Consider the following 223,036-nt stretch of genomic DNA (forward strand, 5'->3'; position numbering starts at 1 on the left):
GGAAAACGCCATCGAAGGTGGCCTGACCATCCTGGCCAAGCCGGGTGAGGTGATCTTCCCGCAGGTGAATCAGTTGATCCACCAGCGTGGCTGGAAAGTGAAGGAGCTGGATGTGGAGCGCGGCCGTCTCGACGAAGTATTCCGCCGACTGACCCGGGGAGAAGCGGCATGAGGCAGTTGCCGGTGATTTTCAAACGCGAGCTGGCGAGCTACTTCGCCACCCCGCTGGCTTATGTATTCATCGTGATCTTCCTGGTGCTCTCCGGGGTCTTCACGTTCTATCTGGGCGGCTTCTACGAAAGCGGCCAGGCGAGCCTCGCACCGTTCTTCAATTTTCACCCCTGGCTCTACCTGTTCCTGGTGCCGGCCATCGCGATGCGCCTTTGGGCCGAGGAGCGCAAGTCCGGCTCCATCGAGTTGCTGATGACCCTCCCCATCACCCGTTTCGAAGCGGTCACCGGCAAGTTCTTCGCTGCCTGGGCGTTCTCCGGGCTGGCGCTGCTGCTGACGTTCCCGATGGTGCTCACGGTCAACTACCTGGGCGAGCCGGACAATGGCGCCATCATTACCGGCTATATCGGCAGCTGGCTGCTGGCGGGTGCCTTCCTCGCCATTGGATCGTGCATGTCGGCGCTGGCCAAGAACCAGGTGATCGCCTTCATCCTCGCCGTCAGCGTGTGCTTCCTGTTCATCGTCAGCGGCTTCCCGCTGGTGCTCGATGCGTTCAGCGCCTGGGCACCCCAGTGGCTGCTGGATGCCGTGGCTTCGCTGAGTTTCCTGACCCGTTTCGATGCCATCAGCAAGGGCGTGATCGACCTGCGTGACCTGCTCTACTTCGTCACCCTGATCGCCGCCTGGCTAGCCGCCACCGCCGTGGTGGTCGATCTGAAGAAGGCCGACTGAACATGAAGAAACTGATGTATTCCAGTGCCGGGCTGCTGTTGATCGCCCTGGCTTTCCTGGCGTTCAACATGCTCGCCGGGCTGACCCTGACCAACGCGCGGGTCGACCTGACCGAACAGAAGCTCTACACCATCTCCGACGGGACGAAGAAGATCCTTGGCGAGATCGACGAGCCCATCAACCTCTACTTCTTCTACTCCGACAAGACTGCCAAGGATCTGGTGGTACTGCGCAACTACGCGCGGCGCGTGGAAGAGATGCTGAAGGCCTATGAGCGGGCCGCCGACGGCAAGATCAAGCTGCATATCGTCGACCCGGAACCCTTCTCCGAGGACGAGGACAAGGCCGCCGAATTCGGCCTGCAGGCTGTGCCGCTGCAGCAGGGGGGCGACCAGGTCTACTTTGGGCTGGCCGGTACCAACGGCGTCGACGACACCCAGATCATCCCGTTCTTCCCGCTGGACCAGGAGGAGTTCCTCGAGTACGAGATCAGTCGCCTGGTGCAGAGCCTGGCCAAGCCGGAGCGACCGGTGGTGGGTGTGCTCTCCGGGCTGCAGCTCAATGGCGGTTTCGACATGATGAGCCGCCAGCCGACCCCGGCCTGGATGGTGATGGAGGAGATCCGTCAGCTGTTCCAGATCGAGAGCCTGAAGAGCGACATCGACCAGATTCCCGAGAAGGTTTCGGTGCTGCTGTTGGTGCACCCGAAGAACCTGCCAGAGCAAACCCAGTACGCCATTGACCAGTTCGTCCTGCGCGGTGGCAAGCTGCTGGCCTTCGTCGACCCCTGGAGCGAGGCCGACACCGGTATGGAGATGCCGGGCGAGCCAGGCGGCGACAAGTCCTCCGATCTGGATTCCCTGTTCAAGGCCTGGGGCCTGCAGATGGTGCCTGGCAAGGTGCTGGGCGACGGCGCCAATGCCATGTCGGTCAGCATGGGCCAGGACAAGCCGCCCGCGCGTCATGCCGCGTGGCTCAACCTGCCCAGGCACAGCCTCGACCAGAGCGATGTCAGCACGGCCGGTCTGGAGAACATCACCGTAGCCACTGCCGGTATTCTGAAACCGCTGGATGGCGCCAAGACCCACTTCGTGCCGCTGATTCAGAGCTCCGAGTACTCGATGCCGTTCGACGTGCAGCGCTTCGGCATGCTTGCTGACCCCGAGGAGCTGATCCGCGAACTCAAACCCACGGGTGAGCGCTACGCGGTGGCCGCACGCATCAGTGGTCCGGCGGAGTCGGCTTTCCCCAACGGTGTCGAAGGACGCAAGGATGGGCTGAAGTCGGCAGCGAACATCAATGTGATCGCCGTCGCTGACACCGATATCCTCAGTGACCGCATGTGGGTGCAGGTGCAGGACTTCTTCGGCCAGCGTGTACCGCAACCCTGGGCCGATAACTCCGGCTTCGCCATCAACGCGCTGGATAACCTGGCCGGTTCCGATGCGTTGATCAGCGTGCGCTCCCGCGGCCGCTTCAGCCGTCCGTTCGACGTCGTGGAGAATCTCCAGCGCGACGCCGAGGTGAAGTTCCGCGAACAGGAGCAGGAGCTCCAGCAGCGGCTGGCTGACACCGAGCAGAAGCTGGCATCGCTGCAGCAGAGCCAGGACCCCGCCAAGGCCCTGGAATTGACCCCGGAACAACAGGCTGCGTTGCAGCAGTTCATCCAGGAGAAGCTGCGCATTCGCAAGGAACTGCGCGATGTGCGCTTCCAGCTCAATGCCAGCATCGAAGACCTGGGACGCACCCTGAAATTCATCAATATCGCCCTGGTGCCGCTGGTGTTGACCCTGGGTGTGCTGGTGCTGTGGTTCTGGCGCCGTCGGCGCAAGGCATAAGGGGGACAGCATGGGACGCAAAGGTCTGATCTTTCTTGCCCTGCTGGCCGCCGGCCTGACTGCGGCCTACGTCATCCAGCAGGACGGCTCGCGGCCTCAACCGCAGCCGCCCAGCGCCAGCCGCGAGTTATGGCTGCCCGAGCTGCAAGGCGAATCGGCAGCGGTGACTGCGCTGGACGTGCGATTGCCCGGGCAGCCCGATCTGCAGTTGGTGCGTAAGGACGGCGTCTGGGTACTGCCGGCCAAGGCCGACTACCCGGCAGCGGGACAACCTGTGGCGGCCTTGCTACGGGCGCTGACGGAAGCGCGCAAGGTGGAAGCCAAGACGGCCAATCGCGAATTGCATGGCCGTGTCGGCCTGGCCGACAAGGGCAGCGTCGAGGAGCAGGGTACGCGGATCACGCTGGAACGCGGCAGCGAAGCGCCTCTGGACTTGCTGGTCGGAAAGCCGGCACAGCAGGGCAAAGGACAACTGGTTCGTCGCTACGGTGACAACCAGGTGTGGCTGGTCGACCAGGCCATGCCGATGCCGCAGACCGAACTCAACTGGCTGGACCGCCGAGTGATCGAGATTCCGTTTGCCAGTGTCCGGCAGGTGGAGGTCGTCTATCCGAACGGCAGCCGCCTGACCGTCTACCGCGACTCGGCTGAGGAACCCAATCTCAAGCTCAAGCAATTGCCGAAGGGGCGCCGTCTGGCCTACGAGGCTGCAGCCAATGGTATGGCCACCCTCTTCGCTGGCCTGGAATTCGCCGACAACGCTCCCTTGGCGCAGGTGCAGTTCAAGGGCAAACCGATGCTGGCGTTCAGCCTTTCCACCTTCGACGGTGGCGAGTTGCGTGGTGAGGTCTACGGCCAGGGCGAGCAACCCTGGCTGGTACTCAAGGACAGGCAGAAGCTGAGCAACGACCAGGTGCCGGGTAAACTGGATTGGGCCTATCGACTGGAGCCATTCCACTATCAGGCACTGGCCAAGAGGCTCGAGGATGTACTTGCCGCCAAGTAGTGCAAGTTAGTGAAGGAAGGCGGTAAATCGGACAATGGACCGTTTATTTCCGCCTTTCCTTATGCCCCATTTTGTACTTCGAAAGAACCAAAAAAGGGCGTCCAGCCCGCGTGGCACGGCCATTCTGCACTGTCATAAAAAAGTGCTTTTCAGCGCGAACTCTTGTCGTATACTCCGATCGCGGTCATAAAAAGAACGCCATTCGAATACCCGCTCCAAGCTTGATTCCGCCGGGGTTGGATATAACAAGAAGAACGTCTTTACCGCACCGTCGAAACCCCCAATAAAGGGGGCAAACAACAAAATTGCGAGTTGGAGAGAGCAGTAATGGCTGATCGTGAGGTCGGAACCGTCAAGTGGTTCAATGACGCCAAGGGCTATGGTTTCATTCAGCGCGAAAGCGGTCCTGATGTGTTCGTTCACTACCGCGCTATCCGCGGCGAGGGGCACCGCTCTCTGCTGGAAGGCCAGAAAGTGGAGTTTTCCGTGATCCAGGGTCAGAAAGGCCTGCAGGCGGAAGACGTCGCCAGGGTCTGAGACTCGAAAACAAAAGGCCCGTCAGTGACGGGCCTTTTGCTTTTTGTGATGCCTGTATCCGGGCAGCCGGTTTTTCAATCGGTGCGCCAGATGAATTCCTGCTCGCCTTCTGCATTCACCTTGATCCAGCGGTCGGCATCCTCTTCGCCCTGCGTTTCCTGCCAGCCACCTGGCGCGCAGCGGATTTCGACCCCGAGGGCCGCAAAGGCTGCACGGGCGCAACCCAGATCATCGTCCCAAGGCGTGGCGTCGCTCTCCAGGTAGAGGCTGTTCCATTTTCCGACGGCCTTCGGCAGCCAGGTGACCGGGATGCTTCCCGCCAGGCATTTGAAGGTTTGCCCCTTTTGCTGCCAGGGCGTGCAGGCACCCAGCGCCTCGTTGAGCCAGGCAGTCACGGCGTCCTGGTCGGTGTCCTTGAGGTAAATCTCGATATCGGGTTGGCGCATGGGAAACTCCCTAAACTTTCTCGATCCAATCGTAGCGAATGGACACCGTCACATCGAAGGCTTCTGCCACCACGGCTGCACGGCGCTCGGCATTGGCGCGCCAGCCGTGCGGGGTCATGGCCAACAGGTCGGCGCGAGCCTCCGAGTCGGCCAGGTGGAGGCGATAGGTCAAGGTCTCGCTGTGGGCCAGACGCATGCCTGTCGGGATCTGCTCCAGGTGCTTCTGATCGTCGTAGTCGCGGACCTCGTCGTAGAGCTTCTCGCGCAACTCCAGCAGGTGGCCGCGGGTTGGCCCCATGCGCAGCAAGCCACCGCCGGGCGCTAGCAGGCGCAACGCCTCCTGCCAATCCAGCGGACTGAAGACGCTGGCCAGCAACTGGCAGCTGCCATCAGCCAGGGGCACTCGCGCCATGCTCGCCACCAGCCAATGCAGCTGCGGGGTGCGGCGGCAGGCGCGTTTCACCGCTTCACGAGAGATATCCAGGGCGTAGCCGTCGGTCGCAGGCAGGGCCATGGCCAACTGGCTGGTGTAATAGCCTTCGCCGCAGCCGATATCCAGCCAGCGCTCGGGATCGTACTTGGCCGCGAGCGCAGCCAGGCGGTTGGCCAGCGGCGCGTAGTGGCCGCCATCGAGGAACCGCCGACGCGCTTCGACCATGGTGGCGTTGTCGCCCGGGTCACGGCTTTTCTTGTGCTGTACCGGCAGCAGGTTGTAGTAGCCCTGGCGCGCGCGGTCGAAGCTGTGGTTGGCCGGGCATACCAGTCCCCGGTCGTGGGCGCTCAGCGCGCCCTGGCAGAGGGGGCAGATGAGCATCATTGGGCGAGCAGGCGGACCAGGGTCTGCTGGTAGATGTCAGCCAGCAGGTCCAGGTCGCTGGCCAGCACGCGTTCGTTGACCTGGTGGATTGTCGCGTTCACCGGGCCGAGTTCGACCACCTGGGTACCCATGGTGGCGATGAAACGGCCATCGGAGGTGCCGCCGCTGGTGGACGGGGTGGTATTGCGGCCGGTGATGGCTTTGATGCTGGCGGACACCGCGTCCAGCAACTCACCCGGCTGGGTGAGGAAGGGCAGGCCGGACAGGGCCCATTCCAGGTGGTAGTCCAGGCCGTGCTTGTCGAGGATGGCCTCGACGCGGCGCTGCAGGCCTTCCACGGTGGATTCGGTGGAGAAGCGGAAGTTGAATACCGCCACCAGCTCGCCAGGGATGACGTTGGTGGCGCCGGTGCCGGAATTGAGGTTGGAGACCTGGAAACTGGTGGGCGGGAAGAAGGCGTTACCGTCGTCCCAGTGCTCGGCAGCGAGTTCGGCCAGGGCCGGGGCGATCAGGTGAATGGGATTCTTCGCCAGGTGCGGGTAGGCCACGTGGCCTTGCACGCCGCGTACGGTCAGCTTGCCGCCCAGGGAGCCGCGTCGGCCGTTCTTCACCACATCGCCTACCAGCGAGGTGCTCGACGGTTCACCGACGATGCACCAGTCCAGGCGCTCGCCGCGGGCGGCCAGGCGCTCGACCACGGCCTTGGTGCCGTGGTGGGCGGGGCCTTCCTCGTCACTGGTGATGAGGAAGGCGATGGCGCCCTTGTGTTGCGGGTGCTCGGCGACGAAACGCTCAACTGCCACCACCATGGCTGCCAGGCTGCCCTTCATGTCCGCCGCACCACGGCCGCAGAGCATGCCCTGCTCGTCAATCAGGGCATCGAATGGCTGATGCTGCCAGGCTTGCACCGGGCCAGTGGGCACCACGTCGGTATGACCCGCGAAGCAGAGCACCGGGCCCTCGCCGCCACGGATGGCCCAGAAGTTCTCCACGTCCTCGATGCGCATGCGCTCGATGCGGAAGCCCGCGGCTTCCAGTCGGCGCATCATCAGGTCCTGGCAGCCTTCGTCGACCGGGGTGACCGAGGGGCGACGGATAAGCTCGCAGGCGAGTTCGAGGGTGGGGGACAGGGCAGGCATGGAAGGCTCCGGAAAGCAGCGCGGAAACTGACAGGGTGAAAAGGCGGTTATCTTAAAGCAAGAACGGCGGCCAATGGCCGCCGTTTAAGGGTTTCGCTCGCTATCAGGCAGTAGCGACTTCTTCTTCCTGCTCCTCCTGGCTCTTTGGCAGGGAGGAGAGCAGGGCCATGATCAGCGCCGCCAGGTAGGGCAGCGACTGCACCAGCAGCATGGCCACCCAGAATTTCACGTCCGGACTGGGCATGCCCTGGACGATGGCGATGCCAATGGCCGCGCCCCAGAGCAGCAGCATCACGAAGACCTCTTCGCGGGCTTCGGCCAGGGCCATCAGCAGCCCGTGATTGGTTCGCATTTTCGGCGTGCGGAAGAACGGAATGCTCTTGGTGAAGAAGCCGTAGAGCACGGCCTTGGCGATGGTGTGCGAAAGCGCGAGCCCTGCCACCGCGGCGCAGAAGGCATCCTTCAGGTTGACCCCCACCGCGCGCTGGTAGAGGAACACGATCTTGCCCACCTTGAAGAAGAACAGCGCCAGCGGCGGGATGGCGAAGATCAGCAGTGGCGGGTCGACCCGTTGCGGCACGATGATCATCGCCGCGGACCAGAGCAAGGCACCGATGGTGAAGAAGATGTTCAGGCCATCGGCGACCCAGGGCAGCCAGCCTGCAATGAAGTGGTAGCGCTGGCCTTGCTTGAGCTTGGAGTCCTGCCCCAGGAACAAGCTGCGGGCGTGCCCCTTCATGATCTGGACGGCGCCGTAGGCCCAGCGGAAACGCTGCTTCTTGTAGTCGATGAAGGTGTCCGGCATCAGTCCACGGCCAAAGCTCTCGTGCGCATAGGCCGCCGCATACCCGCTCTTGAACACGCGCAGACCCAGTTCGGCGTCTTCGCAAATGGTCCAGTCGGCCCATTTCAGCTCGTCCATCACGCTGCGACGGATCATGGTCATGGTGCCGTGCTGGATGATGGCGTTGCGGTCGTTGCGGGTGACCATGCCGATATGGAAGAAGCCCTTGTACTCCGCATAGCAGAGCTTCTTGAAGGTGTTTTCGTTACCGTCGCGATAGTCCTGCGGCGACTGCACCACGGCGATTTCCGGGTCGGCGAAGTGCGGAACCATGTACTTCAGCCAGTTGCGGTCGACACAGTAATCGGAGTCGATCACCGCCACGACTTCGGCGTCCGGTGCGGTGTACGGCAGGATGTAGTTCAGCGCGCCACCCTTGAAGCCTTCCAGCGGGGCAACGTGGAAGAACTTGAAGCGCGGGCCCAGTTGCTCGCAGTAGTCGCGCACCGGTTCCCAGACGGCCGGGTCCTTGGTGTTGTTGTCGATGATCAGGACTTCGTAGTCCGGATAGTCGAGGTTGGCCAGGGCGTCGAGGGTCTGTTTGACCATCTCCGGAGGCTCGTTGTAGCAGGGCACGTGCACCGAGACTTTCGGGCGGTAGGCGCTGTCGGCCAGTACCGGCAGGAAGGGACGTCGGCGCTTGCGTACCCAGACGGCTTCGGCCAGTTCGTGGGCCTCGGTCAGCAGCACGATGAACACGCCGAGGGCGCCGACACCGAGTAACAGGCCGACCGTCAGGCTGAACCAGGTGCTGTACTGCTGGCTGTAGTCGTAGGCGATCCACACCAGTACCGAGCCGCCGGCGAAGGCGACGAAGGTCAGGAAGGTGCGGCCGCGCTGGCGCAGGGCGCTTCCGTCGATCAACATCAGGGCCAGGGCCAGTAGCGCCATGACTACCGAGGCCACCGCGAGCATGCGCCATTGTGGGATGGCAATCACCGGGCCTTCGAAGGCGAATTTCGGCTGGCGTTCCAGGTTGTAGACGCCCCAGTAGGCACCCACCGCGCCCTCGTCACTGGCCTTCCACGGCTGGTCGAAGGCTTCGATCACGAAGTAGTTGTAGCCCTTGGCGTTCAGGGCGTTGACCAGTGTGCGCAGGTAGATGGCCTGGTCGGCCTGGGAGGCGTCGGCGCCGCCGCGCATGCGGCCGTTGCTCGGCCAACCCACTTCAGAGAGGAGCAGGGGCTTTTTCGGGAAAGCCTTCTTCAGGTCCTTGGCGCGCTCCAGGACGAACTCGGTGGAGTCCTCCATCGGCACGAATTCCCAGTATGGCAGCACGTGGGCCGCAACCAGGTCCACGTGTTTGGCCAGTTCCGGGTACTTCAGCCAGATGTGCCACTGTTCGGACGTGGTCACCGGCACTTTCACGGCGGCGCGAACGCGGTCCAGGTAGACCACCAGGTCCTTGCGGCTGATCTCGCGGCGGAACAGGGCTTCGTTGCCTACGACCACGCGAACGACGCTGCGGGAGGTGTTGGCGATTTCGATGGCCTTGGCGATCTCGCGCTCGTTGCGCTCTTCATCCGGGCTGATCCAGACGCCCAAGGTCACCCGCAGGCCGAATTCTTCGGCCAGACGAGGGATGTCCGCCAGGGTGCCGTCGACCGAGTAGGTCCGGATGTTGTCGGTCTGCTTGCTCAGCAGCTCGAGGTCCTGACGGATCTGTTCGTCGTTGGGGTAACGGTTTTGCTGGGGGTTCTGATCCGCGCGGAAGGGCGAGAAAGAGTAGCCGGAGATCTGTTCCGGCCAGTCCGGCGCGGTGACCGGGCGGTTGTAAAGTGCCCAGATACCGGTGAACAACGCGGCAACTGCCACGAAGACCACCAGGTTGAGTCCAAATTTACGCGATGGCATAGAGGTCAAGGGTTCCGAAGCTTGGAACTAGGGTAGGGCCAGCGGGTTGCTGGACGGCGCGAATCCTACCCCGGCGCCCAACAGCTGTATAGATTGCAACCAGCCGGGGGAGCCAGATGGCTGTCTCCGACTGTTCGTTTGTTTGCCTGAGGCTTCAGAAGTTCGGCCAATGTGGCAAAAAGCCGCTTCGGATTGTTCCAGGTCAGCCTCACAGCGCCCTGAGAAGAATGCGTTCGCTGGCTTCCAGATCGAGGTCGCGGCGCTCGCTCAGGGCGGTCATGCCGTGGCGCTCCAGTTGTGCCAGCACCTGGGGGATCACATCGGCGTCCAGGCCGTGTTCAGACAGACGGGTGGGCACGCCCATGCGTTTGAAGAAGTCGCGGGTGGCCTGGATCGCGGCATCGATGCGTTGCTCTTCGTCCCCTTCCTTGAGGCCCCAGACGCGGGTCGCGTATTGCAGCAGCTTTTCGCGTTTGACCTGGCGGCGCTCTGCCAGCAGTGCGGGCAACACCACGGCCAGGGTCTGGGCGTGGTCGATGTGGTAGAGCGCGGTCAGTTCGTGGCCGATCATGTGGGTCGACCAATCCTGCGGCACGCCGCAGCCGAGCAGGCCATTCAGGGCCTGGGTGGCGCACCACATCAGGTTGGCCCGCACGGCATAGTCCTCGGGGTTGGTCAGTGCCTTCGGGCCTTCCTCTATCAGGGTCAGCAGCAGGCCTTCGGCGTAACGGTCCTGCAGGGGTGCATCGGCCGGGTAGGTCAGGTACTGCTCGATGGTGTGGACGAAGGCATCCACCACGCCGTTGCCGATCTGCCGTGCAGGCAGGCTGAAGGTGGTGCGCGGGTCGAGGATGGCGAAGCGCGGGTAGAGCAGGGCGCTGGAGAAGGGCAGCTTCTCTTGGCGGGCGACATGGGTGACCACGCCGTGTGGGTTGCTTTCGGAGCCGGTGGCGGCCAGCGTCAGGACGCAACCCATGGGCAGGGCGGCGGTGATGCGCTTGCCGCTGAGCAGCTCCAGCGGGTCGCCGTCGTGGCACGCGGCAGCGGCGATGAACTTGCTGCCATCGATCACCGAACCGCCCCCCACGGCGACGATGAAGTCGCACTGCTCGGTCCTGGCCAATTGGGCGGCCTTGACCAGGGTGTCGAACTGCGGATTGGCTTCGATGCCGCCGAATCGGGTCAGTTGATGGCCTGCCAGCGCTTGTTCCACCTGCTGCCAGACGCCGTTCTGGAAGATGCTGCCGCCGCCGTGGGTGACCAGCACCCGGCTGCCGGCCGGAACATCGCGCGTCAGTTTGGATATCTGGCCTTCGCCGAAGTGGATGCGGGTGGGGTTGTAGAAGGTGAAATTGCGCATGACCGGCTCCCTTGTCGTTATCGGGCGACTATAGCCCTGGCGGACCGTGACCGAATCTATGGGCCACCATTCAGCGGCGATGGACTTGGGCCGAGGGATCGCGCTTCCTATAATGCGCGCCCGCCCGAAGGTTGGCGATGGGAGTGATTGGCATGAGTACAGACGAGCGTTTCGGTGGTATTGCCCGGCTTTATGGCCTGGAAGGACTTGCCCGGTTGCAGGCGGCCCATGTGGCTGTGGTCGGCATCGGCGGCGTGGGTTCCTGGGCGGCCGAGGCCCTGGCGCGCTCCGGGGTGGGGGAAATATCCCTGTTCGACCTGGACGACGTCTGCATCACCAACACCAATCGCCAGGTGCATGCCATCGAAGGTGCCGTGGGCAAGGCCAAGGTGGATGTGATGGCAGAGCGCATTCGCGGCATCAACCCGGCCTGCGTGGTCCATGCCGTGGCCGACTTCGTCACCCGCGAGACCATGGCCGAGTACATCACCCCGGAGATGGATGCGGTGATCGACTGCATCGACAGCGTGGCGGCCAAGGCGGCGCTGATTGCCTGGTGCAAGCGGCGCAAGATCCAGATCGTCACCACCGGCGGTGCCGGCGGCCAGGTCGATCCGACCCAGATCCAGGTCGCCGATCTGAACAAGACCTTCAACGACCCCCTCGCGGCCAAGGTGCGCTCCACGCTGCGCCGCGACTACAACTTCTCCCGCACGCCGGGACGCACCTACAGCGTGCCCTGCGTGTTCTCCACTGAGCAGCTGCGTTATCCGAAGCCGGACGGTTCGGTGTGCCAGCAGAAGAGCTTCGTTGGTGAAGGCGTGAAGCTGGACTGCGCCGGTGGGTTTGGCGCGGTGATGATGGTGACCGCCACTTTCGGCATGGTGGCGGCGGCAAGGGCTGTGGATAAGTTGGTGGCCGGAGCGCGCAGGCCGTCGGAACGAACCGCATCCTGACGCGTAGGATGGGTTGAGGAACGAAACCCATGTGGACCCCGGTAGATGGGTTTCGCGGGCTCTACCCATCCTACGGAATATCTGCCTTGTGCCTTGGCGAATGAATTCGCCCCTTCTACAGGGGCATCTCGCGCATTTTCTTGAGCACGGCATTCAGGCCGTTGCTGCGTGATGGCGACAACTGCCGGCCTAGTCCCAGTCGGTTGAACCAGTCCGCCAGGTCGACAGTCGCCAGTTCTTCGGCCGCAAGGCCCTCGACCCGTGCCAGCAGCACCGCCAGCAGGCCTCGGATCAGCCGAGCATCGCTGGCAGCGCGGAAGTGCCATTGGCCATCGCGCATCTCTCCCACCAGCCAGACCTGGCTTTCACAGCCATGTACCCGGTTGGCGTCGCTGCGCTCGGCGTCGGTCAGGGCTTCCAGTCGCTCGCCCCATTGCATCAGCAGGCGCGCGCGCTGTTCCCAGCTACCCGCGGCGGTGAAGGCATCGAGGGCTTTGCGGGCTTGTTCCGGCAGGCTCATCGCAGCAGTTCCATAGCCTTGTCCAGGGCGCTGAAGAAGCGCTCCAGATCTTCGCCGTCGTTATAGAGGCCCAGAGAGGCACGTATGGCACCCTGCAGACCGAGGTTTTGCATTAGCGGCATCGCGCAGTGATGGCCAGCACGCACGGCAATGCCCTGCTCGGTGAGCAGGTGGGCCAGGTCGGCGTTATGCACACCCTCGATGGTGAAACTGGCCAGGGCCAGCTGAGGTTCGCCCAGCAGGTGTACGCCGTCTCGGGCGGCCAGTCCGGCCAGCAGCTTGGCGTGCAGGGCAGCCTCGTGGCCGGCGACGGCGGCAGCGTCCAGGCTGTTCAGGTACTCCAGCGCGGCGCCCAGGCCGATTACCGAGGCGATGGCCGGGGTGCCGGCCTCGAAGCCCAGGGGCGCGCCGTGGAAGTCGGCCGTCTGGTAGGTGGCGGTGTGCACCATTTCGCCACCGAACTGCCAGTGTTTCAGGCGTGCCAGCGCATCACTGCGGCCGTAGAGCACACCAACGCCGTCCGGGCCATAGAGTTTGTGGCTGGAGAACGCGTAGAAATCGCACCCCAGCGCCTGTACGTCGTGGCGGCCATGGACTGCGCCCTGGGCACCGTCCACTACGGTCAGGGCACCCTGGCTGCGCGCCAAGGGCAGCAGCTCGGTCAGCGGCTGCCAGCGGCCGAGGACGTTGGAGAGCTGGCTTACCGCCACAAGGCGGGTGCGCGGACCGATCAGCGTGCGCGCCCGCTCCAGGTCGATCCGGCCTCGGTCGTCCAGCGGCAGTACAACCAGCTTGAGCTGCTTGCGCAGTGCCAGTTGCTGCCAGGGCAGCAGATTGGCGTGGTGTTCCAAGGCGCTGACAACGATCTCGTCGCCGGGGTGGAACAGGTGCTCCAGGCCATAGGCCAACAGGTTGATGGCTTCCGTGGTGCCACGGGTGAAGAGGACTTCCGCCGGGCTTGCCGCATTCAACCAGTGCGCCACATGGGTGCGGGTGCCTTCGAAGGCCCGGGTGGCGCGCTCGCCAGGCAGATGCTGGGCGCGATGCACATTGGCGGCGCCACTGGCGTAGTAGCCAAGCAGGGCGTCCAGTACAGCCTGGGGCTTTTGTGCGGTCGCGGCGCTGTCGAGGTAGGTCTGTCCCTCGGCCGCGAGAGCCGAAAGGGCAGGGAAGTCGGAACGCCAGGGAGAAGTCAGGGACATGGCACGCTTGAACGCTGGAGGCGGGAAGGGAAGCTGGAAGCCAATCTGCTTCGGGCCTCCAGCTTCAAGCTTAGTTTCAGTTATGGGCGTGGAGGGCTTCGTTCAGCTCGATCGCGGTCTTGTTGGTCTTGCACTCGACCGCGCCGTTCTGCGAGTTGCGGCGGAACAGCAGGTCCGGTTGGCCGGCCAGGTCGCGCGCCTTGACGACTTTCACCAACTGATTCTGGTCGTCCAACAGGGCCACTTTGGTGCCGGCTGTGATGTACAGGCCAGCTTCGACGATGTTGCGGTCGCCCAGCGGGATGCCGATGCCGGCGTTAGCGCCGATCAGGCAGCCTTCGCCTACGGAGATGACGATGTTGCCGCCGCCGGACAGGGTGCCCATGGTGGAGCAACCGCCGCCCAGGTCCGAGCCCTTGCCGACGAAGACGCCCGCGGAAACGCGGCCTTCGATCATGCCAGGGCCTTCGGTGCCGGCGTTGAAGTTGATGAAGCCTTCGTGCATCACGGTGGTGCCTTCACCCACGTAGGCGCCCAGGCGCACACGGGCGGTGTCGGCGATGCGGACGCCGGCCGGAACCACGTAGTCGGTCATTTTCGGGAACTTGTCCACGGAGAAGACTTCCAGCAGCTCGCCCTTCAGGCGGGCTTCCAGCTGGCGCCCGGCCAGCTCGGACAGGTCGACGGCGCCCTGGCTGGTCCAGGCCACGTTTGGCAGCAGCGGGAAGATGCCGGTCAGGTTCAGGCCATGGGGCTTGGCCAGGCGGTGGGACAGCAGGTGCAGCTTGAGGTAGGCCTCAGGCGTGGAAGTCAGTGCGGCGTCTTCGGCCAGCAGGGTGGCGACCAGCGGTTTCTGGCTCTCGGCCAGGCGGGTCAGCAGCGCGGCCTGGGTGGCGTCGATGTCCTTCAGGGCAGTGGCCAGCTGGGTGGCCTGGGCATTGCTGATGGCGATGGCCTGGTTACCGGCGCTGTAGCCGATCACCGGGGCGACGGCAGCTACCAATTGTTCCGAGGGCTTGAGCAGGGGCTGGGCGTAAAAGACTTCGAGCCAGTTGCCCTGGCGGTTCTGGGTGCCGACGCCGAAGGCGATGCTGAAGAGTGCGTTGGACATGAGGATTCCTCTTGCTGAAGGGTGTTGATCAGGCGTTGCGCATAGCCGTGCACGCAGGTTCCGGCGCACGGCTGGCAAGTGGGATGAACGCCTGGGCGGTAGTCATGGTTACTTGAAGGCGGCAGCGTAGAGGTCCGGCTTGAAGCCGACCAGGGTGCGATCACCCAGGTCGAGCACCGGGCGCTTGATCATCGACGGCTGGGCCAGCATCAGGGTAATGGCCTTGTCTTGGTCCAGGTCGGCCTTCTGCGCGTCATCCAGTTTGCGGAAGGTGGTGCCGGCGCGGTTCAGGACGGTTTCCCAGCCGTGCTCGGCGCACCATTTCTCCAGGTTGGCGCGGTCGATGGCCGAGGCCTTGTAGTCATGGAAGCTGTAGCTCACGCCCTGCTCTTCGAGCCAGGTTCGGGCTTTCTTCATGGTGTCGCAGGCTTTGATGCCGTAGAGGGTGATGCTCATCGTGTCGTTCCTTTGAGGCTCACAGTCCCTTGATGAAGGCGCGGATACGTTCGCCGGCTTCGACGCACTCGGCCAGCGGGGCCACCAGGGCCATGCGCACTCGGCCGGCACCCGGGTTGAAGCCATTCACGGCGCGCGACAGGTAGGAGCCGGGGACCACTGTGACGTGCTCACGGGCGAACAGTTCACGGGTGAAGGTTTCGTCGTCCACCGGAGTCTTCGGCCAGAGGTAGAAGCCGCCGTCCGGGCGCTGCACGTCCAGAACCGGGCCGAGGATATCCAGCATGGCATCGAACTTCTCGCGGTACAGCGCGCGGTTGGCACGTACGTGGACTTCGTCGTTCCAGGCGGCGACGCTGGCCAGTTGGGTCTGCACCGGCATGGCACAGCCGTGGTAGGTGCGGTACAGCAGGAAAGACTTGAGGATATCGGCGTCGCCGGCGACGAAGCCGGAGCGCAGGCCGGGCAGGTTGGAACGCTTGGACAGGCTGTGGAAAACCACGCAGCGCTTGAAGTCCGAGCGGCCCAGTTCGGCGCAGGCTGTGAGCAGGCCGGCCGGCGGGTTCTGTTCGTCGAAGTAAAGCTCGCTGTAGCACTCGTCGGCAGCGATCACGAAGTCATGTTCGTCGGCCAGGGCGATCAGTTTCTTCAGGGTGTCCAACGGGATCAGCGCGCCGGTGGGGTTGCCCGGCGAGCAGAGGAAGAGGATCTGGCAGCGTTGCCAGACGTCCGCTGGAACGGCGTCGAAGTCCGGGTTGAAGCCGTTCTCCGCCAGGCACGGCAGGTAGTGGGGCTCGGCGCCGGCCAGCAGGGCTGCACCTTCGTAGATTTGATAGAAGGGGTTCGGGCTGACCACCAGGCCCTTGTCGGTGCGGTTGACCACTGCCTGAGTGAAGGCGAACAGCGCCTCGCGGGTACCGTTCACCGGCAGCACGTGGCGAGCGGCCTCGAGCCAGCCAGCCGGTACCTTGAAGCGGCGCTCGCACCACTGGGCGATGGCTTCGCGCAGGGCCGGGATACCCAGGGTGGTGGGGTAGACCGACAACTGGTCGAGATTGGCCGCCAGGGCCTCGGCGACGAAGGCCGGGGAGCGATGCTTGGGCTCGCCGATCGACAGGGCGATGGCCTTCTTCTCCGCCGGTGGCTGGGCGCCGGCCAGCAGGGCGCGGAGTTTCTCGAAGGGGTAGGGCTGCAGTTGGTTCAAGGCTTCGTTCATGGTTGTAGGGCGTCAACAGGGAGGTCGTGGGTGAATCGGTGCAATCCGGCCAGCGGCCTTATTGCACCCTACGGGTTCAGATTTTTATCCGCGCCGGGTCCAGGCTCTGTCCGTTGGCTTGGGACAACTGGGAGACGATGGCCTCCTGGAGCCGCAGGCAGAACTCGGGGTCGGAAAGCGGCTGGTTGTTGGCGTCGGTGACGAAGAAGACGTCTTCCACCCGCTCGCCCAGCGTGGCGATCTTGGCGTTCTGCAGCGAAAGGTCGAACTCCAGGAAGATGCGCCCGATACGCGCCAGCAGGCCGGGGCGGTCGGGGGCAATCAATTCGAGGATGGTTACCGGGCGCTGGGCGTCATTGGAGATGGTCACCTGCGGCGGGAAGGCGAAATGCTTGAGCTGGCGCGGGACGCGGCGCTGGATGATGGCCGGGTACTCGTCCGGGTTCTTCAGGGCGTCGATCAGGCCTTCGCGGATTTCGCGGATGCGCGCCGGGTTCTCGCCGATCCGCCCGCCATCGGCATCGAGCACGATGTAGGTGTCGAGGGTGAACTGGCTGGTGGAGGTGATGATCCGCGCGTCGTGAATGTTCAGGTTCAACTGCGACATGGCGGCCACGGTCACGGCGAAGAAGTCGTGCTGGTCCGGTGCGTAGATGAATATCTGGGTGGCGCCCTCGAACTCGCGCTGGGCGGTTTCCTTGATCAATACCAGGGGATCGTTGCCGGCCGGATGCTGGAGGATGGCCTCGGTGTGCCAGGCCACGTCATTGGCGGTATGGCGCAGGAAATAGTCATCGCCCAGTTGCGACCAGAGCTGCTCGGCCTCGTCCTGGTCGATACCGTTGCGTACCAGGATGTCGATGGCGGCGGACTGGGTCTGGCGGATCTGCTCTTCGCGGTCCAGCGGGTTCTCCAGGCCGCGGCGCAAGGCGCGCTTGGTCTCGGTATAGAGCTGACGCAGCAGGCTGGCGCGCCAGGAGTTCCACAGGCTCGGGTTGGTGGCGTTGATGTCGGCCACGGTGAGCACGTAGAGGTAGTCCAGACGGGTCTGGTCGCCCACCAGGCGGGCGAAGTCGTAGATCACCTGCGGGTCGGAGAGGTCCTTGCGCTGGGCGGTGGTGGACATCACCAGGTGGTGCTGCACCAGCCAGGCCACCAGGCGCGAATCCCATACCGGGAGATGGTGGCGGGCACAGAATATCTCGGCGTCCACGGCGCCCAGCTCGGAATGGTCACCGCCGCGGCCCTTGCCGATGTCGTGGTAGAGCCCGGCGAGGTAGATCAGCTCCGGCTTGGGTAGCTTGTCGATGAGCTTGCTGGCCAGGGGGAATTTCTCTGCCAGCTCCGGCCATTTCAGCTTGCGCAGGTGTTTGATCAGGTTGAGGGTGTGGGCGTCCACCGTATAGATGTGGAACAGATCGTGCTGCATCTGCCCGATGATCTGGCCGAACTCCGGCAGGTACAGGCCAAGAATGCCGTAGCGGTTCATCCGCCGCAGGTTGCGGTGGATGCCTTGGGCAGACTTGAACAGCTCGATGAACAGGCTGGTGTTGCGGATATCCTTGCGGAAATCGTCGTCGATCAGGTGGCGGCTGTCCCGCAGCAGGCGGATGGTATCCGCGCGCACGCCCTTTATCTCCGGGTGCTGGGCCATCAGCACGAAGATTTCCAGCATGGCGAAGGGGGTGCGCTTGAAGACGTTGGGGTGGGTCACCTCGATGTAGCCGTCACGCAGTTGGAAGCGACTGTTCAGCGGCTGCGCCTGGCCGGTTTCGCCGGCGCGGAGGATGACTTCCTCGAAATGCTGGTTGATCAGGTCGCTGAGTTCGGAAACTCCCATCACCACCCGGTAGTACTTCTGCATGAAGCGCTCGATGCCGAGCTTGTCGTCACCGTCCTCGAAGCCGAGCAGGGCGGCGATCTTGCGCTGGTGGTCGAACAGCAGACGGTCTTCGGCGCGGCCGGCCAGCATGTGCAGGGCGTAACGTACCTTCCAGAGGAACTCCTGGCTGGAGGCGAGCATGCTGCATTCGCTTTCCACCAGAAAACCCTGTTGCACCAGGCCATGCAGGTTGAGGCTACCGAACTGGCGGCGGGCGACCCAGAGAATGGTCTGGATATCGCGCAGCCCGCCAGGGGAGCCCTTCACATTGGGTTCCAGGTTGTACTCGGTGTCGTTGTACTTGGCGTGACGTGCCTTTTGCTCGTTGCGCTTGGCGAGGAAGAAGTGCTTGCTCGGCCACATCTGCTCGGGGCTGGTGACTTCCAGCATGCGCTGGCGAAGGTGCTCCGGGCCGGCGATGGTGCGGCTTTCCATCAGGTTGGTGACCACCGTCAGGTCGGCGCGGGCCTCTTCGGCGCACTCGGCTACCGAGCGGACGCTCTGGCCGACTTCCAGGCCGATGTCCCAGAGCAGGGTGAGGAAGCCTTCGATGGGCTCGCGAAAAACTTCGTGGTCAGCGCTGTCCAGCAGGATCAGCAGGTCGATGTCGGAGAAGGGGTGCAGCTCGCCGCGCCCGTAGCCGCCGACCGCCAGCAAGGCGATGTCGGCGTCCTCGCTCCAGTCGAAGCGCTCCCATGCCGCCCGCAGGATCTGGTCGACGAACCAGGCGCGGTCCTCCACCAGGCGACGGATGTCGCGACCGTGGGTGAAACGGTTGTCGAGCACTTCACGGGCCTGGCGTATGGCTTTCTTGAAGGCAGCGATGGGGCTGGACTTCAAGGCCAGTTCCGCCTGGAACTGCCCGCGGTCGAACAACTCGGGATCCACCTGCGGCATGGGGCGGCTTTCCTTATATAGGTCGGTGATCAGGGCGAGGTGCGCGCCAGCGTATCGTCGCTGCGCAGCGTGAGGATCTCGTAGCCATCGGCAGTCACCAGGACGGTGTGCTCCCACTGGGCGGAAAGCTTGCGGTCCTTGGTGATGGCGGTCCAGCCGTCACCGAGCAGGCGGGTTTCCGGGCGGCCCTGGTTGATCATCGGCTCGATGGTGAAGGTCATGCCTTCCTTGAGCTCCATGCCGGTGCCGGCGCGGCCGTAGTGCAGGACCTGGGGCTCTTCGTGGAATACCGCGCCGATGCCATGGCCGCAGTATTCACGGACCACCGAGTAACCGAGCTTCTCGGCATGCTTCTGGATCACTTCGCCGATATCGCCCAGGCGCGCACCGGGCTTCACCAGCTGGATGCCCTTGTACATGCATTCCTGGGTTACGCGGCAGAGCTTGTCGGCCCACTCCGGCGCCTTGCCCACCAGGAACATCTTGCTGGTGTCGCCGTGGTAGCCGTCCTTGATGACGGTGATGTCGATATTGAGGATGTCGCCATCCTTCAGCGGCTTCTCGTTGGGGATGCCGTGGCACACCACATGGTTGACCGAGGTGCAGATCGACTTGGGGAAGCCCTTGTAGTTGAGGGGGGCGGGGATGGCCTGCTGCACATTGACGATGTAGTCGTGGCAGATACGATCCAGTTCCTCGGTGGTCACGCCGGGTTTGACATGTTCGCCGATCATCTCCAGCACTTCGGCGGCCAGGCGGCCGGCAACGCGCATTTTCTCGATTTCTGCGGGCGTCTTGATGGTGACGGTCATATTGGGTCTCGGGCGCAAACGGAAAAGGCTTGATATTAACAGCTTCAAGCCGCAAGCCATAAGCGGCTAGCAGGAAGCAGCCTGTTTTGCGGCGTATCGTTCCAGTAGCTTGGGTCTGCTTTTTGTGCTATAAAACGCGCCGCTTTACGGGCGTACTGTCCGAAAGCACAAACCCACACACGTATCGACACGATCTCCTGGGTGCCCGAAAGGGTTGGATATTGGGATACGTGGAGGCCTAACCCGACTTATCGAGGAATAGAAATGTCCCAAGTCAACATGCGCGATATGCTGAAGGCCGGTGTGCACTTCGGCCACCAGACCCGTTACTGGAACCCGAAAATGGGCAAGTACATTTTCGGCGCGCGTAACAAGATCCACATCATCAACCTTGAAAAAACCCTGCCGATGTTCAACGAGGCCCTGTCCTTCGTTGAAAAACTGTCTGCAGGCAAGAACAAGGTACTGTTCGTCGGCACCAAGCGTTCCGCTGGCAAGATCGTTCGCGAAGAAGCTGCTCGTTGCGGCTCCCCGTACGTCGATCACCGCTGGCTGGGCGGCATGCTGACCAACTACAAGACCATCCGTCAGTCCATCAAGCGCCTGCGCGAGCTGGAAACCCAGTCCCAGGACGGCACCTTCGCCAAGCTGACCAAGAAAGAAGCCCTGATGCGCACCCGCGACCTCGAGAAGCTCGAGCGCAGCCTGGGTGGTATCAAGGAGATGGGTGGCCTGCCGGACGCTCTGTTCGTGATCGACGTTGACCACGAGCGCATCGCCATTAGCGAAGCCAACAAGCTGGGCATCCCGGTTATCGGTATTGTCGATACCAACAGCAGCCCGGAAGGCGTTGACTACGTCATCCCGGGTAACGACGACGCCATTCGCGCCGTTCAGCTGTACCTGGCCAGCGTTGCTGATGCTGTAATCCGCGGCCGTCAGAATGCCGTTGGTGGCCCTGACGAGTTCGTCGAAGAAGCTGCTTCCGAGGCCGCAGAAGGCTGAGTTGACAGCCGTCTAGCGTTACCCGGTGCGCAAGAAGGGGGCTAGGCCCCCTTTTTGCCACCTCCGAATTGTGAATGCCCGGATTTCTGGGCTGAATGGTTGAAAACCTATTCAAGAGGATTGCGACATGGCAGAGATTACTGCAGCCCTGGTTAAAGAACTGCGCGAGCGTACCGGCCTGGGCATGATGGATTGCAAGAAGGCCCTGACCGCCGCTGAAGGCGACATCGAGAAGGCCATCGACGACATGCGCGCCGCTGGCGCCATCAAGGCTGCCAAGAAGGCTGGCAACATCGCCGCCGAAGGCGCCATCGCTGTCAAAGTGGCTGACGACAACAAGGTTGCCGTCATCATCGAAGTCAACTCCCAGACCGACTTCCTGGCCCTGCAGGACGACTTCAAGTCCTTCGTTGCCGCTTCCCTGGATCAGGCTTTCAACGAGAAGCTGACCGACGCTGCTCCGCTGGTCGAGTCCCGCGAAGAAGCTCGTCTGGCCCTGGTTGCCAAGACCGGTGAGAACGTCAACATCCGTCGCCTGACCCGCGTTGAAGGCGATGTGGTAGGTGCCTACCTGCACGGCCACCGCATCGGCGTAGTCGTGAACCTGAAAGGCGGCAACCCGGAACTGGCCAAGGACATCGCCATGCACGTGGCTGCCAGCAACCCGCAGTTCCTGAACTCGACCCAGGTTTCCGAAGAAGCTGTTGCCAAGGAAAAGGAAATCTTCCTGGCCCTGAACGCCGACAAGATCGCCGGCAAGCCGGAAAACATCGTCGAGAACATGGTCAAGGGTCGCATCGCCAAGTTCCTGGCTGAAGCCAGCCTGGTCGAGCAGCCTTTCGTCAAGGATCCGGAAATCAAGGTCGGTGACCTGGCCAAGAAAGCCGGCGCTGAGATCGTTTCCTTCGTTCGCTACGAAGTAGGCGAAGGCATCGAGAAAGTCGAAGTAGACTTCGCTGCCGAAGTAGCTGCCCAAGTCGCTGCTACCAAGCAATAAGACGGCCTCGGCTGTCGCCCCGCAAGAGGCTGCCCGCTAACGCGTGCGGCCTCTTCGTCAAACTGGGGAGCCATTTCGGGGTGGTTTCCACGGCGGGCTCCGGTCATCGGGCACCAACCGTCGTTTGCGCAGTCTCAGGACTCGCCAGTACACAGGGCCTTTCGAGGTCCGCGAATTCAAATAGCGCCGCAGGAGAGATACGCAATGGCTCAGCAGGTGAGTGGTCGCCAACCTCGCTATAAACGCATTCTGCTCAAACTCAGCGGTGAGGCCCTTATGGGCTCCGAGGAGTTCGGTATCGATCCGAAAGTCCTCGATCGCATGGCGCTGGAAATCGGCCAGTTGGTCGGTATCGGCGTCCAGGTCGGCCTGGTGATCGGCGGCGGCAACCTGTTCCGTGGTGCGGCCCTGAGCGCCGCCGGCATGGATCGGGTAACTGGCGACCACATGGGTATGCTGGCCACCGTGATGAACGCCCTGGCCATGCGCGACGCGCTTGAGCGTTCCAACATCCCCGCCATCGTGATGTCGGCCATTTCCATGGTTGGCGTGACCGATCACTACGATCGTCGCAAGGCCATGCGCCACCTGGCTTCTGGCGAAGTGGTGATTTTCTCCGCCGGTACCGGCAACCCCTTCTTCACCACCGACTCGGCCGCCTGCCTGCGCGCCATCGAAGTGGATGCGGACGTGGTGCTGAAAGCCACCAAGGTCGATGGCGTGTACACTGCCGACCCGTTCAAGGACCCCAATGCCGAGAAGTTCGAGCACCTGACCTATGACGAGGTGCTGGATCGCAAGCTGGGTGTCATGGACCTCACGGCCATCTGTCTGTGCCGTGATCAGAAGATGCCGCTGCGGGTCTTCAATATGAATAAACCGGGTGCCCTGCTGAACATCGTGGTCGGCGGCGCCGAAGGAACCCTGATCGAGGAGGGCGAAAAGTGATCAACGAGATCAAGCAAGAAGCGCAGGAGCGCATGAAGAAAACCCTGGAATCGCTGGATCATGCTTTCGCCAAGATCCGCACCGGGCGTGCGCACCCGAGCATTCTGGATAGCGTGATGGTGTCTTACTACGGTACCGACACTCCCCTGCGCCAGGTTGCCAACGTGATCGCAGAGGACTCCCGCACCCTGGCCCTGACCGTGTTCGACAAGAGCATGATCCAGGCTGTGGAGAAGGCCATCATGACCTCTGACCTGGGCCTGAACCCGGCCACCGCCGGTACCACTATTCGCGTGCCGATGCCCGCCCTGACCGAGGAAACCCGCAAGGGCTACACCAAGCAGGCACGTGCGGAGGCTGAAAACGCCCGTGTTGCCGTGCGCAACATCCGCCGTGATGCGCTTGCGCAGCTGAAGGACCTGGTCAAGGAAAAGGAAATCAGCGAAGACGACGAGCGTCGTGCCGCTGACGACGTCCAGAAGCTGACCGACAAGTTCGTCGGTGATGTCGACAAGGCTCTGGAAAACAAAGAAAAAGACCTGATGGCCGTCTGACGTCCGGAATCGTCATGGACAAATTCCAGCAAGGCGCGTACCCCGCGGTGCCACGGCATGTGGCGATCATCATGGACGGTAACAACCGTTGGGCGAAGAAGCGCCTGCTGCCCGGCGTCGCCGGCCATAAGGCTGGCGTGGATGCGGTCCGGGCGGTGATCGAGGTGTGCGCCGAGGCCGGCGTCGAAGTGCTCACCCTGTTCGCCTTCTCCAGCGAGAACTGGCAGCGCCCGGCTGACGAGGTCGGCGCCTTGATGGAATTGTTCCTGGGGGCGTTGCGCCGTGAGGCGCGGCGCCTGGACCAGAACGATATTCGTTTGCGCATCATCGGCGATCGTTCGCGCTTCCACCCGGAGCTGCAGGCCGCCATGCGCGAGGTTGAGCAGTTGACCTCCAGCCATCAGAAGTTCGTCCTTCAGGTCGCCGCCAACTACGGCGGACAGTGGGACATCACCCAGGCCGCACAGCGCCTGGCTCGTGAGGTCCAGGCTGGTCATCTGCAGGTCGACGATATTTCCCCGCAGTTGCTGCAAAGTTGCCTGGTCACCGGCGACCTTCCGCTGCCCGACCTGTGCATTCGCACCGGTGGCGAGCATCGCATCAGCAACTTCCTGCTGTGGCAGCTCGCCTATGCCGAGCTGTATTTCTCCGATCTCTTCTGGCCTGACTTCAAGCACGAAGCCATGCGCAAGGCGCTGGCAGACTTTGCCAAGCGACAGCGTCGCTTCGGCAAGACCAGCGAGCAGCTAGAAGCCGAGGCCCGAGCCAAATGCTGAAACAACGCGTCATCACCGCCCTGGTGTTGTTGCCGATCGCCCTTGCAGGCTTCTTCTGGCTGGATGGCGGCGCCTTTGCCCTGTTCATCGGCGCCGTGGTAAGTCTCGGCGGTTGGGAGTGGGCACGCCTGGCGGGCTTTTCGCCTCAACCCCTGCGCGTCGCCTACGGCCTGCTCGTGGCGGCGCTGCTGTATGGGCTCTATCTCGTGCCGGCCCTGGCCCCCCTGGTCCTGGTGCTGGGTGTGCTCTGGTGGGGCGCGGCGACTGTCCTCGTGCTGGGCTATCCCGAAACCAGTCGCTACTGGGGCGGTACGCCTGGCAAGCTGGTGATTGGCCTGCTGATCCTGTTGCCAGCCTGGCAAGGCTTGGTGCTGTTCAAGCAGTGGCCGTTGGCCAATTGGCTGATCCTGGCCGTGATGGTGCTGGTCTGGGCGGCCGATATCGGTGCTTATTTTTCCGGCAAGGCCTTCGGTAAGCGCAAACTGGCCCCTCAGGTAAGTCCTGGCAAAAGCTGGGAAGGCCTGATAGGCGGGCTGCTGGCCAGCCTGCTAATTACTGCTGGTGTCGGTTTCTACCGCGGCTGGGTCGGTTCAGAGCTGCTGCTCGCCCTGGCAGGTGCGGCCCTGGTGGTACTGATTTCAGTAGTAGGAGACTTGACCGAGAGCATGTTCAAGCGCCAGTCCGGCATCAAGGACAGCAGCAATCTTTTGCCGGGCCATGGCGGTGTGCTGGACCGAATCGATAGTCTGACGGCGGCCATTCCGCTTTTCGCCGCGCTGCTCTGGGCCGCCGGCTGGGGTGCGCTGTGAGTCAGCCGCAACGCATTACCGTGCTGGGGGCCACCGGCTCCATCGGTCTCAGCACCCTCGATGTCATCGGTCGTCACCCCGACCGATACCGGGCTTTCGCCCTCAGTGGCTTCAGCCGTCTGGGTGAGTTGGAAGCCTTGTGTCTGCGTCATCGTCCCGAGTTCGCCGTAGTGCCGGATGCCGATTCGGCCCGGCACCTTCAGGGCGGTCTGTTGGCGGCCGGTTTGCAAACTCGCGTTCTGGCGGGCGAGCAAGGGCTTTGCGAAGTCGCCGCGCACCCGCAGGCGGATGCTGTGATGGCCGCCATTGTGGGTGCTGCGGGTCTCAAACCGACTCTCGCGGCGGTCGAGGCAGGCAAGCGGGTGTTGTTGGCCAACAAGGAGGCGCTGGTGATGTCCGGCGCCTTGTTCATGCAAGCGGTGCGCAAGAGTGGTGCCGTGCTCCTTCCGATAGACAGTGAGCACAATGCGATCTTCCAATGTTTGCCGCAGGATTACGCGCGTGGGCTCGCACCTGTCGGCGTGCGTCGCATTCTGCTGACTGCATCTGGTGGTCCCTTCCGTGAGATGCCGCTGGAGCGGCTGTCGGACGTTTCTCCGGAGCAGGCTTGTGCTCATCCCAATTGGTCCATGGGGCGCAAGATTTCCGTGGACTCGGCCAGCATGATGAACAAGGGGCTGGAACTGATCGAGGCCTGCTGGCTGTTCGATGCCAGCCCGGCCCAGGTGGAGGTCGTGATTCATCCGCAGAGCGTGATCCACTCCCTGGTGGATTATGTGGATGGCTCGGTGTTGGCGCAGCTCGGTAATCCGGATATGCGCACCCCCATCGCCCACGCCTTGGCGTGGCCGGAGCGCATTGATTCCGGTGTATCGCCGCTTGATCTGTTCTCCGTGGCTCGCCTGGACTTCCAGGCCCCGGACGAAGAGCGCTTTCCTTGCTTGCGGCTGGCTCGCCAGGCGGCGGAGGAGGGCGGAAGCGCCCCGGCCATGCTCAACGCTGCGAATGAGGTGGCTGTGGCGGCGTTCCTGGATAGACGCATCCGCTTCACCGAGATCGCGAGTATCATCGACGAAGTGCTGAACCGCGAAGCGGCGACGGCTGTCGAAACGCTGGATTCCGTGCTGCAGGCAGATGCCCGTGCTCGGGCAGCCGCGCAGCAGTGGTTGGTCCGTCAAGATCGCTAGCAGGTAGCTCTCAAGCGACCACCTGCTCCAGAGGAAACCGATGAGCGCTCTATATATGATTCTTGGCACCCTGGTCGCTCTCGGGGTGCTGGTCACGTTCCACGAATTCGGTCACTTCTGGGTGGCGCGGCGCTGCGGGGTCAAAGTCCTGCGCTTCTCCGTAGGGTTCGGCACGGCGCTGTTCCGCTGGCATGATCGCCACGGCACCGAGTTCGTTATCGCCGCCATCCCTCTTGGCGGTTACGTGAAGATGCTGGACGAGCGCGAGGCGGACGTGCCGGCCGAGTTGCTCGACCAATCCTTCAACCGCAAGCCGGTGGGACAACGCATCGCCATCGTGGCTGCCGGGCCCGTCGCCAACTTCCTCCTGGCACTGTTGTTCTTCTGGGTGCTGGCCATGCTCGGCAGTCAGCAGGTGCGGCCTGTCATCGGTGGTGTTGCGTCGGACAGCATTGCCGCCCGGGCTGGCCTGGAAGCCGGCGAGGAAATCGTTTCGGTGGACGGCAAGTCCGTCAGCGGCTGGTCCCAGGTGAATCTGCAACTGGTTCGCCGCCTGGGTGAAAGCGGCACGCTCCAGGTCGGCGTGCGTGAGGCTGGCGCCACAACCGAACAGTTCCGAGAGCTGCAGTTGAATGCCTGGCTCAAGGGCGCCGATGAGCCTGACCCTATTGGTGCTCTGGGTATCACGCCCTGGCGTCCGGCCATCCCGCCGGTGCTTGCCGAGCTTGACCCGAAAGGGCCGGCTCAGGCGGCGGGGCTCAAGGTCGGTGACCGCCTGCTGGCCCTTGACGGCCAGCCGCTTGATGACTGGCAGCAATTGGTGGAACGGGTGCGCAAGCGTCCCGCCGAGCGAGTCACGCTTAGCGTCGAGAGCGACAGCCAGGTTCGCGAAGTTCAGCTGACCCTGGCTAGCCGTGGCGAGGGCGAAGCCCGCAGCGGTTACCTTGGTGCGGGGGTGAAAGGCATTGAATGGCCAGCGGAAATGCTTCGGGAGGTCAGTTTCGGTCCGCTCGATGCGGTGACCGAGGCAGTGGCCAGGACCTGGTCCATGAGCCTGCTAACTCTGGATTCCCTAAAGAAAATGTTGCTCGGCGAGCTCTCGGTAAAAAACTTGAGCGGGCCGATAACCATTGCTAAAGTGGCGGGCGCTTCGGCCCAGTCCGGGGTGGGGGATTTCCTTAACTTCCTCGCCTATCTGAGCATAAGCCTGGGGGTTCTCAATCTGTTGCCAATCCCTGTCCTGGATGGGGGGCACCTGCTGTTTTATCTGATCGAATTGGCGCGAGGTCGTCCATTGTCAGAACGGGTGCAGGCTTGGGGGGTGCAGATCGGTATCAGTCTAGTCGTGGGGGTGATGTTGCTCGCCCTGGTAAATGATCTGAGCCGTCTGTAACAAGTCACTGAATGCCGAGTCTGCCGCCTTGTGCGGCAGATTCTTTATTACCGGTTGGAATAAAAAAGGACTTCATGAAACGCCTGCTGCTACCTGCGGTGCTTGCCGCACTCATGATCGCCGAGGTTCACGCCGAGTCCTTCAACATCTCCGACATTCGCGTCAATGGCCTGCAGCGGGTATCCGCTGGCAGCGTATTCGGCGCACTGCCACTCAACGTCGGCGACACAGCTGATGACCGCCGCCTCGTCGAGGCCACCCGCGCCCTGTTCAAGACCGGTTTCTTCCAGGATATCCAACTGGGCCGCGAAGGCGACGTGCTGGTTATCACCGTAGTCGAGCGCCCGTCGATCTCCAGCATTGAGATCGAGGGCAACAAGGCCATCAGCACCGAAGACCTGCTCAAGGGCCTGAAACAGTCCGGCCTGGCTGACGGGGAAATCTTCCAGCGCGCGACCCTCGAAGGCGTGCGTAACGAACTGCAGCGCCAGTATGTGGCCCAGGGCCGTTACTCCGCCGAGATCGAGGCTGACGTGATCCCGCAGCCGCGCAACCGCGTAGCGCTCAAGATCAAGATCAACGAAGGCTCGGTCGCAGCCATCCAGCACATCAACATCGTCGGTAACACGGTCTTCTCCGATGAGGATCTGATCGACCTGTTCGAGCTGAAGACCACCAACTGGCTGTCCTTCTTCAAGAACGACGACAAGTACGCCCGCGAAAAGCTTTCCGGCGACCTGGAGCGTCTGCGTTCCTACTATCTGGACCGCGGCTACATCAACATGGATATCTCTTCCACGCAGGTATCCATCACCCCGGACAAGAAGCACGTCTACGTCACCGTCAACGTGGACGAGGGCGAGAAGTACACCGTTCGCGACGTGAAGCTCTCCGGCGACCTGAAGGTGCCCGAGGACGAAGTGAAGAAGCTGCTGCTGGTACAGCAGGGGCAAGTTTTCTCACGCAAGGTGATGACGACCACGTCTGAGTTGATTACCCGCCGCCTGGGTAACGAGGGCTATACCTTCGCCAACGTGAACGGCGTGCCGGAAGCCCATGACGAGGACAACACCGTTTCCATCACGTTCGTGGTGGACCCGGGCAAGCGCGCCTACGTCAATCGCATCAATTTCCGTGGCAACACCAAAACTGAAGACGAAGTGCTGCGTCGCGAAATGCGCCAGATGGAAGGCGGCTGGGCGTCGACCTACCTGATCGACCAGTCCAAGACTCGTCTGGAGCGCCTCGGCTTCTTCAAAGAGGTCAACGTCGAGACCCCGCAGGTGCCGGGTACTGATGACCAGGTCGATGTGAACTACACCGTGGAAGAGCAACCGTCCGGCTCCATCACCGCGAGCGTGGGCTTCGCCCAGAGCGCCGGTCTGATCCTCGGCGGTTCCATCAGCCAAAACAACTTCCTGGGTACCGGTAACAAGGTCAGCATCGGTCTGACCCGTTCCGAGTACCAGACCCGCTACAACTTCGGCTTTGTCGACCCCTACTGGACTCCGGATGGCGTGAGTCTGGGCTACAACGCCTTCTACCGCAGTACCGACTACGATGACCTCGACACTGACGTATCCAGCTATGCGGTGGACAGCTACGGTGCCGGTGTCAGCATCGGTTATCCGATCAGCGAAACTGCGCGTCTGACCTATGGCCTGACCGTGCAGCAGGACAAGATCAACACCGGTATCTACACCGTCGACGAGATCTTCGATTTCCTTGAGGAAGAAGGCGATAGCTACACCAACTTCAAGGGCTCGATCGGCTGGTCCGAATCGACCCTGAACAAGGGCGTAATGGCTACGCGCGGCCATTCCCAGAGCCTGGTGCTTGAAAGCACCATTCCGGGAAGCGACCTGTCGTTCTACAAGCTCGACTACCGTGGCCAGCTGTTCACTCCGCTGACCCAGAACACGGCACTGCGTTGGCACACCGAACTGGGCTATGGCGACAGCTATGGTTCCACCTCCGAGCTGCCGTTCTACGAGCATTACTTCGCGGGTGGCTTCAACTCCGTACGCGGCTTCGAAGACAGCAGCCTGGGGCCGCGCAGCACACCCAGTCGTGGCCAGGCTGTAACGGGCAACGAAGGGACCGCGGCCGACCCGGATCAGGATCCGCTGCCTTTCGGTGGCAACGTGTTGATCCAGGGTGGTGTGGAGCTGCTCTTCCCGCTGCCATTCGTCAAGGATCAGCGCCAGCTTCGTACCGTGCTGTTCTGGGACGTGGGTAACGTGTTCGACACCAGCTGCTCGTCCACCGCGACCAACTGCAGCAGCATCAACGCAGGTGACTTGGCGAGTTCGGTGGGTGTAGGCCTGACCTGGATTACTGCGCTGGGCCCGTTGAGCTTCAGTCTGGGCATGCCGGTCAAGAAGCCGGACAATGCTGATACCCAGGTGTTCCAGTTCTCCCTGGGCCAGACTTTCTAAGTGTTTCATCAAGACAACAGTATGTGTTGCAGGAGTTGCATCGTGCGTAAGTTGACTCAATTCGTTCTGGTTGCCGCTGCCTTGATGGCGACTCCGGCTTTCGCGGAAATGAAGATTGCGGTACTGAACTATCAAATGGCCCTGCTGGAATCCGACGCGGCCAAGAAATACGCCGTCGATGCAGAGAAAAAGTTCGGCCCCCAACTGAACAAGCTGAAGACCCTGGAAAGCGACGCCAAGCGCATTCAGGACCGTCTGGTGAAAGACGGCGAGAAGATGCAGCAGGCCGAGCGTGAGCGCCTGGAACTCGAATTCAAGCAAAAGGCCCGTGACTTCCAGTTCCAGTCCAAGGAGCTGAACGAAGCGAAAGCTGTTGCCGATCGCGACATGCTCAAGCAACTGAAGCCGAAGCTGGACAAGGCCGTTGAAGAAGTCCTGAAGAAGGGCAGCTTTGACCTGGTGCTGGAGCGTGGTGCCGTGGTTGACGTCAAGCCGCAATACGACATCACCCGCCAAGTCATCGAGCGCATGAACCAGCAGCGTTGATGATGACTGCCCCGGTCTTCACTCTCGGCCAACTGGCCGAACGCCTCGGTGCCACCCTGTGTGGTGCCGAAGGCACAGCGATCAGTGGCCTGGCTACCCTGCAGGAGGCCGGTCCGGGCCAACTCACTTTCCTGGCCAATCCGCAGTATCGCAAGTTCCTCGCCGATACCCGCGCCGCCGCCGTATTGCTGACCCCGGCCGATGCCGAGGGTTACAGCGGCAGCGCTCTGGTCGTGGCCAACCCCTACCTGGCTTACGCTGAGCTTTCCCATCTGTTCGACCCCAAGCCCAAGGCTCAACCTGGCATTCATCCGACCGCCGTGGTCGCCGAGGATGCCAAGGTCGATCCGAGCGCTAGCGTCGGTGCCTATGTGGTAATCGAGTCCGGCGTACAGATCGGCGCCGGGGTGACGTTGGGCGCTCATTGCGTGGTCGGTGCGCGCACCGTGATCGGTGAAGGTGGCTGGCTGGCTCCGCGTGTGACCCTCTATCACGATGTGATCATCGGCAAGCGCGTGGTGATTCAGTCTGGCGCCGTTATCGGTGGCGAAGGTTTTGGCTTTGCCAACGAGAAGGGCGTTTGGCAGAAGATCGCGCAGATCGGCGGTGTCGTCCTGGGTGACGACGTCGAGGTGGGTGCCAACACCACCATCGACCGCGGTGCCCTGTCCAATACCTTGATCGGCAATGGCGTGAAGCTGGATAACCAGATCATGATCGCGCACAACGTGCAGATTGGTGACAACACCGCCATGGCCGGCTGTGTCGGTATTTCCGGCAGCACCAAGATTGGCCGCAATTGCATGATCGCCGGTGGTGTGGGGATGGTTGGCCACATTGAGGTGTGCGACAACGTGTTCGTCACCGGTATGACCATGGTGACTCGCAATATCACCGAGCCGGGTGCCTACTCTTCCGGTACCGCGATGCAGACCGCCGCGGAGTGGAAGAAGAGCGCTGCCCGTATTCGCCAGTTGGACGACATGGCGCGTCGTCTGCAGCAACTGGAAAAACGCCTGGCGGCAGTGACCCCGGGCGGGGATGCTTCATCAGAAGCCTGATTTACGTAGCGCCGCGCATCCCCAATACTTTGAAAAGGCTCCAGGAACATGATGGACATCAACGAGATTCGCGAATATCTGCCGCACCGCTACCCCTTCCTCCTGGTGGATCGAGTGGTGGAGCTGGATGTTGAAGGCAAGCGCATTCGCGCCTACAAGAATGTCAGCATCAACGAGCCCTTCTTCAACGGCCATTTCCCGCAGCACCCGATCATGCCGGGTGTGCTGATCATCGAAGCGATGGCCCAGGCGGCCGGCATCCTCGGTTTCAAGATGCTCGACGTCAAACCAGCTGACGGCACCCTCTACTACTTCGTGGGTTCCGACAAACTGCGCTTCCGCCAGCCGGTATTGCCGGGCGATCAACTGATCCTCAGTGCGCAGTTCCTCAGCGTCAAACGCGGCATCTGGAAGTTCGACTGCAATGCCAGCGTCGATGGCAAGGAAGTATGCTCGGCCGAGATCATCTGTGCGGAACGCAAACTATGAGTTTGATTGACCCTCGCGCCATTATCGATCCGGCAGCGAAGCTGGCGGATGGCGTTCAGGTCGGCCCTTGGTCGATCATTGGACCCGATGTGGAAATCGGCGAGGGGACCGTGGTCGGACCGCATGTGGTCATCAAGGGACCGACCCGTATCGGAAAGCACAACCGCATCTACCAGTTCTCTTCGGTGGGCGAGGACACTCCCGACTTGAAGTACAAGGGTGAGCCTACTCGCCTGGTGATTGGTGACCACAATGTGATCCGCGAAGGCGTGACTATCCATCGTGGCACTGTGCAGGACCGCTCCGAGACCACCATTGGCGACCACAATCTGCTGATGGCTTATGTTCATATCGGTCACGACAGCGTGATCGCGAATCATTGCATTCTGGTGAACAACACCGCGCTGGCCGGCCATGTACATGTGGACGACTGGGCGATTCTCTCCGGTTACACCCTGGTGCATCAGTTCTGCCGCATCGGCGCCCACAGCTTCTCGGGCATGGGCACGGCCATCGGCAAAGACGTGCCGGCGTACGTCACTGTCTTTGGTAACCCGGCCGAGGCCCGCAGCATGAACTTCGAGGGTATGCGCCGTCGTGGTTTCAGTGCCGAAGCGATTGCTGCCCTGCGTCGTGCCTACAAGGTGGTCTACCGCCAGGGGCTGACCGTCGAGCAGGCACTGGCCGAACTCGCCGAGACCTCTGACCAGTTCCCGGAAGTTGCCGTTTTCCGCGACTCCATCCAGTCCTCGACCCGCGGCATTACCCGCTGAGCCCATGAATCGTCCTTTGCGCATCGCGCTGGTTGCCGGCGAGGCGTCCGGCGACATCCTTGGTTCCACCCTCATGCAGGCGCTCAAGGTGCGCCATCCTGACGCGCAGTTCATTGGCGTTGGCGGCCCGCGCATGCAGGCGGAGGGACTGGAATCCTATTTCCCCATGGAACGCCTAGCAGTCATGGGCCTTGTGGAGGTGCTAGGGCGTCTCCCCGAGTTGCTGGCGCGCCGTAAGCGTCTGATCCACACCCTGATCGACGAGCGTCCCGACGTCTTCATCGGCATCGACGCGCCGGACTTCAACCTGGGTGTCGAGCTCAAGCTTCGACGCGCCGGTATCAAGACCGTGCACTACGTCAGCCCCTCGGTCTGGGCCTGGCGGCAGAAGCGTGTGTTGAAAATTCGCGAAGGCTGCGACCTGATGCTCACGCTGTTCCCCTTCGAAGCGCGGTTCTATGACGAGCATGGGGTGCCGGTGCGCTTTGTCGGCCACCCACTGGCCGATGCCATTCCCTTGCAGGCCGATCGCGCGGCTGCGCGGCTCGCGCTGGATCTGCCCGAGGACTCGCCCGTGGTGGCGTTGTTGCCGGGTAGCCGGGGCGGTGAAGTTGGCAAGTTGGGGGGCTTGTTCCTCGACGCCGCCGAACGCCTGCGTTCGATTCGCCCCGGCATTCGCTTTGTATTGCCCTGCGCGAGTCCAGAGCGGCGCGCACAGGTCGAGGCGATGGTCGCCGGTCGCGACCTGCCGTTGAAACTGCTCGATGGTCGTTCCCACGAGGCCCTGGCCGCATGTGATGCGGTACTGATCGCCTCCGGCACCGCCACGCTGGAAGCCCTGCTGTACAAGCGCCCAATGGTAGTGGCCTACAAGGTTGCACCGCTGACCTACCGGATTCTCAAGCGCCTGGTGAAGAGCCCCTACGTGTCCCTGCCTAACCTGCTGGCCCAGCGCCTGCTGGTGCCTGAGCTGCTGCAGGATGCCGCGACGCCCGAGGCCCTGGCCCAGGCTGTTTCGCCCTTGCTGGATGACGGCGAGGTGCAGACCCATGGCTTCGATGTCATTCACCGTTCCCTGCGTCAGGACGCATCGCGCCAGGCGGCCGATGCCGTCCTGCAACTGATTGGAGTGTCCTGATGCAGCTCGGTCTGGATTTCAGCCTGGTAGAAGAACTGGTGGCCGGCGTCGACGAAGTCGGCCGTGGTCCTCTCTGCGGTCCGGTGGTTACCGCCGCGGTCATTCTCGATCCGGCACGGCCGATCATTGGTCTCAATGATTCGAAGAAGCTCTCCGAAGCCCGCCGGGATGCGCTGTTCGACGAGATCCGAGAGAAGGCCCTCGCCTGGTGCATTGCCCGTGCCGAGGTGGAGGAGATCGATAAGCTGAACATCCTCCATGCCACCATGCTGGCGATGCAGCGCGCCGTGGAGGGCCTCAGCGTTACGCCGAAATTGGCCCTGATCGATGGCAATCGTTGCCCCAAGCTCAAGGTTCCCAGCGCGCCTGTGGTCAAGGGCGATAGCCAGGTGCCGGCCATTGCTGCTGCTTCTATCCTGGCCAAGGTCAGTCGCGACCGTGAGATGGCCGAGCTGGAGGCGCTCTATCCCGGCTACGGCATCGCCGGGCACAAGGGCTATCCCACGCCGGTCCACCTTGAGGCCTTGCGTCGCCTGGGACCGACGCCCATCCATCGACGCTCCTTCGGCCCGGTTCGGGAGCTGATCGAGGGCGGCCGCTGAGGCCTGTTGTCGCTCCCGTCCGCGACCTTGCCCCAAGCCTGTAGCTTTATCCGATGGCCCGGTACAATCCGGGCCTTGTCGTTTTCGCGTTATGCATAGGACTTCCATGACCGCTTCCTTCGTCCATCTGCGTCTGCATTCCGAGTACTCCCTGGTAGACGGCCTGGTGCGGGTCAAGCCGCTGGTCAAGGCCGTGGCGGGAGCGGGTATGCCGGCGGTGGCGATTACCGACCAGAGCAACATGTGCTCGCTGGTGAAGTTCTACAAAACCGCCATGGGTGGTGGCATCAAACCCATCTGCGGGGCCGATATCTGGCTGGCCAGTCCCTTCGAGGACGGGCCCTTGAGCCGCATGACCCTGCTGGCGATGAACGCCAAGGGTTACCGCAACCTGACCGAACTCATCTCCCGTGGCTGGACCGAAGGCCAGAGCAATGGTCTGGTGATCATCCAGCGGGAATGGGTGAAGGAAGCTGCCGAAGGCCTGATTGCCCTGTCCGGTGCCAAGGAAGGTGAGATCGGCATGGCCCTGCTCAATGGCGACCAAGCCGGCGCCGAGGCCTTTCTGGCCGAGTGGCAGGTCGCCTTCCCGGATCGCTTCTACCTGGAACTGCAGCGTACCTCCCGCGTCCTGGACGAAGAACATGTGCATGCCGCGGTTGCCCTGGCCGAGCGCTGCGGCGCTCCATTGGTGGCGACCAACGATGTGCGCTTCCTCAAGCCCGGCGATTTCGAGGCCCACGAGACCCGTGTCTGCATCGGCGAAGGCCGGGTCCTGGACGACCCGCGTCGGCCGCGTAACTACTCCGATCAGCAGTACCTCAAGTCCCCTGAGGAGATGGCCGAGCTGTTCGCCGACATCCCCGAAGCGCTGGAAAATACAGTCGAGATCGCCAAGCGCTGCAATATAGAGGTCCAGTTGGGCAAGCACTTCCTGCCCGACTTCCCCACGCCCAACGGCATGAGCATTGACGACTACCTCCGTCATGCTTCCTTCGAGGGCCTGGAAGAGCGGCTGGCCGTGCTCTTGCCGAAGGACACCACGCCTGACTACGAAGAGAAGCGGCAGCTCTACATCGACCGACTGGAGTTCGAACTCGGCACCATCATCCAGATGGGCTTCCCCGGTTACTTCCTGATCGTTGCGGACTTCATCCAGTGGGCCAAGAACAACGGCGTGCCGGTGGGGCCGGGCCGGGGCTCGGGTGCGGGCTCGCTGGTGGCCTACGTACTGAAGATCACCGACCTTGATCCGCTGGCCTACGACCTGCTGTTCGAGCGATTCCTCAACCCTGAGCGGGTCTCCATGCCCGACTTCGACGTCGATTTCTGCATGGACGGCCGCGACCGGGTGATCGACTACGTTGCCGACAAGTATGGGCGTAACGCGGTAAGCCAGATCATCACCTTCGGCTCCATGGCGGCCAAGGCGGTGGTGCGCGACGTGGCGCGGGTACAGGGCAAGTCCTACGGCCTGGCCGATCGCCTGTCGAAGATGATCCCCTTCGAAGTGGGCATGACCCTGGAGGCCGCGTTCAAGCAGGAAGAAGCGCTGCGCGACTTCCTCAAGGTGGACGAAGAAGCCCAGGAAATCTGGGACATGGCCCTGAAGCTGGAAGGCATTACCCGGGGTACAGGCAAGCACGCCGGTGGTGTGGTGATCGCGCCGACCAAGCTCACGGACTTCTCGCCGATCGCCTGCGACGAAGAGGGCGCTGGCCTGGTGACCCAGTTCGACAAGGACGATGTGGAGGCCGCCGGCCTGGTGAAGTTCGACTTCCTCGGCCTGCGCACCCTGACGATCATCAAGTGGGCCATGGAGATGATCAACCGCGAGCAGGAGAAGCATGGCCTGCCGCTGGTGGACATCGACCGTATCCCGCTCGACGACAAGAAAACCTACGACATGCTGCAGAAGGCGGAGACCACGGCGGTCTTCCAGCTTGAATCGCGCGGCATGAAGGAACTGATCAAGAAGCTCAAGCCCGACTGCCTGGAAGACATGATTGCACTGGTGGCCCTGTTCCGTCCGGGCCCCCTGCAGTCAGGCATGGTGGACGACTTCATCAACCGTAAGCACGGCCGCGCCGAGCTCTCCTACCCGCACCCTGACTACCAATATGCGGGGCTGGAGCCCGTACTCAAACCGACCTACGGCATCATCCTGTACCAGGAGCAGGTGATGCAGATCGCCCAGGTGATGGCCGGTTATACCCTTGGTGGCGCCGACATGCTGCGACGTGCCATGGGTAAGAAGAAACCCGAGGAAATGGCCAAGCAGCGCGGCGGCTTCATTGAAGGCTGCTCGAACAACGGCATCGACCCGAACCTCTCGGGCAACATCTTCGACCTGGTGGAAAAGTTTGCCGGCTACGGCTTCAACAAGTCCCACTCCGCCGCCTACGGCTGGGTTTCCTACCAGACCGCTTGGCTCAAGGCGCACTTCCCGGCACCCTTCATGGCCGCGGTGCTCACTGCGGATATGCACAACACCGACAAGGTGGTGACGCTGATCGAAGAATGCCGGCACATGAAGCTGCGCATCGTCGCCCCTGACGTGAACAACTCCGAGTACCGTTTCACCGTCGATGAAGATGGCCAGATCGTCTACGGCCTTGGCGCCATCAAGGGCGTGGGTGAAGGCCCGGTGGAGGCCATCACGGAGTGCCGAGCCGAGGGTGGACCTTTCAAGGACCTGTTCGACTTCTGCAACCGCGTCGACCTCAAGCGCATCAACAAGCGGACCCTCGAGGCGCTGATTCGTGGCGGTGCCCTTGATCGCCTGGGGCCGTTCTTCAGCAACGAGGCCAAGGCCTACCAGGCTGGCATCGACCGCAACCGTGCGGTGTTGCTGGCCGCCATGGAAGAAGCCATCCAGGCTGCCGAGCAAACTGCGCGCAGCCATGACAGCGGCCACATGGACCTCTTCGGGGGGCTGTTCGCTGAGCCCGAGGCGGACGTCTACGCCAACCATCGCAAGGCTAAGGAGCTTTCCCTCAAGGAACGCCTGAAGGGCGAGAAGGACACCCTGGGCCTCTACCTGACCGGTCACCCGATCGACGAGTACGAAGGTGAGGTCCGCCGCTTCGCCCGCCAGCGCATCGTCGAGCTGAAGCCGGCGCGGGACACCCAGATCATCGCCGGTCTGATCGTCAACCTGCGGGTGATGAAGAACAAGAAAGGCGACAAGATGGGCTTCATCACCCTCGACGATCGTTCCGGCCGTATCGAGGCGTCTCTCTTTGCCGAAGCCTTCAACGCCGCCCACGGCCTGCTGCAGACGGACGCCCTGGTCGTAGTGGAAGGGGAGGTCAGTCACGATGACTTCTCCGGTGGTCTGCGCCTGCGTGCCAAGCGTGTGCTCAGCCTGGAGGAGGCGCGCACCGGCCTGGCCGAGAGCTTGCGCATGAAGGTGGACTTCAGTGCCCTTCAGGGCGATCGCCTGCGCTGGCTGGCGGAACTCTGCGGTCGTCATCGTGGCTCTTGCCCGCTGACCCTGGACTACAGCGGTAACGACGCGAAGGCCCTGCTGCAGTTCGGCGACGACTGGCGAATAGCGCCGGCCGACGCTTTGATTCAGGCATTGCGTGACCAGTTCGGGCGCGACAACGTCTTCCTGCACTACCGCTGATGCGAACGTGACAGCACGCCCGCAGAGGCCCGATTTCGATTTGATCTCGACCCGAACGCGCCCGATCCCTTAAGGTAGGGCGCCAAATGGAACCAGCCGCCTGGCCCCAAGCGCACGACGGAAGCCTATGAACCCGAACTTTCTGGATTTCGAACAGCCCATCGCCGATCTGCAAGCCAAGATCGAGGAGCTGCGTCTGGTCGGTAACGACAACGCCCTGAACATCACCGACGAGATCTCCCGCCTGCAGGAGAAGAGCAGCGCACTCACCGAGAGCATCTTCGGTAACCTTTCCAGCTGGCAGATCGCCCAGCTGGCGCGCCACCCTCGTCGGCCTTACACCCTTGACTATATCGAGCACATCTTCACTGAGTTCGACGAACTGCACGGCGACCGTCACTTCTCCGACGACGCGGCCATCGTTGGCGGCGTTGCCCGTCTGAACGACGAGCCGGTCATGATCATCGGCCACCAGAAGGGCCGTGAGGTGCGCGAGAAGGTCCGTCGCAACTTCGGCATGCCGCGCCCCGAGGGCTACCGCAAGGCCTGCCGTCTCATGGAAATGGCCGAACGCTTCAAGATGCCGATCCTCACTTTCATCGACACCCCCGGCGCTTATCCGGGCATCGATGCCGAGGAGCGTGGCCAGAGCGAAGCCATTGCCTGGAACCTGCGCGTCATGGCTCGTCTGAAGACCCCGATCATCGCCACCGTGATCGGTGAAGGTGGTTCCGGCGGCGCGCTGGCCATCGGCGTCTGTGATCGTCTGAACATGCTGCAGTACTCCACCTATTCGGTGATTTCGCCGGAAGGTTGCGCCTCCATCCTGTGGAAAACCGCCGAGAAGGCGCCGGATGCGGCCGAGGCCATGGGCATCACTGCCGAGCGCCTGAAAGGCCTGGGCATTGTCGACAAGGTGATCGCCGAGCCCCTGGGCGGTGCCCACCGTGATCCAGCAGCCACTGCCGAGTCCATCCGCGCGGAGCTCTCCGAGCAGTTGAAGATGCTGCAGAAGCTCAGCAACGAGGATCTGCTGAAGCGTCGTTATGACCGCCTGATGAGCTACGGCGTAGCCTGACCCCTCGCTTCAGGCTGCGCGTCTCGGGCCCCGGCTTTATGCTTGGGGCCCGAGTCGGTTACCCGAGCCTCCCATGTCCCTCGAATCCTGCCTGTTGTCCGCCCTGGCCCCGTGGCGCCATGCGCCGGCCTGGCGCGTCGCCTTCTCCGGCGGACTCGACTCCACTGTCCTCCTTCATCTGCTGGTGCGCCTCGCCCGTCGCGAAGCCCTGCCGCCGCTTTCTGCCATCCATGTCCATCACGGCCTTCAGGTCGCGGCCGATGCCTGGCCGAACCATTGCCAGCGGTTTTGCGATGAACTGGGCGTTCCGCTGCAGGTGTTGCGGGTAACGGTAGATTCCGGGCCCAGCCTGGAAAGGGCCGCGCGAGATGCGCGATATGCCGCTTTCATCGATGAGTTGGGCGCCGGGGAGGTACTGTTCAGTGCCCAGCACCGTGACGACCAGGCCGAGACGCTGCTCTTCCGCCTGCTGCGAGGGGCTGGCGTGCGTGGGTTGGCAGGTATGCCGGAAAGCCGCTCGTTGGGGCAGGGCACCCTGGTCAGGCCATTGCTGCGCGCAGCCCGTGCCGAGCTGGAAACCTACGCTCGCGCCGAAGGGCTCCAGTGGGTGGAAGACCCGAGCAACGCCGACACGTCGCTATCCCGCAATTTCCTTCGCCTCCGTATCTTCCCGGTACTGCAAGCTCGATGGCCAAGGGTGGCGGAAACCCTTGCGCGTAGTGCCGAACATTTGGCCGAGGCAGAAACCCTGCTCGGCGAGTTGGCGCACGCGGATCTCGAAAACGCACGAGACTGCGTTGATTTCCCCTGGCTGCCCCTGCCGTCCCTGGATTTGCAGGTGCTGGTCGGCCTGTCGCCAGCTCGGCAACGCAATGCACTGCGTTACTGGCTGGCGAAGCTGACGCCCCTTCCCGACAGCGGCCATTGGGCGGGATGGGAAAACCTGCGTGATGCCGCCGTCGATTCGGCGCCGGTCTGGCGTCTGGCGCGGGGCGAACTTCAACGTGCCGACGGACGGTTGTGGTGGTTATCCGGGGACTGGCTCGCCGCACCGGTTTCGAATCTTGCCTGGCACGCTCCCACTCAACCGCTCGAGCTGCCCGGTAATGGCCGGCTGGCGTTGCAGGGCGAGGCGCCGATTGGTCGGCTCGAGGTTCGCTATCGGCAAGGAGGTGAGGTGCTGGAGATAGCAGGGCGAGGGCGTCGCGACCTCAAGCGGCTGCTCAATGAGTCGCGGCTGCCCGCTTTTGCCCGTGGCCGATTGCCGCTGCTCTTCGTCGAAGGAGAACTGCTGGCCGTGGCCAATCTGCCGGGGTTGGACGGTCCGCAGGCGGGCCACTGGCGTCTGCGCTGGACCCCACCGACGAATGACCAAGGTTTGAGCTGATAGGGTCTTTCCGGTAGACTACGCTCCCGTCTTACATAGCATCCGCTGATTCCTTCGGAATCGGCGGTTGTTGCTTTTGAAGCAGCGCCCCAGTGGCGCTCCATGGTTGAAGGCCATAGCCCTTCATCGCTTTCCCCGGCGGCTTTCCGCCTAAACGCAGACTTCTAGGGTTTTTCATGACGCGCTATATCTTCGTCACGGGCGGTGTTGTTTCTTCTTTGGGGAAAGGCATCGCCTCGGCATCCTTGGCCGCCATTCTGGAAGCGCGGGGGCTGAAGGTCACCATGCTCAAGCTGGACCCGTACATCAACGTGGACCCGGGTACCATGAGCCCCTTCCAGCACGGTGAAGTCTTCGTGACCGAAGACGGTGCCGAGACCGACCTCGACCTGGGCCATTACGAGCGCTTCGTAAGCACCACCATGACCCAGAACAACAACTTCACCACCGGCCGCGTCTATGCCGATGTGCTGCGCAAGGAGCGCCGTGGTGACTATCTGGGTGCCACCATCCAGGTGATTCCGCACATCACCGACGAGATCAAGCACCGCATCATCAAGGGCGCCGCTGGTGCGGACGTGGCCCTGGTGGAAATCGGCGGCACCGTCGGCGACATCGAGTCCCAGCCTTTCCTCGAAGCCATCCGCCAGTTGCGCGTGGAAGTGGGTGCCAAGCGCGCCATGCTGATGCACCTGACCCTGGTGCCCTACATCGCCACCGCTGGCGAGACCAAGACCAAGCCGACCCAGCACTCGGTGAAGGAGCTGCGCTCCATCGGTCTGCAGCCGGACGTGCTGATCTGCCGTTCCGACCATGACGTTGACCTGTCCTCCCGCCGCAAGATCGCCCTGTTCACCAACGTGGAAGAGCGCGCGGTGATCTCCCTGCAGGACGTCGACACCATCTACAAGATTCCGTCCGTGCTGCACGCCCAGGGCCTGGACGACATCGTCGTCGAGCGCTTTGGCCTGCAATGCGGCAGTGCCGACCTCTCCGAGTGGGACCGCGTGGTGGATGCCAAGCTGAACCCCGAGAACGAAGTCACCATCGCCATGGTCGGCAAGTACATGGAGCTGCTGGACGCCTACAAGTCGCTGATCGAAGCGATGAGCCACGCCGGTATCCAGAATCGCACCAAGGTGAACTTGCGCTACATCGATTCCGAAGACATCGAAACCCAGGGCACTGCCTTGCTGGAAGGCGTTGACGCCATCCTGGTTCCGGGCGGATTCGGCCTGCGTGGTGTGGAAGGCAAGATCTCCACCGTGCGCTATGCCCGCGAGAACAAGATCCCCTATCTTGGCATCTGCCTTGGCATGCAGGTGGCGGTGATCGAGTACGCCCGTAACGTACTGGGCTGGACCGACGCCAACTCCACCGAATTCGATAAATCCAGCGGCCATCCGGTCGTGGGCCTGATCACCGAGTGGGAAGACGCTACCGGCGCTACCGAAATCCGTACTGAAGCCTCTGACCTCGGCGGCACCATGCGCCTCGGCGCTCAGGCCTGCCAGCTGGAAAACGGCTCCCTGGTCCATGACTGCTATGGCAAGGACGAGATCGTCGAGCGCCATCGCCACCGCTACGAAGTTAACAACAACCTGCTGCCGCAATTGCAGGAAGCCGGCTTGAAGGTCACCGGTCGTTCTGGCGACGGTGCCCTGGTGGAAGTCGTGGAAGCTCCGGATCATCCGTGGTTCGTGGCTTGCCAGTTCCACCCGGAGTTCACCTCCACCCCGCGTTACGGCCACCCGCTGTTCAGCGGCTTCGTCAACGCCGCTCTGGCGCAGAAAGCGAAGAAGGCCTGACCCATGGCGCAGAAGATCGTCCGCGTCGGCAATATCGATATCGCCAACGACAAGCCGTTCGTGCTCTTCGGAGGCATGAACGTGCTGGAGTCCCGCGACCTGGCCCTGAAGGTTTGCGAAGAATACGTGCGGGTGACCGAGAAGCTCGGTATCCCCTACGTGTTCAAAGCCAGCTTTGACAAGGCCAACCGCTCCTCGATCAACTCCTTCCGTGGCCCGGGCCTGGAAGAGGGCATGAAGATTTTCGAGGAAGTGAAGAAAACCTTCGGCGTACCGGTGATCACCGACGTCCATGAGCCCTACCAGGCAGCCCCAGTGGCCGAGGTATGCGACATCATCCAGCTGCCGGCCTTCCTGTCCCGGCAGACCGATCTGGTGGTGGCCATGGCCAAGACCGGTGCGGTGATCAACATCAAGAAAGCCCAATTCCTTGCGCCCCAGGAGATGAAACACATCCTGACCAAGTGCGAGGAAGCCGGTAATGATCGCCTGATCCTCTGCGAGCGCGGCTCCTCCTTCGGTTACAACAACCTGGTCGTGGACATGCTCGGCTTCGGCATCATGAAGCAGTTCGAGTACCCGGTATTCTTCGACGTCACCCACGCCTTGCAGATGCCGGGCGGACGCGCCGACTCCGCTGGCGGCCGCCGTGCCCAGGTCACCGACCTGGCGAAGGCCGGCATGAGCCAGGGCCTGGCCGGTCTGTTCCTCGAGGCCCACCCGGACCCGGACAACGCCAAGTGCGATGGCCCTTGCGCGCTGCGCCTGAATAAACTCGAGCCCTTCCTGTCCCAGCTCAAGCAGCTGGACGACCTGGTCAAGAGTTTTCCGCCGATCGAGACTGCCTGAACCGGCCTTTCTCCGGTAAAGTGCCGCGTGGGCACAATCTGACCGATCGGTCAGGACATTCGCCGGGTCAGCCGACCCCGAGGCCCGGCGAATCGCCTCACTTTCTGCTGAGCGTTTTCGTCAACTTTTGGAGTGCTAACAACAATGGCAAAGATCGTCGACATCAAGGGCCGCGAGGTTCTGGACTCCCGTGGCAACCCCACTGTGGAAGCCGATGTGATCCTCGAGAACGGCATCATCGGTAGCGCTTGCGCGCCGTCCGGTGCTTCCACCGGTTCCCGCGAGGCACTGGAACTGCGTGATGGCGACAAGAGCCGTTACCTGGGCAAGGGCGTACTGAAGGCCGTAGCCAACATCAACGGCCCGATTCGCGATCTGTTGCTGGGCAAGGACGCTGTCGATCAGAAAGCCCTGGACCGCGCCATGATCGAACTGGACGGCACCGAGAACAAGGCCAAGCTGGGCGCCAACGCCATCCTCGCCGTGTCCCTGGCCGCCGCCAAGGCCGCTGCCCAGGCCAAGGGCGTGCCGCTCTACGCTCACATTGCCGACCTGAACGGCACGCCGGGTCAGTACTCCATGCCCGTCCCGATGATGAACATCATCAACGGCGGCGAGCACGCCGATAACAACGTCGACATCCAGGAGTTCATGGTTCAGCCGGTTGGCGCCAAGAGCTTCGCCGACGCCCTGCGCATGGGCACCGAAATCTTCCACCACCTGAAAGCCGTGCTGAAGGCCCGTGGCCTGAACACTGCCGTAGGTGACGAAGGTGGCTTCGCGCCGAACCTGGCTTCCAACGAAGACGCTCTGGCCGCTATCGCCGAAGCCGTCGCCAATGCCGGCTACAAGCTGGGCACTGACGTGACCCTGGCACTGGATTGCGCCTCCAGCGAATTCTTCAAGGACGGCAAGTACGACCTGGCCGGCGAAGGCAAGGTGTTCGACGCTGCCGGTTTCGCTGATTACCTGGCTGGTCTGACCCAGCGCTACCCGATCATCTCCATCGAAGACGGTATGGACGAGTCCGACTGGGCCGGCTGGAAAGACCTGACCGACAAGATCGGTGCCAAGGTGCAGCTGGTGGGTGACGACCTGTTCGTGACCAACACCAAGATCCTCAAGGAAGGCATCGAGAAGAGCATTGCCAACTCGATCCTGATCAAGTTCAACCAGATCGGCTCCCTGACCGAGACTCTGGAAGCCATCCAGATGGCCAAGGCTGCCGGCTACACCGCGGTGATCTCCCACCGTTCGGGCGAGACCGAAGACAGCACCATCGCCGACCTTGCCGTAGGCACCGCCGCCGGTCAGATCAAGACCGGCTCCCTGTGCCGTTCCGACCGCGTCTCCAAGTACAACCAGCTGCTGCGTATCGAAGAGCAACTGGGCGGCAAGGCGCCTTACCGCGGCCGTGCCGAGTTCCGCGGCTAAGTCCGCAGCTGCAATCGGTCAGGCCGGGTTGAAATCAGCCGCTGAATGCCTCTTTACTTCATGTAAACTGCGCGTCATCACCTGATTTCAACCTGCCCGGCCGGCAGGGACTGGTAGAAGGGCAGCGCAAGCTGCCCTTTTCGCATGGATACTCCCTGGCAAAATGACTCGCCCAAACACTTACTGGTTGTTCGTTGTCCTGATCCTGATGCTGGCGGGCCTGCAGTATCGCCTCTGGGTGGGCGACGGCAGCCTGGCGCAGGTCCAGGATCTACAGCAACAGATTGCCGAGCAGCAAGGTGAGAACGAACGCCTGCTGGAGCGCAACCGTATCCTGGAGGCCGAAGTGATGGAGCTTAAAAAGGGTATGGAAACTGTCGAAGAGCGTGCCCGTCATGAACTGGGCATGGTCAAGGAAGGCGAAACCCTCTACCAGATTTCCGAATGAACCAGGCCGATATCCCTTTCTTCTGGGCAGTGATCCCTGCCGCTGGCGCCGGTGCCCGCATGCGTGCCGACCGTCCCAAGCAATACCTTGAGCTTGCCGGGCGAACCATTCTCGAGCACAGCCTCGACTGTTTCCTCGATCACCCTCAGCTCAAGGGGCTGGTGATCAGCCTTTCGGCGGATGATCCGTATTGGCCTGCGCTGTCCTGCGCCAGCGACGAGCGCATCATCCGTGCCGACGGTGGCAAGGAGCGCGCGGATTCGGTGCTAAGCGCACTGTTGCGTCTGGCCGAGCGCGGCGCCCGCGCGAATGATTGGGTGCTGGTGCATGATGCGGCGCGGCCGAACCTGTCACGTTTCGACCTTGATCTGCTTCTGGCCGAGTTGGCCGATGATCCAGTGGGTGGCTTGCTCGCCGTCCCGGCACGGGACACCTTGAAGCGCGCCAGTGCCGACGGCCGGGTAGCGGAAACCGTCGATCGCAGCCTGATCTGGCAGGCTTATACGCCGCAGATGTTCCGCTTTGGCGCTCTGCATCGGGCCCTGGCCGATGCCCTGGTCGCCGGTGTCGCCATCACTGACGAAGCGTCCGCCATGGAATGGGCGGGGAACGCACCCAGGCTGGTGGAGGGGCGCGCCGACAACCTCAAGATCACGCGCCCCGAAGACCTCGACTGGTTACGTCAGCGCTGGTCGACGCGCGGCTGATCCAGCGCGTACTCAGGCCGTTCGGCCAACCCTTCTTTCAGCAGATCCACCAGTTGCCGCACCTTGGGCGAGAGGTGGCGTTGCTGTGGATAAAGTGCCCACACCGCCGTGTTTGGCGGTCGATGTTGTTCCAGCAGAGACACCAATGCGCCGCTGCGCAGGTGCTCCAGCACGTAGTAATCAGGTAGTTGGCACAGGCCGAAACCGCGCAAGGCTGCATCCAGCACTGCTTGGCCGCTGTTGCAGCGCCAATTGCCATGGATGCGGATGGCGTGTTCGCGCCCCTGCTGCAGAAAGTCCCAATGGTCGGCACTGCCAACCAGACAATTGTGCCGGGCCAGTTCCGAGAGGCTGTGGGGGCGACCGTAACGTTCAAGGTAGGAAGGCGCCGCGCACAGGTACATGACCCGCGGTGCCAGGCGTGTGGCCACCAGCCGCGAATCCTGCAAGCGGCCCAGGCGTATCGCCAGGTCGAGCCCTTCGTGCACCAGGTCCAGGGCACGGTTGCTGAGCTCGATATCCACACGCAACTGCGGATGGCGCGCCATGAACTCGTTGACCAGCGGCACGATGAAGCGCTCGCCATAGGCCACCGCGCAGGTCAGGCGCAGCAAGCCCTTGGGTTCGCTGGTCAGGTCGCTCACCGCGCGCAGGGCTTCCTCGCGCGCATCCATCAGACGTTGGCAATGTTGCAGGAAGGTTTGTCCAGCCTCGGTGAGGGCGACCTTGCGGGTGCTTCGATAGAACAACCGCGTCTGCAGGCGTTCTTCCAGGCGGGCGATCTGTCGGCTGACATGGGACGACGAGATGCCCAGACGCTCGGCAGCTGCAGTGAACTGGCCTGACTCTGCGACCGCAACGAACTCGTCCAGGCCTTCCCACCGACTCATTGATTATCCCTCCACTGCAATAATGTTTTGCTTTGTGGCTGATTATTTACCATAGGCAGCTCAACTACACTCCCTGGCCATTTCAATCAGCTGGAGAATGACCATGATCAAGTCCCGTGCCGCTGTGGCGTTTGCGCCCAACCAGCCGTTGCAAATCGTCGAAGTCGACGTGGCACCGCCCAAGGCCGGCGAAGTCCTGGTGCGGATCGTGGCCACCGGCGTCTGCCACACCGATGCCTACACGCTGTCCGGCGCTGACTCCGAAGGCGTGTTTCCCTGCATCCTTGGCCATGAGGGGGGCGGCATCGTCGAAGCCGTGGGCGAGGGCGTCACTTCGCTGGCCGTGGGTGACCATGTGATTCCGCTGTACACGGCCGAATGCCGTGAGTGCAAATTCTGCAAATCCGGCAAGACCAACCTGTGCCAGAAAGTACGCGCCACCCAGGGCAAGGGCCTGATGCCGGATGGCACCAGCCGCTTCAGCTACAACGGCCAACCGATTTACCACTACATGGGCTGCTCCACTTTCTCCGAGTACACCGTGCTACCGGAAATCTCCCTGGCGAAGATTCCGAAAGAAGCGCCGCTGGAGAAGGTCTGCCTGCTGGGCTGCGGTGTGACCACGGGTATCGGCGCCGTGCTCAACACCGCCAAGGTTGAAGAGGGCGCCACCGTGGCTATCTTCGGTCTGGGCGGCATCGGTCTGGCCGCGATCATCGGCGCCAAGATGGCCAAGGCCTCGCGCATCATCGCCGTCGACATCAATCCGGAGAAGTTCGACGTGGCCCGTGAACTGGGTGCCACCGACTTCGTCAATCCGAAGGACCACGCCAAGCCGATCCAAGACGTCATCGTCGAAATGACCGATGGCGGTGTGGATTACAGCTTCGAGTGCGTCGGCAACGTCAACCTGATGCGCGCGGCGCTCGAGTGCTGCCACAAGGGGTGGGGCGAGTCCGTCATCATCGGCGTGGCGCCGGCCGGTGCGGAAATCAGTACTCGTCCGTTCCAGCTGGTGACCGGTCGCGTGTGGCGCGGTTCGGCCTTTGGCGGCGTGAAGGGACGTACCGAGCTGCCGAGCTATGTGGACAAGGCGCAGAAGGGCGAAATCCCGCTGGATACCTTCATCACCCACACCATGGGGCTGGACGACATCAACAAGGCCTTCGACCTGATGCACGAAGGCAAGAGCATCCGTTCGGTCGTCCACTACTAATCAGACGGGCAGCCCGAGGCAGGCAAGGCATCCAGCTTCGGGCGCGGCTTTGACGGAGATCGCTCCATGACCCTTGAAATCGTTTCCAGCAACAAGAGCTTCGGCGGGTGGCACAAGCGCTACCGTCACCGCTCTACCAGCCTGAACTGCGACATGGTGTTCGCCGTCTACCTCCCGCCCCAGGCGGAGCAAGGCGAGAAGTTACCAGTGCTCTACTGGCTGTCGGGGCTGACCTGCACCGATGAGAACTTCATGCAGAAGGCTGGCGCGCAGCGCCTGGCGGCGGAACTGGGGTTGATTATCGTTGCCCCGGATACCAGCCCGCGTGGTGCAGATGTACCCGGTGATCCGGACAACGCCTGGGATTTCGGCCTGGGCGCCGGCTTCTATCTGAATGCCACCCAGGAGCCCTATGCGCGCCATTACCGCATGCATGACTACGTGGTGCATGAGTTGCCGGCGCTGATCGAGGCCAACTTCCCGGTCTCCGAGAGGCGCGGGATCAGCGGCCATTCCATGGGCGGTCACGGCGCGCTGGTTTGTGCCCTGCGTAACCCGGGACGCTATCAGTCGTTGTCGGCATTCGCGCCGATCAGTAATCCCATGGCCTGCCCCTGGGGTGAGAAAGCCTTCGGCCGTTATCTGGGCGAGGACCGTACCCGTTGGCGTGAATGGGATGCCAGTGTGCTGTTGGCCGAGGCTTCTGAACGTTTGCCGATTCTGGTGGACCAGGGCGATCGCGATGACTTCCTCGCCAATCAGCTCAAGCCTGAGGCCCTCCAAGCGGCGGCCAAGGCGGCGGGACACCCACTGACCCTGCGCCTTCAGCCGGGTTACGACCACAGCTACTACTTCATCGCCAGCTTCGTCGGCGATCACCTGCGGCACCATGCGGAGGCGTTGAAAGCCTAAGCACAACCAAAGCAGGTAGAATCACGCCCTGACTTTTCAGGGCGTTCTTCCTTATGCGAATTGGCCACGGCTACGACGTACACCGCTTCGGTGAAGGTGACTTCATCACCCTGGGCGGCGTGCGCATCCCCCACAAGTTCGGGCTCGTCGCCCATTCCGACGGCGATGTGCTGCTTCACGCGCTTTGCGATGCCTTGCTAGGCGCTGCGGCGCTGGGGGATATCGGCAAGCATTTCCCGGACACCGATCCACAGTTCAAGGGTGCCGACAGCCGCGCGCTGCTGCGTCACGTGCTGTCGCTGGTGAAGGCCAAGGGCTGGAAGGTGGGGAACGTGGACGGAACCATTGTTGCTCAGGCACCGAAGATGGCCCCTCATATCGAGGCCATGCGCGCCAACATCGCCGCTGACCTGGGGGTAGAGCTGGACCAGGTCAACGTCAAGGCCACTACTACCGAGAAGCTGGGCTTCACCGGTCGCGAGGAGGGCATTGCCGTGCATGCGGTGGCCCTGTTGCTGCCGGCATGACCGAACTCGAACTGCTGGGCCCGCGCGCCCATGGCGAACCTCTGGGACGGGCTCAACTGAAGGCCGTGGCTGAGGATTTTCAGGTCGATGAAGTGCTGGACATTCCGCTGGAGGGTGCAGGCGAGCATCTCTGGCTCTGGGTGGAAAAGCGCGAGCTGAACACCGAGGAAGCAGCCCGGCGCATTGCCCGTGCTGCTGGCGTACCGCTGAAAGTGGTCAGCTACGCTGGACTAAAGGATCGGCAGGCATTGACCCGACAGTGGTTCAGCCTGCACCTGCCAGGCAAGGCCGATCCAGACCTGTCCGCTGCCGAGAATGCCAACCTGCGCATCCTCAAGATTGTGCGCCACAAGCGAAAGCTGCAGCGTGGCGCCCATTCGGCTAACGGTTTCATCCTTCGTTTGACTCGTCTGGAGGCGGATCGTGAGGCGATCGACGCGCGCCTGAAGTGCCTGGCGGAAGCAGGTGTGCCCAACTATTTCGGCCTGCAGCGCTTCGGGCATGGTGGCGGCAACGTGGTCGACGCTCGCGCCTTCGCCGAGCGCAAGGAGCTGCCGGTACAGCGCAACTTGCGTTCGCGGCTGCTCTCGGCCGGACGTAGCTACCTGTTCAACCGGGTGCTGGCCGAGCGCGTCGCCGCGGGCACCTGGAACCAGGCCCAGGTAGGTGACCTGTTGGCCTTCACCGACAGTCGCAGTTTCTTCCCGGCAGGCGAGGCTGAATGCAGCGACCCGCGCTTGGCGCAACTCGATCTGCACCCGACCGGTCCGCAATGGGGAGAAGGACCATCGCCCGTCCAGGGACAGGCGCAAACGCTCGAGGCGGCGGTGGCCGCGGCCGAGCCGGCACTTTGCCACTGGTTGGCGGAAGCGCGAATGGCGCACGAACGGCGCATCCTCCGCCTCCCCATTGGCGGCCTGACGTGGCATTATCCCGAGCCTGACGTTCTGCAACTGGAATTCGTCCTGCCGGCTGGATGCTTCGCCACCGCAGTGGTGCGTGAGCTCGTCGATCTGCTGCCGGCGGGGCAGACGGAAAACCCATGCGCATTCTGATTTCCAACGACGACGGGGTGAATGCCCCGGGTCTCGCCGCTCTACATGGCACGCTCAAGGATTACGCCGACTGCGTGGTCATTGCGCCAGACCAGGACAAGAGTGGTGCCAGCAGCTCTCTGACGCTGGACCGCCCGCTTCACCCCAGCACGCTGGATAACGGTTTCATCAGCCTCAATGGCACGCCGACCGACTGCGTCCACCTGGGGCTCAACGGTATGCTTGAGCATTTGCCAGACATGGTGGTGTCGGGCATCAATCTCGGAGCCAATCTCGGGGATGACGTGCTCTATTCCGGTACCGTGGCCGCCGCTCTGGAAGGGCGCTTCCTCGGGCTGCCGGCGTTCGCCTTCTCACTGTTGTCGCGTCAGGCGGACAACCTGCCCGCTGCCGCGCACATCGCCCGCCGACTGGTGGCCGCCCATGACCGGCTCGACCTGCCACCGCGCACCGTGCTCAATGTAAATATCCCCAATCTGCCGCTGGAGCGTATCCGTGGTATCCAACTGACCCGGCTGGGCCATCGAGCGCGGGCTGCAGCGCCCGTGAAGGTGGTCAATCCCCGGGGTAAGGAGGGATACTGGATTTCCGCAGCCGGTGACGCCGAAGACGGTGGGCCGGGGACGGATTTCCATGCGGTGATGCAAGGTTATGTGTCCATCACGCCCCTGCAACTCGATCGGACTTTCAACGAGGCTTTCCAGAGCCTCGATAGCTGGTTGGAGGGCCTGCTCTAATGCCCCGGGAACAGGACGACCTGATCCGGCGCGGGATCGGTATGACTTCCCAGCGCACCCGTGAGCGCCTTATCCAGCGTCTGTACGAGGAAGGGCTGTCCAACGCCCGCGTACTCGAAACCATTCGCCGGACACCGCGTCACCTGTTCGTCGATGAGGCCTTGGCCCATCGCGCCTACGAAGACACCGCGCTGCCGATTGGGCACAACCAGACCATCTCGCAGCCCTACATGGTTGCGCGGATGACCGAACTTCTGCTGGCCGCTGGCCCGCTGGACAAGGTGCTGGAGATCGGTACCGGTTCGGGTTATCAGACTGCGATTCTTGCGCAGCTGGTTGAGCGGGTGTTTTCTGTCGAGCGCATCCAGGTACTGCAGGACAAAGCCAAGGAACGCCTCGCGGTGCTCAACCTGCGCAACGTGGTGTTCCGTTGGGGCGACGGTTGGGAAGGCTGGCCAGCGCTGGCACCCTACAATGGCATCATAGTGACTGCTGCCGCGGCGGACGTCCCGCAGGCATTGCTCGATCAACTGGCACCGGGCGGACGCCTGGTGATCCCGGTGGGCGCTGGCGACGTCCAGCAACTGATGCTGATCATTCGTGAAGAGCAGGGCTTCACCCGTCATGTGCTCGATGCGGTGCGCTTCGTACCGCTGCTCAGCGGACCCCTGGCCTGAGCCCGCCGTCGGGGGAACCTGCGTCGCAGGTAACTTTCTGATGCATCGCCAAGCTGTCCACCTGCTGTACTTTGTGCGGCAGGCGGCTGGCTCGACCGGATATTTCCGGCACAATAATCAAGTATTAGGAACGTTGGGAAAGGGGACAAGAGTGAGCCTAATGGCCATTCGGCAGTGGATTCGCATGGGGAATGGGCTCATCTGGTTGCCCGCTGTTGCCGTTGGCGTCTTGCTCGCCGGCTGTACCAGCACCCAGAAAAGCAGCGTCGGCGTGGTCGACCGCAACCACTCGGGGGCGAACTCTGCCGTGCAGCGGCAACCCGTTACCAGCGGCCAGTACCGCGTCCAGCGCGGTGACACCCTCTATTCCATAGCTTTTCGCTTCGGCTGGGATTGGAAAGCTCTGGCCGCGCGCAATGGGATCCCCTCTCCGTACGTGATTCGCCCTGGGCAGATCATCCGTTTCGATGGCCAGCCTGGTCAGACCCGTCCTACGGCAGTTGCCACGGCACCTGTGGTGACCAATCCAAGGGCGGGTAGCAGCGTTTCCAGCCGCCCGCCCGTGCCGCCCCAGCAGCCGACTGTCCGCCCGCAGTCGCAGCCTCAGAAAACCGTGGCGGCAGTGCAGGCATCTACGCCGAACGCCTCTATTCCGCGCTCTGCAGCCGGGTGGGTGTGGCCGGCGAGTGGTCCTCTGATCGGGCGTTTTTCGTCAAACGGCAGTTTGAATAAAGGGATTGATATCGCTGGGGAATTAGGCCAGCCTGTCTTGGCTGCGTCAGATGGATCAGTTGTTTATGCCGGAAGTGGATTACGGGGCTACGGCGAATTGGTCATCATCAAACACAGCGATACCTACGTAAGCGCCTATGGTCATAACCGTAGGCTGCTGGTGCGGGAGGGACAGCAGGTCAAGGTCGGGCAGACAATTGCCGAGATGGGCTCAACGGGGACTGACCGGGTGAAGCTTCATTTTGAGATTCGCCGTCAAGGTAAGCCTGTAGACCCGCTGCAATACCTACCTCGTCGTTGATCCGTTTTTCAGCCCGTTCCACCACGTGGTAAGGACGGGCTCGGGCGGCGCCAGGGATATAAGGCATCGCCAGGGCTTGTTGTCGAACTCAGCAAGGGACAACAACAATGGCACTCAATAAAGAAGCGCCGGAGTTTGACGTCGATGACGAGCTGCTCCTTCTGGAGCCGGGCGTTATTTTGGATGATGCGTTGAGCGAGGAGAGCGACGCGCCTCCGCCCACCGCGAAATCCCGACATTCAAGCTCACCCAAGCAACACAAGTACATCGACTACACCCGCGCGCTAGACGCGACTCAGCTGTACCTCAACGAAATCGGCTTTTCCCCCCTGCTAACCCCGGAAGAAGAAGTGCACTTTGCGCGCCTAGCGCAGCGCGGAGACCCTGCCGGGCGCAAACGCATGATCGAAAGCAACCTCCGCCTTGTGGTGAAGATCGCGCGACGCTATGTCAATCGTGGTCTTTCGCTGCTCGACCTCATCGAAGAGGGCAACCTCGGTCTGATCCGGGCGGTGGAAAAGTTCGATCCCGAACGGGGCTTCCGCTTCTCTACCTATGCGACCTGGTGGATCCGTCAGACCATTGAACGGGCCATCATGAACCAGACCCGAACGATCCGCCTGCCGATCCATGTGGTCAAGGAACTCAACGTCTACCTGCGTGCTGCTCGAGAGCTGACCCACAAGCTGGATCACGAGCCTTCGCCGGAAGAAATCGCCAACCTGCTGGAAAAACCGGTCGATGAGGTCAAGCGCATGCTCGGTCTCAACGAGCGGGTGACTTCGGTGGATGTGTCCCTCGGGCCTGACTCGGACAAGACCCTGCTGGATACCCTTACCGATGACCGCCCCACCGACCCCTGCGAACTGCTACAGGACGATGACCTCTCGCAGAGCATCGACCAGTGGTTGTCCGAGCTGACTGACAAGCAGCGCGAAGTGGTAGTGCGTCGCTTTGGTCTGCGGGGCCATGAAAGCTGTACGCTTGAGGAAGTGGGCCAGGAAATAGGCCTGACCCGTGAGCGGGTGCGACAGATTCAGGTCGAAGCGCTGAAGCGTCTTCGGGAAATCCTGGAAAAGAATGGCTTGTCCAGTGATGCGCTGTTCCAGTAGTGAGTTAGCGATTCGAAAGAGCCCGGTTTAAGCCGGGCTTTTTTATGTGTTGCTGGTGGGAGCCCCGGCCGCTCGTTTCCCTTTTGGGAGGAGGGGAGACGGCCGCTTCGGCTGGAGTCACAAAGGTTCTCTTTTATGCATTGCTGTGTAAGTCATTGCTTACAAACTGTGTACGTGATCAGAGGAAGTTCCTGCTCGTGAATGGTGGGATATGTGCTGGGTTCAGGTTCAAGATATTGAAATATAAGGTTTTTATTGTTTTGTCTGATAACCCTTCCACTCTTCTAAGCACCGGCTCAGCAACTTGCTCGGTACTCCCGGATCGCTAATATCACTCCTGCGTACAGGATGTATGCAGGTTGATAAGGACATCGACCAAGGACATCGCCGGATGCGATTCATCAGGATGATGAGCAAGGAATACAGGGAATAGGGACAAAAGAGTGGGCGGGTATCCCCCGCCCCTTTTTTCGTCCCTAGGAAAGCAAAAGGCCCGCAGATGCGGGCCTTTTTGCGTTGGGGCTACCGAAGTGGATCAGCGCTCCAGGTGTTCCAGCTTGCCTTTGACTCCATCCCACTCTTCGGCGTCGGAGAGGGCGTCCTTCTTCTCGGTGATGTTTGGCCAGACTTCGGCCAGATCACGGTTCAGCTCGATGAACTCCTGCATATCCTCAGGCACTTCATCCTCGGAGAAGATGGCTTGCGCCGGGCACTCAGGCTCGCAAAGTGCGCAATCGATGCACTCGTCCGGGTGAATGACCAGGAAGTTCGGGCCTTCGTAGAAGCAGTCCACCGGACAGACTTCCACACAGTCGGTGTATTTGCATTTGATGCAGTTGTCGGTGACGACGAAGGTCATTTCTATTCTTCTCCTCAAGCGGCGGCTCGGAAGCCTTCTGTATCAGGCTTCTCGGCTCGGGAACTCACGGCACCGGGCAGGCTGATTCCCGGGTGCATTCCAGAGCGCGCGGGATTCTAGCAGCTTGTGCGGTTCAGGGGTTAGATGCGTGACTTCAATGTATATAACAGCTCCAGCGCCTGGCGGGGTGTCAGATCATCCGGCTTGATCTTCGCCAATTCGTCCAGCACCGGGTGAGGCAGGCTGGCGAAGAGGTCACTCTGCATGGGGGCACCCGGTTGGCCGGGGCTCTGGCGTGGGGTTTCATGGGGCAGGCTGGTAGTTTCCAGTCGCGCCAGATGTTCGCGAGCACGCTGGATCACATCGCCAGGCACTCCCGCCAGTTGCGCCACCGCCAAGCCGTAGCTTTGGCTCGCCGGACCGGGCAGCACGTGGTGCAAGAAGACGATGCGCTCGTTGTGCTCGGTGGCGTTCAGGTGGACGTTGGCCACTACCGACTCGCTTTCCGGCAGTACGGTCAGTTCGAAGTAGTGGGTGGCAAACAGCGTGAAGGCGCGCAGGCGGGCCAGGTGTTCAGCCGCCGCCCAGGCCAATGACAGGCCGTCGAAGGTGCTGGTGCCGCGGCCCACTTCGTCCATCAGCACCAGGCTGCTGGCGCTGGCGTTGTGCAGGATGTTAGCGGTCTCGCTCATCTCGACCATGAAGGTGGATCGGCCGCCAGCCAAGTCGTCGCTGGAACCGATACGGGTGAAGATACGGTCCACCAGCGATAGCTCGCAGCTGGCCGCCGGCACGAAGCAGCCGATATGGGCTAGCAGGACGATCAGGGCCGTCTGGCGCATGTAGGTTGACTTACCGCCCATGTTCGGGCCGGTGATGATCAGCATGCGGGTGGCATCGTCCAAGTCCAGGTCGTTGGCTACGAAGGGCGTGTCCAGCACCTGTTCCACTACCGGGTGGCGGCCCTCGCTGATGCGCATGCAGGGTTCGTCGACGAAGCGTGGCCGGTTCAGGTTGAGGTTCAGTGCGCGCTCGGAGAAGTTGCTCAGCACGTCCAGCTCGGCGAGGGCACCGGCCGTATCCTGCAGCGGGGCCAACTGCTCGATCAGCAGTTCGAGCAGTTCATCGTAGAGCATCTTTTCCCGTGCCAGGGCCCGGCTCTTGGCTGACAGTGCCTTGTCTTCGAAGGCCTTCAGCTCCGGGGTGATGAAGCGCTCGGCTCCCTTCAGCGTCTGGCGGCGGATATAGTCCGCCGGGGCCTGCTCGGCCTGCACGCGTGGCAACTCGATGTAGTAGCCGTGGATGCGGTTGTAGCCGACCTTCAGGTTGGGCAGGCCGGTGCGGGCCTTTTCCCGAGCTTCCAGGTCCATCAGGTATTGGCCGGCGTTTTCGCTCAGTGCCTGCAGTTCGTCCAGCTCGGCGTCGTAGCCGGTCTTGATCACGCCACCGTCGCGAATGACCGCCGGCGGATTGTCGATGATGGCGCGGGCCAGCAGGTCGGCCAGTTCGGGATAGGTACGGATGCTCCCGGCCAGGTCCTGCAGGTGTGGCGCTTCCAGTTCGGTCATGGCGCCTTGCAGTTGCGGCAGGGCGGCCAGGGCATCGCGCAGGCGCGCGAGGTCACGGGGACGCGCATTGCGCAGGCCGATGCGAGCGAGGATGCGCTCGACGTCGCCAATTTCCTTCAGCTGCGGTTGCAGGTTTTCGAAGCGATAGCGATCCAGCAGGCAGTCGATGGCATCCTGACGGGCCTCCAGCACGCCGCGGTCGCGCAACGGGCGGTTCAGCCAGCGGCTCAGGAGGCGGCTGCCCATTGCGGTCTGGCAACGGTCGATCACCGACTGCAGGGTATTGTCGCGGCCACCGGAAAGGTTGACGTCCAACTCCAGGTTGCGGCGGCTGGCAGCATCGAGGATCACGGTATCGTCGATGCGCTCATGGCGAAGGCTGCGCAAGTGGGGCAGGGCGGTGCGCTGGGTTTCTTTGGCATAGGCCAGCAGGCAGCCGGCGGAGCCGATGGCCAGGGTCAGGGTTTCGCAGCCGAAGCCTTTGAGGTCCTGAACGCCGAACTGCTGGCAGAGGCTCTTTTTCGCTGAGTCGCGGTCGAAATCCCAAGGCGCGCGACGGCGGACCCCCCGACGTTTTTCGGCCGGGAGCCCTTGGGGCCAATCGTCCGGGATCAGCAGTTCGGCGGGATTGAGGCGTTCCAGTTCTGCCAGGAGGTTCTCCCAGCCCTTGATTTCCTGAACGCTGAAACGGCCGCTGGTGATATCCAGCACCGCCACGCCGAACAGGCGTTCATCGCCCACTACGGCAGTCAGCAGGTTGTCGCGGCGTTCGTCCAGCAGCGCTTCGTCGCTGATGGTGCCAGGGGTGATGATGCGGACAACCTGGCGCTCCACCGGTCCTTTGCTGGTGGCCGGATCGCCGATCTGCTCGCAGATCACCACGGATTCGCCAAGCTTGACCAGCTTGGCCAGATAGCCCTCCACCGAGTGGAAAGGGATGCCCGCCATGGGGATGGACTTGCCGGCCGATTGGCCGCGCGCAGTCAGGGTGATGTCGAGAAGCTTGGCAGCCTTCTTGGCGTCCTCGTAGAAGATCTCGTAGAAGTCGCCCATGCGATAGAACATCAGCTGGTTCGGGTGCTGGTTTTTCAGCTTCCAGTACTGCTGCATCATCGGGGTGTGTTCGGAGAAATCCTGAATATCCTTTGCCATCAGCTAGTTAGCACTATGTCAGAATTTTTGTGGGGCAGAATTGGGGCTTTTCGCTTCTGGTTCTGGATGCTGCGCCAGATGTGTTGGGGCTCGTTTGGCCATTCGTCGCCCAACTACTTAGCGCGGCCCCGCGCCAGCATGGTGAAGTCCTAGAAGGCCTATCTGCGTCTAATTGCGCGCAAGGTTATCACGGTCATAGGGCGCTCGCAGGTAAGGTTGCGGCGGTAGGGGAAGGTGCTGCTTGGTCTAAGGTGGGTACGCTTTCGATCACTCGCCGATTGGCGATGAAGCTTTCAGTCTTACTGGTTGCGAAACGGTGGATAACGATAGCAGTGCCTTGGTGAGCGGCGGTCGATCTCGTCCTAAGGCTGTTCATTCCTAGCGCGAACAACCGTATCATCTGCGAATTTTTAGACTGCGGCAGGGCTATGAAAAGGGTATCCAGGGACGCGATTGACCTCCACAAGCGCAGGAGCTATGCGCTTTTCGCGAAGCAGTGCCGTGCTCAAGCAAGGCGCGTAAAGGCGTCTTCACTTCAGTTCTCGACCGTCAAGGTTCGCCTTCCGAGGATTGTGAGCTTGGGGAAGACAGAATGGAGGGACGCTTTGGTGCCCGTGCTGCGGCGTATGCGGGCCGCGGCTCAAGCGCCAGAAATCTCTAACGTCATCATTGACTTTTCCAATGTGACCCAGCTCCATCCGTGTGGGACATTACTGTTCTTGGCAGAGATTGAGCGGCTACTTGAAACACCTGGATGCGGTCCCAAGTTTACTGGGACGTATCCGCAAGATGAGGTGGTCGAGCAGCTGTTTCAGCATGTCGGGCTCCTGAGTAAGCTGGGACTGCCCAGCAGGATCCCTCAGATTGATGCGCAGAATGTGGTGCCTTGGCTTTATGTCTCGGGGCACGAAGGGGATCTGCGGGCGATCCCGGACAGCTTGCCTAGAATTCTTACTGATAGCAGTAACCAAGAGCTTAGGCTCGCGCTATTGAGTGGTATGGCTGAAGCCGTAGCGAACTCTTCCGAGCATGCCTACATCAAGGATCGTGAAGGGGCTAGCAAGGGGTATCCAGCGACAAAGAAAAAGTGGTGGCTATTCGCTAGGCAAGTGGATGAGGACATCGCTGTCGTTATTTGTGATCTGGGTGCTGGAATTCCTGGCACTCTTGAGTCGAATTGGAAAGAAGAAGTAAGAAGCTATCTGAAAACTCGGTCTGGCTTGAAGCGGGAGCACCACAAAATGATCGAGTTGGCTTTTACGGTAGGCAAGACTAGAACTAACGAAAAACACCGCGGGAAGGGTCTTAAAGATATTCTTAAGGTGGTGCGGGATCACAAGGTTGGTAGTCTTGGGATCTACAGCAATAAGGGTGTGTTTAGTTTGGATAATGCTGCTGGGAGAGAAGTTTCATTCGACGAAAAGCTGAGTATTGTGGGTACGGTAATTCAGTGGAGTATTCCGATCGAGGCTTTTGGTCTTGTCAGTGAGCAAGCATGATGAGTTCAATTATGATTAATGTCAGCAAAGAGTTTGCAAGGATGCCCTGTGTGAGGTCTAGGAAGGATGGGCCTCAGTCAGGAGAGGAGTTTAGGGATGATATTTTGATTCCAGCCCTGCGTGATAACGAACGTGTGACTGTAGATCTTAATGGGGTTATTGCGTTGGGATCTTCATTTCTTGATGAGGCGTTCGGCGGGTTAGTTCGTGAAGGGGTTTACACTGCTCAGGATCTTCATCGAAAGCTAACCATAAATTTTTCCCTGCAAAGCTATGTAAATGAAGCTTGGGGCTATATTGATAGTGCGAGGAGACGCGCTTGATTCCAGGTGATGAAGGGGGCTCTGGATGGGCCGTGTTGCTGGAGTTGGTAAAATTTGTCGTTCCATCCGCCTTGGTGATCCTTGGCTGGTTTGTTGTTTCTAAAGGCAACGACAGAAGAGAGACGCGGAAAGAGACTCGGCAGTTTCTTGATCGGACGATATCTTCTGTGGAAAAGGTTCGAGAGAGTGCGCTTGAATGCTTGTTGTCAAGCGATGCTGCTGTGATTCGTAAACTTGAAGCATCGATAGATCCCTGTCTGAAGACGCTTGAGGATTCTTTGGCGAGATTGAAGTTGCGAGACGATAGTGGGGTGCTCATAACAGCCCAGCAAGTCAGGACTGCTATCACGAACAATGGCTTCTATCGGGTTCCCAATAGGCCAGCCGTTGATTGCGATCATCGTGCGTTGCACGATATTAACTTGCAGGTCGCAGTTCTAATCGACGTTTTGGAGAAGGCTTACCAAGGCACTTATCATAAGTGACTTATCGTCCAGAACCAGGTTCAGGACCTAGTCCTGTATTTCTGGTTCTGGATTCCATTCCAAATGTGCTGGAGTTCATTCGGAGATTCGTCGTCCATCCATTTGGCGTAGACCTCCACCAGCATGGTGAAATCCTTATGGCCCATCTGTTTTGAGATGAAGGCTAGGTTGCCACGGGCCGTCAGACACCAGCAGGCGTAGGTGTGGCGGGTCTGATACGGCCGGCGCGGGCGGATCTCGGCGCGCTTCTGGATGGCCGCCCACTTGGTGTTCCAGGCAGTCGGCACGAACCATGGGTTCACCTTCTTCTTGCGGGCCAGCGTGCCCGGGGTGAGTAACGGGGTGATCGTGTCCATGCGAGTCTCATGGCGGGTCAGATGCACCGTCACGTCCAGCCGTTTTCGTTCGGTAGCCAGTTGCACCAGGGTTCGGCAGGCCTCGAGTGCCGGGGGCAGCATCATCACCGTCCTCGGCTTGCCGGTCTTCGGCAGCTTGAACGTTCCGCGGCTGGTGATGGCGCGTTGCACTTGGAGCGTGCCTGCCTCCAGGTCGATGTCCTCGCAGGCCAGCGCGCAGAGTTCGCCTGGGCGTAGGCCGGTGTAAACCGCGAGGGTGATCGCGGCGCTGTCCACCTGGTGCAGGCAGCCTTTGGCGATGAGTGCGTCAAACTCTTCCTGGGTCAGAGGGTCCGGCTCACGGTCGCTCATCTCGAATCGGGTGCACGCAGCAGCCAGGCCCGTTCGGCTGTAGCCGTTGCTCTCGCACCAGGCCAGGAAGCCGGCCAAGGCGGCGAGATAGTGGTTCACGGTCGACGTAGCCCGCTCCTCGATCAGGTCGACGCGGAGCTTCTGGATATCCTCGGGCAACAGAACGCTGGCCAGTCGCTCCGGCCCCAGTAGCTCCAGGCAGACATTCAGTGCTGTGGCGTAGCGGCTTTCGGTGTCCGGGGTAATATCCACCGCTTTCAGTGCCTGGTAGCGCTCGGCCAGGGACTTCAGCCGTTCGTTCCGGGCGCTGCTGAAGTTCGCGGCGTGCTTCGACTCGGGGAAGTGGCGGGCATAGTCGAAGGTGCCCATCTTGATGTCGTGCAGCACGGCCGCGCGCAACTGGGCGGCGTGCCGAATGTTCGCCTTGGTTACTGGCAAGCCGAGCGTTTCGCGGCAGCGCATGCGGCGCCACATGAAGGTGATGCGCAGGTTGTTGCCGTGGACCTCGACGCCCTTGTGCTTGGCGAGTTCCGTCTGTAGTGGATTACTCAATTGGATTTATCCCTCATCGCTGAGTCCAGTAGGTCCAGCAGGTGGTCTTCCATGTTCTCGATTTCAGTCTTCAAGACCGAGCACAGGATTGGGTGCCGGGGATCATTGGAAGGTAAGAGCTGAATGGCATGTGCCAATGATTCCAGCCTGGCGGTGTGCTGCTTTAACTGCTGTTGGATATGGGGTACGTGCGGCATATGCGGTCCTTTTTTTCACTGCTACCTATTCAGTGATAACGGCCGGTGCACCGTTCTAAAGGGGTGTCGCGACCGTTCGTCGGATTAACAGCCTGCACTCTTTTTGAAATATGCAACCCCTGGAGCGGGCACTGCTGGAGGGGTTGCATTCTTGGGGCTCGTGGTACGGTGTCAGGCCGCCGCTTCTTGCGGTGAGCTGTCCACCCATTTGTCCACCTCTTCCAGGTTGATGAATACGCGGTTGTCGCGTGCCTTCTTCCAGATCCGGCCCTGTGCCCAGGTACCGTTCTTCACCTTGTGCCGGATGGCGTCTTCGCTGTAGCCGGTCAGCTCCGCGGCGCGCTTGATCAGGACCCAACGTGGTGTGCTCATGATTGGCGGCTCCTGTTCATGCGGCTTGTGAGGGTGCCGGCCAGGCGCTGACGGCGTCGAAGATGCGGTCGGCCTGGGCCTCTTCCAGCGACACCGGGCCGGGGATCGCGATCCAGGCCATGCCTTGCAGGTGCTTGGGGTTGCAGCCGTCTCGCAGTTCGACGCTGTAGGTCTCAATGACCTGCTCAAGGTCTTTGGCGAGGTAGACACCTTGCGGCGTCACCTCGACCGCCTTCATGTAGCGCTTGCCCGCGTGGTCGCGGCAGAGCGCGGCCAGGTAGATGCACCACTGATGCGGGATGTCGCACACCGCGTCGACTATGGTGCGGCGGCTTCCGGAGGTGATCAGGGCCGCGTTCTTCCAGTTGATCAGCGTCTGGACGCCGCTGGCCTCGGCATCGACCACCGCCACGTGGTTGCTGCTCAGCATTGCCTTGAAGTAGGCGTGAAGCCGGGCGCGGTGGTTGTAGGGCTTGCGCTTGCTCATGCCGCCTCCTCGCTCTGCTGCTGATCCACCAGGTTCGCGCGCACCAGTGCGGCGGCCACGGGTGGGCAGACGCTGTTGCCGCACATGCGCACCTGGGCGGCCTTGCTCAGTTCGGGCTTGGTGGCGGTGCGGTGGTGGATGTAGTTAGCCGGGAAGCCTTGGGCGGCGTAGAGCTCGTGGGGCTCGAGCATGCGCATGCCGATGTCTACGATCTGATAGGGCTCGCCCTTTACCATCACCAGACCCATACGGTGTTTGGTGGTGATGGTGTGCAGCGGGTCCTCGAGTTCCTGGCCCACGGCAGTGTCGTAGTACTTCAGCAGGAAGGCACGAACCTCGGCGTGATGGTTGCCCTGAGCGCTTACGGTATGCAGCGGTTCGTCGAGAGGCTGCCCGTGGCGGCTAGTCCCGCGCAGCTTCACCAGACTGCTGGCGACCAGGGCGGCCTTGCCGCTGCCGCCGGCTGTGACGGTAGCCAAGGGTTCTCCCGCGCCATGGCCGGTGCTGCCGGTGAAGTCGCGCTGGATGTGGGCGGTTACCAGGGCGTGGTGGTCCTGCGTGGTGATGGTGTGCATCGGCTCGGCCAGCTCGGCGCCCGGGCCGGTGTAGTTGCCGCCGAAGTGTTTGGCGAGGAAGGCGGCGACTAGGCCGTGTTTACCGCCGCCGGCCATCACGGTGCCTAGTGGCTTGTCCAGGCCGGGCACACGAGGTGCTTGGCCTTCGCGTTCACCATAGCCGAGCTGAACCAGGGTGGGCGATACCAGCGCGAAGTGTCCGCCCTTCACCTCGGCGCAGATGGTGCGCAACGGGGCGTCGGCCGGCATGTTGCGCTGGGTGGTGCCGTTGGCATGCTCGGTGATGAAAGGGACCAGCGTCGGTACCACCAGACCAGTGCCCAGCTTGCTGGTGATGGTCTGCAGCGGTTCCTCGAGCGATTGCCCGCGGAAGTAGTCGTAGCCGTGGTTCACCTTCACCAGGAAGGGTTGCTCGGCGTCCAGCACGAAGCGCCGGATGCCCCGGGCGATGCGGCGCATTGTGGCCTCGGCCAGCGGTCGGCGCACTCCTGCGGCCTTGCCTTCTTCCCGGGTGAGGAAGATGGACGGGCAGGGGATGGACCAGTCGATGATATCGGCGGCCAGGCGCTGGGGTAGGGCGCGCTTTGTCTTGACCTCCGGGCTATCGGCCGGCGCGTGGGTGGGCTCCGGCCAGACGATGGGCCTGCCGTCACAACGGGCGATCAGGAACAGCCGCTTGCGGATGGTCGCCGCGCCATAGGCATTGCCCCGCAGCTCGCGCCACTCCACCTGGTAGCCGTGGCGACGTAGGGCGTTCACGAAGCTGTTGAAGGTCCGGCCCTTGTTCTTCGGGCAGGGGCGGCCATCAGCCAGGGGCCCCCAGGTGATGAACTCCTCGACGTTCTCCAGCATGATCACGCGGGGCTTCACCGTCGCGGCGTAGCGGATCGCCACCCAGGCGAGGCCCCGGATCTCCTTCTTCACCGGCTTGCCGCCCTTGGCCTTGCTGAAGTGCTTGCAGTCCGGGCTGAACCAGGCCAGCTCGACGGGCTTGCCGCCCGTGATGGTGCGCGGGTCAACCTCCCATACCGACTCGCAATAATGCTTGGTGTGGGGGTGGTTGATCTCGTGCATGGCGATTGCTTCGGGATCGTGATTGATGGCGATGTCCACCGGCCGGCCCAGGGCCATCTCGATCCCGGTGGAGGCGCCGCCGCCGCCGGCGAAGTTGTCGATTACCAGACCGTCGAAGTTGAAGCTGGACTGGGGGTGGATGCGGTAGAGATTGCTCATGCCATCACCCCTCGCGCCGCCTCATGGTGTACAAGAGGGCCGGGAGTGCGGACTACTACGATAGGGAGGCCTGAATGAGTAGAACACCTCGGCAAGAAGACGTTTCTAGCAAGGTTATTGGAGTGAAGTCTGTTGGGGACATGCTCTTCAAGTTGCACTGGGAGCTCATGCACTTGGCGATAGCGCAAAAGAAAAGTGCCAGGGTGTTTAGTGAAGTCACCAGTGCGTCGTTCTTTGCCTTCAATTGCGCTGTAACCGCGTGGCACATCGTGGATTGGGCGTGGGCAGCACTTCCTAGAGATGTAAAAAGAAAAATCTGCCCCGATGGAAGGCTGGACTCCTTCAGGATTGTACTGGCCAACGAGTGTCCCGCGCTGGCGACCTGTCAGGCACTGGCGAACAACGGTAAACACTCGGGTACCACCAATGGGCCCGGAATGAAGGTTCGGGAACACCTCGAAATGCGCTTCTTGCCTGTTGAGGAGGTTGGTGCTGGCGACCCGATGCGCACCATCATTCACGAGATGTACCTGAGCAACGCTGGAGTAGAGCGGCCAGCAATCGCTGTTTTCAGAGAGGCTGGCAGATTTCTGCAGGCGCGACTTCTTCAGTGGAACCTTGTTGATGACCTTTGGAGCAAAGCGACCTTCTTTGATGATCCTGTTCACGCTTGAGCCCTCCCGCGGTGAGTGGTGGCCAACAGCTGGAGTAGGCGGTGGTGGTAGTGGATGGCCGCGTAGCTGGGCGCCCACGGATCGATAAAGCCGGCGAAGGGTTCGATGCCGTCGAGGCAGGCCCAGGGCTCGGGGTGGTGGGGCATCAGGTCGCGCTTCTCGGTGGCCAGGGCGATCAGGTCAGCGTGCTTCACACACTCAGGCAGGATCGGGTCGAGGTTGAAGCGCTCACAGATCGCCAGCCAGACGTTCCGCTCTACCTCGTCATATAGGCAGGTCACGCCGAGGCTGTGGGCGTGGTCGCGCATACCTTCCTTCAGCGGGCGAACCATGTCGCCCACATAGGCTTCGGTGGCGTCGTGGAGTAGTGCGGCGAGCTGGTGTTCAGCCGGCACCAGGTCGGACACCAGGTAGCAGTGCTGGGCGACGCTGTAGAACCGGGCGGTGTGGCCGTTGAAGCGGCACTGCATGCTCAGGCTGTGGGTAATGTCGGTTGGGTCCACCATGTCAGCGGTGGGGCGGGCCAGGTCGAACTTGCGTCCGCTGCGGGTGACGATCCAGGTCATGCTGCGGCCTCCATGTTGATGTGTTCTGCCGGGTGGGCTTGTGCCTCCAGGGCAGACTTCAACCGGTCGTGCATGTTGCGCATGCTGACTGCTTGGCGAGCCGACTCGGCCTGCTTATCCAGCGCTTGTAGGCCGGCAAAGGTGTCGCGGGCCAGTTCCAGGCTTCTCACGGCGGCGGCCAGCGTGGCCAGGTCTTGGTCGTTGAATGGATTGGAGCGACGCGCGTATTCAGCGATGCGTTGGTCTGCGTCTTGGATGAGCTGGTCGCGCTCGAGGCGGTGGCCGGTCTTGTCCGCTTCGCGCTTGCGGGCCAGTTCGACGAGGTCAATGTTGAGCAGGTGGATGCGTTCGGCGTTGGCTTCGCGGGCGATCTTGTGGCCTTCGTCGTAGCCATTGGCCCGGGCGGTGGCAGCCATGCGAGTGGCGATCAGGGGCCAGGCGAATAGGGTGATGACCAGTGCGGCGGCCAACAGTTGGATGATGGTTGCTTCTTGCATGTGCTGTGTCCTCGTAGGTGCCCGCCGCCGGGAATAGCTGTCAGAGTCCGGCAGCGGGGCTTGAACGGTGGCTTACTTGCCGAGGTTGAAGGTGCCGATGGTCAGCGGTACCAGGCCGCCTACCTGCTGCTCGAGCACGTCCTTGAACTCCTTGGCGAACTCTTCGCGCTGGGCTTCTTCACCCACCCAGCGGAGTTTCAGCAGGGGTTCGTCGCGGCCGGTGATGACGGACAGGCGCAGGGTGATGCTGGCTGCGCTTAGGCCATCGAAGGGCGCGGTGGTGAACACGAAGGTGGTGGGCAAGGTGTCCAGGCTGCGGGCTTCGATCTCGTCCATGGCGCTGCGGCTGGAAGACAGATCGCCCACCACGCTGTCGCGCTGGCTGGCTGCCTTGATGGTCATGCGGCGCACGGCGTTGATGGCGGCGGGCATGCCGAGGGACTCATTACCGGTGCTGGCCACCAAGTGCGGCATCCAGTCTTCCAGCCACTCGGCCAGGGCCTGTTGCGACAGCCCGCGCCCGAGGATCGCCAGCAGGCCGGCATAGGCGGCGGTCTGCTTCAGGCTGAGGGTGGCGGAGTCGTCGCCGTGGCCGGGTACCTCGTCATCGCCCAGGTTGAAGATGATGGTGGCGCTCATCTGGTCCTGGTCCACGAAGCCGGCGGGGCGTTGGACGTCGCTGGTGTGAGCTGCCACGTACTTGGTGAAGTCCGTGATGGAGTGCGTGGTCAGCGCACCTCGAAAGCGATTGCGTCCGGGCTGGAACGGTTCCAGGTTGTTCAGCTTCACCGCCTCCGGTAGCACGGCCAGGGTGGCGCCGTCGGCGATGGTGATCTGCTGGCCTGCTGCGGCGAGGGCGTTGGCGAGGATCAATTGCAGGGTGTCTTTTTGCAGCATGGTTCAGTTCCTTGTGATGTCAGAGATTGGGTGGAACAGGGATCAGGTGCGGGCGTGGACAGGCGCATCCCTCTCGGTGAAGAGCTGCGCCGTGGGGTTGGTCAGGAACAATTGGAGGCCTTCCGCCGTCACGTAAAGCGGGGTGTCCAGGGTGGTGTCTTCGCGCTTCTTGCCCCGCTTGGTCGGCTGCACGTAGTCCAGGGTGTGGGTCACGGCCACCTGCTGGCTCTGGGCGATCTGCTTGAGCTTGAAGGTCAGGGTCACCTGGCCCTGCTTGCCGAACTCGACAACGCCCAGGGCGACGTCGGAGAGGGCCTTGCCGACCTGCTGGGCGAACACGCCCGCGTTGAGTGAGTTGATGAACTCGGCGGTATCAGTGGCTTTCATGTGCTGTGCCTCGTGGTTGTGGATCGTCAGAGAGTTGCCCGGAGCGGCCGGGCGCCGGTTACGCCGCCTTCTCGGACTGCTTGTCGAGGAAGTCGGCCAGGTCCTTCAGGCGCACCCACCAGCATGCGAGCCGGGACTCGCTGTGCTGGTAGGCCGCCAGGTCCACCTTCTGCTGGCGGATGAGCTTGCGCAGGTGCTTGTCGGTCTTGATGTGTGGGAAGTAGTGCTCCCTGACCTGGGTGAGCGTCAGGCTGCTGGCTTTCCACTGCTGCATCAGTTGGCTGAGGGTGTCGCTCATCCATGGGTCTCCCCGCGCCCCTTCCTTGGGAGCTGGGCTGCAATGAGCTCGACGAGACTGTCGACACTCTTGCCCAACTGGCGGGCGACCACGTTGTCGTTGGCGTCGGTGATCACGGCGCCGTAGGGGCGCTGTGGGTCTTGAGTGAGCGTCACGTAGGGCAGGTAGCCCGGCGGGGTGCGCTCCACCAACCGGGCGTACAGCAGCGCCAGGTGGTGGGCAGCCGGAGCGACTTGCTGCTGCAGGCGCTCGATGGCCTCGGTGCTGGCGTCCCGCACCAGCTTCTGGTTGATGACGGTGGGGTGGTCGATGTGCAGGCCGACGAGCTTGAGCACGCCCACGGCGTGGTCGACGGCGGTTGGTCGTGGCTGGCTCATGCCGCTGCGTCCTTGTCCTTGGTGATGGTGATCTCGACGCCGAGACGCTTGGCCAGCCAGGCGATACCCGCCTCGGTGACCATCAGCACGGCGTAGTGCTGGTAGCTCTTGGTGGCCTCGACCCAGCGGGAACGCGGGTCCATGAACAGGTTCCCGCCGCCGATGTGCTTGGCGGCGAGGCTGCCGTCACGGTTCAGCGCCTTGGTGTCGCGCAGGTGGTTGCGCAGGTCGCGCTCGCGCACCCCCAGCACCTGGGCAGCTTCTCGGATGGTCCGGTTCATGGCCGTGGCCTCAGGCTGCCTGCTGGATGGCGCGGTGGTGCAGCCGGGTGATCAGGGCATCGAGCTTGTCGTACAGCTCGGACAGGCTGCCGTCGTTGTGGATAACAAGGTCGCCCGGTGCGATGGCGAGCCCGTTCTCGGAGCTGTGGCCGGCCACCTGCTGGGCGTCGGGGCGCTGGAGGTGGACGATGATGCCGCCCTTGCTGCGCAGCCAGTCGGCCTCGTTCTCGAAACGCACGTCGCGGATCACCACGCCCTTCATATCCTGGTGATGCTCAGCCAGCAGTTGCAGGTTCTGCTCGGCCAGCAGCAGCCAGAGCTGCGGGTGGACCCGGTCGCGCCCCCACTCGGTTCCGAGCAACTGCATCAGTTCGCGCGGTGACTTGCCGATGCCGGGCAGCGGCAGCTCCTTGAGGTCGCCCTCCAGGTGGGCTTGGGTCAGGTGGAAGAGCTCGGCCAGGACCTGCTTCAGCGGCTCCGCGAAGGCGTAGCTGAGCAGGGAGAGGTGGACGGCCAGGTAGCGGGCCACGGTGTCTTTGCCGGAACGGGCGCGGCCGTGCAGGCCGATGATCAGTTGGTTCATGCGGATTGCTCCTGCGCGATGGTCGGGGTGGGGCGATGGGTGTAGGGAAACTTTTTCTCGCGCAGTTCGTGGCTGCGAAAGTTGGAGGCGTTCAGATTCAGCTCGCAGAGGCGGTCCCGTTCCTGCTCGGTAATGGCGTTGAGCGAGCGGGCAGACGAGACCATGCCCAGTACGATGTAGAAGGCGTTGCTGGAGGCGGAATCGAAACGCGAAGTACGGCACTCGCGGAGGTAGTAACTCAGCGTCGACCGCCAGCCGGCCTGGATAGCTTCGGGGATGGTGGCGTTCATGCCGCATCGCCCCCGAACGGGCCGGTACCGGAGGTGCGGTTGCGGCGCTGCTGGGTGCCAATGAAGGGCAGGCCAGCGTCACGCGCTTGGCGGCGGATCTCGAAGATCAAGCTGGGGTTGGTGGCTGCCGGGTGCAGGTGGACCTGGCAACGGGTGGAGCTGTGCTGTGTCGTTTGCATCGTCGCGTACTCCAGGGGGCAGAGGTGGGTACGGACAGAAAATTAGCTTTACTTATTTATCAAGTCAACAGTGTTACTTATAAAATTTCCGATGGACGTAAAAAAGCCGCCTTTGTGGCGGCTTCGCATCAGATGAGTACGGAGTACCAGAACACTTTCCCGATGACTCTGATGTGCTGTTCGACGTAGTCGGCGTCGTATCTCTCATCGGGATACTCGTCAGCGTTGTAGCTTCGGACCCGAATCCCACCGCCCGGGAGCCTGTATAAAAGCTTTACTCTGAGTTGGCCCGAGTGGTCGATCGCGTACATCTTGCCGTCTTGAATCTGGGTGGAAGAGGTGTCAACTCCGACAGTGCTTCCATCCGGCAGCACCGGCTCCATGCTATTGCCTGTTACTGGTGCGCAGGCTGCTGTCTCCGGTGATATGCCCTTACGCTGAAGGCTTCTCTTGCCGAAGCGCAGCTTCGCGCCGTTGGTCTCCAGCATTACTTCCGATCCCATTCCTGCTGAAATCTCTACTTCCTTGTAGAACGGCAACTCCACTTCGTCCGGGCCAAGTGGGGTGCTGTCGTCCCAGACCTCGATTGGACTGACGGGTAGCGGCAGGGCTACCGCTGGGCTTCGCTCCTCGTTGGGCTGCCCATAGCGGGGAGTATCGTCCTGGCGCCTTGAGAACTGACCCACCGACTCGGCAAGGCGAGGGCTTACCTCTTCGGGGGCGAAGTCTAGGATGGCTGCGAACTTCAGGAGCGCCGATAGATTGAGCGGGATCCTCCCGTTCATGTACTGGCTTACGACGCTTTGTCCAGACCAGCCGCAGAGCTCGGCCACACGCTCTTGGGTTAGCGTGCGATCCAGCTTTTTGCGGGCTGTGTAGATCGCCTTGAGGCGACTGGCTTCGGCGGCCTGTTCTTCGTGTGCAATGTCCATGTGCTGAATATATAAGCGACGCTTATTGGATCAAAACAGCTCCGCTTCTTTTTCCTGTTGCGCTGAAATAGAAGTGTTACTAATATCTCGTCCGGACACCCATCGAGGAAAGAGTGATGGACGAGTGCAGTGATCAAACCCTTGCGGCATTTGCCGAGGGGAAGACCCAGCCCGAGGTGGCTGGGTTGATTCGGGTTACGCAGAGCGCGGTCTCGCAGATGATGAAGTCGGGCCGGGACATTCGCGTGCGGAAGCTGACTGAAGGCGGCTATGAGGCGTATGAAATTCGCCCGATTGGCGGCCGCCGCAAGAAGGTTGCTTGAAGTTGCCGGCGCGGGACTCTGACCTCCCGCGCCGGCGGGGTGCCTGGCAAGGACTCTGACCTCCTTGCTTCGGCGTACGACGACACAGCACATGCATCGGTCGTGGTCATAGAGTAGGGCGCGCCCTGCTCGATGGCTACACCGTAAAGGGAGCTTTTACGGTTATGAGCCGCGTTGACCTTTTGCCGGACTCGGGTCCGGTCTTTTCTCTCCGCCAGGCGTTGTATCGCGCCGGGCGCGACTATCACGGCGGGATCACCGCCCTGGCCCATGACCTGGTCATGGATCTCGACGCCCTGCAGAAGAAACTGAAGCTCGACGAGGAGCGCCGCTGGCCGACGCCCGACGAGCTGGAAGAGATCATTGGTGCCACCAAGGATGCACGTCTGTTGGACGCGCTGAATCGTCCGGCTGGGGCGGTGTGGTACCGGCCAGAACCTGTGAGCGCGACGCCCGATGCTCTGAAGGCCGTGGGCGAGCTGCTGGTGAAGGAGGGCATGTTCGTTCGCAGCTTGCACGAGGGCGCTGATGACAACCGCTGGCAGGCCTATGAGGTGGCCGAACTGGAGTTTCACGGGAACGAGGTGATCCGTGCCGTGCTCGCCATCATGGCCGGCGCCCGCGCCGCGATGGAGGGTCGCCAGCATGGATGAGCGCTTTATCGAGCTGGCGGAGGCTGCTCAAGCCGAGGCCCTGCAACGGGCCATCGACAACCGGGTGCGGTACCAAGGCGAGAGTGCCGAGGACTGTGATTCATGCGGAGATGAGATTCCCGAAGCCCGGCGCCTTGCAGTGCCGGGGTGTCGTTTGTGTGTGGACTGCCAGGTGCTGCTGGAGGTGCAACGTGTGTAGTTCAGGCCGTGCGGTTACGTCTGCGCTGCCGAAGACGCGCGAGAAGGGGTTGGGGTCGAGGGTGAAAGTTTTCAACCTCGACAATAAAGGCCTCGACCCAATTGCACAGATTGAAGAATTCGGTCTGGAATTCACTGACGTGCGCGGCCAGATCACCACCATGATTAATGGCAAAAAGCATCTGGTCCAGATTGGCTCGCAGAAGGTGAGTCACCTGACTGATATGCAGCGCGCCATTGATGGTGTTGAAAGTCGGCAGTTGCTGAAACGGGAAAGCATCAACTGCTGCGATTACTCGATCGGTCGCAGCGATATCAACGCTATTGAGAAATGCGGCGGGCGAATCCTGGTTGATGGTGTCCAGAATCGTGAGGAAATGGCTGCGCGTGGTCCTCGCGATCGCGGTGAAGGCCTCAATCAGTTGGCGATTCGTCTCAATACGCTGCTCCATGATAAGTCGCAGTGCTTTCTGATTCTGCCACCAGGCCACGCCTATCACCGCCACCAGCGCGATGATGGAGCCAACGGCTTGTACCCAGCCGGCAGTGCCGGGGTGCCGCTCGAACCAGCAAATCAATTCTTCCATGTCCGCGTGCTCTGCAAGGTCACAACTGGCGGCGTGATACCACCTGTAGTTTCTGCAGTGTTGCAGCTTTCCGGCGAGGTGCACGCATGAGTCAGGCAGGGAACGCCACTCCGATAGCCGCCTGGGCGCGGCGCTACATCGAAACTTTCAACCTAGCCCTGGTCCCCATCGAACCGGGCGAGAAGGCCCCCAAGGGCAACGGTTGGAACCAACCCGGCGGCTACTTCGTCGACGCAGACCAGGCCGAAGCCTTCTGGCAGAAGCACCCCAAACACAACATGGGCGTGGTCCACGGGCCCAGCCGCTTGTGCTCGCTGGATGTGGACCATGTGGAGTACAGCCGCCAGGTGCTACGCGATGTGCTGGACCTGGACGTGGACAGCATGGCGGTGGACTACCCCACGGTGGTGGGCAACCCGGCGCGGTTCCGGGTGATGTTCCGCTTGCCTGAGGGCGTTGACTTCAGCCGGCACTCGCTGAGCTGGCCGCATCCGGAGGACCCGGATGGCAGCAAGTTCAAGCTGGCCATGGCGGCCGCCAAACGCGCGAAGGAGACCGGCGATACGGCGCTGGAGGCCGAAATGCGGGCGAAGGCCAAGGGGCTGTCGCCCATCACGGTGTTCGAGCTGCGGGCAGGGTTGGTGCAGGACGTGTTGCCACCATCGATCCACCCGGACACGGGCCAGCCCTATCACTGGCGCACGGCGCCCTCGACGGATGGTCTGCCGGAGTTGCCCCGCGACCTGGTGAACATCTGGCGTAACTGGGAGGTGTTCAAGCGCATGGCGCTGGAGGCGTGCTTGTGGGCGCCGAAGGCGAAACCGCCGGTGAAGACCAAGCCGAAGCGCCCCTCGGCGCCGGCCGGTGACAAGCCGTCGGTGATCGACGCGTACAACCAGGCCTACGACGCCGAGGCGCTGCTGAAGGCCCACGGCTATGTGCGGCGCGGGAAGAAGTGGCTGTGCCCGCAGAGCACCACGGGCTTGCCCGGGGTGACTGTGAGCGAAGAGGGCAAGGTGTACTCGCACCACGGCTCCGACCCGCTGGCCAATGGGCATATGAATGACCCGTTCGATGTGTTCTGCATCCTCGAGCATGGTGGCGACCAGGGCGCCGCGGTGAAGGCCGCGGCGAAGCTGTTGGGCCTGGAGGTGAAGCGTTCGCCCAGGGCGCCCAGCCCGCCGCCGGAGGGCGAGGTGCGTGCGTCGGTGCCGCCGGCTCGCGACTATTCGCTGGATGAGGTCGAGCAGCTGATCGACACCGCGGCGCAGCAGGACCTTCCCCCGGCCCCATCCGCCGATGACTCCGGCGCAGAGCCCGGCCGCTCCGAACACGGGGGGGCGGGGGAGGGCCTGACTTTGGCGCGCTTGCTGCGCCGGTATGCGCTGGTAGAGGGCACCACCCATGTGTGGGACCTGGACACCGCGAAGAAGATGAAGAAGTCGGCCTTCGTGGCGCATGTGGGCAAGGATCTCTTCAAGGAATGGGACTCGGTCACCGATACCAAGCGGAAGAAGCGGGTCGGCGAAGAGTGGGTGCGTGAAATCGAGCAGGCCCGGACGATGGCCGGCAAGGCGGTGGGGGATATCACCATGCCGCCGCTGGTGCGCTACGTGTACATCGACGGGACGAAGGACGTTTGGGACTACGCGAAGAAGCGCCGGGTTGCGGAGGGTGCGGTGAAGATGGCCCTGGGCGATGCCTACAGCCTCTGGCTGAACAGCCCGGATCGGCGGGTGGTGGACATGGATCACATCGTGTTCGACCCGACCCTGAGCCACGACCCCGAGGTGTACATCAACACCTTCGAGGGTCTGCCGCTGACGCCGAAGCGTGACGACGCGGCGTGCGAGAACCTGCGCTGGCTGATCCACTTCCTGTGCAACCACACCGAGGACGTGGCGCAGTGGCTGACCCGCTGGCTGGCGTTCCCGCTGCAGCACACGGGCGCCAAGATGGACACGGCGGTGCTGATGCACTCGACCATGGAGGGCTCGGGCAAGAGCCTGCTGTTTTCGGTGGTGATGGGGATTCTCTACGGCCGGTACGCGGCGACGGTGGGGCAGACCCAACTCGAGGGGAACTTCAACGCCTGGCAGAGCGGCAAGCTGTGGGCGGTGTTCGAGGAAGTGGTCTCGCGGGACCAGCGCTACAACCAAGTGGGCAAGATCAAGCAGTTGATCACCGGGCAGACGGTGCGCATCGAGTCGAAGTTCGTGAACGGCTGGGAGGAGGCGTCGCACATGAATGCGGTGTTCCTCTCGAACGAGATCATGCCATGGCCCATCGGCCAGGATGACCGGCGCTTCCTGGTGATGTGGCCGGAGGAGAAGTTGCCCGAGGAGCGGCAGAAGGCGATCAAGCACGAGCTGGCTAATGGCGGCGTCGAGGCGCTTTATGCCTGGTTGCTGGAGCAGGACCTGGGCGACTTCGACGAGCGCACCAAGCCGCCGTCGACGCCGGCCCGTGAGCGCCTGGTGGCCCTGAGCCGGGCGACCTGGCAAACGTTCATCCACCTGTGGAGAACGGGCGAGCTGGGCACCGGGATCTGGGGCGCCTGCCTGACCACGGACCTGTATGCGCTGTTCATCGAGTGGTGCCACCGCAACAAGGAACACGCGATGAGCCAGACGAAGTTCAGTCTGTTCATCAGCTCGGCCGGTATCGACAAGACGCGGGCGATTCCTTGGACGGACCGCAACACGCGCCGGTTCGCTGCGTTCTTCTTCCCCAAGGACGAGCTGGCCTTCCTGCCACCTTCCCCATCATCGGCCGAGCTGGGCAAGCACGTCGCCGAATGGCGGGAGCGCGCCAAGCTGGCGGGCTGGAGTGTGGACGGTTGGGACCACGTGAAGGCGGTGGCGGCATGACTACGACCGAAAGTGTGTTGGGTGTGTTGCCTGTGTGTCGGGTCGTTTCGCTCAACCCAACACAGCCGCAGGCCACGAATGATGCGGGGTGTGGTGGGTGTGTGTTGGGTGTGTTGGGTTTGCACGTGCGCGCACGCCTGCGTGAATTCATTTCCTTCGGTCTGCTGGGCGAGGTGTTTTTCTCCACGCGAGGGCTGAAAAAACCTTACCAACCCAACACACATTACACAGACATAGGCAAAGCCTTGTTTTTATTGGGTTTGTTTTGTGTTGGGTATGTGTTGGGTTGGCGGTTTTTGTGTTGGGTTGGGGTTCTGACCAGGGAGAGCGCGCATGATTGAGGCCATTGAGGACCTGTTGAAGCACTGGGGCGAGCAGCACCGCAAGAACGGCTCGGCCGGTGGCCTGGGCAGCACGCTCGGCACCATCCTGGAGTACGGCGGGTGCGCACCCCGTGGCGGTGTGTATGGCACGCGGGAGCTGGTAGCCGGTGCCGGGCCTGACCATGTGGCCGAAGAAGTGGAGGCGGCGCTGGTGGCCGTGGGCGCCGCAGCGGATGGCGGCACCCTGGTGAAGCTGGCTCAGGTGCGGTACCGGCCGGGTGCTGGGCTGGACGAGCTGAGCCTGGCAGAGCAGATCGACGTTCTGGAGCTGGGGCGGGGTGCGGGCGGACGTAGTGCGTACTTCCGTCTGCTGGATCGCCTGCATGTGCGCCTCGAGGCGGAGCTGCTCGCACGGTTGGAGCGCTTGAAGGTGCGCCGCCGTGAGTCCGGGCGGGCAGGGGGCAAGGTGCGAGCGGCAGCCGTGCGCCAGGCGAAAGCGGCGCACCGGGCACGGGGTGTGGAGTTGTTCAAGGGGGAGAAGGCTTGACCGCTCGTCGGGTCACTCGGCGCCGGTGGGAGCCGGTGCGGCGCCAGTCGGCGCCCGTCAGGAACAACCGAAAACTGGGGGTTTTCGGTTTGCAACTCGGGGGGTAAAAAGTCCCCACGATTCGACAGGTGCGCCTAGTTGAATAAACCGAGCACAGTGCTGTGTGCCCAAGCCCGAGTCCCACTCGGGCACCCGAACCCCGCCACCCGGCGGGGTTTTCTTTTCCGCCGATGGCTGTGGTGGCCGAAGGCGCTCCGCCCGCAGGCAGCGGGCTTTCTACTTCAAGGTGACGCAATGAGCGATCAGAGCCAGGTGGCGGCGGACATGCCGTTGTGGTCGGTGATGCTGGCCCTGGTGCTGGCGGGCCTGAGCGGAGAGATGTGGCGCGCGGACAAGGCTGGCCTCACCGGCTGGGACCTGCTGAAGCGGATCGTCCTGCGTGCCGGGGCTTCGGCCTCCTTCGGCCTGGGCACCTTCGGCCTGGTGCTGATCGGCTTCGAGGCCCACATAGTCGCGGCGGTGGCCATCGGCTGCATCGTGGCGACCATGGGTGCCGACGTGGCGTCGGCCCTGTATGAGCGGTGGCTTGCGCGGAAGGCTGGGCTCTCTGACTCGGCCCGCCCCGACCCTGAGGGCGGCGCCTGACGACCGGGCCCAGCCGAAGGTGGCGCTTAAATTATCAATTTTTACCGACGGGGACGGCGCTGGCCGGGCGCGGGTCCTTTCCGGGGTTTCCGGTTCACACGGCGACGTAGACCGCGAACTTTTCCCAGACAGACGGGCATATAGGGGGTTCCGCTTCCGGGGCTCTGACCCGGGGCTTCCAAGGAGCACACATGCCGACCCAACGGGAGATTGCCCAGCACCTGGACATGAGCGAGCGCAACTGCCGTGACGTCCTGAAGACGCTGGATATCGACTGGACCGAGGCGAGCCTGGACGAGATCCGCATCGCCTACATCCGCGACCTGCGAGAGAAGGCCGCCGGCCGAGGCAGCAGCCAGGCCGAAGCCCTCAACGCGGCGCGGATCGAAGAGTCCACGGTCAAGGCTGCCAACGGCCGCCTGACCTACCACGAGAAACTGGGGACGCTGGTCCCCGCCGCTGATGCCGCACTGGCCATTCGTGACTGGGCGGGCTTCGCCAACCGGGAGTATCAGGGCGGCGTCGAAAAGCTCGTCCAGCACGTGGAGAACGCGCACAAGATCAGCGTCGACCGAGCCGAGGTAACCCGCATTGCTGGATCTACAGTCAGCCGAATTGGCGGCTATGCGGACAAACTTGGCCGTCGTATTGCTGGAGGCAGCGGCACAGTTCAACCCGCCGAAGGACATCCCGACGGTTGAGTACCTGGAGTCCGATTACTACTTGCCGCAGGAAGCCGGCGTTCTCAATGGCCTCTACCAGTTTTACTACACCCCCTACTTTATCGGCGTCGCCCTGGCGATGGACGACCCGGAGGTGGAGGAAGTCGATCTGATGAAGGCCGCCCAGATCGGGTGGACCTACTTCCTCATCGGCGTCCTGTTCAAGCGCATCACCGGTCGGCCCATGCCGATCATGGTGCTGTTCGCGAAGGAGGGTGACGGCAAGGCCTTCCACGACGAGAAATTGGTACCGGCGACCAAGGCGAACAGCCATGTCGCCAACCGGATGGACGTATCCACCGCGAAGAAGTCTGGCAACCGCTGGAACCACAAAAGTTTCCCGGGCGGCTTCCTGAAACTGGTGGCGTCCAACTCGCCGGGCAACGTGAAGTCGACCTCCAGCGTCGGCCTGGCCGTGGTCGAGGAACCGGACGACACCAGCGATGACGTGAAGGGGCAGGGGGATGCTATCGGCCTGTTGGAAGAGCGGGTCAAGCGATACCCCGGCGCCAAGTTCGTTGTAGGCGGCACGCCTTCCCTGGCCGGGTTCTCGAAGACGGAGCAGCGCCTGGCCCAGACCGACCAGCGTGTGCTTCCAATCCAGTGTCATGACTGCGGCCAGTTCCATGTCCTGGACTTCGAGCACTTGAAGTACCTGAGTGCTGACCCCGAAGAGGGTGCCCAGCCTCATGAGGTCTACGGCTTCGCGCTCCCGGAGACGGCCTACTATGCCTGCCCGCACTGCGGCAGTGCCTGGGACGATTTCCAGCGGCAGGAGAATGTGCGCAACACCGTGTTTCGTGCGGTAGAGCAGGGTGACCCGCTGGCGGGGTGGGTGCGGACGGCGCCATTCCACGGCAAGGCCGGTTTCAAGGAGCTGAACGAACTCTATGCCTGCTTGCCCGGAACCTCGATGGCGGGCCTGGTGCGCGAGCGGTTGGCAGCGGAAAAGCTGGCCGACTCCGGCGACCTGAAGCAGCTGATCAAGTTCGTCAACCAGAAGCAGGGGCGGACGTACGAGTACAAGTCCGACATGCCCGGTGTCGACAAACTGGCCGAGCGCGTGGAGGAGTACGAGGAACTGGTGGTGCCGGCGGGCGGGCTGGTGTTGCAGCTGACGGTGGACGTGCAGCACGACCGACTGGCGCTGATCCTTCGGGCCTGGGGGCGGGGTGAGGAGAACTGGCTGGTGCTCTGGACGGAGATCGCCGCGAAGAATTCCACCTCGAGCATCGACGACCCTGTGTGGAAGGAACTGGACCACTACCTGTTCCGCAGCTACCGGCATGCCCGCGGCTACCGCTTGCGCGTCTCGGCGGCGAGCATCGACTCCTCGGATGGCCAGACCAGCGATGCCGTGTACGAGTACGTCCGGACGCGCCGGAAGCGGCTCGACAAGCTGCTGGCCATCAAGGGCAGCAAGAACATCGACGCGGAGATCCTGACGCCGCCCCGGAAGATCGACCTCAACTCCCGGGCGACCAAGGCCTCGAAGTACGGCCTGCAGGTCTACATGGTGGGGGTCAACAAGGCCAAGGACCTGCTCTCGGAGCGGCTCAAGCTCATTGGCTCAGGTTCCGGCCGGATGCACACCTACAAGGGCGTGCGTGCGGACTACTTCGAGCAGATCTGCGCCGAGGTGAAGGCACCTAGCCGTAAGCACTCGGGCAAGAAAATCTGGCAGCCCAAGGCCGGTGCCGCACACGAGGCGTGGGACTGCGAGGTTTATCAGATCCACCTGGCCCGGTACCAGCGGCTGCACCTCAAGTCGCCCGCTGAATGGGATGCCATCGAGGCCAAGCTGATGCAGGCCGACCTGCTGGCGGAGGCTGAGGAAGAAGATATGCCGCCGACTACCGAGGCGAGCACTACCACCCACCAGCCTCCGGCCGGAGCCCACGCCGTCAGCGTGGCCGACCTGGGGCGCATGCTGAACGGAGATGACTGATGGTCGCTGACACCAGGCTTCAGGAGGCGCGCCAGGCTCTGCACCTGCTGATTACCGGGCAGAGCACGGTCAGCATCCAGCGCGACGGCAAGCGGGTCGAGTTCGCCCAGGCCAACCGGGGCGATCTCGAGAAGTACATCAACCTACTGGAGGTCGAGGCCGGCGCGGCGAACCCCCGTCGGCGCGGCCCGGCGAGTGTGATTGCATGAACAACGTCCAGATCCTCCACCCCAGTGGCCGCCCGGCGCGGGAAATGCTGAGCGGTTGGCAGGGGGCCGGTGCCGGCTTTGGCGGTCAGTTGGATCGCTGGCGGCCAGCCCTGAAGACGCTCGACGCGGCTCTGCTGCCCCAGCTCGACCTGGGTAATGCCCGGGCCGAGGACGTCACCCGCAACAATGCCTTTGCCGCCAACGGTGTCCAGCTGCATGTGGATAACATCGTCGGGCACCTGTTCCGCCTGAGTTACAAGCCTCGCTGGCGTCGACTCGGCATTGCCGATGCGGACGCGCGGGCCTTCGCCCAGGACGTGGAAGCCTGGTGGACGGAGTACGCCGAGGACCCGGTCGGCTGCTGGCTGGACGTGGAGCGCAAGCGAACTGCCACCATGATGGTGCGGGAAGCGGTGGCCACGCACACCCGCTTCGGCGAAATCACCTCCGTGCCGATGTGGCTGGAGCGTGCGGGCACCCGGATGCGCACCGCGGTGCGGATGGTCAGCCCGAAGCGGATCAGCAACCCCAAGGGGCGCAGCGACTCCGACCGCCTGCGTGGCGGTATCGAGATGGACAGCAACGGTGTTCCGCTCGCCTACTGGGTGCGCAACACAACCGCCAGCATGCTCGGCTTGGGTAGCGGTCTGGGTCAGGAGTGGGTACGGGTGGAACGGGAAACCACCCACGGGCGGCCGAAGTTCATCCACGTGTTCGAGCCGATGGAGGATGGTCAGAGCCGTGGCACCAACCAGTTCATGACCATCCTTGAGCAGTCCCACATGCTGCCCAAGCTGCAGCACACCAAGCTGCAGAATGCCATCGTCAACGCCATGTACGCGGCCACCATCGAGAGTGAGCTGGGTACCGAGGCGGCGATGGAGGTGATTGGCGCGGGCTCGGAGACGAGCATCCAGAACCTCACCAATTACATGATGGCGGTGAACACCTTCAACAAGGGGTCGAAGCTGTCCCTGAACGGGGTGAAGATCCCGCATCTCTGGCCCGGCGAGAAGCTGAACCTGCAGACCAGCGGCAACGTCGACAACGGCTTTACCGACCTGGAGTCCTCGATCCTGCGCTGGATGGCAGCGGGGCTGAATGTCCCCTACGAGCCCTTCGCCAAGGACTACCGTCAGCTTTCCTACAGCACGGTGCGGGCCTCGATGCTGGAGGGGTGGCGCTACTACATGGGCCGCCGGAAGGTCATTGCCGCCCGCTACGCCACTTACCTGTTCGTGCTGGCGTTCGAGGAAGCTCTGCAGCGGGGTGAACTTCGTCTGCCGCGCAAGGCAACTCGGGGTTTCTACGAGGCCAAGGCATCCTGGTCGAACTGCGACTGGATCGGCTCCGGTCGGCTGTCCATCGACGGCTTGAAGGAGGTGAAGGAAGCGGTCTTGCGTATCGAGTCTGGCCTCAGCACCTACGAGAAGGAGTTGGCTCTGCTCGGCGAGGACTACCAGGAAACGTTCGCCCAGCAAGTCCGGGAGATGCAGGAGCGGCGCGAGGCAGGCCTGCCGCCGCCCAGTTGGATGAATACCCAGGCCCTGGCGCCTGAACAGACCGAACCCACCGAGTAAGGCCCGCACCGCGCGGCCTTCTCCATTCAGGACAGCACGATGAACAACTATGCGCACATTGCCAGCCGGGTGCTGAACACGCCCCTGTTGCTGGAGCCCGGCTACGCCCGAGTGTTCTTCAGCGCCCTGTCGAGCCGGCTGGGAATTGCCAGCCTCAACGACGCCGATGGGCCGGTGGAGGAGGGGCTGAAAATCAGGGTCGATGGACGGACTTACAACAAAACGCGGGTCAACGCCTGGGGTGATGAGGAGGTGCTGTTCCAGGTTGTGGAAGGTGTTGCCCTACTCGACGTCAAGGGCACCCTGGTCCACAAGCACGGCTACCTGAAACCCTTCAGTGGAATGACAGGTTACGACGGCATCATCAATCGCACCGCGATGATGTTTGCCGAGACGGACGTGAAGGGTGTGCTGATGGACCTGCACACGCCCGGCGGCGAAGTGTCCGGTTGTTTCGACACCGTCGACCGGTTGAGGCAAATGTCCGAGCAGGCGGGCAAGCCCATCTGGTCCATCTGCAATGACATGGCGTGCTCGGGGGGCATGGCTCTCGCCAGTGCGGGCTCGCGGCGCCTGATCACCCAGACCGGCATGGCCGGATCGGTTGGTGTGGTGATGGCCCACGCCAGCTACCAGGAAGCGCTGAAGGAGGCTGGGATCAAGGTCACCCTCATTCATTCCGGGGCCCACAAGGTCGAGGGCAACCCTTACGAGGACCTGCCGGACGAGGTCCTGGCGCGCTTCCAGTCCGACACCCATGCCTTGCGTCAGCATTTTGCCGAGCTGGTGGCTCGCCACATTGGCCTTTCCACCGAGGCCGTCCTGGCAACCGAGGCGGCGGTCTATCGCGGCCAGGCCGCCATCGATGTTGGCTTCGCCGACGCCCTGGTCAACGGCCACGAGGCCATTGCCGAATTTTCCGAACATCTGTCCACACCGGGCAGGGTCATCACTACAGGAGCAACCATGTCTACCCAAGAGACGACTACTGGTGCTGGCGGCGCGCCCGCGGTGAGCGTCGAAGGCGCCCAGCCGGACCCCAAGGCCGAACGCGAGCGCGTACGCGGCATTCTCGGCCACGCCGAAGCCAAGGGCCGTAGCGGTCTGGCCGAGCACCTGGCCTACGAAACCGATCTGAGCGTCGAGGCTGCCGGCGCGATGCTCGCCAAGGCCCCGGCCGATGGCGGTAGCCTCGATGCCAGCACCTCGCTGGACCGCGTAATGGCCAACGAGTCCCAACCCAAGGTCGGCGCCGATACCGCTGCCGGCGCCGATGAACCGAGCAAGGCGCAGAAGATCGTCGCTGCCTGGCAGTCCGCGAAAGGAGTGAAAGCCTGATGAGCACCGTCAACCAACCCACCGATGACTGGATCACCGGTTCCGCGCCCTACGTCACCACCCAGGGCATCATCGCCAGCGGCCAGAACCTGCCCGAGCGCACCCCGCTGGGTCAGATCGCCGCCAGCGGGCTGCTGGTGAAGTGGGCGCCCGGTGCCAGCGATGGCTCGCAGATTGCCGTCTACATCACCGAATACGCGGTGGATGCCTCGGCAGCTGCGAAGAAAGCCCAGGTGATCTCCGGCGGCCAGTTCAACCCTGCCAAGTTGAACTGGCCGGCCGGTACCACCGACGCCCAGAAGCTGACCGCCTTCGTCGGCAGTCCCATCACCCTTCAGCCGCCGGTCTGACCGGAGCCGCACAACCCCCTTCCGGGCCGCAGCAGCGGCCCGTTTCATTTCAGGAGAACTGAGCAATGGCCGCTGGCTACGATACGACCACTCTTCTGGGGGTGAAGGAGATCCTTCCGCGTTTCACCCCCCTGTTCATTCAGATGTTCTTCCCGTCCGTGGTGACCTTCGGTACCGAGGAAGTGGCATTCGACAAGATCAAGAAGGACCGCCGCCTTGCGCCCTTCGTCGCCCCCATGGTTGCCGGTCGTGCCCGCAAGGAGCAGGGCGGGTTCCTGACCACCCTCAAGCCGGCCTACGTGAAGCCCACCGATGTGGTCAAGCCGACCCGGCTGATCAAGCGCCGCCCCGGCGAGCCGCTGAATACCGAACTTAGTGCCGAAGATCGGCACGACGCTGTGATTGCCGACATCCTCGACGAGCAGGAGCAATCCATCGTCGCCCGCGAGGAATGGATGGCCGTCCAGGGCGTGCTGTTCGGCAAGGTCGTTATCGAGGGGGACGATTACCCGACTCAGGAAGTCGACTACGGTCGCAGCTCCGCCAACCAGGTCGTGCTGGCCGGCGCGGCCAAGTGGGACACCGTTGACCCGGATACCTACGACCCGACCGACGACATCGAGGACTGGGCCGCCGCCGCCAATGGTTCGCCCTCCATCATCATCATGGACAAGCTTGCTTGGCGCCTCTTCTCCCGCATGAAGGCGGTGAAGGAAAAGCTGGAGAGCCGTCGCGGCAGCACCTCCCAGTTGGAGCTGGCAGCGCAGACCGAGCGGGATGTACAGCGCAAGGGCTTCTACGGCGAGTACGAAATCCTTGTCTACAACGGCGCCTACACCGACGCCGACGGCAACAAGGTCAACTACATGCCAGCCAACACCGTGCTGCTGGCGCCGACCACCACCGACAACGTGATGGCCTACGGCGGCATCCAGGACGCCAAGGCCAATGCCAACGGCATCGCCGAAGCGACCCGCTACCCGTCGAACTGGTTCACCGACAACCCCAGCGTGGAATGGCTGCAGACCCAGGCGGCGCCGCTGCCGGTGCTGTTCGACGCGGACGAGTTCGTTTCCGTCAAGGTCGCCTGATCCAGGTCTTTTCCGTAACAGGGCCCGGCTCTGCCGGGCCACAGGGAGTAAATTCAGATGGCAAAGCAATACCTGGTGAAAGTCACCGTTCATTACCGCGACAAGGACGGCAGGAAGCTCGTGATTCCCAGCGGTCCCACACCCCAGGCCGTTCCCGGCACCCTCGTGAAGGAGCTTCTGGCTGCCGGCGCCATTGTTGAGCTTGGGGACGGTACCGACCAGCCTGCTGGCGGCACCGAGTCCTGACCATGGCCAGCGAGTTCGACCGCCTGATGTCGCGGGCGGACGACACGCTGTTCCGGGTCTTCGGCGAGAAGGGCTGCTCAACCTACACCGCGCCGGGCGGCATGAGTCGCTCGGTCGATGTCGACGTGATGCTGAGCAAGAACGTCCAGGTGGCTGGCGCCGATGGCATCTTCCGGGCCGTCCAGAACTTGGCGGAGTTGCGGCTCTGCCAGGTACCCAGGCCATCCCGCGGCGGCGTGTTGTCTCTGTCTGACGGCCGCTTCCTGCTGGACGAGAAGCTGGACTCTGACGGCCTGGTGGAGCGCTGGGCTCTGACGCCCTGGGGATAAGCATGGCCGGATACGACGCTTTTAGACTGGAGATCCGCGGCGACTCTGAGTTCCTGCAACGGCTGTGGACGGCCCCTGACCGCCTGCGCCGTCTTGCCCAGATGGCCCTGAACAGGGTCGGGCGGGGGCTCAGCACCCAGAGCTGGCGGGCGATCCGCGACGAAATCAACCTCAAGCCCAGTTACATCCGGGACGAGGTGAACTACATCCCGGCCACCGAGGACAAGCTGCGGGTGATCATCTTCGCGCGCAAGCGCGGGGTCACCCTGAGCCAGTTCCCCCACAAGCTCATCTGGAAGGTGGGGAAGAACGGTCGGCGAGTGCGTGCCGGGGTCGAGGTGAATGTCGGGCACGACTGGACGGAACTGGTCGAGGGCGCATTCATCGCCCGCATGGGGCCGCCGGGTGGGTTGATCGCTGAACGCGCCGGCCGCGCCAGGCTTCCGCTGGATGTACTGCATGGTCCATCCCCGTCCCAGGTCCTGGGCAGCAAGCTGGACGAGCTGAGCGAACAGGGCCGCGACGACCTAGAGCAGGAGCTGCAGCGTCTGGTAAAGAGGTTTGAGCTGTGAAAAACCCGATCGAACTGGCGCATCAGGCGCTGCTGGCCCGGCTCGGGCAGATCGTTCCCTCCAATGGCTTTCTGTCTGATGCGGGGACCCGCATTCGCCACGGCTGGCTGCAGGACGTCCTCGCGGAGCATGACCTGGCTTACCCGCTGCTCGTGGTCCAGCCCGGAGAGTACCCGCCGCCCTTGAACGGGAGCGGGTGTGTTCTGGCCAACATTGGTCGTCGGGTGATCGGTGTCGTGCGGCCCGATCACCCGGACACCTATCAGGCCGAGCTGGACATGCTGTACGTCGACCTGATCGCCGCCCTGCAGGTGCCGGAAGGCCTCCCCAACCCTTGGGGGCCTCTTGGCCCCTCCCGAGTCACCATCGGCAGCGCCAAGCCTTTCCCGCCAGGGGAAGGCATCGCCGCCGGAACCATCCTCATCCCCGTGCAACTGCACGTCATCATCAACGGAGCGTAACCATGGCGCGAACCGAGAACGCCGCTGATCCCAAGCAGCCGGCGACGGTCGAGGTCACCCTCGATAAACCCCACACCCACAAGGGCCAGCTGAAACCGGCGGGTACCAAGATCGAAGTTACAGAAGCCCGTAAGGCCTGGCTGGAGCAGCAGGGCGTGATTAGTGGCAAGGTTCAGGAGGAGCAGAACAATGGCTGATCTCCGCGGCGCTTTTCTGGGGGTAGGCAAGATCTACCTCGAAGACCTGGACGACCCGAAGGGCCTGATCCAGATCGGCAACTGCAACAGCCTCAACTACGAGGCTACCCCGCAGGAGATCGAGGAGCAGGACTACACCACCCCTGGCGGTGGTCTGGATGCCTCGGTTCAGCGCATCACGGCGGTGAACGTCAACTACAACGCCCGCCACTTTAAGGCCGAGAACATGGCGCGTGCTCTGTACGGCAACGCCACCAGCGTGGCCGCCGGCACCGTCACCGGCGAAGCCAAGAAGGCCTGGCCTGGCGCGCTGCTGGTGCTGGATCATCCGGGCGCGACCAACGTGGTCATCACTCCGGCGGCCGGTGGCGCAGCCCTGGTGCTAAACACCGACTACACACTGAACGCTGCGGGCTTCCCCGAGTTCACCGAGGAGGGCGCAGTCACCACTGCCGGCATGGATGTCGAGATCGACTACTCCTACGCCAAGCACGTCACCATCCAGGCCCTGGTGAAGTCCGGCAAGCGCTACCGCATGGTCTTCGTCGGTCTGAACGAGGCCCGCTCTGGTAAGCCGGTGATTGTCGAGGTGTTCCGCGTGAACCACTCGCCGGCCAGCCTGGGCTTCATCGGCGACGAGTTCCAGGGCATGGAGTTCACCGCTAAGTGCGAGAAGGACCCAACCAAGACTGGTACCGGTGTCTCTCAGTATCTGGTGATTAAGGACGTCGACTGATCATCTCGGGCCGGCTACATTCCCTCCCATTTCACGATGGGAGGGAAACCCTATGCGCCTCTTTGTCCTTGCTGCATTAGCTCTGCTCGTAAGTTTCAATGTTCCGGCGGCAACAGTCGTGAAGTGCATGGACTCGAGCGGCAAAGTGACATTTGTGCAGAACCAGTGCCCGGAAGGCTTGGTTGGCGAACTTCGTGATGTGAAGGCGAGCCAACGGCCCAGTGGAGACGGCCCAGCGGTCAGGATGGCGGACCCATCGAAAACATACGTTACTGCCAAGCCAAAACCTGTCAGAAAAGTAAGGACTGTGCAGCCCCAGCAAGTGGAGGCTGATGCGGCGCCCGTTGCCGCAGCACCGACGAGAGTCATTGTGCAGCAGCCATGTAAGCGTTATGTCGAGCAGCGAATTCGGTACACCCGGAAGGCAACGAATGGCGGGACGACTGGCGGGGTCAGAGTCGTGAAAGTCCCTGTCCCCTGCTGACCAAAATGAGACGATCCAGGCCCGCTTCGGCGGGCTTTTTCATGGGAGAAGGGAAATTGGCAGAGATCACCAACAGTCGCGAGATCAGGGTTGGCGAGCGCCGTGTGACGGTGCGTGAGCTGACGGTGGCGGAGGTGAGACAGTGGCTGGGGGACGCGTCATCCAGGCAGCAGATCGACACCGTGGACGCCATGCTCTTCGAGGACATCTCGCTGCCTGACCTGGCACGTATGACCAGCCTGGATGTGGATTCCATGGGTGACTGGCAGCCGAGCCAACTGCGCGAGGTCATCGCCGCGGCGAAGGACATGAACAAGGATTTTTTCGCCCTACGGGAGAGGATCGTCAGCGCGTTTCTCCCGACCCAGCCAGAGAACTGAAAGCGCTGGATGATTCGGTGACGGCCCTGATCGGGCTCGGTCACCACGCTGCCTGGGGTTACCCCTGGTCCCTCTACCTCAACACGTTAGCGGCGCTAACGCGGCGGAAAAAGTAACGCCGCGACCGACAGTCCAACCAACGCCACCCCAACCAGCACGAACAGCGCGATCACCACCGGCATGAATGCCTTGGGGGCGACGCACAGCGCTGCGATGGCGGCTATCCAGAAGAAGGTCTTTGCACTCATGACTGATGTCACGCTCACGCTTGGGGTGGATGACGGTGGCAGTATTCGCCAGCTGGACAAGTTCAGCAAGGCCGCCGCCGCAGCCATCAAGACGTTGCAGCAGCCGGTTGGGCGTGTCACGGCATTCCAGGAGTTGCAGACCAGCGTCGAGCGCACTGGGGCGGCGCTTCGGGATGCTAAGGATCGCCTTCGCACTATGCAGCAGGAGTTAGTGCGCCTGGATTCTGCCAACTCTAAAACCGCCGCCAGCTATCGCCAGATTGCCGACAGCGTCAGGACTATGGAGTCCAACGCGAAACGGCTGGACGCCCTGCAGTTTGGCCAACGCAATCTGGCCGTTGCCCGTGATCGTGTCCGTGAGCTGGGCAACGAACTGGCCCGAAGCGCTGAGCCTTCTAAACAGTTGCAGGGCCAATACAGCAAGGCCCTGGCGGAGTACCAGAAGCTGCGCAGCGCAGTGCGGCAAGGCGAGATCCAGCTCACCGGCGTCCAGGTAGACCCTCGCGCCTTGGCAGATGCCAAGCGGCAGATGGCTGAGCTGGGCGCTGAACTGCAGCGTGGCACCGCTACGTCGCGTCAACTTCAAGTCGAGTACAAGGCAGTGACTGGCGAGATGAACCGCCTTGCTGTCGCCGCTTCGTCCGATGGCGCCCAGTTGGAGCGTATGCGCACACAGCTGCGCGCCGCCGGCGTCGACACTCGCAATCTCGCCAGTGAGCAGTCTCGCTTGCGCGCAGAACTGGCACAGAAGGTGCCCAATATTGCCCTGCAGGATGCCGTTGCCCGGGCTCGCGACTCCTTCGGGGTTCGGCCATTCGCCGACGTTAACGAAGAGGTCGTCAAGCTTCAGCGCAACTTCGCCCTGTTGAAGTCCAGTGGTCGCCTGACTCAGACCGAACTGATCCAGGCCCAGGTGCGAATGCTCGAACAGACCCGCGCCCTGGAAGAACAGACGAATGGCTGGCGCACCAGCTTGGCTAATGTGAAAAACGAGATCATCGCTGGTGCGGCGGCCTTCAGTGGTGTTGCCCTGCTAGGCCAGCGCGCTTTCACCGAGTTTGCAAGCTTTAGCCAGCAGATGGCTGGCATCGCGTCAATCACGGACTTGACAGGCGAGCAGCTGGAGAGCTTGTCAGCTTCCGTTCGCCAGTTGAGTGTCGATCTCGGAAAGGGCGCCACCGGCAGTGCCGCAGCTCTTCGCGAAATTCTCGGCAGCGGTATTGATACCGGTCGAAGCCTTGATGTGCTAGCTCAAGCCTCTAGGGCGGCAGTGGCTGGCATGTCGGAGACGAAGACTGCTGCATCGGTCGGCGTGACCATCGTCAACGCCTACGGTGAGAGTGTCGACAACCTGGGTCAGCGCTACGACCAGCTGTTTTTGACCATCCGTGATGGCGTGGTGGAGTTCGACGAGCTTGCTGCTGGATTGGGCCAGGTACTGCCGACGGCTGCCGCCGCCGGTGTCGGCTTCGACGAACTCGGAGCAGCGCTGGCTCGCATGACCGTTCAGGGCATCAAGGCTCCTATCGCGATCACCTCGCTTCGCAGCGCAATCACTCAGCTCGCTTCTCCAGCTCCCGAGGCGGCCAAGGCCATGAAGGAGTTGGGCATTAGTTGGAATGGACTCCAGGGCACGCTGCAGCAGATCGCCAGCAAGAAGCTTGGTATCGAAGCAATGCGGCAGATCATCCCGGATGTCGAGGGGCGTACTGCTGTCTTGGCGCTCACCAATCAGATCGCCGCCTTCAACGAGCAAGTCGAGCGAATGGACGAGGCCGCCGGTGCTACGCAGCGGGCCTACGACATCATGAAGGACACGCCTGAGCAGCAGGTCGCGCGCTTCAAGTCGGCCGTAGGGGAGCTGCAGCTTGCGTTTGGCCAAGCGCTGGCCGCTGGCCTTCCTCTCGTCGAACTGCTGACGGACATGCTCAATGCGTTCAACGAACTCCCAGAACCGGTCCGGCTAACCTTGATCGGCATTGTTGCCCTTGGCACTGCTGGAAAGGCTCTTTCGATTGTCCTGGCAGCAATTCGCGGGCCTTTCTCCTTGTTCCTTTCCCATCTTGCTGCAACCCCAGCGGCTGCAACTGCTGCTGGTGCTTCGCTTGACACGCTCAGTGGTCAGGTCGGGCGCCTTGGTGGGCGCCTCAAGGGACTTCGCTTCTCCACGCTTGCGAAAGGCGGGTCTTGGTTGGCGATTGGAGCCATCGCGGCAGAGTTCTACATGCTGCACCGGGAGATGCAGAACCTGGCCCAAGATCAGCAGGCAATTGAGGCTGATCTCTCGAAGAAGACGGCAGAGACGGCGAAATATGCTGACACGCTGATCAAGTCGGCTGGCGCGGTACGTGGCCTGACCGACGATGAGCGTAAGGAGTACGCGAAACAGCTCCGGCTAGCTGAAGAGCACTGGCGACTCCGAGCGGAACAAATCAGCCGGGCAGATATGGAGCGCGATGGGCCGACTGCTCCTGTCAGCAAAGAGGCGCTCCTGGCTGCCGGGCAGGCTCGCGCTTATCGCGAGGCCTATCAGGCAATCGACAAGATCCAGGACGATCGCCTGAAATCCGAACAGGCTTTCCAAACCCGTCAGGACACCATTCGCAACTCCGAGGTCGACAAGGTCAAATCCCAACTGGCCGAGGTGCTGAAGGAGCACGAGAACGCCAACAAGCGGCTGGAGCAGGTGCGGAAGCGTCGGGAGGACATCCAGAAGCGCTTCGCGGCGCTGGCCGATAGTTTCGCTGCCGGTGGCCAGTCCGGGGCGCCAACGTTTGGTGACCTTACCCAGGCCAAGGTTAACGCTCGAAATGCGGCCAAAGTCGGCGATACCGATACAGCGCTCAAAGAGGCCGAACGTGCAGCGGTAATCCTCGAGCAGCTTCGTGATGCCGGCGCCAATACCTATGGCTTCGAGGGCATTGCCCGCGAGCTGGGGCAGATCGCAGATGCGGCAGCCAAGATCGATCAGGAAAACGCCGAGGCGTCGGTCAAGGCGCAGGAGCAGCGCGTTGAAGCGCTCCTTCAGAAGGCCGAAGCCCTGAAGCGAATCAGCGTCGGCTTCGTCTCCGATACCGAGTCCGAGGATCAGACGCGCCAGCGCATGCTTGAACTCGCCGAGGAGTGGCGCAAGTACATGCAGGTCCAGGTCACCCTGGTTCCGCCGGATACCTCCAACCTGAAGCGTGCGGAAGAGATGGTCGACGGTGCTGGTGTTGCTGCTGCACCGGGCTTTGCCACTGGTGGCGTTCTGCGTGGCCCGGGCACCGGAACAAGTGACAGCATTCTGGCGCGGCTGAGCAATGGCGAGGGCATCCTCACAGCTCGGGCCGTTCAGCATTACGGCGCCGGCCTGGTCCACCAGATCAATCGCTTGCAGCTGCCTGGGTTTGCCGACGGCGGGGTGATGGGGGAGCGGTTTGTGCCGACCGTACCGTCCATGGCCATCGCCCTTCAGCAGCAGTCTCAGGCGGGCGGTGAGCCGCCTCATGGGGGTACTTTCACCTTCAACATTGCGGGTGAAACCGTCCAGGTTCAGGCCTCACCTTCAGATGCGGCAGTTCTTCGCCGCTTGGCGCGAATGCATGGCCGGAACTGACCAAGGGAGAATCAATGAGCAGGATTATGTTGGGGGGAATCCCCATCCGTATCGACTCGGGGGCGCCAACGGTGGAGTACTCGCCCACTGGCGGGGTGTCCACGGCTCGGCGCTCAGGGGGCGCCCTGGTAAAAATGCGTCACTGGCGAAAGACAGCCATCACGATCCGGGGAACCGGTTGGATGGGGCCTGGATTCGCCGGCCTGGACTTCGACCAGCCGTTGGAACTGCGTTGTACCAAGCAGCAGTCGCTGACCACCACGGCGCTCACCGGCACCTTGCCGGGCACGCCCCGACCGGATGATTCGCCCTGGGCGCTGGCCTACGTGGGCGGTGACTGGCAACGCACTCCGGTGGAGGTCGAGCCTGATCGAACCTTCACCATCACTGCCGTCCCCGGCGCCCTGCAGTATCAGGTCTGCTGGCGCCCGGTGTTCACCGTGTTCTGTGAACCGCCACCGGAGTCCATGGACCCGGCCTCCAACACCCATGACTGGACCATCACCGCTGAGGAAGTCTGATGCTGCTGAATGGCTCGGAGCTGAACGCCGTCGAGTTGAACGGCGAGTCGGCGGGCGGGAGTGTGCCCGGCCCGGTCACCGTTACCCCCGTGGTGTCGGTGATCTGGGATGTTCGCCTGCTGCTCAATGGGGTGGATGCCAGCGACCTGCTCACCGGTGCTGTGCGTATCGAGCGGGAGGAAGGCGCCCGCGCCCTGGCTGACTTCAACCTGCTGATGGATGCTGGTGCGGTGAATCCGGCCAGCTACGTCGGGCAGAGCGTGGAGCTCTACTACCGCGACCTGCGCGAAGGTGACTGGACTGAAACCCTGCGCTTCAAGGGCCAGGTGATCCGTCCGCAGTTCAACTTGCAGACCCGGGTGCTGGCCTGCGAGTGCAGTGACCGCCTGCAGGAGGAAGTCGAGGCCATGGATGTGGCCGCCATCGATGCCCTGGTGGGTGGGCTGTGGTCGGCCGACGTGTTCGAGCCGGTCGAAGGCCGGTCGCGCTGGGACTACGCCCTGGAGCGGATGAGCACCCAGGCTGCCAGCCTGCAGCGGAGCGTCGAAGGCGCTTTGCAGGTGACGCCCTGGGCGGCGGGTGCAGCGGCTTTTGTCATCCCGGCCGGCGCCGTGCTGGATGGCACGCTGGACTGGGTGCCGGTGGAGCTCAACGACCGCATCAACGTGGTGGAGGTGGCGGCTGACTACCGCTTCATCCGCTTGCGCGAGCGGCACCAGGACTTCATCTGGGAGCATCCGGCGGTTGAGGGGGTGTCCATCATCGATGGCTTCTGCCTGACCTGGGGCCGAGAGGACAACACCGAAGTGCCGGACATCGGCATGGTGGAGGACGCCAGCAGTGGCGCGGGCTATCAGGCCATCCTCAGCACCGCGAACTGGGGTCTGGTGCCCGCAACGGGGGATGGGGTTCTGTGCGATCCGCCGTTCGGCTGGACCAACCCCTACCCGGACTTGCTGCTCAGCGCGACCTGGACCAGTGCCATGCGCTGGAGCCAGCGGGTGACCGAGCAGTACACCCTGCGGGTGGAGGCCGCTGCCAGCGTGGCCCAGGCCGGCGAGGTGATCAGCCGTGAGCGGGTTGCACTAGAGACTGAGAGCGACCGCGAGGCGGAATTTGAAGGTGCCGAGTTCACCGAGCACGAACCGGACGCCACCGAGGACGCCCTGGGCGACTGGGTGGTAGACCTGAGAGAGGAAGAACGCCGGACCGAGGCGCTGACCTGCGGCCTGGCCATGGCCGCCACGACCATCCTCGGCGCGCACCGTGGCAACCGCTTTGCGTTCCAGCTGCCGACCTCCGACACCCTGGGCTTTCGCCTGGAGCACACCCTGCATGTGCAGGATGAGATTCTTGGGCAGCCGGTGCAGTGCCGGGCGAAGGTGTTCAACCTGCTGGACGAGTGGGACCTCGACAGTGGCTCAGCCCTGACCAGCATCCAGTTGGCCGTGAGCCAGGGCGGCGGCGATGTCACCGATCCGCTGACGCCGCCGGCCAGTCCGCCCAGCACACCACCCGGCACACCGCCGTCACTGATCATCCTGCCGACCCAGCTGGGCTCGCGGAACATCAGCCCGATCTACGACGAGGAGCTGGACGGCTTCGCCGGCAACTACACGGTCGACGATCTGGACATCAACCCAGAGCTTGAGGCGTTCCCGCGCCGCTTCGATCTGACGGCCCCGGAAATCCCCGAGGATCATCGTGACGAGTACACGGTCAGCCAGGCTCAGACCTATCAGTTGGCCATCCCGAACGACCTGCTGGAGCTGTAACCCATGACCCTGGCCCAAGAACGTGCAGCGACCCGCGCGGGGATCACGGCTGCCCGCACGTCCACCCTGCGCCGTGATCTCAACTCGCTGGAGACCCAGCGTCGGCAGATCCGCGAGCTGGTGTCGCTGGAGCGGCGGGGGCTGCGCCCAGCAACCAAGGGGCGCGGTACCTGGGACCCCAACAAACCGACATTCGGGGGTGGTGGTGGCGGTGTGGACAGTCCGCTGACCGAGCCGGCATCGGAGGCCGGCGTACCGCTCCGCGAGTACCACCCGGCAATGACCATCACCAGCAGCGACGGCCTGTTCACCATGGAGCTGGAGCCGATCAAGAAGCTGACGATGGTGGACGCCAGCGGTCGATCCATCGACTTCCTCTACGCCGACCCAGAGCCTGACCCGGAGCCCGAACCATGATCCTGCAGCACAAGGGTCTGGGCCTCTTCCAGGCCAAGCTCTGGGGCAACCCGTGGCATGGCCCGGTGCGCGCCGGGGTGCTCACCCTGCCGAATGGTTCGACCCGGGTCTGGCCGCAGCCGGCGGTACACCAAGACCTCATCAGTGGCGTCTTGACCGACATCCCGGATACCTGGGGGGATGCGCACCGGGTGAAGGTGCCGGGTGTGCCCGAGGTGGTCCGCAGTGCCGAGGAACTGGCTGCCGATGCGGCTGCGGGGCGCCAGTGGCGCAACACCGCCATCCTCTCCGGCGACCGCCGGGCCTTGGGCGGAAAGCCGCTGGACGGCTGGATCTATATCGATCCGGACGGCGTGCGGTGGCTGGTGCGCTGCACCAATCTCGACGAGAACACCGTGCGCAGCTTCAGCACGCCCTGGTCGGCAACCCTGACCCTGAGCCGCTTCGGTGAGTTCGGCCAGGACGCGGAGAGCCACAGCTATCCGGTCGGCTCAGGCTGGGGCATCGATGGCGCTACGGCCCCGACCGCCGGGCGTCTGCGTCTGGAGTCGATCCGCGCGGATGGCTCGGCGGCCGTCCTGATGGTCCACGAGCGGCGCTTGGGCACTGCGGAGACGCAGATCCGTTGGCCTTATGCGTTCCTCGAACTGACCCTCAGCGGGCCAGGGGCTACAGCCACGGTCGGCTGCAGCGTGGTGAAGGCGCGTTCGGCGGTCTCCCAGGCCACGGTGGCAATGGACCTTGGTCCGGACTACCTGGCCGGCTACTACAACGGCCCGCCGGGCTATACCCCGGAATGGCGCTTCCAGCTTGCGAGCACGCCGCCGGGGCCGGGCGAGGGCAACTTCAGTGAATGGGGCGGGCGTTCCTGCAAGGTCTATAGCGGGACAGTGACCTTGGATATCCGCCGCACCCTGAGCATCTGGTACGACGTCGATGGGCTCCGCCGTGACGTGGACTTCGTCATTGCCTGGGACGGCAACGTGGATATCCCGGCGCCGACTGCGGACGGCCTGGAAAGCACCGGCAGCGCCAACTGGACGGCCTCCATCGAAGTCGGCGGCGAAGTGCGCAGCCAATTGCTCGGGGCCTGGACGGGTACGGCCAGCGAGACGCTGGACGGTACCGATTTGGGCAGCATGAGTTGGGCTCGGACGGTGACCACCGACGGCATCGACTACCCCGAGAGCGTCAGCGATGACGCCGCCGCCCATAACTGGGTGCCGCTGCCGTTCGACGAAATCCTGGTCTACGCCGCGCCCACCATCGCGCTGGTGGAGGCCAATGCCACCACCTTCAACGGACACCTGGACGTTATTCGCTATTCACCGCAGGTCATCGGTCTGTGTGCCGACCGACCTTCGGCGCGCGCCTACCACCCGCCGGCCACGCCGACGGGCACGGCCAGTGGCGTGGTCACGACGGGAACCACCGCCCGGCGCTACGGCGCCTGGGACCCCCATACCGGGGCGGCCCTCTGGCTGGAAACCTCACCTGTTTGCTGGGTCTGATTGGGAGACAACATGCAGCGATTCCTTAATAACTGGTCGACGTCCTTGGCTGCGGCGCTGACGGCGGCCGCTACGGCGATGGACATTCCGTCCGCCGCTGCCGCTGAACTGGTCGGTCTCGGTGCCGGCGATCATTACCTGCTGACCCTGGCCGAGATCGACGCCAACGGCCAGGAGGTCGGCTGGGAGATCGTCAAAGCCACCGCCAACGCCGCCGGCACACTGACGATCGAACGGGGCCAGGAAGGCTCCGGCGCGCGGGACTGGCCGGCGGGAACTCCTATCAGCGTCCGCCTCACGGCGGGTGCGCTTGCCAGCTTGGGGCAGGCCGGTGGGGCGCAGGTCGGGGACTGCCTCACCTCGGCCCGCGACCTGGGTGCCGACTGGCTGGCAGTGGATGGCAGTGCGCAGGCGAAGGGTTCCTACCCGGCCCTGCACGCGCTGCTCGGCGACCGACTGGCCCGCCTGCGCCGCTCGTCCGTCGTACGCCCGGATGCCACGGGTACGCCAGGGGCCATCAGCAGCGGTAACGGCATCTACCTGATCAGCTTCAGCGCCTCCAGCCAGTTGGTGCGCAGCGTCGATGGTGGTGCGACCTGGGCAGCCAGTACCGTGATCGATGCGGCGAATGTCAGCGTGTCGGTCAACGGCCTGGCGTTCGGCGCCGGGGTGTTTGTCGCGGTGGGCAGCTCCGGGCGGATCGCCTACAGCGCCGATGGGGTGAGCTGGACCCTCGCCACCTCGCCGTTCGCCTCTTCCGCGCTTCGCAATGTGGCTTTTGGTGGTGGGTTGTTCGTGGCGGTTGCCGACTCCGGCAAGCTGGCCACCAGTCCGGACGGCATCACCTGGACCCTGCGGACCAGCCAGTTCGGCACCAGTAACATCCTCGGCATCGCCTACGGCAATAGCCGCTTCGTCGTGGTTGGGGCCTCGGGCAAGGTGGCCTACAGCACCGACGGCCTGGCCTGGACCCTGGGCACCTCCGGGACCAGCGGCACGCTCAACGCCGTCGGGGCGGTCGCCAGCGGCTTCGTCACCTACGACACGTCGCTGGCGTACACCAGCAGCGATGGCATTACCTGGGCGAGCAACAACCCCGGCCACGTGGTCAACGATGCCTTCGTGGCGAGCGGTGGCCGGGTGCTGCTCTCCGGTCCTTCGGTGCTGGAGTCCACCGACGGGGTGACCTGGACGGCATTCGACAACCCGCTGCCGGGCGGTGCGGACGTCAGGTCGTTCTTCGACGACGGCGTGTTGGAGGTCGTTGGCGGCAGCGGCACCCAGCTGTTGTTCCGCCCAGAGGGCGGTAGCTGGTCGCGCAAGATCAATCCGGCCGGCACGTCGGACATCGGTGCACTGGCCTACGGTGCTGGGAAGTACGTGGCCATCTCGGCTGGCGGCGACCTGGTCGTCAGTGCCGATGCGGCGACCTGGACGCGGGTGGAATTGCCGCTCAGTGTCACGCCGCTGTCTGCGGTCTACGGCAATGGCTTGTTCGTCGTGGGCTGCAGCGCTGGCAAGGTGATCACCAGTGCCGATGGTGAGACCTGGAGCGTGGCCACCATCAGTGGCCTGGAGTCCTACTCTGCCGGTGTGACGGCTTACGGCGGTGGGCGCTACGCCATCATCTACAACAACTTCTGTGCCAGCAGCGCGGACGGGGTGAGCTGGACGGTCGGCACGGTTGGTGGCGGTGGCACGGCGCTGATTGCCTATGGTGCCGGGCGCTGGGTGCTGATCACCAGCGGTTCGACCATCATGACCAGTGCGGACGCCATTACCTGGACCACGCATCTGGGGGCGGCCGGGGGGCCGCTTGGCCTGGCGTTCGGCAACGGCGTCTTTCTCGCGGTGGACGCGAGCCGGGTCTACAGGTCGCGCGATGGGTTGGCCTGGGAAGTGGCGGGTGCCGCCCCTGAAGGCACCGTGCAACTGACGTTCGGCGAGGGCGTGTTTGTCCTGGTTGCTGGCCATCCGAGGGTACTGACCTCGCTGGATGGCGAGCACTGGGAGAGCCTCGCCTGGATCTACGCCAGCGAAAGCGCGCCAACCCCCAAGCGGGTGTTGGCCGCCAGCGGTCGGGCCTTGGTCGGCGGCAGTGGCGGCTACCTGGCCACCTACACCCCGGACTTCGACATGGCCACGCACTTCGCGCTGCCCTCCGGTGACCACCGAGCGTTCATCAAGGCGCTGTAACCCCCAAAAACTTCAAGGAGCAGCCAGCCATGCAGCCGGCCTGTGTACCCCTGCGCCTGATTCAGGGCGCGACCTTCCGCGACACCTTGCGGCTGAGCCAGCCGACCCTGGTCTACAAGGCCATCCAAGCCATTTCCGCCGTGGCGCCGGTCCGTTTGGCGGTGCCTGAGCACGGCCTGTCGGGTGACTGGCCGGTGTGGGTGCGCAGCGTGCAGCAGTGGCCGGAGGTCAACCGCGAGCCGCACAAAGGCCGGCCCTGGCAGGCCACCCGCGTGGACGCCGACACCCTGGAGATCAATGCGCTGTCGGCCGTGGGCCAGAAGCCTGTGGGCGGCCAACTGATCTATCAGCCGCCGGTGGACCTTACCGGCTGCAGCGCGCGCATGCAGATCCGCGACAAGCCGGGCGGCGTCGTGCTGCTGGCGCTGACGGTCGGCGCCGGCCTGGAGCTGGACCCGGCCGGCACCCTGCGACGCGAGATCACCGCCGAGCAGACCGCTCAGCTCAGCTTGGCAGCGGCGTTCCATGAGGTGGAGCTGACCTTCGCCGACGGTGCCGTGCTGCGCTGGGCGGAGGGGCCGGTCGAGCTATCGCCGTAGGTGAGCCCATGACCCAGACAACCCAACACGTCGAGGCCTGGACCCTGGTGGTCGAGGCCGCCACCACCCCGATGCTGATCGAGGGCGGTGAAGAGTACGTCGTCACCCTGCAGCAGCCCGAAACCATCCTCGTCGCCGCTGGCGAGCAGGGCCCGCCAGGACCTCCGGGCGTTGGTGCCGGCGAGTGGCAGGCCAACGACTGGTAACCCATCCCCTGAACAGGTGCCCCCATGGCTCAGATCGCTTTCTACAAAGTCGCCACGCTGCCCGGCAGCCTGGTGGCCAACGCTTTCTACTACGTCGAGAACGGTAACTATGCCGAGTCCTACCTGACCAACAGCGCCGGAGAGGCCAAGTCCATCGGCAACAGCGCGATGATCAATGCGCTGATCACCGAGGCCCTCAGCAGCCTGCCCAGCAGCGGGGCGCCGGTGCTGTTCGTGGCCGACATCGCCGCCCGCGATGCCCTGGAGCCGAGCCTGGAGGGCGCGGTGTTCGTCCTGGTGCAGGACGCGACGGGCGATCCCACCGTCGATGCGGGCGCCGCGCTCTACGCCTGGAACCCGGCCACCACCAGCTGGCTGAAGGTGGCCGAGTACGAATCCATGGACGTGACCCTGACCTGGGACGCGATCCAGGGTCGGCCGACGTCCACGCCCGCGCAGATCGACAGCGCGGTGGGCCAGGCCCACAGCCACGCGAACAAGACGACCCTGGACAAGTTCAGTGAATTGGCGGGCGCCTTGCGCTACAACGGCGCCGCCATCCCCGCCGAATGGAACACCACCAACTGGTGAGTAAATGGCCGACCTAAAGCTGCACAAGGTGGTTTCCAGCCTGCCTGGCGTGCTGGAGGCCGACTCGATCTACCTGGTGCGTGTGGGGGCCGGATACGACCTCTACGCCACCAACCACTCCGGCACCATCGTCAGTTACCCGCTGAACCTGCCAACCAAGGCCAGCCTTGGCCTGGACCAGGTGAACAACACGTCCGATGCCAACAAGCCCATCAGTACGGCGACGCAGGCCGCCCTGGATGGCAAGGTGAGCACCGGGGACGCGCGCCTGACGGATGCTCGTGAGTGGTCCGCCAGCACAGTCAGCCAGGCCGAGGCGGAAGCCGGCACGGCCACCACACGCCGCGCCTGGACGGCCGAGCGCGTGGCTCAGGCCGTGCGTGGCGGCCTGCTCACTGGTCTGTCGACCGCTACCAGCGCTGCTATTGCGGCGACCGACACCGTGCTGGCGGCGCTGGGCAAGCTGCAGGCGCAGGTCAATGGCAAGCAGAATGCACTGGGATACAACCCAGTCCAGCAGGGCACTGGCGCCGGCCAGTTGGGCAACAATGTGAAAATCGGCTGGTCCGCTGGTGGTTTGCTGCTGACCATCGACGTGACGGACTTCGCTAACAACTGGCCGATCAGCATCAGCAAGAACGCGGCCACCGCGACCAAGATAGCCACTGCACGCACCATCAACGGCGTGGCCTTCGATGGTTCAGCGAACATTACCATCACCGACGACACCAAGATGGCCCCTGGCGCGTTCGGAGTCGGCGGCGTCATGCCGGTGGTAACGGACGCCAATGCCATTGCAGCGGGTGGCCTGTACAACCTCGGCTCGCCGTACACCAATGGCCCCAGCGCCACTTTCCACCATATCTTGCATGCGCAGGCCAGCACGACCGCCAGCGAAATCGCCCTGACCAGTAATACCATCAGCCCCAAGGCGTCGATCCGGGGCTTTGCCAGCGGTGCTTGGGGGGCGTGGCTGGAGCTGGCGCGCCTGGCTTTCAGTAACACCTGGGCCGCTAAGCAGATATTCAACGACTACACCCAGCTGGGCGATACCGCGCCCGCGATCAAGCAGAAGAAGCTGACCGGTACCACGGCCGCCACCGAAGGCGGGACCGTATCGGCCAACCACGGCGTCACGTCGTCGAAGGTTATTGGTGTGCAGGTGTTGGTGTTCCATTCCGCTACCAACGCCATTCTTCCCGGTTGGGTTGCAAGTGCGGGCTACCAGTACGACGTGCAGCTGACCTCGACCGGGGTTCAGGTCGTCCTTCACCCCACCAACAGCGAGCACATCCTGAGCAAAGCATTCACGGTTCTGATCACCTACGAGGAATGACCCATGCCCGACTACCGAGAGAGCCAGGTGGCTGGCACGAGCTGGGTACGCACCGGCTACATCGCGATCAATAACCCGCGCCCGCAAGACGGTACGCCGTCCGCCACCTACGTGGAAGAGGAAGTGCTGGCCCTCGGCGAGGGCCAGGAGCGCACGACCAAGCTCGGCAACCTGGTGGAAATGTTCGACCCCGCCGCGACCTTCGACCTGGAAGACCCGGTGTCGGGCGAAGTCATCGGGCAGATGACGCAGTACCAGCTCTACGTGGCCATCTCCAGCAAGTACAAGGACGCCGCGCGTAAGCGCGATCTGGTTCAGGTCGACCCGCCGCCAGAACCTTCGGCCGAATGACCATCACACCCCATCAACCCCGCCTCGCCGGGGTTTTTCATTTCTGGAGGACGCATGGAGATCACCAAGGAGCAGTTGCTCCAGATCCTGCCGAACGCCGGCAGCCAGCGGGCGGCGCTGTTCACGCCCGCGATCAATGGCGCGGTGCGGCGCTGGGCGATCAACACACCCAAACGCATGGCGGCCTTTCTCGCCCAGGTCGGCCACGAGTCGGGGCATCTGCGCTATGTGCGGGAGCTGGGTGGCACTGCCTACCTGGCGAAGTACGACACCGGCAAGTTAGCCGAGCGGTTGGGCAACACCCCGGAGGCCGACGGTGATGGCCAGCTCTACCGGGGGCGGGGCCTGATCCAGATCACCGGCCGGTACAACTACCAGATGTCCAGCATTGCGCTGTTTGGCGACGCCCGCCTGCTGAAGGAGCCATGGCTGCTGGAGGAACCGGATTGGGCAGTGCAGTCCGCTGGATGGTTCTGGTTCAGCAAGGAGCTGAACACCCTGGCCGATGCCGGCGAGTTCGTGCGCATCACCCGGATCATCAACGGCGGCACCAATGGCCTGGTCGAACGTCGTGAACTCTGGGCGCGAGCACGCAAGGTGCTGGGTGTGGAGGTGTCGGCATGATGCCTTCGGCGCGTGTGTTCGCCATTGTCGTGGGGCTGCTGGCTCTGGTCGGTTTCGGGGCTGGCTTGGTGTGGTGGGGCCTCGGCCCCCGCATCGAGCTGCAGGCCCAGCGGGCCGATCAGGCAGAGGGCGCGTTGGCCAGCGAGAAGGAGCTGACTGCCCTGCAGGCGCGCGTGTTGGAGCGACAGCAAGAACAGATCGGAGCCATCACCGACCTGGAGCGCCGCATGCGGCTGCTGGGTCAGTCCGTAGACCGCAACGCCACGGCGCAGGCCGTCGCCATCGAGGAACTGAAAGCCCATGACCAGAGCGTCAACGACTATCTGCGCGCTGCTGTGCCTGCTGCCCTTGGTCGCCTGTACGAGCGCCCCGAAACCGCCGACCCCGCCGCCTACCGAAGCCCGGCAGTTCTGCCCGCTCGTTCCCTGTCGCCTGCCGGGGCGACCAGCGCCGAGCAGCAACGAGGATTGGCGTCGGGCGGTGGATGAGCTGGAGGGCGAGCTGCAGCGCTGTGCCGGTCAGGTGCTGGACTGCATCGGGCGACAGGAAGCGCAGTTGCCTTAGGGGATTACTTCCACGGGCGTGAGCAGCTCTGGGTAGTCGTTCCGGGTGTTGCCGACGTCAGTGGAAACTGGGTAGGCCGAGAAGTCCTCTCGGCTGAGCGCTATTGCGCCATGCACCTGCTCGACGCTTGTGGTGGGCGACAACCAGAGATCGAACTGCTCTGGTGCCAGAATCACGGGCATCCGATGGTGGATGGTAGCGACCGGGCCGGCGGCCTCCTTCGTAAGCAGCGCGCAGGACACCACATCCTGATCTTCCGGCCCAGTCCAGGTGGACCAAATCCCGGCAATGGCCAGCATGCCGCCTTCCACTGCGTGGTGGTAGTAAGGCTGATTGACCTGCCGCCCAGATCGGCTGCGAACCTGCTGGCGCTCGTTCCATTCGTACCAGCCCAGGGCCGGCATCAGGCAGCGATGGGTGCGCAGGCTCTGGCGCCACATCGGTTTCGCGGCAGCTTCTTCGCTGCGGGCGTTGAAGGTCAGCCCTGGCGGTTTGGGTTGCTTCCACCAGAAGGGAATCAGGCCCCACCGGGCGCCTACCAGTTCCAGCTCGCCCTGTTCGTTCTGGCGCAGCATGGGCACTTGAGTGGTGGGGGCGGCATTGAAGCTCTGCACCCATCGGCCCGAATCGTGAGCGCCGATGTGCCAGAAGTCCTCGATGGCCCGATCTGAGGGAGTGACGTAGCGTCCGCACATAGTCGTTCCTCCTGGCTGTTGAGAGTAGGCGGATGCGCAGCGGCCCGTTATCTCCGCGCGTTGCGCTGGTCCCGGCCAATGCCAAGGAAGTCGGGTCGGTACTGCGAAAACTTCTCGCGCAAGAATAGTCGGGCGCCTTCAGTGCCTAGTTCGTCCACCAGTAGCCGAAGTGCAAAGGCGGCCAAGTCCTCAGCGGTTTCCGGGGTTAGAGTCCAGTCGTGCTCCCGGCCCTTCACCACAATCAACGACTTAATGCTCAAGTGGCGCTTTGCCATTTCGAGTGCCTCTTCACGTCAAACCAAGAGAAGCGACCAGCCCAGGTGTTTCCAGCACCCGGGCCGGTCGCTGAACCCGCAGACCACACCTGCAAGCCCAGCCAAGGCTCCCCGCCTCGTGCACGAAGCGCGGCGAGTCTAACAACTGGATATTCATACAGTAAAGGCTTGCACAAAATGACCAATCCGATAGTCCCCTGGATGGGTGGTAAGCGCCGCCTGGCCGACCGCCTTATCCCGCTGTTCCCGCCCCATGAGTGCTACGTCGAGGTGTTTGCCGGCGGCGCGGCGCTCTTCTTCCTTCGCCCGATGCCGGCGCCCACCGAGGTGCTGAACGACATCAACGGCGACCTGGTCTGCCTCTACCGGGTGGTGCAGAACCACCTCGAGGAGTTCGTGCGCCAGTTCAAGTGGGCCCTTTCCAGCCGCCAGATCTTCGAATGGCAGAAGATGACTCGCCCCGAGACCCTCACCGATATCCAGCGCGCTGCGCGCTTCTTCTACCTGCAGCACCATGCCTTCGGCGGCAAGGTGTCGGGGCAGACCTTCGGCACGGCCACCACCGGCCCGGCCATCAACCTGCTGCGCATCGAGGAAAACCTCTCCGCGGCCTGGCAGCGGCTGTCGGGCACCTACGTCGAGAACCTGCCCTGGCTGGAGTGCGCCGAGCGCTACGACCGAGCACATACCTTCCACTACATGGACCCGCCGTACTGGCAGACCGAGGGGTACGGGGTGGACTTCTCGTTTGAGAACTATGAGCGCATGGCGGACTTCATGAGGCGCTGTAAGGGGAAGGTAATGGTCAGTATCAATGACCACCCGGATATTCGGAGTGTGTTTGAAGGATTCCACCTGGAGCGGACAGACATCCGCTATAGCAACACCAATCAGCGCCAGGGACAGGCGGAGGTCACTGGAGAGTTGGTGGTCATGAGCTGGAAACCGGACGATTTGGGCGGTTTGTTCTAGTGTCTTAGTTGGTTCGCACCCTATTCGTTGCTATAGACAAAATTTCAAAATGGTCTATTGCTCGAATGGATAAATACTAATTACCGGCTAAGCATTTACTTTGCCAACACTCTCTAAGCTTGGGCGGCTGCCATGAAAACAGCTTTGCGTATAGCTGCGACTATCGCTGCGATCTCATTCCATGGTTTATCGCAAGGGTTTGAGGCCTCTCTCTTGAATTCTCATGGTGATGGCGAGGGGGAGGAATGCGCTGCAGTTCAATACTTTACAGACCACGTTGTAATCGCCAATAACTGCGGCGTACCAATAGAGGTTCAGTACTGCTATATCGATCAACCCGACTTCGAAGGCGGTGACCGGAAAAGCACATGCGAAAATGAAGGTGCCCGCACGACTGGAGTTATTGAAAAAGGGAAATCTGTTAAGGCCATGATGAATGTAAGAAGGGTCTATACAGGAAAAAGAGATCTTGAAACCTTGCTATGGACGAACATCTGCAGCATGGCGAACAGGAAAGCCACTTGCGGAATGCCATACTACCCTTACACAGAAAAAAACAGACTGGGAAAGCTGTTCACAAAAGCAGAAACCGAAAAGTTAGAAAAGAAACCAGCCCCCGTCGCCGAAATAGCCAAAGCAAGCAGCGGTGCGGTTAGCTCGAAAAAAACAACAATTTATAATCACTATGTTGGCATATCAACCGACGGCCTCATCTATGGAGAACTTGCCAAGTCAAAAAGCGAAGCAAAAGCCTTGATGGAAAAAAGCTCCGGAAGAACCATGGGGGACGTCCTTGAATGCAATATTGGGTGGCAGGCCGATTGGACGCTAGAAATTATAGACGGCGGCGGTAACACTCGCTATGTAGGGGCCGCCTGTAATGCTAGGAGCAAGGATGAAGCCATAGCGGCCGCGCTGCGCGCTTGTAAAAAAAGAGGGTCCAATTGTTTACAGTCCAATAACGAATTTAGCTCGCGCGTCATGGTCAGCGTGTTTGAAATAGATGAAGGGCTGCTCAATGGCGAGCAAAGGGAAATGACCTGGGGCACATACTGCCATGTGCTTGACGGACGGCCAGGTGGCGACTGCTCGCTTAGAAGCGAACTGATGAATAATGGCGTCTATTTTAGTGAGTAAATATGGGGAAAATCGCAAGTGAATAAATTAATTGGCTTCTCCGCCCTTTCTCTCGGCTTGCTCATGGCTAACCATTCGAGCGCACAGGAATTCAACAAGGAACAATACATACAAGAACTCAATGAATGTGTAAGCATGCCGACACTGGGTGCAGCCAAAGACTGCCAGCAAAGGCTGCTAGATAAATATGTCAACGCCGGCCGAGATGGGCAATCAGTAACCAAGAATGACTCTGGTGATGAGGGTGTCTTGATATACCGATGCAAAATCCCTGCACTTGGTAGCAGCGACCTTGGAAGCCGAGTAGAGGTCTGGGGATCTATGGATGGGTCAAATCGGTACTACGTTGTCTCTAGCAACGACAGTAACGTCTACTACCCGGTAGAAGGGTTTGGAAGGCCCAGACGCGGCAATTTCTCGCTGAATTTCCAGGATGGCCGCCACATTACCATTGCCGAGAATGGTTGGACGACCACTTCCGAAGACAAGATTCACAACAAGAATTCGCTGTACGGGGAGGTCTCTTCAGAAAAGAACCTCCCATCAGGCGAATGCAAGCTGGCTGACGCCAAAAAACCGATATCTCGAATGTTCTAGCCTGCGCAGACAAAAGGAGCGATATCTGCTTTCGGCAGGTGGGCGATGTAGGGATTGACAGGTTCACAGTCAGTTTTGGGGTGGAGGGCGGAGGATACCCGGTATCGCGTTCACTTCCGAGAGGTCATTCAGCCGGCTTAGTGGGGCGGGGCGTGGGGCAAAAATGGGGCAATTTAATCGCCAAACTATGCCAACCCACGCCAATCGCCTTGCTAGCCGAATCGCCTAAAAATTTCATGAACGTCTGATGGCTCTAGGCCGTAGCGTATTTGCGACGATCTACTGCCACACAATCGGGGTGTGTTCGCTGAGATCGCTCTGACTCATGGGCTGGCCTTGCGTGCAAAAGGCGCTAGTGTACGGTATCCCGCTGGCCCGCTTTAACCCTGGAGTGCACATGTCCGTTACCGAAGATGAGCTGACCGAGCTGGCAGCCCGATTGGGCCAGGAATTGAAGGTGCGCAATGAACGGGTGAGCACCGCGGAGTCCTGTACTGGCGGCGGTATCGCCGAAGCGATTACCCGCATTCCCGGCAGTTCTGCCTGGTTCGAGGCAGGCTTTGTCACTTACTCGAATGACCAGAAGAGCGCGCAATTGGCGGTGCCGGCCGAGTTGTTCCCGCAGGTGGGGGCGGTCAGTCGTGAAGTGGTCGAGGCTATGGTGCGTGGTGCCCAGCAGCGCAGCGGCGCACGTTTTGCCGTCGCCGTCAGTGGGATTGCAGGGCCTGATGGTGGCTCGCCGGAGAAGCCGGTGGGTACTGTTTGGCTCGCTTGGGGAAATGGAAGTGCAGTAGAGGCTGTGCGCCGCCAGTTCCCGGGTGATCGTCTAGCGGTACGCCGGCAGACTGTCGTGGAGGCTCTCCAGGGATTGATCCGACTAGCTGCAGGAGAAAAAGCCACCCAGGGGTAGGCGAGCGACTTGCCCTATGGAATAATACTGTCTACTTATACAGTTGTTGGTGGCCGCCAGGCCCTCTTGATTTTAGTGAGGACTTCAATGGACGAGAACAAGAAGCGCGCCTTGGCTGCTGCCCTGGGCCAGATCGAGAAGCAGTTCGGCAAGGGCGCGGTCATGCGCATGGGCGACCATGATCGCCAGGCCATTCCGGCCATTTCCACCGGCTCCCTGGGCCTGGACATCGCGCTTGGCATCGGCGGTCTGCCGAAAGGCCGTATCGTCGAAATCTATGGTCCTGAATCCTCCGGTAAGACCACGCTGACTCTCTCTGTCATCGCCGAAGCCCAGAAAATGGGTGCCACTTGCGCCTTCGTCGACGCCGAACACGCACTGGACCCTGACTACGCCGGCAAACTCGGTGTGAATGTAGACGACCTGCTGGTTTCCCAGCCGGATACCGGCGAACAGGCCCTGGAAATCACCGACATGCTGGTGCGCTCCAACGCGGTTGACGTGATTATTGTCGACTCCGTGGCGGCCCTGGTTCCGAAGGCTGAGATCGAAGGTGAGATGGGCGATTCCCACGTCGGCCTGCAAGCTCGCCTGATGTCCCAGGCTTTGCGCAAGATCACCGGCAACATCAAGAACGCCAACTGCCTGGTCATCTTCATCAACCAGATTCGTATGAAAATCGGCGTAATGTTCGGCAACCCCGAAACCACCACCGGCGGTAATGCCCTGAAGTTCTACGCCTCCGTGCGCCTCGATATCCGCCGTACCGGCGCGGTGAAAGAGGGCGAGGAAGTGGTGGGCAGCGAAACCCGCGTCAAGGTCGTGAAGAACAAGGTGGCCCCGCCTTTCCGTCAGGCCGAGTTCCAGATCATGTACGGCAAGGGTATCTACCGTACCGGCGAAATCATCGACCTGGGCGTGCAGCAGGGCCTGGTGGAAAAGTCCGGTGCTTGGTACAGCTACCAGGGCAACAAGATTGGTCAGGGCAAGGCCAATGCCGCCAAGTATCTGGAAGACAATCCGGAAGTCAGCAATGCCATCGAGAAGATCATTCGCGAGAAGCTGCTGGTCAACTCTACGGCCAGTAACAAAGCGAACGCTTCGGTCGATGACCTGGCTGACGTAGACCTCTGATCCTCCCATGCCCGTTGTTCTCGACAGCCCCGCCGCGGTGCGGCGGGCCGCCATGGACCTGTTGGCGCAGCGCGAACACGGGCGAGTCGAGCTGACGCGAAAGTTGCGTCAGCGTGGCGCCCCTCCCGAGTTGATCGACGGTGCCCTCGACCGTTTGACGGAAGAGGGTCTGCTCTCCGAATCCCGCTACCTCGAAAGCTTCATCGCCAGCCGCGCCCGTGGCGGCTATGGGCCGCAGCGTATTCGCGAAGAACTGGCCCAGCGCGGCCTTCCCCGTGGTGATATTGACCAGGCCTTGCGCGAGGCCGATATCGATTGGAGCGAACAGCTTCGTGACGTCTGGTGTCGCAAGTTCAATCGGCTGCCCGTGGATGCCCGCGAGCGAGCCCAGCAGGGGCGTTTTCTCGCCTATCGCGGCTATTCCATGGAGATGATCAGCCGTCTCCTGCGCGGCAACTCCGACGACTGAGATCTCACACCTACAACCTTGAGCCATGCGCGGATGCGCATGGCTGATTGCAGGATGACTGTGCGTTCGTGTAACGGTTCAGGCCTTGCTGGTCCAGTGTTGCGGAAGATTGATGAAGTCGATGAGCTCCCGCAGGCGGCCATGGTCACGGCCGTTGAAGCGGAATGCCAGGCGGATCATTTCGTTGAGCTCCGGCTCGTCCGTCTCTGATTCCGAATTGGCCTGCTGGTTGAAGTCGCCTTCCAGGCAGAGGTCGGTGAACTGCTCCTGAATCTGACCCAGGGCCTTTTCGTTGAGTGGGTGATTCATGCGAATTACGAAGCAGTTCTTCAGCCAGCGGCTGGAGTGGTAGTTGCTGTAGAACTGTGCGATCTCCGCCGCTGCCTCATCGGCGCTGCGCACCAGACGCATCAGATTCATGTCGCTGGGCAGAATGTAGCGGTTACGTGCGAGTTGCTCGTGGAGGAAACCAATGGCGTCTTCCCAGTAACTGCCATCCGGCTCGTCCAGCAGAACAACCGGTACCACCGGGCTCTTGCCGGTCTGGATCAGGGTCAGCACCTCCAGTGCCTCATCCAGGGTGCCGAAGCCACCCGGACACAGCACCAGCGCATCGGCTTCCTTGACGAAGAAGAGCTTCCGCACGAAGAAGAAGTGGAACGACAGTAGATGCTCGGTGCCGCCCACAGTGGTGTTGGCATGTTGCTCGAAGGGCAGGGTGATGTTCAGGCCGAGGCTATTTTCCAGGCCTGCGCCGTCGTGGGCTGCGGCCATGATGCCGCCGCCGGCGCCAGTGATCACCATCAGGTCGCGCTTGGCCAGTTCGGCCCCCAACTGTCGGGCCAGGGTGTAGATCGGATGGCCCTCGGGGGTGCGCGCTGATCCGAATACGGTGACTTTGCGACGCCGCTTGAATTGTTCCAGGGCGCTGAAGGCGTGCTCCATCTCGCGCAGGGTTTGCAGCATGATCTTGGCGTCCCAGCGATTGCGGTCGGCTTGGGCCATGCGCACCACGGTAATCAGCATCTCGCGGTAGAGCGCGAGGTTGGGGCTGCCGCAGGGGACGGTGAGGTTGATCAACTCATCGACCTTCTGCGTCAGGTCGATTCCGCTGGTTTGGAAGTGCCGGGAGAGGTAATCGTCCGGATCATAGGGCATAGCAATCTCCTTGCTCATCAACTTCTCGGAGCTGCTCTGCTGGAATGGCCGGAAACCGGGCGACCTAGTCGAGCCGCTCAACTACAGCTTGCGGCAGGCGCTGGATCTTTTCCAGTTCGCCGCCACCGGAATGCGCAATGCAACGTGTCCGACGCATGTCGAAATGAGTGCGGTCCCTGGCTCGGCGGGCGGAAGGGGGCGGCACTCCCCGGAGAATCTCGCCGCAGTCGCGATCAGTTGGTCTTGGCCTTGAGGCCACAATCCCGTGCAGTGAAGCGTTCGGTGGTGACCGGGCGATTGGTCTTGTACTCGCTGAACTCGTAGCGCAGGCCGGCGCCGCGCGCGAGCAGTTGGCGGTAGCCGGTGTTGCGACAGACGCTGGCACCCAACTGGGCACGCACCGCATCAGGGTTGGAGCGCATCTGGGCGGCATGGGCTTCGCGAACGCTGAGGTGATTCACCAGCTCGTTTCCTTCCACCGTGTAGCCCTGGTCGAGGATGTCCTCGTTGATTGCGCGGGGCGTGCCGGCGCTGCTCTCCTTGGCGACTTTCTCGAGCATGTTGCTCAGCTCATAGTCCTTGAGCGATGTGGCTTGGGCAAAGAAAGGCAAGGTCGCGCAGAGGGCGATGGCGGTGAGGCGCAGCATGTGGATCTCCTAACAAACGGTAGCTGTTTGACCAGCGCGGCAATTGTGCGTTCGCAGCCAGCGCTTGTCGCGTGAAAAATCTGCTCCTGGCGACTCTGGTAGAATCGCGCAATCCTTCTTGCCATCCCGATCCCGTCCGCCGCCTTCCGGCCTGCGCAGGGCGGCCAGCTGCTGTACTGGAACCTGCTTCGATGACTCACGCCGTTTTCCGCCTGCGCGCCGAATGCCTTGCGCGCAGCACCCGTCCCTTCGTCGCCCGCGGATCGCGCTCGCCGCGTTGCCCGGAGTGCCGGGTGGCCTTCGACTACTGCTTCTGCGCCTGGCGCCCCGAGGTCCAGGTACGATCCGGTGTGTGCCTGATGATGTACTACTCCGAGCCTATGAAACCGAGTAACACCGGCTGGCTGATCGCGGATCTCGTGCCTGACACCTGGGCGTTCGGTTGGTCGCGCACCGAGGTGGACGGGGCATTGCTCGCCTTGCTGGAAGACCCGCAGTGGCAGCCTTACCTGGTGTTTCCAGGCGAGTATGCGGAGCCCGAGCGGGTGGTCGAGCGGGTGGATGTGACTGCGGGCAAGCGGCCGCTGTTCATCCTGCTGGACGCCACGTGGACCGAAGCGCGCAAGATGTTCCGCAAGAGCCCCTATCTGGATCGCTTTCCGGTGCTCAGCCTGACGCCGGAACAGATTTCCCGTTATCGCCTGCGTCGCTCGAAGCGTGACGAGCATCTCTGCACGGCCGAAGTAGGGGCGCTTTGCCTTGAGCTGGCGGGAGACGAACAAGCCGGTGGTGCGTTGAATGCCTATCTGGATGTGTTCACCGAACGCTACCTGGGGGCCAAGCGGGCCCTGCCCCTGGACGAGGCGAGCCCGGCACACCAAGCGCTCAGTAGCTTTCTCTGATCAGGCTTCGGCTTTGACAGAGGCTGCCTGCGCCTGGTGTTTCTGCGGCCAGAGCTGGGCCAACAGCATGCCGGCGAACATCAGGGCGCAGCCGATATAGCCGCGTGCATGCAGGGATTCATCCAGCATCAGCGCGCCTGCGATTGCTGCGAACACCGCTTCCAGTGAGAGGATGATGGCGGCGTGCGAGGCGATGGCATGACGCTGCGCCACCACCTGCAGGGTGTAGCCGATGGCGACGGCGATCACGCCACCATAAAGAATGGCGGGGCCGGCCTGGAGAATGGCGTCGACCTTGATCTCTTCGAACACGACCGCCAGGACCAGACTGACCACTGCGCAGACCGCGAACTGCAGGATGGACAGGCGGATCGGGTCGTAGCGGCTGGCGAAGAACCCCACCAATAGTACATGCACGCCCCAGACACAGGCACCGGCCAGCTGCAGCCAGTCACCGGACGCAACGTGGAATCCTTCGCCGACGCTGAGCAGGAACATTCCCAACACCGCCAGGCACGCACCCAGCCAAGTCCCCAGGCCGGTGCGATGCCCGAGGAACAGACCCAGCAGCGGCACTATGATGACGTAAAGGCCGGTGATGAAGCCGGAGTTTGTGACGGAGGTGAAGAGCAGGCCCACCTGCTGCAGGTTGATCCCCAACGACAGGGCCAGGCCCATCAACAGGCCGCCCAGCAGCATGCCGCGGTTGAGCGGTTGCTTTACCGCGGGCTTGGGCAGAATCAGCAGCAGGGGGAGAAGGATGAGGGCGCCGAGGGTGAAGCGCAGTCCGGTATAGAGGAAGGGGCCGATCGAATCCATGCCCAGGCGCTGGGCGACGAAGGCTGCGCCCCAGATGGCCGCGGTGATCAGCATCAGGATATCGGCGCGCAGTGCTTGGCTTCGCATGGTGGTTCTCGACGGGAAAAGCCGAGAACTTTGCCGCAAAGCGTTCGACTTGACCACCCCGTTCCGGCTCGGCATGCTGGGCGCCGCTTTACGGCCCGCCCGTATCAAGCTTCGGGTCTGGCCAGCGTATCCCGTCGTGCCGAAATGCCTCTCCACACCCCGGGGAGGCGTGTCTGGGCCCATTACAAAAAGGACATGCCCATGGCCTCATACGAAATCCTCATCGCCGATGACCACCCGCTGTTCCGCAGCGCGCTGCAGCAAGCCCTGACGCTGGGCCTCGGGCCTGATGCGCGGCTGGTGGAAGCGGCGAGTATCGCCGAACTCGAGGCTCGCCTGGCCGAGCGCGCCGACTGGGACCTGGTCCTTCTCGACCTGAACATGCCGGGTGCCTATGGCTTCTCCGGTTTGGTGCTGCTGCGCGGTCAGTACCCGCAGATTCCGGTGGTAATGATCTCCGCCCAGGAGGAAGCATCGGTAGTCGCTCGCTCCCGTGAATTCGGTGCCAGCGGTTTCATCCCCAAGTCCAGCCCGCTGGAAGTCATCCAGAGCGCCGTCCGTTCGGTGCTCGATGGCGACACCTGGTGGCCGCCGCAGGTGGAGGAAGCCCAGGCCTTGTCGGACGAAGCCAAGGCCGCTAGCGAAGGTCTCGCCAGCCTGACACCCCAGCAGTTCCGCGTGCTGACCATGGTCTGTGAAGGCTTGCTGAACAAGCAGATTGCCTATGAGTTACACGTGTCGGAAGCCACAGTGAAGGCCCATGTAACCGCCATCTTCCGCAAGCTCAACGTGCGCACCCGCACCCAGGCAGCCCTGCTGTTGCAACAGATGGAATCTATTCCCACGGCCTGAAACCAGGCTTTTCATGCAAATTTGAAGCGCGTTGCGCTAGGCTGCGCGCTCCTTTCAGTGACCCCTTTTTTTATGTCGCCATTCAAAGGCCAGACCGGCCTCAAACGCATCCTCAACGCCGCCGGCTATTCCCTCGACGGCCTGCGTGCTGCCTTCACCGGCGAAGCCGCCTTTCGCCAACTGGTACTGCTTAATGCGGTGCTGATCCCCTTGTCGTTCTTCCTTGATGTCAGCCGTGGCGAACGCGCGCTGATGATTGGCGTCTGCCTGCTCGCGCTCATCGTCGAGCTGTTGAACTCAGCGGTGGAGGCGGCCATCGACCGTATCTCCCTTGATCACCATCCGCTGTCGAAGAACGCCAAGGACATGGGCAGCGCCGCACAGTTCACCGCGCTAACCCTGATTACCGCAGTCTGGGCAACCATCCTGCTGGGCTAAGTGCTCAGGCGATCGACGGCAGCACGATTTCGTCGCTCCGGCTGACTCCGGCAGTCAGCGCACGACACTGGTCGAGGAATTCGCGCATGGCGGCCGTCTGGAATTTCTGCTTGTGCCAGATGAAGTAGAACTGCCGACGCAGGTCGATTCCCGGCGTCTCAACCGGGACCAGGCTGCCACGGCGGAAGGCGTCGCGCAGCGCCAGCCGCGAAATGCAGCTGATGCCCAGGCCTGACTCCACTGCGCGCTTGATCGCCTCGGTGTGTTCAAGCTCCAGACGGATGTTCAGCGGGGTAGGGTGGTGGCGCATGGCCTGGTCGAACGTCAGGCGGGTGCCCGAACCCTTTTCCCGGAGAATCCACGCCTCGCGGCTCAATTCTTCCAGACTTGCCTGGCCTTTGGCGGCCAGGGGGTGCTGGGGTGCACAGAACACCACCAGTTCATCCTCTACCCAAGGCAAGACTTCGATACTCGGGTGCTGGCAATCGCCTTCGATTAGACCCAGGTCAAGTTCATAGAGGGCGATCTGCTGGACGATATTCGCCGTGTTCTGCACATGCAGGCTGACCTGGCATTCCGGATGACGCTGCATGAACGAGCCGATCAGCAGGGTCGCGAGGTAGTTGCCCACGGTGAGCGTGGCACCGACATCGAGGGAGCCAAAGCCGGTCTTGCCGTTGAGCAGATCCTCGATTTCACGCGCCTGGTCCATCAGCGCCACGGCTTGAGGCAGCAATTGGCGGCCCAGGGCATTGAGGCTGAGGCGCTTGCCGGCGCGGTCGAACAGTTGGCACCCGGATTGGCGCTCAAGTTCGGTTAGCGAGGTGCTGGTGGCCGATTGCGACAGAGACAGCTGTTCGGCAGCACGGGAAACGCTTTCCTGCTGGGCAACGGCGACGAATACCTGGAGCTGACGGAGGGTAAATCGCATATCTATATAACCGATAACCTATATCTTGATAATTCAGTTAACAGATATTGTGGCGGTCATTACAATGTCGCGCAATTGCGCCCCCTGACCTGAGTGGCGCTGGCGACTTCCAAATCTTCGGAGCCCCGTAAATGAGCAACATGAACTCCGAGCGCATTCTCAGCGTTCATCACTGGAACGACACGCTGTTCAGCTTCAAGTGCACTCGCGACCCGGGTCTGCGCTTCGAAAACGGCCAGTTCGTCATGATCGGCCTGCAGCAACCCGGCGGCCGCCCGCTGATGCGCGCTTATTCCATCGCCAGCCCGAACTGGGAAGAGCACCTCGAGTTCTTCAGCATCAAGGTGCCGGACGGTCCGCTGACCTCCCAGCTGCAGCACCTGAAGGAAGGCGACGAGATCATCATCAGCAAGAAGCCCACCGGCACCCTGGTCCTCGATGACCTTAACCCCGGCAAGCACCTCTACCTGCTGAGCACCGGCACTGGCCTGGCACCGTTCATGAGCGTGATCCAGGACCCGGAAACCTATGAACGCTTCGAAAAGATCATCCTGGTCCACGGCGTTCGCTACGTGAACGAAGTCGCTTACCGCGAGTTCATCACTGAGCACCTGCCGCAGAACGAGTTCTTCGGTGAAGCGGTCAAGGACAAGCTGATTTACTACCCCACCGTGACCCGTGAGCCGTTCGAGAACCAGGGCCGCCTGACCGACCTGATGCGCAGCGGCAAGCTGTTCGAAGACATTGGTCTTCCGCCGATCAATCCGCAGGACGACCGCGCCATGATCTGCGGTAGCCCGAGCATGCTCGACGAGACCAGCGAAGTGCTCGACAGCTTCGGCCTGAAGATCTCCCCGCGTATGCGTGAGCCGGGTGACTACCTGATCGAGCGCGCCTTCGTCGAGAAGTAATCGCCAGCTGTTTAACAACAAAGCCCGCCTGAAATGGCGGGCTTTGTCATTTCCGGGGGCGTCAGACCGGGGAGCTGAAGCGTTGACCGGAGATCGCCGGGTGGTAGATCGGCTGGATCTTGTTCCCGGCCGGGTCCAGCACGTGGAAGCTGTGGGCGCCGTCGCCATGGGCGAAAGGGCGGTCGAGCATGGTCACGCCCCGGGCCTTGAGGTACTGGTACCAGGCGTCCAGCTCTTCGAGGCTGTCGACTACGAATCCGTAGTGATCCACCGCCTGCGCACCGCTACTGGGTGCAAAGGCGCGACCAAGGGACAGGTTGTCGTTGCCGCAGGTGAGGTAGACCAGGTCTTCGTTGGCGCGGTTGAGGACTTCCATGCCCAGCACATCCACGTAGAAGCGTTCGCACTCCTCCAGGTTGGGCACGACGATAGCGATGTGGCGAAGGCCGTTGAGGCGGCCTGGACGGCTGGGCATATCTGGGACTCCATTTTTGTATACAATTTGTGAGAAATATAAGACAAAACGGAGTTCAACGTGTACTGCCTTCTTCTCAAGACCCGCTTGCGCCCCGGTAGCCTGGACGCCTTCATGGACGCCATGCGCGTCAACGCCGCCGCTTCGGTGCGTGACGAACCGGGTTGCCTGGTTTTCGATGTGCTGCTGGATCGCAGCGATCCCGATCTCATCTGGCTGTATGAGGTCTACACCGACGAAGCTGCGTTCGAGGCCCATATGCAGACCGCGCACTTCCTCGCCAGCCGACCGCTGGTGGAACCTCTGATCCTCGAACAGGACGCCATCGAGGCCGATAGCCTGGCGCTCAACGCCTCCCGCTAGCGGTAGCGATGCCCAGCCGCAGGGTGGACAGCGCTTGTCTGTCCACCGTCGTCGTCAGGGCGAGCACGAATGGTGGGTTGATGAAGCGTGACCCACCCTTGGCAAGCGCGTGGCGGTTCAGCCCCGCGCAATCTCCAGCACGCGAATCCGCCCCGGTTCGGGATAGTGCCAGCGCACGTCCACATCCCACAGGCGAGCGCCGTAGCGGCGTTCGGGTTCGGGCTTCTGGTAGGCCGGGCGAGGGTCCTGGGCCAGGCACTGTTCCACCAGCTCTGCCAGGGGTTCGCCCAGGCGCTGACCATGCTCGCGAGCCTGGATCAGGGCTGTGGGCTCCCATTCCACGGGAATCAGCTCGGGCGCCGCGTCGGCGATGGCGTTCAGCGCACCGTCCTGGCGGTCGGCGTAGGGCACGTAGGGTTTGATATCGATGACCGGGGTGCCGTCCAGCAGATCGATGCCGGACAACCAGAGACGACCGGCTTCCACGTTCTCCAGCTTCACCACCGACTGGCCAATGCCGTTGGGGCGGTGGGTGGAGCGGCTGGCGAACACGCCAATGGACTGGTTGCCGCCCAGGCGCGGCGGACGCACCTTCAGCCGTGGCTTGTCTTCAAGGGCCTGGTGGAAGAGGAACAGCAGCCAGACATGGCTGACCTGTTCCAGCCCCGCCACGGCATCGCCGGTGTCGAAGGGCGGTACCAGCTCCAGCACGCCACGGGCGGCGGGCGCCAGGTGCGGCTGACGGGGGATGGCGAACTTCTCCTTGAAACAGGAGCGGACGTAGCCGACGGGCGAAACGCTGTGCTGCATATCAGTAGGGCACGCGGCAGCCGGCATCACGGAACGGCCCGCCAAGGCGCAGCCAGCCTTCGCCAGGGGTGGTCTGGGCACAGGTCAACGCACCGTCCAGCTTGCTTTGCCAGATGAAGAATGGAGCCGGCGCGGCATGGCTTGAGGCTGCGAGAGCGAACAGAAGTGTAAGGAAAGCGAGACGCATGGGCGAAGTCCGGTGGATAGCGCGGCTACCCTAGCGCCGGCCCATGCGCCGCGCAAGCGATGCGTTACAGGTGGAAACCACCGTCGATGGGGATGATGTTGCCGGTCATGTAGGCTCCCGCCGTGCTCGCCAGGCTGATGGCCAGCGCCGCCATTTCCTCGCCCCGGCCCCAGCGCTTCATTGGGATCAGGGCGGTGTCGCGCGCCATGGCGTCGGGATCGTTGGCGATGAAGCGGGTCATTTTGCTGGGGAAGCGCCCGGGAGCGATCACATTGACGTTGATGTGTTCGGCCACCAGTTCCCGCGCCAGCATCCGCGACAGTTGATGCAGCGCGGCCTTGCTCGGGCCATAGGCGTAGGCGTCCTCGCCGTGGGAGGTGATGCCGGCCACTGATCCGATATTGATCACCCGCGCTGGGCTGGCGTCGTTACCGGCTTTGCGCAGCAACGGCAGCAATTGCTGGATGCAGCTGAACACCGAGGTCACGTTGAGCTGCATGACTTTCTCCCAGCCCTTCACCGGGTAGCTCTCCAGGGGGGCGCCCCAGGTGGTGCCGGCGTTGTTCACCAGGATGTCCAGTTGTTCGATGCGTTGCTCCAGCGCTGCGGCAAGGGCTTTTGCGCCGTCCTCGCTGGAGAGGTCGGCGACGAGGGCGTGGCATTCGCCAAAAGCGGAAAGCTCGGAGGCGGTCTCGTGGCAGGCCTCGGCATCGCGGGCGCAGATGAAAACGCGCGCGCCGGCTTCGAGGAGGCCCTGGGCGATCATCCGCCCAATGCCGCGGGTACCACCAGTAACCAGGGCGGTACGGCCCTGTAGGCTGAAATAGGAATGCATGAGGATGCCTCGACGATGATCTGAAGAGGCCCATACCCTAGCCCCGGCGATGCCGGGGCGGTGGCATTATCGAGACGCGGAATACAGCGGCATTTCAGGCCGGTGCAGCCTGGGCGGCGGCCAGCTCGGCGTCCTTGGCCAGGGCGCGCTGGTAGGCGGGGCGTTCGACGAAACGGGCGATGTAGTCCTTGATCGCCGGCACCTCCGGGATCAACCCGAACTGGGTGGTCCAGTTCAGCGCGCTGCCCCAGAGCACGTCGGCAGCGGTGAACTGCTCGCCGAGCAGCCAGGGCCCGTCTTTCATCTGGCTGATCAGGGTCTTCATCACGCTGTCGAAGTCGCCGTAGGGCGAGCGTGCCTCGGGAATCGGCTCACGCTTCTGCACCCGGTCCACCACCGCCGGTTCGAAGCAGGACCCGTAGAACACCATCCAGCGCAGGTAGGGCCCGCGCAGCGGGTCGCCCAGGGGCGGGGCAAGCTTGGCCTCCGGGTAGAGGTCGGCGAGGTAGAGGTAGACCGAGACTTGCTCCGTGACCACTGCATCACCGTGGGTGAGGGTGGGTACCTTGCCCATGGGGTTGATCGCGAGGAATTCCGGCTTGCGCTGCTCCCCGGTCTTCATGTTCATCACGTGGAGCGTGAAGTCGGCGCCGAGTTCTTCGAGCAGGGTCAGGGCACCGGTGGAACGGGTGTAGGGGCAGTGGTAGAGGGTTACCTGGCGGTTCTGGCTGGTCATTGTTGTGGTTCCGCTTGGGCCGTGGATGGAGCGAGTCTAGACGCTGCCCCTAGAGCCTGCCGTCTCGGCGCAAGCGACGAAGCACCCAGCGGCGGTAGACGAGCGACAGAAGCGGTTTGACGACCGGCAGGCCGAGCAGCCAGGCGAGCGGTGCCAGCCTCGGCACGCGGGTGAGCAGGAGAATGTAGGCGTCGAGTTCGCGGTGGATGCGGCCGGTTTCATCCTGGACGTGTAGTTCGGTCAGGGCGAGGTAAGGGTCGATGCCGAGCGCGCGTAGTTCGGCGTCGCGACCGGTGATGTCGATCCACTCCACGCCTTCGGCGGCACGGGGCAAGGATTCGTACCAGCGGCGGTCGGCCATGCAGCGGGGGCAGGCGCCGTCGTAGAAGACCTTGAGCATGGTCAGGTTCCGGTGATGGGTAGCGCTGCGCTCCCGCGGAACGCCGCTCGCCACATCCTGCGACTCGATTCGGGTTCTATGTTCCGCTAGACGAATCAGTACCGCAAAGAAAAAGCCCCGCATCAGCGGGGCTCAATCAACACAGCATCACATCAGACCAGCTCGGCCCACATGTCGTATTCGTCGGCATCGACGATGCGCACGCGCACCTTGTCGCCCGGCTTCACGCTGGTGGACTCGATGAACACGCTGCCGTCGATTTCCGGTGCGTCCGCCCAGGAACGGGCCACGGCACCTTCGTCGTCGACTTCGTCGATCAGCACGTCCATTTCGCGGCCGATCTTCAGCTGCAGGCGGGCGGTGGAAATGGCTTGCTGATGCGCCATGAAGCGCTCCCAGCGGTCCTGCTTGATGTCGTCCGGCACCGGCTCCAGGCCCAGGTCATTGGCCGGGGCGCCGTCCACCGGGGAGTACTGGAAGCAGCCGACGCGGTCCAGTTGGGCTTCGGTCAGCCAGTCCAGCAGGTACTGGAAGTCTTCCTCGGTTTCGCCGGGGAAGCCGACGATGAAGGTGGAGCGGATGGTCAGGTCCGGGCAGATCTCGCGCCATTTCTTGATGCGCGCCAGGGTCTTGTCCTCGAACGCCGGGCGCTTCATGGACTTGAGCACTTTCGGGCTGGCGTGCTGGAAGGGGATGTCCAGGTAAGGCAGCAGCTTGCCTTCGGCCATGAGCGGGATCACGTCGTCCACGTTGGGGTACGGGTAGACGTAATGCAGGCGCACCCAAACGCCCATGGCGGAGAGGGCCTCGCAGAGTTCCAGCATGCGGGTCTTGACCGGCTGGCCGTTCCAGAAGTCGAGCTTGTACTTGAGGTCGACACCGTAGGCGCTGGTGTCCTGGGAGATCACCAGCAGCTCCTTGACGCCGGCCTTGACCAGGCGTTCGGCTTCGGAGAGCACATCACCCACCGGGCGGCTGACCAGTTTGCCGCGCATGGACGGGATGATGCAGAAGCTGCAGCTGTGGTTGCAGCCTTCGGAAATCTTCAGGTAGGCGTAGTGGCGCGGGGTCAGCTTGATGCCTTGCGGCGGCACCAGGTCGACGAAGGGGTCGTGGTCGGCCTTCGGCGGCACCACTTCGTGCACGGCGCTGACCACTTGCTCGTACTGCTGTGGGCCGGTGACGGCCAGCACGCTCGGGTGCACGTCACGGATGGAGTCTTCGGATACGCCCATGCAGCCGGTGACGATCACCTTGCCGTTTTCGGCGATGGCTTCACCAATGGCATCCAGGGACTCGGCCTTGGCGCTGTCGATGAACCCGCAGGTGTTCACCACCACTACGTCGGCATCCTGGTAGGTCGGTACGATCTCGTAGCCTTCCATGCGCAGCTGGGTGAGGATGCGCTCGGAATCGACGGTGGCCTTCGGGCAACCCAGGCTGACGAATCCGACTTTGGGAGTAGCGGTGGACATGTGCGGCTAACCTCAATGGGCGCTCGGGAGGGCGCCTCTGATCAAAAAGTGCGCAATTCTAGCGGCAGGCGTCGGTCATTTCTACCCTTACGTGTCGTCATTTCGCAGCTAGCCTTTGGGAAGCCGGCATAGGCGGGGCGGGACGCCCATGTTCGCCGGATGAGCTGCCCCAACGATGCGCTTCAACTGTCATCAGCAGGAAGGTTCAGATGAGCGAAAGCATCACGCAACCCGCCGAGCAGCATGCCGGACATACGGCTTCAGGGCTCGGTTTGCTGGTGGCCGCTGCCGGTGTGGTCTACGGCGATATCGGCACCAGCCCGTTGTACACCCTCAAGGAAGTCTTCTCCGCCCAGTACGGCGTCCAGATCAATCACGATGGGGTTCTGGGCGTGCTTTCGCTGATCTTCTGGTCGCTGATCTGGGTGGTGTCGATCAAGTACGTGCTGTTCATCCTGCGCGCGGACAACGACGGGGAAGGCGGCGCCATGGCCCTGACGGCCCTGGCCCAGCGCGCCGCCAGGTCGTATCCCCGATTGAAGGCAGCCGTGTTGTTGCTCGGCTTGTGCGGGACCGCGCTGTTCTATGGCGACAGCATGATTACCCCGGCGATCTCGGTGCTTTCTGCCATCGAGGGGCTGGAAATCGCGTTCGATGGCCTGGAGCAGTGGGTCGTGCCCTTGTCGCTGATCGTGCTGGTGGGCCTGTTTCTGATCCAGAAGCACGGCACCGCGCGGATTGGTACCCTCTTCGGGCCGATCATGGTGCTCTGGTTCAGTGTGCTCGGTGCCCTAGGCATCTATGGCATCGCCCAGCAGCCGGAAGTGCTGAAAGCGCTCAATCCCTGGTGGTGCGTACATTTTTTCGTTATCCACCCGGGCATCGGCGTCGCCATCCTCGGGGCCGTGGTGCTGGCCCTGACCGGTGCCGAAGCACTCTATGCCGACATGGGCCACTTTGGCCGCAAGCCCATCGCCCGCGCCTGGTTCTTCCTGGTGTTGCCGGGGCTGGTGCTGAACTACTTCGGTCAGGGGGCGATAATCCTTGCCGACCCTGCCGCAGCCCGTAACCCTTTCTATCTGTTGGCGCCGGGCTGGGCGCTGCTGCCCATGGTCGGGCTGGCCACCCTGGCCACCGTGATCGCCTCCCAGGCAGTGATTTCCGGGGCCTTCTCCCTGACGCATCAGGCTATGCAACTCGGTTACATACCGCGCATGTTCGTCCAGCACACCTCGCAGCAGGAGCAGGGGCAAATCTACATCGGTGCGGTGAACTGGGCGCTCATGGTGGGCGTGGTGTTGCTGGTGCTGGGCTTCGAGTCGTCAGGGGCGCTGGCCTCGGCCTACGGCGTGGCGGTAACCGGCACCATGCTGATCACCACCCTGCTGGTGGCCGTGGTGATGCTGCTGCTGTGGAAAACTCCGTGGTGGCTGGCCGTGCCCGTACTGTTGGGCTTCCTCTTCGTCGACAGCCTGTTCTTCGCGGCCAACGTGCCAAAGATTTTCCAGGGAGGGGCCTTCCCGGTGATCGCCGGCGTCGCGCTGTTCACCCTGATGACTACCTGGAAACGTGGCAAGCAGATCGTGGTCGAGCGCCTGGACGAAACCGCGCTACCGTTGCCACTGTTCATCAGCAGTATCCGTTCACAGCCTCCGCATCGGGTGCAGGGCACCGCCGTGTTCCTCACCGCGCGGACAGACGCGGTGCCCCATGCCTTGCTGCACAATCTGTTGCATAACCAGGTACTGCACGAGCAGGTGGTGCTGCTGACCGTGGTGAGCGAGGACACGCCACGGGTGGCGGCAGACCGGCGTTTCGAGGTAGACGCCTATGGCGATGGATTCTTCCGGGTGATCCTGCACTTCGGCTTTATCGAAGAACCGGACGTGCCAGCGGCGCTGAGGCTCTGTCACCTCAACGAGCTGGATTTCAGCCCGATGAGCACCACCTGGTTTCTCAGCCGGGAAACGGTGATCCCCACCAAACGCATCGGCATGGCGCGCTGGCGCGAGGCCTTGTTCGCCTTCTTGCTGAAGAACGCCAACAGTAACTTGAGGTACTTCAATCTGCCGCTGAACCGGGTGATCGAGTTGGGGACGCAGGTGGAGATTTGAAGGCGGGGATTGGAGAGTCGGGTGCGCCACGCGGCGCACCCTGAGGCATGTGGCGATCAGCCCTTGCGCGGCAGCATCCGCACCAGGGTGTTATCCCGGCTCACATAGTGGTGGAACAGCGCCGCCACCGCGTGCAGGCCGATCAGCCAGTAGCCGGCAGTGCCCGCCAGTTCGTGGAGTTCCTTGATCTGCCCGGCCAGCTCCTTGTTCGGGCCGATCAGTGCCGGCAGTTCAAGGCCGAAGAAGGGAGTGGGCTTGCCCGCTGCGCTGAGGATCAGCCAACCGGCCAGGGGCGCGCCGATCATCAGGGCATAGAGTGCCAGGTGCATCAGTTTGGCGAGGGCGTTCTGCCAGCTCGTCGGCGCGGGTTGAATGGCTGGCGCGGGGGAAATCATCCGCCCGATCAGGCGCAGCCAGACCAGGAAGAACACCGCCATGCCGAGCATGAAGTGCCACTGCTTGAGTAGTTCGCGGGTTTCGCTGCCCTTGGGAAAGTTGCCCTTCAGTTCGATGCAGGCATAGACGGTTGCGATCAGTACCAGCATCAGCCAGTGCAGGGCGATAGATAGGTTCCCGTAGCGGGAAGTTGCGTTCTTGAGACTCATCACGGTACCTCGTGCTCGATATTCAAAACGGAGCGGAGGATAGCCCCTTTGTCTTAAGCGAATCTGAACCTGGGTCAATCCTTGGCCAGTGGTTCCTGCCGCTTCTCGACGGCAGCCAGCATTTTCTCCGCCAATGCCGGGTAGTTCTCGTCGTAATGGTGGCCGCCGGGCAGCTCGAGGTTTTCCCCGACGGTGCCCGGCTGTGTGCAGCCGCTTTCGTCGGCTTCTTCCTTGCCGAACACGCAGAGCACCTTGGTGGCCGGCAGTCTGGCCAGTTCCGGCCCGGTGGCGGCTTCCTGGCCGGCTTTGCCGAGCCAACCCTGCACCTCGATCTCGAAGCTGCCACTGCGCGCCAGGGCCAGTAGCAGGATGGCGTCCACCTGATCCTGATCGGCCTTGGACAGGTGGTTATAGAAGGCCGGCAGCACGTCAGCGCCGAAGGAGTAGCCGGCCAGCACGAAGTGCTTGGCTCCCCACTTTTCACGGTATTCCTTCATCAGCCGGCTGAGATCGGCAGCGCCCTGCTCGGGACTCTTGTGCTGCCAGAAGTAACGCAGGGAATCGATGCCCACCACCGGGTAGTCGCGCTTGGCCATCTCATCGGCCACCGCACGGTCCAGGTCGCGCCAGCCGCCATCGCCGGAATAGAACAGGGTGACCGTCTCGGCAGGCTTGGCGGCCGGTACTTCCACCACAGGCAATGGCTCGCCCTGGCCCTGCAACAGGCTCTGCACGCGTTGCTGGAGCAACTGCACCAGGCTGGTGTCGTAGTCGCTGATCAGGGTTTCGGCGTTGGCCTGGTTGCGGGCGAAGGCGGCGCTGGGGTCGTCCGGGTTGTCGTTCCAGGCGGCCAGCCAGCGGCCGTGGGCGGCCTTCTGTGGCAGGTCGGCGGGGCAGTCGGGGGTCGCCAGGCTGAAGTCGATGGACAGGGCCTGGGCCGTGTCGTCGAACTGTCCGGCCAGCCAGCGCCAGGCGAAGCTGGCTCCCGGACCGATGCCGGCCACCAGGGTGGGCTCGCCGCCAAGGGTTTCGCGGGCTTGCTGCAAGCGCTGCTGCTGTGCCGCGCAATCCTTGGTCGGCAGGTCGAGTTGTAGAAGTCGCGCGTTGCTGCTGCGGGCCAGGGTCAGCAAATCGGCATCCGCCAGACGCTGATTGCCGCTGGTCACCAGCAGCACGCGGTGCTGCACGGCTCCCGAGGGATTGGCCAGGGTCATGGCACTGCCGTCGGGCAGTTTCAGATGGTCCAGCCTGGCCTGGGGGGCGGGGCGGCTCCAGACCAGTAGGGCCGCGCCCACCAAAGCGAGGATCAGGATCAGCAGCAGGCGTCGCCAGTTGCGTTTGAGCATGCGTACCTCAGCGTTTGATCAGGCCGGTAAAGCCGCCGGCGATCAGGGCAGCGGTATCGGCCAGCGCCACCAGCGGGTCGAGGCCTGCGGGCACGGCCATGTAGCGCGGCTCCCAGTCTGGCTGGAACTTCTCCTTGAAGCGACGCAGGCCCTGGAAGTTATAGAACTGCTCGCCACGCCGGAACACGAGGGCGCCGAGACGTTGGGTCAGGGGCGCACCGCGGCGCGGCTGCAGTCCGGCCAGGGGCACCATGCCCAGGCTGAAGCGGGCATGGCCGCGTTCCTTGTAGTGCAGCAGCAGGCTGAGCATGAGGAACTCCATGGTGAGCTTCGGGGCGTGCGGATGGACGCGCATCAGGTCAATGCTGGACAGGGTATTGCCCTCGGTTTCCAGCAGGTTGGCGAAGGCCACCGGCTTGCCCTCGAACTCGATGGTGGCGATGCGGAAGTGGTTCAGGTAGTCGGGGTCGAAGCGACCGAGGGAAAAGCCTTTCTCCCGTGCCTGTTTGCCTTGCATCCAGGCTTCGGAGATGGTCCTCAGCTGATCCAGGGGGGCAGTCCCGGCATCGTAGATCTGCAGGCCGAGGCCGTCGCGCTGGCCACGGCTGAGGGTGTAGCGCAGGTCCTTCATGGCCTTGTTCTTGGCGTCCAGGTCGAATCGGGGGAGGTCGACCCGGGCTTCCTCGCCCAGCTTCAGCGCGGACAGACCGATATCCATGTAGTAGGGCAGGTTCTCCGCGCGCACCTGGTAGAACACCGGCCGCGCATGGTGGTGGTCGCAGAGGTCGCGGAACTGCCAGATCAGCTCGGCGCGCCGGTAGGACGGACCAATGGGATCGAACAGCGCCACCAGGCTGCGGCCGCGGCGGGCGTACATGAGGAAGGCGTCACCCTCCGGATGGAAGAGCAGCGCCTTGTCCCCCGTCAGCACCAGGCCGCCATCGGGTTGGTCGGAGTTGCGGATGACCTCGACGGCGCGCAGCAGCTCCTCTTTCGTGGGTTCGTGGATGGTCGGTGGCAGCGGACGCAATAGCCAGGCCAGGGCGATGCCCGCGAGCAGCAGGCCGCTGGCCAGGGAGGCGCGCAGGGCGCGAGGGGCGTCGCCGTCCACCTCGAACTGCCACCAGAGCTCATGGCTATAGGGTACGTCCTGGAAGGCGAAGAACATCAACCAGAGGGCGGCGAGCAATACGCAGGCGCTGGCAGCGAGGTTAAGCGGCGAGAAGGGCACTTCCAGCAGGCGGCTGGGGCGGTAGAAAGCGCTGCGAAAAATGGCCAGCAGCATGGCCGTCATGGTCAGGAGACTGGCTTCCTCCCAATCGAACCCCTTCAGAAGCGACAGCCCGGCGCCAGCCAGCAGGAGCACTACTGTCAGCGCCCAGGCTGCCGACAGGCGATGGCGCAGGCCGTGGGCGAGCAGCAGGCAGAGCACGCCGATGAGGCTTGCTGCCAGGTGTGAGGCGTCGATCAGGCGATGGGGAATCAGGAAGCTCAGGTGTTCCAGGCGGGTGTCCGCTGCCGGGGTAACGCCGGAAAACAGCAGCACCACGCCGGACAGGAACACCAACAACGACAGCACCGGTGCGGCCAGGCCGGAGGCGGCGCGCAGGGCCTGGCGGCCAGCGGGGAACAGACGCTGTGCCTCGTTCGCCAGCAGCAACAGGCAGGCCAGTACCAGCGGCAGACCGACATAGATCAGGCGGTAGAGCACCAGGGCGGCCGCCAGCGGCGCTGCGCCCAACTGGCCGGCAAAGGCGGCCAGCAGTACAGCCTCGAACACGCCGACGCCGCCCGGTACGTGGCTGAGCACGCCGGCTGCCAGGGCGAGCATGTAGACCAGCAGGAAGGCGCCGAGCGGCGGCGCCTCCGGGAGCAGGACATAGAGCACGCAGGCGGCGGCGCAGACATCCACCACCGTGATCAGCAGCTGCACCGCCGACAGACGCAGTCCGGGTAGGCGCACGCTGCGATTGCCCAGGCGGATATCGATGCAGCCAGGCACGGGTGGTTCCGGCGCGCGCTGGCGGGAAATCCAGAAGATCAGCCCGGCACCGGTCAGCAGCACAGCCAGGGCCAGGCTGATCACCAGGCTTTCCGGCAGGCCCAGGGCCAGGGAAGCCGCTGCCGGGGCACTCAGCGCGGCCAGGGCAGCCAGCGGCGGGAGCGCCGAGCCCAGCGCGAGGCTGGCGAACAGGGTAATGCGGGCGATATCGCCGGCGCCCAGTTTGTCGCGGCCGTAGAGACGGAAACGTACCGAGCCGCCCGTGAGCATCGACAGGCCGACCGCGTTACCAATGCCCGAGGCGCAGAAGCTGCCGAGGGCCATGCGCTGCAACGGCAGGTGCACGCCAGCGAAGCGGCAGCCGGACCACTCGTAACCGACATAGGCCATGAAGCTGACGGAGGTGGCCGCCAGCGCCAACAGCAGGCTGGTGCCGGGAACGTCGTGGACGGCGGTGCGCAGGGCATTGGGGTCCAGTTCCCGCAGCAGGTGCCAGCAGGCCAGCAAGCCGAGCACGAAGACCAGCAGGGTGAAGGCGATGACGATCCACTGCCGGTAGGCTGTGAGGCTATCGAGCCAGCGTAGCGGGGCCGGTTCTTCGTTGAGTTGGCCGTTGGCCGGGCGTTCCACTGGCGGAGTGTTGGCGCGCATCGAGCACCTCTAGGCAATGTGCGCCACTGAGTGTGGGCGTCGACAGCAAGTTCCAAGTGTCTGGCAGAACTTTTTCTTCGCCGGCATTGCTGCAGTGAAGTGCGAGAAATGGCCGGGTGCATCGCCAAGTCTAGGCGAGCGCGGGGGGGCGGCTGAAGCGGGGGGCGCGGCGTGCGGAAGCGGCGGGCGGCAATTGGTCGCGGCCTGGGGGCGTCGGTCAGTGCCAGACCGAGCGGGTCTCCCAATCGCGGAACTGATCGGCGGGTATCGGCTGGCTGATCTTGTAGCCCTGGGCAATGTCGCAGCCGTACTGACCGAGCTGGTTGAGGGTCAACTGGTCTTCCACTCCTTCGGCCACCACAGTCAGGTCGAGGTTGTGGGCCAGTTCGATGATGGAGCGGACAATCTTCGCCGAGCCGTCGTTGCTGGTCATGTGGGTGACGAAGGACTGGTCGATCTTCAGCGAGTCCACCGGCAGCTTCTGCAGGTAGGCGAGGGACGAGTAGCCGGTGCCGAAGTCATCGATGGTCAGGTGCGCGTCAAGCTCCTTGAGCGCGGACAGGGTCTGCAGCGAGGCCACCGGGTCTTCCATCAGCGCGCTTTCGGTCAGTTCGAACTCGATCCAGTGGGGCTTTGCGCCCCAGGTGGCGAAGGAACCCTGGATGCGTTCCAGAAGCCGCGGGTCACGCAGGTCGTGGGCCGACAGGTTGACCGAGATCGGTCGCTCATCGCCCTCTTCATGCCAGGCATAGCGTTGGCCCAGGGCGGTATCCAGCACCCAGAGCGTCAGCGGGGTGATCAGCCCGGTGTTTTCCGCCAGGCGCACGAACTCGTCCGGCGGCAGCATGCCGTGCTGCGGGTGGCGCCAGCGCACCAGGGCTTCGGTGCCGCAAACGCGGTTGCTGGCGATGTTGACCTTGGGTTGGTAGTAGAGCAGCAGCTCGTTGCGATCGATGGCGCGGCGCAGATCGCCCATCAGCGTCAGGTGCTGGGCACATTCCTGGTCGAGTCCGCCCTGGAACACCGCGAAGCCGGCGTTGGAGCGCTTGGCCTGTTCCATGGCGCTGCCGGAACGGCGGATCAAAGCCTCGGGTGCCGTGCCGTGGCCGGGGTAGAGCGCAATGCCGATGCTGGCCCGTGCTTCCAGATAGAGGCCGGACAGTTCCACCGGGTCGTACAGCGCCGTGAGTATTTGCTTGGCCAGTTGCGACGCCTGCTCGGCGCCGCTATTGGGCATGAGCACGGCGAACTCGCACTCGCCCATGCGCGCCACGATGCGTTCGGCACCCACCACCTGTTTGAGGCGGGCGGCGATCTCGATCTGCAGGCGGTCGCCTTCGCGGTAGCCGAGGGTTTCGTTGATTTCCTGGTTGCGGGCGATCTCCAGCTGCAGCAGGCCGAAGGGGCGCCTTTCCTGGCGAGCGTTGACGATGGCGGTATCCAGCAACTCGCGCAGGCGTACGCGATTGGGCAGGCCGGTCAGGGTGTCTTCATAGGCCATCCTGCGGATCGTCGCTTCGGCTTCCATGGCGCGGGCGCGGGTACGCAGTGTGGTAATGCCAAAGCCCAGGTCATTCGCCATGGCGAGAAGCAGTTCCACTTCCGTCTCATCGAAGGCGTCGGCATGGGCCGCCATGATCACCAGCATGCCGATGAGGTGTTCCTCGGCCCGCAGGGGCAATGCCAGCGCCGCGGCGAAACCGTACTCGCGAGCTTCCTGGTGCAGCGCGGCGGCAGGGTCGTTGAGCAGGTCACGCATCACCAGCGGGTCGCCGGCCTGCAGGGCGGTTTCAAGCTGGCTGTGAAAACCGTCGTCATGGCCGCCCGCTCCCCAGCCCTGGCAGATGCCATTGGCAGCGTTGCAGGCCATCACTTTATAAGGGCGTGCCGCATCGTCCTGAAGGTAATCGACCCAGGCCTGGCGATAGCCGCACTCCTCTACCAGCACCCGGCAAATCTCCGCCAGCAGCGGTGTTTCATCGTTGGCGTGGATCACCGCATGGTTGACCGCCACGCGGGTGGCCAGGGCACGATTGAGGGCGTCGACCTGGAGCTCGGCCTGTCGACGCATGGCCTTGCCGCGCAAGGCCTGGAGTCCGAAAGCGAGGTCGTCGGCGGCCTCGCTGAGCAGTTCCAGTTCCCGCTCGCCGAAGGCATCCGGCTCCTGGGCGCAGATCGCCAGGGCACCGAAAACCTGGCCGTCCACCCGCAGGGGCAGGGACAGGACCGAGGCAATGCCGTGGGTGATGGCGCTTTCCCGCCATGGGCTGAGCCTGGGGTCGGTGAGGATATTGCGCGTGATGGTCGGGGTGCCGGTGCGGATGGCCGTGCCGGTGGTGCCGTGTCCGCGCTCACGGTCGGCCCAGGTGATGTTGAGAGACTCCACATAGGCCCGATCGAGCCCAACGTGGGCGAGGGGTGTCACCGACTGCGCTTCATCATGCTCAGCGCGGCCGACCCAGGCCATGCGGTAGCCGCCTTCCTCTACCACGACCCGGCAGATTTCCTGGAACAGGAAGCACGGGTCTTCGGCGCGCAACAAGGCGCGGTTGCAGCCGCTCAAGGTGCGCAGCGCACGGTTCAGGTATTCGACTTCCTCGCTGGAAGCGCAATAGGCGGGCATGACCAACCTCCACCGAGTGGATGGGTGCGCTTCAAGTATAGAGGTCGAGGTCTTGCCGGACGGGAGACTGACGAGCAGCCTGGACAGACGGAACTGGGGGAGGGGAAAAGAAAAAGGCCACTCCGAAGAGTGGCCTTTCTTGAAACTGGTTGCGGGAGCTGGATTTGAACCAACGACCTTCGGGTTATGAGCCCGACGAGCTACCAGACTGCTCCATCCCGCGCCGGCAATTCTACAGTTCTGAAGAGGGCTGTCAAACGATTTCTTTCATTTAAATCAAATACTTAATTCAGCCCAAACGAAAAAGGCCACTCCGAAGAGTGGCCTTTCCTGAAACTGGTTGCGGGAGCTGGATTTGAACCAACGACCTTCGGGTTATGAGCCCGACGAGCTACCAGACTGCTCCATCCCGCGGTCGCCATTCTACATTTCTGCAGGGGGCTGTCAAACGGTTTCGCAGAAAAATTCTTTTTCCCTCAAATATTTAGCAATCCGGAAGGCTTTTCGGGCGGCGCGCACCAGTGCGCTAGAGCGCCTGGGGAGCGGGCTGGCCTGGCTGCGGTATCATCGCCTGCTACCGGAATTGCGCTCGCGCCACTGACCCTCATGCCGCAACGAAAAATCATCCACATTGACTGCGACTGCTTCTATGCCGCCATCGAGATGCGCGATGACCCGGCGTTGGCGGGCAAACCCCTGGCAGTTGGCGGCTCTCCGGACAAGCGCGGGGTCGTGGCGACCTGCAATTACGACGCGCGCGCCTACGGGGTGCGCTCGGCGATGCCGATGCGTACGGCGGTCAAGCTGTGTCCGGACCTGACCATCGTCCGGCCGCGGATGGATGTCTATAAAGGTGTCTCGCGGCAGATCCACCAGATTTTCCGCGACTACACCGAGATCATCGAGCCGCTGTCCCTGGACGAGGCCTACCTGGACGTCTCCGACAGCCCGCACTTCAATGGCAGCGCCACGCGCATCGCCCAGGAGATTCGCCGACGGGTGGCGGCGGAGCTGCACATCACGGTGTCCGCCGGCGTGGCGCCGAACAAGTTCATCGCCAAGATCGCCAGTGACTGGCGCAAGCCTGACGGCCTGTACGTGGTGAAGCCGGACCAGGTGGATGAGTTCGTTGCTGCGCTGCCGGTGAACATGTTGCACGGCGTAGGCAAGGTGACCGCGGAGAAGCTGGCGCGCCTCGGCGTGCGCACCTGCGCAGACCTGCGGGATTGGAACAAGCTGGCGCTGGCGCGGGAGTTTGGAAGCTTCGGCGAGCGGCTCTACAACCTGGCGCGGGGTCAGGATGATCGCATCGTGCAGGTCGATAACCGGCGGCAGTCCATCAGTGTGGAGAACACCTACGACCAGGATCTACCCAACCTGGACGCTTGCCTGGAGCGGCTGCCGGCCTTGCTGGACGAGCTGCGTGGACGCATGGCGCGACTGGACAGCACCTACAAGCCGGACAAACCCTTCGTGAAGCTGAAGTTCCATGACTTCACCCAGACGACGCTGGAGCAGGCTGGCGCCCGCCGTGATCTGGACAGCTATCGGCAGTTGCTCAGTGCGGCGTTTGCCCGGGGCGACAAGCCGGTGCGCTTGATCGGCGTGGGCGTGAGGTTGCAGGACCTGCGCGGTGCGCACGAGCAACTGAACCTGTTCTGATGCGCGACCTGCTGTTCTGCAGGGGCGAATTCATTCGCTATGTCTGCGTTAGCTGTTGCGAGAGATTTGCCATCGGGCCAAGTGCTTTGTAGGAGCTGCAGGTGCTTGCAACACGTAATACAGACAGAGCCAATTCATTCGCCAAGCAGGCCGAAGGTCTGCCTTTCGACGCCGCGAGGGGCAGCGATGCTGCCCTTGGCGAATGAATTCACCTCTACATGGAAAGGACGGAGCGGCAGGAGGCGATCAGCCTTCCACCGGCCACAGCCGGATCGGCTTGCCTTCGGCTGGCCACAGGCGCAGCTGGTCGATGGGCGAAATGTCCCAGCGCTGGACCTTGCCCAGGGCGTCGAGGAAGCGCTGTTCCTGCTCCATCAGCGCGGGGGCGCACATCTTGCGGGTGCTGCCGGCGGCGCCGAAGGTCAGTTGGCCGCCTTCCAGGGTGTAGGACGCGAACCAGTGGTTACAGCCGGCATTGCCGTAGGCGCGGTTGTCGTCGCCCAGGGTGATGGTCAGGTGGCTACGGTCGATCAGCGGGCGTTCGCCGATCCATTCCACCTGGTATGTCGTGCCGGTCTCCAGCTGCGGGCGATCGGTCGCGCAACCGGCGAGGGTAGCGGCCAGTGCGGCCAGCAGCAGGGCTTTCTTGGTCATTCAGCGTCCTCCTGACGACAGTTCGGGCAGTAGTGCTTGCCAGCGTGGCTGCGCCAGCCCAGCTCGGCGATGCGCGCTTCGGCGGCCGGTGCCTGGGCCTGTTTGCCAAGGCCGCCGTCGACGGCGAACTCGAAGTCCAGGCGTGCGCCGCAGGCGTCGCAGTCTACATGCCAGTTGTGAATCGAAAGTTCCTTGAAGACCGGGCCCTTGGCTACCGCCAGCCATTGGCCGGGCGGGTTGATCAGGTGGCGGACCTTGTCCACGGACAGGCGCATGCTGAGGTCACGGCTGCCCTTGAGGGTCACCAGCAGGGTGTCGCCGGCTTGGATCGAGCCGCCAGTACCCGTGACTTGGTAGAGACCCGGTGAGAGGGCGCGGCATTCGTTCAGGGTGTGGGCGGGGTTGAGCAGGTTGTAACGGAAATCGTGTTCGGCCATAGGTCCTCCGGAAGCGCCGCGCATCCTATCACGGCCTAGGCGTCCACCTGATTGCATGGTCGCCCGGCGGCCCATGCGGTGATGTTGTCCAGGGTGGTGCGGGCGATGGCGGACAGGGCTTCGCGGGTGAGGAAGGCCTGGTGCGCGGTGACGATCACGTTGGGGAACGTGAGCAGCCGCGCGAGCACGTCATCCTGCAGGGGAAGGTCGGATCGGTCTTCGAAGAACAGGTTGGCTTCTTCTTCATACACATCCAGGCCGAGGTAGCCGAGCTGGCCGGACTTCAGTGCGTCGATCAGCGCCGGGGTGTCGACCAGGGCGCCGCGCCCGGTGTTGATCAGCATGGCGCCGCGTTTCATCTGCTCCAGGCTCTGGGCGTTCACCAGGTGGCGGGTGGCGTCGTTGAGCGGGCAGTGCAGGCTGATGATATCGCTGTTGGCGAGCAGTTCCGGCAGGTCGACGTAGATCGCCCCAAGGGCCTCGACGCTGGCATTGCGCTGCGGGTCGAAGGCCAGCAGGCCGCAGCCGAAGCCGGCCATGATGCGGGCAAAGGTGGCCCCTATCTGACCGGTACCCATGACGCCGACGGTCTTGCCCACCAGGTCGAAGCCGGTCAGCCCGTGAAGGGTGAAGTCGCCTTCGCGGGTACGGTTGTAGGCGCGGTGCAGGCGTCGGTTGAGGGCCAGGATCAGCGCCACTGCATGCTCGGCGACGGCGTGGGGAGAGTAGGCCGGTACCCGTACCACGGTCAGGCCCAGGCGTTTGGCGGCGGCCAGGTCCACGTGGTTGTAGCCGGCCGAACGCAACGCGATCAGTCGGGTGCCGCCGTTGGCCAGGCGCTCCAGCGCAGCAGCGGAGAGGTCGTCGTTGATGAAGGCGCAGACCACGTCGAACCCGTTGGCCAGGGCTGTGGTGTCGAGCGTCAGCCGCGCCTGCTGGAAGTGCAGTTCGAAAGTGGGGCAGGCGCCGAGGAAGCTTTCGCGGTCATAGGCCTGGCTGCTGAACAGAATGGTGCGCATGGGTTCTCCTTGAGTGTTCAGCAGCATAGCTGGCGGTTGGCCATTGCACGTGCCCTGGGTCAAGCCTCCAGTCGTGCCACCTCGGCCAGGCGGGCGATGGCCGCATCCAATTCTTCAAGGGCCTGCGGGGCAGCCGGGTCGTTTTGCTTGAGCAGCGTTTCGCTGCGCTGGCAGGCGGCGCGCAGTTGCGGTACGCCGCAGTAACGGGTTGCACCGTGCAGGCGGTGGACCCGCTCCAGAAGGCTGGTGCGATCGCCGCTGCGCGAGGCCTGCTGGATGGCTTCGCGGTCGGCGTCGAGGGAAGCCAGCAGCATGGACAGCATGTCGGCTGCCAGATCGGCCTTGCCGGCCGCCAGGCGCAGCCCTTCCTCCGGATCCAGTACCTCCAGGCCGTTGTCGTAATGGCTTTCTCTGCCCTGGCCCTGGCGTTGCGTCGGCTGACTGCCGAGGCTGAGGCCACTCCACTTGAGCACCACCTGGGCCAATTGGCGTTCGCCAATGGGTTTGGTCAGGTAGTCATCCATGCCGCCCTGGAGCAGGGCGCGCTTTTCGTTGGTCAGGGCATGAGCGGTCAGGGCGACGATGGGCACCGGATCGATGCGTTGCTCGCTCTCCCAGCGGCGAATCGCTTCGGTGGCCTGGGTGCCGTCCATGCCGGGCATCTGCACGTCCATCAGGACCAGGTCGAAGCGCTCGCGCTGCACCGCTTCCACGGCGGCGAAACCGCTGTCGACCGCTTGGACCTCAGCCCCCATGTCGCTCAGCAGGGTCTGCACCAGGAGGAGGTTGGCCGGGTTGTCGTCAACGCAGAGCAGCCTTGGCGCGCGGCTGTTGTTCGGTTGCGGCAGGTCGATGCGCGGCGGACGCGGGCTGACCAGGCCACTCAGGGCCTGTTGCAGCTTGAGGGTGCAAGCCGGTTTGGCCTGCAACTGGCTGTGGGCTTCGGGCAGGGCTCGGTGATAAAGCACCTGCTCGGTGGTGGGGCAGAGCACCAGGCTCTTGCAGCCGAGCTGCTCCAGTTCCCAGGCCCGTTGGCTGAGCTGCTCTGGCGAGAGCGTCTGGACGTCCGCACCGATCACGGCGAGGCCGATGGGGCGGTTGCTCAGGCGGCGCGCGGCGACGTCGTCGACCAGGGTGTCGATGCTGGGGTAGTCCAGCACCTCCAGGCCGCAATCTTCCAACTGATGGTGCAGCGATTGGCGGGTCAGCTCCTGGGGTTCGAGCACCGCCACGCGGCGGCCGTCGAGACTGTGCTGGGTGGCGTCGTCGATCTCGTCCAGGGATTTGGGCAGGCTGAGGGTGATCCAGAACTCCGAGCCCACGCCGGGCGTACTGCTGACGCCGATCTCGCCGCCCATCTGTTCGATCAGGCGCTTGGAGATCACCAGGCCAAGACCGGTGCCGCCGGCCTGGCGGGAGAGGGAGTTGTCAGCCTGGGTGAGGGCCTGGAACAGGGCGCGCAAGTCCGCGTCGGTGAGGCCGATACCAGTGTCCTGCACGCTGATGCGCAGTTGCGCCAGTTCGTCATCGCTGTCGTCCTCGAGCATGGCGCGCACAGCGATGGTGCCTTCGCGGGTGAACTTGATGGCGTTGCTGACCAGGTTGGTCAGCACCTGCTTGAGGCGCATCGGGTCACCCATCAGCTGCAGCGGGGTGTCGCGGTAGACCAGGCTGACGAGCTCCAGGCGCTTCTCGTGCGCGGCCGGGGCGAGGATGGTCAGGGTGTCCTGGACCAGATCGCGGAGATTGAACGGGATGTTCTCCAGGACCAGCTTGCCGGCCTCGATCTTCGAGAAATCGAGCACCTCGTTGATGATGCCCAGCAGGCTGTCGGCGGATTTCTCGATGGTGTTCAGGTAGTCCTGCTGACGCGAGGTGAGGTCGCTTTTCTTCAGCAGGTTGGTGAATCCGAGGATGCCATTGAGAGGGGTGCGGATCTCGTGGCTCATGTTGGCGAGGAACTCGGACTTGATGCGGCTCGCCTCCAGGGCCTCCTTGCGTGCCAGGTCCAGTTCGATGTTCTGGATCTCGATGGTCTCGAGGTTCTGGCGAACGTCCTCGGTGGCCTGGTCGATGTTGTGCTGCAACTCTTCCTGTGCCGTCTGCAAGGCCTCGGCCATGCGGTTGATGCCTGAGGCCAGCTCATCCAGCTCATGGCTGCCCAGGGGCGGCAGGCGGGTTTCCAGGCGGCCTTCCTTGAGCAGCGCGACGCCCTGTTTGATGCGCCGCAGCGGGTCGTTGATGGCGCGGCTCATGCGCAAGGCCAGCAGGGCGGTGACGCCCAGGCCGGTGGTGATCAGCAGCAGGCTGGCGAGCAGGCTTCGATAACCGCGGAGCAGGGTGCCCTGGTGGGACATCTCCAGCTCCACCCAGCCCAGCAGGTTGTCGTTGGACAGCGGTGCGTTGTCGCCGGACAGCACCCGGTGACGCTCGAACACGGGCTGCAGGAATCGGGTGGCATCGGTGTTGCTCTTCAGGGCGAGGTTGTCGCCCTCGCCGTCAGGGCTCTCATTGAGCATGCGCGGCCCGGCGTGGGCGAGGCGCTTGTGGTCGGCGCCAATGAAGCTCACCGAGCGCACATCAGCCTGATCCAGTGCGTGGTCGGCAATCCGCTCCAGCAGCACGGCATCGCCGCGGATCAGGGCGGGCGCGGCGAGTGGCGCCAGGTGTTCGGCGATCATCTGGCCGCGTTGAAGTAGTTGGGCTTGCATGTCGGCCTGCTGCACCCAGGTGAAATAGCCGCCCAGCACCAGCGCCAGCAGGCTGGTTGGCAGCAGCGTCAGCATGAGCACACGGCCCTTGATGCCCAGATCCTTGTACACGCCACTCCTCCCAATGCGCTTTCCGCGCAGTGTAGCGACTCATTGGATGGGAATCTTCCGGCAGTTTTGCCACAATTCGCATACGGTAATTTTTCGCATTTGCAGGTTATTTTCATGCAGGTCACACCCCGTGCCCCCGCTCGCATCCTTGCCATCGAGGACGATCCCCTGCTGGCAGCCCATTTGCACGACCACCTGCGTGGTCGTGGCTTCGATGTCACGCTCCGCCACGACGGCAAGGAGGGCCTGGGGCTGGCCCGCGAGGAAGACTTCGATCTGATCCTCATGGACATCCTGCTGCCAGGCTGCAACGGCCTGGACGCGCTCGCCCACTTGCGCCGCGAACGCAAGGTGCCGGTGATCCTGATGTCCGCCCTGGGTGCGGAGCAGGATCGCATCGCTGGTTTCAGCCAGGGCGCCGACGACTACCTGCCCAAGCCTTTCAGCATGGGGGAGATGGAGGTGCGCATTGAAGCCGTGCTGCGCCGCGTTGCCTACGAGCGGGTGGAAGCGTCGGTGGAACCCAACCAGGACCCGCAACTGGATTTCGTCGATAACCGCAATGACGTTCGCCTGGGCGAGCAGTGGGCGGGGTTGACCCCCACCGAGTACCGGCTGCTCGATCTACTCTCGCGCAACGCCGAGGAGGTGCTGAGCAAACCCTTCCTCTATCAGCAGGTGCTGCACCGCGCCTTCTCCCAGCATGACCGTGTGCTGGACATGCACGTCAGCCACATTCGCCGCAAGCTGCACGCCGTCGGGTACAGCGCCGGGCGGTTGGAAACGGTCTGGGGCAAGGGTTACCTGTTGACGCGCCAGCCATCATGAGGCTGCCCGGGCGCCATTCGCTGTTCTGGAAACTGGCGGTTCTGCTGGTGGCTTTCTGCTTGCTGGTGCTTTGGCTCAGCCGGTCCTGGAGTGCCTATGTGGAGCTACGTAGCTACCGCCTGACGCAAGCGGCCCGCGAGCAGCTCACGGCCTATGCCCATGAGGCGGAAACGGCCTGGATGCGTGGAGGCGCCAGGGGCGTCGATGCCTGGGTCGCGGACATGGCGACCCGCGAGTCGAGTTGGGTAGCGGTGATCGGCAGCGACCTGCAGTCCCTTGGCAGCCGCCCCTTGAGCGTCGAGGAGCGCAGCCACCTGACCTTCATGCGGCGGATCGACTGGCCCATGAGCAAGCGTGCAGTCGGATTGCCGACCGTAAGCTTGCCTTTTCCGGGCAATCCGCACGCCGGCCAGTTGGTGATTCAGCTGCCCGAGCGCTTCCTGCCCAGTGGCTTCGGCATGGCCTGGCAACTGGTAATCCACGGTCTGGTACCTGGGGCGCTGGCGTTGTTGCTCTGCGTGCTGCTCTATCGCGTGCTGATTTCCCCCCTGACGCATCTGCGCGAGCAGGCCAACGCCCTGCGCGGAGACCGCCTGGGCACGCGTGTCGACCGGGCGGTCAGTACCCGGCAGGACGAGTTGGGCGAGTTGGGGCGCGCCTTCGACCATATGGCCGGACGCCTGGAAAACACGGTCGCCTTCCAGCGCCAGTTGCTACGGGACCTGTCCCATGAACTGCGCACCCCCCTCAGTCGCCTGCGTGTCGCCAGCGAAGGTGCCGACGACATCGAAGCACTGCGCCAGCGCCTGGAACGCGAGGTGCGCAGCATGGAGAGCCTGGTCAACGACACCCTCGAACTGGTCTGGCTGGACACGGATCGTCCCGAGTTGCCTCTGGAGGAGGTGGAGGTGGCCTCCCTCTGGGAGGTGCTGCGGGAAAACGCGTCCTTCGAAGCGGGTTGGGATGTGGCTCGCATGCCTTGCGAACTGGGGCCGGAGTGCCGGGTACGTGGCCATCTCAACGGCCTGGCCCAGGCCTTGGAGAACATTCTGCGCAACGCCATTCGTCATTCGCCGGAGGCTGGCCATGTGCGCCTGGGAGGCCGTCAGGACGGGGGGCGCTGGCATCTCTGGGTCGATGATGAAGGCCCCGGAGTCGCCGACAGTCAGCTGGAAACCATCTTCATGCCCTTCACCCGGCTGGCGGCTGAAAGGCCAGGCGGCGATGGCTTCGGCCTGGGGCTGTCCATCGCCAGAAGCATGGTGCGCCTTCAGGGCGGCGAACTCTGGGCGGAAAACACAGGCACCGGTCTGCGCATGAACCTGCGGCTGCAAACGTATACTTTGTAAATTAGATTTACTCTCAAATAGGAATAAATAGCATTTGCGCCAATTCCCGAGCCGACAGCGGGGCAGGCCGGATAGTTCCGGCCAGGCAGGGCGCATTCGCCATCTGATCCTTTAGCTCGACGTGTCGCCCTTCACAGGGCGCCGTTTCCTTCGGCCCGGGTTCACCCGCGTCAAGGAGATGGAGCATGCAACCGCGTTTCAAACTCAGCCACCTGACCCTGGCCCTGCTGGCGATGTCCGCGCCTGGCCTCGGCTTCTCCGCCACCCTGGAACTCGAGGGTGACGAAGTGCCGGTGGAGTCCACTGACCTGCCGGTTCCCGGTACCCGCCAGGCCATGGAGCTGGAAGAAACCCGCGTGCTGGGCACTGCCGAAGAGGAGCTGAAGCAGGCGCCGGGTGTGTCCATCATCACCGCCGAGGACATCCAGAAGCGTCCGCCGGTGAACGACCTGTCCGAGATCATCCGCCGCGAGCCGGGCGTCAACCTCACGGGAAACAGCACCAGCGGCAGCCGTGGTAACAATCGTCAGATCGACCTGCGCGGCATGGGGCCGGAGAACACCCTGATCCTCATCGACGGTAAACCCTCCACCTCGCGCAACGCCGTGCGCTATGGCTGGAACGGTGACCGCGACACGCGCGGCGAAACCAACTGGGTACCGGCCGAGCAGGTCGAACGCATCGAGATTCTCCGTGGCCCGGCGGCGGCCCGTTATGGCTCGGGTGCCATGGGGGGCGTGATCAACATCATCACCAAACGTCCGACGGACAAGCTGAGCGGCTCGGTCACCGCCTTCACCTCGCTGCCTGAAGACGACGCCGAAGGCATGAGCAAGCGCACCAACTTCAGCCTCAGCGGCCCGCTCGCCGATGCCCTGTCTTTCCGAGTCTACGGCGGCGTGAGCAAGACCGACGCCGACGATGCCGACATCAACGCCGCTCACCAGGCAAGCGATGATTCGGTAGTCGCCGGTCGTGAAGGTGTTCGAAACAAGGACGTCAACGGCCTGCTCAGTTGGCAGCTGACGCCGGAACAGACCCTTGACCTGGAAGCCAGCTACAGCCGCCAGGGCAACATCTATACCGGCGACACCATGAACAACAACGCAGGCGGCAACCCGGACTTCATCAGCAGCCTGATCGGCAAGGAAACCAACGTCCTGCAGCGCACCAGCTATGCGCTGACCCATTCCGGCGACTTCGATTGGGGCTCTTCGACGGCGTCCCTCGGCTATGACTACACCCGCAACTGGCGCCTCAACGAGGGCCTGGCCGGCGGACCTGAGGGCGCGCCCAGCGAAGGCTCCGGCGATTTCACCTCGCGCCTGCGCAACACCCGCGCCAACGCCGAAGTGAACCTGCCACTGAGCTTCGGTCTGGAGCAGGTGCTGACACTGGGCACCGAGTACCTCTACGAGACCCTCAATGACCCGGGCTCCATGCGCGCGCAGAGCTTCGATCCCGGCACCGGCGGCGTGCCGAACCTGGCAGGCTTCGACCGCAACAGCACCAAGACCTCGGCCTACAGCTACGCCTTCTATGCCGAGGACAATATCGAGCTGGGGGCGGACACCATCGTCACGCCGGGCCTGCGCTACGACAATCACCAGGACTTCGGCCCCAACTGGAGCCCCAGCCTGAACGCGTCGCACCAACTGACCGACGAACTGACCCTGAAAGGCGGCATCGCCCGCGCCTACAAGACGCCGAACCTCTACCAGTCCAATCCCAACTATCTGCTCTACAGCCGTGGCAACGGCTGCAACGCCAACGAAACCAACAGCGGCGGCTGCTACCTGGTTGGCAACCCGGACCTGGAACCGGAAATCAGCGTGAACAAGGAAATCGGCCTGGCGCTGGACAAAGGGACCTGGCGGACCAGCGCGACCTACTTCCGCAACGATTACAAGAACAAGATCGTCGGCAGCAACGATTTCGCCTTCCGCCTGGCCAACGGTCGTCGTGTGCAGCAGTGGGAGAACGCTGGCAAGGCGGTGGTCGAGGGGGTCGAGGGCAACCTCTTCGTCGCCCTGGCACCGAATCTCGACTGGAACACCAACGTCACCTACATGATCGAGTCAGAGAACCGCGACACCGGCGAGCCGCTGAGCATCATCCCCGAATACACCATCAACACGTCGCTGGACTGGCGCGCGACCGAGCAGCTCTCCTTCCAGGTCAATGCCACCCATTACGGCAAGCAGGAAGCACCATCGCTCAACCCGCGCACCGACCAGGCCTACGACAGCAGCGCGCAGCAAGATGTCGACCCGTACTCCCTGGTGGGCATCAGCACTGGCTACGAGTTCAACAAGAACTTCAGCGTGCGCCTGGGGGTGAACAACCTGTTCGACAAGCGCATTTATCGTGAGGGCAACGCCGGCGACGCGGGCGCCAACACTTACAACGAGCCGGGGCGCGCTTACTTCGCCTCCTTCACTACCGCCTTCTGAGGGTTGGCAAGTCGATGATCGCCAGGTGGTTCGCCTGGGTTGCGCCAGCCTGGCTGGCGGTGCTGTCACGCAGCACCGCCGCCTTGCTTGGTGGCTACCTGTTCAGTTACGCCTTCACCGCCGCCCTGGCCCGGCTGTCGCCCCTGGACGGGGCGGACGCGGTGATAGTCGCCACGCTGCCGTCCTTTGCCGTCTTCACCTTCGCCATCCTCTGGGCCTTCTCCGCGCGCAGTGCGTGGAAGGCCTGGTTGCTCGCCGCCTGGGCGTTGCCGCTGGCGGCAGTGGGCTTCTGGCCGCAACTGTTGGAGTGGGTGGCATGAGGCAGCTGCTGCTCGTCCTGCTGTGCTGCTGGCCCTGGCTTTCGGAAGTCCAGGCCAGGCCCGACCTGGACAAGGCTGTTGCGCCCGGTGTCGCTGAGCAGGGCTCTGCGTATTACCGGTTCCAGTCGCTGGTGGTGACGTCCGCCGACGGCTTGCGCGGTTACCAGGTGCGAATAGGCATTCCTCGGCGATTGCCGTCGGCGGCCGGCTATCCGGTGATCTACCTGCTCGATGGCAACGCCGCAATCGAGGCACTACGCGAGGAGTGGCTGGCCGAACTGGACCGCGCCGATCCGCCCGTGCTGGTTGCCATTGGTCATGCTGGGAACCGTCGCTTCGACGTGGCGATGCGGACCTACGACTACACGCCACCGATGGGCGTCGAGCCGATCTGGGATGACCTCGAACAGACCCGCCGCGCCGGCGGGGCAGAGCAGTTCCTCGGGCTGATCGAGACCAGGCTCAAGCCGCAGGTGGCGGAACTGGCGCCCATCGATCCCGGACGTCAGGCCCTTTGGGGGCACTCCTACGGCGGATTGTTCGTGCTCTACAGCCTGTTCAGCCGGCCCGATGCCTTTCAATCCTACGCAGCGGCGAGTCCATCGCTGTGGTGGCGGGACGGTTACCTGCTGCAACTGGAGAAACGCTTCGGTGGCCTCGCCGCCGGCCAGCGCGCGCGCTTGCTGATGACCAAGGGTGATGCGGAACAGTCGTCGCGGGTACCGGCCAATGCTGCGGAGCGGGAGCGGCGGCTCCAGCGTGAATCCGTTCCCCCCGAAGCGGCGCGCGAGCTGGCGCGACGCCTCGGCCAATGGCCCGGCCTTGTCACTCGCTATATCGAATTTCCGGGGCTTGGGCATGGCCCGGCCCTGGCCGCCTCATTGCTGCCCGCGTTGCGAATGGCCGCTGGGGTTTCCCTTGAGCACCTGGAGGTTCAGCCGTGAAGAACACCTTCACCCAATCCATGGCCTGGCTGCACACCTGGGGTGGCCTGCTGTTCGGCTGGTTGCTGTTCGCCATTTTCCTTACCGGCACCCTCGCAGTGTTCGATCAGGAGATCGACAACTGGATGCGTCCGGAAGTACCGGTGCGAGCGGTCTCCCAGGTTGAGTCGGCCGAGCGCGCGTTGACCTGGCTCGGCGAGCACAAGGCAGACGAGAGGATCTGGAGCATCAGTCTGCCCAGCGAACGGGCGCCGGACCTGGTGGTTTCCACCGGTGGCCGGCGCCACGGCGGCGGCCAACACCTTGATCCAGCCACGGGCGAGCCTCTCGCTGTGCGTGAAACCGCTGGCGGTCTGTTCTTCTTCCGCTTCCACTTCACCCTCGACCTGCCGCGAAGCATTGGCATCTGGGTGGTCGGGCTGGCGGCTATGGCGATGCTCGCGGCTCTGGTTTCCGGCATCGTGATCCACAAGAAGATCTTCAAGGAGTTCTTCATTTTCAGGCCCGGCAAGGGCCAGCGTTCCTGGCTCGATGGCCACAACGCCAGCGCAGTGCTGTTGCTGCCGTTCCACCTGATGATCAGCTACACCGGCTTGGTCATCTTCTTTCTCATCTATATGCCCGCGGCGGTGGACGCCCTGTTCGAGGGTGACTTCCGTGCCTACGCCGAGGCCCAGCACGGCCATCATCACGCGCCGAGCCCGCGTGGGCCGGTAGCGGCCGCGCCGCTGACCGACCTGGGGGCGGTGCTGGCCGAGGCGGAGCGGAGGATGGGACCCGTGGGCGGTGTGGTGATCCAGAACCCTGGACGTGCCGATGCGCGTATCGAGGTTCGGCGTGTGCTGGGCAACCGCATCGCACTGACCAAAGGGCAGAACATGGTCTTCGACGGGGTGACCGGTGAGTTGCTGGAAGGGCCGCCAGAGATGCGGGCGGCCCAGCTCACCCAGCGGGTGATGGCCGGCCTGCATTTCGCTCAGTTCGGCGGTTATCCCATGCGCTGGCTCTACTTCTTCTGTGGCCTGGTGAGCAGCGCGATGATCGCAACCGGTCTGGTCCTCTTCACCGTCAAGCGCCGCCGTCGGCCCGATGCAGAGGGCGCCGTAGCCGCCGCTCTCTACCGGGCTGCCGAGCGGCTGAATGTGGCGGTGGTGGCTGGCCTGACCCTGGCCTGCGTGGGCCTGCTCTGGGCCAACCGTCTGTTACCGGTGGAGTTGACGCAGCGGGGTACCTGGGAAGTGCGGGTGTTCTTCGCCCTCTGGGTCCTTAGTCTGGGGCATGCCTGGCTGCGCCCGTACCTTGCTGCCTGGCGCGAACAATTGGGGCTGGCGGCGTTGCTTTGCCTGGCCTTGCCGCTGGCCAGCTTCCTGGGCCTGGAGGCGCCCTGGACCGAGCGAAGCCGGCTGTTGCTGGAACTCACTGCCATGGCGTGTGGCTTGCTGCTGGCCTGGACGGCGCATAGGGTTCGGCCCGCTGCCGATCGATCGACTGCGCGTCGCCCATCCCGCACGCTGGCGGAGGTGAACTGAAATGATTGCAGGATTTCTGTCAGGCCTGTGGCTCGCCTATGGCGGGATGCTGGCGCTGTGCATAGGACTGGAGCGTCATTTCAAACAGGTCTGGCAGTGCTTGCCAACGCCTCTGCTGCGCCGGGGTCTGCGAGCGGGCGGTTGGTTTGGCCTGGGTCTGAGTCTGGTTGCCAGCGTTGGTGCCTGGGGCTGGGCCATGGGGCCGGTGGGCTGGTTCGGCCTGATTTCCCTGGCGGGTTTTGCGCTGGTCCTGTTGCTGCCCTACCGGCCGCGCCTTGCGGTTTGGCTGCCCCTGGGCGTGGCGCCGATAGTGGCGTTGGTCTGGCTGATGGGGCTGTGAAGCCCTGGAGAACACAGGGCATCGCGCGCTGTACGTGGACTAATCTGCCCGGCCAACGCCTGCCGGAAACCGCGCGGTAAGGCGGGGTCAGGCGCATGTATAGGCCGCCAGTGCCTGGCGATCGCTTTCGTCGCCAAGCTCGGCGGCGCGCTGGTGGTAAGCAAGGGCGAGCGCACGCAGTTCTGCCTGCGGCGCTCGGGCGAGGCTGGCGCGACTGACCCGGAGGAAGTTCAGGTTACCGCCCGCCAGGGCCTTGTGCAGCCAGTGCAAGGCTTCGTCCAGTTGACCGTCATCCGCCAGTACGGCGGCGTGACTGAACTGACCGCGGAAGTCACCGCCTTCGGCTGAGCGGCGATACCAGTCCCGGGCTCGCTCCATCGACGGCTCGACGCTGATGCCTTCTTCGTAATAACGGCCTGTCAGGTTCATCGACTTGGCATGACCCATCTCGGCAGCCCGCAGGTAGAGGGCGAATGCCTGGCTCTGGTTCTTTTCCACCCCGCGTCCGGATGCCAGCAGGCCCGCATAGTTGTACATCGCCCAATCCAGCCCGGACTCCAGGGCACGGCAGTACTCACGAGCAGCTCCGGACAGGTCGACTGCGCCGCCCCAGCCCTGCTCCAGGCAGCGGCCCAGCATGTTGCGGGCCATGGCGTCGCCGCCCTCGGCAGCAATACCGAACCAGGTTCGCGCCAGCGTGGCGTCCTGTTCGATGCCTTGGCCGTCGAGGAGAATCTGGCCCAGTAGCGTCTGCGCCTCGGTCACACCCTCGCGCGCTGCAGCCAGAATGGTTCGTGCGGCTTGGCGCGGATCGGCAGCGAGGCGTTCGGGCAGTTCATCGACACCCAGGGTTTCGGTGCGACTCAGGGTGAAGTTCATCTAGACCTCGGCCCAGCGGCGCAACAGGTTGTGGTAGTTGCCTGTGAGCTGGAGCAGGGCTGGGTGGTCAGGCACGTCGCGGGCGAGGCTCTGGATCGCCTGGTCCATCTCGAACAGCAGGGCACGCTGGCTGTCCTCGCGGACCATGCTCTGCACCCAGAAGAAGGAGGCCAGTCGTTCGCCACGGGTGACCGGCTCCACTTTATGCAGACTACTGGCGGGGTAGATCACCAGGTCGCCAGCGGCCAACTTGACGCGATGAGCGCCATAGGTGTCCTGGATCACCAGGTCGCCGCCCTCGTAGGACGTCGGTTCGCTGAAGAACAACGTGGCGGACACATCGGTGCGCACCTGTTCGGGACTGCCCTTGATGGCACGTACGGCATTGTCGATGTGGTAGCCGAAGGTGCCGCCGCCGCGGTAGCGGTTGAACAGGGGCGGGTACACCTTGTTCGGCAGTACTGCGGACATGAATTGGGGGTTGTTCCACAGGCGCTGCAGCATGGCGGTACTGATCTCGCGCGCCAGTGCGTCGCCTTCGGGCAGTTGCTCGTTGTGCTTGGCCTTTGCCGACTGGTAGCCCGCGGTTGTCTTGCCGTCGGCCCATTCGGCCTGTTCCAGGGCCTCGCGGATACGCGCTGCTTCGTCGGTCGTGAAGATACCGGGAATGTGCAGGAGCATGGCGGATCACCGGGGAGAAATGGAGAGGAGGCGAATAGTATTTATTTTCATTAAGACTGTAAAACCGCAGCTCCTCCGGTAATTTCCGAATTCAGGCCGGGTGCGAAGGCTATGTCTGCATGGCGTGTTGCAAGCAACTGCATTGCCCGCAGGAGCTGGCTTGCCAGCGAATGGCCCGTTTCGCTGGCAAGCCAGCTCGTACAAGGCTCTTGCCCGCCGGGAAATCTCTCGCAACAGCTAACGCAGACATGGCAGGTGCGAAAGCCAAGGGAGCGCCGGCAAGCCCGGTGTCCACAGTTGCCGACCAGGCTGCCTGTCAGTGGTGCCTTCCGGAGCAATGAAGCATTCGGCGAGGCTTCAGGGAAACGCTGGTTTCGGTACATATATATAGCTGCTCGCCATAAGCCGAAACGCTTGCGCCATATGGCGTTGCGCGGTTTGCCGCTATCATATGCACCCCCTGCGTCTGGATTGCGAAGCCCGCCATGACCCTGCAGTACCCCACAATCGCCGATTGCATCGGCCACACCCCGCTGGTGCGTTTGCAGCGGCTGGCCGGCGACACCAGCAACACCCTCCTGGTCAAACTCGAAGGCAACAACCCCGCCGGCTCGGTCAAGGATCGCCCGGCCCTGTCGATGATCACCCGCGCCGAACTGCGCGGTGACATCAAGCCCGGGGACACGCTGATCGAGGCCACGTCCGGCAACACCGGCATCGCCCTGGCGATGGCTGCGGCCATCAAGGGCTACAAGATGATGCTGATCATGCCGGACAACATGAGCGCCGAACGCAAGGCTGCCATGACCGCCTACGGTGCCGAGCTGATTCTGGTGAGTCGCGAAGAAGGCATGGAGGGCGCTCGTGACCTGGCCGAAAGCCTGCAGCGCGGTGGTCGCGGCAAGGTGCTGGACCAGTTCGCCAACGGTGACAATCCGGAAGCCCATTACGTGGGTACTGGCCCGGAAATCTGGCAGCAGACCCAGGGCACCATCACCCATTTCATCAGCTCCATGGGCACCACCGGCACCATCATGGGTGTGTCGCGCTACCTCAAGGAGCAGAACGAAAATATCCAGATCGTCGGCCTGCAACCCCAGGAAGGCTCGGCCATCCCTGGCATCCGCCGCTGGCCTCAGGAATACCTGCCGAAGATCTACCAGGCCGACCGTGTCGATCGCGTGGTCGACATGGCCCAGATCGAAGCCGAAGAAACCATGCGTCGCCTGGCCCGCGAAGAAGGCATCTTCTGCGGTGTTTCCTCCGGCGGCGCCGTGGCAGCCATGCTGCGCCTATCCCGCGAAGTAGAGAATGCTGTGATGGTGGCGATCATCTGCGACCGTGGCGATCGTTATCTCTCCACCGGCATCTACGAAGACCCCAATGTCCCGGCGTAACACCGGTCTGCGCTTCCAGCCCAGCGGCGGAACGCGGACCCAGCAAGTCCCCGTGGGCAAGAAGCAGCGGCTCGCCATCGAGCGGCTGGCTCACGACGGACGCGGCATTGCCTTCTTCGAAGGACGCACCTGGTTCGTCGCCGGCGCCCTTCCGGAGGAGGAGGTGGAAGTCCGTGTAGTCGCCGCCCGCAGCCAGGTGGTGGAAGCCCGTACCGAACGCGTGCTGAGCCCCAGTCCAATGCGTCTCGTGCCGCCGTGCGCTCATGCGGGTCAGTGCGGCGGCTGCACCTTGCAACACCTGCCCCATGCCGAGCAGGTCGCCCTGAAACAGCGCACCCTGGCTGAGCAGCTCATGCGTTTCGCCGACCTCCAACCGCAGGAGTGGGTGGCCCCACTTGTGGGGACCGAATTCGGTTATCGGCGCCGTGCCCGCATCGCCGTGCGTTGGGATGCCAGGACCCGCCAGCTGGAAGTCGGATTCCGTGCGGCTTCCAGCCAGGCGATAGTCGGGATCAAGGATTGCCAGGTACTGGTACAGCCCTTGCAACCCGTGATGCGCGCGTTGCCCGATCTACTCAGGGCTTTGGATAAACCCCAGACAGTCGGTCATGTGGAGCTGTTTCATGGCACCGCGTCGGCGTTGCTGTTGCGCCACACTCAGTCCCTGGGCGAGGCCGACCTCCAGCGCCTGCGCGAGTTCTGTGCGGAGCATCAGGTGCAGCTCTGGCTGCACGGTGAAGGTGAGCCTCACCCCGTCCAGCCGGAAGCACGCCTGGGCTATCGCCTGGAGCGCTGGAACCTGGAACTTGAATATCGCCCCGGCGATTTCGTCCAGGTGAATGCGGCAGTCAACGAGGCAATGGTGGCGCAGGCGCTAGACTGGATGAACCCGCAGCCGGGCGACCGGGTGCTGGACCTGTTCTGCGGGCTTGGCAACTTCGCCCTGCCCCTGGCGCGCCAGGTGCGTGAAGTGGTGGCGGTGGAAGGTGTCGAGGCGATGGTGGAAAGGGCGCGTGGCAATGCCGCCGCCAATGGCCTGGAGAATGTGCACTTCTTCCAGGCCGACCTGTCGAACCCCCTGGCCAATGCGCCCTGGGCCCGACAGGGTTTTGATGCCGTGTTGCTCGATCCGCCGCGTGACGGCGCGTTCGAGGCCGTTCGGCAGATGGCTGCAACCGGTGCGCAACGAGTGGTCTATGTATCCTGCAACCCGGCGACCCTGGCGCGTGACAGCGCCGAACTGGTCAAGCAGGGATACCAGCTGAAGAAGGCCGGGATTCTCGACATGTTTCCTCATACGGCCCATGTCGAGGCCATGGCGTTATTCGAGGTGGGCTAGGAAGCCCGCGTAATCCGACCGGCACGACAGAGGCTGGCGACAATTCGACGTGAGGGGTTCACGTCGTAGGGAAGGTAGGCAAGATGGTACAGGTGAGAGCGCAACAGCCGGTCAATACGGACGGCAGCATCAACCTCGAGGCGTGGCTGGACCATGTCATCAGCCTCGACCCGGTGCTCGACCGCGCGGTACTCAAAGAGGCGTGTGAGTTCGCCCGTGACGCCGAACAACAGGCCATCGCCGCCCAGAATCGCTGGGCGGAAGGCAACTCCAGTTTCCAGACGGGTCTCGAGATCGCCGAGATCCTCGCTGACCTGAAGCTGGACCAGGAGTCCCTGGTGGCTGCGGTGATCTACCGTGGCGTGCGTGAAGGCAAAATCCAGCTCCCGGCCGTGCAGCAGCGTTTCGGTGCGGTGGTGGCCAGGCTGATCGAAGGCGTGCTGCGCATGGCCGCCATCAGTGCCAGTCTCAATCCCCGGCAATCCATGGTGCTCGGCACTCAGGCGCAGGTGGAGAATCTGCGCAAGATGCTGGTGGCGATGGTCGACGATGTGCGCGTGGCGCTGATCAAGCTGGCCGAGCGTACCTGTGCCATTCGTGAAGTGAAGAACACCGACGAAGAGAAGCGTCACCGCGTTGCTCGCGAGGTGTTCGACATCTACGCGCCGCTTGCCCACCGTCTCGGTATCGGCCACATCAAGTGGGAGCTGGAGGACCTGTCCTTCCGCTATCTGGAGCCGGACCAGTACAAACAGATCGCCAAGCTGCTCCACGAGCGCCGCCTGGACCGCGAACAGTACATCGCCGACGTGATGAAACAGCTGCGCGAGGAGCTGGCCGCCACCGGCATCAAGGCCGATATCAGTGGCCGCGCCAAGCACATCTATTCCATCTGGCGGAAGATGCAGCGCAAAGGGCTGCAGTTCAGCCAGATCTACGACGTGCGCGCCGTTCGGGTCCTGGTGCCCGAGTTGCGCGATTGCTATACCGCACTCGGCATCGTCCACACCCTCTGGCGACACATACCCAAGGAGTTCGACGACTACATCGCCAACCCCAAGGAAAACGGCTATCGATCCTTGCACACCGCCGTGATCGGTCCGGACGGCAAGGTGCTGGAGGTGCAGATCCGCACCCACGCCATGCACGAGGAGGCCGAACTGGGGGTCTGCGCCCACTGGCGCTACAAGGGCACTGACGTCAAGTCGAGCTCCGACCACTACGAAGAGAAGATCGCCTGGCTGCGCCAGGTGCTCGAATGGCACGAGGAACTGGGCGACATCGGTGGCCTGGCCGAGCAGCTGCGGGTGGATATCGAGCCCGACCGCGTCTATGTCTTCACCCCCGATGGACATGCCATCGATCTGCCCAAGGGTGCCACGCCGCTGGACTTCGCCTATCGGGTCCATACCGAGATCGGCCACAACTGCCGTGGCGCCAAGATCAACGGGCGCATCGTGCCCCTGAACTACAGCCTGCAAACCGGCGAGCAGGTGGAGATCATCACCGGCAAGCAGGGCTCTCCCAGCCGCGACTGGCTCAACCCGAACCTGGGCTACATCACCACCTCCAGGGCGCGGGCGAAGATCGTCCACTGGTTCAAGTTGCAGGCCCGCGACCAGAACGTCGCGGCCGGCAAGGCCATGCTCGAGCGCGAGCTGTCGCGCCTGGCGCTGCCGCCGGTGGACTTCGAGAAGCTGGCCGAGAAGTGCAATCTGCGCACGGCCGAAGACATGCATGCGGCCCTGGGTGCCGGTGACTTGCGCCTGGCCCACGTGGTCAATGCCGCCCAGGCCCTGGTGGAACCCGAGCGTGGTGCCAGCGAGCAGTTGGAGCTGATACCGCGCAAGATCTCCCATCACAAGCCGGGCAGGCGCGGCGACGTGCAGATCCAGGGCGTTGGCAACCTGCTGACTCAGATGGCGGGCTGCTGCCAGCCTCTGCCGGGCGATCCGATCGTGGGCTACATCACCCTCGGCCGTGGTGTCAGCATCCACCGTCAAGACTGTGCCTCGGCCCTGCAACTGGCCGGCCGCGAGCCCGAGCGGATGATCCAGGTGAGCTGGGGGCCGGCGCCGGTGCAGACCTACCCGGTGGATATCGTCATTCGCGCCTACGACCGCTCCGGCCTGTTGCGCGACGTGTCCCAGGTTCTGCTCAACGAACGCATCAACGTGCTCGCGGTCAACACCCGCTCCAACAAGGAAGACAACACCGCCGCCATGATGCTGACCATCGAGATTCCTGGTCTGGATGCGCTGGGCCGGCTGCTGGCGCGGATCGCCCAGTTGCCGAACATCATCGAAGCGCGGCGTAACAGAGCCGCCTGATCCTCTTGCCGGGTGGGGGCTTATCCCGCCCGGCAAGATGCCAGGATTCGCCACAGGACCCCGTCATGTATCAACTCAACGACCTGCTGCACCTGATGGCCAGGCTGCGCGACCCTCAGTACGGCTGCCCCTGGGACCTGAAGCAGGACTACGCGAGCATCGTTCCCCACACCATCGAAGAAGCCTACGAAGTGGCCGATGCCATCGAGCGCGGTGACTTCGACCACCTGCCAGGAGAGCTCGGTGACCTGCTGTTCCAGGTGGTGTATTACAGCCAACTGGCGAAGGAGGACGGGCGATTCGAGTTTGCCGGCGTGGTGGATGCCATTACCCGCAAGCTGGTTCGTCGCCATCCTCACGTGTTCCCCGACGGTGACCTCTACGGCGCACCCGACATGGCGCGCCTGGAAGAGGCGGCGATCAAGCAGCGCTGGGAAGAGATCAAGGCGGAGGAACGTGCTGAAAAGGCCGTCGCGCCTGAGCAGTTATCGCTGCTGGACGACGTGCCCACCGCGTTGCCTGCCCTGAGTCGCGCCGCCAAGCTGCAGAAACGGGCTGCCCAGGTGGGCTTCGACTGGCCCGAGGCGCTGCCGGTGATCGACAAGCTGCGCGAAGAGCTGGATGAGGTGCTGGAGGCCATGTCCGAGAACGATCCGCAGGCCATCGCCGATGAGGTGGGCGACCTGCTGTTCGTCGTGGTCAACCTGGCGCGTCACCTGAAGGTCGACCCGGAAACCGCACTGCGCGGCGCCAATGGCAAGTTCGAGCGACGCTTCCGTTTTATCGAACAGGCATTGCGCGATGCGGGCCGTCCCATTGAAGATTGCACCCTGGAAGAACTGGATGCCCTCTGGGGCGAAGCCAAGAAACAGGAAAAACTCAGCCTTGGCTGTTAACTCGAGAGACTGAACCCCGACATGAGCCTTTCCCTCCGCGACCAGCTGCTTAAAGCCGGGCTGGTGAATGAAAAGCAGGTCAAGCAGGCCGGCAAGCAGCAACAGAAACAACAGCGCCTGGAGAAGAAGAACCAGGTCGAAAAGGATGACAGCCTGCGTCAGGCAGCCATTCAGGCCCAGGCCGAGAAAGCCGCACGCGACCAGGAACTGAATCGCCAGCAGCAGGAGAAAGCCGAGCAGAAGGCCAGGGCAGCGCAGATCAAACAACTGATCGAAAGCTCCCGCCTGCCCAAGCTGACCAGCGACGACTACTACAACTTCGTCGACGAGAAGAAGGTCAAGCGTATCGCCGTCAACGCCTTGATGCGCGACAAGCTGAGCCGTGGCTCCCTGGCCGTCGTCCGCCATGGCGGCGGCTACGAAGTGATCCCGCGTGATGCCGCCCTGCGCATCCAGGAGCGCGACCCGCGTCGGGTGGTGCTGCTCAACACCCAGACCGAAGAGCCGGATGCTGACGATCCGTACGCCGCCTACAAGGTGCCGGACGATCTGATGTGGTGATGCGGTGAAGAGACCGGGCTTGTGCCCGGTTTGCTTTTGGAGCGGCGTCTGGCCGGCTACTGGGTGCTGAGGGTTGTGGAAACCCAGCGTTCGGGACTGCCAATCCGGGGTCGGTCCTCGAACCTGTGGGGGCGGCACCTACCTGGAGCAGGACTGCGTTAGCTGTTGCGAGAGGTTTACCAGCGGGCCAGGAGTCTTGTAGGAGCTGGCAAGCCAGCTCCTACGGGCAATGCAGCTGCTAGCGCAAACATAGCCAATGAATTCGCCCCTGCAGCCCGGATGCAGTCGGGGTGGCTCAGCAGATCTGATTTCCCAGCAACACCCGCCCGAAACTCGCCCCCTCCGTCAGTGGCGTGATCGCCGTGATCTGGTCCAGGCGCAAGCGTTCCTGGCCCCCCTCGTTTTGCACGATCAGGAACTCTTCCTTGTTCGGCGTCGTCAGGGTGGTCATGGCGCGGGCATCCAGGCGGGCGCCGCCGGCCAGTTCGATGTGCAGCTGGTAGCGGTGCAGGCAGGCGATCTCGATGTAGTCGTAAAGGTCGCAGGAGAGCGGCAGGTATTCGTCGGTCATGGCGGTTTCCTCTGCAGCGTGCCGGTAAATCAGCATAGGCGCTGTCGGCGCGCCCCGGCTTTCCTTCAAGTATCGGCCTGTTTCGTCCATCCAGGGCACGACCAAGGTACGGCGTGCATTCCTGCGGGCACAAAAAAACCGGGCACTGCGCCCGGTTCTTCGTGAGGGGAGGTGTTACTCCGGCAGGCCTTGTACCGACTTGCCGTTCACCGTGCCCTCCTTGAGCATGATCTGGTATTCCTTGCCGTCCTTCTCGACCTGGTGCAGGCGCACCAGCAGGAAGTCCCAGTCCTTGGCGAACCAGAGCACGGTCTTGCGGCTGCTCTGGGTAGGGTCACGTACACGCTCGACCTTGATGGCGTCCACCAGGCCGGCTTTGGTGCGCACGCGCTCCTCGCCCAGTACGCGGAAATCGTAGGTCTCGATCTCGTCGCCGTCGATCACCTGGTAGCTCATGCTCTTCTTGCCGTCAGCGACGTCATGCTGCAGCACCAGCTGGTAGGTGGATTTGTCTTGCAGGCCACGGTTCAGGGGCAGGCGCACCTGATTGCCGCGGTCATTACCGATGATCTGCTTCTGGGCCCAGTCGAAATCGAATTCCACCTGCTTGCTCTTGCCCAGGCCGCTGCGGTTGAAACGGTAGGTCAGAGGCAGAAAGGCATTGTTTTCGACGCGGAAGGTGCTCACTTCGCTCAGGCTGGCGACCAGCATGGCGGCTTCGAAGTCCAGTTCCCAGCGACCGTTTTCGAGCTGCTTCAGGCTGCGGCCGGCAGTGCCGCTGATGGGAAGCTGTTTCCAGTCGGCGGTGTAGCTGGCCTCGAAGGGTTTCAACTCGGCCGCCATGACGGGCAGAGTGACGAGGGCGAGGAGCAACAGCAAGGCACGACGCATTGGCGAATCTCCTAGTTACGCAGTTGTTGCCCTGAAGCGGGCAACGCTTGTCCATCCAGTTCGGCGCCGTTCTGGCCCAGGCGCAGCCTGCCTTCGGCAAACCAGCGCATGGCCAGCGGATAGATGTGGTGTTCCTGTGCATGAACCCGCTGGGCCAGGCTTTCCGGCGTGTCGTTCGACTCTACCGGGATCAGGGCCTGCACGACCAGAGGGCCGCCATCAAGTTCTTCGGTCACGAAGTGCACGCTGCAGCCATGCTCGGTGTCCCCGGCTTCCAGCGCGCGCTGATGGGTGTGCAATCCCTTGTACTTGGGCAACAGCGAGGGATGAATGTTCAGCAGGCGGCCCTGATAGTGGCGCACGAAACCGGGTGTGAGGATGCGCATGAAGCCGGCCAGCACCACCAGCTGCGGTGAGAAGGCATCGATGGCCTCGATCAGCGCACCATCGAAGGCTTCGCGGTCGGCGTAGGCCTTGTGGTCGAGAACCAGGGTGTCGATACCGGCATTTCTGGCGCGTTCCAGGCCATAGGCATCGGCGCGGTTGGATATCACCGCGCGAATGCGGGCTGGATGGTCGTCGCCGGTGATGCTGTCGATCAGCGCCTGCAGGTTGCTGCCGGAACCAGAGATCAGCACCACCACATCACAGCGTGCAACCATCAGTGGCTCTTCAGGTTGTTCAGTACGACGCGTTGGGCACCTTCGTCGGCCGCGGCGATTTCACCGATGACCCAGGGCTGTTCGCCAGCGGCACGCAGGACCTTGAGCGCGGCTTCAGCCTGCTCCGGCGCAACGCAAATGACCATGCCCACGCCACAGTTCAGCACGCGGTGCATTTCAGTCTCGTCGACGTTGCCTTTTTCCTGCAGCCAGTCGAAGACCGCCGGACGCTGCCAGCTGGCCACGTCGATCACGGCTTGGGCGTTGTCCGGCAGGACGCGCGGGATGTTGTCCAGCAGGCCGCCGCCAGTGATGTGGGCCATGGCCTTCACAGCGCCGGTTTCCTTGATCAGCTGCAGCAGCGGCTTGACGTAGATGCGGGTCGGGGCCATCAGCAGGTCGGTCAGGGGCTTGCCGTCGAGCTGGATCTGCTCGATGTCGGCGCCGCTGACTTCGATGATCTTGCGGATCAGCGAATAGCCGTTGGAGTGCGGGCCGGAGGAGGGCAGGGCGATCAGGGTGTCGCCGGTACGGACCTTGGAGCCGTCGATGATTTCGGCTTTTTCCACCACACCGACGCAGAAACCTGCCAGGTCGTAGTCTTCGCCTTCGTACATGCCAGGCATCTCGGCGGTCTCGCCGCCTACCAGGGAGCAGCCGGCCAGTTCGCAACCGGCGCCGATACCGGTGACCACGGTGGCTGCGACATCAACGTTGAGCTTGCCGGTGGCGTAGTAGTCAAGGAAGAACAGCGGCTCGGCGCCGCAGACCACCAGGTCGTTCACGCACATGGCGACCAGGTCCTGGCCGATGCTGTCGTGCTTGTTCAGGTTCAGTGCAAGGCGCAGCTTGGTGCCGACGCCGTCGGTGCCGGATACCAGCACCGGCTGCTTGTAGCCGGCCGGGATCTCGCAAAGGGCGCCGAAGCCACCCAGGCCGCCCATCACTTCCGGGCGTGCGGTGCGCTTGGCCACGCCTTTGATGCGTTCGACCAGGGCTTCACCAGCGTCGATGTCTACACCGGCGTCCTTGTAGCTCAGGGAGGGTTGCTTGCTCATAAATCCAGGCCTATAGGGGAAATTCGAGGATCGACCGGCAAGTCTGGCTGCCGGTTTGCGAAGGCGCGCGATTTTATCAGGCTTGCCCGGTAGCGGCCATCGGCAGCGGTCGCCCCGGGAGAAAAGAACGGAAAAACGCCGCGTTGCCGCGCGCCAGAGGGCTGATTAAGGTATAGCCCTTCGATTGCGGCCTATGCTGCATCTGTCCGCCTACAGAGAGTCCACCATGCGCCTGATCGCTTCAGTTTTCCTGCTCTGTCTCACGCTTCTCGGCCCGTCGGCCCATGCCGAAACGGTCAACGACCTCTACCAGGTTCGTGAACCCGTTACGTCGCAGCAGCCGGAGGAGCGCAATCAGGCCTTGGTACGCGCCCTGGACACGCTGGTTCTACGCCTGTCCGGTGACCCCAAGGCCGCCCAGAGCCCGGCCCTGGATGCCGTGCGCAAGGACCCGCAGCAACTCATCAGCCAGTACGGCTATGAAGGCCAGACCCTGGTGGTGGATTTCGACCCGATCACCGCCGAACGCACGCTGCGCCAGGCCGGTATTCCGCTGTGGAGCGCCAACCGACCGGCCATTCTCGCCTGGTGGTTGAACCGTTCCGGTGAGGGTAGCAACAGCCTGGTCGGTGACGGCCAGGAAACCGCAGCGCCACTGCGCCAGGCAGCGCAGAACCGTGGTTTGCCGCTGCGCCTTCCGCTCGCCGACCTCAACGAGCAGTTGTTGGCGACTCCCGAACAACTCACTTCCGCCGCGCCCGGCGCACTGACCCAGGCGTCCGAGCGTTATGGTGCGGATGCCCTGCTGGCAGTGGATGCCAGCGAGACCGACGGCAAGTGGCAGGCCCAATGGCGCTTGTGGCTGGGGGACAGCCGCGAGCAGGGTACTGCCGAAGGGGCCGACAGCACTGCAGTGGCCGATGCCGTGATGTCGGCGGTGAGCCAGCGTCTGGCGCCGCGCTTCGTGGTGGCACGTGGTGCTGGGCAGAGTCTGGAGCTGGAGGTTCAAGGTGCCAACCTGGAGCGTTATGCCGAGTTGTCGCGCCTGCTGGAGCCGTTCGGCGCACGCCTGCTCAAGGTCGAGGGTGACCGCCTGGAATTCCAGGTGACCGCCACTCCCGAGCAACTGCGCGCCCAGCTGGCCCTGGCTGGACTCCAGGAGTCGCCGCCCGAGGCGCCTGCCGCACCCGCCCCGTCCGCTGATTCTCAGGCTGCGCCAGCACCTCAGGTGGTGCCGCGCAACAACCTGCTGCGCTTCCACTGGTAGCGGGCGTACACTGCTGGCCTACCCGTGACGGGGATGCCATGCACCAGTTGCCCAATCTGCTGACCTTGCTGCGCCTGGCACTGGTTCTGCCCATTGCCGGGTTGCTGCTGTCCGATCGACATGACCAGGCCCTGGTGCTGTTCGTCCTGGCGGCCAGCTCCGATGCCTTGGACGGTTTTCTCGCCCGGCGTTACCACTGGACCAGCCGCTTCGGCTCGCTGTTCGACCCTTTGGCCGACAAGCTCCTGCTGGTGACCTGCTTCATCTGCCTGACCATTACCCAGGTGCTGCCGCTCTGGCTGGCACTGGTGGTGTTCCTGCGTGACCTGCTGATAGTGCTGGGGGCCGGGTTGTTCCGCGTGTTGGCAGGGCCGGCGGAGTTTTCGCCGAGCTGGTTGGGCAAGCTCAGTACTTTGCTGCAGATGCTCCTGGTGCTCTACGTACTGCTGGAACTCAGCCTGGCGCCGGCACTGGCTTCGTTGCGCGGGCCGCTGAGCTGGATGGTGCTGGTGGTGACATTGGGAAGCGGAGCCCACTACGTCTGGGATTGGGGGCGGAAATTTCGTTACGCAAGGATGAGGGCCTGACATGACCGATTCGCGCCGCTGGCTTTGGCTGGGTGGCTTTCTGTTTCTGGGGTGGTTGCTCTACGAGTTGCACCCCGTTCTCTCGCCCTTCCTCGTGGGCATGCTGCTGGCCTATCTCGGCGACCCGCTGGTTGATCGCGTGGAGCGGCTGGGCCTGTCCCGCACCTGGGGAGTTGCGTTGGTATTCGGCCTGTTCGGACTGATCCTGCTGGCGCTGCTGCTGGTGCTGTTGCCCATGCTCGGCCGTCAGCTTTTCCGCCTCTACGAGGTGGCGCCCCAGATGCTCGACTGGTTGCAACAGAGTGCGCTGCCCCGGGTTCAGGCCCAGCTTGGTCTGCCTGGGGACTTCTGGGGCTTCGATAGACTCAAGGCGGTGATCAGTGGCCACCTGGGCCAGACCACCGACATTGCCAGTACCTTGCTGGCAAGAGTCACGGCCTCGGGCCTGGCACTGTTGGGTTGGCTGGGCAACCTGCTGTTGATTCCGGTCGTGGCGTTCTACCTGCTGCGGGACTGGGACTTGATGGTGGCCAAGCTCCGTGGTTTGTTGCCCCGCAGCCGCGAGTCCTATGTCGTCCTGCTGGTAGGCGAGTGCCATGAAGTGCTGGGTGCTTTCGTGCGGGGCCAGTTGCTGGTGATGCTGGCGCTGGGCCTGATCTACGCCGCCGGGCTGATGCTGGTGGGGCTGGACCTGGGATTGCTGATCGGCCTGGTAGCCGGGCTGGCCAGCATCGTGCCCTACATGGGATTCGTGGTGGGTTTCGGCGCTGCGGTGTTGGCGGCAATGTTCCAGTACGGGGGCTTCGAACTCTATCCATTGATAGGTGTGGTGGCGGTTTTCACCATTGGGCAGTTACTTGAGGGTATGCTGCTGACCCCGCTGCTGGTGGGCGATCGCATTGGCCTGCACCCGGTGGCGGTAATCTTTGCGATACTTGCTGGCGGCCAGTTGTTTGGCTTCACCGGCGTGCTGCTGGCACTACCCGTGGCGGCAATCATCATGGTTTTGCTGCGCCATGCGCATGATTTCTATAAACTTTCCGACCTTTACGGACAGTCGAGTAGTGGTCCCGACGACCCTCCCAGTACGGCATGACACCGATCCAGCTTCCCCTGAGTGTGCGTCTGCGTGACGACGCCACCTTCGCCAACTTCTATCCCGGCGCCAACGCTGCGGCACTCGGCTATGTCGAACGCCTGTGCGAACCCGATGCCGGCTGGACCGAGAGCCTGATCTATCTGTGGGGAGGTGAAGGCGCAGGGCGCAGTCATCTGCTGCAGGCCGCCTGTCTGCGCTTCGAGCAGCGCGATGAGCAGGCGATCTACCTGCCCATGGACGAACTGGTGCACTACGGCCCGGAAGTCTTCGACAACCTGGAACAGTGCGAGCTGGTCTGCCTGGACGACTTGCATGCCCTGGCGGGGCGGCCGGAATGGGAGGAGGGTTTGTTCCACCTGTTCAACCGTCTTCGCGACGCCGGCCGCAAGCTGCTCCTGTCGGCCAGCAAGTCACCTCGCGAATTGGGTATCAAGCTGCCGGACCTGAAGTCACGCCTGACCCTGGCGTTAGTGTTCCAGCTGCATGCGCTGTCCGATGAAGACAAGCTGCGGGCATTGCAATTACGTGCCTCCCGCCGTGGCCTGCACTTGACCGACGAAGTCGGGCGCTTCATCCTGACCCGTGGCCCGCGCAGCATGAACTTGTTGTTCGACCTGCTGGATATCCTTGATCAGGCATCGCTTCAGGCCCAGCGCAAGCTGACCATTCCGTTCCTCAAGGAAATCTTTGGCTGGTAGTCACGAGCGCTTGCAAGCTGCCAGAAGAAAAAGCCCGGAGCGAAGTCCGGGCTTTTTTGTTTCTGGTCGGGAATCACTCCCCGGCGAGCTTGCGGTTGTACTGGAAACGCCACCGGGTATAGAGCAGCGCCGCGCAGAACAACAGCAGGCTAAGGCCGGCTTCCAGCCAGCCGAACAGGCTGCGTGCCGGGTCGATGGCGGCGAGTACGCCCTGGATGAAATAGATATTCACTACGAAGCAGGTCCAGGCATGGGCGCGGGCGTTGCCGAGAATCATGCCGGGGGCGAGCAGGGCCAGGGGGACCAGTTGGATAGCCAGGACTACCCAGGTCCTGGCGCCGTGCAGGTCAGCGAAGAATAGAGTGTTTACAGTCAGTAGCAGGGCCAGGGCGATGAAGCTCGCCAGGCTGACTACTCGGCTGGAAGACATGCGCGGAGCCAGCCAGGCGAGTTCCGGCAGTTTCTTGGGTTTTCTAGCCACGCGGGGTCTCCAGGCGTTGCGCCGTTTGCGCCAGGCGCTGGCCCAGGGCGCGGCAGAGTGCGATTTCCTGCTCGTCCAGCGGCCGCTTGCCGTCGGCCCCGGCATGATGGCTGGCCCCATAGGGGGTGCCGCCGCCACGGGTTTCCAGCAACGCGGGTTCACTGTAGGGCAGGCCGGTGACCAGCATGCCGTGGTGCATCAGTGGCAGCAGCATCGACAGCAAGGTCGTCTCCTGGCCGCCGTGCAGGCTGGCGGTGGAGGTGAACACTGCCGCCGGTTTGCCCACCAGTTCGCCGGTCAGCCAAAGGCTACTGGTGCCGTCGATAAAGTATTTCAGCGGCGCTGCCATGTTGCCGAAGCGGGTGGGGCTGCCCAGCACCAGACCAGCGCAGTGGCGCAAGTCGTCGAGGGTGGCGTAGAGCGCGCCGTCGGCGGGGATGTCCGGAGCCACGGCTTCGCACTCGGTGGACACCGCGGGTACGGTGCGCAGGCGCGCCTCCAGGCCGGTCAGCTCGACGCCACGGGCGATCTGTCGGGCCATCTCGGCGGTGGCGCCGTGACGGCTGTAGTAGAGAACCAGGATGTAGGGCGCGCTCAAGGAAGGATCTCCAGTACCTTCTCTGGCGGACGGCCGACCACGGCCTTGTCGCCGGCGACCAGGATGGGGCGTTCGATCAGCTTCGGATGGGCGGCCATGGCGGCGATCAGTTGCTCTTCGGAGAGGCTGGTGTCGTCCAGACTGAGGGCTTTGTACTCATCTTCACCGGTGCGCAATAGCTGACGGGCGGTCAGCCCCAGCTTGGCCAGCAGGTCTCGCAATTCGGTGGCACTGGGCGGCGTTTCCAGGTAGCGCACGATGGAAGGGGCCAGGCCCCGGGCTTCCAGCAGCTCCAGGGCGCCGCGGGATTTGGAGCAGCGAGGGTTGTGGTAGAGGGTCAGTTCAGTCATGTCGGGGGTCGCATGGGCTTGGTCGAGACGGCTATTCTAACCGTGTCGCGGTGTCGGCCTGAACCGTGCACCGTGGTTGCGGTCTGCTGAGCCGGGCCGGGCCGATATGAATCAAGGAGATGGAATGCGCCAACGCCTCACCGACGTCGTCGAATTCTGGCGCTTTCTGCTGCAACGCTTCATTGCCGATCGTGGCACCAACAGCGCCGCAGCCCTCACCTATACCAGCCTGTTCGCCGTGGTGCCGATGATGACGGTGACGTTCACCATGCTCTCGGCCATTCCGGCTTTCCAGGGCACGGGCGAGCAGATCCAGAGCTTCATCTTCCGTAACTTCGTGCCCTCCACGGGGGAAACCCTGCAGGAATACCTGCGTGGTTTCACGGTGCAGGCGCGGCACCTGACCTGGGTCGGCGTCGGCCTGCTGGTCGTGACCGCGTTCATGATGCTGGTGACCATCGAGAAAGCTTTCAACACCATTTGGCGAGTGCGCCAACCGCGGCGGGGCGTTTCCAGCTTTCTGCTTTACTGGGCGATTCTCAGCCTTGGCCCCTTGCTGCTGGGGGCGGGATTCGCCGTCAGTACCTATATCACCTCGTTGTCGCTGCTTTCCGGTCCGGATGCCCTGATCGGCGCCAAGACCCTGCTCGGGTTCATGCCGTTGCTATCCAGCATTGCAGCTTTCACGCTGATCTATGCCGCGGTACCCAACGCCCGGGTGCCGGTGCGCCACGCTTTGGCGGGCGGCGTCTTCACCGCGCTGCTGTTCGAGGCCGCCAAGGCCCTGTTCGGCCTCTACGTCAGCTTCTTTCCTGGCTACCAACTGATCTATGGTGCGTTCGCCACGGTGCCGTTGTTCCTGCTGTGGATCTACTTGTCCTGGGTCATCGTGCTGTTTGGTGCCGAACTGGTGTGCAACCTTTCCACGCCCTGGCACTGGCGTCGCCGCGCGCTGCCGCGCTTGCTGGTGCTGCTCGGGATCCTGCGGGTGTTCCATGATCGGCAGTTGCGCGGCATGCCGGTGCGTCACCTGGATGTACAGCGGGCCGGCTGGCACCTGCCGGAGGATGAGTGGCTGGAGATGCTGGAGTTGCTGGAAAGTCAGCACCTGGTCTGCCGCGCCAGTGGCGGTTCGTGGGTGCTCTGTCGTGATTTGAGCGGCTACGGTTTTTATCAGCTACTCGTCCACATGCCCTGGCCGCTGCCACGGCTTGGCCAGTTGCCCGAACATCTGGATGAGGCGTGGTATCCGCCGCTGCGCAAGGCTTTGGAGCTGCTTGAGGAAGAGCAGCAGGCCTTGTTTGGTGGCAGCCTGGCTCAATGGCTCAAGCCGGGGCACGACTGACGAAATTTGTCAGTGGACGGTAGACGGCGCCGGCTCGATCCAGCAGCGGGCCGTGAAGTTGCGGGCCGTTGCGGTTGGCATGTTTATGGCACTGACAGGGAAGGGGCCATCGAACCGATGGCCAGGGGATGAAGGCAATGGGTACCGCGAAAGACAAACTGATCCACCTGCACGAGCGCGCACCGCAACGGGCGCTGGAGGGGCTGAACCGGGTGACCGGGCTGACGTTCCGTCACTGGCCGGAATCCCTGGCGCCAGTGGTCGTGCAAGCGGAGCAGGACGGGGCGGAGTTACCGTCCCAGGAAAACAATCGGGCGCTGCCCGGCTGAAGCCCGTCAGGCACGTACCTGGCGGTTGGCTGGCTCGGCCAGTTCCACGGGCTGCACGAAGAGTTCTTCCACCAGCAATCCCTTGATCGGGACGGCGGCGCGAAGGCGCACCTGCATCTGGTCGATCTTCTGCTTGAAAGGCAAGCGAGCGATACCGGCCAGCAGGATCTTGCCCTTGGCATTGAGCCTGCCGTGATCCACCGCGACTTCGCGTCGTTGTTCGCCGTCCATGTAGCTCACCTGCAGCGAGACCGGCAGATCCGTCATGCCCGGTAGATGCAGCCAGGCCGCCACATTGAAATCTGCCACCCGGCCTTCGAAGGGCGTGACGGTAGAGCGGGCGACTTCGACGACGCGGGCAGGGACTGGGCCGATCAGGCTGTCTTGCTGTTGCATGGGGCATCCAGGCTGGAAAGGTACGCTCGTACCGATGGACCGGGATTATAAGCAGCCATTTCCACGCGAACTGTGCGCCTTGGCCACCGGATGACGTGACCCGCCTCGCAGTTTGACCACTCAGGCAAGTTGCAGGCGATAGCGCGCCACCAGCGAGGTGCAGAGATTGGGCTCTGGTAGTCGCACGATGGCCTGGTTGTGCACGCTGGCCAGCTGCAGCCAGAGGTTCTCTTCTTCGCCGAACTGTTTACACGGCAGCCACAGGCCGTGGTGCCAGCCATTGCCGGGTTCTGGCGTGCTCTGCAGTACACCGGGATGTGTCTGGGCGTTAGGCGCACGGCGCAACCAGACCGGACGTGGCAGGCCCTTCAGGTAGCGCAGGCCGAGGTGAAGCCCCTCGGTGTTCTGGTAACGCCAGCGCACCAAGGCGAGGACCGGTGAGCCCAGGGCCTGGACCAACACGAGCTGCCCCACCGGCAACGGGTTGCCCAGATCGCCATGGCAAAGCAGGCGAGCGCCGCCAGGGCTGGCATCGAGCAACTTCGCGTCGCAGCGGCCAGGATGCTGGGCGAGCAATTCGGCATGGATGGCCGCCAGGCCCACCACCAACTGGCACTGCCCCGATTGTTCGGTGCGCGGATGGCGGCGCTGCTGGCGTCCCAGCCAGTGCTGGCGAACCTTTTCAAGGAGCTGGTTTTCACTTTCGCTGCGCAGGGGAGCGGGTTCATGCACGGCGATCAGCAGCGCACCCAACTCGAAACGGCGCAAATACGTGCTGGCACCATCCGGGCGCTGATCCAGTGGCAAGCAGGGCTGGGATTCGGTCAGGTCGACGGTCGGGCTGCCATTCTCGTCTTCCTCGTCCCAGGGGAGAAGCCGCGCCAGGCCGGCGAGCGGCGCCAGGGCGCCGAACAGCAGCGGGCATTCGCCTTCGCTCAGATGGAAGGGGTTGCTCAGGGCCAGCAGCAGCATCTGCTGGTAGAGGCCGCGCAGGGTGTTCGCTGGCGTGGGGCGGAAGGCGGCTGCAACCGGCTCGTCCAGGCAACTCTGGTGCTCGCCGATCCAATACAGCAGGTGGCTGTCGCGCCACAGGCGCGGGCTGGGTTCCTGATAGAGCTGGTAGTGGCGCAGCTGGGTTTGGGCGAGGAAGTGCTGGGCCATGTACAAACACCACGCCAGGTGTGGGCGCGAAGGCTGGTGCCGCTGAAGAATCTGCAGCAACAGGCGCTTGAATCCGCAGGCCAGTTCGTCACATAACTTGACGAAGAGGGTGGGCGGCACCGTCCGGTCCTGATAGGACCGGGCGTAGTGGCGAAACTCCTCGCTGAAGCTTTGCAGCACGCGCTGCCTTTCGAGTAAGGTCAGGGTGCTGCGGTTGAGCCTGAACAAAAGCCCCAGGACCTGCTGCAGGGCACTATCCTGAGGGAGTTGACGCGCTTGCGCGAGGAGCGCCGGAACGCTTGCCAGTGGAGTGCTGTTTTCTTCCAGGATGTCCGGCACCTCCAGGCGCAGGGCATCGAGCGTCATACCAACCCCGCGTACACGAGGACCGAATGCATGGGATCGCGACTCCAGGCTGTAATAGGGGTGTTCGCACTGATGGGCGCCGGCCTGCTCCTGGCCAGCTGCTCGGACGACGTTGGCGTCGATCAGCATGGACAGAAGGTAGCGGTTGAGCGCCTCGAAGGCCAGTGGCTGGTCATCAATTACTGGGCCGAATGGTGTGCGCCCTGCCGTACGGAGATCCCCGAACTCAACGCTTTGGCCAAGCAGCAACGTGACAAGGGCGTAAAGGTGTTGGGGGTCAATTTCGACGGGCTGAAGGGCGATGAGCTCGGCCAGGCCGCGCAGAAAATGGGCATCCAGTTCACGGTGCTGGCAGAGGACCCGTCCACGCGTTACGACCTGCCGCGCAGTGAAGCGTTGCCTGTCACCTACATCATCGATGCTCAGGGCAAATTGCGGGAGCGCCTGCTGGGCGAGCAGAGTGCGGCGGGCCTGACTGCGCGCCTCGAAGAGCTGCGCAAAGGGGGGTAGGACGATGGCGCGAATCTGTCTGCATGGCTACGTGAGCGGCAAGGTGCAGGGTGTCTATTACCGCCAGTCGACGCAGGAACAGGCCGACCGCCTGGAGCTGGACGGTTGGATACGCAACCTGGCTGACGGCCGGGTCGAGGTGCTGGTTGAGGGGGCGGATGGCGCGGTGCGCGAGTTGGCTGCCTGGCTGGAGCAGGGGCCGGCCGAGGCACAGGTGACGGGCGTGGAGCTTCAGGAGCAGCCGCTGCAGGGCATAACCGGCTTTATCGTGCGGCGCTGAGGCCGCAAGGCAGGCGCGAGCGAGGCTCGCTCCTGAAAGGGCTCAATCCGAATCGCCGGGGTCGGCAGCCAGTCGCCCGGCATCTTTCATCAGTGATTGGAGAAACTCCTGCTGCAGCTCCGGATCGTTGCGAGTCAGCTCGATCAGGCTCTGCTCCAGTTCGCTGGCTTCCTCTTCCAGACCCAGCTCCGACAGGCGCTTGACCCGATGGACCCACTGCGGGACTTCGTCGTCTTCGAGGTCTTCGAAGATCAGCGCATGGGCTTCCGCCAGCTTGCCACGCAAGGTGTGGCTGATGCCGAGGGTGGCATCGGCTCGGGCGCTGTCCATGGGGTCTTCGACACTCAGCAGGAGCTGGCCGATGCGACTGATGTCCTGGTCGGCGAAGGGGCCGTCCAGCAGGTTCAGGCGCAGGATGCCGTTGCGATCGGTCAGCAGCTCATGGGTGTGGCCGCCCAACTTCACCAGTACCGGACGTTCGGCCCAGGGCAGGCTGGAGTACTCCATGCGCTTGTCCTGCTGCTTCTCGTCGATGCTGGCCAGGTTTTGCTCGGAGCGGCCGTTGGATTCGACGTTCATTGCCGGGTTGAGGCCGGCAAAGCCGTAGCTGATCCAGTCCTTGGTTGCCGTGTCCGGCAGGCTGCCGAGCAACACTACGTTGAGTAGGTTGGCGCCAACACCGGCTACTACCGCCACCGCGCCCAGCGGAACCTCGTAGAGCTCCCGCCAGGGCTGGTAGGGCGTGTAGCGATCATAGTGACGGCTAACTTCGAACTCAGTGACTTCGAAGGTCTTCTGCTCGTTGATGCGGATGCGTCGTTGCGGCAGTTCCAGTACCTGTGGATCACCCACGTCGATCTGCAGGCTATGGTTCAGCAGTTTGCGCTCGACACGCTCTTCGTGCTCACTGCGCTGTGGCAAATGGTTGGCACAGCCGCTGACGAAGAGGGTGCCGCACAAGGCGGCGCCGACGAGGTAATGGGAACTACGCATGGACATTCTTTCGATCAGCGATTCACGCGGGCGGTGATGAAGGACAGAACCTCAGCCACCGGCACAGCCTGGCTGTCGGCTTCGCGGCGGTTCTTGTATTCCAGGTTGCCTTCGGCCAGGCCGCGCTCGCTTACCACGATGCGGTGCGGAATGCCGATCAGCTCCATGTCGGCAAATTTGACGCCGGGGCTGGTTTTCTTGTCACGGTCATCCAGCAACACGTCGACGCCAGCTGCGCGCAGCTCGGCATAGAGCTTGTCTGTAGCTTCCTTGACGGCCGGGGTCTCGTACTTGAGCGGTACCAGGGCGACCTGGAACGGTGCCAGGGCTTCAGGCCACAGGATGCCGCGGTCGTCGTAATTCTGCTCGATGGCAGCAGCGACCACGCGAGAGACACCAATCCCGTAGCAACCCATGATCAGCGTGACCGGCTTGCCTTGTTCGCTGAGCACGTTCAGCTTCATGGCTTCGCTGTACTTGGTGCCCAGCTGGAAGATGTGACCGACTTCGATGCCGCGCTTGATCACCAGGGTGCCTTTGCCGTCTGGGCTCGGGTCGCCAGCGACCACGTTACGCAGGTCGGCGATTTCCGGCAGGGGCAGGTCGCGCTCCCAGTTCACGCCGAAGTAGTGCTTGTCGTCGATGTTGGCGCCGATGGCGAAGTCGCTCATCAGGGCGACGGAGCGGTCCACCACGCAGGGCAGCGGCAGGTTCAGCGGGCCAAGGGAGCCCGCGCCTGCGCCAATGGCCTGGCGCAGCTCAGCTTCGCTGGCGAAGACCAGCGGGTTCGCGACCTGGGGCAGGTTGGCGGCCTTGATTTCGTTCAACTCGTGGTCGCCACGAACGATCAAGGCGACCAGTTTGCCTTCCTCGGCGGCATGCACCACCAGGGTCTTGATGGTCTTCTCGATCGGCAGGTCGAAGTTTTCCACCAGGTCGGCGATGGTCTTGGTATTCGGAGTGTCGATCAGCTTGAGTTCCTGGCTCGCGGCGGGACGCTCGGTCTCGCGGGGCAGGGCTTCCGCCTTCTCGACGTTGGCGGCGTAGTCGGAGCTGTCGCTGAAGGCGATATCGTCTTCACCGGAGTCCGCCAGCACGTGGAACTCGTGGGAGCCCGTGCCGCCGATGGAGCCGGTGTCGGCCAGCACGGGACGGAAGTCCAGGCCCAGGCGGCTGAACACGTTGCAGTAGGCCTGGTGCATGCGGTCGTAGGTTTCCTGCAGCGATTCCTGGTTCATGTGGAAGGAGTAGGCGTCCTTCATCACGAACTCGCGGCCACGCATCAAGCCGAAGCGCGGGCGGATCTCGTCACGGAACTTGGTCTGGATCTGATAGAAGTTGAGCGGCAGCTGCTTGTAGCTGTTCAGCTCATTGCGCGCCATGTCGGTGATGACTTCTTCATGGGTTGGCCCAACGCAGAACTCGCGCTCATGGCGGTCCTTCAGGCGCAGTAGTTCGGGGCCATACTGCTGCCAGCGGCCGGACTCCTGCCACAGCTCGGCGGGCTGCACGGCGGGCATCAGCACCTCGAGCGCGCCGGCGGCATTCATTTCTTCGCGGACCACCGTCTCGACCTTGCGCAGTACTCGCAGGCCCATTGGCAGCCAGGTGTAGAGGCCGGAGGCAAGCTTGCGGATCATACCGGCACGCAGCAGCAACTGGTGGCTGATCACCACGGCGTCGGCGGGGGTTTCCTTGAGGGTAGACAGCAGGTACTGACTGGTACGCATGTTTGGCCGTTCTGTCGGTTGCGATGGGTTTGAATGGCTCGGCATTGTACGGCCCTGATCAAGTGGCGTACAGGATTGCAGTCCCGTAGAGGGAGGAGGGCGACGTAGTGAGTCTGACAGCGGAGCAGGTTGAAGCATTGATTCGCGCTGGGGTGCCCATGGCAGAGGATATCGACCTCCGTATCGAGCGGATCGACGATCGGGGCGCGCTGGCGAGGGTGCCTTTCCAGTCCAGATTGGTGCGTCCAGGGGGAACCTTGTCCGGTCCGACCATCATGGCGCTGGCCGATGCAGCCATGTATGCAGTCGTGCTGGGGCGGCTCGGTAAAGTCGAGATGGCAGTGACGTCCAACTTGAATATCAACTTCCTCGCGAAACCCAAACCAGTGGATCTAGTTGCTGAGGCGAAGATACTTAAACTTGGTCGCCGTCAAGCAGTTTGTGAAGTGTCCCTCTATTCGCAAGGTGAGGAAGAGAATCTCGTCGCACATGTAACGGGTACTTATGCGTTGCCCTTGGGTGATTAAAGTTTGAGCAAAAAGAAACCCGGCCTAGGCCGGGTTTCTTTTATCACTTACGTGTACGCGAGGGATATTACAGGATATCCAGCGGGTACTCGGTGATCACACGGATTTCGTCGTTGGCGGTGCCGCCAGCGGAGCCGAAGAAGGCCATGTCGTTGTTAGCGCGCCAGCTGGCGTGACGAATACGGATGGACAGGTCTTTAGCAGCACCTTCCTGAACCACGTATTTGGCTTCGATGTCGCGTTCCCATTCCTTGCCATCTTCGCCGATTGCACCAGCGAAGGCGCCATTCGGGTCGGCCTTGGTGCCGTCAACGTCTTCACCGGTGATGTAGCGAGCCATGAAGCTCAGGCCAGGTACGCCGTACTCAGCCATGTTCAGGTCGTAGCGAACCTGGATGGACTTCTCGTTCGGGCCGTTGAAGTCGGAGTACTGAACGGAGTTGGCCAGGTAGATGGAGTCGCCGGAGTTTTGGCCGTCCATCGCGATGTAGTCGAAGGGTTCGTCGCCGTTCACTTTCTGGTAGGCCAGGGTGAACTTGTGGGCGCCGATGGAGTAGGCGGCGGCGGCGGACCAGGCGGTGCTGTCGAGATCGCCAGCCAGGGCCTGACCTTCGTCCAGGGTGCGGTAGACGTTGAAGTCCAGATTCAGGGCTTGGCTGTCGCTGAACGGAATGTTCCAGTTCAGGTTGCCGTAGTACTGGCGCCAGATGTCTTCCAGCTCGGCACCGTACAGGCTTGCGCTGACGTTGTCGGTGAAGGAGTAGGAACCGCCCACGTAGTCGGCGCTATCACTGGCGATGCCAGTGTAGGTGGTGGTGATTTCGCCGTGGCTGTTGGTGGAGGAGCTGCCGTCACGGATGGAGGTGAAGTGGCCGGCGTCGATGTTCAGGCCTTCGATCTCGCTGCTCAGCAGCTGGAAGCCTTCAGCGGAGCCCGGGAACAGACGAGCGGTACCGGTAGCGAATACCGGAGCGGTCGGGAACAGGTTGCCGTATTTCAGCTGGGTGTTGGACACCTGCATTTTAACGGAGCCACCCGCATAGGAGTAATCATCCTGGGAGCGACCGTCAGAGCCGGTGGGGAGCAGGCCGGTACCGTTGGTGCCGTTGCCGCTGTCCAGCTTCAGGCCCAGCATGCCGTGGGCGTCAACGCCGAAGCCTACAGTGCCTTGAGTAAAGCCGGACTCGTACATGGCGCTGATGCCATGGGCCCATTCTTTACGGTAGTTCTGGCTGGTGGAAGGGTTGTTACGGAAGTCGCGGTAGAAGAAGAAGTTCTTGTTCAGAAGAGTCAGATTGCTGTCTTCTACGAAGCCCTTGGACTCTTCCTGGGCGCTGGCAAAAGCCAACTGCATGCTACCGGCGGTCACGGCCAGAGCCAGTGCGCTCCACTTCATCACTTGCATTGTGATTGCTCCTTTGGTTTTGAAGATTCTCGCCGCTTTCTTAATTTATGGAAGGCGGTTCTTTCTTTTTGTGTCGGCGCTAACTTATAGCACGGCGACAATTATGGCGATAGTTGAAACCTAGTCCTTACGATTTCTTCACAGTGCTGTCGCAAATCGAAAAGACCTGTGTCGCATATCTATAGGTTCAGCCTTGCATCCCTTCATCCCCTATGTATCCGAGGCACTATGCGGGTGGGCGTCCATTGGAGTTGTTGCCGTTCCCGCGTGTGACCTGGCACCTGTTAAGCAACAACCGTGCACAAACTGGGGAGGACGGAAAGAAAACCTCCCTTACCCACGTGGTGCGGTCGTTCCAGCTTGGCCAATGCCTGATCCCAGCATGCTTGGAGCGGAAAGTCTCTGCCCCGAAATGAGGCATTTTGCGCGTCGGGTGGCTATTGACAGGCGATCACGCCAAAGCCATGGATGGTCAGTGGCTGCGATCTGGCTTGCGGAGAGTAACTCGAGTGTGGCGAGAGGTAACGAAGCGCGGGATGTGCGCGATTCTGGTGCGCTGTATCGCTTCGCTTCCTTATATATAGGTGGCGGGGCGCTCCGAGTTCCGCTCTCCGCGCGCCTTGGCTATGCTGCGCGCCCCTGCGCTGGTGGTATGGCTGCGGCAGGGTGCTAATCTCGAATTCCCTACCGCCGAACAGGAGAGGCCAGTATGTTCGCCTTGGATCCAAGACTTCAGCAGGACGCCCTGCCCATCGGTGATTTTCCCCTGTGCCGCCTGCTGTTGATGAACGATGCCCAGTACCCGTGGTTCATCCTGGTGCCGCGTCGCGAGGAAGTCAGTGAGCTGTTTCAGCTCGGCGCTGACGAGCAGCATCAGCTCTGGCAAGAGACGACGTTCCTGGCGGAAACCCTCAAGGACACCTTCGGGGCCGACAAGATGAACGTCGCCACGCTGGGTAATGTGGTCAGTCAGTTGCACATGCATGTAATCGTGCGGCGCCGTGAGGATGTGGCCTGGCCTGCTCCGGTCTGGGGGCGCCATCCGGCCGTGGCCTATTCAACTGAGGATGTGGCCGCCATTCGCGCCAAGCTGCGCCTGGTACTGGCCGATGATTTCCGCTTCGTGGAGGAGTGAGCCATGAGTTTGGAGCTACGCATTGCTGACCTGGAGAGCCGACTGGCTTTTCAGGATGACACCATCCAGACCCTGAACGATGTACTGGTTGAGCAGCAGAAAGCGGTAGATCGCCTGCAGCTTCAGGTGGCGGCACTGGCCAAGCGCCAGGAGGAGCTGCTTGGCCAGTTCGGCCCTAGCGAGGACGAGGCGCCCCCGCCCCATTACTGATCGCCCATGAAACAGGTCGCCAATTAGCGGCCTGTTTCGTTGTTGCTATCAGCGTCGGCTGGGCAGTGCGGCAATCACGTCTTCGGCCTGCAGGCCTTTGTCCCGCTGGATCACAGAGAACTCCACGCGCTGGCCTTCGATCAGCACGCGGTGGCCTTCGCCGCGAATGGCGCGGAAGTGCACGAAGATGTCATCCCCGGAGTCACGGGAGATGAAACCGAAGCCCTTTGAGGTGTTGAACCACTTCACGGTGCCGGTTTCGCGGTTGGACATGTCCTGGGGCAGTAGCGGTGCCTGGGTTACCTTGCGCAGGTTGATGGCCAGATGAAGTGCGACGCCGAGAATCACCGCAAGGAGGCTGACGAGGACGGCCGGCTGCTCGCCGATTGTCGGCAGAGGGGCCAGAAGAATCAGGGTCTGCAGGATCACTGCCAGCACCAGTAGGGCGGAAACCAGGTTCTGCAGCTGGTTGTGAAGGCCCTTGGCCCAGGCAGGAACCACCGGCGCCAGCAGCAGGTTAAGCAGGCCGCAGAAGGCCAGGTAAAGCGCATCGGGTTGTTGCAGGTAGGGGAGGGCGTCAGCGCGCAGGCTAGGAATGAAGGACAGCAGCAAAGCGGCAGCGCCCGTCAACAGATGGACGATTTTCAGTATGTTCAATGGATTCACCTTGGAAACGGAATCTCTAACGGAAGAGCCGGGCCACGCGAGATGAAGAGGGCATGCCATCGGCCTATGCCGCAGGTCGCTGGATCGACCTGCGGCACCGGCTGTATTTAACAGGAAAGGAGAGGGCTACTCAAATCAAGCGGTTAGCGCTTCTTCCGTGGCTGGCGGATGCACCTGGTTGCGGCCATTGCGCTTGGCCTGATAGAGGGCGTCGTCGGCCCGGGTGATAAGGCTTTCCAGGGTGTCGCCGGGTTCCGCCAGGGCCAGGCCGAAGCTGGCGGTGATCGTGTCGAGCACTTGATCTGTGCGGCGGACTTTCACGCGCAGTGCTTGCATTTTGTTGCGCAGTTTCTCGGCAAAGGTCCGTGCAGCGTCCAGGTCCTGGCAGTCACGCAGTACCACACAGAACTCTTCGCCGCCGTAGCGACCGGCCATGGCGCGCGGTGGCAACAGCTCCCGCAGCAACTGTCCTACGTGCTGGAGCACGCGATCCCCCAGTGGATGGCCGAACTGGTCGTTGAATTGCTTGAAGTGGTCGATATCCAGCATCACCAGCGCCAGGCCTTCCTGGCCGCCTTTCAGGGATTGCTCCAGCAGGCGAGTAAATGCCTGGCGGTTGAACACCTGAGTCAGGCCGTCCAGGGTGGCGGCCAGCTGCGCGCGTTCCAGTTGGTTGCGCAGGTTCTGGATTTCCGCCTGTGCAGCGCGCAGGCGATAGAGGAACTGCTCCTGCTGTTCCTGCATCAGCTGGGTGCTTTCCTGGAGATGGTTCAGCACGCTGGGTAGATCGTCGATGATGGGTTCGTGCAGGGCGGCCAGCCCTGCAGTCAGGCTGTTCTGGTAGGCCTGGCTGCCATTGACGCTGCGGCTGACGTCGCCCTCGATGTCGTCTACCAGGTCGATGACCTGTTGCTGGCCATGACGCGCCTCGTCCAATTCTCCGCGAATGATGTATTCGCGGAACAGCTTGATGGCCGACTCCGGCGGGAAGATGTCGAAATCGTTGGTGATCTTGTCCAGTCGGCGGTTGAGGTCCGGCTCCACACCCTTGCTGTAGGTGTACCAGAGGGCGTAGTGCACCGGGTTTGGCGGTATTGCATGGCGCACCATGTGAGGAATGGCCTGCTTCAGCAGGTCGGCCGCCTCACGGGTTTCTTCGGGGAAAAGCTCAAGCAGCGACGGATGTTTCGGAGGCTTGCTCATGCACTTCACTGTGGCGAGATTTCGAATTGCCAGAGCATAGATCAGGCGGGCTTTCGCGCATAGCGAAAGGCCCGGCTATCCCGGGCCTATTTTATGTGCCTGGAGGTCAGGCGGCGAGCAGGCTGCGGAGCATCCATGCAGTCTTTTCGTGGACTTGCATGCGCTGGGTCAGCAGGTCGGCGGTGGGTTCGTCGCTGACCTTGTCCAATAGCGGGAAAATGCCGCGGGCGGTACGCACGACGGCCTCCTGGCCTTGGACCAGTTGCTTGATCATGTCCTCGGCGGCCGGTACGCCTTCTTCTTCCTTGATGGAAGACAGGCGGGCGTAGGCAGCGTAGGTGCCGGGCGCAGGGAAGCCCAGGGCGCGGATACGTTCGGCGATGGCGTCCACTGCCAGGGAGAGTTCGTTGTACTGCCCTTCGAACATCAGGTGCAGGGTGTTGAACATCGGCCCGGTGACGTTCCAGTGGAAGTTGTGAGTCTTGAGATAGAGGGTGTAGGTGTCGGCCAGCAGGCGGGACAGACCCTCTGCGATGGCGGCGCGATCCTGTTCCGCGATTCCGATGTTGATTTCCATACCAGTTCTCCTCTCGGTAGCTTGTGGCCCGAACCGGGGCCGTGATGGGCAAAGCCTAACACGGGGTGCGTAGGGGGTAGCCTTGTCTTCTATCAATGAAGGCGATGCTTAGAAGTCATTGGTCTGCACGGGGTTCAACTCTTTTTCAGCAGTTTGCCCAGCAGGCGAGGGTAGTTGGCAGGTAGCAGGCGTTGCAGGTGGTCGAGGAAGCGGGCATCGGCACCGACCATGATGCGCGGCTGACCGGCCTTTATGCCCTTGATGATGATCTGTGCGGCTTGATCCGCAGAGGTGCGCGCCAGTTTGTCGAAGCGGGCCGCAGCCTTGGTGGCGTCGGTCCTGCCATCGATGCCCTGATAAAAGCGCGCCGAGCGGGCGATGTTGGTTCGGATGCCCCCTGGGTGGACGCAGCTGACCTTGATCGCGGTGCCGCAGAGTTCCTGACGCAGCGCTTCGGTGAACCCGCGCACCGCGAACTTGCTGGCGTTATAGGCGCCCTGGGTGGGCAGACTGACGATGCCGAAGATGCTCGACACGTTGATGATGTGGCCTTCGCCCTTGCTCAGCAGGTGAGGCAGGAAGGCCTTGGTACCGTGGACCACGCCCCAGAAATTGATGCCCATCAGCCACTCGAAATCGTCGTAGCGAAGCTCGGCGATGGTCTGGGATACCGCCACGCCGGCGTTGTTGATCACAAGGTGGGCTTGTCCGTGGTGGGTCAGCACATTGACGGCGAAGGCATGTACGGCATCGCGATCGGAGACGTCCAGTGGATGGGTGGAGAGTTGCAGGCCATCTCGACGCAGCGGCGCGGCAGTGGCTTCGAGGCCCTCGACATCTATATCCGCAAGAGCGAGGTGGCAGCCCTGGTCGGCCAAGTGGTTGGCCAGGGCGCGACCGATACCGGAGCCAGCCCCCGTGATTACTGCGACTTTCCCTGCAAGCGATTGCATCTCCGCTCCTTCCTTGTGTGCTTCGCGTCCGTCCGTCGGGCGAGTGTTGGCGAGATTAGACACTGCCCTGCGGCCCAGCAAGCGACCCCGCTCTCGATCAGGGCTTGCGGGGTGGCAGGGCAGGCGGCTGCGCGGTGACAATTTACGCTATATAATCCCGCTCTTTGCCGCGAACCCCGGCCTGTCCGGCAGGGGGTTGCACCTCCGCCGGATGCTCTGCCGTCCTTCGGTGGGCGGACGAACTCACGACTCAAGAGAAGCGAAACACGACCATGATGCGCAGCCACTATTGCGGCCAACTGAACGAGAGCCTGGACGGCCAGGAAGTCACCCTCTGCGGTTGGGTACACCGCCGCCGCGACCACGGCGGGGTCATTTTCCTCGATATCCGTGACCGCGAAGGCCTGGCCCAGGTGGTGTTCGACCCGGATCGCGAAGAAACCTTCGCCCGCGCCGACCGCGTCCGCAGTGAATTCGTGGTCAAGATCACCGGCAAGGTCCGCCTGCGTCCGGAAGGCGCGCGCAACGCCAACATGGCGTCCGGCGCCATCGAAGTGCTGGGCTACGAACTCGAAGTCCTGAACCAGGCCGAGACTCCCCCCTTCCCGCTGGACGAGTACTCCGACGTGGGTGAAGAAACCCGTCTGCGCTACCGCTTCATCGACCTGCGCCGTCCGGAAATGGCAGCCAAGCTCAAGCTGCGCGCGCGCATCACCAGCAGCATCCGCCGCTATCTGGACGAGAACGGTTTCCTCGATGTGGAAACCCCGATCCTGGGTCGTCCGACTCCGGAAGGCGCCCGTGACTACCTGGTGCCGAGCCGCACCTACCCGGGCCACTTCTTCGCCCTGCCGCAATCGCCCCAGCTGTTCAAGCAGCTGCTGATGGTGGCCGGCTTCGACCGCTACTACCAGATCGCCAAGTGCTTCCGCGACGAAGACCTGCGTGCAGACCGCCAGCCGGAATTCACCCAGATCGACATCGAGACCAGCTTCCTGGATGAAAGCGACATCATCGGTATCACCGAGAAGATGGTGCGCCAGCTGTTCAAGGAAGTGCTGGATGTCGAGTTCGACGAGTTCCCGCACATGCCGTTCGAAGAAGCCATGCGTCGCTACGGTTCCGACAAGCCGGACCTGCGTATTCCGCTGGAGCTGGTTGACGTTGCCGACCAGCTGAGCGCAGTGGAATTCAAGGTCTTCTCCGGTCCAGCCAACGATCCGAAGGGCCGCGTTGCCGCCCTGCGCGTGCCGGGTGCCGCCTCCATGCCGCGCAGCCAGATCGACGACTACACCAAGTTCGTCGGCATCTACGGTGCCAAGGGGCTTGCCTACATCAAGGTCAACGAGCGCGCCAAGGGCGTCGAGGGCTTGCAGTCGCCCATCGTCAAGTTCATCCCCGAAGAGAACCTCAATGTGATCCTCGACCGCGTCGGTGCGGTTGACGGCGACATCGTGTTCTTCGGCGCCGACAAGGCCAAGATCGTCTGCGACGCCCTGGGCGCGCTGCGTATCAAGGTCGGCCATGACCTCAAGCTGCTCACCAAGGAGTGGGCGCCGATGTGGGTCGTGGACTTCCCGATGTTCGAAGAGAACGACGATGGCAGCCTGACCTCGCTGCACCACCCGTTCACCTCGCCCAAGTGCACTCCGCAGGAGCTGGAGAGCAATCCGGCCGCGGCCCTGTCCCGCGCCTACGACATGGTGCTGAACGGCACCGAGTTGGGCGGTGGCTCCATCCGTATCCACGACAAGTCCATGCAGCAGGCGGTATTCCGTGTGCTGGGCATCGACGATGCGGAGCAGGAAGAGAAGTTCGGCTTCCTCCTCGACGCCTTGAAGTACGGTGCCCCGCCGCACGGTGGCCTGGCCTTCGGCCTGGATCGTCTGGTGATGCTGATGACCGGCGCTTCGTCGATCCGCGAGGTCATCGCCTTCCCGAAAACCCAGAGCGCTGGCGACGTCATGACCCAGGCTCCGGGTGCTGTGGATGCCAAGGCCCTGCGCGAGCTGAACATCCGCCTGCGCGAACAGGCCAAGGCCGAGTAAATAGAACCAACCCGAGACGGCGCCAGAAGGCGCCGTCCGTTCAGAGAGTACGGAGTGAGTTATGGCTGGTCATTCCAAATGGGCCAACATCAAGCACCGCAAAGAACGCCAGGACGCCAAGCGCGGCAAGATCTTCACCAAGCTCATCCGTGAGCTGACGGTAGCCGCCAAGCACGGCGGTCCGAGCCCGGCGGACAACCCGCGTCTGCGCCTGGCCGTGGACAAGGCGCTGACTGCGAACATGACCCGCGACACCATCGATCGGGCCATCGCTCGCGGTGCCGGTTCCAACGACGCCGACAACATGGTCGAGCTGAGCTACGAAGGTTATGCGCCGAGTGGCGTGGCCATCATCGTCGAAGCCATGACCGACAACCGTAACCGCACCGCGGCCGAAGTGCGTCACGCCTTCAGCAAGTGCGGCGGCAACCTGGGCACCGATGGCTCGGTTGCCTACATGTTCGATCGCAAGGGTCAGATCAGCTACGCCCCGGGGGTCAATGAAGAGGCTCTGATGGAAGCGGCGCTGGAAGCTGGCGCTGACGACGTCGTGGCCGAAGAAGACGGTTCCGTCGAGGTCTACACCACCTTTGCCGACTTCCTCTCGGTGAACGAGGCCCTGACCGCCGCTGGCTTCAAGGGCGACGAGGCCGAGGTGGCGATGATCCCGTCGATCACCGCGCCGATCGCCGATCTGGAAACGGCGCAGAAGGTGTTGAAGCTGATCGACATGCTGGAAGATCTGGACGACGTGCAGAACGTCTACCACAACGCTGAAATCTCCGACGAGATCATGGAACAACTCGGCTGATTGCTTGCGTGATCCCGAAGCCGGAAGTCGCCCCCGTGCGCTTCCGGCTTTTTTGTTGGTGGGCCGGTCCGTATACTCGCGGCTGGATAAATAAACAGTGTGCTGGCCTTGGGTCAGCTCGTGGAGCTTGCGGCGGCATGACCCTGATTCTTGGTATCGACCCCGGCTCGCGCATCACCGGCTACGGTGTGGTTCGCGACACCGGGCGCGGCTGCGAATACATCGCCTCGGGCTGCATCCGCACCGGCGCCGGTCCGCTGCATGAACGCTTGCAGATTGTCTTTCGCGGCGTGAGCGAGGTCATTCGCACCTTCGAGCCCGTGACCATGGGCATCGAACAGGTGTTCATGGCGCGCAACGCCGATTCCGCGCTCAAGCTGGGCCAGGCTCGGGGTGCCGCCATAGTCGCGGCAGCCGAGGCTGGCCTGGAAATCGCCGAGTACACGGCCAGTCAGGTCAAGCAGGCCATCGCTGGAACCGGCGGCGCCGACAAGCAACAGGTCCAGATGATGGTCATGCACCTGCTCAAGCTGGTACAGAAGCCGCAGATCGACGCCTCGGACGCTCTGGCCATTGCGCTTTGCCACGCGCACCACCGGCAGAGTCTGATTCCCCATGGTCTGGCCACCGCCAAGCGGCGGGGCGGCCGTCTCCGTTTGTAATCAATACATAGGACGCTATTCGTGATTGGACGCCTGCGCGGCAACCTGGCTGAGAAGCAACCGCCGCACCTGATTCTCGACGTCAACGGCGTGGGCTATGAGCTGGAAGTGCCCATGACGACTCTTTATCGCCTTCCGTCGGTAGGTGAGCCGGTGACCCTGCACACCCATCTGGTGGTGCGCGAGGACGCCCATCTGTTGTACGGCTTCTTCGAGAAACGCGAGCGTGAGCTGTTCCGTGAGTTGATTCGGCTGAACGGGGTCGGCCCCAAGTTGGCCCTGGCCCTGATGTCCGGCCTGGAAGTGGACGAGCTGGTGCGCTGTGTGCAGGCCCAGGATACGTCGACCCTGGTGAAGATTCCCGGTGTCGGCAAGAAGACCGCCGAGCGCCTGTTGGTGGAACTCAAGGACCGCTTCAAAGCCTGGGAAAGCATGCCGGCCATCGCCACCCTGGTGGTCGAACCCCGGGTTGGCGTGGCAGTCTCCAGTGCCGAGAGTGATGCCCTGGCCGCGCTTATCGCTCTTGGCTTCAAGCCGCCGGAGGCCAGTCGCGCGGTGTCCGCCATCAAGGAAGACGGGTTGTCCAGTGAAGAAATGATCCGCCGCGCCCTGAAAGGAATGGTGTAAACCCGCATGATCGAAGCTGACCGCCTGATCACCGCCAGCAGCCGCGACCGCGACGAGCAGCTGGACCGTGCCATCCGCCCGTTGAAACTGGCCGACTATATCGGCCAGCCGGTGGTGCGCGAGCAGATGGAGCTGTTCATCCAGGCTGCCAAAGGGCGGAGCGAGGCCCTCGACCACACCCTGATTTTCGGCCCGCCTGGCCTTGGCAAGACCACGCTGGCAAACATCATCGCCAGTGAAATGGGCGTGGCCATCAAAAGCACCTCCGGCCCTGTGCTGGAACGCCCGGGCGATCTGGCGGCATTGCTGACCAATCTGGAAGCCGGCGACGTGCTCTTCGTCGACGAGATCCATCGCCTCTCGCCCATAGTCGAAGAAGTGCTCTACCCGGCGATGGAAGATTTCCAGCTCGACATCATGATCGGCGAGGGCCCGGCAGCGCGTTCCATCAAGCTTGACCTGCCGCCCTTCACGCTGGTGGGCGCGACCACTCGCGCAGGCATGCTGACCAACCCATTGCGCGACCGCTTCGGCATTGTCCAGCGCCTGGAGTTCTACAACACCCAGGACCTGGCCACGATCGTAGCCCGATCCGCCGGCATCCTCGGCCTGCACATCGAGCCCGAGGGGGCCTTCGAGATTGCCCGTCGCGCCCGGGGTACGCCGCGTATCGCCAACCGCCTGCTGCGCCGGGTGCGCGATTTCGCCGAAGTGCGCGGGCAGGGGGAGATCACCCGCGTCATCGCCGACAAGGCCCTGAACCTGCTGGATGTTGACGAGCGTGGCTTCGACCACCAGGACCGGCGTCTATTGCTGACCATGATCGACAAGTTCGACGGCGGTCCGGTGGGTGTCGACAACCTGGCTGCGGCCATCAGTGAGGAACGTCACACGATCGAGGACGTGCTCGAGCCCTACCTGATCCAGCAGGGCTACATCATGCGCACGCCACGGGGGAGGGTGGTGACCCGTCATGCCTACTTACACTTCGGGCTGAACCTGCCCAAGCGGATGGCGGAAAATCCGACAGCCGATCTGTTCGGCTCGGGTGACGAATAGACGCTTTCGTGGTCGAAGCGCTCGGCAAGGACTGAGCCATGAAAAAACAGTTGCCCCGCCGGATTGGCAACCTTAGGAGTAAGCACTAGAGTATGCGCGCGCAAAATGGGGCCCAGCCATTCCAGCATCGTTGTCGTGTCTATTACGAGGACACTGATGCTGGTGGCATCGTCTACTACGTCAATTACCTCAAGTTCATGGAGCGGGCTCGTACCGAGTGTCTGCGCAGTCTGGGCTTTGCCCAGTCGGAGCTGGCCGGGGAGAACCTGCTGTTCGTCGTGCATTCGGCCGAAGCGCGCTATATGGCGCCCGCGAAGCTGGACGATGAGCTGGATGTCAGTGCCGAGGTAATCGAGTTGAACCGTGCCAGCCTGCGTTTTCGTCAACAGGTCAGGCGAGCTGCCGATGGCGCATTGCTATGCGAAGGGCAGTTCCTGATTGCCTGTGTACGTGCCGACAGTTTGAAACCCCGGGCGATTCCCGAAGCGCTGCGTTCAGCCTTCGCCGCCGACCCGGGTCTATTCCCAGCAGGAGATTAAGCGTGGAAGCCAACGTCGTCGACCATACCTCCATGTGGAGCCTGATCAGCAACGCCAGTATCGTGGTGCAGCTGGTCATGCTGACCCTGGTGGCCGCCTCGGTCACCTCCTGGATCATGATTTTCCAGCGCAGCAACATGCTGCGCGCCGCCAAGAAGTCCCTGGAGACCTTCGAAGAGCGTTTCTGGTCCGGTATCGACCTGTCCAAGCTCTACCGTCAGGCCGGCAGCAATCCGGATCCGGACTGCGGCGTCGAGCAGATCTTCCGTGCCGGCTTCAAGGAGTTCTCCCGACTGCGCCAGCAGGCCGGCGTGGACCCGGACGCCGTGATGGAAGGCGTTGCCCGTGCGATGCGCGTGGCCATTTCTCGTGAAGAAGAGAAGATCGAGCAGAGTCTGCCCTTCCTTGCGACGGTGGGTTCCACCAGCCCTTACATCGGCCTGTTCGGTACCGTATGGGGCATCATGAACTCCTTCCGCGGCCTGGCCCAGGTGCAGCAGGCGACCCTGGCCACTGTGGCACCCGGCATCGCCGAAGCGCTGATCGCCACCGCGATCGGCCTGTTCGCCGCGATTCCGGCCGTAATCGCCTACAACCGCTTCTCCGCTCGTGGTGAGACCCTGATCAGTCGTTACTACACCTTCGCCGACGAGTTCCAGGCCATCCTGCACCGCAAAGTGCACACCAGCGACGAGTAAGTCGCCGGGCCCCTGAGAGGAAAGGTTTAAAGCCATGGCCAGAACCCGCCACAAACGCAAACCGGTCGCCGAGATGAACGTCGTGCCTTACATCGACGTCATGCTCGTGCTGCTGGTGATCTTCATGGTCACCGCGCCCATGCTCAACCAGGGCGTGAAGGTCGACCTGCCCAAGGTCTCCAGCGAGGCCTTGCCGCAGGACAACGACTCCCGCGTGCTGACCATCTCCATCAAGGCCGACAAGACGTACTACTGGAACATGGGCGAGGAAGTCGACCCCGACCAGGGCAAAGGCAGCGAAACCGCTACTGCGCTGCCGCAACTGGTACAGACGGTCACTGCGATCATGAGCCAGAACACCAGCCAGGGTAAGAAAGTGCAGGTCTTCGTGCGCGGCGACAAAGCCGTCGACTACGGCTCCGTCATGGCCGTCATGGGCGGCCTGCAGCAGGCCGGCGTGGGTAATGTCGGGCTGATCACCGAGGCGCCCTGATGCAACAGCAGAGCGAACGCTCCTCCTCGGAAAGCTATTTCTGGCCGACTGTCTGGGCCGTGTCCCTGCACGCGCTGATGTTCGGCATGCTGTTCGTCAGCTTCGCTTTCACGCCGGAATTGCCGCCATCCCGGCCCATCGTGCAGGCCACCCTGTACCAACTGAAGTCTCAGAGCCAGGCCACTACGCAGACCAACCAGAAGATCGCTGGTGAGGCCAAGAAGACTTCTGCACCGCAGTTCGAGACCGAACAGATGGAGCAGAAGAAGGCCGAGGAACAGAAGATCGCCGCGGCCAAGGCGGCGGAACAAAAGAAAGCCGAAGAGGCTCGAAAGGCCGAGCAGGCTGAGAAGAAGGCCGAGGAGGCCAAGCAAGCGGCCGAAGCCAAGAAAGCCGACGAAGCGAAGAAGGCAGAACAAAAGAAACTCGCCGACGTCGCCAAGAAGAAAGCGGAAGAGGAAGCCAAGAAGAAGGCTGCCGAAGACGCCAAGAAGAAAGCCGCGGAAGAGGCCAAGAAAAAGGCGACGGCCGAAGCAGCCAAGAAAAAGGCTGCCGAGGATGCCAAGAAGAAAGCCGCCGCCGATGCTGCGAAAAAGAAGGCAGCGGAGGAGGCCAAGCGTAAAGCTACCGAGGACAAAAAAGCCGCGGCGCTGGCTGAGTTGCTTTCCGAGGACGTCGGTCGCCAGCAAGCACTGGCTGATGAAGTGGGCGACCAGGTCGCGGGCAGTCTTGATGACCTGATCATCAAACTGGTCAGCGAGCAGTGGCGTCGTCCGCCATCGGCGCGTAATGGCATGAGCGTAGAGGTACTGATCGAGATGCTGCCCGATGGCACCATCACCAACGCCAGTGTCACTCGCTCCAGCGGTGATGCGCCCTTCGACAGCTCGGCCGTGAGTGCGGTCCGCAGCGTCGGGCGCATTCCCGAGATGCAACAATTGGATCGCGCTACCTTTGACCAGATGTACAGGCAGCGCCGCATCATCTTCAAACCGGAGGATTTAGGTCTGTGAAAACCCTGATTCGTATCGCCCTGATCGGAGTGGCCATGCTGGTCGGCTCTGTCCAGGCCGCCGACCCGCTGGTGATCACCAGCGGTACCGACCGGGCAACCCCGATCGCCGTGGTGCCCTTTGGCTGGCAGGGCGGTACCGTGCTGCCCACCGACATCTCCGAAGTCGTCGGCAATGACCTGCGCAACTCCGGCTACTTCGAGCCAATTCCGCGCCAGAACATGATCAGCCTGCCGAGCCAGGCCAGCGAAGTCATCTACCGTGACTGGAAGGCCCTGGGCGCCCAGTACGTGCTGGTAGGCAGCATCGTTCCGGCTGGCGGCCGTCTGCAAGTGCAGTTCGCCCTGTTCAACGTCACCACCGAACAGCAGGTCTTGGCCGGCAACGTCAGCGGTACCAACGACCAACTGCGCGACATGGCCCACTACATCGCCGACCAATCCTTCGAGAAGCTCACCGGCATCAAGGGCGCATTTTCTACCCGCATGCTCTACGTGACCGCTGAACGCTTCTCGGTGAACAACACCCGCTACACCCTGCAGCGCTCCGACTACGATGGCCAGCGCGCCGTAACCCTGCTGCAGTCCCGCGAGCCCATCCTGTCGCCGCGCTATGCGCCCGATGGCCGCCGCATCGCTTACGTGTCCTTCGAGCAGAAGCGCCCGCGCATCTTCATCCAGCACATCGATACCGGCCGCCGTGAGCAGATCACTAATTTCGAAGGCCTTAACGGCGCCCCAGCCTGGTCGCCGGAAGGCAATCGCCTGGCGTTCGTGTTGTCTCGCGATGGCAACCCGGAGATCTACGTGATGGACCTGGGAAGCCGCCAGATGCGCCGTGTGACCAACAACATGTCGATCGACACCGAACCCTTCTGGGGCGCGGATGGCCAGACCATCTATTTCACCTCGGATCGTGCGGGCAAGCCTCAGATCTACAAGGCCAACATCAACGGCGGCGAGCCGCAGCGCGTGACCTTCGTGGGCAACTACAACGCCAACCCGAAACTCTCGGCTGACGAGAAGATGTTGGTGATGATCCATCGTCAGGATGGCTTCACCAACTTCAAGGTGGCTGCCCAGGATCTGACCCGCTCGGGCAGTGCTCCGCGCATCCTTTCCGGCACCTCGCTGGACGACTCGCCCACTGTTGCGCCCAATGGCACCATGCTAATCTACGCAACTCGCCAGCAGGGGGGCGGCGTACTGATGCTCGTGTCTACAAACGGGCGCGTACGGGTCCCGATTCCCACAGTTCAGGGCGACATTCGCGAACCGTCCTGGTCGCCGTACCTGAACTGAAGCGGTCACAAAAAATACCTTTGCTAAACACACCTGGGGTTCATTAGGAGTTACATGATGGAAATGCTGAAATTCGGCAAGTTTGCCGCTCTCGCTCTGGCCATGGCCGTAGCTGTTGGTTGCTCGTCCAAAGGCGGCGAAGGCACCGGTGAAGGCGCTGTTGACCCGAACGCTGGCTACAATGCCGGTGGCAGCGGTGTAGACGGCAGCATGAGCGAAGAAGCCGCTCTGCGCGCTATCACCACCTTCTACTTCGAGTACGACAGCTCCGACCTGAAGCCGGAAGCCATGCGCGCTCTGGACGTACACGCCAAAGACCTGAAGGCCAACGGCAACCGCGTTGTCCTGGAAGGCCACACCGACGAGCGCGGCACCCGCGAGTACAACATGGCTCTGGGTGAGCGTCGTGCCAAGGCTGTTCAGCGCTACCTGGTTCTGCAGGGCGTTTCCCCGGCTCAGGCTGAACTGGTTTCCTACGGCGAAGAGCGTCCGGTTGCCACTGGCAACGACGAGCAGTCCTGGGCGCAAAACCGCCGCGTAGAACTGCGTAAGTAATTCGCGATGCGCAAGTCCAGTCGTGCTCTGACTTTCCTGGCCCTCTCCAGTTTGCCGTTCACGGCGCTGGCTGAGGTTCCCGTGGTGGATAACAACGCCGGTTACGGCACCAGTTACCCGCCGGCCGGTTACGGCACGACTGGCGCTGCCTACGCCGGGACAGGGGCCCCAGCGGCCCCTGTCTCAGCGCAGGGCGAGCTGTTCATGCAGCTCCAACAAATGCAGGAAGAGATTGCTCGCCTGCGCGGCATGCTCGAGGAGCAGCAGTACGAGATCCAGCGCCTGAAACAGGAAAGCCTGGAGCGTTACCAGGACCTCGATCGCCGTGTTTCCGGTGGTGCCGCCGCCGGCGCACCGGTAGCCCCGAATTCTCCTGCCGCTGGCGCCCCCGCTGCCAACGGCGCCCCAGCCGCTCCCGCGCAGCAACCGGCTGCCAGCAGCGAACCGGGCGACCCCGCGAAGGAAAAGCTCTACTACGACGCGGCCTTCGACCTGATCAAGCAGAAAGACTTCGATAAGGCCAGTCAGGCCTTCAACGCCTTCCTGCGCAAGTACCCCAATAGCCAATATGCCGGTAACGCGCAGTACTGGCTGGGGGAAGTGAATCTCGCCAAAGGCGACCTGCCTGGCGCCAGTCAAGCCTTTGCTCGCGTTGGCCAGGCCTATCCGCAGCATCCGAAGGTGCCGGACTCCCTGTACAAGCTGGCGGATGTCGAGCAGCGCCAGGGCAACACTGCCAAGGCCAAGACCATCCTTCAGCAGGTGGTCACTCAGTTCCCCGGCAGTTCCGCTGCGCAACTCGCTCAACGCGACCTGCAACGCCTGCCCTGACTTCGGACCGCCGAATCACGAAAACCCGCGCCAGTCGCGGGTTTTTTCGTTAGAATCGCCGGCCTCCAACCTTCATTCCCGCAACGGAGGCGGATGGCCTGTTTAGCCGTCACGCCCGTGGCTGATATGCATCAAACCCTGCGAATTACCGAGATTTTCTACTCGTTGCAGGGGGAAACACGTACCGCCGGATTGCCGACGGTTTTCGTGCGCCTGACCGGCTGCCCCCTGCGTTGTCAGTACTGCGATACCGCCTACGCGTTCAGCGGCGGCGAGATCATGACACTCGACGCCATCCTCGAACGCGTTGCCGCCTTCAAGCCGCGCTATATCTGCGTCACTGGCGGTGAACCGCTGGCCCAGCCGAATTGCATCCCGCTGCTGCAGCGCCTGTGCGATGCCGGTTACGAGGTCTCCATCGAAACCAGTGGCGCCCTTGACGTTTCCGCTGTGGACCCGCGGGTGAGCAAGGTGGTCGACCTGAAAACCCCCGGTTCAGCCGAGGTCGGTCGCAACCGCTACGAGAATATCGCCTACCTGACGGCCAACGATCAGGTGAAGTTCGTCATCTGCTCCCGCGAGGACTATGACTGGGCGGTGTCCAAGCTGATCGAGTACCGCCTCGAGCAGCGCGCCGGCGAGGTGCTGTTCTCTCCCAGTCATAAGGAAGTGAGCGCGCGCGACCTGGCGGACTGGATCGTGGCCGACAACCTGCCGGTGCGTCTGCAGCTGCAGCTGCACAAAATCCTCTGGAACGACGAGCCGGGTCACTGATCCGGCGCGATTGCGCACCTTGCCTGCCTGTGCCTTGGGTACGAGGCAGGCCGATATCGAGGGATACCCCCATGAGCGAGAAGAAAGCGGTCATTTTGTTATCCGGCGGCCTGGACTCGGCCACCGTGGTCGCCCTGGCCCGCGCCGAGGGCTACGCCTGCTACACCATGAGTTTCGATTACGGCCAGCGTCATCGCGCCGAGCTGAATGCGGCGGAGCGCGTCGCCCGCCAGTTGGGCGTGGTGGAGCACAAGGTGATCGGCCTCAACCTGAACGGCATCGGCGGCTCCGCCCTGACCGACACCTCCATCGATGTGCCGGAGAGCCCAACCGAGGGCATCCCGGTCACCTACGTACCGGCACGCAATACCGTCTTCCTGTCCCTTGCCCTCGGTTGGGCTGAAGTGCTCGGCGCTCGAGACATCTTCATCGGTGTCAACGCAGTGGACTATTCCGGCTACCCGGATTGCCGCCCCGAGTTCGTCGAAGCCTTCGAACGCATGGCCAACCTCGCCACCAAGGCCGGTGTCGAGGGGGAGGGCTTCCGTATCCAGGCGCCGCTGCAGAACCTGAGCAAGGCGGAGATCGTCCAGGCCGGTCTGCGTCATGGTGTGGAATATGGGCTGACGGTGTCCTGCTATCAGGCCGACGACGATGGTCGCGCTTGCGGGAAATGTGACAGCTGCAGGCTGCGTGCGGCGGGCTTCGTAGCGGCCGGCGTTCAGGACCCAACGCGCTATCAATAATTTTTTTCGAGGAGAGGTGTTGAATTCCTGAATAAAATCAGTATCATGCGCCTCGCGTTGGGTCGTTAGCTCAGTCGGTAGAGCAGTTGGCTTTTAACCAATTGGTCGTAGGTTCGAATCCTACACGACCCACCACCTTCAAAAGCCCGCCTTATCAAGGCGGGCTTTTTCGTTTCCGGGTGGCGAACTTTCTCGTTGAAACTCACCGGTCGCGACAGACGAAAGGTGCTTGCCGCGGCTGTCCCGGCGTCGCCAAATCTGCGTTATCATCCGCGACCCTCCCGTGGCGCAGTGGCCACAGGGGGCGGGTGTATAATCGATTTCGCGCCATCGCGCTCGCAGGTTCAGCTCCTATGACACAGCTTTCCGAACGCTTTCTGGTCCAGGCCCATCTTGCCGCCAAGCAGCCCAAGCAGCTGACGGCCGAGGAGGAGGCGCACTTTCGTGCCGCCATCGCTGCTGAGCTGAAGGCCAGGGATGCCGTGCTGGTTGCGCACTACTACTGCGATCCGGTGATCCAGGCGCTGGCTGAAGAAACCGGTGGCTGCGTTTCCGACTCCCTGGAAATGGCCCGCTTCGGCAACCAGCATTCGGCACAGACCGTGGTCGTCGCTGGTGTGCGCTTCATGGGCGAGACCGCGAAGATCCTCAACCCGGAAAAGCGCGTGCTGATGCCCACGCTGGAGGCAACTTGCTCGTTGGACCTGGGTTGTCCGGTCGACGAGTTCTCGGCCTTCTGCGACCAGCACCCTGAGCGCACTGTGGTTGTCTATGCCAACACTTCGGCGGCGGTCAAAGCCCGAGCCGACTGGGTCGTAACGTCCAGCTGCGCCCTGGAGATCGTCGAGAGCCTGATGGATAACGGCGAAACGATCATCTGGGCGCCAGACCAGCATCTGGGTCGTTACATCCAGCGCGAAACCGGTGCCGATATGCTGCTCTGGGACGGTGCCTGCATCGTCCACGAAGAGTTCAAGGCCAAGCAGCTGCAGGATATGAAAGCCCTGTACCCGGAGGCTGCAGTGCTGGTCCATCCAGAGTCCCCCGAGGCCGTTATCGATCTGGCCGACGCGGTGGGTTCCACCAGCCAACTGATCAAGGCTGCGCAGACCCTGCCGAACAAGACCTTCATCGTCGCCACCGACCGCGGCATCTTCTACAAGATGCAGCAGCTTTGCCCCGACAAGCAGTTCATCGAGGCCCCCACTGCTGGTAATGGCGCGGCTTGCCGCAGCTGCGCCCACTGCCCGTGGATGGCCATGAATACACTGGAACGCACCCTGCAGTGCCTGCGCGAGGGCACCAACGAAATCTTCGTCGACCCGGCGCTGATCCCACGAGCGGTCAAGCCGCTCAAGCGCATGTTGGACTTCACCCAGGCTGCACGCCTGAAGCAGGCCGGCAACGCCTGATCTACCTCGAAAAAAAGCCCGGACCAGTCCGGGCTTTTCCGTTTCTAAGTGGACGTTGGTCCACTCAACGATGATCAGCGCATCATCTGCTTGAGCATCTTCTGCTGCTGGACCAGCTCTTGCTGGCGGGCGTCGATGCGCGCGGCCAGCGGGAAGTTGCCACCGGCGCGGCGCTTGGCGAAATCCAACTGCTCGATGGCCTGGTCGAAGTCGCCCACCAAGGCGAAGTACTCGGCGCGCGCCTGGTGCAGGCCGATGGTATTGCCAGCCAGGCCGCGTACCTCGGCCACCTGATACCACACGTCCGGATCGTTCGGGCGGCTCTTGAGCAGGCCATCGAGTACCTTCTCGGCGTCTTTCGGCTTGCTTTGCTTGAGCAGGAGGTCACTGCGCATCTGCTTCAGCGGGTAGTTGTTAGGGTACTGGCCGAGCAGGCGGTCGACGCGTTGCTGGGCGTCGGCTATGCGATTGGCTGTGATGTCCAGGTCCACCTGGGCCAGGTTGTAGACGATTTCGTTCGGCGCCTTGGCCAGCAGCGGTGCCAGGTGCTCCTTGGCCTGGTTGAGCTGGCCACCCTTGATCTGGGCAATGGCCAGGCCGTAACGGGCCGCGTCCAGTTTAGGATCATCGTCGAGCATGGCACGGAAGCGTTTGGCGGCGATGCCCGGGGTTTCCTCGAACATCAACTGAACACGGGCGCGCATCAACTGATAACGCAGGCTGTTCTCGACGCCACCGGGCGGTAGTTGTTCGGCGCGGTTGCGGGTGTCGGCAATTCGGTTTTCGGTCACCGGGTGAGTGAGGAGGAATTCCGGCGGCTTGGCGTCATAGCGGTACTGGCGCATCAGGCGTTCGAACATGCGCGGCATGGCGCGTGGGTCATACCCGGCCTTCTCGAGGTTGAGCAGGCCGATGCGGTCGGCTTCCTGTTCATTCTGTCGGGAGAAGCGGCGCTGCTCCTGGATGGCGGCGGCCTGGGTGCCCATGATGGCCGCCATGCCGGCGTCACCGGCACCGGCTGCAGCGGCAACGATGCCGGCGAGCATGGCGGCCATCACCGGTATCTGCATGCGCTGCTGGGCCTCGATGCCACGGGCGAAATGGCGCTGCGACAAGTGCGCCAGTTCGTGAGCCAGTACCGAGGCGTACTCGGCCTCGGTGGGGGCATAGAGGAAGAGACCGCCGTTGACGCCAATGATGCCGCCAGGTGCCGCGAACGCGTTCAGCTGCGGGCTGTTGAGCAGCACGAACTCCAAGCGTCGGTCTTGCAGCTGACTGGTTTCGGCCAGGCGGTAGACGCTTGTTTCCACGTAGTCCTTGAGCTGCGGGTCATTGAGTTGCGGCACCTGGCCGCGCAGCAGGCTCAACCAGGCCCGGCCGAGTTGATGTTCCTGTTCCGGGGATACGATGGAAGAGCTGGAGTCCCCCAGCGACGGCAAGTCGTCGGCCATGGTGGGCGAGGCAAGAAGGCAGGCAAGCGTCAGCAGAGTGGGGCGCAGAAAATTCATGCACTGGGCTCGTTGGCGGCAAAGGCGTAACTTTAGCCTCCAGCGCGGCCAACTGGCCAGCGGCGCTCTGCCTTGGGTATCCTAACCGCCCGCTCAAGTATTCCCGCCCTGCGACCTGCCCAGGGCGGTCGCCAGGTACCTTCTCCGGAGACTCACCATGACTGACACTGCCAGTCGAACAGATGCTTTCGACGTCGAGCTGGATGCCTGTGGCCTGAATTGCCCCTTGCCCTTGCTCAAGGCCAAGCTCGAGCTGAATCGCCTTCCCAGTGGCGCGGTTCTCAAGGTGATTGCCACGGACGCCGGCTCCCAGCGCGATTTCCGCGCCTTTGCGCAATTGGCCGGGCACCAGTTGTTGCGTGAAGAGGTCGAAGACGGCGTATTCCGCTACTGGCTGCGCAAGGCCTGACCCCCTGGCCCCGTATAGCGGGCCATCCAAGGATTTCCGATGCTCAAGGTGCTTCGCGACTGGATCCAGCGCTACTTCTCCGATGAAGAGGCTGTGGTGCTGGCTGTGGTCCTGGTTCTCGGCTTCACGGCCGTCCTTACCCTCGGCAACATGCTTGCGCCCGTGCTGGCGGGGATGGTGCTGGCCTTCCTCATGCAGGGGCTGGTCAACCTGCTGGAACGTTTGCAATTGCCGCAGACCCTGGCGGTGTGGGTCGTCTTCACGCTGTTCATCGGCGTCCTGGCGCTGATTCTCGGTGTGCTGGTGCCGTTGCTCTGGCAGCAGCTCAGCACCCTGTTCCAGGAGCTGCCGGGCATGCTTGGCGAGTGGCAGTCGCTGCTGCTGCTCCTGCCCGAGCGCTACCCGCACCTGGTAACCGACGAGCAGGTGCTCAAGGCCATCGAGGTTACCCGCAGCGAAGTGGCCAAGTTCGGCCAGTGGGCGCTCACCTTTTCGCTCTCCAGCTTGCCACTGCTGGTCAACATCATGATCTACCTGGTCCTGGTGCCCATCCTGGTGTTCTTCTTCCTCAAGGACCGCGCGTTGATAGGGCGCTGGATCAGCGGCTACCTGCCCAGTGAGCGCGGGCTGATGACCCAGGTCTGGGATGAGGTGAATACCCAGATCGCCAACTACATCCGCGGCAAGGTGATCGAGATCGTCATTTGTGGCGCGGTCACCTATGTGGCCTTCGTCTGGTTGGGGCTCAACTATTCGGCGCTGCTGGCATTGCTGGTGGGGCTTTCGGTTGTGGTGCCTTACATTGGCGCGATGGTGGTCACAGTGCCGGTGGCGCTGATCGCGCTGTTCCAGTGGGGCTGGAGCGACCAGTTCATCTACCTGATGGTGGTCTACACCGTGATCCAGACCCTGGACGGCAACGTGCTGGTGCCGCTGCTGTTCTCCGAGGCGGTTAACCTGCACCCGGTGGCGATCATCTGCGCTGTGCTGCTGTTCGGCGGACTCTGGGGCTTCTGGGGCGTGTTCTTCGCGATCCCACTGGCGACCCTGTTCAAGGCAGTGCTGGACGCCTGGCCCCGTGCAGGGCCACAGAGTGTGGCACTGCAATGAAAAAAAGGCCGCGATTGCGGCCTTTTTTCATTGGGGCGGAGCGTCAGCCCTGGTTCAGCGCTTGCGCAGCGGCGAGTACGGCGTCCACGTGGCCTGGCACTTTCACGCCGCGCCATTCCTGGCGCAGCACACCGTGTGCGTCGATCAGGAAGGTGCTGCGATCAACGCCCATGTATTCCTTGCCGTAGAGCTTCTTCAGCTTGATCACGTCGAACAGCTGGCAGAGTGATTCATCCTTGTCGGAGATCAGCTCGAAGGGGAACTCCTGCTTGCACTTGAAGTTCTCGTGGGACTTCATGCCGTCGCGGGAGACACCGAAGATCATTGTGTTCGCAGCCAGGAAGGCCTCGTGCTGGTCGCGAAAGCCCTGGCCTTCGGTGGTGCAGCCGGGCGTGCTGTCCTTCGGATAGAAATAGAGCACCACTTGCTTGCCCCTGAGGGCCGACAGGGTGACTTCCAGGCCGCTGGTGGCCTGAACGGTGAAGTCAGCGATGGGGTTATCCAGGGAAACTGCCATGTTTAACGACTCCTCAAGGGTGTTGCGGGCGCCAGGGTTCGATCAGGGCATCCAGGTTCAAGGCGTCAGCGAAGTCCAGGAACTGGTCGCGCAGCCAACTGATCTGGGTACCGGCGGGCAGGGTCACGGTGATGGTGGCGTTGAGCATGGTGCTGCCGGTCTGCGGCGCCTGATAGGTGTCGCAGGTGAGGTTCTCCAGCTCGACGCGATGATCGACGAAGAACTGGCACAGCTCGTTGAGGATGTCCGGGCGATAAGCGGCACTGACATAGGCCACGTAAGGCAGGGCCTGGGGACGTATCTCCAGGGCGTTGCTGCGGGTTACGTTGGCGGTGAAACCATGGCGTTTTGACAGCGCCGACAGTCCCGCTTCCAGTCGCGCGAGGCCGTCCCAGCTGCCGGAGATCTGCAACACGATGGCGCAGAACTCACCGTGGCGGGTCAGGCGGCTGCTGACCACGGCGCAGCGGTTTTCCTGGCTGGCGCGGCACAGCACGTTGGTCAGCTCCGTCGGGTTACGGCCCAGGGCACTGATCAGAAGGAACTGTTCGCGGGGCGGGGTGGTGGACATGCAGCATTCCTAAAGAGGGGAGGGCGGCCGGGGCCGCGCTGTTCAAACAGAGAAGGTTAGCGAAAAGCAGCGCCGAGGGAAATGCTGTAACCGCCTGACGGCGCTTGCGTTCACCTTGTGCAAGGCCAGAGCCGACAGTACCATTACGGCTCTCTTTTTCCGGCAGGAGCGGTTGCATGATTGCGGGCAGTATGGTGGCACTGGTTACGCCCATGGATGCACAGGGTCAATTGGACTGGGACAGCCTTTCCAAGCTCGTTGACTTCCATCTTCAAGAGGGCACCAACGCCATAGTCGCCGTCGGCACCACGGGCGAGTCCGCCACGCTCGACGTCACCGAGCACGTCGAAGTGATCCGCCGCGTCGTCGACCAGGTCAATGGCCGCATCCCGGTGATCGCCGGCACCGGTGGCAATTCCACCCGTGAGTCGGTCGAACTCACCGCTGCCGCCAAGAACGTCGGTGCCGACGCGTGCCTGCTGGTGACCCCCTACTACAACAAGCCGACCCAGGAAGGCCTGTACCAGCACTTCCGCCACATCGCCGAAGCCGTGGCCATCCCGCAGATCCTCTACAACGTACCGGGCCGCACCGTATGTGACATGCTCCCGGAGACCGTCGAGCGCCTGTCCAAGATCAGCAACATCATCGGTATCAAGGAAGCCACTGGCGACCTGCAGCGCGGTCAGGAAGTCCTGAATCGTGTCAGCAAGGATTTCCTCGTCTACTCCGGCGATGACGCCACCGCTGTCGAACTGATGCTGATGGGCGGCAAGGGCAACATCTCGGTAACCGCCAACGTCGCTCCGCGCGCCATGGCCGATCTCTGCGCCGCCGCCATGCGTGGCGAAGCCGACGCCGCCCGTGCCATCAACGACAAGCTGATGCCGCTGCACAAGGCACTGTTCATCGAGTCCAACCCCATTCCGGTGAAGTTCGCCCTGCACGAAATGGGTCTGATCCCCGACGGCATCCGTCTGCCGTTGACCTGGCTCAGCCCGCGTTGCCACGAGCCTCTGCGCCAAGCCATGCGCCAGACCGGCGTACTGGCCTAATTCCAAGGAAACATTCCGCATGAAGCGACTGGCCGGACTCTCCGCTCTCGCCCTGATCATTTCCAGTACCAGCGGTTGCGGCTGGCTCTGGGGCCAAGATGGCTACTTCCGCGACCGTGGCAGCGACTATCTGGAAGCACGCCAGACCGCACCTATGCAGCTTCCCCCGGATGCTGACGCCAAGCGCCTCGACCCGCTGTTGCCGGTGCCGATGAACGTCGCCGACAGCCGTGCCGAAGGCGAATTCGAAGTACCCCGCCCGCTGGCTCTTCAGGCCAAGGGTGAGGTCAGTGACTACAGCCTGCAGAAAAGCGGCGATTCCCGTTGGGTGGTTGCCCAGCGTGTGCCGGCGGAAGTCTGGCCAGTGGCTCGCCAGTTCTTCGAAGACGGCGGATTCCGCATCGCCGACGAGCGCCCGCAGACCGGTGAATTCAGTACCGATTGGCAACGCCTCGACCAGCTCTCGGGCCCTCTGGCCCGTCGTCTGGGTAGCCGCGTCAGCGGGGTCGAGCCGGACAGCGAAATCCGCGCTCGCGTACGTATCGAGCCAGGCGTGCAGCGCAATACCAGCGAAATCTTCGTCCTGACCACCACCCGTCCGGCCGGCAGCTCCGCCGACACCGGCTGGCCGAGCCGTTCCGACAGCCCGAGCCTCGAAGCAGCGCTGCTGGATGAAATGCTCGCCAGCATGGCCCGCAGCGCCGAACAGGGCGGTTCCGTGTCCCTGCTCGCCGCGCGCGACTTCGATGCGCCGAGCCGTGTGACCCTGTCCGAAGACGGTAACGGCAACCCCATGCTCAGCCTCGGCGCCGACTTCGACCGCTCCTGGTCCAGCGTCGGCCGTGCGCTGGAAACGGGCGACGTCCGCGTCGACGACCTCAACCGCAGCCTGGGTGTCTACTACATCAACCTCGCGGAAGGTGCCTCGAAGGAAGACGAGAAGCCTGGCTTCTTCAGTCGCCTGTGGGGCAGCGATCCCAGCGAGGAAGAGATCGAGGCGCGCGCCGAGCGTTACCAGGTGCGCCTGACCCGCGTTGGCGACAGCGTGCAGGTCACCGTGGAGAAGGACATCAACACTGTGGCGCCTGCCGATGTGGCGCGCCGCGTGCTGACCCTGATCCAGGAAAACCTCGGCTAATCAGCGCCGCTTGGCGGCGCGACGTGGAAACAACAAGGCGAAACCCCCGGGTTTCGCCTGTTTCGTTTGATAAAGGCGGAAAACGACATGAGCACACCCACCACCCTCAGTCTGAAGAAGATCTACTCGGGCAAGGTCCGTGACCTCTACGAAATCGACGACAAGCGCATGCTGATGGTCGCCACTGACCGCCTTTCCGCGTTTGACGTGATCCTCGACCAGCCGATTCCGGAAAAGGGCAAGATCCTCACCGCCATCTCCAACTTCTGGTTCGACAAGCTCTCCGGTCTGGTGCCTAACCACTTCACTGGCGACAAAGTGGAAGACGTGGTGCCCGCCGCCGAACTACCCCTGGTGGAAGGTCGCGCAGTGGTGGCCAAGCGCCTGAAGCCCGTTGCCGTCGAAGCCATCGTACGTGGCTACATCGTCGGTTCCGGCTGGAAGGAATACCAGAAGACCGGCACCGTCTGCGGCATCCAGCTGCCGGCCGGCCTGAAAGAGGCCTCCAAGCTGCCGCAACCCATCTTCACCCCCTCGACCAAGGCCGCTGTCGGCGACCACGACGAGAACATCTCCTTCGAACAGTGCGAAAGCATCATCGGCAAGGAACTGGCCGCCAAGGTCCGTGACACCGCCATTGCCCTGTACAGCACCGCTGTCGAGTACGCCGCCACCCGCGGCATCATCATCGCTGACACCAAGTTCGAGTTCGGCATCGACGAAGACGGCACCCTGACCCTGATGGACGAAGTGCTGACCCCCGACTCCAGCCGCTTCTGGCCGGTGGAAAGCTACGTCGAAGGCAAGAACCCGCCGAGCTTCGACAAGCAGTTCGTCCGCGACTGGCTGGAATCCACCGGCTGGAACAAGGAGCCACCGGCCCCGGCCGTGCCCGCCGATGTCGCGCAGAAGACTGCCGACAAATACCGCGAAGCCCTGACCAAGCTGACTTCCTGAGCCGTTTTTTCTCCCCTCTCCCGGTGGGAGAGGGGCTGGGGGTGAGGGATGTATTCTGTCGCTGGGACTACCCATTCTCGCAACCATCTGAAACCACGCGAAAAAATCGCGCCCCGGGCTTCGCCAATTGCCACTGAGCTGGTATGATGCGCGCCGTTCGGGAAGATGCCGGAGTGGCCGAACGGGACGGATTCGAAATCCGTTGTGTCAGCAATGGCACCTAGGGTTCAAATCCCTATCTTCCCGCCATATTCGATAGCCTAAGCCCCTGAAATTCTTAGAGTTTCAGGGGTTTTTGCGTTCTGGCTTCTGCCAACTGTCGAAGAAGTGTCGAAAGTCTTCGACAGGTCCGAAAGCGCCGGCATGGGCGCATACTGGAAGGCATCGAGTTTCCTTCCTGGCGAGGGCCTTCGATGTCTCATCCGCCTCCGGTAACCCACGGCGTTCCTGGCTTCGATGAGGAAGCGGAAAAACTGCTCGGAGTCGTCCAGCGCACCGTGGCCGAGTTGCGGCCACAAGCGGCGCCGGGATTGCGCGTCAGTTTGCACAGCGTGCTTGACCGCGACTTAGGCGTGGACAGTCTGGCGCGGGTCGAGCTCTGGTCGCGTATCGAACACGAGTTCGGCGTGCGTCTGCCGCAGGAGCTGTTCGCCTCGGCCAATACACCCGCGGATGTGCTGCAGGTGCTACGCGGCCGCTCCGCCGGCCAGTCTGGCCAGCCAGCCTCCACGGCAGATCCCGTTGCACCCGAGATCGTCGAGTGGCAGGCCCCGGATACCGCACGCACCCTGGTCGATGTATTGAACTGGCATGCAGATCATCAGCCAGGGCATACCCATGTGCGCCTGCTGGGTGATGGCGACCGCCCGGAGGACATCAGCTACGGGGACTTGCAGCGCGAAGCGCGGCGGGTGGCGGCGGGGCTGCAACGCGGTGGATTGCGCGCCGGACAAACCGCGGCGCTGATGTTGCCGACCGGTCGCGATTTTCTTCGGGGCTTCTTCGGCATCCTGCTGGCCGGTGGCATCCCGGTGCCCATCTACCCGCCGTTGCGCCTGTCGCAGATCGAGGATCACCTGCGGCGCCAGGCTGGCATTCTGCGCAATGCCGAGGCCAGGGTCCTGGTCACGGTGACGGAGGCGAAGCTGCTTGCCCAGTTGCTCCGGTCCCAGGTTCCGAGCCTTGCGAGAGTCGTCAGCGTGGCCGAGTTGGAGGGCGAGGAACAGGAATGCATGACGCCGACGCGGCTACCCGCAGATATTGCTTTCCTGCAGTACACCTCAGGCAGCACCGGCCAGCCCAAGGGAGTGATGGTGAGCCATGCCAACCTGCTGGCCAACCTTCGCGCGATGGGTACTTCGCTCCAGGTGGGGCCGCGGGATGTGTTCGTCAGCTGGTTGCCCATGTACCACGACATGGGGCTGATAGGCGCCTGGCTGGGCAGCCTGTACTACGGCTTCAGCCTCGTGCTGATGTCGCCGCTGGCTTTCCTGGCCAGGCCGGCACGTTGGTTGTGGGAGATCCATCGTTTTCGCGGCACCCTGTCGGCGGCCCCCAACTTCGCTTACGAACTGTGCCTGAGCAAGATCAATGACGCCGAGCTCGAAGGGCTGGACCTGAGCAGTTGGCGCCTAGCCCTCAATGGCGCTGAGCCGGTCAACCCGGGCACTTTGCAGCGCTTTGCCGAGCGTTTTGCCCCCTACGGCCTGGAGCCCGGTGCGCTGGCACCGGTCTACGGCCTTGCCGAAGGCACCTTGGGTGTAGCCTTCCCGCCACTGGGGCGTGGGCTGCGGGTCGATCGGGTGCAGCGCGAGGCTTTCCAGGTCCGGGGGCAGGCCCTTCCCGCAGAAATCGACGACGGCGCCACCCTGAGCTTCGCCTCCTGCGGCCGGCCCTTGCCGGGCCACCAACTGCGCATAGTCGATGGCAATGGCATCGAGTTGCCCGAGCGCCGGGAAGGCCGTCTGCAACTCAGCGGGCCGTCCACCAGCGCCGGTTACTACCGCGCTTCGGAGGAGACTCACCGGGTGCTGCGCGATGGTTGGATGGACTCCCTCGACCTGGCCTACATGGCTGATGGCGAGCTCTACGTCACCGGGCGGTCCAAGGACTTGATCATCCGCGCTGGACGCAACATCTACCCCTACGATGTCGAAGCGGCTGTCGGAGGCCTCGCGGGCCTGCGGAAGGGCTGCATTGCGGTATTCGGCAGCCCGGATCCGGCCACGGGCACCGATCGACTGGTGGTGATGGCGGAAAGTGCCGAGAAGGACCCGGCTGCGCGGCAGCGTTTGCGTCAGGCGATCAATCGAGTGGTGGTCGACCTTGCCGGAGTGCCGCCTGACGACATCGTCCTGGCGCCGCCCCGGAGCGTGCTCAAAACCTCCAGCGGCAAGATCCGCCGGGCCGCCTGCCGCGAGCTGTACCTGCGTGACGAAGTGGGTCGGCCTGGCTTGGCCCCGTGGCGCCAGGTACTGCGCTTGCTGGCGCAGACCCTCCACGGCTATCTCGGACGTGCTTGGCGATCGGGCCGTAACCTACCGTACGCCGTCTATATCTGGCTGCTGTTCTGGCTGGTCGCGCCGCTGACCTGGCTGGGCGTGGTGATACTGCCGAGTCAGCGCTGGTGCCGCGTCTTTACCCAGCTGGCCGCGCGTCTGTTTGTGCGCCTGGCCGGGGTGCCGTTCAGCGTCGAGGGCGTGGAGCACATGCCAAGGAGTGGGCCGAGCGTGCTGGCCGCCAATCATGCCAGCTACCTCGACGGTGTCATCCTTTGCGCGGCGCTGCCGCCACGGTTCGCCTTCGTTGCCAAGCGCGAGCTGGCCAGCCAGTGGATCGCGGGCTTGTTCCTGCGCAAGCTCGGCGCGCGCTTCGTCGAGCGCTTCGACCTGCAACGCAGCGTCGCGGACAGTGAGGCCCTGACCGAGGCGCTGGGGTCTGGCCAGGCCCTGGTGTTCTTCCCGGAAGGGACTTTCAGCCGCGCGCAGGGTCTGCGCCCCTTCCACATGGGCGCCTTCATGCTCGCCGCGAATGCGGGCGTTCCTCTGGTACCGGTCGCCATCCGTGGCACGCGCACGGTACTGCGTGACGGCCAGTGGTTCCCGTTGAGGGAAGCGATCCACGTCAGCCTGTGCGCGCCATTGCTGGCGCAAGGGCCCGGCTGGTCGGGGGCTATCAGCCTGCGGGATGCGGCGAGGGCGGAATTGCTGGAGCACCTGGATGAATCCGAACGCGCCCTGAGTTCCGCGTGAGTTTGTGACGCAGCGAGCCGCTGCCTTTCAGGGCTCAGATCGCTGTGTTCCTGTCATACATGCAAAGCCCCGCAGACAAAGGTCTGCGGGGCTTTGTTGCTTTCAAGGACTGAAGAGGCCCAGCGCCCTAAGCACTGGAGCACATCCGCGCCGCATTGATCAGCCGCCCTTTGTCCTGCCAGGCATTGCGCTGGTACACGGAGTAGTGATTCTGGCCTTGGCCGCTGGTGAGTTCGACAAGCCCGGATGCCTTGTCGGGTTCAGTGCTGCCAACGAACAGCAGTGTCTTGCCACTTTCCTCCGTGGTGAAGGTCTGGGCGTCTTGCCGAATACCGTCCTTCACGCAGCTTATGTAGTCAGGGTTCGCCCTGGTCGTGATGCCGGAGGTTCCGTCGCGGCTGGCTCTGATGTCGGGGTTGTGCGTACAGCCTGTTGCGACCAGCAGGGCGGAAAGAAGCACCAAACTGCCGCTACGGATCGATGCTGAAGAGGGGCCAGGGGTCATGTTTTTCATGGCGGTTGCTCCAGGCTGGTGCATTTGGCCGGCCGGTGTGTGGCCGGCTGGCCGTTCGGGCAGGGCGCCTGGGAGCGGAGGTAATCGACGGGAGGGGCGAGAATCCTCCCCCCCGGTGACCACTGCCTATGCGAATCAAGTGTATTCCCGACGTTCGCCATTGTTTGGCCGGGCGATTACTGGTCTTGAAGATCGTTTTTCTTCCGCCTCTCCACCAGTCATCGGATTTTCCCTGGAGATTCTGACGTTCGTGCGCTATTGCTTATCAAATGCATCTGACAATGTGGTGCACCAGGAGCGATTCGTGATCGAACCGGATTACTGGGCAGAGCTGCGTCAGCTCTCTCTGAACGCATCTGCCGCGCATATCGCCATGGTGGCCTTCCTGGAAGAAGCGACAGTCCCTTGGTCGGATGACCAGATGGCGGATTTTGCGCGGCTCGAGCTGGCTGAGCGGATGGCAATCAGCGCGTACACAACCTGCTGTTCACGCCTTGCGAGTCCAACGTTGGCGCCGGCCCGATTGCGGCTGGCTGTTGGTGAGTAGGCTTTCGTAGGGGTTCTGACTGGCTTCAGGACGGCGGCTCGGCCACTCCCTCGATCAACCCTTCATCATCATTGCGCACATCATTTACCCGCGTGGACACTGCACGCCCCACGAAGTCACTGCGCGCCGTGGCCATGGCGCGCTGTACCTGCTCGTCAGTTGTATCGGGCGCCAGCCACAGATCGAACTGCTCGGATGCCAGGACCACTGGCATACGGTTGTGGATCGCACCGATGGAGGGGGCGGCTTCCCGGGTGAGCAGGGCGCAGGAGGTGATGGGCTGGCCATCCGGGGCGTGCCAGGTGGCCCACATGGCGGCGAATGCCAGCACGGCGTCGTTCGGGCTGTAGAGGTAATAGGGCTGGTGGACCAGTCGGCCGCGGGCGTTGCGGACTTCCTCGCGTGGGTTCCACTCATACCAACCCAGGGCCGGCATCAGGCAGCGCTGGGTGCGCAGGCTCTGTCGCCAAAGGGGCTTGCTGGCGGCTTCTTCGCTGCGGGCATTACAGGACATGGTCGGTGGCTTCGCTTCCTTCCACCAGGCAGGGATCAGGCCCCAGCGGGCGGATGCCAGTTGCAGTTCGCCCTGTTCGTCAAGGCGCAGCATCGGGACGATGCTGGAGGGCGCCACGTTGAAGCTCTGGATCCAGCGTCCGGAGTCGCGGGCGCCGATGTGCCAGTAGTCTTCGATGGCGCGTTCCGAGGGGCTGACATAGCGGCCGCACATGGCAGGTTCCTGTATCCGGGGATGGATTGAGCATAGGTCCTGCGCAGCCTTGGCAGGGGTGAATGACATGAGATGGCAACCTGTTTAATGGCCAGGTGGCTGTATATCTGCGGTGAAATTCTGCGAAAAAGGCAACAAAATGCACGTTCTTTACAAGGAGCCACGCGCTCCCGCAGGCCTTCTGTCTTTTCTGGATTGACCGGGAGAAGTCTCTGCTATTTACTGTATATAAGTACAGTATTCTTAGGATTTCCCCCAATGGCCTTGATGATTGTTCCTGGCCCTTTCGGCAGCCCTTCCCCGGGGCTGCCGTTTTTCTCTACCGGCAATGGACGGGCCTGATGGGCGCTGTCGTTGCCCTCGACGCCCTGCTCAACGAGCGGCGGGTCTGGAAAGGTCAGTCCGGTGCGCAGCCGGCCGGCCGCGAGCAACCCACCGGCCATCGCATTCTGGACAGCGTGCTGCCGGGTGGTGGCTGGCCTGAAGCCGCGCTCAGTGAAATCCTGGTTCCAGCCGCGGGCCTGGGTGAGTTGCGCCTGCTCTGGCCCACGCTGGCGCGGCTGACCGCCAGTGCCGAGCGCGTGGTGCTGGTGGCGCCACCGCATATTCCTTATCCACAGGCCTGGCGGGCAGCCGGCGTGGACCTGCGCTGGCTGGCGCTGGTGGAGGCCAGCGGCCGTGATGCGCTCTGGGCGGCTGAGCAATGCCTGCGCTCCGGCAGTTGCGGCGCCGTGCTCTGCTGGCCGCAGCAGGCCGACGACCGTGCCCTGCGCCGCTTGCAGGTGGCCGCCGAAACCGGGCAGACCCTGGCCTTTGCCTACCGGCCGCTCGATGCCGCCCTCAACCCCTCGCCAGCGGCCCTGCGCGTTGCCGTTGATGGACAGCCGGCGCAGTTGCGGGTGCTCAAGTGCCGGGGTGGGCTGCCACCTGCCGCGCCCATCGCTCTGGCTCGGTAAATCTTCATGCGCTGGGCCTGCATATTGCTGCCGCAATTGGCGCTGGATGGCGTGCTGCGCGGCCACCCCGACCCCGAGTCGCCCCTGGCGCTGGTGACCGGCACCCCCCAGCGCCGCGTGCTGCGTGCGCTCAACCCGGCGGCCAGGAGCCTGGGCTTGCGTCCCGGGCAGTCATTGACTGCTGCCCATGCCCTGACCCGCGATTTCACCCTGGTGGAATACGACCCGGCATCCATCGAGCGCTGGCAGCAATTGCTCGCTGCCTGGGCCTATGGCTTCAGCTCCCAGGTCAGCCTGCGCTATCCGCGTTGCCTGTTGTTGGAGGTGGAATCCAGCTTCGCCCTGTTCGGCCCGTGGCCGCGCTTCGAGGCTCGACTGCGGGGGGAGCTGGCGGCCCTGGGGTTTCGCCACCGCATCGTAGTGGCGCCCAACCCGGTGGCGGCGCGGATGTTGGCCAATGCCTACGATGGCCTGGCAGTGGCGAACCAGGGTGAGTTGCGCGAGGTCCTGGGGCGGATGCCGGTGGAGCGAGCTGGCCTGGCTCGGGAAACCGTTACCGCTTTCATCCGCATGGGCCTGCGTACGGTCGAGCAGGTGCTGGCGCTGCCCCGGAGCACGGTCGCCCGGCGCTTTCCGGCCGAGGTGCTGCAGCACCTCGATACCCTGCTCGGCGAGCGTCCGCTGGCGCTGGAGTGCTACCGGCCGCCGGATGAGTTCGACCTGCGTATCGAGCTGAATTTCGAGGTGGAATCCCACCAGGCGTTGCTCTTTCCCCTGCGCCGTCTCACCGCCGACCTGGCCGCCTTCCTCGCCAGCCGCGACAGCGGGGTACAGCGCTTCACCCTCTATCTGGAACACCGCGACATCCCGGACACACAGGTGCCAGTGGGTTTGCTCAGCGCCGAGCGCGAGGCGGCCATGCTCTTCGAACTGGCTCGTGGGCGCCTGGAGCAGTTGCAGGTACCGGCGCCGGTGCGTGCTTTCCGCCTGCAGGCGCGGGACCTACCGGCCTTCGTGCCGGAACGGCGTGAGCTGTTCGATGAGCGCCCGCACCAATCCCTGCCCTGGGAGCAATTGCGCGAACGTCTGCGGGCACGCCTGGGGGACGATGCCGTGCACAGCCTGGCCGCTCGTGCCGATCACCGTCCCGAATGCGCCTGGCAGCTGGACGTCGATGCCCCGCAGGCGCCGATCCTGGCTGGCCCACCGCGTCCCGGTTGGCTGCTGCGTGACCCGGTGCTGCTGCGGGAGGGCAGCGTGCGCATCCTGGCCGGCCCCGAGCGCATCGAGTCCGGCTGGTGGGATGGCAGCGATGTACGCCGTGATTACTACCTGGTGGAAACCCGTGGCGGCCAGCGTGGTTGGGCCTTCCGGGCGGTGAACGGGGAGGGGCCGTTGCTGTTGCACGGCTGGTTCGCATGAGCGCCTACGCCGAGTTGCATTGCCTGTCCAATTTCAGCTTCCAGTGCGGCGCCTCCAGTGCCGACGAATTGTTCCAGCGGGCAGCGCGTCATGGTTACGCAGCCCTGGCGATCACTGACGAATGCACCCTGGCCGGTATCGTCCGCGCCTGGCAGGCGGCGAAGAAGGTTGAGCTGCCCCTGGTGATCGGCAGCGAGGTGCGCGTCGATGGCGGGCCCAAGCTGGTACTGCTGGTGGAGAACCTGACGGGTTACCAGCACCTCTGCCGGCTCATTACCCAGGCCCGGCGGCGGGCGAAGAAGGGGGAATACCGATTACTTCGTGAGGACCTGAGCGAATCCTCCAACGGCTTGCTGGCAATCTGGGTGCCCGACCGGGAAGACGACGACCATGAAGGCCCCTGGCTGCGCGCGTGCTTCCCCGAACGCCTGTGGCTGGCAGTGGAGCTGCACCAGGGTCCGGATGACGCCAGCCGCCTGGCTCGACTGCTGGGCCTGGCCGAACGCCTCGGGATTCCTGCGGTGGCTACCGGCGATGTGCATATGCATGCCCGTGGCCGCCGCGCCCTGCAGGATTGCATGACTGCCGTGCGCCACCATTGCACCCTGGCCGAAGCGGGGCACCGGCTGTTCCCCAATGGCGAGCGCCACCTGCGTCGCCGCGAAGTGCTGGCCAGTCTCTATCCGCCGGAGCTGCTTGCCGAATCGGTGCGCATCGCTCGCCGTTGCGGTTTCAACCTGGACCAACTGAACTACCAGTATCCCCGTGAACTGGTGCCGGACGGCCAAAGCCCCACCACCTGGCTGCGTATCGTCACCGAGAAGGGGCTGGTCCGCCGCTGGCCCGATGGTGCGCCGGAGAAAGCCCGGATGCTGGTGGAGAAGGAGCTCGCACTGATCGCCGAGCTGGGCTACGAAAGCTATTTCCTCACGGTATATGACATCGTCGAGTTCGCCCGCAGAGAGAACATCCTCTGCCAGGGGCGCGGTTCGGCGGCCAACTCGGTGGTGTGCTTTGCCCTGGGCATCACCGAATTGAACCCATGCGATGCCACTGAACTCCTGTTCGAACGCTTCATGTCCCGGGAACGCAACGAGCCACCGGACATCGACGTCGACTTCGAGCACGAACGCCGCGAGGAAGTCATCCAGTACGTGTTCCGCCGTTATGGGCGGGGCAGGGCGGCGCTTACCGCCGTGGTCAGCACCTATCACGGGGCCGGTGCCATTCGCGATGTGGCCAAGGCCATGGGGCTGCCGCCCGACCAGGTCAACGCCCTGGCCGACTGCTGTGGCGGCTGGAGCGACCAGGCCCCCTCGGCAGAGCGCCTGCGCGAGGTGGGTTTCGACCCCGACAGCCCGGTGCTGCGCCCAGTGCTGGCGCTGACCAACGAACTGATCGGCTTTCCCCGCCACCTCTCGCAGCACCCCGGCGGTTTCGTGATTTCCGAAGCGCCGCTGGACAGCCTGGTACCGGTGGAAAACGCCAGCATGGCCGAGCGCACCGTGATCCAGTGGGACAAGGACGACCTCGATCTGGTGGGGCTGCTCAAGGTGGACGTGCTGGCGCTCGGCATGCTCAGCGCGTTACGTCGCTGCTTCGCCCTGATCGAGCGCTATCGCGGCACCCAATGGACCCTGGCCACGCTGCCCAAGGAAGACACCGCCACCTACGAGATGATCAGCCGCGCCGACACCATCGGCGTATTCCAGATCGAGTCGCGGGCGCAGATGTCCATGCTGCCGCGCCTCAAGCCCAGGACCTTCTACGACCTGGTGATACAGGTCGCCATCGTCCGGCCGGGGCCGATCCAGGGCAACATGGTCCATCCCTACTTGCGCCGGCGTAACAAGGAAGAGCCGGTGACCTATCCGAAGGAAGAACTCATTCCCGTTTTCGAGCGGACCCTCGGCGTGCCGCTGTTCCAGGAACAGGTGATGCAACTGGCCATGGTTGCCGCCGACTACACCCCCGGCGAGGCCGATGAGTTGCGCCGCAACATGGCGGCCTGGAAGCGCCACGGCGGCCTGGAGCACCATCGCCAGCGGCTCACTTCGCGAATGCTCGCCAAGGGGTATGAACAGGCGTTCATCGAGCGGATCTTCGAGCAGATCAAGGGCTTTGGCAGCTACGGTTTTCCCGAGTCCCATGCGGCCAGTTTCGCCCTGCTCACCTACGCCAGCTGCTGGCTGAAATGCCACGAGCCGGCCGCCTACGCCTGCGCCTTGATCAACAGCTGGCCCATGGGGTTCTACAGCCCCGACCAGGTGCTGCAGGACGCCCGCCGTCATGGCATCGAAGTGCGTCCGGTGGATGTGCAGCACTCCGACTGGGACTGCTCGCTGGAGCCGCTGGCGTTGGGGGGCGAACCGGCCATCCGTCTTGGGCTGCGCATGGTGAAAGGCTTTCGCGAGGACGATGCACGACGCATTGAGGTGACGCGGCAGGCTGCGCCATTCAGCAGTGTGAGCGACCTCAGCCAACGCGCCCATCTGGATGCTCGCGCTCGCGAACTGCTGGCCGATTCCGGCGCCCTGCGCGATCTGGCCGGTCATCGCCATCGAGCGCGCTGGGCGATGGCCGGGGTGGAGGTGCAGGCGCCACTCTTCGCCGATCTGCCGGAGCAGGAGGAAGCGCAAGTGGCGCTGCCGCTACCCAGCGTGGCTGAAGACATGCTCACTGACTACGCAACGCTGGGCACCACCCTCGGGCCGCACCCCATGGCGTTGCTACGGAGTGCGCTGCGCAAGCGGCGTTGCCGCAGTTCGCGGGAACTGTTGGCGGTGGAACATGGGCGGCAGGTCAGCGTCGCCGGCCTGGTGGTGGGTCGGCAGCGTCCGCAGACCGCCAGCGGGGTGATTTTCGTCACCCTGGAAGACGAGCACGGCATGGTCAATGTGGTGGTCTGGCACGACCTGGCGGAACGCCAGCGCCGTGTGCTGGTGGGCTCGCAACTGCTGCAGGTGGATGGCCGCCTGGAGTCGGTGGACGGCGTGCGCCACCTCATTGCCCGACGCCTGCACGACCTCACGCCGCTGCTCAGCGGCCTTGATGTGAAAAGCCGGGATTTCCACTAGGCAGACGCTCCATCCGGATGGGAAGGGCTTGCGAACCCATCGCCCAGCACTGATGGGTTTCGCTGCGCTCAACCACATCCTACGAAGAGCGGCGTCCACAAAAATGCGTATTTCGCCGAAGATGCCGACGTTTTGGTGGATTTTGTAGGGGCGAACTCATTCGCCAAGGGGCGCATTGCACCCCCGTTCTACAAGACGTTCAGTGCGGAGTAATCGGAGAGTCTTTCGCCTTGTGCCGCCGGAACGAGCGGGAGGAGTGGGGCGGCGAAGGCCGGCTGTGGTGATGGTGGTGATGGTGAGAGATCCTGAGCATGGCCCACAGCAGCGCGACCGCTGCCAGCAGCCAACCCATGATCATCAGGGCTATGAAGAATTCGGGACCCATTGCAAACCGCCTCTGGCGCCAAAGTGAAGGACGCACAACCGGAGTCTAGCCGCGCCATTGTGACGGTCACTTGAAGCCGGCTGCCTTTGGTCGGCTGGCACGATGGAATCAGACGAGACGCCTATCCGCACTCCTGGTCCATGTTGCGCTTGGCCTTCTCGGTGGGTGCGTTTCGGTACTGCTCGGTCCAGAACTGACATTTGGCATCGTTCAGCCGACGCTGCTCCTCCAGGCGTTCCAGGCGCTCGTTGTCCGCGCGCTGGGTGGCGTTGTAGCGCTCCTCGTACGTCTGCAGGCGTTCTTCGCCCGTGCTCGGTGGCGTTGGCGCCGGCTGCGGCGGTGACGCGGGTGGTGGGGTGAAGACCTGGGCAACCGGGGTCTCGCTATCGGCCATGTAGAACTGGTAGCCGAGGTAGGCGGTCAGGCTGATGGCGATAAAGCCGAGCCAGACTCCCAGCGCGACGCTGAGGGTCAGGACCGCAGGATTGAAGCTGATGCGCAGGATGCGACGTGGGCGAGCCATGGAGCCTCCGAGGCGATGGGCGGCTGTTTCAGTGTACCTCCAGCACCTCGAAGGTTTGGCTGCCGTTGCCAATGGTCAGCGTCACCTCTGCGCCTTCGACTTTGCCCAGCAGGGCCTGGCCCAGAGGCGAACGGGGGCTGATCACCGTGATTTCCTCGCCGTCGTCCACCACTTTCAGGCCAGCGGCTTCGGGGCCGAGGAACAACCGCTGCTCGCTGCCGTCTTCTGCCGCCAGTAGCACCAGGGCGCTGAGCTGAATGCCGCGTGCGGGATCGAAGGGGCGCAGATTGAGGTGTTCGAACAGCCCCAGCGCCTGCTTGATCTCCGCGGCCCGGCGGGCCTGGCCGGTGGCCAGGTAGGAGGCTTCCAGGCCAAGGGTGTCGTATTTGTTTTCCGCGATGTTCTCGGCGTGGGTCGCCGCCTCGTAGGCAGTCTGCGCCGCGCGTTGCAGCACGTGCAGGTCGGCGGCGAGCTTGTCGAGGATCAGGCGATGGATACGGGCTTTGTCCATGGGGAACGTCGAGGTCGAAGGGGCAGGCGACGCATTCTAAGGGGCCAAGCGCGGTGTCGGGAAACAGGTCCGTACAAGAAGGGACGAACCTGTGCACAGAGTTGGCGCAAAAGTACGCTCGTACCAGCTTGGCGAAAGACCCGGCGGCCCCATTTCATGCCATTCGTCGTCGTCTGGAACACCCGTGCAACATAGGTTCTAGCCGCCTTTCCGAGGAAAATGCCCCGCAACGGGGCGGGCAGGGTATTGACAGTTTCAAGTTGTGCACAGTCGCGAAGCAGCCTCGCAAACGGCTACCGAAATCCCCTGTAAGCGCTTGATTCTCTATGATGAATTCGTAAGTGCATGAAAAATAAGGATTTTTATAATTGGTGAAAAAATCATCAGTTTGAGCGGAAGCCACGCTGCATAGGCACTTGGTGACGTTTCGAGCATCTTCTTCACAGAGTTATCCACAGCTTCTGTGGATTGTCCCGAGCACTTGCTCTAGAACGCGACCTGCGGCAATTGCAAGACTTTACCTGCTACGAAAAAGGAGTAGAGTTGCGCGCCTTTCCGGCCACCTGCCTCTTTTTTCATGAAGTACCGCGTTCCCGCCGACTCCATTGCCAATCAGCAAACCTTGCCGACCCGAGTCGCCCTCTGGCTGCTGGACAGCCCGCGCCTGGGCCAGACGCCGAGCGTGAAGCGGTTCGCCGGCAAGCTGCTCAAGCAGCCGGCACGAGAAGGTGTGGTGGCGGCCCAGAGCCGTCTCGGGCAAATGCTCTGCCGCGACTGCGGCAACCAGCGTGACCGCCGCATCGGCCTGGACATGCTGAGACAGGCCGCCCGTGCCGGTGATCGCCGTGCGCAGCTCGAGCTGGGCCGCCTGTGCAGCCAGCCGCGCATCAACGAGCCGGAACAAGCCCGCCACTGGCTGGAACAGGCCGCTGCCCAGGGGTCCCACGAAGCCAAACGCCTGCTCAGCCGCCTCCCGCTGCAATCCTGATCGCGCCGCGCGCCGCTGGGTATACTCGCGGCATTCCAGCGCGGAGCCGCTCATGCCCCTAGATATCCCCAACCTGTTGATTGGCCTGCTGGCCGCCGCCGTGCCCCTGCTGGGCCTGGCCTGGCAGCAGCACCGCAAGCTCACCGCCCTCCAGACCGAACACACCCTCCTTGAAGAGCGCCTGGCCAATGCCCAACTGGCCCAGGACGGCCTGGCCGTGCAACTGGATGACAGCCGCGACGAGAACCGCGAGCTCAGCCAGCTGAATGCCGCCCAGCAGGCCGAGTTGGCGGCCCTGCGCCGTGAGGCCGAATTGCTCGGCGTCGAACGCCAGAGCGCCCGCGAAGCCTTGCTGGCGTGGAACCAGGAACGTGAGCGCAAGGATGCCGAGCTGCGCCGCCTGGATGCCGATCGCGCCGGACTGGAGGCCGAACTGCGTGAACAGCGTGAGGCCCACGAACAGCGCCTGGGCGACCTGCAGGCCGCCCGCGACGACCTGCGCGCACAGTTCGCCGAACTGGCGGGGAAGATCTTCGACGAACGCGAACAGCGGTTCGCCGAAACCAGCCAGCAGCGCCTCGGCCAGTTGCTCGACCCGCTCAAGGAGCGCATCCAGGCCTTCGAGAAGCGGGTGGAAGAAAGCTATCAACAGGAAGCCCGCGAGCGCTTCTCTCTCGGCAAGGAGCTGGAGCGCCTGCAACAGCTCAACCAGCGCCTGGGGGACGAAGCCACCAACCTCACCCGCGCCCTCAAAGGCCAGAAGACCCAGGGCAACTGGGGCGAGCTGGTGCTGGAACGGGTACTGGAGCATGCCGGCCTTGAGAAGGGCCGCGAGTACCAGACCCAGGTCAGCCTGAAAAGCGCCGAGGGCGAGCGCTTCCAGCCCGACGTGCTGATCCAGTTGCCGGGGGACAAGCAGGTCGTGGTGGACGCCAAGGTCAGCCTGACGGCCTACCAGGCGCTGGTCGCCGCCGAGGACGAAAACACCCGCAGCCAGGCCCTGAAACAGCACGTACTGTCCCTGCGCAGCCACCTCAAGGGGCTGTCGGTGAAGGACTACCAGCGCCTGGAGGGCCTGCACAGCCTGGACTTCGTGCTGCTCTTCGTGCCCATCGAAGCGGCTTTCGCCGCCGCCTTGCAGGCTGATCCAGGGTTGTTCCAGGAGGCTTTCGAGCAACACATCGTGATCGTCAGCCCGACCACCCTGCTGGCCACCCTGCGGGTGATCGACAGCCTCTGGCGCCAGGAGCGGCAAAGCCAGAACGCCCGGGAAATCGCCGAGCGAGCGGGAGCGCTGTACGACAAGTTCGTTGCCTTCGTCCAGGACCTGGACGAGATGGGCAGCCGTCTGCAGCAACTGGACAAGGCTTATGCCAACGCCCGCAACAAGCTGGTGGAAGGCCGCGGCAACCTGATCAGCCGGGTGGAAAACCTCAAGCTCCTCGGCGCCCGCGCCAGCAAGAGCCTGCCCAATGACCTGCTTGAGCGGGCGGCGGGGTTGCCGCTGCTGGATGAGCAGATAGAGGGCTGAGGTTGTTGGGCAGACCTTCGGTCTGCTTCGCGAATGAATTCACTCCCACATGGTCAACCCGTCGCCTCCGCCGCTGCCCTTTGGGCGGCCGGTGAGCTGGCCAGGTAATCCAGCGCCACCTGCAGATCGCCTTCGCTGCGCGGGTGAAAATCCGGTTTGAAATACCGCAGCACCGCCACGCCGATGCTGCCCATGGCAGGGAGCAGGTCGCGCTTGCCCAGGGCGTGCCAGAGCCGCAGGAAGCCCCAGTGGTAGCGGGTGGCCGGGTCCTGGCGCATCAGGGTGCGCATGGAGCGGCTGAACAGGAAGATCAGCGCGCCGCTGGCCACCAGCATGTAAAACCAGCGCATCAGCAGGCTGCCTTTCAGGTGCACGTGCAGGTCGTGGGCCACGCAGCGGTGTTCCACTTCCTCGGCACCGTGCCAGCGCAGCAGGTCGAGCATCACCGGGTCGGCGTTGTCCAGGCTGCGGGTGGTGATGATCCAGTTGCCCAGCACGCAGGTGAAATGTTCTACCGCGGCAATCAGCCCAACGCGCTGCCGCAGCCACCAGGGCTGCAGCCAGCGGGTGACGGCGTTTTCGCCCAGCGGGTAGTCGCACAGCACCTTCTCGAACAGCCAGTAGATGCCCTTGGTGAACGGCGTCGGGTCGATGCCGTGGCGCTCCAGGTAGGGCGTGAGGGCGCTGTCATGGGCGCGGGCGTGCTGCGCTTCCTGGCGCACGAAACCGCGCACGTCCTCGTGCAGGCGCTCATCGGTAATCAGCGGCAGGGCCTTGTTGTAGACCCGGCAGAACCAGAATTCCCCAGCCGGCAGGATCAGGTGCAGGGTGTTCATGATGTGCGAGGCCTCTGGCTCGCCGGGCACCCAATGCAGCGGCGTGTCGGCGAAGTCGAAACGCACCTTGCGCTGTTCCAGGCGGTGATGCTCATGGCTCATGGAGAGGGCCTCAGGCAGAAAGGTTCATGCGCGCCAGCAGGCGCGACAGCCAGGGAGCGAAGCGCCATTGGGCGACGCTGAGATGGGCTTCGCTGCCCACCGCCTGCACGGCCTTGTTGCGCTCCACCGCATCGGCAATGCTCGCGGCCACGGTTTCGGCGCTGAGGTTGCGGCGCCGATAGAGCCGCTGCACCTTGGCCTTGCGCTTGGCTTCGGCTTCGCTGTCCAGGCCGTTGAAGCGGGTAGCCTGGATGATTCCGGTGTTGACCAGGCCGGGGCAGATGGCGGTGACGCCGATGCCCTTGCCGGCGAGTTCGGCGCGCAGGCATTCGCTGAGCATCAGTACCGCGGCCTTGCTGGTGGCGTAAGCCGGGTAGTTGCGTGACGGCACGAAGGCCGCTGCCGAGGCGACGTTGACGATGTGCCCGCGCTTACCGGCATCGACCATCTGTTGGGCGAACAGGCGGCAACCGTCGATCACGCTCCACAGGTTGACCCGCAGCAGGCGCTCCCAGTCCTCGGCTCGGGTATCGAGCATGGCGCCGGCCATGCCGATGCCGGCGTTGTTGATCACCAGGTCGGGGCAGCCGAGCTCTGCCTGTACCGAATGGGCGAAGGCCTCCATCTGCGCGCTGTCGCTGACATCCAGTTGCCACGCCCAGGCCTCGGCGCCCAGGGCGCGGGCCAGTTCGGCACTGCGTTCGGCGGCGCCCAGGTCGATATCGGCAGCCAGAACGCTGGCGCCGCGTTCGGCGAACTCCAACAGGGTGGCGCGGCCAATGCCGCCACCAGCGCCAGTTACCAGCACCAGCTTGCCGGCGAAGCGGCCACTGCCGGGCCGTATCTTCGCCAGATCCAGGGCACGGCTGGCGTTGCCGCCTTCGAGGTGATCGACGAACTCCCGAATCCACCCGGCCAGGCGGCTCGGGTCGGCCATCAGTTGCCAGTGCCCGGCGGCCACCTCACGACGCCACAGGCGTGGAACCCATCGATCCAGGTCCTGGAACAGCTGCGGGCGCACGAAGCGGTCGCGGGTGGGGACGATCAGTTGCACCGGCACCTCGGTCGGGCGCTGGCGCGGGCGGAACAGGCTGGTGATGAAGTTGGCGCGATAGAGCTTCACGCCGTGTTGGCCATCGGATGCCTGGGTGGGGTTGGGGCGTGATTCGCGCACGCCCTCCAGGCGCCGCAGCAAGGTCGGCCAGGCGCGGGCGAGTCCGACACGCCAGAGCAACTCCGGCAGCAGCGGGGTGTGGAAGAACGCGATATACCAGGAGCTGACCAACTGCCCGATCACCTGGCCGAGCGCGCGTGGGCGCTTTTCCTTCAGGCGCGCGCGCATCCAGAGGCCCACGTGGTCGAGGCAGGGGCCGGACACCGTGGTGTAGGAGGCCAGCAACGGCTGGATACGCGGCTCGGTGACCGCTTCCCAGGACTGGATCGAACCCCAGTCATGGGCCACGAGATGCACCGGGCGATCCGGGCTGACGGCCTTGATCACGGCCTCCAGGTCGTTGGCCAGCTTCTCCAGGCGGTAGTCGCGGGTCTTGCGTGGGATATCCGAGGCACCGGCGCCGCGCACGTCGTAGGCGATGATCTGGTAGTCGGCGGCCAGCTCGCGGATCAGCGGCAGCCAGACTTCGTGGTTATCGGGGTAGCCGTGTACCAGCAGCAGGGTTGGCCCGGCGGCATTGCCCCAGCGGTAGGCGGCCAGTTCCACGCCATCGCCTTTCACGGCCAAGCGCTGGGGTTCGAGCATCAGTGGCGCGTTCATGCGGCCACCTGCCTGGCCTGGCCGCGGCGAGCATGGGGCATGCCTTCCTCCAGCTGCTGCTTGCCCGGATAGAAAGCCAGATTGAAGCCGCCCAAGTGGCGCAGCCCGTCGAAGCCCTTGAACACGGTGCGCGGGCCGAACCAGTCCTTCACGCCGTGATCCTGCAGCCAGGTCTTCATCAGGGCAGCGGCTTCCTTTTCACTGACCCCGGGCTTGAGTTCGCCGGCGATGGTTTCCGCGCAGCGATAGGCCAGTTGCTGCGCGTTGCGGAACTCGGACAGGTCTTGGGCACTGAGGGCAGGGGCAGGCATGGTGATCTCCGTGTCGTGACTGTTACATCAGTCAATGTCACGGTCATTCTTGAACAGGAAATCCGACCCTGGCCATAGCCGCGCCCTGCTCGGCGTACGTGCTGTTACCGCGTTACCGCCGAGCGTCAAGGCTCGATATAGAGCGGTTGCGATGAGGTTTTTGCGCTGTGCCGGATCGCGCCCTGCGGCAAGTCCAGCCAATGGTTGGGCCAACCCAGGCGTTGTTGTTGGGGGGAGAGAGGCGGCGATATGATCCGGGCCATGAAAAATGTCCCTTCCTTTCTCAGTAAGTTGCTCAACCAGGCCGCCGAGGCTCCGGTGCTGCCGGATGCCGAATACACGGTGGATGAACTGGCCGTCGAGGCCGGTACCACAGTGCGCAACCTGCGCGCCTATCAGGATCGTGGCCTGTTGCCGCCGCCGGAGCGGCGTGGGCGTGTGGGGATCTACAACGGCGAGCACCTGGCGCGGTTGCGGCTGATCGGCCAGTTGTTGGAACGCGGCTACAGCATCGCCAGCATCCGTGAGCTGCTGGAGGCCTGGGAGCAAGGGCAGGATCTCGCCCATGTACTGGGGCTGGAACAGGCCATAGTCGGCGCCTGGAACCTGGTGGAACCGACGCGGTTGGGCTTCGACGAAGTGCAGGCGCTGTTCGGCGCCGACCTCACCGACGACAACATGGACCGCGCTCGTGAACTGGGTCTGATCGAGTTCGCCGGCGACCATCTGCGGGTGCTCAACCCGCGCGTGTTCAATGCCGGGGTGCAGCTCTACCGCTCGGGGATTCCACTGGATGCGCTGCTGGACCAGTTCGCGGCTATCCGCCGCCAGGTGGAGCCGGTGTCGGCCGGCATCGTGCGGATGATCGTCGAGCACCTGGTCAACCCGCTGCTCTCCAGCAGCCTGCCCCACGTCAGCGAGCTGGATGACCTCAATCGCCAGTTGCTGGCCCTGCGCCCGCTGGTGGAACAGGTAGTGGACAGCGAGCTGGCGCGTGGCCTGCAACTCTCGGCCAATCAGGAGTTGGGAGAGCGCGTAGGGGAATTGCTCAAGGGGTTCCTGAAGCGCTGAACCTTCAGGCCATCAGCAGGACAACGGTACCCGCCAGCAACCCTCCACCGATAAAGGGAAAGGTGCGCAGCGCCAGTCCTTTGCCGCCGATCACCGCAATCAGGCCCGCTTTCACCAGGCTATTGCTCAGCACCGCGAGGAAGATGCCGCGCACGGCCACTTCCGCCCCGAGCTCACGGTTGGCACCCCTGGCCAGCGACAGGGTAATGGCATCCACATCCGTGAGGCCCGAGAGCAGCGAGACCAGGTAGACGCCCACATCTCCCAGGTAGCGGCGCGCTGCCTCAACCAGGAACAGGATCAGCGCCAGCAACGCGGCGAAGCGCAGGGCCGGGCCCAGCTCGAAGGGGTTTTTCAGGGGCGGCTCGGCTTTGGGTGATTCATCCTCGGCGGCCATTCTCCAGTAGAAGAACGCGCCGGCGGCGTAGACCAGCGCTGTAATACCCAGGGGCCAGCCCAGCCTGGGCAGCAGGGCGGGGTTCACCAGACCGACCTCCAGCAGCACCCGGGGAAACATCAGCGCGGACGTCGCCAGCAGGCCGGCGGCCAGCAGCGGGCGCAGGGACCGGTGCCCGGTGAGGTGGGACAGCGTGATGGTCATCGCTGTCGAGGACACCGTGCCGCCCAGCAATGCTGTCAGCAGCAGGCCGCGCTGGGTGCCCACCAGGCGGATGGCAAAGTACGCGGCGAACCCCAGCGCGGCGATCAGCACCACCATCCACCAGGTGGCGTAGGGGTTGAAGACTTCCCACGGTCCGTAGCCTTTATTGGGCAACACCGGCAGCATCACCACAGAGATGAACAGCAGCTTCAGGGCCGCCGAGAGCTCCGTCTCCTGCAGACGGAACAGCGCCTTGTGCAGTTCATCCTTGAGGCTCAACAGCAGCGCAACGACCACGGCTCCGGACGCGGACAACGTGTGATAGCCAGCCACCGCCAGGCTGCCCAGAAGAAAGGTGATGAGCAGGGTCAACTCGCTGGAGAGTCCCAGGTCGCCCACATAGACGAGTTCGCCGAAGTACGACGCGATCACCAGCACGGCGAAGCAGGCGAAGATCGCTACCCAGACCGCGGTGCCAAACTGCTCGCCAAGAAAGGCGGCGAACCCGCCGAGCAGCCCGGTGAGGCCGAAGGATCGGATGCCCGCCACCAGCCGCAGGGCCTCCTTGTTGCGCTCGCGCCAACCGCGCTCGGCGCCAATCAGCAGGCCGACGGCAAGGGCGCTGGCGAAGTCGAGCAGGACATCCGTAGCTTCGGGCATGGCGCTTCCTTTCATCGGGATAGGAAGCAGTCTAGACCGGGGTGGGGGCGAAACCTTGATTTGGGTCGGTGCCGAGAAAAGTGCGAGCTGACCGTTCAGGACGCTTCCGTTGTCGGCATCACCCCATCAACGCCGCCCGCCGTCCTCGATCCAGTCGCACGGTAGCCAGCAGCAGCAGGCCAACCACGAAGTAGCTGCCGGTGATGAGCATGGCCAGGCGGTGGTCGCCGCCGGACAACCAACTGGCCAGGCCGTAGGTCATTGGGCCGAGGATCGCGGAGAGCTTTACCGCCTGGCCCCAGAGTCCGAAGAACTCCGCCAGCCGCGTGGGTGGGGCGAGCAGGCCGACAATGGCGCGCCCTGCCGACTGGCTGGCGCCCATGCACAGGCCGGCAATATTGGCGGCGGCCCAGAACAGCGCCGGGCCGCTGGCCAGCCAGACCATCCCCACCATGGCCAGCCAGCCCAGCAGGGTCAGCGCCAGGGTGGGACGGTGGCCGATGCGGTCTTGCAGCCAACCGAAGAGCACGGCGCCGACCGAGGCGGTGATGTTGACGATGAAAATCAGCAGCAGAGTGTCCTGGGTGGTGAACCCCATTACCTGATTGGCGTAGATGGCCGCCAGGCTGATCACCGCGGCGATACCGGCCTGGTAGCAGACGGTACAGGCCAGGAAACGCATCAAATCGCGGTAGCGCCCGGCGTCGCGCATCGTCTGGGCAAAACGTCTCCAGGCCCCACCTTCCGCTGCCGGTTGCGGCTGGCTGCGTTCCTTCAGGTAGAGAAAGGTCGGGGTACTGGCCAGGGCGAAGAGCAGGGCGGTGATGAGCACGCACACCGGCACGAACTGCGCGGCGGTTTGCCCCTGGCCCTGCGCCCAGCTGACATAGCCCAGGCAGGCGCCCAGGCTGACCAGCCCGCCGATATAGCCCAGCCCCCAACCCCAGCCGGATACCCGACCCAGCGCATCGTCGCGGGCAAGCTCGGGCAGGAAGGCGGCAATCAGGTTCTCCCCGGTGCCGAAGAAAAAGTTCGACAGCACCACGAACAGCACCGCCAGTGCCAGGGCGCCGGGTCCGGCCAGGGCCAGCGCGGCGGTGAAGACCACACAGCCCAGAGCGCTGAACAACAGTAGGCGTTTCTTGCAGGCGGCAGCGTCGGCGTAGGCCCCGATCAAGGGCGCGGTGAGGATCACCAGGGCGTAGGAGATGGCGAGGGTGCTGGTCCAGGCCAGGGTGCCCCAGGGTTTCCCCTCGGCGACCACGGCAACGAAATAGGCGTTGAAGACAGCGGTGATGATCACCGTGGTGTAGCCGGAGTTGGCGAAGTCGAACATCGCCCAGGCCCAGATTTCCCGGCGCGTCACACCGGTGGCAAGGCTGGATCGCATGGCACTTTTCCCCTGTCGAGCGTCCCGGAGAGCCTAGTCCCACCCGCGCCATCACGCGACCGTGGCGCTTTTTCACCCTGTTCGCGTTCGGTCGCCGTCCGGCTGCTGGAGTTGCGCAAGACCTCTGGGAAGGTCGTGCGCAAACCTGGACGGAATAACGCTGCCCAGCGCGGGACTTGGCCCCCGGCTCAGTCCAGGCTGCTTCGCAGGGCTTCGATGCGTTTGTCGATCAGCGGCGTGAACAGGGCATAGAGTTGAGCGGGCTGGAGTGCCAGGCTGCGCGTGCTGAACAGGTTACGGGCCAGTTGTGCCAAGGCTTCGCGCAGCTCGGTATCGGCGCTGCCGAGCAGGCGATCGTGCAGGTACTGCAGCTGGATGCGCAGTTCCAACGGACACTCCGGCAGGGCGGCGGCCCGAATCGACAGGCCGCGTAGACGGCCCAGATCCTCTACCTGCCAACAGCGATCGGCGATGCCTGGCGTGCGCTGGAGCAAACGGCACATGTGCAGCTCCAGGAACCGGATTCGGGCGAGCAGGGACTCCAGGAGGCGGCAGTGGCCTTCGAAGTCCGCCGGAGCCTGGAGCAGAGACCGCCAGGCCCGCTGGTGGTCGGCATCTGGCCAGGCCTGCCAGCTGCGTTCAAGTTGCAGTTCCAGGCACTGGCGGTCCCGCACGGCGTCCGGGCCCGTCTGGCCGCCCAGCGCACGATGGCGCTGCACGCCCTGCATCAACTCAAGGCCCAGCAGCAGGTCACGGTTCAGCGTCTGGACGACGCGGTGTTGCCGGCGCTGGCTGAGGTTCCAGGGGAGTGCGCAGGCGGCCAGCAGGCAGGCGACTATCAGCAAGGCTTGCAGGATCATCGCGCGACCTCCCCGCTCAGTCGCGACAGGTAACGGGTCAGGCCGTGGAGGCTGCGCGTCTGGCCGCTCTGGGTTTCAAGGCTGTCGCTGATCTGCTGCAGTTGCTCGCAAAGCGCCTGGTTCGCCTGATGATGCTCACCCAGGGCTTGCTGCATGCTGCCGAAGCGTTGCAGGTTCTCCCGGCTCTTTCCGGCCAGCCGGTCCAGGCTCTCCGCCAGTTGGCTGCTTTGCCCGCTGCCCTGCTCCAACAGTTCGCGGTGATGGGCGACTTCCCGGTCGACCTGGCCGACCGCTGCCGTGATGGCCGTGGCCGCCGCGGTGATGCCGCGTGTGGTTGCATCGGTGGCAGTGGCCATTCGCCGGACCTCTTCGGCGACGACGGCGAAGCCGCGGCCATGTTCGCCGGCGCGGGCCGCTTCTATGGAAGCGTTCAGGGCCAGCAACTGGGTTTGCTTGGCCAGGTCCTGGATGCTTTGCACCGACTGCTCGACCAGCGCCGTGCTGTGCAGCAGGTTTTTCACGGCATTGGCCGTATCGCCCAGGCTGTCGCGAATGTCGCCCATGCCTTCGCCAAGCGCTTCTGCCGCGCGGCAGCCGTCTTCGCCCTGGGCCAGCGCGGCGGCGAACGCGGTGCGAGCGTCGCTGGCCAGTTCGTCGACGCTGGCCAGGCTGCGTTCGATCTGTTCGCTGGCGGCGGCGATCATGGTCACCCGCTGACTCTGCTCGCTGCCCTGGACATGGGCTGTCTGGGCCAACTGTTCGAGGGCCTGGCTGGAGAAGCGGACCTCACTCTGCAACCGCTCGGCACCGCGCAACTGCTGGTCGCAGCTCACCAGCAGGGTGGCCGGATTGCAGCCCGGCGGGGCGTCCAGGAGACGGGCCAGTTCGTTGAGCCAGAACGCATCGCGGCGTCGCTGGTGACGCTCCAGCAACCGCAGGGCGAACGCGAAGTAGAGGGTGCAGAGCAGCAACCCGAGGGTAACCGGCGCCAGTCCGGCGCGTGCGCTGGCGGTCGCGCAGAGAGCCAGGCCCAGGGGCAGCCATAGGCCCGCACCGGTGGCCGCCAGCAAGGCGCTGCCCGGTTCGAATCCCCGCCAGATGCGCGAAGGCGGCAGGGCCGCGCTGGGTGCATCGGGCACCTGGCCGGTGCGTTGCCCTGCCGGAAGCGGAATGTCTTTCATGGTCGGCTCCTGTATCGCGCCTGCTTTTCCCGCGGACCGGGACGATACGGTGCGCGGCATGGCGGCCGCGCACCGAAGGCCGGCCCGCTATGGGCCGGATTCACTCAGTAGCTGTACTGCGCCTGCAGCCAGAACTTGTCGGTATCCACCGTCCGGCTTCGATCATCCGAGTCGTAGGCGGCGTACTTGATCAGCCCGACCAGGCCCTTCACCCCGGGAATCGGATGGGCATAGGACAGGTCGATTTCGCTGCCGTAGCTGTCGCCGTTCCGCTCGGTCTCGAAGTCGTGGTACCAGGCCTGCAGGCTGCCGCCGGCCAGTGGCGCGGTGACGCCGAAGTAGGCGTCCTCGATGCCGTCGGCCGGGGTGGTGAGGAACTGGTCGGCCCAGCCCTGGAACAGGTGCTTGGTCGCCAGCGGCGTCTGGAAGGCGCGGTTGCCCGGTCCGCTGTCTCCGCCCAGCACCTCGTAGCCGGCTTTCAACTGCAGCCCCTTGAGGGTGTAGCCCAGCTCGGCGAGGTAGTACTCGCTGTCCAGGTCCTGCGGGTTGTCGGCGTAGTCCTGCTGGCGCGCGTACTCAAAGACATAACTGAAACCGGCCAGGGCGCCGTTCAAACGCAGGCCTCGGGTTGCACTGGACAGGCTGCCCAAGGGAGCGCTGGCGGTGACGGCGATGTTGTCCAGGCCGAGCAGGTAGCTGTAGGCGGTCACCGTGAGTTCGGGCATGACCAGGTACTGGGCATTGAACAGGTGGCTGTGGCCTTCGATGTTGGCCGGGTTGGTGCGGTTGTCGAAGCGGCCGTTGTCCGGGCCGAAAATGCTGTTGATGTTGTCGAGATAGGCATAGGTCAGGGTCAGGCCTTCGAGAGGCTTGAGTTGGCCGAGGGCCGCATCGTAGGTCTGCTCGTTCTGGCGCCAGGCGACGCCGCCGACGTAGCGCTGGTTGTCCAGGTTGATGCGCTGGCGGCCTAGCACGGCGCTACCGAACGCCTGGTCGTAGCGCAGCAGGGCCTGGTTGACTTCACTGCCGTCCGGGTCGACCACCATGGCGTAGTCGGTCTGGCCGTTGCGACTACTGTTGTAGGCGGCATCGCCCAGGCGGCTGACGTTGTCCACTTCCACCAGGCCGGAGAGGCCGTACCACTTGCCGCTCTGGAAGCCCACGCGGGTGCGCAGGGTCTGGGCATTGGCGTTACGCAGGTTGTTGTCCTGCTCGACGTTCTCGTAGCGGTGGCGGGCATCGAGGATGGGCTTGCCCTGGGTGAACAGGTTGCCCAGATCCTCGGCGGCCAGGGCGGCGTGACTGGTGCCGGCAACGGCCAGCGACAACAGGGCGGGCTTCAGCATGTGCATAGCGGTCTTCCTAAGTCTGGAAAGCGCAAAAAAAACGCCGCGGCACCCCAGCTCCGGAAGTGGAGGGGTGACCGCGACGTCGTTGTCGGTTGAGTGGCAGACACGCCGTTGTGCTGACCGGAGGAGGTCATAGCAGGCTCTGTGCCAGCTTGTTCAAGAGGCTGATTTAAAAGGAATTTATTCAGCGTAAAGAACATTTCGCGATTACGCCCTGGACATTCGTGGGCCAGGTTGCATTGGACGGGTGCGAGGCACGCCACAGGAGCCCCTGCATGGGGCATGTGAGCCGGCGGGTGGCCAACCTTCGTAGCAGGCGGGCATGTCGCAGCCCGGATGAATGCCGTGAGTGCCGGTTGAACTTTCCCCGGATTTCATCCGGGCTACCGGCTGGAAAACAGTGTTGCCTCTGCGGGGCAGAGAGAAACAAAAAGCCCGGCGCGAGGCCGGGCGGGTCTCTTGGGGCGGATGCCTAGGCGGCGGGACGCTGCTGGCGTTGGTAGAGGAACTCCAGTACAGCGGTGCGGTACGCGTGGTAGTGGGCATCGTTGGCCAGGGTCAGGCGGTCGCGCGGGCGCGGTAGTCCGACCTCGACGATGTCGCCTATGGTGGCAGCCGGCCCGTTGGTCATCATCACGATGCGGTCGGAAAGCAGCACGGCCTCGTCCACGTCATGGGTGACCATCACCACCGTGCTGCGCGTTTCGCCGACGATCCGTAGCAGTTCGTCCTGCAGGTGGGCGCGGGTGAGGGCGTCCAGTGCGCCGAAGGGCTCGTCCATCAGCAGCACCTTGGGCTCCATCGCCAGGGCACGGGCGATACCCACGCGCTGCTTCATGCCGCCGGATATCTCGTTGGGGTGCTTGTGCGCCGCATGCTCCAGGCCGACCATCTGCAACGCCGCCGCCGTGCGCTCCTTGAGCCGGGCCTTGCCTTCGCGATTGCCGAAGACCCGCTCCACCGCCAGGTAAACGTTGCCGAAACAGGTCATCCAGGGCAGCAGGCTGTGGTTCTGGAAAACCACGCCACGTTCCGGTCCGGGGCCGTCGATTTCCCGCCCGTTGCAGATCAGCCCGCCTTCGCTGGCGTCCAGCAGGCCGGCGATGAGGTTGAGCACCGTGGACTTGCCACAGCCGGAGTGGCCGATCAGCGAGACGAACTCGCCGCGGGCGATGCAGAGGTTGACGTTGCTGAGGGCCTGGAAGCGGCCCTTGCGGGTATCGAAATGCTTGCTGACACCGGTCAGCTCGACGAACTTGTCCATGGTCTCTCTCCGGGTCAGTTGGCGTAGTCGAAGCGCTTGGCCAGCCATAGCAGGCTCTGTTCCAGGGCCAACCCCACCAGACCGACGATGATGATGGCGATGAGGATGTGCTCGACGTTCAGGTTGTTCCATTCGTCCCACACCCAGAAGCCCAGGCCGGTGCCACCGGTGAGCATTTCCGCCGCCACTATCACCAGCCAGGCGACGCCGATGGCCAGGCGGATGCCGGTCATCAGGTGTGGCAGCACGGCGGGGAAGAGGATGCGGGTGAGCACCTTGAACTCGGAGAGTTTCAGGACCCTCGCCACGTTGAGGTAGTCCTGCGGCACGCTGGCGACGCCCGCGGCGGTGTTGAGGATGATCGGCCAGATGGAGCTGATGAAGATCACCCAGATCGATGCCGGGCCGGCGGCTTCGAATACCAGCAGGCCAATGGGCAGCCAGGCCAGCGGGGAAACCGGTCGCAGCAGGCTGATGATGGGCGAGAGCATGCCGGCCAGGAAGGCAAAGCGGCCGATGGCGAAGCCCAGTGGAATGCCCACCAGCGCGGCCATGCCAAAGCCCAGGCCGACCCGGCCCAGCGAGTGCAGGATGTTCCAGCCGATGCCCATGTCGTTGGGGCCGTTGTCGTAGAAGGGATCGGCGAACAGTTCCAGCGCCGAATGCCAGGTCGACAGCGGTCCCGGCAGCCCTTCGCTGCGGGCGGCGACCAGGGCCCAGAGGCCGATGAACAACAGCAGGCCAAGCAGCGGTGGGACCAGCGTGCGCGCGAGGTTGCGCAAGACCTCCGCGCCGGGTCGGGCCGGGCGCGGGGCGTCGCTGGGAGCGACCTTGGTGGCCGCTGGCAACGGGGTGTTCAGGGGTGCATTCATGGTGGCCTCCCGAGTCAGACTTTGATGGCAAAGGACTGGGCGTAGGCGGCCGGGTTCGAGCCATCCCACACCTTGCCGTCAATCAGCGTGTTGCTGCGCATCTGGGTGGCCGGCACCGGCAGGCCGAGGGCGCCGGCCGCTTCGCTGAACAGCCGGGTCTGGTTGACCTGGGCAGCGACGGCGGCGTAGTCGGGGTCCTCCTTGATCAGGCCCCAGCGGCGGAACTGGGTCATGAACCACATGCCGTCGGAGAGGTACGGAAAGTTCACCTGGCATTCCTTGCAGAAGGCCATGGCGTGCGGGTCGTCCCATTGGTTGCCCAGGCCGTCTTCGTAATGGCCGAGGAAGCGCTGTTCGATTACGTCCACCGGGGCGTTCACGTAGGCCTTGCCGGAAATCAGCTTGGCGGTGGCTTTCTTGTTTTCCGTGCTGGCTTCGATGAAGCGGCTGGCATCGAGCAGGGCCATCACCAGCGCCCGTGCGGTGTTGGGGTTCTGTTCGACGAACTCACGCGAGCATCCCAGGACTTTCTCCGGGTGGTCCGCCCAGATCTGCTGGGTGGTGGCGGCGGTGAAGCCGATCTTGTCGGAGATGGCCCGCGCGCCCCAGGGCTCACCAACGCAGAAGCCGTCCATGTTGCCGACACGCATGTTGGCGACCATTTGCGGCGGCGGCACGGTGATGGTCTTGACGTCGGTCATCGGGTTGATGCCGTAGTTCGCCAGCCAGTAATAGAGCCACATGGCGTGGGTGCCGGTGGGGAAGGTCTGGGCGAAGGTCAGCGGGTTACCGCCTTTGCGGATATGCGCGGCGAGTTGCTCGCCGTTGGTCACGCCCGCTTCTTTCAGTTGGCGGGAAAGGGTGATGCCCTGGCCGTTCTGGTTGAGGCCCATGAGCACCGCCATGTTCTTTTGCGGTCCGGCGACGCCGAGCTGGGAGCCGTACATCATGCCGTAGAGCACGTGGGACGCATCCAGCTCACCAGTGTTCAGCTTGTCGCGCACACCGGCCCAGGAGGCTTCCTTGCTGGGGGTGATGGACAGGCCGTACTTGGCGGCGAACCCCTGGGTGGCGGCTACGACCACCGAGGCGCAGTCGGTCAGCGGAATGAAGCCGACCTTCAGTGCGGCCTTCTCGGGGGCATCCGAGCCGGCAGCCCAGGCGGCGCTGCGCAGGAGGTCGGGCGCGGAAAGCCCGAGGGCGGCCACACCTCCGACGGTGCTGGCGATGGCGATGGACTGCTTGAGGAAGTTGCGACGGCTGTTGTTCACCGGCTCTTTGGAATCACGTTCGCTCATGGTGTTGTCCTGATTGGAGGGCAAAACAAAAACGGCGTACGCCAGAGCTCCCGATAGGGGAAGGAGCTCTGACGGACGCCGTTGTCCGTGATCCGCGGCCCACCGCCGTTGGCGCGCTACGCAGGAATCTGCAGAAGGATTTGCAAAGGCCTTGCCAGTATTTTTCCGTGCCGCGCCAGAGGACTGCTCAACGCAGCAGAAAGCAGCGAAAAGCTAGCCGAATCAGCAGCTTGCTGAGTATTAATCAGATGTGGCGAGAGGCGACCGGGCTTGAGCCCGTGGGCCATATGGGTGCGCGGCGATGGGGGGTTGAACGGTATCGGGTCGCCGGGGCGGTTTCTGCAATGGTTCGGCAGGGGGAGATAGGCAAGGCGGAGGGGGTAAGCCAGCGTCCCGGTGGTGGGACGCTGGCTCGACGCAGGGGCAAGCGGCGTTGCGTCGTCAGACCCCCAGCATTTCATGAGTGGCGATGATCTGCTCGGCGACCTGGATCAGCTTCTGCTGCCGGCTCATGGCCTGGCGCCGCATCAGGGTGTACGCGTCGTCCTCGCTGCAGGCCTTCATCTTCATCAGCAGTCCCTTGGCGAGTTCGACCCGCTTGCGTTCAGTCAACTGGCTGTCACGCTCGAGCAACTGGGCGCGCAGGGCCTGGTCGGCCTCGAATCGGGCCATCGCCACGTCCACGATCGGTCGCAGGCGCTCGGCGAGGATGCCTTCGACCACGTAGGCACTGACCCCGGCCTGGATCGCCTGGCGCATCAGGCCGGGGTCGTGATCGTCGGTGAACATGACGATCGGGCGGGGCCGGTCGCGGCTGACCATCACCACTTGTTCCATCATGTCGCGGC

General features: G+C 63.3%; 227 protein-coding genes, 4 tRNA genes and 1 pseudogene (2 of these 232 cut by a window edge). 141 read left to right on the top strand and 91 right to left on the bottom strand.

Annotation, left to right across the window (positions count from 1 at the left end; translation table 11 throughout):
- The 5 genes from G559_RS0106250 to G559_RS0106270 form a co-directional block, all read left to right on the top strand.
- On the top strand, window positions 1-172 hold the 3' portion of the coding sequence (locus tag G559_RS0106250; protein ID WP_028627424.1) for an ABC transporter ATP-binding protein. 752 nt of this gene lie to the left of the window's left edge; 172 of the gene's 924 nt are visible here — the last part of the coding sequence; the start codon falls outside the window, past its left edge; its stop codon occupies window positions 170-172.
- Complete coding sequence (locus tag G559_RS0106255) at window positions 169-903, top strand: ABC transporter permease subunit (protein ID WP_028627425.1); 735 nt, start codon at window positions 169-171, stop codon at window positions 901-903. Before G559_RS0106250 ends, G559_RS0106255 begins: the two co-directional genes overlap by 4 nt.
- 2 nt (window positions 904-905) lie before the next feature.
- Window positions 906-2,741 (top strand): GldG family protein, encoded by a 1,836-nt coding sequence (locus G559_RS0106260; protein WP_028627426.1) that lies wholly within the window; start codon window positions 906-908, stop codon window positions 2,739-2,741.
- 10 nt (window positions 2,742-2,751) lie between these two features.
- On the top strand, window positions 2,752-3,747 hold the full coding sequence (locus G559_RS0106265) for a DUF4340 domain-containing protein (RefSeq protein ID WP_028627427.1): 996 nt from the start codon (window positions 2,752-2,754) through the stop codon (window positions 3,745-3,747).
- 327 nt (window positions 3,748-4,074) lie between these two features.
- Window positions 4,075-4,284: a cold-shock protein gene (locus tag G559_RS0106270; protein WP_028627428.1), complete on the top strand. Its 210-nt coding sequence runs from the start codon at window positions 4,075-4,077 to the stop codon at window positions 4,282-4,284.
- 74 nt (window positions 4,285-4,358) lie between these two features.
- Here the strand turns inward: G559_RS0106270 and G559_RS0106275 are convergent, their stop codons facing one another.
- From G559_RS0106275 to G559_RS0106295, 5 genes are all read right to left on the bottom strand, one after another.
- The gene (locus G559_RS0106275; RefSeq protein ID WP_028627429.1) at window positions 4,359-4,730 is read right to left on the bottom strand and encodes a hypothetical protein; all 372 of its coding nucleotides are present in this window, start codon (window positions 4,728-4,730) and stop codon (window positions 4,359-4,361) included.
- Between the two features lie 10 nt (window positions 4,731-4,740).
- The gene (locus G559_RS0106280) at window positions 4,741-5,544 is read right to left on the bottom strand and encodes a putative RNA methyltransferase (RefSeq protein ID WP_028627430.1); all 804 of its coding nucleotides are present in this window, start codon (window positions 5,542-5,544) and stop codon (window positions 4,741-4,743) included.
- Entirely contained in the window at window positions 5,544-6,686 is a 1,143-nt protein-coding gene (gene dapE, locus G559_RS0106285) for a succinyl-diaminopimelate desuccinylase (protein WP_028627431.1), read from the bottom strand. The genes G559_RS0106280 and dapE overlap by 1 nt, the downstream gene beginning before the upstream one ends.
- 103 nt (window positions 6,687-6,789) lie before the next feature.
- The gene (locus G559_RS0106290; RefSeq protein ID WP_028627432.1) at window positions 6,790-9,384 is read right to left on the bottom strand and encodes a glycosyltransferase; all 2,595 of its coding nucleotides are present in this window, start codon (window positions 9,382-9,384) and stop codon (window positions 6,790-6,792) included.
- Window positions 9,385-9,592: 208 nt separating this feature from the next.
- Window positions 9,593-10,744, bottom strand: coding sequence for an iron-containing alcohol dehydrogenase (locus G559_RS0106295; RefSeq protein ID WP_028627433.1), 1,152 nt, complete (start codon window positions 10,742-10,744; stop codon window positions 9,593-9,595).
- A gap of 152 nt (window positions 10,745-10,896) precedes the next feature.
- On the opposite strand from G559_RS0106295, the gene tcdA reads away from it, so the two are divergent.
- On the top strand, window positions 10,897-11,700 hold the full coding sequence (gene tcdA, locus G559_RS0106300; protein ID WP_028627434.1) for a tRNA cyclic N6-threonylcarbamoyladenosine(37) synthase TcdA: 804 nt from the start codon (window positions 10,897-10,899) through the stop codon (window positions 11,698-11,700).
- Between the two features lie 115 nt (window positions 11,701-11,815).
- Here tcdA and G559_RS0106305 read toward each other — a convergent pair whose 3' ends face one another.
- The 7 genes from G559_RS0106305 to map all read right to left on the bottom strand — a co-directional run bounded on the left by G559_RS0106305 (window position 11,816) and on the right by map (window position 19,796).
- Window positions 11,816-12,220: a SufE family protein gene (locus G559_RS0106305; RefSeq protein ID WP_028627435.1), complete on the bottom strand. Its 405-nt coding sequence runs from the start codon at window positions 12,218-12,220 to the stop codon at window positions 11,816-11,818.
- Window positions 12,217-13,422, bottom strand: a complete 1,206-nt coding sequence (locus G559_RS0106310) for an aminotransferase class V-fold PLP-dependent enzyme (protein WP_028627436.1) — start codon at window positions 13,420-13,422, stop codon at window positions 12,217-12,219. Before G559_RS0106310 ends, G559_RS0106305 begins: the two co-directional genes overlap by 4 nt.
- A gap of 76 nt (window positions 13,423-13,498) precedes the next feature.
- A complete protein-coding gene (gene dapD / locus G559_RS0106315) occupies window positions 13,499-14,533 on the bottom strand; it encodes a 2,3,4,5-tetrahydropyridine-2,6-dicarboxylate N-succinyltransferase (RefSeq protein WP_028627437.1) in 1,035 nt (344 codons plus the stop codon).
- A 108-nt stretch (window positions 14,534-14,641) separates the two neighbouring features.
- Window positions 14,642-14,989: an ArsC family reductase gene (locus G559_RS0106320; RefSeq protein ID WP_028627438.1), complete on the bottom strand. Its 348-nt coding sequence runs from the start codon at window positions 14,987-14,989 to the stop codon at window positions 14,642-14,644.
- A gap of 19 nt (window positions 14,990-15,008) precedes the next feature.
- On the bottom strand, window positions 15,009-16,205 hold the full coding sequence (gene dapC / locus G559_RS0106325; protein WP_028627439.1) for a succinyldiaminopimelate transaminase: 1,197 nt from the start codon (window positions 16,203-16,205) through the stop codon (window positions 15,009-15,011).
- Between the two features lie 76 nt (window positions 16,206-16,281).
- Complete coding sequence (locus G559_RS0106330) at window positions 16,282-18,984, bottom strand: [protein-PII] uridylyltransferase (RefSeq protein ID WP_028627440.1); 2,703 nt, start codon at window positions 18,982-18,984, stop codon at window positions 16,282-16,284.
- Between the two features lie 29 nt (window positions 18,985-19,013).
- Window positions 19,014-19,796, bottom strand: coding sequence for a type I methionyl aminopeptidase (map, locus tag G559_RS0106335; RefSeq protein WP_028627441.1), 783 nt, complete (start codon window positions 19,794-19,796; stop codon window positions 19,014-19,016).
- A 264-nt stretch (window positions 19,797-20,060) separates the two neighbouring features.
- Here map and rpsB point away from each other — a divergent pair, with 264 nt between their 5' ends.
- The 23 genes from rpsB (at window position 20,061) to ispD (ending at window position 45,854) form a co-directional block, all read left to right on the top strand.
- Window positions 20,061-20,801 carry a 30S ribosomal protein S2 gene (rpsB, locus tag G559_RS0106340; RefSeq protein WP_028627442.1) on the top strand — a complete coding sequence of 247 codons (741 nt, stop codon included), beginning with the start codon at window positions 20,061-20,063 and terminating at the stop codon, window positions 20,799-20,801.
- A gap of 127 nt (window positions 20,802-20,928) precedes the next feature.
- Entirely contained in the window at window positions 20,929-21,798 is an 870-nt protein-coding gene (gene tsf, locus G559_RS0106345; RefSeq protein ID WP_028627443.1) for a translation elongation factor Ts, read from the top strand.
- Window positions 21,799-22,002: 204 nt separating this feature from the next.
- On the top strand, window positions 22,003-22,746 hold the full coding sequence (gene pyrH, locus G559_RS0106350) for a UMP kinase (protein ID WP_028627444.1): 744 nt from the start codon (window positions 22,003-22,005) through the stop codon (window positions 22,744-22,746).
- Window positions 22,743-23,300: a ribosome recycling factor gene (gene frr, locus G559_RS0106355; protein ID WP_028627445.1), complete on the top strand. Its 558-nt coding sequence runs from the start codon at window positions 22,743-22,745 to the stop codon at window positions 23,298-23,300. Before pyrH ends, frr begins: the two co-directional genes overlap by 4 nt.
- Before the next feature lie 14 nt (window positions 23,301-23,314).
- A complete protein-coding gene (uppS, locus tag G559_RS0106360; protein ID WP_028627446.1) occupies window positions 23,315-24,076 on the top strand; it encodes a polyprenyl diphosphate synthase in 762 nt (253 codons plus the stop codon).
- Entirely contained in the window at window positions 24,070-24,885 is an 816-nt protein-coding gene (locus G559_RS0106365) for a phosphatidate cytidylyltransferase (RefSeq protein WP_028627447.1), read from the top strand. Before uppS ends, G559_RS0106365 begins: the two co-directional genes overlap by 7 nt.
- Complete coding sequence (ispC, locus tag G559_RS0106370; RefSeq protein WP_028627448.1) at window positions 24,882-26,072, top strand: 1-deoxy-D-xylulose-5-phosphate reductoisomerase; 1,191 nt, start codon at window positions 24,882-24,884, stop codon at window positions 26,070-26,072. Before G559_RS0106365 ends, ispC begins: the two co-directional genes overlap by 4 nt.
- A gap of 40 nt (window positions 26,073-26,112) precedes the next feature.
- On the top strand, window positions 26,113-27,465 hold the full coding sequence (gene rseP, locus G559_RS0106375; RefSeq protein WP_028627449.1) for a sigma E protease regulator RseP: 1,353 nt from the start codon (window positions 26,113-26,115) through the stop codon (window positions 27,463-27,465).
- Window positions 27,466-27,539: 74 nt separating this feature from the next.
- A complete protein-coding gene (gene bamA / locus G559_RS0106380) occupies window positions 27,540-29,903 on the top strand; it encodes an outer membrane protein assembly factor BamA (RefSeq protein WP_028627450.1) in 2,364 nt (787 codons plus the stop codon).
- Window positions 29,904-29,945: 42 nt separating this feature from the next.
- On the top strand, window positions 29,946-30,449 hold the full coding sequence (locus G559_RS0106385; RefSeq protein WP_028627451.1) for an OmpH family outer membrane protein: 504 nt from the start codon (window positions 29,946-29,948) through the stop codon (window positions 30,447-30,449).
- Between the two features lie 2 nt (window positions 30,450-30,451).
- A complete protein-coding gene (gene lpxD, locus G559_RS0106390) occupies window positions 30,452-31,510 on the top strand; it encodes a UDP-3-O-(3-hydroxymyristoyl)glucosamine N-acyltransferase (RefSeq protein WP_036997057.1) in 1,059 nt (352 codons plus the stop codon).
- A 48-nt stretch (window positions 31,511-31,558) separates the two neighbouring features.
- On the top strand, window positions 31,559-31,999 hold the full coding sequence (fabZ, locus tag G559_RS0106395; RefSeq protein WP_028627453.1) for a 3-hydroxyacyl-ACP dehydratase FabZ: 441 nt from the start codon (window positions 31,559-31,561) through the stop codon (window positions 31,997-31,999).
- Window positions 31,996-32,772 (top strand): acyl-ACP--UDP-N-acetylglucosamine O-acyltransferase, encoded by a 777-nt coding sequence (lpxA, locus tag G559_RS0106400; RefSeq protein ID WP_028627454.1) that lies wholly within the window; start codon window positions 31,996-31,998, stop codon window positions 32,770-32,772. The genes fabZ and lpxA overlap by 4 nt, the downstream gene beginning before the upstream one ends.
- 4 nt (window positions 32,773-32,776) lie before the next feature.
- Window positions 32,777-33,910 carry a lipid-A-disaccharide synthase gene (gene lpxB, locus G559_RS0106405; protein ID WP_028627455.1) on the top strand — a complete coding sequence of 378 codons (1,134 nt, stop codon included), beginning with the start codon at window positions 32,777-32,779 and terminating at the stop codon, window positions 33,908-33,910.
- Window positions 33,910-34,512 carry a ribonuclease HII gene (rnhB, locus tag G559_RS0106410; RefSeq protein WP_028627456.1) on the top strand — a complete coding sequence of 201 codons (603 nt, stop codon included), beginning with the start codon at window positions 33,910-33,912 and terminating at the stop codon, window positions 34,510-34,512. The genes lpxB and rnhB overlap by 1 nt, the downstream gene beginning before the upstream one ends.
- 106 nt (window positions 34,513-34,618) lie before the next feature.
- On the top strand, window positions 34,619-38,143 hold the full coding sequence (gene dnaE / locus G559_RS0106415; protein ID WP_028627457.1) for a DNA polymerase III subunit alpha: 3,525 nt from the start codon (window positions 34,619-34,621) through the stop codon (window positions 38,141-38,143).
- Between the two features lie 127 nt (window positions 38,144-38,270).
- Window positions 38,271-39,221, top strand: a complete 951-nt coding sequence (gene accA, locus G559_RS0106420) for an acetyl-CoA carboxylase carboxyl transferase subunit alpha (RefSeq protein WP_028627458.1) — start codon at window positions 38,271-38,273, stop codon at window positions 39,219-39,221.
- A gap of 73 nt (window positions 39,222-39,294) precedes the next feature.
- Window positions 39,295-40,608, top strand: coding sequence for a tRNA lysidine(34) synthetase TilS (tilS, locus tag G559_RS0106425; protein WP_028627459.1), 1,314 nt, complete (start codon window positions 39,295-39,297; stop codon window positions 40,606-40,608).
- Window positions 40,609-40,784: 176 nt separating this feature from the next.
- Window positions 40,785-42,416 carry a CTP synthase gene (locus tag G559_RS0106430; protein ID WP_028627460.1) on the top strand — a complete coding sequence of 544 codons (1,632 nt, stop codon included), beginning with the start codon at window positions 40,785-40,787 and terminating at the stop codon, window positions 42,414-42,416.
- A gap of 3 nt (window positions 42,417-42,419) precedes the next feature.
- Complete coding sequence (gene kdsA / locus G559_RS0106435; RefSeq protein WP_028627461.1) at window positions 42,420-43,265, top strand: 3-deoxy-8-phosphooctulonate synthase; 846 nt, start codon at window positions 42,420-42,422, stop codon at window positions 43,263-43,265.
- A 144-nt stretch (window positions 43,266-43,409) separates the two neighbouring features.
- Window positions 43,410-44,699, top strand: coding sequence for a phosphopyruvate hydratase (gene eno / locus G559_RS0106440; protein ID WP_028627462.1), 1,290 nt, complete (start codon window positions 43,410-43,412; stop codon window positions 44,697-44,699).
- A gap of 163 nt (window positions 44,700-44,862) precedes the next feature.
- A complete protein-coding gene (ftsB, locus tag G559_RS0106445) occupies window positions 44,863-45,147 on the top strand; it encodes a cell division protein FtsB (RefSeq protein WP_028627463.1) in 285 nt (94 codons plus the stop codon).
- On the top strand, window positions 45,144-45,854 hold the full coding sequence (ispD, locus tag G559_RS0106450) for a 2-C-methyl-D-erythritol 4-phosphate cytidylyltransferase (protein ID WP_028627464.1): 711 nt from the start codon (window positions 45,144-45,146) through the stop codon (window positions 45,852-45,854). Before ftsB ends, ispD begins: the two co-directional genes overlap by 4 nt.
- On the opposite strand, the gene G559_RS0106455 is transcribed toward ispD, so the two are convergent.
- On the bottom strand, window positions 45,830-46,744 hold the full coding sequence (locus G559_RS0106455) for a LysR substrate-binding domain-containing protein (RefSeq protein WP_028627465.1): 915 nt from the start codon (window positions 46,742-46,744) through the stop codon (window positions 45,830-45,832). The genes ispD and G559_RS0106455 overlap by 25 nt on opposite strands.
- A 103-nt stretch (window positions 46,745-46,847) precedes the next feature.
- On the opposite strand from G559_RS0106455, the gene G559_RS0106460 reads away from it, so the two are divergent.
- The 8 genes from G559_RS0106460 to rpoS all read left to right on the top strand — a co-directional run bounded on the left by G559_RS0106460 (window position 46,848) and on the right by rpoS (window position 54,013).
- Entirely contained in the window at window positions 46,848-47,960 is a 1,113-nt protein-coding gene (locus G559_RS0106460; protein WP_028627466.1) for an S-(hydroxymethyl)glutathione dehydrogenase/class III alcohol dehydrogenase, read from the top strand.
- 66 nt (window positions 47,961-48,026) lie between these two features.
- Window positions 48,027-48,872: an S-formylglutathione hydrolase gene (gene fghA, locus G559_RS0106465; protein ID WP_028627467.1), complete on the top strand. Its 846-nt coding sequence runs from the start codon at window positions 48,027-48,029 to the stop codon at window positions 48,870-48,872.
- Between the two features lie 53 nt (window positions 48,873-48,925).
- Entirely contained in the window at window positions 48,926-49,399 is a 474-nt protein-coding gene (ispF, locus tag G559_RS0106470) for a 2-C-methyl-D-erythritol 2,4-cyclodiphosphate synthase (protein WP_028627468.1), read from the top strand.
- Entirely contained in the window at window positions 49,396-50,454 is a 1,059-nt protein-coding gene (truD, locus tag G559_RS0106475) for a tRNA pseudouridine(13) synthase TruD (RefSeq protein ID WP_028627469.1), read from the top strand. The genes ispF and truD overlap by 4 nt, the downstream gene beginning before the upstream one ends.
- On the top strand, window positions 50,442-51,191 hold the full coding sequence (gene surE / locus G559_RS0106480) for a 5'/3'-nucleotidase SurE (RefSeq protein WP_028627470.1): 750 nt from the start codon (window positions 50,442-50,444) through the stop codon (window positions 51,189-51,191). The genes truD and surE overlap by 13 nt, the downstream gene beginning before the upstream one ends.
- Entirely contained in the window at window positions 51,191-51,868 is a 678-nt protein-coding gene (locus G559_RS0106485; protein WP_028627471.1) for a protein-L-isoaspartate(D-aspartate) O-methyltransferase, read from the top strand. Before surE ends, G559_RS0106485 begins: the two co-directional genes overlap by 1 nt.
- Window positions 51,869-52,028: 160 nt before the next feature.
- Window positions 52,029-52,901 carry a peptidoglycan DD-metalloendopeptidase family protein gene (locus tag G559_RS0106490; RefSeq protein WP_081667941.1) on the top strand — a complete coding sequence of 291 codons (873 nt, stop codon included), beginning with the start codon at window positions 52,029-52,031 and terminating at the stop codon, window positions 52,899-52,901.
- A 107-nt stretch (window positions 52,902-53,008) separates the two neighbouring features.
- A complete protein-coding gene (gene rpoS / locus G559_RS0106495) occupies window positions 53,009-54,013 on the top strand; it encodes an RNA polymerase sigma factor RpoS (RefSeq protein WP_028627473.1) in 1,005 nt (334 codons plus the stop codon).
- A 535-nt stretch (window positions 54,014-54,548) separates the two neighbouring features.
- Here the strand turns inward: rpoS and fdxA are convergent.
- Window positions 54,549-54,872 carry a ferredoxin FdxA gene (gene fdxA / locus G559_RS0106505; RefSeq protein WP_028627474.1) on the bottom strand — a complete coding sequence of 108 codons (324 nt, stop codon included), beginning with the start codon at window positions 54,870-54,872 and terminating at the stop codon, window positions 54,549-54,551.
- Window positions 54,873-55,012: 140 nt separating this feature from the next.
- Window positions 55,013-57,580 carry a DNA mismatch repair protein MutS gene (mutS, locus tag G559_RS0106510; protein ID WP_155945684.1) on the bottom strand — a complete coding sequence of 856 codons (2,568 nt, stop codon included), beginning with the start codon at window positions 57,578-57,580 and terminating at the stop codon, window positions 55,013-55,015.
- A 590-nt stretch (window positions 57,581-58,170) separates the two neighbouring features.
- On the opposite strand from mutS, the gene G559_RS28520 reads away from it, so the two are divergent.
- Genes G559_RS28520 through G559_RS0106520 form a run of 3 tightly spaced genes read left to right on the top strand, consistent with a single transcriptional unit; the run spans window position 58,171 to window position 59,899 of the window.
- Window positions 58,171-59,091: a hypothetical protein gene (locus tag G559_RS28520; RefSeq protein WP_155945676.1), complete on the top strand. Its 921-nt coding sequence runs from the start codon at window positions 58,171-58,173 to the stop codon at window positions 59,089-59,091.
- Window positions 59,088-59,414: an STAS-like domain-containing protein gene (locus G559_RS29775; RefSeq protein WP_211228781.1), complete on the top strand. Its 327-nt coding sequence runs from the start codon at window positions 59,088-59,090 to the stop codon at window positions 59,412-59,414. Before G559_RS28520 ends, G559_RS29775 begins: the two co-directional genes overlap by 4 nt.
- On the top strand, window positions 59,411-59,899 hold the full coding sequence (locus G559_RS0106520) for a hypothetical protein (RefSeq protein WP_155945677.1): 489 nt from the start codon (window positions 59,411-59,413) through the stop codon (window positions 59,897-59,899). The genes G559_RS29775 and G559_RS0106520 overlap by 4 nt, the downstream gene beginning before the upstream one ends.
- Before the next feature lie 20 nt (window positions 59,900-59,919).
- On the opposite strand, the gene G559_RS0106525 is transcribed toward G559_RS0106520, so the two are convergent.
- The 4 genes from G559_RS0106525 to G559_RS0106545 all read right to left on the bottom strand — a co-directional run bounded on the left by G559_RS0106525 (window position 59,920) and on the right by G559_RS0106545 (window position 64,022).
- Complete coding sequence (locus G559_RS0106525) at window positions 59,920-61,158, bottom strand: site-specific integrase (RefSeq protein WP_028627477.1); 1,239 nt, start codon at window positions 61,156-61,158, stop codon at window positions 59,920-59,922.
- 368 nt (window positions 61,159-61,526) lie between these two features.
- Window positions 61,527-61,727 carry an excisionase gene (locus G559_RS0106535; protein WP_028627479.1) on the bottom strand — a complete coding sequence of 67 codons (201 nt, stop codon included), beginning with the start codon at window positions 61,725-61,727 and terminating at the stop codon, window positions 61,527-61,529.
- A gap of 16 nt (window positions 61,728-61,743) precedes the next feature.
- The gene (locus tag G559_RS0106540; RefSeq protein WP_028627480.1) at window positions 61,744-62,214 is read right to left on the bottom strand and encodes a hypothetical protein; all 471 of its coding nucleotides are present in this window, start codon (window positions 62,212-62,214) and stop codon (window positions 61,744-61,746) included.
- Window positions 62,211-64,022 carry a DNA cytosine methyltransferase gene (locus G559_RS0106545; protein WP_028627481.1) on the bottom strand — a complete coding sequence of 604 codons (1,812 nt, stop codon included), beginning with the start codon at window positions 64,020-64,022 and terminating at the stop codon, window positions 62,211-62,213. The genes G559_RS0106540 and G559_RS0106545 overlap by 4 nt, the downstream gene beginning before the upstream one ends.
- 74 nt (window positions 64,023-64,096) lie before the next feature.
- Between G559_RS0106545 and G559_RS0106550 the strand changes: the two genes are divergently transcribed.
- Window positions 64,097-64,696: a hypothetical protein gene (locus tag G559_RS0106550; protein ID WP_028627482.1), complete on the top strand. Its 600-nt coding sequence runs from the start codon at window positions 64,097-64,099 to the stop codon at window positions 64,694-64,696.
- Here G559_RS0106550 and G559_RS0106555 read toward each other — a convergent pair.
- The 11 genes from G559_RS0106555 to G559_RS0106605 all read right to left on the bottom strand — a co-directional run bounded on the left by G559_RS0106555 (window position 64,687) and on the right by G559_RS0106605 (window position 69,983).
- A complete protein-coding gene (locus G559_RS0106555; protein WP_028627483.1) occupies window positions 64,687-65,262 on the bottom strand; it encodes a phosphohydrolase in 576 nt (191 codons plus the stop codon). The two genes, G559_RS0106550 and G559_RS0106555, sit on opposite strands and share 10 nt — an antisense overlap.
- Window positions 65,259-65,759 (bottom strand): hypothetical protein, encoded by a 501-nt coding sequence (locus G559_RS0106560; protein ID WP_028627484.1) that lies wholly within the window; start codon window positions 65,757-65,759, stop codon window positions 65,259-65,261. The genes G559_RS0106555 and G559_RS0106560 overlap by 4 nt, the downstream gene beginning before the upstream one ends.
- Window positions 65,760-65,831: 72 nt before the next feature.
- Window positions 65,832-66,656, bottom strand: coding sequence for a DUF2303 family protein (locus G559_RS0106565; RefSeq protein WP_028627485.1), 825 nt, complete (start codon window positions 66,654-66,656; stop codon window positions 65,832-65,834).
- A gap of 42 nt (window positions 66,657-66,698) precedes the next feature.
- Window positions 66,699-67,043 (bottom strand): hypothetical protein, encoded by a 345-nt coding sequence (locus G559_RS0106570; RefSeq protein ID WP_028627486.1) that lies wholly within the window; start codon window positions 67,041-67,043, stop codon window positions 66,699-66,701.
- A 58-nt stretch (window positions 67,044-67,101) separates the two neighbouring features.
- Window positions 67,102-67,341 (bottom strand): pyocin activator PrtN family protein, encoded by a 240-nt coding sequence (locus G559_RS0106575; protein WP_028627487.1) that lies wholly within the window; start codon window positions 67,339-67,341, stop codon window positions 67,102-67,104.
- Window positions 67,338-67,718: a hypothetical protein gene (locus tag G559_RS0106580; protein WP_028627488.1), complete on the bottom strand. Its 381-nt coding sequence runs from the start codon at window positions 67,716-67,718 to the stop codon at window positions 67,338-67,340. The genes G559_RS0106575 and G559_RS0106580 overlap by 4 nt, the downstream gene beginning before the upstream one ends.
- Window positions 67,715-67,999, bottom strand: a complete 285-nt coding sequence (locus tag G559_RS0106585) for a hypothetical protein (protein WP_036997015.1) — start codon at window positions 67,997-67,999, stop codon at window positions 67,715-67,717. The genes G559_RS0106580 and G559_RS0106585 overlap by 4 nt, the downstream gene beginning before the upstream one ends.
- Window positions 68,000-68,009: 10 nt before the next feature.
- The gene (locus G559_RS0106590) at window positions 68,010-68,582 is read right to left on the bottom strand and encodes a deoxynucleotide monophosphate kinase family protein (RefSeq protein ID WP_028627490.1); all 573 of its coding nucleotides are present in this window, start codon (window positions 68,580-68,582) and stop codon (window positions 68,010-68,012) included.
- Window positions 68,579-68,872: a hypothetical protein gene (locus G559_RS0106595; protein WP_028627491.1), complete on the bottom strand. Its 294-nt coding sequence runs from the start codon at window positions 68,870-68,872 to the stop codon at window positions 68,579-68,581. Before G559_RS0106595 ends, G559_RS0106590 begins: the two co-directional genes overlap by 4 nt.
- Window positions 68,869-69,051: a hypothetical protein gene (locus G559_RS28525; protein WP_036997018.1), complete on the bottom strand. Its 183-nt coding sequence runs from the start codon at window positions 69,049-69,051 to the stop codon at window positions 68,869-68,871. Before G559_RS28525 ends, G559_RS0106595 begins: the two co-directional genes overlap by 4 nt.
- A 128-nt stretch (window positions 69,052-69,179) precedes the next feature.
- A complete protein-coding gene (locus tag G559_RS0106605) occupies window positions 69,180-69,983 on the bottom strand; it encodes a LexA family transcriptional regulator (RefSeq protein ID WP_036997020.1) in 804 nt (267 codons plus the stop codon).
- A 116-nt stretch (window positions 69,984-70,099) separates the two neighbouring features.
- On the opposite strand from G559_RS0106605, the gene G559_RS0106610 reads away from it, so the two are divergent.
- From G559_RS0106610 to G559_RS0106620, 3 genes are all read left to right on the top strand, one after another.
- Window positions 70,100-70,306: a helix-turn-helix domain-containing protein gene (locus tag G559_RS0106610; RefSeq protein ID WP_028627493.1), complete on the top strand. Its 207-nt coding sequence runs from the start codon at window positions 70,100-70,102 to the stop codon at window positions 70,304-70,306.
- A 164-nt stretch (window positions 70,307-70,470) separates the two neighbouring features.
- Window positions 70,471-70,959, top strand: coding sequence for a phage regulatory CII family protein (locus G559_RS0106615; RefSeq protein WP_028627494.1), 489 nt, complete (start codon window positions 70,471-70,473; stop codon window positions 70,957-70,959).
- Entirely contained in the window at window positions 70,952-71,158 is a 207-nt protein-coding gene (locus G559_RS0106620) for a TraR/DksA C4-type zinc finger protein (RefSeq protein WP_036997022.1), read from the top strand. Before G559_RS0106615 ends, G559_RS0106620 begins: the two co-directional genes overlap by 8 nt.
- A gap of 1 nt (window position 71,159) precedes the next feature.
- Here G559_RS0106620 and G559_RS28530 read toward each other — a convergent pair whose 3' ends face one another.
- The gene (locus G559_RS28530; RefSeq protein ID WP_036997024.1) at window positions 71,160-71,744 is read right to left on the bottom strand and encodes a hypothetical protein; all 585 of its coding nucleotides are present in this window, start codon (window positions 71,742-71,744) and stop codon (window positions 71,160-71,162) included.
- 86 nt (window positions 71,745-71,830) lie between these two features.
- Between G559_RS28530 and G559_RS0106630 the strand changes: the two genes are divergently transcribed.
- The 18 genes from G559_RS0106630 (at window position 71,831) to G559_RS28545 (ending at window position 86,772) form a co-directional block, all read left to right on the top strand.
- Entirely contained in the window at window positions 71,831-74,614 is a 2,784-nt protein-coding gene (locus G559_RS0106630; protein ID WP_028627497.1) for a bifunctional DNA primase/polymerase, read from the top strand.
- Complete coding sequence (locus tag G559_RS30255) at window positions 74,611-74,955, top strand: hypothetical protein (protein ID WP_155945678.1); 345 nt, start codon at window positions 74,611-74,613, stop codon at window positions 74,953-74,955. Before G559_RS0106630 ends, G559_RS30255 begins: the two co-directional genes overlap by 4 nt.
- Window positions 74,948-75,484 (top strand): hypothetical protein, encoded by a 537-nt coding sequence (locus G559_RS28535; protein ID WP_051246439.1) that lies wholly within the window; start codon window positions 74,948-74,950, stop codon window positions 75,482-75,484. The genes G559_RS30255 and G559_RS28535 overlap by 8 nt, the downstream gene beginning before the upstream one ends.
- A 294-nt stretch (window positions 75,485-75,778) precedes the next feature.
- The gene (locus tag G559_RS0106640; RefSeq protein WP_028627498.1) at window positions 75,779-76,129 is read left to right on the top strand and encodes a phage holin family protein; all 351 of its coding nucleotides are present in this window, start codon (window positions 75,779-75,781) and stop codon (window positions 76,127-76,129) included.
- 191 nt (window positions 76,130-76,320) lie between these two features.
- On the top strand, window positions 76,321-76,830 hold the full coding sequence (locus G559_RS0106645) for a hypothetical protein (protein WP_028627499.1): 510 nt from the start codon (window positions 76,321-76,323) through the stop codon (window positions 76,828-76,830).
- Window positions 76,766-78,799 (top strand): phage terminase large subunit family protein, encoded by a 2,034-nt coding sequence (locus tag G559_RS28540; protein WP_162144804.1) that lies wholly within the window; start codon window positions 76,766-76,768, stop codon window positions 78,797-78,799. The genes G559_RS0106645 and G559_RS28540 overlap by 65 nt, the downstream gene beginning before the upstream one ends.
- Window positions 78,799-79,008, top strand: a complete 210-nt coding sequence (gpW, locus tag G559_RS0106655; protein WP_028627500.1) for a gpW family head-tail joining protein — start codon at window positions 78,799-78,801, stop codon at window positions 79,006-79,008. The genes G559_RS28540 and gpW overlap by 1 nt, the downstream gene beginning before the upstream one ends.
- Entirely contained in the window at window positions 79,005-80,588 is a 1,584-nt protein-coding gene (locus G559_RS0106660) for a phage portal protein (RefSeq protein ID WP_028627501.1), read from the top strand. The genes gpW and G559_RS0106660 overlap by 4 nt, the downstream gene beginning before the upstream one ends.
- Window positions 80,589-80,627: 39 nt before the next feature.
- Entirely contained in the window at window positions 80,628-81,926 is a 1,299-nt protein-coding gene (locus tag G559_RS0106665; RefSeq protein ID WP_028627502.1) for a S49 family peptidase, read from the top strand.
- Entirely contained in the window at window positions 81,926-82,276 is a 351-nt protein-coding gene (locus G559_RS0106670) for a head decoration protein (RefSeq protein WP_028627503.1), read from the top strand. Before G559_RS0106665 ends, G559_RS0106670 begins: the two co-directional genes overlap by 1 nt.
- A 65-nt stretch (window positions 82,277-82,341) precedes the next feature.
- Entirely contained in the window at window positions 82,342-83,367 is a 1,026-nt protein-coding gene (locus G559_RS0106675; RefSeq protein WP_028627504.1) for a major capsid protein, read from the top strand.
- 57 nt (window positions 83,368-83,424) lie between these two features.
- Window positions 83,425-83,613 carry a hypothetical protein gene (locus tag G559_RS0106680; RefSeq protein ID WP_028627505.1) on the top strand — a complete coding sequence of 63 codons (189 nt, stop codon included), beginning with the start codon at window positions 83,425-83,427 and terminating at the stop codon, window positions 83,611-83,613.
- 2 nt (window positions 83,614-83,615) lie between these two features.
- Window positions 83,616-83,942, top strand: coding sequence for a head-tail joining protein (locus G559_RS0106685; RefSeq protein WP_028627506.1), 327 nt, complete (start codon window positions 83,616-83,618; stop codon window positions 83,940-83,942).
- A 2-nt stretch (window positions 83,943-83,944) separates the two neighbouring features.
- Window positions 83,945-84,514, top strand: coding sequence for a phage tail protein (locus G559_RS0106690; RefSeq protein ID WP_028627507.1), 570 nt, complete (start codon window positions 83,945-83,947; stop codon window positions 84,512-84,514).
- On the top strand, window positions 84,511-84,975 hold the full coding sequence (locus tag G559_RS0106695) for a hypothetical protein (protein WP_028627508.1): 465 nt from the start codon (window positions 84,511-84,513) through the stop codon (window positions 84,973-84,975). Before G559_RS0106690 ends, G559_RS0106695 begins: the two co-directional genes overlap by 4 nt.
- Before the next feature lie 2 nt (window positions 84,976-84,977).
- On the top strand, window positions 84,978-85,172 hold the full coding sequence (locus G559_RS0106700) for a DUF7210 family protein (RefSeq protein WP_028627509.1): 195 nt from the start codon (window positions 84,978-84,980) through the stop codon (window positions 85,170-85,172).
- Window positions 85,165-85,908 (top strand): phage tail tube protein, encoded by a 744-nt coding sequence (locus G559_RS0106705; protein ID WP_028627510.1) that lies wholly within the window; start codon window positions 85,165-85,167, stop codon window positions 85,906-85,908. Before G559_RS0106700 ends, G559_RS0106705 begins: the two co-directional genes overlap by 8 nt.
- A 540-nt stretch (window positions 85,909-86,448) precedes the next feature.
- On the top strand, window positions 86,449-86,772 hold the full coding sequence (locus G559_RS28545) for a hypothetical protein (protein WP_155945679.1): 324 nt from the start codon (window positions 86,449-86,451) through the stop codon (window positions 86,770-86,772).
- 95 nt (window positions 86,773-86,867) lie between these two features.
- Here G559_RS28545 and G559_RS30595 read toward each other — a convergent pair whose 3' ends face one another.
- Window positions 86,868-87,020, bottom strand: coding sequence for a hypothetical protein (locus G559_RS30595; protein ID WP_162144805.1), 153 nt, complete (start codon window positions 87,018-87,020; stop codon window positions 86,868-86,870).
- On the opposite strand from G559_RS30595, the gene G559_RS0106715 reads away from it, so the two are divergent.
- The 13 genes from G559_RS0106715 to lysC all read left to right on the top strand — a co-directional run bounded on the left by G559_RS0106715 (window position 87,019) and on the right by lysC (window position 101,309).
- A complete protein-coding gene (locus tag G559_RS0106715; RefSeq protein WP_162144806.1) occupies window positions 87,019-90,618 on the top strand; it encodes a phage tail tape measure protein in 3,600 nt (1,199 codons plus the stop codon). The two genes, G559_RS30595 and G559_RS0106715, sit on opposite strands and share 2 nt — an antisense overlap.
- A gap of 182 nt (window positions 90,619-90,800) precedes the next feature.
- Window positions 90,801-91,139 (top strand): hypothetical protein, encoded by a 339-nt coding sequence (locus G559_RS0106720; RefSeq protein ID WP_245586474.1) that lies wholly within the window; start codon window positions 90,801-90,803, stop codon window positions 91,137-91,139.
- Window positions 91,139-92,914, top strand: coding sequence for a hypothetical protein (locus G559_RS0106725; RefSeq protein ID WP_051246448.1), 1,776 nt, complete (start codon window positions 91,139-91,141; stop codon window positions 92,912-92,914). Before G559_RS0106720 ends, G559_RS0106725 begins: the two co-directional genes overlap by 1 nt.
- Window positions 92,915-92,917: 3 nt before the next feature.
- Window positions 92,918-93,331, top strand: a complete 414-nt coding sequence (locus G559_RS28550) for a hypothetical protein (RefSeq protein WP_051246451.1) — start codon at window positions 92,918-92,920, stop codon at window positions 93,329-93,331.
- A complete protein-coding gene (locus tag G559_RS0106735; protein ID WP_028627514.1) occupies window positions 93,328-94,842 on the top strand; it encodes a hypothetical protein in 1,515 nt (504 codons plus the stop codon). Before G559_RS28550 ends, G559_RS0106735 begins: the two co-directional genes overlap by 4 nt.
- A 12-nt stretch (window positions 94,843-94,854) precedes the next feature.
- The gene (locus G559_RS29560) at window positions 94,855-97,038 is read left to right on the top strand and encodes a hypothetical protein (protein ID WP_155945680.1); all 2,184 of its coding nucleotides are present in this window, start codon (window positions 94,855-94,857) and stop codon (window positions 97,036-97,038) included.
- Between the two features lie 29 nt (window positions 97,039-97,067).
- Window positions 97,068-97,637 carry a hypothetical protein gene (locus G559_RS0106745; RefSeq protein ID WP_028627516.1) on the top strand — a complete coding sequence of 190 codons (570 nt, stop codon included), beginning with the start codon at window positions 97,068-97,070 and terminating at the stop codon, window positions 97,635-97,637.
- Window positions 97,638-97,645: 8 nt separating this feature from the next.
- Entirely contained in the window at window positions 97,646-97,843 is a 198-nt protein-coding gene (locus G559_RS0106750; protein WP_028627517.1) for a hypothetical protein, read from the top strand.
- A 24-nt stretch (window positions 97,844-97,867) separates the two neighbouring features.
- On the top strand, window positions 97,868-98,434 hold the full coding sequence (locus tag G559_RS0106755) for a hypothetical protein (protein ID WP_028627518.1): 567 nt from the start codon (window positions 97,868-97,870) through the stop codon (window positions 98,432-98,434).
- 4 nt (window positions 98,435-98,438) lie between these two features.
- Complete coding sequence (locus tag G559_RS28560) at window positions 98,439-99,770, top strand: hypothetical protein (protein WP_036997028.1); 1,332 nt, start codon at window positions 98,439-98,441, stop codon at window positions 99,768-99,770.
- 3 nt (window positions 99,771-99,773) lie between these two features.
- Window positions 99,774-100,121, top strand: a complete 348-nt coding sequence (locus tag G559_RS0106765; protein ID WP_028627519.1) for a hypothetical protein — start codon at window positions 99,774-99,776, stop codon at window positions 100,119-100,121.
- A 54-nt stretch (window positions 100,122-100,175) separates the two neighbouring features.
- Window positions 100,176-100,745 (top strand): glycoside hydrolase family 19 protein, encoded by a 570-nt coding sequence (locus G559_RS0106770; protein ID WP_028627520.1) that lies wholly within the window; start codon window positions 100,176-100,178, stop codon window positions 100,743-100,745.
- A 300-nt stretch (window positions 100,746-101,045) separates the two neighbouring features.
- Window positions 101,046-101,309, top strand: a complete 264-nt coding sequence (gene lysC, locus G559_RS31220; protein WP_394296404.1) for an Rz1-like lysis system protein LysC — start codon at window positions 101,046-101,048, stop codon at window positions 101,307-101,309.
- Here the strand turns inward: lysC and G559_RS0106785 are convergent.
- Window positions 101,306-102,004 (bottom strand): SOS response-associated peptidase, encoded by a 699-nt coding sequence (locus G559_RS0106785; protein ID WP_028627521.1) that lies wholly within the window; start codon window positions 102,002-102,004, stop codon window positions 101,306-101,308. The two genes, lysC and G559_RS0106785, sit on opposite strands and share 4 nt — an antisense overlap.
- Before the next feature lie 452 nt (window positions 102,005-102,456).
- Between G559_RS0106785 and G559_RS0106795 the strand changes: the two genes are divergently transcribed.
- The 6 genes from G559_RS0106795 to recX all read left to right on the top strand — a co-directional run bounded on the left by G559_RS0106795 (window position 102,457) and on the right by recX (window position 107,498).
- Window positions 102,457-103,251, top strand: a complete 795-nt coding sequence (locus tag G559_RS0106795; protein WP_028627522.1) for a DNA adenine methylase — start codon at window positions 102,457-102,459, stop codon at window positions 103,249-103,251.
- A gap of 132 nt (window positions 103,252-103,383) precedes the next feature.
- On the top strand, window positions 103,384-104,388 hold the full coding sequence (locus G559_RS30260; protein WP_155945681.1) for a hypothetical protein: 1,005 nt from the start codon (window positions 103,384-103,386) through the stop codon (window positions 104,386-104,388).
- Window positions 104,389-104,406: 18 nt separating this feature from the next.
- Complete coding sequence (locus G559_RS30265; protein WP_155945682.1) at window positions 104,407-104,985, top strand: hypothetical protein; 579 nt, start codon at window positions 104,407-104,409, stop codon at window positions 104,983-104,985.
- A 397-nt stretch (window positions 104,986-105,382) separates the two neighbouring features.
- Entirely contained in the window at window positions 105,383-105,895 is a 513-nt protein-coding gene (locus G559_RS0106800; RefSeq protein WP_028627523.1) for a CinA family protein, read from the top strand.
- Between the two features lie 87 nt (window positions 105,896-105,982).
- Window positions 105,983-107,029 carry a recombinase RecA gene (recA, locus tag G559_RS0106805; protein WP_028627524.1) on the top strand — a complete coding sequence of 349 codons (1,047 nt, stop codon included), beginning with the start codon at window positions 105,983-105,985 and terminating at the stop codon, window positions 107,027-107,029.
- A gap of 7 nt (window positions 107,030-107,036) precedes the next feature.
- On the top strand, window positions 107,037-107,498 hold the full coding sequence (gene recX / locus G559_RS0106810; RefSeq protein WP_028627525.1) for a recombination regulator RecX: 462 nt from the start codon (window positions 107,037-107,039) through the stop codon (window positions 107,496-107,498).
- A 78-nt stretch (window positions 107,499-107,576) separates the two neighbouring features.
- Here recX and G559_RS0106815 read toward each other — a convergent pair whose 3' ends face one another.
- Together G559_RS0106815 and G559_RS0106820 are read right to left on the bottom strand one after the other, a co-directional pair.
- On the bottom strand, window positions 107,577-108,656 hold the full coding sequence (locus tag G559_RS0106815; protein WP_028627526.1) for an LOG family protein: 1,080 nt from the start codon (window positions 108,654-108,656) through the stop codon (window positions 107,577-107,579).
- Between the two features lie 233 nt (window positions 108,657-108,889).
- Window positions 108,890-109,303 carry a quorum-sensing-regulated virulence factor family protein gene (locus G559_RS0106820; protein WP_028627527.1) on the bottom strand — a complete coding sequence of 138 codons (414 nt, stop codon included), beginning with the start codon at window positions 109,301-109,303 and terminating at the stop codon, window positions 108,890-108,892.
- Between the two features lie 191 nt (window positions 109,304-109,494).
- Here G559_RS0106820 and G559_RS0106825 point away from each other — a divergent pair, with 191 nt between their 5' ends.
- Window positions 109,495-110,205, top strand: a complete 711-nt coding sequence (locus tag G559_RS0106825) for a tRNA-uridine aminocarboxypropyltransferase (protein ID WP_028627528.1) — start codon at window positions 109,495-109,497, stop codon at window positions 110,203-110,205.
- Here the strand turns inward: G559_RS0106825 and G559_RS0106830 are convergent, their stop codons facing one another.
- On the bottom strand, window positions 110,206-111,186 hold the full coding sequence (locus tag G559_RS0106830) for a DMT family transporter (RefSeq protein WP_394296405.1): 981 nt from the start codon (window positions 111,184-111,186) through the stop codon (window positions 110,206-110,208).
- A 126-nt stretch (window positions 111,187-111,312) separates the two neighbouring features.
- Here G559_RS0106830 and erdR point away from each other — a divergent pair, with 126 nt between their 5' ends.
- On the top strand, window positions 111,313-111,963 hold the full coding sequence (erdR, locus tag G559_RS0106835) for a response regulator transcription factor ErdR (RefSeq protein WP_028627530.1): 651 nt from the start codon (window positions 111,313-111,315) through the stop codon (window positions 111,961-111,963).
- 72 nt (window positions 111,964-112,035) lie between these two features.
- Window positions 112,036-112,401, top strand: coding sequence for a diacylglycerol kinase (locus G559_RS0106840; protein ID WP_028627531.1), 366 nt, complete (start codon window positions 112,036-112,038; stop codon window positions 112,399-112,401).
- A gap of 4 nt (window positions 112,402-112,405) precedes the next feature.
- Here G559_RS0106840 and G559_RS0106845 read toward each other — a convergent pair whose 3' ends face one another.
- Complete coding sequence (locus tag G559_RS0106845; RefSeq protein WP_028627532.1) at window positions 112,406-113,332, bottom strand: LysR family transcriptional regulator; 927 nt, start codon at window positions 113,330-113,332, stop codon at window positions 112,406-112,408.
- 131 nt (window positions 113,333-113,463) lie between these two features.
- Here G559_RS0106845 and fpr point away from each other — a divergent pair, with 131 nt between their 5' ends.
- The gene (gene fpr / locus G559_RS0106850; protein ID WP_028627533.1) at window positions 113,464-114,243 is read left to right on the top strand and encodes a ferredoxin-NADP reductase; all 780 of its coding nucleotides are present in this window, start codon (window positions 113,464-113,466) and stop codon (window positions 114,241-114,243) included.
- Between the two features lie 61 nt (window positions 114,244-114,304).
- Here the strand turns inward: fpr and G559_RS0106855 are convergent, their stop codons facing one another.
- Window positions 114,305-114,718, bottom strand: coding sequence for a VOC family protein (locus G559_RS0106855; RefSeq protein WP_028627534.1), 414 nt, complete (start codon window positions 114,716-114,718; stop codon window positions 114,305-114,307).
- 60 nt (window positions 114,719-114,778) lie between these two features.
- Between G559_RS0106855 and G559_RS0106860 the strand changes: the two genes are divergently transcribed.
- A complete protein-coding gene (locus G559_RS0106860) occupies window positions 114,779-115,081 on the top strand; it encodes a putative quinol monooxygenase (RefSeq protein WP_028627535.1) in 303 nt (100 codons plus the stop codon).
- A gap of 117 nt (window positions 115,082-115,198) precedes the next feature.
- Here the strand turns inward: G559_RS0106860 and tsaA are convergent, their stop codons facing one another.
- From tsaA to rimO, 6 genes are all read right to left on the bottom strand, one after another.
- Window positions 115,199-115,891, bottom strand: a complete 693-nt coding sequence (tsaA, locus tag G559_RS0106865; protein ID WP_028627536.1) for a tRNA (N6-threonylcarbamoyladenosine(37)-N6)-methyltransferase TrmO — start codon at window positions 115,889-115,891, stop codon at window positions 115,199-115,201.
- A 1-nt stretch (window position 115,892) separates the two neighbouring features.
- The gene (locus tag G559_RS0106870; protein WP_028627537.1) at window positions 115,893-116,078 is read right to left on the bottom strand and encodes a hypothetical protein; all 186 of its coding nucleotides are present in this window, start codon (window positions 116,076-116,078) and stop codon (window positions 115,893-115,895) included.
- A gap of 64 nt (window positions 116,079-116,142) precedes the next feature.
- Entirely contained in the window at window positions 116,143-116,913 is a 771-nt protein-coding gene (locus tag G559_RS0106875) for an SDR family oxidoreductase (RefSeq protein ID WP_028627538.1), read from the bottom strand.
- Window positions 116,914-117,007: 94 nt separating this feature from the next.
- Window positions 117,008-117,649 (bottom strand): glutathione S-transferase family protein, encoded by a 642-nt coding sequence (locus tag G559_RS0106880; protein WP_028627539.1) that lies wholly within the window; start codon window positions 117,647-117,649, stop codon window positions 117,008-117,010.
- A gap of 49 nt (window positions 117,650-117,698) precedes the next feature.
- Window positions 117,699-118,103 (bottom strand): thiol-disulfide oxidoreductase DCC family protein, encoded by a 405-nt coding sequence (locus tag G559_RS0106885; protein ID WP_338053609.1) that lies wholly within the window; start codon window positions 118,101-118,103, stop codon window positions 117,699-117,701.
- Window positions 118,104-118,201: 98 nt separating this feature from the next.
- Window positions 118,202-119,524 carry a 30S ribosomal protein S12 methylthiotransferase RimO gene (gene rimO, locus G559_RS0106890; protein WP_028627541.1) on the bottom strand — a complete coding sequence of 441 codons (1,323 nt, stop codon included), beginning with the start codon at window positions 119,522-119,524 and terminating at the stop codon, window positions 118,202-118,204.
- 209 nt (window positions 119,525-119,733) lie between these two features.
- Between rimO and G559_RS0106895 the strand changes: the two genes are divergently transcribed.
- Window positions 119,734-121,638: a potassium transporter Kup gene (locus G559_RS0106895; RefSeq protein ID WP_028627542.1), complete on the top strand. Its 1,905-nt coding sequence runs from the start codon at window positions 119,734-119,736 to the stop codon at window positions 121,636-121,638.
- Window positions 121,639-121,694: 56 nt separating this feature from the next.
- On the opposite strand, the gene G559_RS0106900 is transcribed toward G559_RS0106895, so the two are convergent.
- The 6 genes from G559_RS0106900 to G559_RS0106925 form a co-directional block, all read right to left on the bottom strand.
- Window positions 121,695-122,243, bottom strand: coding sequence for a cytochrome b (locus G559_RS0106900; RefSeq protein ID WP_028627543.1), 549 nt, complete (start codon window positions 122,241-122,243; stop codon window positions 121,695-121,697).
- 74 nt (window positions 122,244-122,317) lie between these two features.
- The gene (locus tag G559_RS0106905; protein WP_028627544.1) at window positions 122,318-123,589 is read right to left on the bottom strand and encodes a virulence factor family protein; all 1,272 of its coding nucleotides are present in this window, start codon (window positions 123,587-123,589) and stop codon (window positions 122,318-122,320) included.
- Between the two features lie 7 nt (window positions 123,590-123,596).
- Window positions 123,597-126,242: a bifunctional lysylphosphatidylglycerol flippase/synthetase MprF gene (gene mprF, locus G559_RS0106910; RefSeq protein WP_028627545.1), complete on the bottom strand. Its 2,646-nt coding sequence runs from the start codon at window positions 126,240-126,242 to the stop codon at window positions 123,597-123,599.
- A 217-nt stretch (window positions 126,243-126,459) separates the two neighbouring features.
- Window positions 126,460-128,865 (bottom strand): bifunctional diguanylate cyclase/phosphodiesterase, encoded by a 2,406-nt coding sequence (locus G559_RS0106915; protein WP_028627546.1) that lies wholly within the window; start codon window positions 128,863-128,865, stop codon window positions 126,460-126,462.
- A gap of 146 nt (window positions 128,866-129,011) precedes the next feature.
- Window positions 129,012-129,088 (bottom strand) — tRNA-Met (locus G559_RS0106920).
- Window positions 129,089-129,202: 114 nt separating this feature from the next.
- Window positions 129,203-129,279 (bottom strand) — tRNA-Met (locus tag G559_RS0106925).
- A 192-nt stretch (window positions 129,280-129,471) separates the two neighbouring features.
- Between G559_RS0106925 and dinB the strand changes: the two genes are divergently transcribed.
- Entirely contained in the window at window positions 129,472-130,527 is a 1,056-nt protein-coding gene (gene dinB, locus G559_RS0106930; protein ID WP_028627547.1) for a DNA polymerase IV, read from the top strand.
- Between the two features lie 246 nt (window positions 130,528-130,773).
- Here the strand turns inward: dinB and G559_RS0106935 are convergent, their stop codons facing one another.
- Genes G559_RS0106935 through G559_RS0106950 form a run of 4 tightly spaced genes read right to left on the bottom strand, consistent with a single transcriptional unit; the run spans window position 130,774 to window position 135,459 of the window.
- Window positions 130,774-131,181: an META domain-containing protein gene (locus tag G559_RS0106935; RefSeq protein WP_028627548.1), complete on the bottom strand. Its 408-nt coding sequence runs from the start codon at window positions 131,179-131,181 to the stop codon at window positions 130,774-130,776.
- Window positions 131,178-131,618: a hypothetical protein gene (locus G559_RS0106940; protein WP_028627549.1), complete on the bottom strand. Its 441-nt coding sequence runs from the start codon at window positions 131,616-131,618 to the stop codon at window positions 131,178-131,180. The genes G559_RS0106935 and G559_RS0106940 overlap by 4 nt, the downstream gene beginning before the upstream one ends.
- Before the next feature lie 35 nt (window positions 131,619-131,653).
- Window positions 131,654-132,637 carry a 2-hydroxyacid dehydrogenase gene (locus G559_RS0106945; protein WP_028627550.1) on the bottom strand — a complete coding sequence of 328 codons (984 nt, stop codon included), beginning with the start codon at window positions 132,635-132,637 and terminating at the stop codon, window positions 131,654-131,656.
- 59 nt (window positions 132,638-132,696) lie between these two features.
- Window positions 132,697-135,459: a response regulator gene (locus tag G559_RS0106950; RefSeq protein WP_028627551.1), complete on the bottom strand. Its 2,763-nt coding sequence runs from the start codon at window positions 135,457-135,459 to the stop codon at window positions 132,697-132,699.
- Window positions 135,460-135,573: 114 nt separating this feature from the next.
- Between G559_RS0106950 and G559_RS0106955 the strand changes: the two genes are divergently transcribed.
- The 7 genes from G559_RS0106955 (at window position 135,574) to G559_RS0106985 (ending at window position 143,222) form a co-directional block, all read left to right on the top strand.
- A complete protein-coding gene (locus G559_RS0106955; protein WP_036997034.1) occupies window positions 135,574-136,287 on the top strand; it encodes a response regulator transcription factor in 714 nt (237 codons plus the stop codon).
- Complete coding sequence (locus tag G559_RS0106960) at window positions 136,284-137,636, top strand: sensor histidine kinase (RefSeq protein WP_028627553.1); 1,353 nt, start codon at window positions 136,284-136,286, stop codon at window positions 137,634-137,636. The genes G559_RS0106955 and G559_RS0106960 overlap by 4 nt, the downstream gene beginning before the upstream one ends.
- Window positions 137,637-137,821: 185 nt before the next feature.
- Window positions 137,822-140,089, top strand: a complete 2,268-nt coding sequence (locus G559_RS0106965; protein WP_028627554.1) for a FepA family TonB-dependent siderophore receptor — start codon at window positions 137,822-137,824, stop codon at window positions 140,087-140,089.
- Window positions 140,090-140,103: 14 nt separating this feature from the next.
- Window positions 140,104-140,409 carry a hypothetical protein gene (locus tag G559_RS0106970; protein ID WP_036997035.1) on the top strand — a complete coding sequence of 102 codons (306 nt, stop codon included), beginning with the start codon at window positions 140,104-140,106 and terminating at the stop codon, window positions 140,407-140,409.
- On the top strand, window positions 140,406-141,353 hold the full coding sequence (locus tag G559_RS0106975) for an alpha/beta hydrolase (RefSeq protein ID WP_028627556.1): 948 nt from the start codon (window positions 140,406-140,408) through the stop codon (window positions 141,351-141,353). Before G559_RS0106970 ends, G559_RS0106975 begins: the two co-directional genes overlap by 4 nt.
- On the top strand, window positions 141,350-142,882 hold the full coding sequence (locus tag G559_RS0106980; protein WP_028627557.1) for a PepSY-associated TM helix domain-containing protein: 1,533 nt from the start codon (window positions 141,350-141,352) through the stop codon (window positions 142,880-142,882). Before G559_RS0106975 ends, G559_RS0106980 begins: the two co-directional genes overlap by 4 nt.
- Before the next feature lies 1 nt (window position 142,883).
- Window positions 142,884-143,222, top strand: a complete 339-nt coding sequence (locus G559_RS0106985) for a DUF3325 domain-containing protein (RefSeq protein WP_028627558.1) — start codon at window positions 142,884-142,886, stop codon at window positions 143,220-143,222.
- Window positions 143,223-143,309: 87 nt separating this feature from the next.
- Here the strand turns inward: G559_RS0106985 and G559_RS0106990 are convergent, their stop codons facing one another.
- Both G559_RS0106990 and G559_RS0106995 read right to left on the bottom strand, forming a co-directional pair.
- Complete coding sequence (locus G559_RS0106990; protein ID WP_028627559.1) at window positions 143,310-144,101, bottom strand: tetratricopeptide repeat protein; 792 nt, start codon at window positions 144,099-144,101, stop codon at window positions 143,310-143,312.
- Window positions 144,102-144,782, bottom strand: a complete 681-nt coding sequence (locus G559_RS0106995; RefSeq protein ID WP_028627560.1) for a Fe2+-dependent dioxygenase — start codon at window positions 144,780-144,782, stop codon at window positions 144,102-144,104.
- 485 nt (window positions 144,783-145,267) lie between these two features.
- Here G559_RS0106995 and cysM point away from each other — a divergent pair, with 485 nt between their 5' ends.
- The 5 genes from cysM (at window position 145,268) to G559_RS0107020 (ending at window position 151,305) form a co-directional block, all read left to right on the top strand.
- The gene (gene cysM, locus G559_RS0107000; protein ID WP_028627561.1) at window positions 145,268-146,179 is read left to right on the top strand and encodes a cysteine synthase CysM; all 912 of its coding nucleotides are present in this window, start codon (window positions 145,268-145,270) and stop codon (window positions 146,177-146,179) included.
- Complete coding sequence (gene rlmD, locus G559_RS0107005; RefSeq protein ID WP_028627562.1) at window positions 146,166-147,518, top strand: 23S rRNA (uracil(1939)-C(5))-methyltransferase RlmD; 1,353 nt, start codon at window positions 146,166-146,168, stop codon at window positions 147,516-147,518. Before cysM ends, rlmD begins: the two co-directional genes overlap by 14 nt.
- 83 nt (window positions 147,519-147,601) lie before the next feature.
- Window positions 147,602-149,848, top strand: coding sequence for a GTP diphosphokinase (gene relA / locus G559_RS0107010; RefSeq protein ID WP_028627563.1), 2,247 nt, complete (start codon window positions 147,602-147,604; stop codon window positions 149,846-149,848).
- A 65-nt stretch (window positions 149,849-149,913) separates the two neighbouring features.
- Window positions 149,914-150,744, top strand: a complete 831-nt coding sequence (mazG, locus tag G559_RS0107015) for a nucleoside triphosphate pyrophosphohydrolase (protein ID WP_028627564.1) — start codon at window positions 149,914-149,916, stop codon at window positions 150,742-150,744.
- A 21-nt stretch (window positions 150,745-150,765) separates the two neighbouring features.
- Window positions 150,766-151,305 carry a DUF2058 domain-containing protein gene (locus G559_RS0107020; protein WP_028627565.1) on the top strand — a complete coding sequence of 180 codons (540 nt, stop codon included), beginning with the start codon at window positions 150,766-150,768 and terminating at the stop codon, window positions 151,303-151,305.
- Between the two features lie 295 nt (window positions 151,306-151,600).
- Here G559_RS0107020 and G559_RS0107025 read toward each other — a convergent pair whose 3' ends face one another.
- The 4 genes from G559_RS0107025 to purM form a co-directional block, all read right to left on the bottom strand.
- The gene (locus tag G559_RS0107025) at window positions 151,601-151,876 is read right to left on the bottom strand and encodes a Rho-binding antiterminator (RefSeq protein ID WP_028627566.1); all 276 of its coding nucleotides are present in this window, start codon (window positions 151,874-151,876) and stop codon (window positions 151,601-151,603) included.
- Between the two features lie 174 nt (window positions 151,877-152,050).
- Window positions 152,051-152,767: a DUF3108 domain-containing protein gene (locus tag G559_RS0107030; protein WP_028627567.1), complete on the bottom strand. Its 717-nt coding sequence runs from the start codon at window positions 152,765-152,767 to the stop codon at window positions 152,051-152,053.
- Between the two features lie 11 nt (window positions 152,768-152,778).
- The gene (purN, locus tag G559_RS0107035; RefSeq protein ID WP_028627568.1) at window positions 152,779-153,429 is read right to left on the bottom strand and encodes a phosphoribosylglycinamide formyltransferase; all 651 of its coding nucleotides are present in this window, start codon (window positions 153,427-153,429) and stop codon (window positions 152,779-152,781) included.
- Entirely contained in the window at window positions 153,429-154,487 is a 1,059-nt protein-coding gene (gene purM / locus G559_RS0107040; protein WP_028627569.1) for a phosphoribosylformylglycinamidine cyclo-ligase, read from the bottom strand. Before purM ends, purN begins: the two co-directional genes overlap by 1 nt.
- Window positions 154,488-154,713: 226 nt before the next feature.
- Here purM and G559_RS0107045 point away from each other — a divergent pair, with 226 nt between their 5' ends.
- Genes G559_RS0107045 through hda form a run of 4 tightly spaced genes read left to right on the top strand, consistent with a single transcriptional unit; the run spans window position 154,714 to window position 158,138 of the window.
- Window positions 154,714-155,754, top strand: coding sequence for a DUF2066 domain-containing protein (locus tag G559_RS0107045; RefSeq protein WP_036997072.1), 1,041 nt, complete (start codon window positions 154,714-154,716; stop codon window positions 155,752-155,754).
- Window positions 155,755-155,792: 38 nt separating this feature from the next.
- Entirely contained in the window at window positions 155,793-156,341 is a 549-nt protein-coding gene (locus tag G559_RS0107050; protein ID WP_028627571.1) for a CDP-alcohol phosphatidyltransferase family protein, read from the top strand.
- A 1-nt stretch (window position 156,342) separates the two neighbouring features.
- Entirely contained in the window at window positions 156,343-157,437 is a 1,095-nt protein-coding gene (locus tag G559_RS0107055) for an AI-2E family transporter (protein WP_028627572.1), read from the top strand.
- The gene (gene hda / locus G559_RS0107060; protein ID WP_028627573.1) at window positions 157,434-158,138 is read left to right on the top strand and encodes a DnaA regulatory inactivator Hda; all 705 of its coding nucleotides are present in this window, start codon (window positions 157,434-157,436) and stop codon (window positions 158,136-158,138) included. Before G559_RS0107055 ends, hda begins: the two co-directional genes overlap by 4 nt.
- Before the next feature lie 73 nt (window positions 158,139-158,211).
- Here hda and G559_RS0107065 read toward each other — a convergent pair whose 3' ends face one another.
- From G559_RS0107065 to arsC, 3 genes are read right to left on the bottom strand one after another with little or no spacing between them, the layout of a single operon-like run.
- Window positions 158,212-158,619: a DUF2069 domain-containing protein gene (locus G559_RS0107065; RefSeq protein WP_028627574.1), complete on the bottom strand. Its 408-nt coding sequence runs from the start codon at window positions 158,617-158,619 to the stop codon at window positions 158,212-158,214.
- The gene (wrbA, locus tag G559_RS0107070; protein ID WP_028627575.1) at window positions 158,612-159,217 is read right to left on the bottom strand and encodes an NAD(P)H:quinone oxidoreductase; all 606 of its coding nucleotides are present in this window, start codon (window positions 159,215-159,217) and stop codon (window positions 158,612-158,614) included. The genes G559_RS0107065 and wrbA overlap by 8 nt, the downstream gene beginning before the upstream one ends.
- Window positions 159,214-159,567, bottom strand: coding sequence for an arsenate reductase (glutaredoxin) (gene arsC, locus G559_RS0107075; protein ID WP_028627576.1), 354 nt, complete (start codon window positions 159,565-159,567; stop codon window positions 159,214-159,216). Before arsC ends, wrbA begins: the two co-directional genes overlap by 4 nt.
- Before the next feature lie 124 nt (window positions 159,568-159,691).
- On the opposite strand from arsC, the gene G559_RS0107080 reads away from it, so the two are divergent.
- Together G559_RS0107080 and G559_RS28575 are read left to right on the top strand one after the other, a co-directional pair.
- Complete coding sequence (locus G559_RS0107080) at window positions 159,692-160,912, top strand: virulence factor BrkB family protein (RefSeq protein WP_028627577.1); 1,221 nt, start codon at window positions 159,692-159,694, stop codon at window positions 160,910-160,912.
- Between the two features lie 137 nt (window positions 160,913-161,049).
- Window positions 161,050-161,241 (top strand): hypothetical protein, encoded by a 192-nt coding sequence (locus tag G559_RS28575; RefSeq protein ID WP_036997075.1) that lies wholly within the window; start codon window positions 161,050-161,052, stop codon window positions 161,239-161,241.
- Between the two features lie 6 nt (window positions 161,242-161,247).
- On the opposite strand, the gene G559_RS0107090 is transcribed toward G559_RS28575, so the two are convergent.
- Window positions 161,248-161,637: a hypothetical protein gene (locus G559_RS0107090; RefSeq protein ID WP_028627578.1), complete on the bottom strand. Its 390-nt coding sequence runs from the start codon at window positions 161,635-161,637 to the stop codon at window positions 161,248-161,250.
- Window positions 161,638-161,757: 120 nt separating this feature from the next.
- Window positions 161,758-163,164 carry a PilZ domain-containing protein gene (locus tag G559_RS0107095; protein ID WP_028627579.1) on the bottom strand — a complete coding sequence of 469 codons (1,407 nt, stop codon included), beginning with the start codon at window positions 163,162-163,164 and terminating at the stop codon, window positions 161,758-161,760.
- Window positions 163,165-163,194: 30 nt separating this feature from the next.
- On the opposite strand from G559_RS0107095, the gene G559_RS0107100 reads away from it, so the two are divergent.
- Window positions 163,195-163,674, top strand: coding sequence for a TlpA disulfide reductase family protein (locus tag G559_RS0107100; protein WP_028627580.1), 480 nt, complete (start codon window positions 163,195-163,197; stop codon window positions 163,672-163,674).
- A 4-nt stretch (window positions 163,675-163,678) separates the two neighbouring features.
- Window positions 163,679-163,954, top strand: a complete 276-nt coding sequence (locus G559_RS0107105) for an acylphosphatase (RefSeq protein ID WP_028627581.1) — start codon at window positions 163,679-163,681, stop codon at window positions 163,952-163,954.
- 42 nt (window positions 163,955-163,996) lie between these two features.
- On the opposite strand, the gene G559_RS0107110 is transcribed toward G559_RS0107105, so the two are convergent.
- Together G559_RS0107110 and G559_RS0107115 are read right to left on the bottom strand one after the other, a co-directional pair.
- Window positions 163,997-164,953 (bottom strand): hypothetical protein, encoded by a 957-nt coding sequence (locus tag G559_RS0107110; RefSeq protein ID WP_028627582.1) that lies wholly within the window; start codon window positions 164,951-164,953, stop codon window positions 163,997-163,999.
- A gap of 8 nt (window positions 164,954-164,961) precedes the next feature.
- Window positions 164,962-166,677, bottom strand: coding sequence for a proline--tRNA ligase (locus G559_RS0107115; protein WP_028627583.1), 1,716 nt, complete (start codon window positions 166,675-166,677; stop codon window positions 164,962-164,964).
- Between the two features lie 113 nt (window positions 166,678-166,790).
- On the opposite strand from G559_RS0107115, the gene G559_RS0107120 reads away from it, so the two are divergent.
- Window positions 166,791-167,204 carry a PaaI family thioesterase gene (locus G559_RS0107120; RefSeq protein WP_028627584.1) on the top strand — a complete coding sequence of 138 codons (414 nt, stop codon included), beginning with the start codon at window positions 166,791-166,793 and terminating at the stop codon, window positions 167,202-167,204.
- Between the two features lie 67 nt (window positions 167,205-167,271).
- Here the strand turns inward: G559_RS0107120 and G559_RS0107125 are convergent, their stop codons facing one another.
- Complete coding sequence (locus G559_RS0107125; RefSeq protein ID WP_028627585.1) at window positions 167,272-168,609, bottom strand: OprD family porin; 1,338 nt, start codon at window positions 168,607-168,609, stop codon at window positions 167,272-167,274.
- Window positions 168,610-169,318: 709 nt separating this feature from the next.
- Between G559_RS0107125 and G559_RS0107130 the strand changes: the two genes are divergently transcribed.
- Both G559_RS0107130 and G559_RS0107135 read left to right on the top strand, forming a co-directional pair.
- The gene (locus tag G559_RS0107130; protein ID WP_028627586.1) at window positions 169,319-169,744 is read left to right on the top strand and encodes an HIT family protein; all 426 of its coding nucleotides are present in this window, start codon (window positions 169,319-169,321) and stop codon (window positions 169,742-169,744) included.
- A 3-nt stretch (window positions 169,745-169,747) separates the two neighbouring features.
- Complete coding sequence (locus tag G559_RS0107135; RefSeq protein WP_028627587.1) at window positions 169,748-169,954, top strand: SlyX family protein; 207 nt, start codon at window positions 169,748-169,750, stop codon at window positions 169,952-169,954.
- A gap of 48 nt (window positions 169,955-170,002) precedes the next feature.
- Here G559_RS0107135 and G559_RS31225 read toward each other — a convergent pair whose 3' ends face one another.
- From G559_RS31225 to G559_RS0107155, 4 genes are all read right to left on the bottom strand, one after another.
- A complete protein-coding gene (locus tag G559_RS31225) occupies window positions 170,003-170,605 on the bottom strand; it encodes a cold shock domain-containing protein membrane protein (protein ID WP_028627588.1) in 603 nt (200 codons plus the stop codon).
- A gap of 150 nt (window positions 170,606-170,755) precedes the next feature.
- Window positions 170,756-171,823 (bottom strand): GGDEF domain-containing protein, encoded by a 1,068-nt coding sequence (locus G559_RS0107145; protein WP_028627589.1) that lies wholly within the window; start codon window positions 171,821-171,823, stop codon window positions 170,756-170,758.
- Window positions 171,824-171,929: 106 nt separating this feature from the next.
- Window positions 171,930-172,400 carry a Dps family protein gene (locus G559_RS0107150; RefSeq protein WP_028627590.1) on the bottom strand — a complete coding sequence of 157 codons (471 nt, stop codon included), beginning with the start codon at window positions 172,398-172,400 and terminating at the stop codon, window positions 171,930-171,932.
- Window positions 172,401-172,534: 134 nt separating this feature from the next.
- On the bottom strand, window positions 172,535-173,353 hold the full coding sequence (locus tag G559_RS0107155; protein WP_028627591.1) for an SDR family NAD(P)-dependent oxidoreductase: 819 nt from the start codon (window positions 173,351-173,353) through the stop codon (window positions 172,535-172,537).
- A gap of 272 nt (window positions 173,354-173,625) precedes the next feature.
- Between G559_RS0107155 and aspS the strand changes: the two genes are divergently transcribed.
- The 16 genes from aspS to nadA all read left to right on the top strand — a co-directional run bounded on the left by aspS (window position 173,626) and on the right by nadA (window position 186,922).
- Window positions 173,626-175,401, top strand: coding sequence for an aspartate--tRNA ligase (aspS, locus tag G559_RS0107160; protein ID WP_028627592.1), 1,776 nt, complete (start codon window positions 173,626-173,628; stop codon window positions 175,399-175,401).
- Window positions 175,402-175,462: 61 nt separating this feature from the next.
- On the top strand, window positions 175,463-176,212 hold the full coding sequence (locus G559_RS0107165) for a YebC/PmpR family DNA-binding transcriptional regulator (protein ID WP_028627593.1): 750 nt from the start codon (window positions 175,463-175,465) through the stop codon (window positions 176,210-176,212).
- A gap of 137 nt (window positions 176,213-176,349) precedes the next feature.
- A complete protein-coding gene (gene ruvC, locus G559_RS0107170) occupies window positions 176,350-176,874 on the top strand; it encodes a crossover junction endodeoxyribonuclease RuvC (RefSeq protein ID WP_028627594.1) in 525 nt (174 codons plus the stop codon).
- A gap of 21 nt (window positions 176,875-176,895) precedes the next feature.
- A complete protein-coding gene (gene ruvA / locus G559_RS0107175; RefSeq protein WP_028627595.1) occupies window positions 176,896-177,501 on the top strand; it encodes a Holliday junction branch migration protein RuvA in 606 nt (201 codons plus the stop codon).
- A gap of 6 nt (window positions 177,502-177,507) precedes the next feature.
- Window positions 177,508-178,560 (top strand): Holliday junction branch migration DNA helicase RuvB, encoded by a 1,053-nt coding sequence (gene ruvB / locus G559_RS0107180; protein ID WP_028627596.1) that lies wholly within the window; start codon window positions 177,508-177,510, stop codon window positions 178,558-178,560.
- A 92-nt stretch (window positions 178,561-178,652) separates the two neighbouring features.
- A complete protein-coding gene (ybgC, locus tag G559_RS0107185) occupies window positions 178,653-179,099 on the top strand; it encodes a tol-pal system-associated acyl-CoA thioesterase (RefSeq protein ID WP_028627597.1) in 447 nt (148 codons plus the stop codon).
- 2 nt (window positions 179,100-179,101) lie between these two features.
- The gene (gene tolQ / locus G559_RS0107190) at window positions 179,102-179,797 is read left to right on the top strand and encodes a protein TolQ (RefSeq protein WP_028627598.1); all 696 of its coding nucleotides are present in this window, start codon (window positions 179,102-179,104) and stop codon (window positions 179,795-179,797) included.
- Window positions 179,798-179,831: 34 nt separating this feature from the next.
- Window positions 179,832-180,290, top strand: a complete 459-nt coding sequence (tolR, locus tag G559_RS0107195; protein ID WP_028627599.1) for a protein TolR — start codon at window positions 179,832-179,834, stop codon at window positions 180,288-180,290.
- Window positions 180,290-181,303 carry a cell envelope integrity protein TolA gene (gene tolA, locus G559_RS0107200; protein ID WP_028627600.1) on the top strand — a complete coding sequence of 338 codons (1,014 nt, stop codon included), beginning with the start codon at window positions 180,290-180,292 and terminating at the stop codon, window positions 181,301-181,303. Before tolR ends, tolA begins: the two co-directional genes overlap by 1 nt.
- Window positions 181,300-182,604: a Tol-Pal system beta propeller repeat protein TolB gene (gene tolB / locus G559_RS0107205; protein WP_028627601.1), complete on the top strand. Its 1,305-nt coding sequence runs from the start codon at window positions 181,300-181,302 to the stop codon at window positions 182,602-182,604. Before tolA ends, tolB begins: the two co-directional genes overlap by 4 nt.
- 57 nt (window positions 182,605-182,661) lie before the next feature.
- Complete coding sequence (gene pal, locus G559_RS0107210; RefSeq protein WP_028627602.1) at window positions 182,662-183,159, top strand: peptidoglycan-associated lipoprotein Pal; 498 nt, start codon at window positions 182,662-182,664, stop codon at window positions 183,157-183,159.
- 6 nt (window positions 183,160-183,165) lie between these two features.
- Window positions 183,166-183,990, top strand: coding sequence for a tol-pal system protein YbgF (gene ybgF, locus G559_RS0107215; protein ID WP_028627603.1), 825 nt, complete (start codon window positions 183,166-183,168; stop codon window positions 183,988-183,990).
- A 126-nt stretch (window positions 183,991-184,116) separates the two neighbouring features.
- Window positions 184,117-184,764 (top strand): 7-carboxy-7-deazaguanine synthase QueE, encoded by a 648-nt coding sequence (queE, locus tag G559_RS0107220; protein ID WP_028627604.1) that lies wholly within the window; start codon window positions 184,117-184,119, stop codon window positions 184,762-184,764.
- Between the two features lie 71 nt (window positions 184,765-184,835).
- Window positions 184,836-185,510: a 7-cyano-7-deazaguanine synthase QueC gene (queC, locus tag G559_RS0107225; protein ID WP_028627605.1), complete on the top strand. Its 675-nt coding sequence runs from the start codon at window positions 184,836-184,838 to the stop codon at window positions 185,508-185,510.
- 59 nt (window positions 185,511-185,569) lie between these two features.
- A tRNA-Lys gene (locus G559_RS0107230) sits at window positions 185,570-185,645 on the top strand.
- A 218-nt stretch (window positions 185,646-185,863) separates the two neighbouring features.
- Window positions 185,864-186,922 carry a quinolinate synthase NadA gene (gene nadA / locus G559_RS0107235; RefSeq protein WP_028627606.1) on the top strand — a complete coding sequence of 353 codons (1,059 nt, stop codon included), beginning with the start codon at window positions 185,864-185,866 and terminating at the stop codon, window positions 186,920-186,922.
- Window positions 186,923-186,996: 74 nt separating this feature from the next.
- On the opposite strand, the gene G559_RS0107240 is transcribed toward nadA, so the two are convergent.
- On the bottom strand, window positions 186,997-188,430 hold the full coding sequence (locus tag G559_RS0107240) for a M48 family metalloprotease (RefSeq protein WP_028627607.1): 1,434 nt from the start codon (window positions 188,428-188,430) through the stop codon (window positions 186,997-186,999).
- A gap of 157 nt (window positions 188,431-188,587) precedes the next feature.
- On the opposite strand from G559_RS0107240, the gene G559_RS0107245 reads away from it, so the two are divergent.
- Both G559_RS0107245 and G559_RS0107250 read left to right on the top strand, forming a co-directional pair.
- The gene (locus G559_RS0107245) at window positions 188,588-188,839 is read left to right on the top strand and encodes a sulfurtransferase TusA family protein (RefSeq protein ID WP_028627608.1); all 252 of its coding nucleotides are present in this window, start codon (window positions 188,588-188,590) and stop codon (window positions 188,837-188,839) included.
- A gap of 39 nt (window positions 188,840-188,878) precedes the next feature.
- Window positions 188,879-189,949 carry an AI-2E family transporter gene (locus G559_RS0107250; RefSeq protein WP_028627609.1) on the top strand — a complete coding sequence of 357 codons (1,071 nt, stop codon included), beginning with the start codon at window positions 188,879-188,881 and terminating at the stop codon, window positions 189,947-189,949.
- Between the two features lie 43 nt (window positions 189,950-189,992).
- Here G559_RS0107250 and G559_RS0107255 read toward each other — a convergent pair whose 3' ends face one another.
- Window positions 189,993-190,466: a peroxiredoxin gene (locus G559_RS0107255; RefSeq protein ID WP_028627610.1), complete on the bottom strand. Its 474-nt coding sequence runs from the start codon at window positions 190,464-190,466 to the stop codon at window positions 189,993-189,995.
- A gap of 13 nt (window positions 190,467-190,479) precedes the next feature.
- Window positions 190,480-191,037, bottom strand: coding sequence for a glycine cleavage system protein R (locus tag G559_RS0107260; protein ID WP_028627611.1), 558 nt, complete (start codon window positions 191,035-191,037; stop codon window positions 190,480-190,482).
- Window positions 191,038-191,213: 176 nt separating this feature from the next.
- On the opposite strand from G559_RS0107260, the gene dapA reads away from it, so the two are divergent.
- The 5 genes from dapA to G559_RS0107285 all read left to right on the top strand — a co-directional run bounded on the left by dapA (window position 191,214) and on the right by G559_RS0107285 (window position 197,438).
- Window positions 191,214-192,092, top strand: coding sequence for a 4-hydroxy-tetrahydrodipicolinate synthase (gene dapA, locus G559_RS0107265; protein WP_028627612.1), 879 nt, complete (start codon window positions 191,214-191,216; stop codon window positions 192,090-192,092).
- A 19-nt stretch (window positions 192,093-192,111) separates the two neighbouring features.
- Window positions 192,112-193,230: an outer membrane protein assembly factor BamC gene (gene bamC / locus G559_RS0107270; protein ID WP_028627613.1), complete on the top strand. Its 1,119-nt coding sequence runs from the start codon at window positions 192,112-192,114 to the stop codon at window positions 193,228-193,230.
- An 87-nt stretch (window positions 193,231-193,317) separates the two neighbouring features.
- Window positions 193,318-194,187: a phosphoribosylaminoimidazolesuccinocarboxamide synthase gene (locus tag G559_RS0107275; RefSeq protein WP_028627614.1), complete on the top strand. Its 870-nt coding sequence runs from the start codon at window positions 193,318-193,320 to the stop codon at window positions 194,185-194,187.
- 159 nt (window positions 194,188-194,346) lie between these two features.
- Window positions 194,347-194,436 (top strand) — tRNA-Ser (locus G559_RS0107280).
- 164 nt (window positions 194,437-194,600) lie between these two features.
- Entirely contained in the window at window positions 194,601-197,438 is a 2,838-nt protein-coding gene (locus G559_RS0107285) for an AMP-binding protein (protein ID WP_028627615.1), read from the top strand.
- 127 nt (window positions 197,439-197,565) lie between these two features.
- On the opposite strand, the gene G559_RS0107290 is transcribed toward G559_RS0107285, so the two are convergent.
- Window positions 197,566-197,952, bottom strand: coding sequence for a hypothetical protein (locus tag G559_RS0107290; RefSeq protein WP_028627616.1), 387 nt, complete (start codon window positions 197,950-197,952; stop codon window positions 197,566-197,568).
- A 115-nt stretch (window positions 197,953-198,067) separates the two neighbouring features.
- On the opposite strand from G559_RS0107290, the gene G559_RS30270 reads away from it, so the two are divergent.
- Window positions 198,068-198,499 carry a hypothetical protein gene (locus G559_RS30270; RefSeq protein ID WP_155945683.1) on the top strand — a complete coding sequence of 144 codons (432 nt, stop codon included), beginning with the start codon at window positions 198,068-198,070 and terminating at the stop codon, window positions 198,497-198,499.
- A gap of 25 nt (window positions 198,500-198,524) precedes the next feature.
- Here G559_RS30270 and G559_RS0107300 read toward each other — a convergent pair whose 3' ends face one another.
- Window positions 198,525-199,226: an SOS response-associated peptidase gene (locus G559_RS0107300; RefSeq protein WP_028627618.1), complete on the bottom strand. Its 702-nt coding sequence runs from the start codon at window positions 199,224-199,226 to the stop codon at window positions 198,525-198,527.
- A gap of 341 nt (window positions 199,227-199,567) precedes the next feature.
- Here G559_RS0107300 and imuA point away from each other — a divergent pair, with 341 nt between their 5' ends.
- From imuA to G559_RS0107315, 3 genes are read left to right on the top strand one after another with little or no spacing between them, the layout of a single operon-like run.
- A complete protein-coding gene (gene imuA, locus G559_RS0107305; protein WP_028627619.1) occupies window positions 199,568-200,182 on the top strand; it encodes a translesion DNA synthesis-associated protein ImuA in 615 nt (204 codons plus the stop codon).
- A 6-nt stretch (window positions 200,183-200,188) separates the two neighbouring features.
- Window positions 200,189-201,604 carry a Y-family DNA polymerase gene (locus tag G559_RS0107310; protein WP_028627620.1) on the top strand — a complete coding sequence of 472 codons (1,416 nt, stop codon included), beginning with the start codon at window positions 200,189-200,191 and terminating at the stop codon, window positions 201,602-201,604.
- The gene (locus G559_RS0107315; RefSeq protein ID WP_028627621.1) at window positions 201,601-204,681 is read left to right on the top strand and encodes an error-prone DNA polymerase; all 3,081 of its coding nucleotides are present in this window, start codon (window positions 201,601-201,603) and stop codon (window positions 204,679-204,681) included. Before G559_RS0107310 ends, G559_RS0107315 begins: the two co-directional genes overlap by 4 nt.
- Before the next feature lie 506 nt (window positions 204,682-205,187).
- Here the strand turns inward: G559_RS0107315 and G559_RS0107320 are convergent.
- Together G559_RS0107320 and G559_RS0107325 are read right to left on the bottom strand one after the other, a co-directional pair.
- Window positions 205,188-205,589 carry a hypothetical protein gene (locus G559_RS0107320; RefSeq protein ID WP_028627622.1) on the bottom strand — a complete coding sequence of 134 codons (402 nt, stop codon included), beginning with the start codon at window positions 205,587-205,589 and terminating at the stop codon, window positions 205,188-205,190.
- Window positions 205,590-205,617: 28 nt separating this feature from the next.
- Entirely contained in the window at window positions 205,618-206,100 is a 483-nt protein-coding gene (locus G559_RS0107325) for a GreA/GreB family elongation factor (protein WP_028627623.1), read from the bottom strand.
- A gap of 577 nt (window positions 206,101-206,677) precedes the next feature.
- On the opposite strand from G559_RS0107325, the gene G559_RS0107330 reads away from it, so the two are divergent.
- A complete protein-coding gene (locus G559_RS0107330; RefSeq protein WP_028627624.1) occupies window positions 206,678-207,088 on the top strand; it encodes a tetratricopeptide repeat protein in 411 nt (136 codons plus the stop codon).
- A gap of 52 nt (window positions 207,089-207,140) precedes the next feature.
- A complete protein-coding gene (gene rmuC / locus G559_RS0107335) occupies window positions 207,141-208,619 on the top strand; it encodes a DNA recombination protein RmuC (RefSeq protein ID WP_028627625.1) in 1,479 nt (492 codons plus the stop codon).
- A gap of 53 nt (window positions 208,620-208,672) precedes the next feature.
- On the opposite strand, the gene G559_RS0107340 is transcribed toward rmuC, so the two are convergent.
- The 3 genes and pseudogenes from G559_RS0107340 to G559_RS0107350 all read right to left on the bottom strand — a co-directional run.
- Window positions 208,673-209,557, bottom strand: a complete 885-nt coding sequence (locus tag G559_RS0107340) for a metal-dependent hydrolase (RefSeq protein ID WP_028627626.1) — start codon at window positions 209,555-209,557, stop codon at window positions 208,673-208,675.
- Window positions 209,558-209,567: 10 nt separating this feature from the next.
- Complete coding sequence (locus G559_RS0107345) at window positions 209,568-211,331, bottom strand: SDR family oxidoreductase (RefSeq protein ID WP_028627627.1); 1,764 nt, start codon at window positions 211,329-211,331, stop codon at window positions 209,568-209,570.
- Between the two features lie 35 nt (window positions 211,332-211,366).
- Window positions 211,367-211,642: pseudogene (locus G559_RS0107350) on the bottom strand (M24 family metallopeptidase); the annotation flags it as partial.
- Between the two features lie 261 nt (window positions 211,643-211,903).
- Between G559_RS0107350 and G559_RS0107355 the strand changes: the two are divergent.
- Window positions 211,904-212,713: a MerR family transcriptional regulator gene (locus G559_RS0107355; protein ID WP_028627629.1), complete on the top strand. Its 810-nt coding sequence runs from the start codon at window positions 211,904-211,906 to the stop codon at window positions 212,711-212,713.
- Window positions 212,714-212,717: 4 nt separating this feature from the next.
- Here the strand turns inward: G559_RS0107355 and G559_RS0107360 are convergent, their stop codons facing one another.
- From G559_RS0107360 to G559_RS0107400, 9 genes are all read right to left on the bottom strand, one after another.
- Window positions 212,718-213,974, bottom strand: a complete 1,257-nt coding sequence (locus tag G559_RS0107360) for an MgtC/SapB family protein (RefSeq protein WP_028627630.1) — start codon at window positions 213,972-213,974, stop codon at window positions 212,718-212,720.
- Window positions 213,975-214,092: 118 nt separating this feature from the next.
- Window positions 214,093-215,364, bottom strand: coding sequence for an MFS transporter (locus G559_RS0107365; protein ID WP_028627631.1), 1,272 nt, complete (start codon window positions 215,362-215,364; stop codon window positions 214,093-214,095).
- A 188-nt stretch (window positions 215,365-215,552) separates the two neighbouring features.
- On the bottom strand, window positions 215,553-216,224 hold the full coding sequence (locus tag G559_RS0107370; protein WP_081667947.1) for a hypothetical protein: 672 nt from the start codon (window positions 216,222-216,224) through the stop codon (window positions 215,553-215,555).
- Window positions 216,221-217,405 carry a methyl-accepting chemotaxis protein gene (locus G559_RS31090; RefSeq protein ID WP_081667949.1) on the bottom strand — a complete coding sequence of 395 codons (1,185 nt, stop codon included), beginning with the start codon at window positions 217,403-217,405 and terminating at the stop codon, window positions 216,221-216,223. The genes G559_RS0107370 and G559_RS31090 overlap by 4 nt, the downstream gene beginning before the upstream one ends.
- Window positions 217,406-217,509: 104 nt before the next feature.
- Window positions 217,510-218,757: an alginate export family protein gene (locus G559_RS0107380; RefSeq protein ID WP_028627634.1), complete on the bottom strand. Its 1,248-nt coding sequence runs from the start codon at window positions 218,755-218,757 to the stop codon at window positions 217,510-217,512.
- A 469-nt stretch (window positions 218,758-219,226) separates the two neighbouring features.
- On the bottom strand, window positions 219,227-220,018 hold the full coding sequence (locus G559_RS0107385) for an ABC transporter ATP-binding protein (RefSeq protein WP_028627635.1): 792 nt from the start codon (window positions 220,016-220,018) through the stop codon (window positions 219,227-219,229).
- 14 nt (window positions 220,019-220,032) lie between these two features.
- Entirely contained in the window at window positions 220,033-220,890 is an 858-nt protein-coding gene (gene ntrB, locus G559_RS0107390; RefSeq protein WP_028627636.1) for a nitrate ABC transporter permease, read from the bottom strand.
- 14 nt (window positions 220,891-220,904) lie between these two features.
- Window positions 220,905-222,188 (bottom strand): CmpA/NrtA family ABC transporter substrate-binding protein, encoded by a 1,284-nt coding sequence (locus tag G559_RS0107395; RefSeq protein WP_028627637.1) that lies wholly within the window; start codon window positions 222,186-222,188, stop codon window positions 220,905-220,907.
- A gap of 441 nt (window positions 222,189-222,629) precedes the next feature.
- On the bottom strand, window positions 222,630-223,036 hold the 3' portion of the coding sequence (locus tag G559_RS0107400; RefSeq protein WP_028627638.1) for an ANTAR domain-containing response regulator. Its footprint extends 172 nt past the window's final position; the window shows 407 of its 579 coding nt (coding positions 173-579); its start codon lies beyond the right edge, outside the window; its stop codon occupies window positions 222,630-222,632.

The sequence above is a fragment of the Metapseudomonas resinovorans DSM 21078 genome, assembly GCF_000423545.1.
Lineage (GTDB): Bacteria > Pseudomonadota > Gammaproteobacteria > Pseudomonadales > Pseudomonadaceae > Metapseudomonas > Metapseudomonas resinovorans.

Coding starts and splice junctions, on each gene's coding strand:
- G559_RS0106255 (WP_028627425.1), top strand. CDS start 169: ATGAGGCAGTTGCCGGTGATTTTCAAACGCGAGCTGGCGAGCTACTTC.
- G559_RS0106260 (WP_028627426.1), top strand. CDS start 906: ATGAAGAAACTGATGTATTCCAGTGCCGGGCTGCTGTTGATCGCCCTG.
- G559_RS0106265 (WP_028627427.1), top strand. CDS start 2,752: ATGGGACGCAAAGGTCTGATCTTTCTTGCCCTGCTGGCCGCCGGCCTG.
- G559_RS0106270 (WP_028627428.1), top strand. CDS start 4,075: ATGGCTGATCGTGAGGTCGGAACCGTCAAGTGGTTCAATGACGCCAAG.
- G559_RS0106275 (WP_028627429.1), bottom strand. CDS start 4,730: ATGCGCCAACCCGATATCGAGATTTACCTCAAGGACACCGACCAGGAC.
- G559_RS0106280 (WP_028627430.1), bottom strand. CDS start 5,544: ATGCTCATCTGCCCCCTCTGCCAGGGCGCGCTGAGCGCCCACGACCGG.
- dapE (WP_028627431.1), bottom strand. CDS start 6,686: ATGCCTGCCCTGTCCCCCACCCTCGAACTCGCCTGCGAGCTTATCCGT.
- G559_RS0106290 (WP_028627432.1), bottom strand. CDS start 9,384: ATGCCATCGCGTAAATTTGGACTCAACCTGGTGGTCTTCGTGGCAGTT.
- G559_RS0106295 (WP_028627433.1), bottom strand. CDS start 10,744: ATGCGCAATTTCACCTTCTACAACCCCACCCGCATCCACTTCGGCGAA.
- tcdA (WP_028627434.1), top strand. CDS start 10,897: ATGAGTACAGACGAGCGTTTCGGTGGTATTGCCCGGCTTTATGGCCTG.
- G559_RS0106305 (WP_028627435.1), bottom strand. CDS start 12,220: ATGAGCCTGCCGGAACAAGCCCGCAAAGCCCTCGATGCCTTCACCGCC.
- G559_RS0106310 (WP_028627436.1), bottom strand. CDS start 13,422: ATGTCCCTGACTTCTCCCTGGCGTTCCGACTTCCCTGCCCTTTCGGCT.
- dapD (WP_028627437.1), bottom strand. CDS start 14,533: ATGTCCAACGCACTCTTCAGCATCGCCTTCGGCGTCGGCACCCAGAAC.
- G559_RS0106320 (WP_028627438.1), bottom strand. CDS start 14,989: ATGAGCATCACCCTCTACGGCATCAAAGCCTGCGACACCATGAAGAAA.
- dapC (WP_028627439.1), bottom strand. CDS start 16,205: ATGAACGAAGCCTTGAACCAACTGCAGCCCTACCCCTTCGAGAAACTC.
- G559_RS0106330 (WP_028627440.1), bottom strand. CDS start 18,984: ATGCCGCAGGTGGATCCCGAGTTGTTCGACCGCGGGCAGTTCCAGGCG.
- map (WP_028627441.1), bottom strand. CDS start 19,796: ATGACCGTCACCATCAAGACGCCCGCAGAAATCGAGAAAATGCGCGTT.
- rpsB (WP_028627442.1), top strand. CDS start 20,061: ATGTCCCAAGTCAACATGCGCGATATGCTGAAGGCCGGTGTGCACTTC.
- tsf (WP_028627443.1), top strand. CDS start 20,929: ATGGCAGAGATTACTGCAGCCCTGGTTAAAGAACTGCGCGAGCGTACC.
- pyrH (WP_028627444.1), top strand. CDS start 22,003: ATGGCTCAGCAGGTGAGTGGTCGCCAACCTCGCTATAAACGCATTCTG.
- uppS (WP_028627446.1), top strand. CDS start 23,315: ATGGACAAATTCCAGCAAGGCGCGTACCCCGCGGTGCCACGGCATGTG.
- G559_RS0106365 (WP_028627447.1), top strand. CDS start 24,070: ATGCTGAAACAACGCGTCATCACCGCCCTGGTGTTGTTGCCGATCGCC.
- rseP (WP_028627449.1), top strand. CDS start 26,113: ATGAGCGCTCTATATATGATTCTTGGCACCCTGGTCGCTCTCGGGGTG.
- bamA (WP_028627450.1), top strand. CDS start 27,540: ATGAAACGCCTGCTGCTACCTGCGGTGCTTGCCGCACTCATGATCGCC.
- lpxD (WP_036997057.1), top strand. CDS start 30,452: ATGACTGCCCCGGTCTTCACTCTCGGCCAACTGGCCGAACGCCTCGGT.
- fabZ (WP_028627453.1), top strand. CDS start 31,559: ATGATGGACATCAACGAGATTCGCGAATATCTGCCGCACCGCTACCCC.
- lpxA (WP_028627454.1), top strand. CDS start 31,996: ATGAGTTTGATTGACCCTCGCGCCATTATCGATCCGGCAGCGAAGCTG.
- lpxB (WP_028627455.1), top strand. CDS start 32,777: ATGAATCGTCCTTTGCGCATCGCGCTGGTTGCCGGCGAGGCGTCCGGC.
- rnhB (WP_028627456.1), top strand. CDS start 33,910: ATGCAGCTCGGTCTGGATTTCAGCCTGGTAGAAGAACTGGTGGCCGGC.
- dnaE (WP_028627457.1), top strand. CDS start 34,619: ATGACCGCTTCCTTCGTCCATCTGCGTCTGCATTCCGAGTACTCCCTG.
- accA (WP_028627458.1), top strand. CDS start 38,271: ATGAACCCGAACTTTCTGGATTTCGAACAGCCCATCGCCGATCTGCAA.
- tilS (WP_028627459.1), top strand. CDS start 39,295: ATGTCCCTCGAATCCTGCCTGTTGTCCGCCCTGGCCCCGTGGCGCCAT.
- G559_RS0106430 (WP_028627460.1), top strand. CDS start 40,785: ATGACGCGCTATATCTTCGTCACGGGCGGTGTTGTTTCTTCTTTGGGG.
- kdsA (WP_028627461.1), top strand. CDS start 42,420: ATGGCGCAGAAGATCGTCCGCGTCGGCAATATCGATATCGCCAACGAC.
- eno (WP_028627462.1), top strand. CDS start 43,410: ATGGCAAAGATCGTCGACATCAAGGGCCGCGAGGTTCTGGACTCCCGT.
- ftsB (WP_028627463.1), top strand. CDS start 44,863: ATGACTCGCCCAAACACTTACTGGTTGTTCGTTGTCCTGATCCTGATG.
- ispD (WP_028627464.1), top strand. CDS start 45,144: ATGAACCAGGCCGATATCCCTTTCTTCTGGGCAGTGATCCCTGCCGCT.
- G559_RS0106455 (WP_028627465.1), bottom strand. CDS start 46,744: ATGAGTCGGTGGGAAGGCCTGGACGAGTTCGTTGCGGTCGCAGAGTCA.
- G559_RS0106460 (WP_028627466.1), top strand. CDS start 46,848: ATGATCAAGTCCCGTGCCGCTGTGGCGTTTGCGCCCAACCAGCCGTTG.
- fghA (WP_028627467.1), top strand. CDS start 48,027: ATGACCCTTGAAATCGTTTCCAGCAACAAGAGCTTCGGCGGGTGGCAC.
- ispF (WP_028627468.1), top strand. CDS start 48,926: ATGCGAATTGGCCACGGCTACGACGTACACCGCTTCGGTGAAGGTGAC.
- truD (WP_028627469.1), top strand. CDS start 49,396: ATGACCGAACTCGAACTGCTGGGCCCGCGCGCCCATGGCGAACCTCTG.
- surE (WP_028627470.1), top strand. CDS start 50,442: ATGCGCATTCTGATTTCCAACGACGACGGGGTGAATGCCCCGGGTCTC.
- G559_RS0106485 (WP_028627471.1), top strand. CDS start 51,191: ATGCCCCGGGAACAGGACGACCTGATCCGGCGCGGGATCGGTATGACT.
- G559_RS0106490 (WP_081667941.1), top strand. CDS start 52,029: ATGGCCATTCGGCAGTGGATTCGCATGGGGAATGGGCTCATCTGGTTG.
- rpoS (WP_028627473.1), top strand. CDS start 53,009: ATGGCACTCAATAAAGAAGCGCCGGAGTTTGACGTCGATGACGAGCTG.
- fdxA (WP_028627474.1), bottom strand. CDS start 54,872: ATGACCTTCGTCGTCACCGACAACTGCATCAAATGCAAATACACCGAC.
- G559_RS29775 (WP_211228781.1), top strand. CDS start 59,088: ATGATGAGTTCAATTATGATTAATGTCAGCAAAGAGTTTGCAAGGATG.
- G559_RS0106535 (WP_028627479.1), bottom strand. CDS start 61,727: ATGAGCACACCACGTTGGGTCCTGATCAAGCGCGCCGCGGAGCTGACC.
- G559_RS0106540 (WP_028627480.1), bottom strand. CDS start 62,214: ATGAGCAAGCGCAAGCCCTACAACCACCGCGCCCGGCTTCACGCCTAC.
- G559_RS0106545 (WP_028627481.1), bottom strand. CDS start 64,022: ATGAGCAATCTCTACCGCATCCACCCCCAGTCCAGCTTCAACTTCGAC.
- G559_RS0106550 (WP_028627482.1), top strand. CDS start 64,097: ATGAGTAGAACACCTCGGCAAGAAGACGTTTCTAGCAAGGTTATTGGA.
- G559_RS0106555 (WP_028627483.1), bottom strand. CDS start 65,262: ATGACCTGGATCGTCACCCGCAGCGGACGCAAGTTCGACCTGGCCCGC.
- G559_RS0106560 (WP_028627484.1), bottom strand. CDS start 65,759: ATGCAAGAAGCAACCATCATCCAACTGTTGGCCGCCGCACTGGTCATC.
- G559_RS0106565 (WP_028627485.1), bottom strand. CDS start 66,656: ATGCTGCAAAAAGACACCCTGCAATTGATCCTCGCCAACGCCCTCGCC.
- G559_RS0106570 (WP_028627486.1), bottom strand. CDS start 67,043: ATGAAAGCCACTGATACCGCCGAGTTCATCAACTCACTCAACGCGGGC.
- G559_RS0106575 (WP_028627487.1), bottom strand. CDS start 67,341: ATGAGCGACACCCTCAGCCAACTGATGCAGCAGTGGAAAGCCAGCAGC.
- G559_RS0106580 (WP_028627488.1), bottom strand. CDS start 67,718: ATGAGCCAGCCACGACCAACCGCCGTCGACCACGCCGTGGGCGTGCTC.
- G559_RS0106585 (WP_036997015.1), bottom strand. CDS start 67,999: ATGAACCGGACCATCCGAGAAGCTGCCCAGGTGCTGGGGGTGCGCGAG.
- G559_RS0106590 (WP_028627490.1), bottom strand. CDS start 68,582: ATGAACCAACTGATCATCGGCCTGCACGGCCGCGCCCGTTCCGGCAAA.
- G559_RS0106595 (WP_028627491.1), bottom strand. CDS start 68,872: ATGAACGCCACCATCCCCGAAGCTATCCAGGCCGGCTGGCGGTCGACG.
- G559_RS28525 (WP_036997018.1), bottom strand. CDS start 69,051: ATGCAAACGACACAGCACAGCTCCACCCGTTGCCAGGTCCACCTGCAC.
- G559_RS0106605 (WP_036997020.1), bottom strand. CDS start 69,983: ATGGACATTGCACACGAAGAACAGGCCGCCGAAGCCAGTCGCCTCAAG.
- G559_RS0106610 (WP_028627493.1), top strand. CDS start 70,100: ATGGACGAGTGCAGTGATCAAACCCTTGCGGCATTTGCCGAGGGGAAG.
- G559_RS0106615 (WP_028627494.1), top strand. CDS start 70,471: ATGAGCCGCGTTGACCTTTTGCCGGACTCGGGTCCGGTCTTTTCTCTC.
- G559_RS0106620 (WP_036997022.1), top strand. CDS start 70,952: ATGGATGAGCGCTTTATCGAGCTGGCGGAGGCTGCTCAAGCCGAGGCC.
- G559_RS28530 (WP_036997024.1), bottom strand. CDS start 71,744: ATGGAAGAATTGATTTGCTGGTTCGAGCGGCACCCCGGCACTGCCGGC.
- G559_RS0106630 (WP_028627497.1), top strand. CDS start 71,831: ATGAGTCAGGCAGGGAACGCCACTCCGATAGCCGCCTGGGCGCGGCGC.
- G559_RS30255 (WP_155945678.1), top strand. CDS start 74,611: ATGACTACGACCGAAAGTGTGTTGGGTGTGTTGCCTGTGTGTCGGGTC.
- G559_RS28535 (WP_051246439.1), top strand. CDS start 74,948: ATGATTGAGGCCATTGAGGACCTGTTGAAGCACTGGGGCGAGCAGCAC.
- G559_RS0106640 (WP_028627498.1), top strand. CDS start 75,779: ATGAGCGATCAGAGCCAGGTGGCGGCGGACATGCCGTTGTGGTCGGTG.
- G559_RS0106645 (WP_028627499.1), top strand. CDS start 76,321: ATGCCGACCCAACGGGAGATTGCCCAGCACCTGGACATGAGCGAGCGC.
- gpW (WP_028627500.1), top strand. CDS start 78,799: ATGGTCGCTGACACCAGGCTTCAGGAGGCGCGCCAGGCTCTGCACCTG.
- G559_RS0106660 (WP_028627501.1), top strand. CDS start 79,005: ATGAACAACGTCCAGATCCTCCACCCCAGTGGCCGCCCGGCGCGGGAA.
- G559_RS0106665 (WP_028627502.1), top strand. CDS start 80,628: ATGAACAACTATGCGCACATTGCCAGCCGGGTGCTGAACACGCCCCTG.
- G559_RS0106670 (WP_028627503.1), top strand. CDS start 81,926: ATGAGCACCGTCAACCAACCCACCGATGACTGGATCACCGGTTCCGCG.
- G559_RS0106675 (WP_028627504.1), top strand. CDS start 82,342: ATGGCCGCTGGCTACGATACGACCACTCTTCTGGGGGTGAAGGAGATC.
- G559_RS0106680 (WP_028627505.1), top strand. CDS start 83,425: ATGGCAAAGCAATACCTGGTGAAAGTCACCGTTCATTACCGCGACAAG.
- G559_RS0106685 (WP_028627506.1), top strand. CDS start 83,616: ATGGCCAGCGAGTTCGACCGCCTGATGTCGCGGGCGGACGACACGCTG.
- G559_RS0106690 (WP_028627507.1), top strand. CDS start 83,945: ATGGCCGGATACGACGCTTTTAGACTGGAGATCCGCGGCGACTCTGAG.
- G559_RS0106700 (WP_028627509.1), top strand. CDS start 84,978: ATGGCGCGAACCGAGAACGCCGCTGATCCCAAGCAGCCGGCGACGGTC.
- G559_RS0106705 (WP_028627510.1), top strand. CDS start 85,165: ATGGCTGATCTCCGCGGCGCTTTTCTGGGGGTAGGCAAGATCTACCTC.
- G559_RS0106715 (WP_162144806.1), top strand. CDS start 87,019: ATGACTGATGTCACGCTCACGCTTGGGGTGGATGACGGTGGCAGTATT.
- G559_RS30595 (WP_162144805.1), bottom strand. CDS start 87,020: ATGAGTGCAAAGACCTTCTTCTGGATAGCCGCCATCGCAGCGCTGTGC.
- G559_RS0106720 (WP_245586474.1), top strand. CDS start 90,801: ATGGGGCCTGGATTCGCCGGCCTGGACTTCGACCAGCCGTTGGAACTG.
- G559_RS0106725 (WP_051246448.1), top strand. CDS start 91,139: ATGCTGCTGAATGGCTCGGAGCTGAACGCCGTCGAGTTGAACGGCGAG.
- G559_RS28550 (WP_051246451.1), top strand. CDS start 92,918: ATGACCCTGGCCCAAGAACGTGCAGCGACCCGCGCGGGGATCACGGCT.
- G559_RS0106735 (WP_028627514.1), top strand. CDS start 93,328: ATGATCCTGCAGCACAAGGGTCTGGGCCTCTTCCAGGCCAAGCTCTGG.
- G559_RS29560 (WP_155945680.1), top strand. CDS start 94,855: ATGCAGCGATTCCTTAATAACTGGTCGACGTCCTTGGCTGCGGCGCTG.
- G559_RS0106745 (WP_028627516.1), top strand. CDS start 97,068: ATGCAGCCGGCCTGTGTACCCCTGCGCCTGATTCAGGGCGCGACCTTC.
- G559_RS0106750 (WP_028627517.1), top strand. CDS start 97,646: ATGACCCAGACAACCCAACACGTCGAGGCCTGGACCCTGGTGGTCGAG.
- G559_RS0106755 (WP_028627518.1), top strand. CDS start 97,868: ATGGCTCAGATCGCTTTCTACAAAGTCGCCACGCTGCCCGGCAGCCTG.
- G559_RS28560 (WP_036997028.1), top strand. CDS start 98,439: ATGGCCGACCTAAAGCTGCACAAGGTGGTTTCCAGCCTGCCTGGCGTG.
- G559_RS0106765 (WP_028627519.1), top strand. CDS start 99,774: ATGCCCGACTACCGAGAGAGCCAGGTGGCTGGCACGAGCTGGGTACGC.
- G559_RS0106770 (WP_028627520.1), top strand. CDS start 100,176: ATGGAGATCACCAAGGAGCAGTTGCTCCAGATCCTGCCGAACGCCGGC.
- lysC (WP_394296404.1), top strand. CDS start 101,046: ATGACCAGAGCGTCAACGACTATCTGCGCGCTGCTGTGCCTGCTGCCC.
- G559_RS0106785 (WP_028627521.1), bottom strand. CDS start 102,004: ATGTGCGGACGCTACGTCACTCCCTCAGATCGGGCCATCGAGGACTTC.
- G559_RS0106795 (WP_028627522.1), top strand. CDS start 102,457: ATGACCAATCCGATAGTCCCCTGGATGGGTGGTAAGCGCCGCCTGGCC.
- G559_RS30260 (WP_155945681.1), top strand. CDS start 103,384: ATGAAAACAGCTTTGCGTATAGCTGCGACTATCGCTGCGATCTCATTC.
- G559_RS0106800 (WP_028627523.1), top strand. CDS start 105,383: ATGTCCGTTACCGAAGATGAGCTGACCGAGCTGGCAGCCCGATTGGGC.
- recA (WP_028627524.1), top strand. CDS start 105,983: ATGGACGAGAACAAGAAGCGCGCCTTGGCTGCTGCCCTGGGCCAGATC.
- recX (WP_028627525.1), top strand. CDS start 107,037: ATGCCCGTTGTTCTCGACAGCCCCGCCGCGGTGCGGCGGGCCGCCATG.
- G559_RS0106815 (WP_028627526.1), bottom strand. CDS start 108,656: ATGCCCTATGATCCGGACGATTACCTCTCCCGGCACTTCCAAACCAGC.
- G559_RS0106820 (WP_028627527.1), bottom strand. CDS start 109,303: ATGCTGCGCCTCACCGCCATCGCCCTCTGCGCGACCTTGCCTTTCTTT.
- G559_RS0106825 (WP_028627528.1), top strand. CDS start 109,495: ATGACTCACGCCGTTTTCCGCCTGCGCGCCGAATGCCTTGCGCGCAGC.
- G559_RS0106830 (WP_394296405.1), bottom strand. CDS start 111,186: ATGCCGAGCCGGAACGGGGTGGTCAAGTCGAACGCTTTGCGGCAAAGT.
- erdR (WP_028627530.1), top strand. CDS start 111,313: ATGGCCTCATACGAAATCCTCATCGCCGATGACCACCCGCTGTTCCGC.
- G559_RS0106840 (WP_028627531.1), top strand. CDS start 112,036: ATGTCGCCATTCAAAGGCCAGACCGGCCTCAAACGCATCCTCAACGCC.
- G559_RS0106845 (WP_028627532.1), bottom strand. CDS start 113,332: ATGCGATTTACCCTCCGTCAGCTCCAGGTATTCGTCGCCGTTGCCCAG.
- fpr (WP_028627533.1), top strand. CDS start 113,464: ATGAGCAACATGAACTCCGAGCGCATTCTCAGCGTTCATCACTGGAAC.
- G559_RS0106855 (WP_028627534.1), bottom strand. CDS start 114,718: ATGCCCAGCCGTCCAGGCCGCCTCAACGGCCTTCGCCACATCGCTATC.
- tsaA (WP_028627536.1), bottom strand. CDS start 115,891: ATGCAGCACAGCGTTTCGCCCGTCGGCTACGTCCGCTCCTGTTTCAAG.
- G559_RS0106870 (WP_028627537.1), bottom strand. CDS start 116,078: ATGCGTCTCGCTTTCCTTACACTTCTGTTCGCTCTCGCAGCCTCAAGC.
- G559_RS0106875 (WP_028627538.1), bottom strand. CDS start 116,913: ATGCATTCCTATTTCAGCCTACAGGGCCGTACCGCCCTGGTTACTGGT.
- G559_RS0106880 (WP_028627539.1), bottom strand. CDS start 117,649: ATGACCAGCCAGAACCGCCAGGTAACCCTCTACCACTGCCCCTACACC.
- rimO (WP_028627541.1), bottom strand. CDS start 119,524: ATGTCCACCGCTACTCCCAAAGTCGGATTCGTCAGCCTGGGTTGCCCG.
- G559_RS0106895 (WP_028627542.1), top strand. CDS start 119,734: ATGAGCGAAAGCATCACGCAACCCGCCGAGCAGCATGCCGGACATACG.
- G559_RS0106900 (WP_028627543.1), bottom strand. CDS start 122,243: ATGAGTCTCAAGAACGCAACTTCCCGCTACGGGAACCTATCTATCGCC.
- G559_RS0106905 (WP_028627544.1), bottom strand. CDS start 123,589: ATGCTCAAACGCAACTGGCGACGCCTGCTGCTGATCCTGATCCTCGCT.
- mprF (WP_028627545.1), bottom strand. CDS start 126,242: ATGCGCGCCAACACTCCGCCAGTGGAACGCCCGGCCAACGGCCAACTC.
- G559_RS0106915 (WP_028627546.1), bottom strand. CDS start 128,865: ATGCCCGCCTATTGCGCTTCCAGCGAGGAAGTCGAATACCTGAACCGT.
- dinB (WP_028627547.1), top strand. CDS start 129,472: ATGCCGCAACGAAAAATCATCCACATTGACTGCGACTGCTTCTATGCC.
- G559_RS0106935 (WP_028627548.1), bottom strand. CDS start 131,181: ATGACCAAGAAAGCCCTGCTGCTGGCCGCACTGGCCGCTACCCTCGCC.
- G559_RS0106940 (WP_028627549.1), bottom strand. CDS start 131,618: ATGGCCGAACACGATTTCCGTTACAACCTGCTCAACCCCGCCCACACC.
- G559_RS0106945 (WP_028627550.1), bottom strand. CDS start 132,637: ATGCGCACCATTCTGTTCAGCAGCCAGGCCTATGACCGCGAAAGCTTC.
- G559_RS0106955 (WP_036997034.1), top strand. CDS start 135,574: ATGCAGGTCACACCCCGTGCCCCCGCTCGCATCCTTGCCATCGAGGAC.
- G559_RS0106960 (WP_028627553.1), top strand. CDS start 136,284: ATGAGGCTGCCCGGGCGCCATTCGCTGTTCTGGAAACTGGCGGTTCTG.
- G559_RS0106965 (WP_028627554.1), top strand. CDS start 137,822: ATGCAACCGCGTTTCAAACTCAGCCACCTGACCCTGGCCCTGCTGGCG.
- G559_RS0106970 (WP_036997035.1), top strand. CDS start 140,104: ATGATCGCCAGGTGGTTCGCCTGGGTTGCGCCAGCCTGGCTGGCGGTG.
- G559_RS0106975 (WP_028627556.1), top strand. CDS start 140,406: ATGAGGCAGCTGCTGCTCGTCCTGCTGTGCTGCTGGCCCTGGCTTTCG.
- G559_RS0106985 (WP_028627558.1), top strand. CDS start 142,884: ATGATTGCAGGATTTCTGTCAGGCCTGTGGCTCGCCTATGGCGGGATG.
- G559_RS0106990 (WP_028627559.1), bottom strand. CDS start 144,101: ATGAACTTCACCCTGAGTCGCACCGAAACCCTGGGTGTCGATGAACTG.
- G559_RS0106995 (WP_028627560.1), bottom strand. CDS start 144,782: ATGCTCCTGCACATTCCCGGTATCTTCACGACCGACGAAGCAGCGCGT.
- cysM (WP_028627561.1), top strand. CDS start 145,268: ATGACCCTGCAGTACCCCACAATCGCCGATTGCATCGGCCACACCCCG.
- rlmD (WP_028627562.1), top strand. CDS start 146,166: ATGTCCCGGCGTAACACCGGTCTGCGCTTCCAGCCCAGCGGCGGAACG.
- relA (WP_028627563.1), top strand. CDS start 147,602: ATGGTACAGGTGAGAGCGCAACAGCCGGTCAATACGGACGGCAGCATC.
- mazG (WP_028627564.1), top strand. CDS start 149,914: ATGTATCAACTCAACGACCTGCTGCACCTGATGGCCAGGCTGCGCGAC.
- G559_RS0107020 (WP_028627565.1), top strand. CDS start 150,766: ATGAGCCTTTCCCTCCGCGACCAGCTGCTTAAAGCCGGGCTGGTGAAT.
- G559_RS0107025 (WP_028627566.1), bottom strand. CDS start 151,876: ATGACCGACGAATACCTGCCGCTCTCCTGCGACCTTTACGACTACATC.
- G559_RS0107030 (WP_028627567.1), bottom strand. CDS start 152,767: ATGCGTCGTGCCTTGCTGTTGCTCCTCGCCCTCGTCACTCTGCCCGTC.
- purN (WP_028627568.1), bottom strand. CDS start 153,429: ATGGTTGCACGCTGTGATGTGGTGGTGCTGATCTCTGGTTCCGGCAGC.
- purM (WP_028627569.1), bottom strand. CDS start 154,487: ATGAGCAAGCAACCCTCCCTGAGCTACAAGGACGCCGGTGTAGACATC.
- G559_RS0107045 (WP_036997072.1), top strand. CDS start 154,714: ATGCGCCTGATCGCTTCAGTTTTCCTGCTCTGTCTCACGCTTCTCGGC.
- G559_RS0107050 (WP_028627571.1), top strand. CDS start 155,793: ATGCACCAGTTGCCCAATCTGCTGACCTTGCTGCGCCTGGCACTGGTT.
- G559_RS0107055 (WP_028627572.1), top strand. CDS start 156,343: ATGACCGATTCGCGCCGCTGGCTTTGGCTGGGTGGCTTTCTGTTTCTG.
- hda (WP_028627573.1), top strand. CDS start 157,434: ATGACACCGATCCAGCTTCCCCTGAGTGTGCGTCTGCGTGACGACGCC.
- arsC (WP_028627576.1), bottom strand. CDS start 159,567: ATGACTGAACTGACCCTCTACCACAACCCTCGCTGCTCCAAATCCCGC.
- G559_RS0107080 (WP_028627577.1), top strand. CDS start 159,692: ATGCGCCAACGCCTCACCGACGTCGTCGAATTCTGGCGCTTTCTGCTG.
- G559_RS28575 (WP_036997075.1), top strand. CDS start 161,050: ATGGGTACCGCGAAAGACAAACTGATCCACCTGCACGAGCGCGCACCG.
- G559_RS0107090 (WP_028627578.1), bottom strand. CDS start 161,637: ATGCAACAGCAAGACAGCCTGATCGGCCCAGTCCCTGCCCGCGTCGTC.
- G559_RS0107095 (WP_028627579.1), bottom strand. CDS start 163,164: ATGACGCTCGATGCCCTGCGCCTGGAGGTGCCGGACATCCTGGAAGAA.
- G559_RS0107100 (WP_028627580.1), top strand. CDS start 163,195: ATGGGATCGCGACTCCAGGCTGTAATAGGGGTGTTCGCACTGATGGGC.
- G559_RS0107105 (WP_028627581.1), top strand. CDS start 163,679: ATGGCGCGAATCTGTCTGCATGGCTACGTGAGCGGCAAGGTGCAGGGT.
- G559_RS0107110 (WP_028627582.1), bottom strand. CDS start 164,953: ATGTCCATGCGTAGTTCCCATTACCTCGTCGGCGCCGCCTTGTGCGGC.
- G559_RS0107115 (WP_028627583.1), bottom strand. CDS start 166,677: ATGCGTACCAGTCAGTACCTGCTGTCTACCCTCAAGGAAACCCCCGCC.
- G559_RS0107125 (WP_028627585.1), bottom strand. CDS start 168,609: ATGCAAGTGATGAAGTGGAGCGCACTGGCTCTGGCCGTGACCGCCGGT.
- G559_RS0107130 (WP_028627586.1), top strand. CDS start 169,319: ATGTTCGCCTTGGATCCAAGACTTCAGCAGGACGCCCTGCCCATCGGT.
- G559_RS0107135 (WP_028627587.1), top strand. CDS start 169,748: ATGAGTTTGGAGCTACGCATTGCTGACCTGGAGAGCCGACTGGCTTTT.
- G559_RS0107145 (WP_028627589.1), bottom strand. CDS start 171,823: ATGAGCAAGCCTCCGAAACATCCGTCGCTGCTTGAGCTTTTCCCCGAA.
- G559_RS0107150 (WP_028627590.1), bottom strand. CDS start 172,400: ATGGAAATCAACATCGGAATCGCGGAACAGGATCGCGCCGCCATCGCA.
- G559_RS0107155 (WP_028627591.1), bottom strand. CDS start 173,353: ATGCAATCGCTTGCAGGGAAAGTCGCAGTAATCACGGGGGCTGGCTCC.
- aspS (WP_028627592.1), top strand. CDS start 173,626: ATGATGCGCAGCCACTATTGCGGCCAACTGAACGAGAGCCTGGACGGC.
- G559_RS0107165 (WP_028627593.1), top strand. CDS start 175,463: ATGGCTGGTCATTCCAAATGGGCCAACATCAAGCACCGCAAAGAACGC.
- ruvC (WP_028627594.1), top strand. CDS start 176,350: ATGACCCTGATTCTTGGTATCGACCCCGGCTCGCGCATCACCGGCTAC.
- ruvB (WP_028627596.1), top strand. CDS start 177,508: ATGATCGAAGCTGACCGCCTGATCACCGCCAGCAGCCGCGACCGCGAC.
- ybgC (WP_028627597.1), top strand. CDS start 178,653: ATGCGCGCGCAAAATGGGGCCCAGCCATTCCAGCATCGTTGTCGTGTC.
- tolR (WP_028627599.1), top strand. CDS start 179,832: ATGGCCAGAACCCGCCACAAACGCAAACCGGTCGCCGAGATGAACGTC.
- tolA (WP_028627600.1), top strand. CDS start 180,290: ATGCAACAGCAGAGCGAACGCTCCTCCTCGGAAAGCTATTTCTGGCCG.
- pal (WP_028627602.1), top strand. CDS start 182,662: ATGGAAATGCTGAAATTCGGCAAGTTTGCCGCTCTCGCTCTGGCCATG.
- ybgF (WP_028627603.1), top strand. CDS start 183,166: ATGCGCAAGTCCAGTCGTGCTCTGACTTTCCTGGCCCTCTCCAGTTTG.
- queE (WP_028627604.1), top strand. CDS start 184,117: ATGCATCAAACCCTGCGAATTACCGAGATTTTCTACTCGTTGCAGGGG.
- queC (WP_028627605.1), top strand. CDS start 184,836: ATGAGCGAGAAGAAAGCGGTCATTTTGTTATCCGGCGGCCTGGACTCG.
- nadA (WP_028627606.1), top strand. CDS start 185,864: ATGACACAGCTTTCCGAACGCTTTCTGGTCCAGGCCCATCTTGCCGCC.
- G559_RS0107240 (WP_028627607.1), bottom strand. CDS start 188,430: ATGAATTTTCTGCGCCCCACTCTGCTGACGCTTGCCTGCCTTCTTGCC.
- G559_RS0107245 (WP_028627608.1), top strand. CDS start 188,588: ATGACTGACACTGCCAGTCGAACAGATGCTTTCGACGTCGAGCTGGAT.
- G559_RS0107250 (WP_028627609.1), top strand. CDS start 188,879: ATGCTCAAGGTGCTTCGCGACTGGATCCAGCGCTACTTCTCCGATGAA.
- G559_RS0107255 (WP_028627610.1), bottom strand. CDS start 190,466: ATGGCAGTTTCCCTGGATAACCCCATCGCTGACTTCACCGTTCAGGCC.
- G559_RS0107260 (WP_028627611.1), bottom strand. CDS start 191,037: ATGTCCACCACCCCGCCCCGCGAACAGTTCCTTCTGATCAGTGCCCTG.
- dapA (WP_028627612.1), top strand. CDS start 191,214: ATGATTGCGGGCAGTATGGTGGCACTGGTTACGCCCATGGATGCACAG.
- bamC (WP_028627613.1), top strand. CDS start 192,112: ATGAAGCGACTGGCCGGACTCTCCGCTCTCGCCCTGATCATTTCCAGT.
- G559_RS0107275 (WP_028627614.1), top strand. CDS start 193,318: ATGAGCACACCCACCACCCTCAGTCTGAAGAAGATCTACTCGGGCAAG.
- G559_RS0107285 (WP_028627615.1), top strand. CDS start 194,601: ATGTCTCATCCGCCTCCGGTAACCCACGGCGTTCCTGGCTTCGATGAG.
- G559_RS0107290 (WP_028627616.1), bottom strand. CDS start 197,952: ATGAAAAACATGACCCCTGGCCCCTCTTCAGCATCGATCCGTAGCGGC.
- G559_RS0107300 (WP_028627618.1), bottom strand. CDS start 199,226: ATGTGCGGCCGCTATGTCAGCCCCTCGGAACGCGCCATCGAAGACTAC.
- imuA (WP_028627619.1), top strand. CDS start 199,568: ATGGGCGCTGTCGTTGCCCTCGACGCCCTGCTCAACGAGCGGCGGGTC.
- G559_RS0107310 (WP_028627620.1), top strand. CDS start 200,189: ATGCGCTGGGCCTGCATATTGCTGCCGCAATTGGCGCTGGATGGCGTG.
- G559_RS0107315 (WP_028627621.1), top strand. CDS start 201,601: ATGAGCGCCTACGCCGAGTTGCATTGCCTGTCCAATTTCAGCTTCCAG.
- G559_RS0107320 (WP_028627622.1), bottom strand. CDS start 205,589: ATGGCTCGCCCACGTCGCATCCTGCGCATCAGCTTCAATCCTGCGGTC.
- G559_RS0107325 (WP_028627623.1), bottom strand. CDS start 206,100: ATGGACAAAGCCCGTATCCATCGCCTGATCCTCGACAAGCTCGCCGCC.
- G559_RS0107330 (WP_028627624.1), top strand. CDS start 206,678: ATGAAGTACCGCGTTCCCGCCGACTCCATTGCCAATCAGCAAACCTTG.
- rmuC (WP_028627625.1), top strand. CDS start 207,141: ATGCCCCTAGATATCCCCAACCTGTTGATTGGCCTGCTGGCCGCCGCC.
- G559_RS0107340 (WP_028627626.1), bottom strand. CDS start 209,557: ATGAGCCATGAGCATCACCGCCTGGAACAGCGCAAGGTGCGTTTCGAC.
- G559_RS0107345 (WP_028627627.1), bottom strand. CDS start 211,331: ATGAACGCGCCACTGATGCTCGAACCCCAGCGCTTGGCCGTGAAAGGC.
- G559_RS0107355 (WP_028627629.1), top strand. CDS start 211,904: ATGAAAAATGTCCCTTCCTTTCTCAGTAAGTTGCTCAACCAGGCCGCC.
- G559_RS0107360 (WP_028627630.1), bottom strand. CDS start 213,974: ATGCCCGAAGCTACGGATGTCCTGCTCGACTTCGCCAGCGCCCTTGCC.
- G559_RS0107365 (WP_028627631.1), bottom strand. CDS start 215,364: ATGCGATCCAGCCTTGCCACCGGTGTGACGCGCCGGGAAATCTGGGCC.
- G559_RS0107370 (WP_081667947.1), bottom strand. CDS start 216,224: ATGATCCTGCAAGCCTTGCTGATAGTCGCCTGCCTGCTGGCCGCCTGC.
- G559_RS31090 (WP_081667949.1), bottom strand. CDS start 217,405: ATGAAAGACATTCCGCTTCCGGCAGGGCAACGCACCGGCCAGGTGCCC.
- G559_RS0107380 (WP_028627634.1), bottom strand. CDS start 218,757: ATGCACATGCTGAAGCCCGCCCTGTTGTCGCTGGCCGTTGCCGGCACC.
- G559_RS0107385 (WP_028627635.1), bottom strand. CDS start 220,018: ATGGACAAGTTCGTCGAGCTGACCGGTGTCAGCAAGCATTTCGATACC.
- ntrB (WP_028627636.1), bottom strand. CDS start 220,890: ATGAATGCACCCCTGAACACCCCGTTGCCAGCGGCCACCAAGGTCGCT.
- G559_RS0107395 (WP_028627637.1), bottom strand. CDS start 222,188: ATGAGCGAACGTGATTCCAAAGAGCCGGTGAACAACAGCCGTCGCAAC.